204 protein-coding genes and 8 pseudogenes (1 of these 212 only partly in view) are annotated in these 227,282 nt (G+C 58.4%); 114 read left to right on the top strand and 98 right to left on the bottom strand.

The features are described from left to right. Positions 1-14: 14 nt before the first annotated feature. The 4 genes from ACMGF5_RS19860 to ACMGF5_RS19875 all read left to right on the top strand — a co-directional run bounded on the left by ACMGF5_RS19860 (position 15) and on the right by ACMGF5_RS19875 (position 6,363). Entirely contained in the window at positions 15-893 is an 879-nt protein-coding gene (locus tag ACMGF5_RS19860; protein ID WP_012314122.1) for a DMT family transporter, read from the top strand. A gap of 312 nt (positions 894-1,205) precedes the next feature. Further along, positions 1,206-3,464, top strand: coding sequence for a catalase/peroxidase HPI (gene katG, locus ACMGF5_RS19865; protein ID WP_414157118.1), 2,259 nt, complete (start codon positions 1,206-1,208; stop codon positions 3,462-3,464). Positions 3,465-3,702: 238 nt separating this feature from the next. Next, positions 3,703-4,914 (top strand): M24 family metallopeptidase, encoded by a 1,212-nt coding sequence (locus ACMGF5_RS19870; protein WP_174141468.1) that lies wholly within the window; start codon positions 3,703-3,705, stop codon positions 4,912-4,914. 114 nt (positions 4,915-5,028) lie between these two features. Then, positions 5,029-6,363: an MFS transporter gene (locus ACMGF5_RS19875; protein ID WP_174141469.1), complete on the top strand. Its 1,335-nt coding sequence runs from the start codon at positions 5,029-5,031 to the stop codon at positions 6,361-6,363. A gap of 4 nt (positions 6,364-6,367) precedes the next feature. Here ACMGF5_RS19875 and ACMGF5_RS19880 read toward each other — a convergent pair whose 3' ends face one another. Beyond that, positions 6,368-7,360 (bottom strand): GlxA family transcriptional regulator, encoded by a 993-nt coding sequence (locus ACMGF5_RS19880; protein ID WP_115275067.1) that lies wholly within the window; start codon positions 7,358-7,360, stop codon positions 6,368-6,370. A gap of 156 nt (positions 7,361-7,516) precedes the next feature. Between ACMGF5_RS19880 and pssA the strand changes: the two genes are divergently transcribed. After that, entirely contained in the window at positions 7,517-8,845 is a 1,329-nt protein-coding gene (gene pssA, locus ACMGF5_RS19885; protein ID WP_414157119.1) for a CDP-diacylglycerol--serine O-phosphatidyltransferase, read from the top strand. A gap of 82 nt (positions 8,846-8,927) precedes the next feature. Further along, positions 8,928-10,094: a GGDEF domain-containing protein gene (locus ACMGF5_RS19890; RefSeq protein WP_251962393.1), complete on the top strand. Its 1,167-nt coding sequence runs from the start codon at positions 8,928-8,930 to the stop codon at positions 10,092-10,094. A 103-nt stretch (positions 10,095-10,197) separates the two neighbouring features. On the opposite strand, the gene ppnN is transcribed toward ACMGF5_RS19890, so the two are convergent. Both ppnN and ACMGF5_RS19900 read right to left on the bottom strand, forming a co-directional pair. Further along, complete coding sequence (gene ppnN, locus ACMGF5_RS19895; RefSeq protein WP_115275064.1) at positions 10,198-11,571, bottom strand: nucleotide 5'-monophosphate nucleosidase PpnN; 1,374 nt, start codon at positions 11,569-11,571, stop codon at positions 10,198-10,200. 50 nt (positions 11,572-11,621) lie between these two features. Beyond that, positions 11,622-12,683 (bottom strand): YeiH family protein, encoded by a 1,062-nt coding sequence (locus tag ACMGF5_RS19900; RefSeq protein WP_115275063.1) that lies wholly within the window; start codon positions 12,681-12,683, stop codon positions 11,622-11,624. 110 nt (positions 12,684-12,793) lie between these two features. Here ACMGF5_RS19900 and ACMGF5_RS19905 point away from each other — a divergent pair, with 110 nt between their 5' ends. After that, positions 12,794-13,663: a LysR family transcriptional regulator gene (locus ACMGF5_RS19905; protein ID WP_414157120.1), complete on the top strand. Its 870-nt coding sequence runs from the start codon at positions 12,794-12,796 to the stop codon at positions 13,661-13,663. Between the two features lie 124 nt (positions 13,664-13,787). Here ACMGF5_RS19905 and ACMGF5_RS19910 read toward each other — a convergent pair whose 3' ends face one another. From ACMGF5_RS19910 to ACMGF5_RS19920, 3 genes are all read right to left on the bottom strand, one after another. After that, on the bottom strand, positions 13,788-14,078 hold the full coding sequence (locus tag ACMGF5_RS19910) for a stress-induced protein (protein WP_281868783.1): 291 nt from the start codon (positions 14,076-14,078) through the stop codon (positions 13,788-13,790). Between the two features lie 180 nt (positions 14,079-14,258). Beyond that, entirely contained in the window at positions 14,259-15,458 is a 1,200-nt protein-coding gene (gene pncB / locus ACMGF5_RS19915; protein WP_414157121.1) for a nicotinate phosphoribosyltransferase, read from the bottom strand. After that, positions 15,455-16,105 carry a nicotinamidase gene (locus tag ACMGF5_RS19920; protein WP_251962397.1) on the bottom strand — a complete coding sequence of 217 codons (651 nt, stop codon included), beginning with the start codon at positions 16,103-16,105 and terminating at the stop codon, positions 15,455-15,457. Before ACMGF5_RS19920 ends, pncB begins: the two co-directional genes overlap by 4 nt. A gap of 138 nt (positions 16,106-16,243) precedes the next feature. On the opposite strand from ACMGF5_RS19920, the gene ACMGF5_RS19925 reads away from it, so the two are divergent. From ACMGF5_RS19925 to ACMGF5_RS19960, 8 genes and pseudogenes are all read left to right on the top strand, one after another. Continuing rightward, the gene (locus tag ACMGF5_RS19925; RefSeq protein ID WP_414157122.1) at positions 16,244-16,948 is read left to right on the top strand and encodes an NUDIX hydrolase; all 705 of its coding nucleotides are present in this window, start codon (positions 16,244-16,246) and stop codon (positions 16,946-16,948) included. A gap of 134 nt (positions 16,949-17,082) precedes the next feature. After that, positions 17,083-17,340 (top strand): RHS repeat-associated core domain-containing protein, encoded by a 258-nt coding sequence (locus ACMGF5_RS19930; RefSeq protein WP_286010437.1) that lies wholly within the window; start codon positions 17,083-17,085, stop codon positions 17,338-17,340. Positions 17,341-17,457: 117 nt separating this feature from the next. Continuing rightward, a pseudogene (locus ACMGF5_RS19935) lies at positions 17,458-17,895 on the top strand (transposase); the annotation flags it as partial. A gap of 273 nt (positions 17,896-18,168) precedes the next feature. Further along, positions 18,169-19,464, top strand: coding sequence for an FAD-dependent oxidoreductase (locus tag ACMGF5_RS19940; RefSeq protein WP_286010447.1), 1,296 nt, complete (start codon positions 18,169-18,171; stop codon positions 19,462-19,464). 27 nt (positions 19,465-19,491) lie between these two features. Further along, complete coding sequence (locus ACMGF5_RS19945; protein ID WP_251962885.1) at positions 19,492-19,932, top strand: flavodoxin family protein; 441 nt, start codon at positions 19,492-19,494, stop codon at positions 19,930-19,932. Positions 19,933-19,950: 18 nt separating this feature from the next. Further along, on the top strand, positions 19,951-21,189 hold the full coding sequence (locus tag ACMGF5_RS19950) for a cytochrome P450 (RefSeq protein ID WP_414157123.1): 1,239 nt from the start codon (positions 19,951-19,953) through the stop codon (positions 21,187-21,189). A 213-nt stretch (positions 21,190-21,402) separates the two neighbouring features. Beyond that, positions 21,403-22,869 carry an APC family permease gene (locus ACMGF5_RS19955; RefSeq protein ID WP_182445280.1) on the top strand — a complete coding sequence of 489 codons (1,467 nt, stop codon included), beginning with the start codon at positions 21,403-21,405 and terminating at the stop codon, positions 22,867-22,869. A 127-nt stretch (positions 22,870-22,996) separates the two neighbouring features. After that, the gene (locus tag ACMGF5_RS19960) at positions 22,997-23,641 is read left to right on the top strand and encodes a TetR/AcrR family transcriptional regulator (protein ID WP_119688837.1); all 645 of its coding nucleotides are present in this window, start codon (positions 22,997-22,999) and stop codon (positions 23,639-23,641) included. A 65-nt stretch (positions 23,642-23,706) separates the two neighbouring features. Here the strand turns inward: ACMGF5_RS19960 and ACMGF5_RS19965 are convergent, their stop codons facing one another. Next, positions 23,707-24,171 carry a 6,7-dimethyl-8-ribityllumazine synthase gene (locus ACMGF5_RS19965; RefSeq protein ID WP_414157124.1) on the bottom strand — a complete coding sequence of 155 codons (465 nt, stop codon included), beginning with the start codon at positions 24,169-24,171 and terminating at the stop codon, positions 23,707-23,709. A 175-nt stretch (positions 24,172-24,346) separates the two neighbouring features. Then, entirely contained in the window at positions 24,347-24,868 is a 522-nt protein-coding gene (locus ACMGF5_RS19970) for a flavin reductase family protein (RefSeq protein WP_119688839.1), read from the bottom strand. 523 nt (positions 24,869-25,391) lie between these two features. Between ACMGF5_RS19970 and ACMGF5_RS19975 the strand changes: the two genes are divergently transcribed. The 5 genes and pseudogenes from ACMGF5_RS19975 (at position 25,392) to ACMGF5_RS19995 (ending at position 31,075) form a co-directional block, all read left to right on the top strand. Continuing rightward, a complete protein-coding gene (locus ACMGF5_RS19975; RefSeq protein WP_414157125.1) occupies positions 25,392-25,856 on the top strand; it encodes a 6,7-dimethyl-8-ribityllumazine synthase in 465 nt (154 codons plus the stop codon). A gap of 286 nt (positions 25,857-26,142) precedes the next feature. Further along, a pseudogene (locus ACMGF5_RS19980) lies at positions 26,143-27,180 on the top strand (HAMP domain-containing protein); the annotation flags it as partial. 312 nt (positions 27,181-27,492) lie between these two features. Next, positions 27,493-28,038: pseudogene (locus ACMGF5_RS19985) on the top strand (methyl-accepting chemotaxis protein); the annotation flags it as partial. Positions 28,039-28,254: 216 nt separating this feature from the next. Then, complete coding sequence (locus ACMGF5_RS19990; RefSeq protein WP_119688842.1) at positions 28,255-29,004, top strand: glucose 1-dehydrogenase; 750 nt, start codon at positions 28,255-28,257, stop codon at positions 29,002-29,004. Positions 29,005-29,254: 250 nt separating this feature from the next. Continuing rightward, positions 29,255-31,075, top strand: coding sequence for a sigma-54-dependent Fis family transcriptional regulator (locus ACMGF5_RS19995; protein ID WP_182445284.1), 1,821 nt, complete (start codon positions 29,255-29,257; stop codon positions 31,073-31,075). Positions 31,076-31,304: 229 nt separating this feature from the next. Here ACMGF5_RS19995 and ACMGF5_RS20000 read toward each other — a convergent pair whose 3' ends face one another. Together ACMGF5_RS20000 and ACMGF5_RS20005 are read right to left on the bottom strand one after the other, a co-directional pair. Further along, the gene (locus ACMGF5_RS20000) at positions 31,305-32,753 is read right to left on the bottom strand and encodes an APC family permease (protein WP_119688844.1); all 1,449 of its coding nucleotides are present in this window, start codon (positions 32,751-32,753) and stop codon (positions 31,305-31,307) included. A 205-nt stretch (positions 32,754-32,958) separates the two neighbouring features. Further along, positions 32,959-33,654: a helix-turn-helix transcriptional regulator gene (locus ACMGF5_RS20005; protein ID WP_119688845.1), complete on the bottom strand. Its 696-nt coding sequence runs from the start codon at positions 33,652-33,654 to the stop codon at positions 32,959-32,961. 250 nt (positions 33,655-33,904) lie between these two features. Between ACMGF5_RS20005 and ACMGF5_RS20010 the strand changes: the two genes are divergently transcribed. Next, positions 33,905-34,807 carry a phytanoyl-CoA dioxygenase family protein gene (locus tag ACMGF5_RS20010; RefSeq protein WP_119688846.1) on the top strand — a complete coding sequence of 301 codons (903 nt, stop codon included), beginning with the start codon at positions 33,905-33,907 and terminating at the stop codon, positions 34,805-34,807. A gap of 155 nt (positions 34,808-34,962) precedes the next feature. Here ACMGF5_RS20010 and ACMGF5_RS20015 read toward each other — a convergent pair whose 3' ends face one another. The 3 genes from ACMGF5_RS20015 to ACMGF5_RS20025 all read right to left on the bottom strand — a co-directional run bounded on the left by ACMGF5_RS20015 (position 34,963) and on the right by ACMGF5_RS20025 (position 38,528). Further along, complete coding sequence (locus ACMGF5_RS20015) at positions 34,963-35,847, bottom strand: fumarylacetoacetate hydrolase family protein (RefSeq protein ID WP_119688847.1); 885 nt, start codon at positions 35,845-35,847, stop codon at positions 34,963-34,965. Between the two features lie 169 nt (positions 35,848-36,016). Continuing rightward, positions 36,017-37,138 (bottom strand): LLM class flavin-dependent oxidoreductase, encoded by a 1,122-nt coding sequence (locus tag ACMGF5_RS20020; RefSeq protein WP_119688848.1) that lies wholly within the window; start codon positions 37,136-37,138, stop codon positions 36,017-36,019. A gap of 124 nt (positions 37,139-37,262) precedes the next feature. Next, positions 37,263-38,528: an aspartate aminotransferase family protein gene (locus ACMGF5_RS20025; RefSeq protein ID WP_119688849.1), complete on the bottom strand. Its 1,266-nt coding sequence runs from the start codon at positions 38,526-38,528 to the stop codon at positions 37,263-37,265. A 318-nt stretch (positions 38,529-38,846) separates the two neighbouring features. Here ACMGF5_RS20025 and ACMGF5_RS20030 point away from each other — a divergent pair, with 318 nt between their 5' ends. The 3 genes from ACMGF5_RS20030 to ACMGF5_RS20040 all read left to right on the top strand — a co-directional run bounded on the left by ACMGF5_RS20030 (position 38,847) and on the right by ACMGF5_RS20040 (position 43,106). Then, complete coding sequence (locus ACMGF5_RS20030; RefSeq protein ID WP_182445286.1) at positions 38,847-40,379, top strand: aldehyde dehydrogenase family protein; 1,533 nt, start codon at positions 38,847-38,849, stop codon at positions 40,377-40,379. A 235-nt stretch (positions 40,380-40,614) separates the two neighbouring features. Next, positions 40,615-42,090 carry an APC family permease gene (locus ACMGF5_RS20035; protein WP_182445288.1) on the top strand — a complete coding sequence of 492 codons (1,476 nt, stop codon included), beginning with the start codon at positions 40,615-40,617 and terminating at the stop codon, positions 42,088-42,090. 74 nt (positions 42,091-42,164) lie between these two features. Continuing rightward, a complete protein-coding gene (locus ACMGF5_RS20040; protein WP_251962881.1) occupies positions 42,165-43,106 on the top strand; it encodes a C-terminal binding protein in 942 nt (313 codons plus the stop codon). A 277-nt stretch (positions 43,107-43,383) separates the two neighbouring features. Here the strand turns inward: ACMGF5_RS20040 and ACMGF5_RS20045 are convergent, their stop codons facing one another. Then, the gene (locus tag ACMGF5_RS20045) at positions 43,384-44,403 is read right to left on the bottom strand and encodes an IS30 family transposase (protein ID WP_237858433.1); all 1,020 of its coding nucleotides are present in this window, start codon (positions 44,401-44,403) and stop codon (positions 43,384-43,386) included. Between the two features lie 709 nt (positions 44,404-45,112). Between ACMGF5_RS20045 and ACMGF5_RS20050 the strand changes: the two genes are divergently transcribed. Next, entirely contained in the window at positions 45,113-45,583 is a 471-nt protein-coding gene (locus ACMGF5_RS20050; protein ID WP_353506422.1) for an alpha/beta fold hydrolase, read from the top strand. Positions 45,584-45,598: 15 nt separating this feature from the next. Here the strand turns inward: ACMGF5_RS20050 and ACMGF5_RS20055 are convergent, their stop codons facing one another. The 4 genes from ACMGF5_RS20055 to glcD all read right to left on the bottom strand — a co-directional run bounded on the left by ACMGF5_RS20055 (position 45,599) and on the right by glcD (position 50,951). Then, on the bottom strand, positions 45,599-46,777 hold the full coding sequence (locus ACMGF5_RS20055) for an MFS transporter (protein WP_414157126.1): 1,179 nt from the start codon (positions 46,775-46,777) through the stop codon (positions 45,599-45,601). 342 nt (positions 46,778-47,119) lie between these two features. Next, complete coding sequence (gene glcF, locus ACMGF5_RS20060) at positions 47,120-48,391, bottom strand: glycolate oxidase subunit GlcF (protein ID WP_119688853.1); 1,272 nt, start codon at positions 48,389-48,391, stop codon at positions 47,120-47,122. 8 nt (positions 48,392-48,399) lie between these two features. Continuing rightward, entirely contained in the window at positions 48,400-49,452 is a 1,053-nt protein-coding gene (gene glcE / locus ACMGF5_RS20065) for a glycolate oxidase subunit GlcE (RefSeq protein ID WP_119688854.1), read from the bottom strand. Then, positions 49,452-50,951, bottom strand: a complete 1,500-nt coding sequence (gene glcD / locus ACMGF5_RS20070; RefSeq protein WP_119688855.1) for a glycolate oxidase subunit GlcD — start codon at positions 50,949-50,951, stop codon at positions 49,452-49,454. Before glcD ends, glcE begins: the two co-directional genes overlap by 1 nt. 250 nt (positions 50,952-51,201) lie before the next feature. On the opposite strand from glcD, the gene glcC reads away from it, so the two are divergent. Then, positions 51,202-51,981 carry a transcriptional regulator GlcC gene (gene glcC, locus ACMGF5_RS20075; protein ID WP_119688856.1) on the top strand — a complete coding sequence of 260 codons (780 nt, stop codon included), beginning with the start codon at positions 51,202-51,204 and terminating at the stop codon, positions 51,979-51,981. Between the two features lie 115 nt (positions 51,982-52,096). On the opposite strand, the gene ACMGF5_RS20080 is transcribed toward glcC, so the two are convergent. The 3 genes from ACMGF5_RS20080 to gcl all read right to left on the bottom strand — a co-directional run bounded on the left by ACMGF5_RS20080 (position 52,097) and on the right by gcl (position 55,651). Then, positions 52,097-52,990 carry a 2-hydroxy-3-oxopropionate reductase gene (locus ACMGF5_RS20080; RefSeq protein ID WP_119688857.1) on the bottom strand — a complete coding sequence of 298 codons (894 nt, stop codon included), beginning with the start codon at positions 52,988-52,990 and terminating at the stop codon, positions 52,097-52,099. A gap of 77 nt (positions 52,991-53,067) precedes the next feature. Continuing rightward, entirely contained in the window at positions 53,068-53,850 is a 783-nt protein-coding gene (gene hyi, locus ACMGF5_RS20085; RefSeq protein ID WP_119688858.1) for a hydroxypyruvate isomerase, read from the bottom strand. 19 nt (positions 53,851-53,869) lie between these two features. Continuing rightward, complete coding sequence (gcl, locus tag ACMGF5_RS20090; protein ID WP_119688859.1) at positions 53,870-55,651, bottom strand: glyoxylate carboligase; 1,782 nt, start codon at positions 55,649-55,651, stop codon at positions 53,870-53,872. A gap of 111 nt (positions 55,652-55,762) precedes the next feature. Here gcl and ACMGF5_RS20095 point away from each other — a divergent pair, with 111 nt between their 5' ends. Then, the gene (locus ACMGF5_RS20095; RefSeq protein WP_119688860.1) at positions 55,763-56,665 is read left to right on the top strand and encodes a LysR family transcriptional regulator; all 903 of its coding nucleotides are present in this window, start codon (positions 55,763-55,765) and stop codon (positions 56,663-56,665) included. Positions 56,666-56,697: 32 nt separating this feature from the next. Here the strand turns inward: ACMGF5_RS20095 and ACMGF5_RS20100 are convergent, their stop codons facing one another. Next, positions 56,698-57,171: a RidA family protein gene (locus ACMGF5_RS20100; RefSeq protein WP_119688861.1), complete on the bottom strand. Its 474-nt coding sequence runs from the start codon at positions 57,169-57,171 to the stop codon at positions 56,698-56,700. A 171-nt stretch (positions 57,172-57,342) separates the two neighbouring features. Continuing rightward, positions 57,343-57,477: pseudogene (locus ACMGF5_RS20105) on the bottom strand (glutamate cyclase domain-containing protein); the annotation flags it as partial. On the opposite strand from ACMGF5_RS20105, the gene ACMGF5_RS20110 reads away from it, so the two are divergent. Next, positions 57,461-58,075, top strand: a complete 615-nt coding sequence (locus ACMGF5_RS20110; protein WP_119688862.1) for a substrate-binding domain-containing protein — start codon at positions 57,461-57,463, stop codon at positions 58,073-58,075. The pseudogene ACMGF5_RS20105 and the gene ACMGF5_RS20110 overlap by 17 nt on opposite strands. 379 nt (positions 58,076-58,454) lie before the next feature. After that, positions 58,455-59,918: an APC family permease gene (locus ACMGF5_RS20115; protein WP_251962878.1), complete on the top strand. Its 1,464-nt coding sequence runs from the start codon at positions 58,455-58,457 to the stop codon at positions 59,916-59,918. Positions 59,919-59,951: 33 nt separating this feature from the next. On the opposite strand, the gene ACMGF5_RS20120 is transcribed toward ACMGF5_RS20115, so the two are convergent. Continuing rightward, positions 59,952-60,845 carry a LysR family transcriptional regulator gene (locus ACMGF5_RS20120; protein ID WP_119688865.1) on the bottom strand — a complete coding sequence of 298 codons (894 nt, stop codon included), beginning with the start codon at positions 60,843-60,845 and terminating at the stop codon, positions 59,952-59,954. A gap of 347 nt (positions 60,846-61,192) precedes the next feature. Here ACMGF5_RS20120 and ACMGF5_RS20125 point away from each other — a divergent pair, with 347 nt between their 5' ends. The 12 genes from ACMGF5_RS20125 (at position 61,193) to ACMGF5_RS20180 (ending at position 72,617) form a co-directional block, all read left to right on the top strand. Then, complete coding sequence (locus ACMGF5_RS20125) at positions 61,193-62,170, top strand: thiamine pyrophosphate-dependent dehydrogenase E1 component subunit alpha (RefSeq protein WP_119688866.1); 978 nt, start codon at positions 61,193-61,195, stop codon at positions 62,168-62,170. 7 nt (positions 62,171-62,177) lie between these two features. Then, entirely contained in the window at positions 62,178-63,188 is a 1,011-nt protein-coding gene (locus ACMGF5_RS20130; protein ID WP_286010448.1) for an alpha-ketoacid dehydrogenase subunit beta, read from the top strand. Between the two features lie 5 nt (positions 63,189-63,193). Beyond that, on the top strand, positions 63,194-64,318 hold the full coding sequence (locus ACMGF5_RS20135; RefSeq protein ID WP_119688868.1) for an acetoin dehydrogenase dihydrolipoyllysine-residue acetyltransferase subunit: 1,125 nt from the start codon (positions 63,194-63,196) through the stop codon (positions 64,316-64,318). A gap of 64 nt (positions 64,319-64,382) precedes the next feature. Continuing rightward, positions 64,383-65,138: an SDR family oxidoreductase gene (locus ACMGF5_RS20140; protein ID WP_119688869.1), complete on the top strand. Its 756-nt coding sequence runs from the start codon at positions 64,383-64,385 to the stop codon at positions 65,136-65,138. Positions 65,139-65,157: 19 nt separating this feature from the next. Continuing rightward, positions 65,158-65,565, top strand: coding sequence for a GlcG/HbpS family heme-binding protein (locus ACMGF5_RS20145; protein WP_119688870.1), 408 nt, complete (start codon positions 65,158-65,160; stop codon positions 65,563-65,565). A 30-nt stretch (positions 65,566-65,595) separates the two neighbouring features. After that, on the top strand, positions 65,596-66,399 hold the full coding sequence (locus tag ACMGF5_RS20150) for a putative hydro-lyase (RefSeq protein ID WP_119688871.1): 804 nt from the start codon (positions 65,596-65,598) through the stop codon (positions 66,397-66,399). Positions 66,400-66,422: 23 nt separating this feature from the next. Then, positions 66,423-66,872, top strand: a complete 450-nt coding sequence (locus ACMGF5_RS20155; protein ID WP_414157127.1) for an OsmC family protein — start codon at positions 66,423-66,425, stop codon at positions 66,870-66,872. A gap of 23 nt (positions 66,873-66,895) precedes the next feature. Then, on the top strand, positions 66,896-67,186 hold the full coding sequence (locus ACMGF5_RS20160; RefSeq protein ID WP_251962875.1) for a putative quinol monooxygenase: 291 nt from the start codon (positions 66,896-66,898) through the stop codon (positions 67,184-67,186). Positions 67,187-67,229: 43 nt separating this feature from the next. Further along, positions 67,230-68,003 (top strand): LamB/YcsF family protein, encoded by a 774-nt coding sequence (locus ACMGF5_RS20165; RefSeq protein ID WP_251962874.1) that lies wholly within the window; start codon positions 67,230-67,232, stop codon positions 68,001-68,003. A 4-nt stretch (positions 68,004-68,007) separates the two neighbouring features. After that, positions 68,008-69,606: an urea amidolyase family protein gene (locus ACMGF5_RS20170; RefSeq protein WP_119688875.1), complete on the top strand. Its 1,599-nt coding sequence runs from the start codon at positions 68,008-68,010 to the stop codon at positions 69,604-69,606. After that, positions 69,603-71,312, top strand: a complete 1,710-nt coding sequence (locus tag ACMGF5_RS20175) for an acetyl/propionyl/methylcrotonyl-CoA carboxylase subunit alpha (RefSeq protein WP_414157128.1) — start codon at positions 69,603-69,605, stop codon at positions 71,310-71,312. Before ACMGF5_RS20170 ends, ACMGF5_RS20175 begins: the two co-directional genes overlap by 4 nt. 144 nt (positions 71,313-71,456) lie before the next feature. After that, positions 71,457-72,617 carry a Gfo/Idh/MocA family protein gene (locus ACMGF5_RS20180; protein WP_119688877.1) on the top strand — a complete coding sequence of 387 codons (1,161 nt, stop codon included), beginning with the start codon at positions 71,457-71,459 and terminating at the stop codon, positions 72,615-72,617. 106 nt (positions 72,618-72,723) lie between these two features. Here the strand turns inward: ACMGF5_RS20180 and ACMGF5_RS20185 are convergent, their stop codons facing one another. Continuing rightward, complete coding sequence (locus tag ACMGF5_RS20185) at positions 72,724-73,743, bottom strand: IS30 family transposase (protein WP_237858433.1); 1,020 nt, start codon at positions 73,741-73,743, stop codon at positions 72,724-72,726. 53 nt (positions 73,744-73,796) lie between these two features. Here ACMGF5_RS20185 and ACMGF5_RS20190 point away from each other — a divergent pair, with 53 nt between their 5' ends. The 10 genes from ACMGF5_RS20190 to ACMGF5_RS20235 all read left to right on the top strand — a co-directional run bounded on the left by ACMGF5_RS20190 (position 73,797) and on the right by ACMGF5_RS20235 (position 85,844). Next, positions 73,797-74,774, top strand: coding sequence for a Gfo/Idh/MocA family oxidoreductase (locus ACMGF5_RS20190; RefSeq protein ID WP_119688878.1), 978 nt, complete (start codon positions 73,797-73,799; stop codon positions 74,772-74,774). Positions 74,775-74,848: 74 nt separating this feature from the next. Continuing rightward, a complete protein-coding gene (locus ACMGF5_RS20195) occupies positions 74,849-75,907 on the top strand; it encodes a Gfo/Idh/MocA family protein (RefSeq protein ID WP_414157129.1) in 1,059 nt (352 codons plus the stop codon). A 59-nt stretch (positions 75,908-75,966) separates the two neighbouring features. Then, on the top strand, positions 75,967-77,088 hold the full coding sequence (locus ACMGF5_RS20200; protein WP_414157130.1) for a Re/Si-specific NAD(P)(+) transhydrogenase subunit alpha: 1,122 nt from the start codon (positions 75,967-75,969) through the stop codon (positions 77,086-77,088). Positions 77,089-77,099: 11 nt separating this feature from the next. Continuing rightward, positions 77,100-77,414 (top strand): NAD(P) transhydrogenase subunit alpha, encoded by a 315-nt coding sequence (locus tag ACMGF5_RS20205; protein ID WP_119688880.1) that lies wholly within the window; start codon positions 77,100-77,102, stop codon positions 77,412-77,414. Between the two features lies 1 nt (position 77,415). Continuing rightward, positions 77,416-78,852, top strand: coding sequence for an NAD(P)(+) transhydrogenase (Re/Si-specific) subunit beta (locus tag ACMGF5_RS20210; protein ID WP_414157131.1), 1,437 nt, complete (start codon positions 77,416-77,418; stop codon positions 78,850-78,852). 158 nt (positions 78,853-79,010) lie between these two features. Then, the gene (locus ACMGF5_RS20215) at positions 79,011-79,784 is read left to right on the top strand and encodes an SDR family NAD(P)-dependent oxidoreductase (protein ID WP_119688882.1); all 774 of its coding nucleotides are present in this window, start codon (positions 79,011-79,013) and stop codon (positions 79,782-79,784) included. A 41-nt stretch (positions 79,785-79,825) separates the two neighbouring features. Next, complete coding sequence (locus tag ACMGF5_RS20220; protein ID WP_119688883.1) at positions 79,826-80,710, top strand: alpha/beta fold hydrolase; 885 nt, start codon at positions 79,826-79,828, stop codon at positions 80,708-80,710. Between the two features lie 203 nt (positions 80,711-80,913). Next, entirely contained in the window at positions 80,914-82,140 is a 1,227-nt protein-coding gene (locus ACMGF5_RS20225) for a carbohydrate porin (protein WP_119688884.1), read from the top strand. 50 nt (positions 82,141-82,190) lie between these two features. Beyond that, positions 82,191-83,786 (top strand): purine-cytosine permease family protein, encoded by a 1,596-nt coding sequence (locus ACMGF5_RS20230; RefSeq protein WP_147405251.1) that lies wholly within the window; start codon positions 82,191-82,193, stop codon positions 83,784-83,786. A 783-nt stretch (positions 83,787-84,569) separates the two neighbouring features. Then, positions 84,570-85,844: an NAD(P)/FAD-dependent oxidoreductase gene (locus ACMGF5_RS20235; RefSeq protein ID WP_414157132.1), complete on the top strand. Its 1,275-nt coding sequence runs from the start codon at positions 84,570-84,572 to the stop codon at positions 85,842-85,844. 119 nt (positions 85,845-85,963) lie between these two features. Here the strand turns inward: ACMGF5_RS20235 and ACMGF5_RS20240 are convergent, their stop codons facing one another. Together ACMGF5_RS20240 and iolG are read right to left on the bottom strand one after the other, a co-directional pair. Beyond that, positions 85,964-86,926 (bottom strand): Gfo/Idh/MocA family protein, encoded by a 963-nt coding sequence (locus ACMGF5_RS20240; protein ID WP_414157133.1) that lies wholly within the window; start codon positions 86,924-86,926, stop codon positions 85,964-85,966. Positions 86,927-86,935: 9 nt separating this feature from the next. Beyond that, positions 86,936-87,928, bottom strand: coding sequence for an inositol 2-dehydrogenase (gene iolG, locus ACMGF5_RS20245; RefSeq protein ID WP_414157134.1), 993 nt, complete (start codon positions 87,926-87,928; stop codon positions 86,936-86,938). A gap of 646 nt (positions 87,929-88,574) precedes the next feature. Between iolG and ACMGF5_RS20250 the strand changes: the two genes are divergently transcribed. Continuing rightward, the gene (locus ACMGF5_RS20250; protein WP_119688889.1) at positions 88,575-89,309 is read left to right on the top strand and encodes a TorF family putative porin; all 735 of its coding nucleotides are present in this window, start codon (positions 88,575-88,577) and stop codon (positions 89,307-89,309) included. Between the two features lie 598 nt (positions 89,310-89,907). Here ACMGF5_RS20250 and ACMGF5_RS20255 read toward each other — a convergent pair. Then, positions 89,908-90,399 (bottom strand): hydroxyacylglutathione hydrolase C-terminal domain-containing protein, encoded by a 492-nt coding sequence (locus ACMGF5_RS20255; protein ID WP_414157135.1) that lies wholly within the window; start codon positions 90,397-90,399, stop codon positions 89,908-89,910. After that, positions 90,371-90,496, bottom strand: a complete 126-nt coding sequence (locus ACMGF5_RS20260; RefSeq protein ID WP_251962869.1) for a VOC family protein — start codon at positions 90,494-90,496, stop codon at positions 90,371-90,373. Before ACMGF5_RS20260 ends, ACMGF5_RS20255 begins: the two co-directional genes overlap by 29 nt. Positions 90,497-91,110: 614 nt before the next feature. On the opposite strand from ACMGF5_RS20260, the gene ACMGF5_RS20265 reads away from it, so the two are divergent. The 4 genes and pseudogenes from ACMGF5_RS20265 (at position 91,111) to ACMGF5_RS20280 (ending at position 96,052) form a co-directional block, all read left to right on the top strand. Beyond that, entirely contained in the window at positions 91,111-92,778 is a 1,668-nt protein-coding gene (locus ACMGF5_RS20265) for an AMP-binding protein (RefSeq protein WP_251962868.1), read from the top strand. Positions 92,779-92,981: 203 nt separating this feature from the next. Beyond that, positions 92,982-94,334 (top strand): MFS transporter, encoded by a 1,353-nt coding sequence (locus ACMGF5_RS20270; protein ID WP_251962867.1) that lies wholly within the window; start codon positions 92,982-92,984, stop codon positions 94,332-94,334. Between the two features lie 170 nt (positions 94,335-94,504). Beyond that, positions 94,505-94,690: pseudogene (locus ACMGF5_RS20275) on the top strand (acyl-CoA synthetase); the annotation flags it as partial. A 42-nt stretch (positions 94,691-94,732) separates the two neighbouring features. After that, the gene (locus ACMGF5_RS20280) at positions 94,733-96,052 is read left to right on the top strand and encodes an OprD family porin (RefSeq protein ID WP_174141472.1); all 1,320 of its coding nucleotides are present in this window, start codon (positions 94,733-94,735) and stop codon (positions 96,050-96,052) included. Positions 96,053-96,394: 342 nt separating this feature from the next. On the opposite strand, the gene ACMGF5_RS20285 is transcribed toward ACMGF5_RS20280, so the two are convergent. The 5 genes and pseudogenes from ACMGF5_RS20285 to ACMGF5_RS20305 form a co-directional block, all read right to left on the bottom strand. Then, positions 96,395-96,685, bottom strand: a complete 291-nt coding sequence (locus tag ACMGF5_RS20285) for a c-type cytochrome (RefSeq protein WP_119688893.1) — start codon at positions 96,683-96,685, stop codon at positions 96,395-96,397. A 21-nt stretch (positions 96,686-96,706) separates the two neighbouring features. Further along, positions 96,707-97,498: a hydroxyacylglutathione hydrolase gene (gene gloB / locus ACMGF5_RS20290; RefSeq protein WP_119688894.1), complete on the bottom strand. Its 792-nt coding sequence runs from the start codon at positions 97,496-97,498 to the stop codon at positions 96,707-96,709. Beyond that, positions 97,495-99,062: pseudogene (locus ACMGF5_RS20295) on the bottom strand (GMC family oxidoreductase). The gene gloB and the pseudogene ACMGF5_RS20295 overlap by 4 nt, the downstream one beginning before the upstream one ends. Positions 99,063-99,072: 10 nt before the next feature. Next, positions 99,073-99,633, bottom strand: coding sequence for a tat (twin-arginine translocation) pathway signal sequence (locus tag ACMGF5_RS20300; RefSeq protein ID WP_119688896.1), 561 nt, complete (start codon positions 99,631-99,633; stop codon positions 99,073-99,075). A gap of 122 nt (positions 99,634-99,755) precedes the next feature. Next, positions 99,756-100,148 (bottom strand): VOC family protein, encoded by a 393-nt coding sequence (locus tag ACMGF5_RS20305; RefSeq protein WP_174141473.1) that lies wholly within the window; start codon positions 100,146-100,148, stop codon positions 99,756-99,758. 210 nt (positions 100,149-100,358) lie between these two features. Here ACMGF5_RS20305 and ACMGF5_RS20310 point away from each other — a divergent pair, with 210 nt between their 5' ends. Continuing rightward, positions 100,359-100,661: a ribbon-helix-helix domain-containing protein gene (locus tag ACMGF5_RS20310; protein ID WP_119688898.1), complete on the top strand. Its 303-nt coding sequence runs from the start codon at positions 100,359-100,361 to the stop codon at positions 100,659-100,661. 90 nt (positions 100,662-100,751) lie between these two features. On the opposite strand, the pseudogene ACMGF5_RS20315 reads toward ACMGF5_RS20310, so the two are convergent. The 4 genes and pseudogenes from ACMGF5_RS20315 to ACMGF5_RS20330 all read right to left on the bottom strand — a co-directional run. Continuing rightward, positions 100,752-101,178, bottom strand: a pseudogene (locus ACMGF5_RS20315) (MMPL family transporter); the annotation flags it as partial. Between the two features lie 28 nt (positions 101,179-101,206). Next, entirely contained in the window at positions 101,207-102,226 is a 1,020-nt protein-coding gene (locus ACMGF5_RS20320) for an IS30 family transposase (protein WP_237858433.1), read from the bottom strand. A 296-nt stretch (positions 102,227-102,522) separates the two neighbouring features. Further along, entirely contained in the window at positions 102,523-103,302 is a 780-nt protein-coding gene (locus tag ACMGF5_RS20325; RefSeq protein ID WP_119688899.1) for an enoyl-CoA hydratase-related protein, read from the bottom strand. A gap of 13 nt (positions 103,303-103,315) precedes the next feature. Further along, positions 103,316-104,839 (bottom strand): 3-hydroxyacyl-CoA dehydrogenase, encoded by a 1,524-nt coding sequence (locus ACMGF5_RS20330; protein ID WP_119688900.1) that lies wholly within the window; start codon positions 104,837-104,839, stop codon positions 103,316-103,318. Between the two features lie 191 nt (positions 104,840-105,030). Here ACMGF5_RS20330 and ACMGF5_RS20335 point away from each other — a divergent pair, with 191 nt between their 5' ends. The 7 genes from ACMGF5_RS20335 to ACMGF5_RS20365 all read left to right on the top strand — a co-directional run bounded on the left by ACMGF5_RS20335 (position 105,031) and on the right by ACMGF5_RS20365 (position 110,702). Then, the gene (locus tag ACMGF5_RS20335; protein WP_196914430.1) at positions 105,031-105,789 is read left to right on the top strand and encodes a GntR family transcriptional regulator; all 759 of its coding nucleotides are present in this window, start codon (positions 105,031-105,033) and stop codon (positions 105,787-105,789) included. Continuing rightward, positions 105,786-106,412 carry a glutathione S-transferase family protein gene (locus tag ACMGF5_RS20340; RefSeq protein WP_220453476.1) on the top strand — a complete coding sequence of 209 codons (627 nt, stop codon included), beginning with the start codon at positions 105,786-105,788 and terminating at the stop codon, positions 106,410-106,412. Before ACMGF5_RS20335 ends, ACMGF5_RS20340 begins: the two co-directional genes overlap by 4 nt. 124 nt (positions 106,413-106,536) lie before the next feature. Beyond that, positions 106,537-107,178, top strand: a complete 642-nt coding sequence (locus ACMGF5_RS20345) for a glutathione S-transferase family protein (RefSeq protein ID WP_119688901.1) — start codon at positions 106,537-106,539, stop codon at positions 107,176-107,178. A 16-nt stretch (positions 107,179-107,194) separates the two neighbouring features. Continuing rightward, the gene (locus ACMGF5_RS20350; RefSeq protein ID WP_119688902.1) at positions 107,195-108,406 is read left to right on the top strand and encodes a CaiB/BaiF CoA transferase family protein; all 1,212 of its coding nucleotides are present in this window, start codon (positions 107,195-107,197) and stop codon (positions 108,404-108,406) included. 3 nt (positions 108,407-108,409) lie between these two features. Then, positions 108,410-109,051, top strand: a complete 642-nt coding sequence (locus tag ACMGF5_RS20355) for a carboxymuconolactone decarboxylase family protein (RefSeq protein ID WP_119688903.1) — start codon at positions 108,410-108,412, stop codon at positions 109,049-109,051. Further along, the gene (locus tag ACMGF5_RS20360; protein ID WP_414157136.1) at positions 109,051-109,938 is read left to right on the top strand and encodes an amidohydrolase family protein; all 888 of its coding nucleotides are present in this window, start codon (positions 109,051-109,053) and stop codon (positions 109,936-109,938) included. Before ACMGF5_RS20355 ends, ACMGF5_RS20360 begins: the two co-directional genes overlap by 1 nt. Next, the gene (locus ACMGF5_RS20365; RefSeq protein WP_119688905.1) at positions 109,938-110,702 is read left to right on the top strand and encodes an enoyl-CoA hydratase-related protein; all 765 of its coding nucleotides are present in this window, start codon (positions 109,938-109,940) and stop codon (positions 110,700-110,702) included. The genes ACMGF5_RS20360 and ACMGF5_RS20365 overlap by 1 nt, the downstream gene beginning before the upstream one ends. A gap of 52 nt (positions 110,703-110,754) precedes the next feature. On the opposite strand, the gene ACMGF5_RS20370 is transcribed toward ACMGF5_RS20365, so the two are convergent. Both ACMGF5_RS20370 and ACMGF5_RS20375 read right to left on the bottom strand, forming a co-directional pair. After that, positions 110,755-111,606 (bottom strand): alpha/beta fold hydrolase, encoded by an 852-nt coding sequence (locus tag ACMGF5_RS20370; protein ID WP_254467717.1) that lies wholly within the window; start codon positions 111,604-111,606, stop codon positions 110,755-110,757. A gap of 96 nt (positions 111,607-111,702) precedes the next feature. After that, complete coding sequence (locus ACMGF5_RS20375; protein ID WP_119688907.1) at positions 111,703-112,977, bottom strand: OprD family outer membrane porin; 1,275 nt, start codon at positions 112,975-112,977, stop codon at positions 111,703-111,705. Positions 112,978-113,175: 198 nt separating this feature from the next. Here ACMGF5_RS20375 and ACMGF5_RS20380 point away from each other — a divergent pair, with 198 nt between their 5' ends. Both ACMGF5_RS20380 and pcaF read left to right on the top strand, forming a co-directional pair. Continuing rightward, complete coding sequence (locus tag ACMGF5_RS20380) at positions 113,176-114,552, top strand: MFS transporter (RefSeq protein ID WP_119688908.1); 1,377 nt, start codon at positions 113,176-113,178, stop codon at positions 114,550-114,552. A gap of 32 nt (positions 114,553-114,584) precedes the next feature. Beyond that, positions 114,585-115,787: a 3-oxoadipyl-CoA thiolase gene (pcaF, locus tag ACMGF5_RS20385; protein WP_119688909.1), complete on the top strand. Its 1,203-nt coding sequence runs from the start codon at positions 114,585-114,587 to the stop codon at positions 115,785-115,787. A gap of 52 nt (positions 115,788-115,839) precedes the next feature. On the opposite strand, the gene ACMGF5_RS20390 is transcribed toward pcaF, so the two are convergent. Further along, positions 115,840-116,037 carry a hypothetical protein gene (locus ACMGF5_RS20390; protein WP_147405252.1) on the bottom strand — a complete coding sequence of 66 codons (198 nt, stop codon included), beginning with the start codon at positions 116,035-116,037 and terminating at the stop codon, positions 115,840-115,842. A gap of 178 nt (positions 116,038-116,215) precedes the next feature. Continuing rightward, positions 116,216-116,788: a LuxR C-terminal-related transcriptional regulator gene (locus ACMGF5_RS20395; protein WP_119688910.1), complete on the bottom strand. Its 573-nt coding sequence runs from the start codon at positions 116,786-116,788 to the stop codon at positions 116,216-116,218. Between the two features lie 305 nt (positions 116,789-117,093). Here ACMGF5_RS20395 and ACMGF5_RS20400 point away from each other — a divergent pair, with 305 nt between their 5' ends. The 7 genes from ACMGF5_RS20400 to ACMGF5_RS20430 all read left to right on the top strand — a co-directional run bounded on the left by ACMGF5_RS20400 (position 117,094) and on the right by ACMGF5_RS20430 (position 124,603). After that, positions 117,094-118,443, top strand: coding sequence for an MFS transporter (locus ACMGF5_RS20400; protein WP_251962861.1), 1,350 nt, complete (start codon positions 117,094-117,096; stop codon positions 118,441-118,443). A gap of 97 nt (positions 118,444-118,540) precedes the next feature. Next, positions 118,541-119,317, top strand: coding sequence for an SDR family NAD(P)-dependent oxidoreductase (locus ACMGF5_RS20405; protein WP_119688912.1), 777 nt, complete (start codon positions 118,541-118,543; stop codon positions 119,315-119,317). 87 nt (positions 119,318-119,404) lie between these two features. Further along, positions 119,405-120,805, top strand: coding sequence for a GntP family permease (locus tag ACMGF5_RS20410; RefSeq protein WP_254467723.1), 1,401 nt, complete (start codon positions 119,405-119,407; stop codon positions 120,803-120,805). Between the two features lie 70 nt (positions 120,806-120,875). Next, complete coding sequence (locus ACMGF5_RS20415) at positions 120,876-121,346, top strand: cupin domain-containing protein (protein WP_119688914.1); 471 nt, start codon at positions 120,876-120,878, stop codon at positions 121,344-121,346. 91 nt (positions 121,347-121,437) lie between these two features. After that, on the top strand, positions 121,438-121,740 hold the full coding sequence (locus ACMGF5_RS20420; RefSeq protein ID WP_119688915.1) for a DUF1330 domain-containing protein: 303 nt from the start codon (positions 121,438-121,440) through the stop codon (positions 121,738-121,740). Between the two features lie 322 nt (positions 121,741-122,062). Beyond that, positions 122,063-123,325 (top strand): OprD family porin, encoded by a 1,263-nt coding sequence (locus ACMGF5_RS20425; RefSeq protein WP_231386204.1) that lies wholly within the window; start codon positions 122,063-122,065, stop codon positions 123,323-123,325. A 504-nt stretch (positions 123,326-123,829) separates the two neighbouring features. Next, on the top strand, positions 123,830-124,603 hold the full coding sequence (locus ACMGF5_RS20430) for a transporter substrate-binding domain-containing protein (protein WP_119688917.1): 774 nt from the start codon (positions 123,830-123,832) through the stop codon (positions 124,601-124,603). A gap of 63 nt (positions 124,604-124,666) precedes the next feature. Here the strand turns inward: ACMGF5_RS20430 and ACMGF5_RS20435 are convergent, their stop codons facing one another. Then, complete coding sequence (locus ACMGF5_RS20435) at positions 124,667-126,079, bottom strand: purine-cytosine permease family protein (RefSeq protein WP_119688918.1); 1,413 nt, start codon at positions 126,077-126,079, stop codon at positions 124,667-124,669. Between the two features lie 417 nt (positions 126,080-126,496). On the opposite strand from ACMGF5_RS20435, the gene ACMGF5_RS20440 reads away from it, so the two are divergent. Beyond that, entirely contained in the window at positions 126,497-128,662 is a 2,166-nt protein-coding gene (locus ACMGF5_RS20440; protein ID WP_414157137.1) for a response regulator, read from the top strand. A gap of 6 nt (positions 128,663-128,668) precedes the next feature. On the opposite strand, the gene ACMGF5_RS20445 is transcribed toward ACMGF5_RS20440, so the two are convergent. The 10 genes from ACMGF5_RS20445 to ACMGF5_RS20490 form a co-directional block, all read right to left on the bottom strand. Next, positions 128,669-130,852, bottom strand: a complete 2,184-nt coding sequence (locus tag ACMGF5_RS20445) for a response regulator (RefSeq protein ID WP_414157138.1) — start codon at positions 130,850-130,852, stop codon at positions 128,669-128,671. A 105-nt stretch (positions 130,853-130,957) separates the two neighbouring features. Continuing rightward, positions 130,958-131,521, bottom strand: a complete 564-nt coding sequence (locus ACMGF5_RS20450; protein ID WP_039603160.1) for an NUDIX hydrolase — start codon at positions 131,519-131,521, stop codon at positions 130,958-130,960. Between the two features lie 2 nt (positions 131,522-131,523). Continuing rightward, positions 131,524-132,288, bottom strand: a complete 765-nt coding sequence (locus tag ACMGF5_RS20455; protein WP_414157139.1) for a GntR family transcriptional regulator — start codon at positions 132,286-132,288, stop codon at positions 131,524-131,526. An 88-nt stretch (positions 132,289-132,376) separates the two neighbouring features. Then, on the bottom strand, positions 132,377-132,766 hold the full coding sequence (locus ACMGF5_RS20460; RefSeq protein ID WP_012314144.1) for a carboxymuconolactone decarboxylase family protein: 390 nt from the start codon (positions 132,764-132,766) through the stop codon (positions 132,377-132,379). Positions 132,767-132,966: 200 nt separating this feature from the next. Continuing rightward, entirely contained in the window at positions 132,967-133,452 is a 486-nt protein-coding gene (locus ACMGF5_RS20465) for a flavin reductase family protein (protein ID WP_204917800.1), read from the bottom strand. A gap of 13 nt (positions 133,453-133,465) precedes the next feature. Beyond that, entirely contained in the window at positions 133,466-134,947 is a 1,482-nt protein-coding gene (locus ACMGF5_RS20470; RefSeq protein WP_414157140.1) for an aldehyde dehydrogenase, read from the bottom strand. Further along, complete coding sequence (locus tag ACMGF5_RS20475) at positions 134,944-135,777, bottom strand: alpha/beta fold hydrolase (protein ID WP_204917804.1); 834 nt, start codon at positions 135,775-135,777, stop codon at positions 134,944-134,946. Before ACMGF5_RS20475 ends, ACMGF5_RS20470 begins: the two co-directional genes overlap by 4 nt. Positions 135,778-135,845: 68 nt before the next feature. Further along, on the bottom strand, positions 135,846-136,442 hold the full coding sequence (locus ACMGF5_RS20480; protein WP_003256068.1) for an amino acid synthesis family protein: 597 nt from the start codon (positions 136,440-136,442) through the stop codon (positions 135,846-135,848). Positions 136,443-136,694: 252 nt separating this feature from the next. Next, a complete protein-coding gene (locus tag ACMGF5_RS20485) occupies positions 136,695-137,738 on the bottom strand; it encodes an LLM class flavin-dependent oxidoreductase (protein WP_204917808.1) in 1,044 nt (347 codons plus the stop codon). Positions 137,739-137,804: 66 nt separating this feature from the next. Next, entirely contained in the window at positions 137,805-138,290 is a 486-nt protein-coding gene (locus tag ACMGF5_RS20490) for a flavin reductase family protein (protein WP_012314149.1), read from the bottom strand. Between the two features lie 316 nt (positions 138,291-138,606). Between ACMGF5_RS20490 and ACMGF5_RS20495 the strand changes: the two genes are divergently transcribed. Then, positions 138,607-140,010 carry a purine-cytosine permease family protein gene (locus ACMGF5_RS20495; protein WP_115275055.1) on the top strand — a complete coding sequence of 468 codons (1,404 nt, stop codon included), beginning with the start codon at positions 138,607-138,609 and terminating at the stop codon, positions 140,008-140,010. Positions 140,011-140,119: 109 nt separating this feature from the next. Here the strand turns inward: ACMGF5_RS20495 and ACMGF5_RS20500 are convergent, their stop codons facing one another. Together ACMGF5_RS20500 and ACMGF5_RS20505 are read right to left on the bottom strand one after the other, a co-directional pair. Next, positions 140,120-141,745: a methyl-accepting chemotaxis protein gene (locus ACMGF5_RS20500; RefSeq protein WP_414157141.1), complete on the bottom strand. Its 1,626-nt coding sequence runs from the start codon at positions 141,743-141,745 to the stop codon at positions 140,120-140,122. Positions 141,746-141,969: 224 nt separating this feature from the next. Further along, positions 141,970-143,169, bottom strand: coding sequence for an NAD(P)/FAD-dependent oxidoreductase (locus ACMGF5_RS20505; protein ID WP_414157142.1), 1,200 nt, complete (start codon positions 143,167-143,169; stop codon positions 141,970-141,972). Positions 143,170-143,434: 265 nt separating this feature from the next. On the opposite strand from ACMGF5_RS20505, the gene ACMGF5_RS20510 reads away from it, so the two are divergent. Beyond that, positions 143,435-143,974, top strand: coding sequence for an RrF2 family transcriptional regulator (locus ACMGF5_RS20510; protein ID WP_046785462.1), 540 nt, complete (start codon positions 143,435-143,437; stop codon positions 143,972-143,974). Between the two features lie 54 nt (positions 143,975-144,028). Here ACMGF5_RS20510 and ACMGF5_RS20515 read toward each other — a convergent pair whose 3' ends face one another. Together ACMGF5_RS20515 and argC are read right to left on the bottom strand one after the other, a co-directional pair. Beyond that, a complete protein-coding gene (locus tag ACMGF5_RS20515) occupies positions 144,029-144,715 on the bottom strand; it encodes a GNAT family N-acetyltransferase (protein ID WP_115275052.1) in 687 nt (228 codons plus the stop codon). Between the two features lie 78 nt (positions 144,716-144,793). Then, a complete protein-coding gene (argC, locus tag ACMGF5_RS20520; RefSeq protein WP_115275051.1) occupies positions 144,794-145,735 on the bottom strand; it encodes an N-acetyl-gamma-glutamyl-phosphate reductase in 942 nt (313 codons plus the stop codon). Positions 145,736-145,860: 125 nt separating this feature from the next. Between argC and ACMGF5_RS20525 the strand changes: the two genes are divergently transcribed. Further along, positions 145,861-146,742, top strand: coding sequence for a LysR family transcriptional regulator (locus ACMGF5_RS20525; RefSeq protein WP_119688923.1), 882 nt, complete (start codon positions 145,861-145,863; stop codon positions 146,740-146,742). A gap of 107 nt (positions 146,743-146,849) precedes the next feature. Here the strand turns inward: ACMGF5_RS20525 and ACMGF5_RS20530 are convergent, their stop codons facing one another. Beyond that, positions 146,850-147,500, bottom strand: a complete 651-nt coding sequence (locus tag ACMGF5_RS20530; RefSeq protein WP_115275050.1) for a TIGR04211 family SH3 domain-containing protein — start codon at positions 147,498-147,500, stop codon at positions 146,850-146,852. A gap of 258 nt (positions 147,501-147,758) precedes the next feature. Beyond that, on the bottom strand, positions 147,759-148,976 hold the full coding sequence (locus tag ACMGF5_RS20535) for a hypothetical protein (protein ID WP_119688924.1): 1,218 nt from the start codon (positions 148,974-148,976) through the stop codon (positions 147,759-147,761). Positions 148,977-149,219: 243 nt separating this feature from the next. Here ACMGF5_RS20535 and ACMGF5_RS20540 point away from each other — a divergent pair, with 243 nt between their 5' ends. Continuing rightward, positions 149,220-149,699: a VOC family protein gene (locus tag ACMGF5_RS20540; RefSeq protein ID WP_046785456.1), complete on the top strand. Its 480-nt coding sequence runs from the start codon at positions 149,220-149,222 to the stop codon at positions 149,697-149,699. A 24-nt stretch (positions 149,700-149,723) separates the two neighbouring features. Here the strand turns inward: ACMGF5_RS20540 and ACMGF5_RS20545 are convergent, their stop codons facing one another. Further along, complete coding sequence (locus tag ACMGF5_RS20545; protein WP_237858964.1) at positions 149,724-150,695, bottom strand: AbrB family transcriptional regulator; 972 nt, start codon at positions 150,693-150,695, stop codon at positions 149,724-149,726. Between the two features lie 216 nt (positions 150,696-150,911). Here ACMGF5_RS20545 and ACMGF5_RS20550 point away from each other — a divergent pair, with 216 nt between their 5' ends. After that, positions 150,912-151,814: a LysR family transcriptional regulator gene (locus tag ACMGF5_RS20550; RefSeq protein ID WP_115275047.1), complete on the top strand. Its 903-nt coding sequence runs from the start codon at positions 150,912-150,914 to the stop codon at positions 151,812-151,814. A 57-nt stretch (positions 151,815-151,871) separates the two neighbouring features. Here the strand turns inward: ACMGF5_RS20550 and ACMGF5_RS20555 are convergent, their stop codons facing one another. Both ACMGF5_RS20555 and ACMGF5_RS20560 read right to left on the bottom strand, forming a co-directional pair. After that, positions 151,872-153,077 (bottom strand): NAD(P)/FAD-dependent oxidoreductase, encoded by a 1,206-nt coding sequence (locus ACMGF5_RS20555; RefSeq protein ID WP_161872965.1) that lies wholly within the window; start codon positions 153,075-153,077, stop codon positions 151,872-151,874. An 82-nt stretch (positions 153,078-153,159) separates the two neighbouring features. Then, positions 153,160-154,215: a GlxA family transcriptional regulator gene (locus ACMGF5_RS20560; protein ID WP_115275045.1), complete on the bottom strand. Its 1,056-nt coding sequence runs from the start codon at positions 154,213-154,215 to the stop codon at positions 153,160-153,162. 241 nt (positions 154,216-154,456) lie between these two features. Here ACMGF5_RS20560 and ACMGF5_RS20565 point away from each other — a divergent pair, with 241 nt between their 5' ends. From ACMGF5_RS20565 to ACMGF5_RS20580, 4 genes are all read left to right on the top strand, one after another. After that, positions 154,457-155,344, top strand: coding sequence for an EamA family transporter (locus tag ACMGF5_RS20565; protein ID WP_119688928.1), 888 nt, complete (start codon positions 154,457-154,459; stop codon positions 155,342-155,344). A 96-nt stretch (positions 155,345-155,440) separates the two neighbouring features. Beyond that, on the top strand, positions 155,441-155,761 hold the full coding sequence (locus ACMGF5_RS20570; protein ID WP_012314237.1) for a YbjQ family protein: 321 nt from the start codon (positions 155,441-155,443) through the stop codon (positions 155,759-155,761). A gap of 142 nt (positions 155,762-155,903) precedes the next feature. Then, positions 155,904-156,092, top strand: a complete 189-nt coding sequence (locus ACMGF5_RS20575) for a hypothetical protein (RefSeq protein WP_115275044.1) — start codon at positions 155,904-155,906, stop codon at positions 156,090-156,092. 143 nt (positions 156,093-156,235) lie between these two features. Beyond that, on the top strand, positions 156,236-156,535 hold the full coding sequence (locus ACMGF5_RS20580; protein WP_125923027.1) for a hypothetical protein: 300 nt from the start codon (positions 156,236-156,238) through the stop codon (positions 156,533-156,535). Between the two features lie 57 nt (positions 156,536-156,592). On the opposite strand, the gene ACMGF5_RS20585 is transcribed toward ACMGF5_RS20580, so the two are convergent. Next, positions 156,593-156,925 (bottom strand): hypothetical protein, encoded by a 333-nt coding sequence (locus tag ACMGF5_RS20585; RefSeq protein WP_012314240.1) that lies wholly within the window; start codon positions 156,923-156,925, stop codon positions 156,593-156,595. Positions 156,926-157,223: 298 nt separating this feature from the next. Beyond that, entirely contained in the window at positions 157,224-158,363 is a 1,140-nt protein-coding gene (ampC, locus tag ACMGF5_RS20590) for a class C beta-lactamase (protein ID WP_119688930.1), read from the bottom strand. A 118-nt stretch (positions 158,364-158,481) separates the two neighbouring features. On the opposite strand from ampC, the gene ACMGF5_RS20595 reads away from it, so the two are divergent. Continuing rightward, entirely contained in the window at positions 158,482-159,474 is a 993-nt protein-coding gene (locus ACMGF5_RS20595) for a bile acid:sodium symporter family protein (protein ID WP_115275041.1), read from the top strand. A gap of 15 nt (positions 159,475-159,489) precedes the next feature. Here the strand turns inward: ACMGF5_RS20595 and ACMGF5_RS20600 are convergent, their stop codons facing one another. Together ACMGF5_RS20600 and ACMGF5_RS20605 are read right to left on the bottom strand one after the other, a co-directional pair. Beyond that, entirely contained in the window at positions 159,490-160,083 is a 594-nt protein-coding gene (locus ACMGF5_RS20600; RefSeq protein ID WP_115275040.1) for a DUF4157 domain-containing protein, read from the bottom strand. Beyond that, on the bottom strand, positions 160,070-160,633 hold the full coding sequence (locus ACMGF5_RS20605; protein WP_119689154.1) for a TetR/AcrR family transcriptional regulator: 564 nt from the start codon (positions 160,631-160,633) through the stop codon (positions 160,070-160,072). The genes ACMGF5_RS20600 and ACMGF5_RS20605 overlap by 14 nt, the downstream gene beginning before the upstream one ends. An 89-nt stretch (positions 160,634-160,722) precedes the next feature. On the opposite strand from ACMGF5_RS20605, the gene ACMGF5_RS20610 reads away from it, so the two are divergent. Together ACMGF5_RS20610 and ACMGF5_RS20615 are read left to right on the top strand one after the other, a co-directional pair. Continuing rightward, a complete protein-coding gene (locus tag ACMGF5_RS20610; RefSeq protein WP_115275039.1) occupies positions 160,723-161,454 on the top strand; it encodes an SDR family oxidoreductase in 732 nt (243 codons plus the stop codon). A 26-nt stretch (positions 161,455-161,480) separates the two neighbouring features. After that, complete coding sequence (locus ACMGF5_RS20615; RefSeq protein ID WP_115275038.1) at positions 161,481-162,074, top strand: 2-hydroxychromene-2-carboxylate isomerase; 594 nt, start codon at positions 161,481-161,483, stop codon at positions 162,072-162,074. A gap of 57 nt (positions 162,075-162,131) precedes the next feature. On the opposite strand, the gene ACMGF5_RS20620 is transcribed toward ACMGF5_RS20615, so the two are convergent. From ACMGF5_RS20620 to ACMGF5_RS20635, 4 genes are all read right to left on the bottom strand, one after another. After that, positions 162,132-162,677 (bottom strand): cupin domain-containing protein, encoded by a 546-nt coding sequence (locus ACMGF5_RS20620; RefSeq protein WP_012314247.1) that lies wholly within the window; start codon positions 162,675-162,677, stop codon positions 162,132-162,134. Between the two features lie 76 nt (positions 162,678-162,753). Beyond that, positions 162,754-163,956: an MFS transporter gene (locus ACMGF5_RS20625; protein ID WP_115275037.1), complete on the bottom strand. Its 1,203-nt coding sequence runs from the start codon at positions 163,954-163,956 to the stop codon at positions 162,754-162,756. An 84-nt stretch (positions 163,957-164,040) separates the two neighbouring features. After that, positions 164,041-164,574 (bottom strand): cytochrome b, encoded by a 534-nt coding sequence (locus ACMGF5_RS20630; protein WP_046785444.1) that lies wholly within the window; start codon positions 164,572-164,574, stop codon positions 164,041-164,043. Further along, positions 164,571-165,617 (bottom strand): catalase family peroxidase, encoded by a 1,047-nt coding sequence (locus ACMGF5_RS20635; protein WP_115275563.1) that lies wholly within the window; start codon positions 165,615-165,617, stop codon positions 164,571-164,573. The genes ACMGF5_RS20630 and ACMGF5_RS20635 overlap by 4 nt, the downstream gene beginning before the upstream one ends. 129 nt (positions 165,618-165,746) lie before the next feature. On the opposite strand from ACMGF5_RS20635, the gene ACMGF5_RS20640 reads away from it, so the two are divergent. Both ACMGF5_RS20640 and ACMGF5_RS20645 read left to right on the top strand, forming a co-directional pair. After that, positions 165,747-166,268: a sigma-70 family RNA polymerase sigma factor gene (locus tag ACMGF5_RS20640; RefSeq protein WP_046785443.1), complete on the top strand. Its 522-nt coding sequence runs from the start codon at positions 165,747-165,749 to the stop codon at positions 166,266-166,268. After that, on the top strand, positions 166,265-167,017 hold the full coding sequence (locus tag ACMGF5_RS20645; RefSeq protein ID WP_046785442.1) for an anti-sigma factor family protein: 753 nt from the start codon (positions 166,265-166,267) through the stop codon (positions 167,015-167,017). The genes ACMGF5_RS20640 and ACMGF5_RS20645 overlap by 4 nt, the downstream gene beginning before the upstream one ends. A 159-nt stretch (positions 167,018-167,176) precedes the next feature. Here the strand turns inward: ACMGF5_RS20645 and xthA are convergent, their stop codons facing one another. Beyond that, the gene (gene xthA / locus ACMGF5_RS20650) at positions 167,177-167,989 is read right to left on the bottom strand and encodes an exodeoxyribonuclease III (RefSeq protein WP_414157143.1); all 813 of its coding nucleotides are present in this window, start codon (positions 167,987-167,989) and stop codon (positions 167,177-167,179) included. A 163-nt stretch (positions 167,990-168,152) separates the two neighbouring features. On the opposite strand from xthA, the gene ACMGF5_RS20655 reads away from it, so the two are divergent. From ACMGF5_RS20655 to ACMGF5_RS20665, 3 genes are read left to right on the top strand one after another with little or no spacing between them, the layout of a single operon-like run. Then, the gene (locus ACMGF5_RS20655) at positions 168,153-168,803 is read left to right on the top strand and encodes a GNAT family N-acetyltransferase (protein WP_046785440.1); all 651 of its coding nucleotides are present in this window, start codon (positions 168,153-168,155) and stop codon (positions 168,801-168,803) included. Between the two features lie 51 nt (positions 168,804-168,854). Next, complete coding sequence (locus ACMGF5_RS20660) at positions 168,855-170,597, top strand: autotransporter assembly complex protein TamA (protein ID WP_414157869.1); 1,743 nt, start codon at positions 168,855-168,857, stop codon at positions 170,595-170,597. After that, the gene (locus ACMGF5_RS20665; RefSeq protein WP_414157144.1) at positions 170,594-174,268 is read left to right on the top strand and encodes a translocation/assembly module TamB domain-containing protein; all 3,675 of its coding nucleotides are present in this window, start codon (positions 170,594-170,596) and stop codon (positions 174,266-174,268) included. Before ACMGF5_RS20660 ends, ACMGF5_RS20665 begins: the two co-directional genes overlap by 4 nt. 10 nt (positions 174,269-174,278) lie before the next feature. Here the strand turns inward: ACMGF5_RS20665 and ACMGF5_RS20670 are convergent, their stop codons facing one another. The 4 genes from ACMGF5_RS20670 to ACMGF5_RS20685 form a co-directional block, all read right to left on the bottom strand. After that, on the bottom strand, positions 174,279-174,836 hold the full coding sequence (locus ACMGF5_RS20670; protein ID WP_115275033.1) for a DUF2589 domain-containing protein: 558 nt from the start codon (positions 174,834-174,836) through the stop codon (positions 174,279-174,281). A 73-nt stretch (positions 174,837-174,909) separates the two neighbouring features. Further along, positions 174,910-175,566, bottom strand: a complete 657-nt coding sequence (locus ACMGF5_RS20675; RefSeq protein ID WP_115275032.1) for a DUF2589 domain-containing protein — start codon at positions 175,564-175,566, stop codon at positions 174,910-174,912. 65 nt (positions 175,567-175,631) lie between these two features. Next, positions 175,632-176,012 carry a transcriptional regulator gene (locus ACMGF5_RS20680; RefSeq protein WP_115275031.1) on the bottom strand — a complete coding sequence of 127 codons (381 nt, stop codon included), beginning with the start codon at positions 176,010-176,012 and terminating at the stop codon, positions 175,632-175,634. Between the two features lie 275 nt (positions 176,013-176,287). Next, positions 176,288-176,746: a hypothetical protein gene (locus tag ACMGF5_RS20685; protein ID WP_046785436.1), complete on the bottom strand. Its 459-nt coding sequence runs from the start codon at positions 176,744-176,746 to the stop codon at positions 176,288-176,290. Between the two features lie 151 nt (positions 176,747-176,897). Here ACMGF5_RS20685 and ACMGF5_RS20690 point away from each other — a divergent pair, with 151 nt between their 5' ends. Continuing rightward, positions 176,898-177,086: a hypothetical protein gene (locus tag ACMGF5_RS20690; RefSeq protein WP_012314261.1), complete on the top strand. Its 189-nt coding sequence runs from the start codon at positions 176,898-176,900 to the stop codon at positions 177,084-177,086. A gap of 36 nt (positions 177,087-177,122) precedes the next feature. On the opposite strand, the gene ACMGF5_RS20695 is transcribed toward ACMGF5_RS20690, so the two are convergent. Beyond that, positions 177,123-177,497, bottom strand: a complete 375-nt coding sequence (locus ACMGF5_RS20695; protein ID WP_115275028.1) for a fe2+ zn2+ uptake regulation protein — start codon at positions 177,495-177,497, stop codon at positions 177,123-177,125. A 223-nt stretch (positions 177,498-177,720) separates the two neighbouring features. On the opposite strand from ACMGF5_RS20695, the gene ACMGF5_RS20700 reads away from it, so the two are divergent. After that, positions 177,721-180,012 (top strand): acylase, encoded by a 2,292-nt coding sequence (locus tag ACMGF5_RS20700; protein ID WP_414157870.1) that lies wholly within the window; start codon positions 177,721-177,723, stop codon positions 180,010-180,012. Between the two features lie 118 nt (positions 180,013-180,130). Here the strand turns inward: ACMGF5_RS20700 and ACMGF5_RS20705 are convergent, their stop codons facing one another. Then, positions 180,131-180,853 (bottom strand): UDP-2,3-diacylglucosamine diphosphatase, encoded by a 723-nt coding sequence (locus ACMGF5_RS20705; RefSeq protein ID WP_115275026.1) that lies wholly within the window; start codon positions 180,851-180,853, stop codon positions 180,131-180,133. Beyond that, on the bottom strand, positions 180,850-181,350 hold the full coding sequence (locus ACMGF5_RS20710) for a peptidylprolyl isomerase (RefSeq protein WP_039603152.1): 501 nt from the start codon (positions 181,348-181,350) through the stop codon (positions 180,850-180,852). The genes ACMGF5_RS20705 and ACMGF5_RS20710 overlap by 4 nt, the downstream gene beginning before the upstream one ends. Positions 181,351-181,599: 249 nt before the next feature. Here ACMGF5_RS20710 and ACMGF5_RS20715 point away from each other — a divergent pair, with 249 nt between their 5' ends. Together ACMGF5_RS20715 and cysS are read left to right on the top strand one after the other, a co-directional pair. Next, positions 181,600-183,303, top strand: a complete 1,704-nt coding sequence (locus ACMGF5_RS20715) for a glutamine--tRNA ligase/YqeY domain fusion protein (protein ID WP_115275025.1) — start codon at positions 181,600-181,602, stop codon at positions 183,301-183,303. Between the two features lie 9 nt (positions 183,304-183,312). Next, positions 183,313-184,695 (top strand): cysteine--tRNA ligase, encoded by a 1,383-nt coding sequence (cysS, locus tag ACMGF5_RS20720; RefSeq protein WP_039603150.1) that lies wholly within the window; start codon positions 183,313-183,315, stop codon positions 184,693-184,695. Between the two features lie 192 nt (positions 184,696-184,887). Here the strand turns inward: cysS and ACMGF5_RS20725 are convergent, their stop codons facing one another. The 6 genes from ACMGF5_RS20725 to ACMGF5_RS20750 all read right to left on the bottom strand — a co-directional run bounded on the left by ACMGF5_RS20725 (position 184,888) and on the right by ACMGF5_RS20750 (position 190,813). Continuing rightward, complete coding sequence (locus ACMGF5_RS20725; protein ID WP_125923038.1) at positions 184,888-186,279, bottom strand: sensor histidine kinase; 1,392 nt, start codon at positions 186,277-186,279, stop codon at positions 184,888-184,890. Further along, positions 186,257-186,937 carry a response regulator transcription factor gene (locus tag ACMGF5_RS20730; RefSeq protein ID WP_046787707.1) on the bottom strand — a complete coding sequence of 227 codons (681 nt, stop codon included), beginning with the start codon at positions 186,935-186,937 and terminating at the stop codon, positions 186,257-186,259. Before ACMGF5_RS20730 ends, ACMGF5_RS20725 begins: the two co-directional genes overlap by 23 nt. 239 nt (positions 186,938-187,176) lie before the next feature. Beyond that, on the bottom strand, positions 187,177-188,196 hold the full coding sequence (locus tag ACMGF5_RS20735) for a branched-chain amino acid aminotransferase (protein ID WP_039602754.1): 1,020 nt from the start codon (positions 188,194-188,196) through the stop codon (positions 187,177-187,179). Between the two features lie 122 nt (positions 188,197-188,318). Further along, positions 188,319-189,911 (bottom strand): ATP-binding cassette domain-containing protein, encoded by a 1,593-nt coding sequence (locus ACMGF5_RS20740; RefSeq protein WP_414157145.1) that lies wholly within the window; start codon positions 189,909-189,911, stop codon positions 188,319-188,321. 168 nt (positions 189,912-190,079) lie between these two features. After that, entirely contained in the window at positions 190,080-190,439 is a 360-nt protein-coding gene (locus tag ACMGF5_RS20745) for a hypothetical protein (protein WP_119688939.1), read from the bottom strand. Then, the gene (locus ACMGF5_RS20750; RefSeq protein ID WP_119688940.1) at positions 190,436-190,813 is read right to left on the bottom strand and encodes a glyoxalase superfamily protein; all 378 of its coding nucleotides are present in this window, start codon (positions 190,811-190,813) and stop codon (positions 190,436-190,438) included. The genes ACMGF5_RS20745 and ACMGF5_RS20750 overlap by 4 nt, the downstream gene beginning before the upstream one ends. A 328-nt stretch (positions 190,814-191,141) precedes the next feature. On the opposite strand from ACMGF5_RS20750, the gene ACMGF5_RS20755 reads away from it, so the two are divergent. Genes ACMGF5_RS20755 through ureG form a run of 8 tightly spaced genes read left to right on the top strand, consistent with a single transcriptional unit; the run spans position 191,142 to position 196,701 of the window. Next, positions 191,142-191,975 carry an urease accessory protein UreD gene (locus tag ACMGF5_RS20755; RefSeq protein ID WP_414157146.1) on the top strand — a complete coding sequence of 278 codons (834 nt, stop codon included), beginning with the start codon at positions 191,142-191,144 and terminating at the stop codon, positions 191,973-191,975. 9 nt (positions 191,976-191,984) lie between these two features. Next, positions 191,985-192,287: an urease subunit gamma gene (locus ACMGF5_RS20760; RefSeq protein WP_046787702.1), complete on the top strand. Its 303-nt coding sequence runs from the start codon at positions 191,985-191,987 to the stop codon at positions 192,285-192,287. Between the two features lie 19 nt (positions 192,288-192,306). Then, positions 192,307-192,624, top strand: a complete 318-nt coding sequence (locus tag ACMGF5_RS20765) for an urease subunit beta (protein WP_039602758.1) — start codon at positions 192,307-192,309, stop codon at positions 192,622-192,624. Beyond that, positions 192,621-194,324 carry an urease subunit alpha gene (ureC, locus tag ACMGF5_RS20770; protein WP_414157147.1) on the top strand — a complete coding sequence of 568 codons (1,704 nt, stop codon included), beginning with the start codon at positions 192,621-192,623 and terminating at the stop codon, positions 194,322-194,324. The genes ACMGF5_RS20765 and ureC overlap by 4 nt, the downstream gene beginning before the upstream one ends. A 10-nt stretch (positions 194,325-194,334) precedes the next feature. Next, the gene (gene ureE, locus ACMGF5_RS20775) at positions 194,335-194,826 is read left to right on the top strand and encodes an urease accessory protein UreE (protein ID WP_119688943.1); all 492 of its coding nucleotides are present in this window, start codon (positions 194,335-194,337) and stop codon (positions 194,824-194,826) included. Positions 194,827-194,846: 20 nt separating this feature from the next. After that, the gene (locus tag ACMGF5_RS20780; protein WP_046787700.1) at positions 194,847-195,392 is read left to right on the top strand and encodes a HupE/UreJ family protein; all 546 of its coding nucleotides are present in this window, start codon (positions 194,847-194,849) and stop codon (positions 195,390-195,392) included. Beyond that, entirely contained in the window at positions 195,392-196,066 is a 675-nt protein-coding gene (locus tag ACMGF5_RS20785) for an urease accessory protein UreF (protein ID WP_046787699.1), read from the top strand. The genes ACMGF5_RS20780 and ACMGF5_RS20785 overlap by 1 nt, the downstream gene beginning before the upstream one ends. Before the next feature lie 11 nt (positions 196,067-196,077). After that, entirely contained in the window at positions 196,078-196,701 is a 624-nt protein-coding gene (gene ureG, locus ACMGF5_RS20790; RefSeq protein ID WP_119688944.1) for an urease accessory protein UreG, read from the top strand. Here ureG and ACMGF5_RS20795 read toward each other — a convergent pair. From ACMGF5_RS20795 to ACMGF5_RS20805, 3 genes are all read right to left on the bottom strand, one after another. Further along, complete coding sequence (locus tag ACMGF5_RS20795; protein WP_414157148.1) at positions 196,664-198,244, bottom strand: diguanylate cyclase; 1,581 nt, start codon at positions 198,242-198,244, stop codon at positions 196,664-196,666. The two genes, ureG and ACMGF5_RS20795, sit on opposite strands and share 38 nt — an antisense overlap. Positions 198,245-198,375: 131 nt before the next feature. After that, on the bottom strand, positions 198,376-199,098 hold the full coding sequence (locus ACMGF5_RS20800; protein ID WP_237858318.1) for a DUF899 domain-containing protein: 723 nt from the start codon (positions 199,096-199,098) through the stop codon (positions 198,376-198,378). Positions 199,099-199,217: 119 nt separating this feature from the next. After that, on the bottom strand, positions 199,218-199,883 hold the full coding sequence (locus ACMGF5_RS20805; protein ID WP_174141488.1) for an HAD family hydrolase: 666 nt from the start codon (positions 199,881-199,883) through the stop codon (positions 199,218-199,220). 93 nt (positions 199,884-199,976) lie between these two features. On the opposite strand from ACMGF5_RS20805, the gene lexA reads away from it, so the two are divergent. The 4 genes and pseudogenes from lexA (at position 199,977) to ACMGF5_RS20825 (ending at position 205,715) form a co-directional block, all read left to right on the top strand. Then, entirely contained in the window at positions 199,977-200,594 is a 618-nt protein-coding gene (gene lexA, locus ACMGF5_RS20810) for a transcriptional repressor LexA (RefSeq protein WP_174141489.1), read from the top strand. Beyond that, positions 200,594-201,214 (top strand): translesion DNA synthesis-associated protein ImuA, encoded by a 621-nt coding sequence (gene imuA / locus ACMGF5_RS20815; RefSeq protein ID WP_046787694.1) that lies wholly within the window; start codon positions 200,594-200,596, stop codon positions 201,212-201,214. Before lexA ends, imuA begins: the two co-directional genes overlap by 1 nt. 6 nt (positions 201,215-201,220) lie before the next feature. Then, positions 201,221-202,639, top strand: coding sequence for a Y-family DNA polymerase (locus ACMGF5_RS20820; RefSeq protein WP_115275014.1), 1,419 nt, complete (start codon positions 201,221-201,223; stop codon positions 202,637-202,639). After that, positions 202,636-205,715: pseudogene (locus tag ACMGF5_RS20825) on the top strand (error-prone DNA polymerase). Before ACMGF5_RS20820 ends, ACMGF5_RS20825 begins: the two are co-directional and overlap by 4 nt. 55 nt (positions 205,716-205,770) lie before the next feature. Here ACMGF5_RS20825 and ACMGF5_RS20830 read toward each other — a convergent pair. Both ACMGF5_RS20830 and ACMGF5_RS20835 read right to left on the bottom strand, forming a co-directional pair. After that, positions 205,771-206,592, bottom strand: a complete 822-nt coding sequence (locus tag ACMGF5_RS20830) for an aldo/keto reductase (RefSeq protein ID WP_414157149.1) — start codon at positions 206,590-206,592, stop codon at positions 205,771-205,773. Next, complete coding sequence (locus ACMGF5_RS20835) at positions 206,580-207,485, bottom strand: LysR family transcriptional regulator (RefSeq protein WP_125923048.1); 906 nt, start codon at positions 207,483-207,485, stop codon at positions 206,580-206,582. Before ACMGF5_RS20835 ends, ACMGF5_RS20830 begins: the two co-directional genes overlap by 13 nt. A gap of 139 nt (positions 207,486-207,624) precedes the next feature. Between ACMGF5_RS20835 and ACMGF5_RS20840 the strand changes: the two genes are divergently transcribed. From ACMGF5_RS20840 to ACMGF5_RS20855, 4 genes are all read left to right on the top strand, one after another. Next, positions 207,625-208,323 (top strand): CoA transferase subunit A, encoded by a 699-nt coding sequence (locus ACMGF5_RS20840; protein WP_046787715.1) that lies wholly within the window; start codon positions 207,625-207,627, stop codon positions 208,321-208,323. Positions 208,324-208,358: 35 nt separating this feature from the next. After that, positions 208,359-209,015, top strand: coding sequence for a CoA transferase subunit B (locus tag ACMGF5_RS20845; protein ID WP_046787689.1), 657 nt, complete (start codon positions 208,359-208,361; stop codon positions 209,013-209,015). Positions 209,016-209,163: 148 nt separating this feature from the next. Continuing rightward, entirely contained in the window at positions 209,164-210,582 is a 1,419-nt protein-coding gene (locus tag ACMGF5_RS20850) for a short-chain fatty acid transporter (protein WP_012314293.1), read from the top strand. Positions 210,583-210,725: 143 nt separating this feature from the next. After that, positions 210,726-211,502, top strand: a complete 777-nt coding sequence (locus tag ACMGF5_RS20855; protein ID WP_046787688.1) for a helix-turn-helix domain-containing protein — start codon at positions 210,726-210,728, stop codon at positions 211,500-211,502. Between the two features lie 19 nt (positions 211,503-211,521). Here ACMGF5_RS20855 and ACMGF5_RS20860 read toward each other — a convergent pair whose 3' ends face one another. Further along, a complete protein-coding gene (locus ACMGF5_RS20860; protein ID WP_196998083.1) occupies positions 211,522-212,103 on the bottom strand; it encodes a LysE family translocator in 582 nt (193 codons plus the stop codon). A 257-nt stretch (positions 212,104-212,360) separates the two neighbouring features. Between ACMGF5_RS20860 and ACMGF5_RS20865 the strand changes: the two genes are divergently transcribed. Next, positions 212,361-213,932 carry a TerC family protein gene (locus ACMGF5_RS20865; RefSeq protein WP_404602230.1) on the top strand — a complete coding sequence of 524 codons (1,572 nt, stop codon included), beginning with the start codon at positions 212,361-212,363 and terminating at the stop codon, positions 213,930-213,932. Here ACMGF5_RS20865 and rarD read toward each other — a convergent pair. Next, positions 213,895-214,782 (bottom strand): EamA family transporter RarD, encoded by an 888-nt coding sequence (gene rarD / locus ACMGF5_RS20870; RefSeq protein ID WP_115275009.1) that lies wholly within the window; start codon positions 214,780-214,782, stop codon positions 213,895-213,897. The genes ACMGF5_RS20865 and rarD overlap by 38 nt on opposite strands. Before the next feature lie 32 nt (positions 214,783-214,814). Next, positions 214,815-216,401 carry an EAL domain-containing protein gene (locus ACMGF5_RS20875; protein WP_414157150.1) on the bottom strand — a complete coding sequence of 529 codons (1,587 nt, stop codon included), beginning with the start codon at positions 216,399-216,401 and terminating at the stop codon, positions 214,815-214,817. Between the two features lie 297 nt (positions 216,402-216,698). On the opposite strand from ACMGF5_RS20875, the gene hppD reads away from it, so the two are divergent. Further along, on the top strand, positions 216,699-217,775 hold the full coding sequence (hppD, locus tag ACMGF5_RS20880; RefSeq protein WP_046787683.1) for a 4-hydroxyphenylpyruvate dioxygenase: 1,077 nt from the start codon (positions 216,699-216,701) through the stop codon (positions 217,773-217,775). Between the two features lie 16 nt (positions 217,776-217,791). Here the strand turns inward: hppD and ACMGF5_RS20885 are convergent, their stop codons facing one another. Next, a complete protein-coding gene (locus ACMGF5_RS20885) occupies positions 217,792-218,598 on the bottom strand; it encodes a CSS-motif domain-containing protein (RefSeq protein WP_115275007.1) in 807 nt (268 codons plus the stop codon). Between the two features lie 134 nt (positions 218,599-218,732). Beyond that, positions 218,733-219,416 (bottom strand): type 1 glutamine amidotransferase domain-containing protein, encoded by a 684-nt coding sequence (locus ACMGF5_RS20890; protein WP_115275006.1) that lies wholly within the window; start codon positions 219,414-219,416, stop codon positions 218,733-218,735. A 334-nt stretch (positions 219,417-219,750) separates the two neighbouring features. Between ACMGF5_RS20890 and ACMGF5_RS20895 the strand changes: the two genes are divergently transcribed. Further along, positions 219,751-221,739, top strand: coding sequence for an ATP-binding protein (locus ACMGF5_RS20895; RefSeq protein ID WP_115275005.1), 1,989 nt, complete (start codon positions 219,751-219,753; stop codon positions 221,737-221,739). Positions 221,740-221,744: 5 nt separating this feature from the next. Here ACMGF5_RS20895 and ACMGF5_RS20900 read toward each other — a convergent pair whose 3' ends face one another. From ACMGF5_RS20900 to ACMGF5_RS20915, 4 genes are all read right to left on the bottom strand, one after another. Then, positions 221,745-223,358, bottom strand: a complete 1,614-nt coding sequence (locus ACMGF5_RS20900) for a response regulator (protein WP_119688950.1) — start codon at positions 223,356-223,358, stop codon at positions 221,745-221,747. 92 nt (positions 223,359-223,450) lie between these two features. Further along, positions 223,451-224,506, bottom strand: a complete 1,056-nt coding sequence (locus ACMGF5_RS20905) for a tetratricopeptide repeat protein (RefSeq protein WP_115275003.1) — start codon at positions 224,504-224,506, stop codon at positions 223,451-223,453. 200 nt (positions 224,507-224,706) lie between these two features. Beyond that, complete coding sequence (locus ACMGF5_RS20910; RefSeq protein ID WP_115275002.1) at positions 224,707-226,122, bottom strand: efflux transporter outer membrane subunit; 1,416 nt, start codon at positions 226,120-226,122, stop codon at positions 224,707-224,709. Beyond that, positions 226,119-227,282, bottom strand: partial view of an efflux RND transporter permease subunit gene (locus ACMGF5_RS20915; RefSeq protein ID WP_012314307.1) — the 3' portion only. It continues 2,016 nt past the right edge of the window; only the last 1,164 of its 3,180 coding nucleotides appear in the window; the start codon falls outside the window, past its right edge — the gene reads right to left on this strand; it ends in the stop codon at positions 226,119-226,121. Before ACMGF5_RS20915 ends, ACMGF5_RS20910 begins: the two co-directional genes overlap by 4 nt.

Here is a 227,282-nt window from a genome sequence, read left to right on the forward strand (position 1 = left end):
CCATCGAGAACGCCATGAGTTCCAGCACACCGCTGTCCGGAGTCAACCACCCCCTGCGCGGTATCGCCCTGGTGGTGGTGGCCACGTTCCTGTTCGCCAGCCACGATGCCTTGTCCAAATTCCTCGGTGGGCTATACCCGATCATCATGGTGGTGTGGGCCCGCTACCTGGTGCACACACTACTGATGGCCGGCATATTCCTGCCCAAATCCGGCCTGAATGTGCTGCGCACCCGGCGCCCGGTGCTACAGACGTTGCGCGCGTTAAGCTTGCTAAGCACCAGCCTGCTGTTCACCACCGGCTTGCAGTACCTGCCGCTGGCCGAGGCGACCTCGGTCAACTTCCTGGCCCCGGTGCTGGTCACTGCGCTGTCGGCGCCGCTGCTCAAGGAGCGGGTCACGCCAGGGCAATGGGTGGCGGTGGTGCTGGGCTTCATCGGCGTGCTGGTGGTGGTGCACCCCGGTGGCGCGATGTTCACCCCGGCAATCCTGTACCCCTTCGGCTCGGCGCTAGGCTTTTGCTTCTACCAGTTGCTCACGCGCATACTCGCCGCCCATGACAGCCCCACCACCAGCAACTTCTACGCCGGGCTGTGCAACACGCTGGTGATGAGTGCGTTGGTGCCGTTTTTCTGGGAGCTGCCGCGCTGGGACCACGCGCTGCTGATGCTGGCACTGGGCGGTTTCGGCATGAGTGCGCACCTGCTGCTGACCCAGGCCTTCCGCCACGCCGCGCCAGCTCTGCTGGCGCCGTTCAGTTATTGCCAGATCGTGTTTGCCGGCTTGCTGGGGTTGCTGATCTACGGGCAAGTGCCCGATAGCACCACCTTGCTGGGTATCGCCATCATCTGCCTGAGTGGGCTTGGGGCTGCCTGGATGCAACGCAGGAAGTGAGCCGGTGGCAGGGGGCGCTGTCGCCTGCCCGGCAATCCTGACAGAGCCTACCTATCACCCTCCAATAGCCACTCTATTAGAAGTCTGCCCAAGCTCGACTAGTCTTGTCCGTGGCCCTGCGAATTCCCCTGCGGGCGGCGTCAGAGCACCTGGGTGCAAGACCCTGCCGCCACGCCGTGACAGCTTCGCAAGCCCCTGTCGGAACGTGACCGACCTGACCTGATGAGGGGTAGGCATGAGCCCATGTGCTCGGCTCAAAGAACACCTGGCATAGACCGGAAATCTGGATAACCGACCCAAAGGTAACAGCAGATGTCGAACGAATCGAAATGCCCGTTCCATCAAACCGCAGGTGGCGGCACCACCAACCGAGACTGGTGGCCTGACCAGCTCAACCTCAGGATTCTCCACCAACATGGCGCCAAGTCCGACCCGATGGACCCGGACTTCGACTACGCCAAGGCGTTCAAGAGCCTCGATTTCCAGGCGCTCAAGCAAGACCTGACCGCCTTGATGACCGACTCCCAGGACTGGTGGCCGGCCGACTTCGGCCACTATGGCCCGTTGTTCATCCGCATGGCCTGGCACAGCGCCGGCACCTACCGCATCGGTGACGGCCGCGGCGGCGCCGGCTCTGGCCAGCAGCGTTTCGCACCGCTCAACAGCTGGCCCGACAACGTCAGCCTGGACAAGGCCCGGCGCCTGCTGTGGCCGATCAAGCAGAAGTACGGCAACAAGATTTCCTGGGCCGACCTGATCGTGCTCACCGGCAACGTCGCCCTGGAATCGATGGGCTTCAAGACCTTTGGCTTCTCCGGCGGCCGCGCGGATGTGTGGGAGCCGGACGAAGACGTGTACTGGGGCTCGGAAAAGGTCTGGCTCGGCGGCGACACCCGCTATGGCAAGGACCAGGTCAAGGCCCAGGCGCCCGGGCAGGGGGACCTGGTGGCCGAACCCGCCAAGCACGGTGAAGAGCAGAACCGCGACCTGTCGGCCGAGCGCAACCTGGAAAACCCGCTGGCCGCGGTGCAGATGGGCCTGATCTACGTCAACCCCGAAGGCCCGGAAGGCAACCCCGACCCGGTGGCTTCGGGCAAGGATATCCGCGAAACCTTCGGCCGCATGGCCATGAACGATGAAGAAACCGTTGCGTTGATCGCCGGCGGCCACGCCTTCGGCAAAACCCACGGTGCAGGGCCGGCCGACAACGTCGGCCCCGAACCGGAGGCCGCCGGCCTTGAACTGCAAGGCCTGGGCTGGGCCAACAAATTTGGCACCGGCAAGGGTGGCGACACCATCACCAGCGGCCTGGAAGTGACCTGGACCTCTACGCCAACGCGTTGGAGCAACGAGTACCTGAACAACCTGTTCAACTTCGAGTGGGAACTGACCAAGAGCCCAGCCGGTGCCCACCAGTGGCAGCCCAAGGAGGGCAAAGGCGCTGGCACCGTGCCGGATGCCCATGACCCGGGCAAACGCCACGCACCGTCCATGCTCACCTCTGACCTGGCCCTGCGCTTCGACCCGATCTACGAGCCGATCGCCCGGCGCTTCAAGGACAATCCCGACCAGCTGGCAGACGCCTTCGCCCGCGCCTGGTACAAGCTGATCCACCGCGACATGGGCCCGCTGGCACGTTACCTCGGGCCGGAAATGCCCAATGAGGAACTGCTCTGGCAAGACCCGCTGCCCAAGGCCAATCAAGCATTACCCAGTGAGCAGGACATTGCCGCGCTAAAGAGCAAGATACTCGCGTCAGGGTTGAGTGTCGGTGAGCTGGTATCCACCGCCTGGGCAGCCGCCTCGACGTTCCGTGGTTCCGACAAGCGCGGCGGCGCCAATGGTGCGCGCCTGCGCCTGGCGCCGCAGAAGGACTGGGCAGCCAATCAGGGCACGGGCAAAGTGCTGGCGGCACTGGAGCAGATCCAGGGTGAGTTCAACAACGGCGGCAAGCATATTTCCCTGGCTGACCTGATTGTGCTGGCCGGTACCGCCGCGGTGGAAAAGGCCGCCAAGGATGCCGGCTACGCTGGCAACGTGCAATTCCGCCCGGGCCGTGTCGACGCCTCCCAGGCACAGACCGATGTCGAGTCGTTTGCCGTGCTCGAGCCACTGGCTGACGGTTTCCGCAATTTCACCAAGGCGCGTTACAGCGTCAAGGCCGAGAAGCTGCTGCTGGATAAAGCCCAGTTGCTGACCCTGACCGCGCCGGAACTGACCGTGCTGATCGGCGGCCTGCGGGTGCTGGGCGCCAACCATGGCGGCAGCAAGGACGGCGTGTTCACCGACCAGCCTGGCACCCTGAGCAATGACTTCTTCCGCAACCTGCTGGATATGGGGGTGGAGTGGAAGGCCACCTCGGGCGACAACGAAAGCTTCGAAGGCCGCGACCGCAAGACCGGGCAAGTGAAGTGGACAGGTACCCGTGTGGACCTGGTGTTCGGCTCGCATGCGCAGTTGCGGGCGCTGAGCGAGGTGTATGGCAGCAGCGATGGCAAGGACAAGTTCGTCAAGGACTTCGTTGCAGCATGGGTGAAGGTGATGGAGCTGGATCGTTTTGATTTGAAATAAACGCGATGACTGGGGCTGCTTTGCAGCCCAATCGCCGGCAAGCCGGCTCCTACAGGTACACCGCACAGCCTGACGGCGGTGGAGTGCTTGTGGGGGCCGGCTTGTTTGCAATGGGTCAGTGGCCATCGCGCCAATTCCAGGTCGGATAGGTACAAAAGCGTCCTCGTTCGTTCTGCTGCAATGCATCTCAGGCGGCCGGCCTGAAACAGCGTGCTCACAACGACAAGGAACACCGACCATGCAAATGCCCCAGACCCTGAAGATCCGCAACGGCAACAAGGCTAAACCGACCTTTTCCGCACAGGAATACGCCGCCCGCCATGCCCGGCTGCGGGCCTACATGGCCGAGCAGGATATCGAGGCGGCGATCTTCACCTCGTACCACAACGTCAACTACTACAGCGACTTCCTCTACTGTTCGTTTGGCCGCCCTTATGCACTGGTGGTGACCCACGACAAGGTGGTGTCGATCAGCGCCAACATCGACGGTGGCCAACCTTGGCGTCGCACGGTCGGTACCGACAACATCGTCTATACCGACTGGCAGCGCGACAACTATTTTGTGGCCATCCAGCAGGCGCTACCGCTGGCGTCGCGTATCGGCGTGGAGTACGACCACCTCAACCTGCAGAACCATGCCAAGCTCGCTGCCTGCTACCCAAGGGCCGAGCTGCTGGACATCGGTGCGCCCTGCATGCGCATGCGCATGATCAAGTCCGCCGAAGAACAGGCGCTCATTCGCCATGGTGCGCGGGTGGCCGACATTGGCGGTGCGGCGGTGGTCGAGGCGCTGCAGGACCAGGTGCCGGAATATGAAGTGGCACTGCATGCCACCCAGGCGATGATCCGCGAGATCGCCCGCAGTTTCCCCGACAGCGAGTTGATGGACACCTGGACCTGGTTCCAGTCCGGGCTCAACACTGACGGTGCGCACAACCCGGTGACCAGCCGCAAGGTAAACCCGGGCGACATTCTCAGCCTCAACTGCTTCCCGATGATCGCCGGCTACTACACCGCACTGGAGCGTACGTTGTTCCTGGGCCACTGCCCGGACGAGCATTTGCGCCTGTGGCAAGCCAACGTCGAAGTGCACGAGGCAGGGCTCAAGCTGGTGCGCCCGGGCATGCGCTGCTGCGATATCGCCCGCGAGCTGAACGAGATCTTCCTGCGCCATGACCTGCTGCAGTACCGCACCTTCGGCTATGGCCACTCATTCGGCACCCTCAGCCACTACTACGGCCGCGAGGCAGGGCTGGAGCTGCGCGAGGATATCGATACGGTGCTGGAACCGGGCATGGTGGTATCGATCGAGCCGATGATCATGCTGCCCGAAGGGCTGCCGGGGGCAGGGGGCTACCGCGAGCATGACATCCTGATCGTCAATGAAACGGGTGCCGAGAACATCACCAAGTTCCCGTATGGACCGGAGCACAACATCATTCGCAAATGATGACAGGTGCCGGCCTCTGCGCGAATGAAGAGGCCGGCACAAACAACACAATAACAACTAACTGTATGACCTTCAGACCCTGCCTCCAATTAGAAGAACCAGAGGGTATCCGTCATGTCCAGCACCACCCTGAATGCTCCCACCCTCGCCGGTGCCACCCAAGGCGCCGAACGCCAGGCCCTGCGCAAGGCCGCCCGTGCCAGTTTCATGGGCAACTTCGTCGAATGGTTCGATTACGCGGCCTACGGCTACCTGGCGACCATCATCGCCGCCACCTTCTTTCCGCAAACCGACAAGACCAGCGGCTTGCTGGCGACGTTCGCGGTATTCGCCCTGTCCTTCCTCGTACGCCCGCTGGGCGGGGTGGTGTGGGGCCATTTCGGCGATCGCCATGGGCGGCGCAACGCGCTGTCACTGTCGATCCTGATCATGTCGATCTCGACCTTCTGCATCGGCTTGCTGCCGGGGTATGCGCAGATCGGCCTGTGGGCACCGTGCCTGCTGTTGCTGATCCGCCTGGTGCAAGGTTTTTCCGCTTCGGGCGAGTATGCCGGCGCTGCGGCGTTTCTCGCTGAATACGCACCGCCTGGCAGACGGGGGCTGTACACCAGCATCGTGCCTGCCAGCACCGCGGCCGGGCTGTTGTTCGGTGCAGCATTCGTCGCGGCCTTGCATGAACTGCTCAGCACTGAAGACCTGCACAGCTGGGGCTGGCGCCTGCCGTTTTTGCTGGCGGCACCGTTCGGCCTGGTGGGACGTTATATCCGCATGAGCCTGCAGGACACACCCAAGTTCCTGGAGATGGAACAGCGGCTGGAAAGCAAGGCTTGCATGACGCCGGCGCCGATCCGCGAACTGCTGAGCCGGCACCGCCGCAGCCTGGCCATCGGTATCGGGGTTACCTGCCTCAATGCTGTGGCGTTCTACCTGCTGCTCAGCTACATGCCCACTTACCTGTCGAATGAAATGGGCATGAGCGAGCGTGACTCGTTCATCGCCTCGACGGTTTCCCTGGCCACCTACATCGGCCTGATCTTCCTGATGGGACGCCTGTCTGACCACTTTGGCCGCAAGACCATGCTGGTGGTTGCTTCGCTGCTGTTCCTGGGGTTGACCGTGCCGCTGTTCAAGCTGCTCGATGGTCAGCCCCTGCTGGTGGTCCTGGCGATCCAGATCTTCTTCGGGGCGATGCTGGCGATGAACGACGGCACCTTGCCTTGCCTGCTCGCGGAAATTTTCCCCACCCGCGTGCGTTTCAGTGGCTTTGCCTTGAGCTTCAACCTGGCCAACGCCTTGTTTGGCGGGACGGCACCGTTCATCGCCACCTGGTTGATTCATGTAACCGGTAGCAAACTGGCGCCGGCCGGGTACCTGCTGGCGGCGGCGCTGGTGGCGCTGGTGGCCATGTTGATGTGCCGGGAAACGGCCCATGACGAACTGAAAGACTGAGGTATCAGTGCAACGATGCCTGCCGCCGTTCCCCCAGCGGCGACAGGCCAAAGAAGCGGCTGTAGCTCTTGGAAAAATGCGCCGGCGAACTGAACCCGCATGCCAGCGCCACCTCCCGCACTTGCACGTCGCTGCGCAACAGCAATTCCCGCGCCCGCGACAGCCGCAACTCCAGGTAATACTGGCTGGGCGTGCGCTGCAAATACTTGTGGAACAGCCGCTCTAGCTGGCGCACGGTCACCTCGTTGAGGCTGGCCAGTTCCTCCAGCGCCAGCGGCTCCTCCAGGTTGGCCTCCATGATCGCCACCACTTGGCTAAGCTTGGGCTGGGCACTGCCCAGCAAGGTGCGCAACGGCACGCGCTGTCGCTCGCGCTCGCCGCGCACCCGGTCGCACAGCAGCAACTCGGCCGCCTTGGCGGCGATGTCTTGGCCACCGGCTTCGCGGGCGACCAGTTGCAGCATCATGTCCATGGCCGCAACGCCACCGGAGCAGGTGTAACGGTCGCGGTCCAGTTCGAACAGTTGGCTGGATATGACGATCCCGGGGAAATGCGTCTGCAGGGCTTCGATGTCCTCCCAGTGGATGGTGCAACGATAGCCTTTGAGCAGGTCGGCTTTGGCCAGCAGGTAGCTGCCGGTACAGATGCCGCCTAGCGGAACGTGCTGGCGGGCCAGTTGGCGCAGCCAGTCGATCAGGGGCCGGTTACCTCGGCTGCGGTCGATCGGGTTGGCCCCGACCACGAACAGGGCATCCAGCGGCGGGGCCTCGGCGATGGCATGGTCAGGCAGGATACGCATGCCATTACTGGCCATCACCGGCGCTTCGCTGGCAGCGAGCAATACGGTGCGGTAGAGGGGGCGGCGGGCTGCCAGGTTGGCCATGCGCAAGGTTTCCACCGCCGACGCCAGGCCGATGGTGGTGAAGTTGGGCAGCACCAGAAAACCGAAGGTCTTGGCTGGGCAAGGCGAGACGATTGCAGAAACGGGGTGGACCATTGCGATCTTCCTGTGCAAGCTGAGGCGTGATTCGTCGGGGGCAGTGAAAAACAGGCCTCGCATGTTTCTTGTTGTTATGGGTCGTTGCCCGGTCGATCTTACACCCCGGCGTGATGGCCAGGAATGGACCTGAATGCAGACAGAAGGTGAAGCTACTTGAACCCCGAATCCATGCTGGCGGCGCTGCCAGGTTTCGCCATCGCGCCGCAGGCCATCCAGGTGTTGCCCGATGCCGCGGCCTATCGCGCCTGCTTGCTCGAGCGCATCGGCGCTGCGACCCGGCGCATTGTCATCGTCGCCTTGTACTTGCAGGAGGACGAGGCCGGGCAGGAAGTGCTGGATGCCCTGTACCAGGCCAAGGCGGCGCGGCCGGGCCTGGAGATCGTCATCGTGGTCGACTGGTTTCGCGCACGCCGTGGCCTGCTGGGCGCCGGGCGCCAGCCGGGCAATGCCGCCTGGTACCAGGCCCAGCGTCAGCTGCGTGGGTTGGACGTGGTTATTCATGGCGTGCCAGTGCAAACCCGTGAGTTGTTCGGCGTGCTGCACCTCAAGGGCAGCGTGATCGACGACTGCGTGATCTATACCGGCGCCAGCCTGAACAACGTCTACCTGCACCGTTTCGACCGTTATCGCCTGGACCGTTACCACCTGTTCCAGTCGCCTGAGCTGGCCGATGCCATGGTCGCCCTGGTGCGGCGGCTGCTGTACCACACTGCAACGCCGCGCCTGGACCTGCCGGCGCCACCGACCAACCGCAGCCTGCGCGGCGATATTCGCCGCTTGCGTGCACGGCTGCGGCGCATGGCGTATGACGCACCGGCTGCCGTTGCAGGGCAGGGCCTGCGGGTGGTGCCGTTGCTCGGCGTTGGCCGTGGCAACCCGCTTAACCGCGCGGTGTGCGCGTTGCTGGCTGCGGCGCGGTCACAGATCATCATCAGCACGCCTTATTTCAACCCGCCCCGAGTGGTGATGCGCGAGATCGACCACGCCCTGGACCGCGGCGTGCGGGTGGAACTGATTGTCGGCCACCGTACGGCCAATGATTTCTATATCGCGCCCGGTGAGCCGTTCAGCGCCAGTGGCGCGTTGCCCTATCTGTATGAAGACAACCTGCGCGCCTTTGCCCGGCGCCGCCATGCCAGCATTGTCAGCGGCCAACTGGTGGTTCGGATCTGGAACGACCCTGGGCATACCTTTCATGCCAAAGGCGTCTGGGTCGATCAGCGTTACTCGTTGCTGACAGGCAACAACCTCAATCCGCGCGGGTTCAACCTGGACCTGGAGAACGGGCTGCTGATCGACGACCCGCAGGGCGAATGGACGGTGCCGCGGGAAGTGGAACTGGAGGGCATTCGCCGGTTTGCACCGAAGATCGGCTCGGCCCAAGAATTGGGCGTCAAGGCGGAGCACCCCAAAGAAGTGCGCAGGTTCTTGCGCCGCTTGCGTTTCAGTCGCCTGGAGCCGTTGATCAAGCGGGTGTTGTGAGCCGTTTTTACCTCTCTGAAAAGTCATGGCAAACGAATACAATCAGCCGTTTTCCACGTTAACCAGACAGGCCAAAACTTTCATGGCGCTTGATCCACCCACGATGCTTACCATCACCATCGCCCTGGCTGCCGCCGCAGCCTTGTACCTGGCGATCGAGTGGCGCAGCGTCCGCGAACCCTCGCTGCTGTTCTGGAGCGCGGGTTTCGCCACCATCACCATCGGCTCCACCCTGGCCCTGTTGCGCGGGATCGGCCTGCTGTTGATCGGTATCTGGTTCGCCAACGGCTTGCTGGTGGTGGCGCATGCGTTTTTCCTGCTGGGGGTGCTGCGCTTTACCCAGGCCCGCCTGTCGCGGGGCTGGATGCTGATCGTCGTCGCCTGGTTTGCCTTGCTGCTGCTGCCCGTGGGGCCTCAGTGGTCGAAGGTCATGCTGATGGTCAACTCGCTGCTGGTGGCGCTGCTCACGCTCAAGGCCAGCCTGCTGTTGCGCCCGCACGGCAAATCGTTGAGCGTGGGGGCGGTGCAGTTGCGTTATGTGCTGCTCATCCATGGCCTGTTCTATGTGGTCAAGGCTGTCATCGCGGTGACGCCTGGCACGCTGATCGACCTGGCGACCTTCGGCGGCCTGATCATTCAGGTGTCGCTGGTTGAGGGAGCCATGGCGATCATGCTGATCGCCCTGTCGATGACCGGTACCGTGCGTTATCGCCGTGAAGAGCGGATCGCCCGGCTGGCTGCCCGCGATCCGTTGACGGCGCTGTACAACCGCCGGGCGTTGGAGGTCCGCGCCACGCCCCTGTTAAAAGACGTGAGCCCGGCCCGGCCTGGGGCGCTACTGCTGATAGACATCGACAACTTCAAGCTGGTCAATGACCTGCATGGCCACGCGGCTGGCGACCGGCTGTTGGTCACGCTCAGCGAGATGATCCGTGCGGTGTTGCCGGAGCGGTCACTGGCGGCGCGGCTGGGCGGGGATGAGTTCGTCATCCTGCTCAGCGATGCCAGCAGTGAGCGGGTGGTGGAGCTGGGCGGTGTTTTGCGTAGCCAGTTCCAGCAATTTGCCGAGCAGGCAATGCCGACCCCGCAGGCCGTGACCCTGAGTATTGGCGCCAACCTGTTCGACCATCCGCCGGCGAGCCTGGCGGCGTTGATCGAGCAGGGTGATGTGGCGCTGTATCAGTCCAAGCGTGGCGGGCGTAACAGTATTCGCCTGGTTGACCGCAGCGAGATGAACCCGGTCAGGTAGCGTTTCAACCGGCCCTCACAGGTACCCCGCTGCTCTCAAGCTCAGCGCAAACCCAGTGGGGGCCGGCTTGCCGGCGATGGGCCGCAGTGCGGCCCTGTTGTCTTCAGGTCACAACCTGATAGCAAGGCACATACTCCGCGCCACCCGGCAGCTTCATCCGGTGCTGGTCGACAAACGCCTGCAACAGGCGCCCCAGTGGCTCCAGTACCGCACTGTCCCCGCGGATCTGATATGGCCCGTGCTCCTCGATCAGGCGGATGCCCTTGTCCTTGACGTTACCGGCAACGATGCCGGAAAACGCCCGGCGCAGGTTGGCGGCCAGTTCATGCGGCGGCAGGTCGCGGCGCAGGGCGAGTTCCGCCATGTTGGCGTGGGTCGGGTCGAACGGATGCTGGAAGCCGCCGTCGATCTTCAACAGCCAGTTGAAGTGGAACGCGTCGTTGCGCTCACGGCGGAACTGCTTGACCTCCTTGAGCCCTTCGACCATCTGCCGCGCGACCTCGGCCGGGTCATCGATGATGATCTGGTAGTGGCGCTGGGCTGCCTCACCCAGGGTGGCGCCAACGAAGGCATGCAGTTGCAGCAGGAACGGCTCGGCACTGCGCGGCCCGGTCAGCACCACCGGGAAAGGCAGGTCCTGGTTGTCCGGGTGCATCAGGATGCCGAGCAGGTAGAGGAACTCCTCGGCAGTACCGGCGCCACCTGGGAAGATGATGATGCCGTGGCCGACACGTACGAAGGCTTCCAGGCGCTTCTCGATGTCCGGAAGGATCACCAGTTCGTTGACGATCGGGTTGGGCGCCTCGGCGGCAATGATGCCCGGCTCGGTCAAGCCCAGGTAACGGCTGCCGTGCATGCGTTGCTTGGCATGGGCGATGGTGGCGCCTTTCATCGGCCCCTTCATCACACCTGGGCCGCACCCGGTGCAGATGTCGAGCTTGCGCAGGCCCAGTTCGTGGCCAACCTTCTTGGTGTACTGGTACTCCTCGCTGCTGATCGAATGGCCGCCCCAGCACACCACCATTTTCGGCTCGACGCCCGGGCGCAGGGTGCGTGCGTTGCGCAGCAGGTGGAAGACGTAGTCGGTGATGCCCTGGGAGCTTTCCAGGTCGATGCGCTGGCTGGCCAGCTCGCTTTCTGTGTAGACGATATCGCGCAGGGCGCTGAACAGCATCTCGCGGGTGCTGGCGATCATTTCGCCATCGACGAAGGCATCGGCGGGTGCATTGAGCAGCTCCAGGCGCACGCCGCGGTCTTGCTGGTGGATGCGTACCTCGAAGTCCTTGTAGGCCTCAAGGATGGTCTTGGCATTGTCGACATGGGCGCCGGTGTTGAGGATGGCCAGGGCGCACTGGCGGAACAGGGTGTAGAGGCTACCGGTGCCGGCTTCACTCAGTTGCTGGACTTCACGTTGCGACAGCGTCTCCAGGCTGCCTTTGGGGCTGACGGATGCATTGATGACATGGCGTTGGGGCATCTAAGTCTTTCCTGTGCAGGTAAAACATCCTTCTTTGACAACACCATAAGTCATGCGAAGAGCTTTTGCACACCCAGCGTAATCGCCAGCCCGCCACCGAGCAGCCACAGGTTGAGAATCGCCCCGGTCACCAGTGCCCGCGGGCCAGCCTGGCGGATCTGGCTCAAGCGTGTCTCCATGCCCAGTGCGGTCATGGCCATGGTCAGGGCGAAGGTGTCCAGGCTGTTGACCGCTTGGATCACGCTGCCTGGCAATACTTGCAGCGAGTTCACCAACACCAGCGCGAGGAAGCCAAAGGCGAACCAGGGCATGGCGATGCGACCGTTGCCTTGTGCCTGGCCCGGCAGCCGGGTACGGCTGATCCAGACACCCACCACCAGCAGTACCGGCACCAACAGCATCACCCGGGTCATCTTGACGATGGTAGCGATGTGCGTGGCCTCGGGGCTGACATTGCTTGCCGCGCCCACCACCTGGGCAACCTCATGAACGGTGCCGCCCAGGAATAGGCCGGCACCCAGGGTATCGAGGTGCAGCCAGCCGCTGTTGATCAGTAGCGGGTACAGGAACATCGACAGGGTGCCGAACAGCACCACGCTGCCCACTGCCATGGCACTCTTGTGCGGTGCGCTGCGCAGCGCCGATTCGAAGGCCAGCACTGCTGCGGCGCCGCAAATGGCGCTACCGGCGGCGGTCAACAAGGCGGTATCGCGGTCCAGCTTGAGCAGCTTCATGCCACACCACAGGCCGATCAGCAGGGTGCTGACCACCACCAGCAGCGAGACCGCAAGGCCTGACCAGCCGACTTCGGCGATTTCCTGCAGGCTGACACGCAGGCCGAAGAAGGCCACCGCGATGCGCAGTAGCCCGCGGGCAGAAAAATTGATACCCGCCGCCCAGCTGGCCGGTACGCCATCACGCAGGGCGTTGCCGTAAAGGGCTCCGGCGACGATGCCGACGATCAGCGGGCTGATGCCCAGGTTGGCGATAACGGGCACGGCCGCCAGTTGGGTGACGGCGAACGCGAACAATGCGACGAACAGGATGCCGTTGAGCCGCCCTCGGGTAGAGAGGGTAGGGGCAAAGGCAGGGTTGGACGGTACCGTGGCCATGTGAGTCCTCCGGACGGTGAATCGACAGGGCCTACTTTAATTTGGTTATAAGCTTATAAAAAATCGTAATTCAGGATGGAAAATATCCGTTTAGCTGATATTTTGCATTCATGACCCCGGAACAGCTGATAACGTTTGCCACCGTTGCCGAGCATGGCAACATCAGCCATGCGGCGTTGGCCTTGCATCTGTCGCAGCCGGCTGTCTCTGGCCAGCTCAAGCTGCTGCAGGACGCATTCGGCGAGCCTCTGTACCAGCGTGCCGGCCGCGGCGTGCGGCTTACTGCGGCCGGCGAGCAGCTGCTGGCCCATGCCGAACGCCTGCGTGATACCTTTCGCCAGGCCCAGGCACTGCGCGACGCCATGCGCGGGCTGGAGCGCGGCACCTTGCGCATCGGTGCCAGCACTACGCCCGCCAGCTACCTGCTGCCTTACCTGATCGCCGACTTCCATGCGCAATACCCCGAGGTGCAGGTGAGCACCTTGCACGGCAATACCGCAGAGATCGTCTCGGCGCTGGGCAATGTGGACATCGCCCTGATCGAAGGCCCGCCCGGGCAGGAGCTGCCTCTGGGCACGGGTGTCACGCCGTGGCGTGAGGACGAAATCGTCGCCATCGTGCCCAGCGCTCACCCGTTGGCCAATCAGGCGGGTCAGACGCTGGAAGCCTTGGGCAGCTACCCCTTGGTGCTGCGTGAAAGCGGCTCCGGGGTTCGGCAGATCGTTGAACGGGCGTTTGCGCGCAGTGGCGTGGCCATGCGCGTAGCCTTGGAAATTGCCGGCGTCGAAGGGGTGAAGGAGGCCGTACGGGCGGGGATGGGCATTGGCTTCGTTTCGGCGATGTCGATCAGGCATGAGGGGGGCGCACTGCAGCGATTGCACATCGCCCCGCAGCCGTTGGTCAGGCACTTTTCCATTCTGCTGCCGCATGCGGCCACGCCCTCGCGGGCGGCGGCACGGTTCATGGCGTTGTGTACATGACACTCATGTCCGGCAGGGTAAACCAGTCACTTGCTTTAGCAGTCAGGTCGCGCCGGCGCTGACGGGGAGGTTGCGCGCCAGATGTTAATGGCCAGGGTGTTCCATCAACCCTGGCCATATGGGATCAGCGATCGTCCTTGTTCATGCCGCTGTCTTCTTCGTCATCGAGTTGAGGGTCGGAATCCATGCCTTGTTCGACATCGGTACCGGCACGGCTCCCAGAGCCATGGCCACCCGTTGCGCCTTGTTGTGTACCACCCCCTGAGCGTTGCGGGTCGTTTTCCCACTTGTCTTCTGGCATCTGGCCGCCTTGATGCCCTGTGTCCCACGGTTTTTTCGGGTCGTTAGAGACCTGGTCCGGGTTGTGCTGGGGAGTGCCGCCTTGTTGTCCACTTTTGCCTTGATCGTTAGCCATGATCTTGCACCTCGTGAATTCACACAGAAAAGGCTGTGTTTAATTCGGACGCCAGGTGCAAGGCACCCGCTCCCTCTACTTTTTTAATACCGGACGGGGTGCGCGAATGAATGTGAAGGCAGATGTATTGTGCCGTAAAAGCCGCTTGGCCAATAGGCCGGGCGGTGTATATGACAGTGCTCAAGCCACTTTGAATACATGTTTAAGGTACGCCACGAAGTTCTCATCGCGGCACTGGGTCTTGCCTGGGCTGTCACTGATCTTGGCCACCGGCGCGCCGTTGCAGGCCGTCATCTTGATCACCATGTTCATGGGCTTGACGCCGGGAATATCGCAGGTGAGGTTGGTGCCGATGCCAAAACTCACATTGATGCGCCCGTGCAAGGCGCGGTACAGCCCAAGCGTCTTGGCGAAGTCCAGGCCATCGGAAAAGATCAGCGTTTTACTCTGCGGGTCGATGCCCAGTTTCTGGTAGTGGGCGATGGCCTTTTCGGCCCAGGCCAGCGGGTCGCCCGAGTCGTGGCGCAGGCCATCGAACAGCTTGGCAAAGTACAGGTCGAAATCGACCATGAACGCGTCCATGGTGATGCAGTCGGTCAGCGCGATGCCCAGCAACCCACGGTATTCGCGTACCCAGCACTCAAGCGCGGCAGCCTGGCTGTCGACCAGGCGCGGGCCGAGTTGCTGGTGGGCCATGAACCATTCGTGGGCCATGGTACCGATGGGCTTGAGCTCGTATTCGCGGGCCAGGTGCACGTTGCTGGTGCCGACGAAGCGCCCCGGGAAATCGCGTTTGAGGGTATGTACCACGGTTTCCTGTACACGGTACGAGAAGCGCCGCCGGGTACCGAAATCAGCCAGCTGCAAGCCCGCCAGCTCGTCGGCACTGGCGTGGGCCTTGAGCCAGTCCAGTTTCTGGTATAGCCGCTCGCCCACCTGCTCCATCACCACTTCGCGATGGCGGTAGCGGTTGCGTACCTCGCTGATGATCGCCAGCAACGGGATCTCGTAGAGAATCACGTGCAGCCACGGCCCGCGTACACGGATCGCCAGTTGCCCGGCGTCATCCAGGCCGACCTGGACATAGCGCAGGTTGAAGCGGAACAGGCTTAGGAAGCGGATGAAGTCCGGCTTGATAAACGGAATTTTCTCCAGATACGCCAGTTGGTCGTGGGTGACTGTGACGTCTGCCAGTTGCTCCACCTGATAGCGAATTTCAGCCAGGTAAGGCGAGAGGTCCTCGCCGTTACGGCAGCGAAACTCCCATTCCACCTCGGCGTTGGGGTAGTTGTGCAGCACCGCCTGCATCATGGTGATCTTGTAGAAGTCGGTGTCGAGCAGGTTCTGGATGATTCGTGGGCCGAAAACGCCTTCGCTCATGGGCGGTCTTCCTTGATCAGAGAGAGCTGGTGGTCGAGCGCGGCCTCGTCGCCGCAGAGGATGACGCCCTCGGCGGCCAGTGCGCCGCACGCGCTAATGGCGCCTTCCTGGGTCAGGGCGCGGCAGGCAGGCAAGTACAGGAGTACCTGGAAGCCCGCCTGGCGCAACTGCCGGGCGGTGGTCTTGACGCAGTAGTCCAGAGCCAGCCCACCGACGATCACCGCCGCCACCTGCTGCACCTTGAGGTATTCGATGACGCCCGTTGAGCGGCGCTCGGCCAGGTCGTGGTAGCAGGCACCGTAGGGATGCAGGTCGGGTTCGACGCCTTTCCATATGAAGTAGTCGTAATCGATGGGGGCGGGCAGGCCTGGCAGCAGTTCGAAGCCCGGCGTGCCCGGCACGCAGTGGCTTACCCAGGTCAGGTCGGCATTGGCCAGCGTCAGCGGTTGCAGCATTTGCCCAGGTTCTGTGACCACCCACGCGGCATTGGCCGGGTGCGCGTCCTTGCTGCCCAGGCGCAGGTCGGCGCGCAGGGCCATGGTGTTGAGGTCGGCGGCGATTTCATTGCCTTCGGGCACCGGCAATTCCTGTGGGGCATTGGCGGTGAAGCCGTTTTGCGCGTCGACATCGAAACTGGCGATTTTCATGGGGCTCTCCTCGCTGGTCTGGCTATATAATCCACCTGGTGATATAAGTGTGTCAAGCACACGTCCTGCAGTCATAGATGCTTGCCCCAGTTAAGCGCTCTGGTGGAATATTGCGTCATTGAGCAGTGGAGCCTTTTAGTGAGTACAGCCGAAGTCCTGGCCAGCGTCGATATCGTCGCGCTGCGCCTGGCCCCCGAAGCCCAGCATCTGCAAGTGTTGTTGCATCGCCGCGAGCGCGAGCCCCATGCCGCTCAGTGGGCTCTGCCCGGCGTGCTCGTCAATGGCCGCATCCCGGACATCAGCCTGGAGGCTGCTGCCGAGCGCGCGCTAGGCGAGAAGGCCCGGGTGCTGCCGCGTTACCTGGAGCAGGTAGGTACTGAAGGCAATGCTTTCCGCGACCCGCGCGGCTGGTCGTTGAGCACCTATTACCTGGCCTTGCTTGACCCCCGGCAGCAGGTTGAGGGTGACCAGTTGGCCTTTTTTGACCTGGCCAGTGTGTTGGGCCGCAAAGTCCTGCTTCCGTTCGATCACAACCTGCTGGTGGAGCGCGCCCGCGAGCGGCTGGCGAGCAAGACGGTGTACAGCAGCCTGCCGCTGAACCTGCTGGCCGAGAAGTTCACGGTGCTCGATGCATTGGGGGCGGTGCAGGCGTGCCTGGGCCAGGCCGTGAACAACACCTCGCTGCGCAAGCGCCTGGAGCGCCTGCGTGAGCTGGGTTGGGTGCGTGATACGGGGGAGAAGAATCAGCCGCGGCTCGGCAGGCCCCAGCAGTTGTATCAATATACGCCGCAGGGAGATCGGCCGTTCATGTTCGACCGTAGCTTACTGCCGGAAGGTGCCTGATGGCCTGGACCGTTCTGTGATTGTGAACTTGGCTCACTTATGGCGGACGGGAAGAGCGACCTGATAAAACTGCCAGTGGGCAGTTCGTTGAACTTCGGAGTAGCTTGAATAACTCTGCACAGTCTGACGCCAGAGTGAACGACCTTGATCGAAAACAGACGCTGGCATCGGATGGCGGCGAGACTTGCAAGATAACCTACTCGCCTTATGGCTCTTCCGCTATTGTCCAACGGGCGCCGATGATAGGGTTCGTTGGGCAGAAGCTTGATCCCGCGAGCGGTTTCTATCCGTTGGGCAATGGCCATCGATGGTATGCACCACCAATCAGAAGATTCACCAGCCCTGACGCCTTGAGCCCATTTTGGGCGGTCATGACCCGGGAAGTGGTGTAACTGAACCAACCGAAGGCGCCCTGCGGGCGATAGAGAATGGTCATCGTGGTTCGTGGCTAACGTTGAGTTTGCGGACTTAACCTTAACCAAGAGAACCACGATGACCAAGCCCGCTATGACGCCCACGAAGGGCTCAAGGCGGCTGTTTCCAAGGTATTCAACGCGACCAGGCAGCGCTGCCGTGTGCATTTCATGGGCAATGCCATGGCCCACGTCGGCAAAGGTCACCGCACCATGGTAGCGGCGCTGCTGCGCACGGTCTTCGCCCAGGACAGCCGTGCCGAATGCCATCAGCAATGGCGGTTGGTCGCCGATCAACTGCGCGAAAAGTACCCGAAGATCGCGACGCTCATGGACGGCTGCGAGGATGAAGTGCTGGCTCACATGGCGTTTCCCGAGGCGCACCGGCAGCAGTTACACAGCACCAACCCGCTGGAACGGCTCAACGCTGAAATCAAGCGCCGCACTGATGTCGTGGGGATTTTCCCCAACGATCCGGCCATCACACGGCTGGTAGGCGCGATGTTGCTGGAGCAGAACGACGAGTGGTGCCTGCCCTTTCCTCGCTCTGAGCGAGGCGCAATAAATCCGTCCATTCTGATTGCCTGTGATGCACCAAAAGCTCACATGGATAAAGCCCTACGCTCGGAATGAGGGCAGTAAGCGTCATCTTCCCTATGAAAATGTAACCTCCTATGCAGTGAATGCAGCTTGGCATATACCTTGCTGTACCCAAGAAAACCGAACGAATGTTCGTGCGGTTTCGGCAGGTCAGGTTCAACGACATCGGGGCCCTATCGAGGCTCGAGGTTCAAGGGGAGAAGTTAGATGACAGCGTGTTTCCCAACCGTAGCCATCGTAGGAAGTGGGCCCTCAGGTTGCTACGTGGCCCAATTTCTTCAAAAAAAATGGGCAGGAGCACAGATCACTATTTTTGAGGCCTTACCAGTTCCTTACGGACTCATTCGCTATGGGGTGGCTGCCGATCATCAGGGATCTAAAGCGGTCATTCAGCAGTTCGAGCGCATGTTCGAGAAGGGTGGTGTCGAGTTCAGGGGAAATGTGAGCATCGGGCGGGACATTTCCTATGCGAAGCTGACCGAGTCATTCGATATCGTCGTCTTGGCAACCGGCCTGAATAATGATGCAGCCTTGGATATTCCAGTGCATCCCCAAGCGGCAGTTGTAGGTGCGGGAAGCTTGCTTAAGGCTCTAAACGGGCATCCAAGAGCCAGCCTACCTAAGGTAGTCGACGGCACCATTCGGAAGCTTGGAAGAAATGTCGCAGTTATTGGAAGTGGGAATGTTGCAATTGATGTTCTTCGGATGGTCGCAAAATCGGATGTCGATCTCGTGGGGTCAGATATCGCCGATGAAATTAGGAATGCTCTGGGTACGGAAGAAGTTAACTGCTTAACACTCATCAGCAGGTCGAGTGCTTCCGACGCTAAATGTGATGAATCAATGATGGCCGAATTGCTCAGCTTGCCTGGGGTTGCCATTCGTGCTCAGGGAATTAGTGAGGATGATCATGGCCCGATCGCACAACTACTTAAGTTGGCTTCTGAGAAGGAAGTAGGCCGAGGCGCCTCTCGTTTGTCTATAAACTTCATGTTCAATGCGATTCCTGTGGAAGTCAATGAGGAACGTGGTTTAGCAAAAGTCTCGCTTGTCGATCGACTGACCGGACTTCGAGCCGAAATGATGTTTGACACAGTGGTGACAGCCATTGGATTTAATAATGGGTGTGCACGTAAGTCTACTGTCCCATTTGAAGACCAAGCATACGACGGAGTTTATCGTGTGGGTTGGCTTAGACGAGGCCCTAAAGGTACCGTGGCAGAAAATCGCAAAGATGCTAAAGCAGTATCAGATCAGATTGTTTCTGATTATGAGGCTGGCATTGTGCAAGCTAGAAAACTTGGGTTGATTTCTATTGTTCATGAATTACCTATCGGTGTGGTAAATCATCAAGGATGGCTTCGTATAGATCGGCATGAGCGGGCCTATGCCAAGCCAACACGGTGTCGCGAGAAAGTCACCGAGATTAGAGCAATGCTAAAAATTGCCCAGAGCGGTGATGACATTAAAGTCATCGCTGTGTCAGAAAAGTTGGTTGACTGATTCGGTTGGATCCTGAGAGGTAAAGATATGTCGAATATTTTAATTGCTTTCGGTACTGAAAGTGGAAATGCCGAAATGGCAGCGGATGATATTGCGTCGTCTCTGAATTCGCGTGGTGCGATAGCAGTTGTTAAATCCATGGAGGACATTTCTGCGGATGATCTGCTCGCAGTGGGACAATTGGTAGTTGTGACCTCCACCTACGGTGAAGGAGAACTTCCTGAAACTACAGCACCTTTTTATGCAGATCTAGTAGAGGCTCAGCCTGATTTGAGCGATGTTGCGTTCTATGCTTTTGGTTTGGGTGATAGCACCTACTCCAAGTTTAATAATGCGATCGATATCGTGGCTGCAAAGCTAATCGACCTAGGAGCCAGTCAAGTAGGTGAGACGGGGCGACATGACGCGGCGACTGGAAAATCGGTCACATCCGTAGCGCAAGGCTGGGTCGACAAAGTCTTTAACTGATAGTGGTTGGGAAGAAACATGAACATTACTCATGAAGTGCTGCCTTGGGCAAACCCTGATTTTCGCCGGAACCCTTACCCTTGGTACGCACGATTGCAGCGCGAATATCCAATTTACAAAGAAAATGAGCACACTTATATTGTCTCGCGATACGAAGATTACATCGAGTATGTGAAACATCCTGCCATGAGCATGGTAGAGCCTGATTGGGTTAAACCTCATCATTGGCATGTGTTCTTGGATACTGTGCTTTTTTACGATCCGCCTAAACATACCGCCCTGCGTAGGCATACAAATAAGTGGTTTACACCCAAGCTGGTGAGGGAATGGATCAAACATACTACTGATGTGACTCGAGAGGCCCTAAATTTTATTGAGGCTGATGGATACATCGAAGCACACCACCATATTTGTGTTGTGCCGACCCATATCACGATGTGCCGAGTTTTGGGGATTGCTGAAGATGATATCGAGATCGCAACTCTCAACTCCTTGAAGATTGTAGGGATGCAGACTCCGGCTGCCACCCAAGCGGATAAAGATCGAGCGCGTGAAGGGTTTGATTGGTTGTTCTCTAAATGCAAAAGCATGATTGAAGAGAAGAGAAAGAGTCCAGGGGATGGTTTGTTGGATGCGATGTTGGCTCTCGAAGCCTCAGGAGATATGACTCCGGAAGAGGTAATTCAAACCCTAGTGTTATTCTATTTCTCGGGTGCGCCAAATCCGGCATATGTCCTAGCATCGATTCTGGAGCACTTTGCAAGAGAGCCGCATTTGTTCGCCCTCTATCGGAATGAACCAGAATCTCGGCAGGCGATGATTAACGAGTTCATTAGATTAAACCCGCCAGAGCAGTCATTCACGCGTTACCCTACCGAAGAAGTGGAAATTCGGGGAGTAAAGATTCCTGCTGGCTCTTGCATCCGATTTATGACTGCCGCAGTCAATCGTGATGAGGCGGTGTTCAAACGGCCTAACCAATTCGATCACAAGCGTCCTCAAGAGGCCAGCCAGCATGTGTCGTTCGGTATCGGCGTCCATGCGTGCGCAGGCCAGGTTATCAGTAGAGCAGAGATTGAAGCGTCTCTGAATGTCATTGCCGAAAGTTTCACCAGTATTGAATTAGCTGAAGACCCGGTCACGCTGCATGATGATCGAATTCGAAACTATCTAACACTTCCCTTGATTTTCAAGAAGTATCAAAAATTTTACTGCGATGTTGGTTCATTTCTTGCTCGTAGAGGTCGTTCTGGGTAGCGATTCGTGGTGTTTGATTGGATGATAGATGGCGATATGAATAATCTGTCAAGCACGTTGCGTCAGGGAAGGGCTCTCATCGCAGAGTATTTACAGCAGGCATTTCTAATCTTGCTGAATGAAATCTACTCAAATCTGCGCTAATAAATAATAATCCCTAGTAATAATCTCTGCCAAATTATGTTAACCAAAATTCTCAATAGGAGAATCAGCATGGCGATTACTGCGGAGGCCAAGGTCTTGGGGCACGCTTCGTCCTCGGGGCATGCAAAGCTAACTGGTCAAATGGGGGCATTCAGTCTGGCACTTACCGTGCTCGCATTCTCAGCACCTCTTACTACGGTCTCTGGTTATATTCCAGTGGCTTTGTCCTTCGGTGGAGTTTCTAGTCCGCTGGCCTTTATACTTGTCACCGTAATGATCCTGATTTTTGGGGTTGGCTATGTGACTCTAAATGCTGCTGTCAAACGTCCGGGTGATTTTTACTCTTTTATCAGCTATGGGCTCGGGAAGGAGGCTGGCTTAGGGTCGGGCTTGATGGCGGCAGTGTCCTACTTCGTTATTTTGACTGGCGTAGCGGCCTATTTTGGAGTTTCATGTGCTGATTTCCATAAGGAAATCTCTGGGCACGCTTTACCTTGGTACTGGTACTCATTGGGCTGCTGGCTGGCGGTAGGTGTTCTTGGTTATTTAAATGTCGAACTTTCAGCAAAAGTCCTGACTTGGGTAATGGTTGCTGAAATATTAGTTTGTCTGGTTTTTGTGTTTGGTGTTTTTGACGGTGGAGGAGGATCCTCTTTGGGTGCTGGTGTTCCGTTCACCCCTGGCGAACTATCGAAGCCGAATGTAAATTTACCATTTGCAATGCTTTTCGTTGTGTCGTTCTTCATGGGCTTTGAAGCCACGGCGTTGTTTCGGGATGAGGTTAGGCTGCCAGATCGAACCATTCCAATGGCCACTTACGGAGCCATTGTATTTATAGGTCTGATTTATACTGTCTGCGCTTATGCGTTAATCATGTCCTATGGTTCGAGTGCTCAAGATGTTGCCTCTGCTAATCCAGCAACTATGTTTTCATCTGCTTTCGAGAAATTCGTAGGCGGTCGTTATCGGATTTTGGTATCAGGTCTTATTCTGGTTTCTGCATTTGCATGTATTCTTTCGATTCACAACGTGCTTTCCCGCTATCTCTACAATCTGGGAACTGATGGAGCGCTGCCAGAGCTTCTTAGGCAGGTACATCCGAGACACGCATCTCCTTACAAAGCATCCATTACCGTCTCGATTTTGGTTCTTGCTGTGCTTATGCCTTTTATTTTGCTGGGCGTTCAGCCTGAACTACTTTATGGTCAGCTTTCAGGTGTAGGTACATCAGGCGTCATATTTCTGCTGACTTTTGTCAACTTCTCCGCCTTGGCTTGGTACTTTACCAAGGGAAGGTTTGATGGGGCGAGTTGGACTAAATCGTTATTAGCTCCAGCTGTTTCTTCCGTATTCTTCATTGTCCTTGTAGTGCTGGTTGCCAAGAATTTCGAATTACTTGTGGGGGGGGAACCAGGGCAGAGAACCTGGATGCTATACAGTCTTGCTGTCGTGCAAATAGTGGGCATGGGGTTAGCCTGCTACTATCGGGTGGCTAAGCCGCATGTTTTTGAGAAGCTAGGTAGAAGTCATAGCTGATCTCAGCGCTCGGCGTTGGGTGGGTATTGCCCACCCATTTTTTTTGCAAGAAAATTTAGTGTTGAACTGCGTCTGGGTGATATGCTAGATAAATCGTATTTTGAGCTCTAGATGGGGGCGCGAGAGTATGCCTGGATCCGAAAATGCTACGGCAATGTTGGTGCGCCTTGAACAGTATTTAGATACTTTTGATTGGAGTGGTTTGACTCGTGGCAAGCAGGTGATTTTAGAGTCGTTTTTGATTGTAGCGACTCGAGAGGGGATCGCCAATGTTTCGATGCGTAGCCTAGCCGCTGCGGCCGGCGTGAAACCCCCGACTATGTATTTTCACTTCCCTGATGGGCGTGAGGAAATTGTCGCTGCCGCGATGCGTTGGCATTACAACAGTTTTGCGCACGCGCTCAAAACTGCTCTCGCAGAGTGTTGCACTCCTGATAGCTACTGGTCGACTCTAATTAGCTTTCACGTTAGTCAGCAATTGCAATGCCCTGAAAATGATATTTGGGATGCTCTCGTTGCAACAGATCGTATCGCGAAAACTTTGCCTGAGGACTTGCGAAGGGAGGTCGAGGATTGGGAAGACTTTTGCGACTACATGTATTTCTCAATCGCTCAAGATTTAGGAGCCTCATGCACAATGTTAGAGGCTAGAGCTTTGCGAAAGCTTATTGACTGCATCAATTCGTGGTGGTCTTGGGATGGCAGCGAGGAAAATTTGAATCAGGCGATTGCATACAGCTTGAGGTTGTCTCAACGTATTATCGAGATTTAGTAGTTTTACAAATTAAATTATTAATTCTAGGCCGCACGAGTGTTTTCATGCGGCCTAGAAGGCATTCAGCTGGCAGATTGCAATTTGCGCTGTGGTTTACCGAGCGCTTTAGCTCGTGTTGAAGTGATTTTCACAGCAGCGCGAGCCGTTTCGCGTCCTTTCTCAACGAAGTGATTGCTGAAGATCTCACGGTGGTGATCCGTCTCTTGGAAGTGGTGAGGAGTCAGAGATACGGAGAGCACTGGTACCTGAGTATCCAACCCGACTCTCATCAAGCCGTCCACTACAGCTCGTGCTACGAAGTCATGGCGGTAGATGCCTCCGTCGACAACCAATGCTGCAGCCGCAATTGCTGCGTATCGACCAGTCAGAGCGAGCTCCTGCGCCATGAGCGGAAGTTCAAAAGCTCCTGGAACATCCACGACATCTACGTGCTCGGCGGAGATCACCTCGCAAAAACCTTCCAATGCGCGATCAACGATATCGCTGTGCCAGCCAGCTTTGATGAATGCGTAACGATTGGCGGCCATTTTTGTCTACCTCATCAATTCTTGTTTATCTCCTCGGTTAAGGGTTGCCGAGGGCTTGTACATTCAGTTGCTGGTGGAGGCTCCTTTCATGAAGTCCCGTCAGCGTTTAGCCCTGTCCTCCTCCAGTGCTCGTTTTGATTGGCATTGGAGGAGGGGCGTTAAGGGCTTAAAGCAATCAGGCGATTTCAGCGCAGGTGCGGTAACGACGTTGATGCCAAACGAGGCACTCTGACGGATCTTCCGGAGTCATCACGATGTCGGCGATCGTGCCGATCAGGATCGTGTGGGAGAAACCGTCAATGGCGCGTTCCAGTTTGCAATCAAAGGCGATAAGGGCGCTGCTCAGCAATGGAGCGCCGGTGACGCGCTCCACCCAGTCGGAACTCGCGAAGCGGTCTACACCGCGTTGGGTGAACAGCGCGGCAAACTCAGTCTGGTTTGGCTTGAGCACGTTGACACCAAAGGCTCCTTGAGCGATCAGCTCGTCATGTGCGCTTGCGTTCTTGTTTACGCAGACGATGAGCGAAGGCGGTTCTGCAGACAGGCTGCAGAGTGCCGAAACGGTGAGCCCCATTCGCTTCTCACCTTGGCCCGTGGTGACCAAGGAAACGGCACCGGGGAGGATCGACATTGCTTGCAAGAACAGATTCTTGTCGACCACGTCACTCACTTGGGTAATTTTTTCTACAACAGACATTTTTCACCTCCGCAGACTTGGCTGGTTTGATTTGCTCCGCAGCCGTAGCGCGATCAATCCGCCTGAAATCACATTCTTCTTTGAGTTTTCTTGCTGCCCTATGGCAGTTAACCGGCTCGGTGAAGGGAGCAATGTCCCGCCGAAGCATTCGTCAATCTGAGATAGCTGCGCTTGAGAGCGGCTTGTCTCTGATCTCAGGTTCTCTCACTAGCGTGCATGAGAACTGTCCCAAGTTGAGCCAACCCATAGAAAGGCCGGTGATCAGTGGGTTTGAGCGATGTGAAGGAGAGCGGGAACGCTCCGTTAGTAGGTGCGACGCCCTCAGTAGCTCCCCCGAGTGTCTACCGCGCGGAAAAGTGACCCAAGCTGGGACAGTTCGGCGCTGTACGCGTGAGCAAGACTGCCCCCTGTCGTAGACATTTGGTTATGGAATGCGAGTGGTGAACAGGATTGCCGTAAAGCGAATCACTTGAGGCTTCCGGCTACTTGAATTCCCACATAAGAATAAATAGGAGCTGGACTCGTGAGAGATGGCGGATATGCTTTTTTAAGGGCCGGAGCTAATAAGGAATTGACGCAAGAGTCCTATGAGGGCTTTTGTGAGATGATTCCGAGAGACCATGTCGATTGCTTTGTCATCTCGGATGTATTTACGATCCCTCATGTCGCAATGATGCTTGCAAAAACAGGTAGCTATAAAGCCATTGTTACTTGTGCTCTGGTTAATGAGCAGGCGGCCTGGCACCAGGAGCACCTTGTGAAAGGTATTTTTCAGGGGTTAACGAGAGTGAGTGTAGATACCGAAGTGTTAATGGTTCCGTTGATCTTTGAGTCGCCGAGTCGCACTGGGCGTAATCATCGTCCCCTTGATGCTGAAGCGTTCTTTTTAAAAGGGCTGGAGGCAGCAAGTACGGCTCTTGAAATTTCAAAGTTGAAGTCTTCCTTGTTTGCGCTGAAAGACGTTCTTGCAAGGCTCTGGCCTATTTGATTATGACGCGGTTGTGATTGAATCGTTAATTTCGCTTGCTGTCACTAGGTCTGATATGTCCCTTAAAACTATTTCCATTCGCGTAAAAATTGTTGCCCTTGCCGGTCTCTGCTTATTGTGTACCGTCGGTGCTGTGGTATCCATGAATATCCACATGTCAGGGAAAAATAACTTACTGATTGCGCAGTCTAGCGAACAGATGATGATCGCGAGTGCAAAGAGCTTGCTCCTGTCTGAGGCCAGCGAGCAGGCTGGGTCTCTGGGCGGTCACTTTGGACAGAGCTTGATGTTGCTCACTTCTATCGCGGATCAGGTGACGGCCCAACGAGAGGGATGGGAACAGTACGGTGGTGACGCAGCTGCACAACGTGAGCTTCTCAACCAAACCTTGAAAAAGCTGTATGAGCGTAATGCATCCATAGGTTTACAGGGGCTCTGGATTGTTTTTGAGCCCAATGGCCTGGATGGGCAAGATGCGTCCTTCCGGAATGATCTGAAGCACGGCGGAAACGGCAAGGGGCGCTTCACCTCTCAGTGGAGTCGGTACGGAGGAGCTTCGGTCAACTCAGTGATTTCTGAGGCCGACTTTGGGCGGGGAGACCTAAATGCCAGTGGTGTTCCGTACAACAATTGGTATCTGTGCCCCAAGACAACCCGATCCGTATGCCTTCAGCCTCCGTTCAAAGACACCGTGAACGGAGAAACGGCGTTGTTGACATCCATATCTATGCCGGTCGTGGTCAATGGTGCTGTCGTTGCGGTGGTGGGGGTGGATCTGTCCTTGGTCGCGTTGCAGGCTGGCGTTCAAAAAAGTGCATCTGAGCTTTTCAATGGCCGGAGCTATATCGTCATCACTTCCAATGACGGGGTCGTGGCAGCCAATAGTGCGAACCCTTCCTCCATTGGGTTAGAGCGAGCAGATAAAGCGCACGGCAGCGCCACGCGGAGTTCGCCAAGTGTTGAGGAGATCGGGAACGAGGTGCAAGCCATCTTCCCAGTCCGCCTGACCGACGCTACAGAGCCTTGGTATGTCATTTTGGGTGTGCCCCGCCAAGCGCTTCTGGAAGACTCCTTGGCGATGCAGCGTCAGTTAGACGAGGCCCAATCAAAAGGTGTTAGGGACACGCTCATTGTTGGATTTGGCGCTGCGCTCGTTGGCTTGGTGTTGATATGGCTGACTGCATCAGGCGTGATTCGCCCGATCAATGCAGTGGCGGAGATGCTCAAGGATATCGCCACCGGGGATGGTGATCTGACACGTAGGTTGGGCTATTCGAAGCATGATGAACTAGGTGAGCTAGCGGGATGGTTCAACCGATTCTTGGACAGGCTTCAACCTACTGTTGCTCATATCAAGCAGAGCATTATCGAGACACGGGAGACGGCTGATCGATCATCGACAATTGCTCGCGACACCAGTGAGGGAATGCAAATCCAGTTTCGAGAGATCGACCAGGTTGCCACTGCTTCGAATGAAATGAGTGCGACAGCTCAGGATGTCGCAAGCAACGCTTCAAGTGCCGCTACGGCTGCCCAAGGTGCTGAAGAGGCTGCACAGGACGGTATGACGATCATTCAGCAGAGTACTGAAGAGATCGCCAATCTGTGCGAGGAAGTCAGTCGAGCCGTAATCCAGGTTGAGGAGCTTGCCGTCAGCAGCGAGCAGATCGGATCGGTTCTCGATGTTATACGGGGTATCGCAGAGCAAACCAATCTTCTGGCATTGAATGCTGCCATCGAAGCTGCCAGAGCAGGAGAAAGTGGCCGAGGATTTGCTGTTGTTGCAGACGAAGTCAGGGCTCTGGCGCGCAGGACTCAAGATTCCGTCGAGGAGATCCGCCACGTTGTAGAGCAGATCCAAACCCACACGCGTAGCGTCGTTACGTTGATGCACAACAGTCAGGGTAAGGCGCAGGACAATGCGCGTAGCATTCAGGATGCACTCAAGGCGTTGGATCGTATTGGGCAGGCGGTTTCGGTCATCACGAGCATGAATTTGCAGATCGCAAGCGCTGCGGAGGAGCAGGGCGCCGTGGCGGAGGAGGTGAACCGCAACGTAGCCAATATCAGGACGGTGACCGAATCGCTGACCAACCAAGCTACTCAATCGGCTCAAATGACAGGACAGTTGAACGCACTCACTGTGGAGCAGATGCGGCTCATGGATCACTTTAGGGTCTGACATCGAAGGCGATTCGTAACCTTCTGAAATTGATGAATAAAGTGATATTTTTGCCGTTTTGGGCTGGGCTGAGCGGTATTGTTTTGGTGCGTGTCGGTGGGATTTCGCACCAGGTCAGTGCTGTGCCTAAATGGCACAGTAAAGCGAGCTGCACAACGCTAATGTGGCCCCGTAGGTTCAAACGGCACCAGCCAATAAAAATGAAGAGGTTAAGCAATGAATCGAGTATTGGGTAAAGTCACCATCATCACTGGTGCAGCACGTGGTCAGGGTGAAGCCCATACCCGTCTGTTCGCAGCGGAAGGTGCAAAAGTCCTCATGACTGACGTTCTTGATGCCGCTGGTACGGCGGTAGCTCAACAACTGCGTGATGCCGGCCATGATGTCCACTACGTACATATGGATGTCACCTCTGAAGCCGATTGGGTCACTGCAGTTGCGGAAGCTGAGCGTCGCTGGGGACGAGTCGATATTCTGGTCAACAACGCAGGCATTGTCGGCACCATGAAGCCCGCTGACCAAGAGGATTTGAGTGCCTGGAACAAGCTGATTTCCATCAATCAGCAAGGTGTCTTCCTTGGCATTAAACACACCGTCCCCGCGATGCGCCGTGCAGGCGGAGGCTCGATTGTGAACATCAGCTCTATCAATGCTGCCGTCGCGGGCCCGGGCGCGTTCTCCTACCAGGCTTCCAAGGGGGCGGTGCGCATGATGACGAAGGCCGCAGCCATGGAGTATGTCGTGGACAACATCCGTGTGAACGCCGTCTGCCCTGGCCAAGTACTCACGCCTATGGCCGAAGAAGAAGGCGAAGAGTCGGTCAAAGCGTTTGTGGCCGCTACGCCTATGAAACGTGCTGCTCGTTCTGAAGAAGTCAGCTACGGCGTACTGTTCCTGGCCTGTGACGAGTCCAGCTATGTCACCGGCACCGAGCTCTACATCGATGGTGGTTACACCGCTCAGTAATTTGCAAACAGCTTATTGCGCGAGCCTTTCAGGGCTCGCGTCGGCTAAAGGTTAACGCTCCAAACCTTGATGAGCCTCCTAGCGTGGAGGCGCGTCGGACGGACTGCACGCTCTGCTGATTGACGTAAAGTCGCAGACCGGATATTCCGTCACTGTCGCTCTGCTGCGTAGCTTTGCTCGCTGTCAGCGCCAGATCATGCGTGCGATGTGCCCGCTATGCCTTACTACCCTGTCCGGGAGGAGGATCGACATGAACCAAACGAATACAACTAGACAGCATGAAATTGCTGCAGGTTCACTAAGCAAATCTGCCATCATCTCACTCCGAGAACACTTTCTCGATGACCCTCGCAATACCGATCTGTCCGCATTGAGACCCGTGATTGCCCGCTCATGGCAACGCAGTGTTCTCTGCCAGGTGAGTCCGGCACAAAAAGCGATGGAGCTCATTGCCAAGCCTCAGATCGACGAGCAAATTTTACGTTCCGCTAGCCCCATCCTTACTGAGCTTGAGCGTCTGTGCATAGACTCTCAGGGCATCGTTACACTTTCCGACTCAATAGGAACAATCGCAGATTTCCGTGGCGATCCCCAGATGGTTCGGCGTGCAGAAAAATGCTTCCCCATCTTGGGGGGCTGTATGTCGGAAGACCAGGTCGGCACCAATTCTGAAGGCACTGCGATCGAGGAAGGTGGTGCTGTACAGGTCTGGGGGGCTGAGCATTTTAACGATGCACTGCAGGACATGTATTGCACCTCGGTGCCAATCCGAGACCCGTTGCGACGTTCAATCAGAGGTGTGCTGAGCCTTGCTTTCCCAGAGCGCCTAGTCGTCGGCATGGATCCTCGCTCGATCATGCTGATTCTACAAGGCGCTGCTTCTGAAATTACCAGTGCGCTAGCTGCTCGACTGGCAGCCAAAGAACAGTCCCTCCTTGCTGAGTACCTTCGCGAAGTACGCAAACGGGGATCTGAAGCTGTTGTGGCGATGGATGGTCGTACAACGATTGCCAGTCGAGGCGCCATGCAGTTGCTTGATCAGAGCGACTATGCCGTTCTGGCAGGGTACGCGCAGGAAGTTCAGGCCACAGACCGTCCTATGGAGCGCGAAATCTGTTGTGGCCCGGACAGAACGCTTCATCTTCAAGTGCGTCCTGTATCCGCCGGCGACAGTGAAGCGGGCTCGGTCATTCGGCTGCGCAAAGTTGAATCTCGTACGCGCGTAGTAGTGCCAAGGGCGTCCGCTAGCAAGGAACACTTCGAGCATATCGTTGGTAAGAGCTCCACTTTCAAGCGTTCTGTTGAAGGCGCTGCAACCGCTGCTAGCCGCGAAATCCCTGCCTACATCGTTGGAGAGGCCGGAACCGGCAAGCGATTGCTGGCGGAGGCAGTGGCAGGCCAATTGTCCAGTGATATCTCGACCTACGAGTGCAGTGCGGTAAGTCTGGATAACCCGTTGGATCTCCAGAAGGTCGACGATGAGCTGAGTCAGGGCTCAGCACTGATACTGCATGATGTGGAGAACTTGCCAGCGATTTTCCGTGATCAATTGGCTGATCTGATCTCTTCCAAGGCTCAGCCTCGCATTGTGATGACGGCTAAGAAGGTGACAGATGAATTGCTGCCGCTAATATCAAGCATGCAGGGCATTGAAATCCAAATGCCGCCGTTGAGGACTCGCCGTGAGGATATTCCCCTTCTCGTGGAGCATTTCCTGAACCAGCTGCCGCAAAAACGTCGTGCCGGCGCAAGACTGATGGAGCTCTTGGTTGGGGCAGAATGGCCAGGAAATGTCCGTCAGCTGAAAGAAGTAGTGGAGTCTGCGGCTCTTAAGGCTACTGGAGGAGAGGTCAAAGTTGAAGATTTGACTGAACTGCACCGCCGCGCCTTGGCGAGAAGTCGACTGAGTCGCCTGCAGAAAGCTGAGCTGGATCAGATCCGTGAAGCCTTGGTCGAGGCTGGGGGCAACCGCCTACGGGCAGCTGAGATCCTTCGGATTGGTCGGTCGACTCTCTATAGGAAGATTGACTCTTATACCAGCCGAGGCTTCGATATCGGCGTAAAATGCTGAATGTAGACTCATGTACCTATAAGGCTGCCCAGTAGGGTGGCCTTTTTTATTGGGTTGCTTTCGGAGGATTAGACACAAGATCAATCGCCCGGTCTATTCCCAAGGGGGTATGGGCGAGATGGGGTTGCGTAATTGGGTGGAGTAGGCAGCTGAATAGTAACGCCTCAAGCGCTTGTCATGGGCAGTCGAGGCGTTCGTTCTCAATTAACGAGTAAGATGAATTTGTCTGTTAGTCAGATGTCATCATCAGGGCTGGCTGTGGCTTCAGCGATGCTGAAAGGTAACCATAGGCAAACATGACGACGATAATCATCTGTAGCCATACTCCAGAGCCGGGTTCGCCACCCGTGAGGTAGTGGAAATTTATTGTGGTAAGCACTGTGAAGCTCAAAATCCCAGCCACGGCGACAAGAGGGCAAGCCGTGATCTTGAAACCAAACTGTTTTCGTCGAAGAAAGAAATACAATACTGCAATGGCGGTCAGTGACATTAAGATAAGCATTGCATAGGTGCCCACGCCGCCAACTCTGGCATAGAGTACATGAGGATCTGAATTGATGAAGGCTAAAGTGGCCACGGCCCACCCAAGGGTGCACGTAAAGCTGGCAATGTACGGTGATTTATGTTTTGGATGGATTTTAGAGAATGTCGGTGGAATCGCACCGTTGCGACTGAGCGAATGTATGTACCGTGCGAGAGCATTGTGCGCTGAAAGCAGGCAAGCGATGGCGGAAATAATCAGGATGCCTCGCGTGATGACTACGCTGGTTTTGCCCAAATAGTTAGCCATGGCGTTCATGAATAGGCTGGCAGCGTCCTTGTCAGCAGCAGCCATGACATCGTCGATACCGTAAGCTGTGATTGTCATCCAGGCGCTGAAGGCGTAGAAAATTCCAATGAAGAGCACGGCGCAGTAAGTAATGATAGGTATCGATCTTTCGGGGTTCTTTACTTCGTCTCGATAGACAGCCGTGGATTCGAAACCGATGAATATTATGATGCTGTACAGGAACGCTACGGTGAAGTTGCCGTCAAGAAAATGCGTGGGCGAAAGCGGTGCGAAGGATAGGTGCTGGCTGTCAGTCGATATAGGTACTATAAAATTAAATAGGAGCACGACGCCTATCTCCGTAAACATGACGAGGGTCAGTACTTTAGCGGAGAGGTCGATGCGCAGGTAGGCTAGCGTGCCGGTTATGCCAAAAGCAATAAAGCTCCCTACGTACCAAGGTACATTAGTGAGCTTGAAAACATCAGATAGGAAGTTAGAAATAACAGGGCCGACTAATGCGATAGTACAAAAACCAAGCGTGAAATAAGCGAAGACAGCAACGAATGCTGTTCCTTGTCCAATCCTAACGCCGCACGCTTCAACGACATAGGCATAAAATGCCCCGGGTTTCGTTACGTGTTTTGACATGGCAACGAAGCCGATGCTGAAGGCTAGCATCAAAACGGTGGCTGCCAAGATCAACAGTGGCGCTCCAATCCCCCCGCCTTGAATCACGAAGGGTATTAAGCTGCTTACTGAGGTGACGGGGGCTGCAAATGCAAGTACTGAGAAAAGAAGCTCCCATCCGCTCATTTTTCCTTTCAGGGCCTGTGTGCCTGGAGCGAATTCAGAGCAATCACTGCTGGAGGCGCGCGAAGGCTTTGCTGCCTCGTCTAAGTTTTTCATTGCATCACCATAGGTAATAGACGTTGGGCGGCAGTTTCTGCATGTGAAGTGGGTCGCTTACTTATAATGTTTTTTTAGCGCCTCATCATGCCGTTTCACGACTATCTCTGATCTGTCACCGGTTCGCATCAACCAAAGGTATTAGAGGGGTCTGGGGTAAAGGCTCCTGCTAGGGCTCATCAAGGGGCGTTTGGGCGCGTAGCATCTAGCGGATGCCGGCCAAAAGGGATATCACTTTTGCCCTGCTTTCTACTTGAAGTTTTTCGAAAATGTGTAGCACATGGGTTTTGGTCGTTGGTAGCTCCATACCCAGTAGCGCCGCAATGGACTTGTTTGACTCGCCTGCGAGTAAGAGTTCAGCGACTGCACGCTCTTTTGGGGTAAGTTTGTAACGGCTTTCCAATTCGGTGTTGAGCTCAATTAGCCTAACCGCTGGCAGTATTGAGAAAGTATACTGCAGGTATCTGTGCGCTTCCTGTAGGTCACCATTTCGTAGACTTTCAGTTTTTTCGTCTTGCATAAGTAATGCAGCTGACGCAACCGGAGTTCCGCCCGCACAAAACAACAAGTCGAGTTCCTCCTGGATTTTGTATTTTCGAAGAAAGGGGTAGTATCTCTCTAGTAAGTTCTCATCATGTCTCTCTCTCGCATTAGACAGCGTCTCGTAATAAGTCTCGCTCTGAATAAGGCGGTCGGCGCGGAGCGGGTCGGCTTCGTAGTAGGTATCATAATACTCGGTAATCATGCGCTCATCTGCACCCAGTTGGAAATGCGGTGGCTGGCTTGAGTCGCCTTGATACCAGGTGAACACCACTGCCGAACAACCGGTCGTGTTTTTCAGGAAGGCGGTAGTGTTCCTCGCATAGTCATGACATTTGCTGCTTAACTCTGTGGTATACATAATAACGCCTCGTGTTTCGGTGAACAAAAATATAGCGTGGTTTTTACTCTCGCCATTTTATGGTGCAGATCAAGCTGCTGAGTGAGCAGTCAAGCACTCTCCAAGCCCTTAGCACAATGCATGCCACTGTTTTCGAAGCGATTGTTAAGTGCTCATCCTTAAGGTTGATGTGCCTGGTTTCATAATTCGATAGCGTGCCTGAGAGCTTTCAATGTGAAAGTCAGTGTCTTTGGTTTTTTTTGGAGGGTATATGTCCTTGATCCATCTCCCAAGCAACTGTTCCATCGAAGAGGTCATTGCATGCCTTGACTCAGATGGATACTGCATCATTGATAATGCAGTTAGTGATGAGGTTATTGATGCTGTAAATGACCAAATTCAGCCCTATCTGGAGCGCACCCCGGAAGGCGAGAACAATGCGGTTGGCACGCTCACTCGCCGTTGCGGCGCTGTGCCTGCCCGCGCCTGGGCGTCTCACGCCATGGTGATGCATCCAACCGTGCTCGGGGCGACAAGGCAATTCCTAGGTAGGAACGCTTCAGCAGTGCAGTTGAATCTGACGCAGGTGATTTGCATTGACCCTGGGCAAAAAGCCCAATTCCTTCATAGAGACGAAGGCGCTTGGGATTGGTACGATCACTTTCCGGTGAATTTCCATATTGAAGTTAGCACCATCTGGGCTTTGGATGATTTCACGGAAGAAAACGGCGCCACCCGTGTTATTCCTGGTAGTCACAAACACAATTTGCTTCCTCTTGGTTTCACCCAGGCCGACACCCTTGCAGCAGAAATGAAAAAAGGATCTGTTTTGGTGTATACGGGCAAAACGATTCATGGTGGCGGTGAGAACAAGTCGCGAGCCAGCCGTCGTGCACTCAATATCGATTATTGTGTGGGCTGGGTGCGGCAGGAGGAAAACCAATATCTCTCCATTCCGCTTGAGGTGGCAAAGACATTCCCTGCAGACTTACAGCGTTTGATTGGATATGAAATGGGTGGGGCCAGTGTAGGGTACGTACGTGAGTACGAGGATCCACGGGTGGCACTCTATCCTGAGGAGCCCTTTGATCAGACGTTCTTTATGGAGTTGTTGGAGAAAAGTTCGCACTTTTCCAACATTGCGCGCAGTGTGTATAGCTACGTCAAAAAATGAGGGGCGTGGCTGTACGGGTGAACAATGGCCACCGCGAGTTGAAAAAATTTGGGGGCATATGCCTCCAAATTTTTGCTATCTACACCTGTCAACTTTTCCGCTTTCAAAGCAAAAAGCCCAAGCTTAAGCTTGGGCTCTCATCGAGCGTAAGTGAGTTAGCGAACGACGTTGCGCAGTTTGCCAACTTCACTGATCTCGATCTCGACCACATCACCAGGTTGCAGCCAAACCGGAGGCGTGCGCTTGCTGCCGATGCCTTCTGGAGTGCCGGTGGCGATGATGTCGCCAGGGGACAGCTCAAGGAATGTCGAGACGAAGGCTACGACATCAGCGATGGTGAAGATCTGATAGCTGGTGTTCGACGACTGCATCACGTTGCCATTGACGCGAGTCTGAATGTCCAGATTCTGCGGGTTGCTGATTTCGTTCAGAGTCACCAAGGCTGGGCCGCATGGGGTTGAGCCATCGATGGCTTTACCTGGCGTCCACTGAGTACCTCGCAGTTGCAGGTCACGAGCGGAGGTGTCGTTGAAAACGGTCAGGCCAGCGACGTAGTTCAGGGCATCCTCAGCCGACACGTTGCGGCATGATTTGCCGATGACGATAGCCAGTTCGCCTTCGAAGTCCAGGTTAGGGGTCAGCTTCGAGCAGGCAATGTCGTCTGCAGGGCCAATGAGCGAGGTGTTGAACTTGCAGAAGATGTCGGGTGCGGTCGGCAGTTTACGACCAGTTTCTGCAACGTGATCACGGTAGTTGAGGCCGACGCACAGTACTTTGTGGGAATCATGCAGCGGTGGGCCCAGGCGCACCTGCGCAAGGGTGCCAACCGAGGTATCAGGACGAGCTTTCGCAGCGCTGATCAGCGAGTCTTCAAGGTTCGCAAGTTTGCCCTGCCAGCTTTCCAGAAGCTTGCGGTTGGTCAGATCGGTGACGTCTTTCTCGCCAATGGCAGAAAGCAGTTTGGCGGTATCAAATATTTGATCGTTGATGAGGAGACCAGGCTGGAGCTTGCCTTGATTTTCGTAGCTGACGAGTTTCATTGTTCTGCCTATCGAATAGATTGCGGTGGTGGCCTAAATCACACGTCCACGTTCTCGAGAGTGCTGGTCTGGATCGGTATCGGTTTCAACGCAGCGCCCGCGAGATGGTTTAGCCACGGATAAAGCCTTTCCGGATGATCGATCCCAATCATCCGGTTAGCCTTAGTGCTTAGTCTTTAACGTCGGCAGGGCGCTTGAGCTCAGCCAAGGTCTCGGTCTTGTGCTTAAGACCTTTGATGCGTGGGATGACTTCAGTACCCAGCAGTTCGAAGTGACGGCGGTACTGTTCACGTTGATCCAGGTAGTCAAACGCGAAGTGGATCAGAGTGCCGAAGCCGCCCGATGCGTCGAGATCGCGTTGCAGCTTCTTGATCACGGTGTCAGGGGAGCCGACCAGCCACTTCTCACGAGCAAGGTACTCGATGTCGATATCAGCAGCGGTGACTTTGCCCAGCTCAGGCACCATCACTGGCAGGAAGCCGCCTCGCTCGTAGCCTGGCAGCAGCCACTCGCGGTAGGTTTGGCCCATGGCGCCATTGACGGCCAGATCGATTGCTTCTTCATCGGTGTCGGCAACCAGAATGTTGTGCGCTACGCGCCATTGGTTGCGGTCGGCCTGATGGCCTGCGGCTTCGGCGCCCTGCATGTAGCGGTACCAGTGACCGGCCAGGTATTCACGACCCACGTTGAAGCTCATTGGCAGGTAGCCGTTGCGACCGGCCTCAGTGAGGGTGCGGGATGCTGGGCTGAGACCCGCCATGGCCAGGGGTGGGCCAGGCTGTTGGAACGGTTCGAAGAACGGGCCCTGTTGTACTGGGTCGTACTCAGGGATTTCAAACTGCCAGTACTTGCCTTCGTACTTGAAGGGGCCCTTGGTTTCCCAAATCTTACGCATGATGTCCACGGCTTCAGCCATCTTTTCAGGTGGATTGGAGTTCCCGTGAATTTTATGGTCGGACGGATAGGCGCCGGCACCCAGGCCAACGATCAGGCGGCCTTGGCACATGTGATCGAGCTGCATCAGGCGGTGAGCCAGAGCGACCGGGTTGTGGTGCGCCGGGACGTTAGCGCCGGTGCACAGCTTGATCTGCTTGGTTTGGGCGAGTGCGGCGGCCAGATAGAGCTCAGGGCTGCACACAGGCTCCCAACGCATGGTGCTGTGTTCTGCGACCCAAACTTCCGAAAGACCAAATTCATCAGCCCAGCGGATAACTTGCATATCCCAGTCATAGCCATCTTTCAGGCTGGTTTGTGGCAGACGGAATGGCACCAAAAACATACCGATATCCATGAGAACCTCCAACAAAGTTGTATTTGTGATTTAAAAGCGGCGGGTTGCAATGCAACTTGGCGATGCAGTGAAATTGCAACCCGCCGTATTCAGCCCAGTGAAAGGCCGGGATGTACGAATGTTATTAATCGACGCTGGCGACGGCGATAATTGCGTCGGTCAGTCGTTCGGCCATATCAGCTACAACCTGCGTCGTCATTGGCGACGAAAGGGCTACCAAGTTGGCCGGGGAGAGCAATACGCCTCGCTCATATGCGGCCCACCAAAGTTTGTGTTGCATCTCGGTGGTGTATGCGCCGGCGGCTTTTGGGAATGGACGCAGAAGCGAACCTTTTCCTCGTACTTCCCAGCCGACGGATGCAACGCGCTCAGCAATCGATAAGCGAGCGTTGTTGCCCAAGTTGTTCATTGTGCTGATGACTTCAGGAGTGAGTAGGCGCAGAGATTCCGCACCTGCTGCCATGCTGACCGGGTTACCCGAGAAGGTGCCTGCCTGAGGCAACGGGTTCGGCCCCAGGGGGTCAAGGTGGCGCATCAGTTCTTCGCGGCCAGCGAACGCACCAACCGGGAAGCCACCACCAATCAATTTACCGGTGGTTAGCAGGTCTGGAACCACGCCATACTCGGCGCATGCACCGTTGTAACCCAAGCGGAAGCTGATGACTTCGTCGATGATCAGAGCGATGCCATAACGCGTCGCAAGGTCGCGAGCACCGCGAACGAACTGCTGCTCAGCGGGGATCAGGCCTGCGCGGTTCGGCAGGACATCAATGATGATGGCTGCGTAGTAGCTAGGTTTCGAGGATACAGCTTCCTCAAGGGCCACCAGATCGTTCAAATCGATGAGGGTTACATCTTTGGTAACGCCTTCAGGAATACCGCGACGGTATTGTGGGCCACCGGTGCTGAGCGCCAGGTCGGAAGACCCGTGGTAGCCATTCTTCATCATGATCACGCCGTCACGCCCAGTGGCGCCACGAGCAACACGCACAGCGGTCATGACTGCTTCGGTACCAGAGTTGCTGTAGCGTACTTGATCAAGGCCAGGCAGGCGGGCGAGCAGCAGCTCCGCGTGATCCCATTCGTGGGTGTTCGGAATGCCCCAGCAACTACCGGATTTGATCGCACGGGTGGCCGCTTCAACCAGCTGCGGGTGTGCATTACCGTGGATCAAGGTGGTGAAGTTATTGTTGGCGTCGATCAACTCACGACCCCGGTCATCCCATACCTTGTAGCCTTCGCCGCGCACGGCGTAAGGCGTGGGAGCGCCAGTGTAGTAGGTGGATCGGCCAAAGCCACCAGGAAGGAGAGGAAGGCCCTTCGCACCCCGACGGATGTTTGGATCCTCATTCACTTTGCGAGCTTGGTCGCTTTTGTTTTCGATCGCCATGTTGCGCCTGTCTCCGGGAAGAATGACCTGTTGGGTCGACATCGTGGGCTTAGCCTATCGCTGGGATTGGAGGGCAAACTGTGCCGACTTGGGACAAGAGAGGAGAGGGCGTGGCATCGCTTTCTAGTTAGATGCTGGGAGCGAGGAAGGGCGCTTCTTTTTCTGCGTGCTAGAGAGGGTTGAGCTGAAATGCCTATGCAATAACAAGGACTTGAGGGCGTGTATCAGGTTGGCACAGTTGCAATAAGTGTCCGAGGTTAGCCTAGTCCACGAAGCGAGCACTCGACCGAGTGTCACCTGACTGGTACGAGGAATATGATGTCTACTGCTAACCATAAAGATTTTGCTGAAGCCGTATTGGCTCAACGTCAACGCCGGCCGGTGATCGTGCCGCACGTGATTGCTGGTAAAGAGTACTACCATGGCGATCTCATTCAGCGGGAAGATCCAGCCCAGCCTTCGATCATCGTGTCTGGTTGCCACGATGCTCCAGCCGATCTTGTAAATCTCGCTGTTCAAAAGAGCCGTGAAGCTCAGCGCGAATGGGTCAAAGTTCCTTTGCACGAACGTCTTGCTCGTGTAGCCAAGGCCTACGACTACGTTAAAAGCAAGGTTGACGACTGGACTGTCCGAGTAGCAGTTGAAATCGGCAAGACGCAGTCCGGTGCACGTGCAGAGCCCTTGGAAGTCCTGGAAATGCTCAAGTACTACGTTCAGTACGCGAGCCAGCCAGGCGCTTTCGAGGATGAGCGCGAGGAAGATCCATCCGGTCTGGTTAACGCATCGATGCTTCGCCCCTATGGTGTGTTCGGTTTCATCACTCCGTTCAACTATCCCATCGTGCAAGCTGCAGGCCCAACGATTGCTGCGATCATTGCCGGCAATGGCATGGTGATCAAATCCAGTCACCATGGCCCTTGGTCTTGCCATGCTGTCTACGAAATGTGTGCAGCGATGGATCTTCCTGTTGGGCTGGTAAACATCATCCATGGTGCAGATGAGCCTGGTCGCGCGTTGGTAGCGAGCAACGTTGATGGCATGTCCTTCACTGGTTCGGTGTCGGTTGGTCAGGAAATCATTCGTCAGTTCAGCAACGGTGCTTACCCGCGTCCTGTCATTGCTGAGATGGGGGGTAAGAACCCGGTCATCGTGACTGACACTGCAGACCTTGAAATGGCGGCTGATGGTATCGTGTTCTCAGCGTTCGATCTGGTAGGTCAGAAGTGCAGTGCTTTGTCTCGCGTAATCGCTACTCCGAAAGCCTACGACCGACTGGTTGAGTTGGTAGCAGAACGTCGCGCGAAGCTGAAGATTGCTGACCCTGTCGTAGAGGGTAGCTTCGGTGGCCCCGTTGTTGAGCGCCGGGCCGTGCAGCGTTTCGAGAACGTCGTGGCGCAGGCGAGGAAGGGTGGTTTCCGCGTTGACGGCGGTGACGTTCTGAATCTCGATGGTTATTTCGTTGACGCTACGGTGATATCGGGCGTTCCAGTCGATCATGAGCTCGCTGTCACCGAGTACTTCCTGCCGCTGGTATCGATCAGCGTGGTTCCAGACTTTGTGTCCGCATTGGCTGCTGCGAACGCAACCTCGATGGGCCTGACTGCTGGTATCTACACCGGCGACATCGAAGAAGCACGCACCTTCTTGCGTGAGATCGAAGCTGGCTGTGTGAACGTGAACGTTCCTGGTCACGCGACCACCGGCTGGTGGCCGGGCCCACAAGCCTTCGGTGGCTGGAAAGCGAGTGGTTCCACTGGCAGGCAGGCCCTCGGCAAGTGGTATGTCCAGCAGTTTGCTCGTCAGCAAAGCCGTAAAACCGTAGCGGCGCTGGAGTCGCTGCTCGGCGAGTAACCACAACCCCGGGTGAAAGGAGGGCTTCCACCCGGGCTGAAACTAGCTCACTCTCTCTTTGTTGCGATCGAGAGAGTTTCAAGGCTGGCGAGAATGCCGCTCTCGTGAGGCCTTCAGGATGAAACAATAATAAGTCATAGGCCTGCGTGCGAGATAGGCCTCCCTGAATAGTTTTCCTGCCAAAAAATGCTTCGTCTGAAGGCGAAGTGACAAAAACTCTCACAGGTAAATGAAGATGAGCTCAGTGCTGAACCATTCACAACAGACAGGGGAGTTGTCTGAACTGGTGACGGATGCACCTCAAACTGATTTCAAGCTCAAGGGTAATATGGGCACTTTTGATTTGCTCTTTACGGTGCTGGCATTCAGCGCCCCATTGGGAGTGGTGTTCGGTTTTCTGTCGTATAATATTAGCTTCGGTATTGGCGTGCCGATTGCGTTTCTCGGCGCTACCGTGCTTATGATGCTATTCGCACTCGGCTTTACTAATATGACGCGTCGAGTGCCACGCCCAGGTGCATTCTATACTTACATCACAGAAGGTCTTGGCAAGAAAATCGGGTTGGGCGCCTCGTTCCTTGCACTTATTACCTATAGCTTCAATATCGTTTCAGCTATTGTACTGGCTGGGTTGGCAGTAAATAATTTTCTTGCAAGCTTCTCCATTGATAGCGGAACCCCATGGTGGGTGTGGTCGATCTTGATGCTCACGGCCGTATGGATCATGAGTTACTTCAATGTCGAATTCTCAGCAAAAATTCTTTCTCGGCTGCTGGTGCTAGAAATCATTGCAATCATTATATTTGACACGGTTGTGTTGTTTAATGGTGGCCCCGAAGGGCATACTTTTGTACCTTGGACGCCAACGAGCTTAATTGAACCAAAAGTTGGGTTGCTGCTGTTGTTCTGTGTAGGCTTGTTCAATGGCTTTGAAGCTACCGCGATCTATAGAGATGAAGTGCGTGATCCGGTCAATACCATTCCGCGAGCAACGTATCTCGCTATTTTGTTCCTCGGTATATTCTATGCAATTTCCTCATACACCCTGATCATTTCCGCAGGAGCCTCAAACGCAGTCGCGAATGCTCAAGCTAACCCCGCTGGCATGATGCCAGATGCGATACTTAAGTATTTTGGCGCGATGGCTAACCAGATTGTGAGTGTGCTTTTGCTGACCAGCATGTTTGCGGGTTCTCTTTCTCTCCAGAATATTTTGTCACGATATACACACTCCTTGAGTGTAGACGGAATATTCCCACGGGCCCTAGCAACAGTGCATTCAAAGCATGGTTCGCCGTATGTATCCGCGGTGGTTGTCGGTGCTGTGATCCTGGCCGCGATTCTTATTTTGGTACTTACAGGAACCAAGGAAACTGCGCTTTACGGGGCTGCTGGCGGTATTGCGTTTTATGGAATGCTCCAGCTGCTTTTCTTGACCTCTGTGGCAGTGTTGATCTTTTTCCGAAGGAAGGATCAGGCGGGCGGCTTCTGGAAGACCTTTGTTGCTCCCCTGGTCGCCGCCATTGGCATTGGTGCTGTCCTCGTAACAGCCACTCGTAATATTGAGCTTCTGATTGATGCTCCCCCTGCGGTTCTTTGGTCGCTGGTTGCGATGACCTATGCCGCAATCGGTTTGGGTATTGTCCTTGCTTTTGTGCTTAAAGTTCGTGGTTCTCCCATCTACGAGCGAATTGGTCGTCGAGTCGACTGATTAAAATTTCCAGCTCCCTGAGAATTGGCTCAGGGAGATTTACCTTATTTTTCCTCTGATAACAGGTGCATATTATGTCTGCCCGCGGCACTCTTTTGATCGCTCCTCACCAATTTCCTCATCTTGAGCGTGAGCACAAACTTGCTGAAGAGTTTGGCATGAAGCTTGTGGCTGCTGCTGATCAACAAGCTTTTACTGCTGGAATGGCGGACGCTGAAGTCGTCATGGTCACACCTTACGGCAAGGTGACCGAGGCTGAGTTCGCACAGATGACGCGCTGCAAAGCCGTCGTTCGATATGGCATCGGGTACGACAACATCGATGTCAAAGCTGCTGCAAAGGTTGGTGTGCCAGTCTCAATCGTCCCTGACGCTTCTTCAGAAGAGGTTGCAGCCCATGCGCTGGCAATGGGTGTAGCTTTGGCTCGCCGCTTGCCACATGGCCAGGCTTCGATCGAGAACAACGGCTGGGCAGGAACGATTGCTTACGACACCCCAAAGTTCGCCAACCTGGAAGTGGGTATTGTCGGTATGGGTCGGATCGGGCGCCTGACTGCCAAATGGTGGGCCGCCTTGGGCGTAAAAGTCAAAGCCTACGATCCTTTCGCTAAGTTCGACGATTACCCTCAGGCATCGCTGCAGGACATTCTTGAACAGTCTGATGTTGTCTCGCTGCATTTGCCCCTGAATGCTGACACGCGCGACATGATCAACGCTGATGTGTTGAAACGTATGCGTAACAACGCCGTGATCGTGAACGTGTCGCGCGGCGGTCTGATTGATGAGGCAGCTTTGGCCCATGCTCTGCGCACAGGTGAGATCGCTGGTGCCGCGTTGGATGTGTTTGCGAAAGAACCGCTGCCACAAGATAACCCTCTGCGTGGCGCACCGAACCTTATCATCACTCCGCACATCGCTTGGCGATCCACTACCTCGATCGGTGCGCTTCAAGATGGCGCAATTGACCGGGCTCGTCGTGCCCTGACCGGCGAGCAGCTTCCCGACGTTGTCAGCTGATTCTCTGGAGGAGGCGCGTTGTTAGCTCATCGCGCCTTCGTGGAGGCGACTTTCATTACTAGGTCTGACGTAACATAAGTCTTGGTTCCTAGAGCTGATGTTCACTTCTGGTAAGTCAAAGGCATGGAATTCCCATGTTTATCATATTTCCTTTGCCCTCAATATGTTTGAGTCTCGCCGATGTTGGGACAGATCGGAACTCAAAAGGCGCGCATAATGAGTTGTCGTCCTGAGTTTGAGCGCAGTGCCTGGCGGCCTCAGGTTCCAAGTGCAACACTCAGTTGATAGTGTTGAGCCGATTGGTTGCCAGCAGTTGCAGATGATCCGTCAACACTTCAACAGGGAATTTCCAGCCCAATGTCTGACGAGGTCGGGTGTTGAGCAAGTCGGCAATCTCGTCCAGCCGCTCCTGGCTAACCAGCGACAAATCGGTGCCCTTGGGTAAGTACTGCCGGAGCAGGCCGTTCGTGTTCTCGTTGCTGCCTCTTTGCCAAGGGCTGTGCGGGTCAGCGAAGTAGATCTTCATTCCCGTACGAGCTGTCAGCTCTTGATGCTTGGCCATCTCGCTGCCTTGGTCATGGGTCATGGTTTTCAGCAGCGCCGGTGCCATACGCGAAAGTTCTCGCGTCATCCCCTCTAGCGCGGCGTCTGCGGTGGGCGCATCCAACTTGGCCAGGATCACGAAACGGCTCGTGCGCTCGACCATCGTCGCTACTGCCGAGCGATTGTTCGCGCCCATGATCAGGTCGCTTTCCCAATGACCTGGCACTTGTCGACCTTCGACCTCTTCAGGCCGGTAGCGAATATTCTGTTCAGCTGGATAGCGCTCGCGCCGAGCTGGCGCAGTGCTGCGAGTACGCCGCTTGCTGCCGCCCTGGCGCAGGTAACCAATGAGTTGACGCTTAAGCTCGCCGCGTGGGTATGCATAGATTGTCAGGTAGATCGTTTCGTGACTCACATGCCGCTCAGGATTATCAGGCCAGTAGTCCTTGAGTCTGGCGGCAATTTGCTGAGGAGACCAGCCCTTGGCCAACATGCTGTGTACGACCTGGAACAGTTCAGAACCAGGGGCAAGAAGCTTGCTGCGCCTCGGGACGTGTCTGAGGGCACGGGCTCGAGCACCGGCAGTGCTGGCGTCATAGTGCCCAGGCTGCGACTGGCGCCGCACCTCTCGACTCAGCGTGCTGGGTTGGCGCCCAAGAACTTGGGCGATGGCTCGCAGCGAGGCGCCTTGCATACGCATGATCATTAGCGTTACGCGCTCTTCGATGGTCAAGTGGGTGTAGTGAGTAGTCATGCAGCACCTTACCTCGGGTGTTGCACTTGGTCACTGAGACCGCCCCTCATGTTTTCGTCAATGTGTTTTGCTGGGGGGTTAGGTATATTGAAGCCCAAATAGAATTAGATAGGTGGAGGTTGGCATGATTTTCATCGTCAACTTGGAGTGTAGTAAGCCTCTGCTTATATGTTCACCCTCTTTGCATGGCAAGCTCTCTGTTAATTGGTCGGCGGAGGATTGCTATGCTTTTTTATTTGTTGTGATTGCCGAGAGCGTTGTTTCAAGTAGTGCTTGGTTGTCCGGTTAGGGCCTGCTTGGTTTTTGATAATCGGTTCAAATTGATACATTCGCTCTGAGTTTGTTCGTTTACTCTTAATTTGCTTTATGCACTGGATCACGGATGTTATGGCCATGCGTGAGGCAGACACTGCGCTTTACTCACATTTTGCCAGGGGACGGAAATTCCAATCCCTGGTTTCTTTTATGTGATCCGATATTTTAGGCTACGATAGGGCATTCAATATTTGTTGTTCGCTCCATGCGTCTAGCGTGTGGGCAGGAGGCCCACAACATGGAGTGGTGGAAAGATGAAAATACCTCGAATTGAGCAGCTGATTTTTTTGCCTGGTGCATCGGGGCGAGTTGAGTTCTGGCAGCCTTTGGCTGACGCGTTGGAGTGTCCCGGAGAGGAGATTTTGTCGGGTATCCGGGATTTGAGGCGTGCCCGATGCCCCCAGGAATTCAGGGGCTCTCTGATGTCGTCGAAAGGGTTATATCACTGATCGATAAACCCACTGCACTGATAGCTCAATCCATGGGTGGTGTGGTGGCAGTACAAGCCGGCAATGCACGGCCAGACCAGGTCTCTCACTTGGTACTAGCAGTGACATCGGGGGGGCTTGACATAAGTGCTTTTAGTGCTCGAGACTGGCGAGCTGACTTCGCGGGGCAGTATTTTTTCCCTGACTGGTTTACGCGTTTCTCATCTGACCTCAGTGAGGAAATTAGTCGCCTTCGCGCTCGAGCCTTACTGCTCTGGGGTGACCAAGACCCTTACAGCCCGGTGGCAGTTGGACGCAAGCTCGCCTCATTAATACCTATGTCAGAGCTGCATATCCTGCCTGGGGGTGATCATGATTTGGGATGCAGCAAGGCCGATGAGATCTCGGCCTTGGTCGACTTGCACCTCAGATCATGACTCGCGATCCTCAGGTTATTTCCCCGCTTCAGTTGATCCTTTCTCAAGTATCCTGGCGACCCCGTAAATCAGACATCCTGCAAGTGCCATTGCTGCACCAACGTAGCCTGTCGAAGTCCAACCCCAGCCGGCGTTGATGGCGAGCCCACAGATCCATGGGCCAAGCGCGTTTGCAAAATTGAGGGCGGCATGGTTCGAAGCAGCAACCAACGATTGGCCGTGTTTGCTGACATCCATGAGCCTCATTTGAAGGGCGGGAGTGAGTGCCACCATGCAGCCCAACATTAGCGCGCCAAACGTGATCCCTGCCATCGACTTCGATAGCAAAGGGAATGCAAACAGTGCGACAACACTGAAGATCATCACTTGGTTTACAGCGAGGAATTTGTATTTATCATATAGCCAGCCACCGGAAAGGTTGCCGATCATGGTTCCGATACCAAAGACCGCAAGCATCGGCGCAATCCAGTTTTCGCCGAGTCCGGTGACATGCAGTACGGTTGGTGCAAGGTAGCTGTAGACCCCGAACATGCCCGAGAAGCCGATGGCCCCAATAGCCAGAGCCAGCCATACCTGGGTGCTCTTGAACGATGCGATCTCCGCCTTGAAATCCATCCGAGCTTCATTCTCCACGTTAGGGGCGTGGCGGTAGAGCAAGATCAGGCTCAGAACGCTCAATATGGTGATGCTGCCAAATACCCAACGCCAGCCGAGCGCCTGGCCAAGATACGTAGCCCCAGGTGCTCCAAGCAAAATGGCTGCAGTGACGCCAAGCAAAATACGACTCACCGCTTTTCCCCGTTTGTTAAACGGTGCCATCGAAGCAGCAATCGTCGCGGCAACGCCAAAGTATGCCGCGTGAGGGAAACCTGCTATCAGGCGTGAGAGCAAAAGTGTTTCATAGTTCGGTGCGAGCAGGCTGAGGGCGTTAGAAACGGTGTAGATCCCGAGTAGGAACAGGATCAGATTCCGTTTTTTCAGGTAGACGCCAACAAACACCATAATAGGTGCGCCGATGACTACGCCCAGCGCGTAAGCGCTGATTAGGTGTGCAACGGTTGTTTCTGGCCTAGCAAAGGCGGCGGACAGGTTAGAGAGCAATCCCATTACCGCAAATTCGCCAGTACATAGCGAAAACACGCCAAGAATCAGGGCGAGCTCTACAAGGGCCTTTTGATTTCTGAAGATCGACAAAGCACACACCTCACAAGGTAACGAGCAAAACCGCACAGTAGAGGCAGAACTCTACGAGTACGGTTTTTTAGGCGCTCGGTGCGCCCAGCGCTCAAAGCTGGCTATAACAAGATAAGCGTGTTCAAGGCTTTTGTGTATTTTGTGCCTGTGACCTCGACTCGGGCGCAAGTTAACATATAGGCGCAGGCTCTTGAAGGGGAGCGAGACGTTGCGCTGAAACTCATTGGTGTTCACGGCTGATAATTTTATTTTATCATTCGGTTGCGAAGTTTCTGACGCAAGCCAAGAGTAGTACTGCAAATGGGGGTTTCGAACTCCTGGCTTGCATTACCTGCCAATTTTTTAGCTAAACGGCGGGAGCATTTCTTCTGGTTTAAGTTCTTGTGCGGTGGTTGCTGGGTGCAGTCCTTCTTCTACTATTTCAATCCAATGCTTTACTGGTCGTTTTCTGGCGCCACTTAAGTGGGTTTGGCAACCAATATTGGCCGTGACGATTTGGTCTGGATTTCCACTGTCTAACGCCTTAAGCTTGTTGTCGCGTAATTGGGCTGATAATTCAGGCTGGGTAATTGAGTAAGTGCCTGCTGAGCCGCAGCACAAGTGGTCGTCTGGAACATTTGTCATTGTGAAGCCAAAGCGGCTGAGAATGTTTTCGACCGCCCCCCCTAACTTTTGTGCGTGTTGAAGGGTGCAAGGGCAGTGGAAGGCGATGCGTTTGTTTGCGGTAATTTTCAAGTTTTCGATTGGCTCAACTCGAATTACTTCAGCAAGATCCTTAGCTAGAGAGCTGACGACCCGTGCTTTTTCTGCATAGAGTGCGTCTTCTTCCAGCAAATGGCCGTAATCACGAGCGAATGCGCCGCACCCGCTTGCTGTTTGGACAATTGCCTCGACCCCTTTCTGTATTGCTGGCCACCATGCATCAATGTTTCTTTTGGCTCGCTCCAAACCCCTGGCTTGTGCGTTCAGGTGGTAATCAACTGCCCCGCAGCATCCGGCTTCTGGTGCATTTATCACCGAAATGCCTAGTCTATCAAGCACTCTGGCGGCAGCCGCATTCGTGTTCGGTGATAAGGTTGGTTGAACACAACCTTCTAGCATCAAGACCTTGCGATCGTGATGTACACGAGGTCTTGGCTTCGGTGCGGTGGGCAAGGATGGCAATTTACGTTTCAAGCTTTTTGGTAGTAACGGCCTGAGAACCATCCCTGTTGAGCATAAGGTCTTGAACAGTGCACGGCGTGGAATGACTGTTCGGATGCCAGCACGTAATGCCCTCTCGAGGAGTGGTCTTGGCACTTCTGCCTCGACAACGCTACGACCGATATCCAGGAGGTTATGATATTGCACACCTGAAGGGCAGGTTGTTTCACAGTTTCGGCATGACAGGCATCGATCTAGGTGTTTCTGAGTTTTAGCAGTTACTTCGTTGCCTTCAAGTACCTGTTTGATGAGATAGATGCGGCCTCGCGGCCCATCGAGCTCGTCACCTAATAACTGGTAGGTTGGGCATGTTGCTGTGCAAAAGCCGCAGTGCACACAGGAACGGAGGATTTTTTCAGCTTCTTCTGCTCTTGGCAGATTTTTGGCTTCTTGACTAAGTACGGTCTGCATGTGATGTCCTACGCCTCCGAACCGACGCGGCCAGGGTTAAAAATGTTCTGAGGGTCGAACTGATTCTTTAGGTTTTTCTGGTATTTCATCAGCGCCTTGAAGATCGGGTGCAGTGATGAGTCACCTTGGGCATAGAGCGTCGCGTGCCCCCCTAGATGCTCCACAACCTCACGGATTGCATCGGCGCTTTCATTCGTTTTCAGCCATCGTTGGGATCCTCCCCAGTCCAGGATCTGCTTCCCTGGAAGAATGTACGGGGAGACATCGCTTGGCAGCGAAAGGCGCCACAAAGGTTCCGAGCTTTTGAAAAAGTCTGTCTCGTGTTCGCGCAAATCTCTCCAGAAGCCGTTATCGAGAGGTTCACCTCCGAGAATGCTCAACGCAGATTTGACAGAACCATCCCCGCCCTCGATACGCAAGTGGAGCAGCGAGCCGTCATGACATGCGGCGCTGATAGGAATTGGCTGCTGCCCCCAGCGAGCAAGGTTGGCTAGAGCCTGAGCGGGATCCATATTGAGGGACAAGCTCGCAGAAGCACGAGGTTTAGGCAGCACTTTTAGGGAGACTTCAGTGATGACGCCGAGGGTGCCAAAACTTCCCGCCATCAGGCGTGAGAGGTCGTAACCTGCAACGTTCTTCATCACCTCACCGCCGAAGCGTAGTAGCTTGCCGTTCCCGATGATCACTTGGACACCGAGTACATAGTCCCTCACTGCTCCCGCCCAAGGACGGCGTGGGCCAGACAGCCCGGAGGCAACCATCCCGCCGACGGTTGCATCTGGCCCGAAATGTGGCGGCTCGAAGGGAAGCATCTGACCGGCATGATCCAATGCAGCTTCGATCTCCCACAGCGACGTACCGGCACGAGCGGTGATTACAAGCTCGGTTGGATCGTAATTGACAATGCCGCGATGAATGCGCGTGTCCAGCACTTCGCCAGAGACGTGGCCTCCAAGCATGTGCTTGCTGTTGCTGCCTTGGATGCGAAGGGGGATGTCTTCGTTGAGGGCGTAATTGACCTGTTCGAGGAGATCAGCGCTGTTGTCGTGATCGTATTGCATCAGAAGCGCTCCAGCTCAGGAAAGGGCAGATTGCCGTGGTGGATATGCATTGAGCCGAACTCAGCACATCGATTCAGCGTTGGAATGTTCTTTCCTGGGTTGAGCAAATTGTGTTGGTCAAAGGCGTTTTTCACTGCATGCATCAGGGTGATCTCGTCACCGTTGAACTGAGCGCACATTTGGTTGATTTTTTCTCGCCCTACGCCGTGCTCGCCTGTGATGCTCCCACCCACTTCAACACACAGCTCAAGGATTTTTCCTCCGAGCGCTTCAGCGCGTCCCAGTTCGCCTTCTTGGTTGGCATCGAAGAGGATCAGGGGGTGCATATTTCCGTCGCCCGCGTGGAATACGTTCGCTACCCGCAAGCCGTATTCATTGGAAAGCTCCTCGATTCCATTGAGAACACGAGGAAGCTGTCGACGTGGAATGGTTCCATCCATGCAGTAGTAGTCAGGAGAGATCCTGCCCACGGCAGGGAAGGCATTCTTCCTACCAGCCCAGAAACGAGTACGTTCTGCTTCATCGCGAGCGATCCGGACTTCGGTTGCGCCGGCTAATTCCAGAATGGTTTTGACTCGGTCGCAATCTTCCTGAACATCTGCTTCAACGCCGTCCAACTCGCACAGCAGCATGGCTGCCGCTTCAACTGGATAGCCAGCATGGATGAAGTCCTCGCTGGCCCGGATAGAGAGGTTGTCCATCATCTCCAGTCCACCGGGAATGATGCCGGCGGCGATGATGTCAGCGACTGCTGCCCCTGCTTTTTTTACTGAGTCGAAGCTTGCAAGCAGCACTCGTGCGACCTGGGGTTTCGGAAGCAGCTTGACCGTCACTTCCGTGATTACGCCGAGCATTCCTTCCGACCCTGTGAAGAGAGCTAGCAGGTCAAGACCAGGGCTATCTAGCGCATCGCTACCCAGCGTAAGTGCCTCTCCCTCGATAGTGAGGATGTTGACCTTCAGGATGTTGTTAACGGTCAGCCCATATTTCAGGCAATGCACACCGCCCGCGTTTTCAGCCACGTTCCCGCCGATGGAGCACGCAATTTGTGAAGAGGGGTCTGGCGCGTAGTACAGGTCAAAAGGTGCCGCAGCTTGGGAGATAGCTAGGTTGCGAACACCTGGCTGAACCTTGGCAAACCGACCATGCGGATTCACCTCAATGATCTGGTTGAATCTTGCCATCACGAGAAGAATGCCTCGCTCGTGCGGCAAGGCGCCGCCCGACAGTCCTGTTCCGGCTCCGCGAGCCACTACAGGGACACGGAGCTCAAAGCAGGTTCTCAGGATGGTTTGCACCTGATCGATTCTGGTGGGGATTACGACCAGCAGGGGCATGACGCGATAGGCTGACAGGCCGTCGCATTCGTAAGGTCTGAGCTCTTCTGGCGAAAACAGAATTTCAAGATCAGGTATCGCTGTTGATAGCTGATTTAACACGTGGTCTTTGTCGACGTTGGGCAATGCACCATCGACACGCTCATCATGGAGAATGTTCATCGCGCTCTCGCGTTAGGCTTTTATTCTTGTGTGCTTTGCCCCTGTCTCAAATGGGTTGCGTCTGGCAGGAGCTAGGGGCGAATCCAACACTGAGCGGGTGCTTCCATCATGTCGACGACCAAGCGCTCTGGTACGACCAGTTTTTAGGGCCTTGACAACGAAGTTCCTATGGCTCAGGTCACGCGGGGGATAAAATGAGCCGCGTCGTCCTGCAATTCACGGCTGGTCGTACCAGTCCTCAGGAGTCTTGATGGAAAATTCGCACTCGGGCAAACAAGAAAAAACCCAAGTCGCTGACCAGGTAGCCGAACGCATTGAACGGTTGATCGTTGATGGGGTGATCAAGGTTGGCCAAGCGCTACCCTCTGAGCGACGTCTGATGACCAAGATGGGCTGCTCACGTTCAGCGCTTCGCGAAGGACTCCGGGTTCTCCGTGGCAGGGGAATCATCGACACTGAGCATGGACGTGGCTCGTACGTGGCCGATCTTTCGAATACCGAAGCAACGCAGCCAATGATGTATCTCTTTAGCTCTCAGCGTAGAACCCTCTACGATTTGCTCGAGGTGAGAGCACTGCTCGAAGGTGAGTCAGCAAGGCTCGCTGCGCTAAGGGCCACCGATGTCGATCGGTTGCTGATCCATAAGCGTTACGAAGAAATGCTCTCCGCGCATTCAGATCCTCAGCATCATGATGCTAAGGAGCAGGCTAGGCTCGATCACGCTTTCCATCGATCAATAAGTGAAGCCTCTCACAACCCCGTCCTTGTTCACACGCTACAAGGCTTAAGCGAGCTAACCCTGAGTACGGTCTTCGCGTCCGTCAACAATCTCTACTGTCGTCCTGCCCAAAAGCGTCAGATTGATAGGCAGCATTCGCGGCTTTATCACGCGGTGATGGAGCAACTTCCCGAACAGGCTCAGCGAGCTGCGCGCGACCACATTAATGGTATTCGAGACAGTCTTCGAGATATCGAGGATGAAGAGCAGAGATTGGTACGAGCTACGATGCGACTTGAGGGATGGCACTGAAGGATGGGCCGTAAGGTATCTTGATGTGGCGTCGAAGTAGTGAGGAGAGGGGAAGAGAAATTTTAGGTCGTTAGGCTAGGCAGTAGCGCGGACTACTACCCAGCCTAACTGCCCCTTAGAGCTTATCGCGAATCGAGAAATTCGCCATATGCTCCAAGCCTTTGATCAACGCAGAATGATCCCATTCACCGCCACCCAGGGCGACACAAGTGCTAAACACCTGCTGTGCGTTCGATGTATTTGGAAGGTTCAGCCCAAGTTCCTTAGCGCCCTGCAGAGCTAGGTTCAGGTCTTTTTGGTGCAGGTTGATGCGGAAGCCGGGGTCGAAGGTTCCTTTAATCATGCGCTCAGCATGAACCTCAAGAATCTTCGAGGATGCGAAGCCGCCCATGAGCGCCTCGCGAACCTTGGCCGGGTCAGCTCCGTTCTTGGACGCGAACAACAGTGCTTCACTGACAGCCTGGATGTTGAGAGCAACGATGATCTGGTTGGCAACCTTGGCGGTTTGACCGTCGCCATTGGCGCCAACGCGATTGATGTTTTTACCCATCACTTCGAACAGCGGGTAAGCACGGTCGAATGCAGCTTGAGAGCCGCCCACCATGATGCTGAGGGTGCCCGCTTTAGCGCCTACTTCACCACCAGACACAGGCGCATCCAGGTAGCTCGCACCTGTGGCATTGATCTTCTCAGCAAACGCTTTGGTGGCAGTTGGCGAGATCGAGCTCATATCGATGACGATCTTGTTTGGGCCGATGCCTTCTGCAACGCCGTTTTCCCCAAACAGAACGCTCTCTACTTGAGGGGTGTCCGGCACCATCACAATGATGACTTCAGCTTCCTGGGCAACCTCTTTAGGGTTAGCCAGGCTGATCGCACCTGCGTTTACCAGATCATCTGGTGCTGAGCTATGGTGAGTCGAAACGTAGACTTGGTTACCCGCTTTTTGCAGGTTCAAGGCCATGGGGCGACCCATGATGCCTGTGCCAATGAAGCCAACTTTTGCCATGATTCACTCCTTACGGATTGCGGTCTTGCCGCAATAAGCTGTGCGATCCCTGAGGGATCGCACCTGCACTAGCTTGCTTAGATCACATTGTGGGTTTTGATCCAGCCAAGACCCGCTTCTGTCGTGGTCAGAGGCTTGTACTCTGCTCCCACCCAACCTTGGTAACCGATCCGATCCAGGTGCTCGAACAGGACGCGATAGTTGATTTCGCCGGTGCCTGGCTCGTTACGGCCAGGGTTGTCCGCGAGCTGGATGTGGTTGATTAGCTGCAGATTGGTTTCCATGGTGCGCGCCAGGTCACCTTCCATGATCTGCATGTGGTAGATGTCGTACTGCAGGAACAGGTTGTCACTGCCCACTTCGGCCTGGATTTCCAGGGCCTGCTGGGTGGTGTTCAGGTAGAAGCCCGGGATGTCGCGGGTGTTGATCATTTCCATGACCAGGCGAATACCGGCGGCCTTGAGCTTGTCGGCGGCGTAGCGCAGGTTTTCGACGAAGGTCTTGCGCACGGTGGAGCAGTCCGGGCCTTGTGGGCGAATGCCGGCCAGGGCGTTGACCTGGGTGTTGCCCAGCACCTTGGCGTATTCGATGGCCTTGTCGACACCGGCACGGAATTCTTCGACACGGTCGGGGTGGCAGGTGATACCGCGCTCACCTTTGGCCCAGTCGCCGGCAGGCAGGTTGAACAGCACCTGGGTCAGGCCGTTGGCTTCCAGCTGCTGCTTGATGTCGGCAGCGCTAAAGTCGTACGGGAACAGGTACTCGACGCCTGTGAACCCGGCATTGGCGGCAGCACTGAAGCGCGCGAGGAAGTCGTGTTCGGTGAACAACATCGAAAGGTTGGCTGCTAAACGTGGCATCTGGCTGTCCTCACAAGTCTCAAGAATTGCTCAACGGCACAATCGAGGTCGGCGCATCGCTGGCGAATACTGCCAGCTCTTCGAACTCTTTAATTGCGTCGATTTCGGTCCCCATGGAGATGTTGGTCACTCGCTCCAAAATCACCTCAACGACCACTGGTACCTGGTACTCTTGAGCCATTCGCTGGGCTTCCCTGAGAGCAGGGGCAATCTCAAATGGCTCGAACACGCGAATCGCTTTACAGCCCAGACCCTCGACAACCGCGACGTGATCCACGCCGTAACCATTGAGCTCTGGGGCGTTGATGTTTTCGAAGGCCAGCTGGACGCAATAGTCCATCTCGAAACCGCGCTGGGCCTGACGAATAAGACCCAGATAGGAGTTGTTCACCAGGACGTGAACGTACGGCAGGTTGAACTGAGCACCGACAGCCAGCTCTTCGATCATGAACTGGAAATCGTAGTCGCCGGACAACGCAACGACCTGACGGCTTGGGTCAGCTTTGACTACACCCAGTGCAGCTGGGATCGTCCAGCCCAGAGGGCCCGCCTGGCCACAGTTGATCCAGTGACGTGGTTTGTACACGTGCAAGAACTGAGCGCCGGCAATCTGTGACAGGCCGATGGTAGAGATGTAGCAAGTGTCCTTACCGAATACTTGGTTCATTTCTTCATAAACGCGCTGAGGCTTGACCGGTACGTTGTCGAAGTGGGTCTTGCGCTGCAGAGTGGCTTTGCGTTGCTGACAGCTCTCAAGCCACGCTTGTCGGCATTTCAATTTACCAGCGGCTTTCCATTCGCGGGCGACTTCAAGGAACGCTTCCAGTGCTTTTCCAGCGTCGGAAACGATGCCCAAGTCCGGGGTGAAAACGCGGCCAATCTGGGTCGGTTCGATGTCGACGTGAACGAACTTGCGGCCCTTGGTGTAAACGTCCACCGAACCGGTGTGGCGGTTTGCCCAGCGGTTACCGATGCCGAATACGAGGTCAGACTCGAGCAGCGTGGCATTACCATAACGGTGCGATGTCTGGAGACCGACCATGCCGACCATTTGTGCGTGGTCGTCCGGGATGGTGCCCCAGCCCATCAGCGTAGGGATAACCGGTACGCCGGTAAGCTCAGCGAACTCGACAAGCAGGTCGCTCGCATTGGCGTTGATAACGCCGCCACCGGAGACGATCAGTGGGCGCTCGGCGTCGTTGAGCAGTGCAAGTGCCTTTTCAGCCTGGATACGTGTCGCGCTTGGCTTGTGTACTGGCAGCGGCTCGTACGCGTCAATGTCGAATTCGATTTCGGCCATTTGCACATCGAATGGCAGGTCGATCAGGACGGGGCCTGGGCGTCCAGTACGCATTTCATAGAAGGCTTTCTGGAATGCGTAAGGAACCTGACCCGGCTCCAGAACTGTGGTGGCCCACTTGGTCACAGGCTTGACGATGTTGGTGATATCGATAGCCTGGAAGTCTTCCTTGTGCAGGCGGGCACGTGGAGCTTGGCCGGTGATGCAAAGAATTGGAATAGAGTCAGCGGAGGCACTGTACAGGCCCGTGACCATGTCAGTCCCGGCAGGGCCGGAGGTGCCAATGCATACGCCGATGTTACCTGGGTTGGCCCGCGTGTAGCCCTCGGCCATATGCGAGGCGCCTTCGACGTGACGAGCGAGGACGTGATCGATACCACCGACTTTCTGCAGGGCGGAGTAAAGTGGGTTGATGGCGGCACCCGGAATACCGAAAGCCGTATCGACTCCTTCGCGACGCATCACCAGGACGGCGGCATCGATTGCTCTCATTTTGGACATACTCTTTCCTCCAGGAAATCGATATCTTTTTGTAGTGGCCTCCAGTCTGGACGAGCGGGATAGTGGCTTGAAGATCCCAAAATGAGTTTCTGTCGATATAAAAGGTATCGAATGGCACGTTTCACTGAACTGCAGAGTTTCATCCAAATCGCACAGAAAGGGAGCTTTGCGGCTGCCGCCTTGAGTGAGGGTGTCACGCCAGCCATGTTGGGTAGGCGGTTGGACTCGTTGGAGAAGCGGTTGGGTGTAAAGCTGATGCACCGTTCTACCCGCGGTTTGCACCTGACAGAGCTGGGTGAGCAGCTATTGGAGCGCGCCAAGGATCTCGTTCGTGAATTTGATGAAATGGAAGCGAGCATCAGCAACAGCGCCAAGCTGGTGACGGGGAACCTGATGGTCTCGGCCCCGGCTGCATTTGGCCGGTTACATGTCGCGCCACATGCGCTTGGGTTCCATCAGAAATTTCCGAATTTGAAGTTGTCCTTCAACCTGACCGATAGCCTCGTCGACCTTGTGAGTGAGGGGTACGACCTGAGCATTCGCATTGGCTGGGTGACCGACCCGAACTACGTGGCGGTGAAGCTTTGCTCCAATCGCAGGGTGGTCTGTGGTACGCAGGAATACTTCGAGAAGCATGGGAAGCCAACCAGTCTGGAGCAACTCGCCAATCACAACTGTCTGGCCTTCACATCGCAGGGGGGCCAGCCACGGGGGTGGACATTCCAGCGAGAGGGCAAGCAGGTGGCCATGAGGGTGAGCGGAAGTATGGCTTGCAACGATGGTGAGCTGCTCTTCTCCTGGATGAGGCAGGGGCTAGGCATTGGTTGGCGTTCGACTTGGGAGATCCATCGTGAATTGGCGAGTGGAGAATTGGTGACGGTGCTGGACGAGTTCGCACTGCCAGATTACGACATTCAGGCGGTGTATCCTCAGCAGCGTTTTCTGCCTGCCAAGGTGCGTCACTTCATCGACTACTTGAGGCACATCTACCAGCAGCCAGACTACTGGTTGTGAAAATTGAGGCGGGTAGAACCGCCCCACAGCTGTTAATGCTTCAGGAGAAATGCTGCCTCGATTTCGACCGCCATCCCTGAAGGCAGAGAGGATGCGCCTGTTGCGATTCGCGCATGTTGCCCCGCAACACCGAGCACTTTGGCGATCAGGTCAGATGCTGCATCCAGCACCTGTGAGTGAGCAGTGAAGTCTTCTACGCAGTTTACGACACCTGCCAAGCGCACCGCAGTCACTACCTTTAAAGGGTCATCACCGGTGGCATTCGCTAAATGGCTAAGGATGTTGAGCGCGCATAGTTTGGCGGCTTCACGACCCTCTTCGATGGACAAATCGCGGCCCACTCGCCCCGAGTATTTCAGTTCACCATTAAGACGCGGCGCCTGTCCGGCAATGAAGAGAAAGCCCCCTGCTTTGATGGCGGGTACGTAGCTACCGCGTGGAGGGTCGACTGGAGGCAGCTCCAGGTTGAATTCACGCAGGGCTTCGGTGAAGGTTTTATAACTCACTTGATTTGTCTCCAGTCGCCTTGGTCGCCTTTCCAGTTGATCGAATGGCCCATCGCGCGCATCACGCTCCCTCGCAGTGCTCTGACCATGCCTTCGTATTCGCGCATTGCGATGCCGTCGTGAGCAGGTTCTGGCCCCATGAACATGCCATCTACCCCGCCGTGAGCGATGCAGAGCCGAGAGTGCCGCCACGATTCCGGTGGCGCCCCAGTTTGAAATGTTGGAAATCACAAGATAGTCAGCTGCGGTTACTGCACCTACACCACCTCGACCCGGGATACCGCAGTCCATGGCCTTTGGAGGCATTGTTGGCGTTGTACGGATTGGCCTGATTGAAACGGCTGTCTACACGCTGCTTCCTGAGCTGGTGAAACGCACCAAAACTGAGCTGCCAAACGTTAGCGTGACCTGGGTTGTGGGGTTGACTGCGGATCTTGTTGAACAGCTGAATAAGGGGGAGCTTGACTTGGTATTGTCGCTCGACAAGCAACCTCAGAGCCCTTATGCCGTCTCTGAAAAGCTGCTCACGCTCTCGACCAAGTGGATTGGCAAGCCCGGGTTGGTCGATAACCTGGCTGATGAGTCTTTCATTTTCTCGCACCAAATACTCACGCCCCTGAGCAACACCACGCCGTCCGATGATGCTGCTCGGACGGTGCAGAAGCTGGCCTTCAAATATGGCGTCAACCCCACGACCATTCAGCTGTCCAGCTCACCTTCGATATCGGCGCTGATCACGCTGATTCGAAATGGCATTGGTATCGGTGTTCTGCCTGCCGTCCTGGTACAAGAACATCTGGCCAGTGGCGAGCTTGAGATGCTGCCAGTGACTGCTCCACCTCCCATGGTCATCCATAGGTGGCATCTGACCAATGCGGGCTCGGCCACCTTGGGAGTGGCCTAACTGGTTTCACAGGTGGCCCTGGAGCAGGAGGGTGACCACGGGTGAGTCTGAACTAATGGCTTAAGTGTTAAGTTCTTGCAGTGTTGTGATAGGGCGCACACCGCTCACTGATAACCGGCCATTATCACAGACAATAGCTAATGAAAATTTGACGTTATCGAAGGGCGGCGCGAGGATGATCCACAGCGCGATGAGCACGCTCAACACGATGTTGAAATGTTGGATGGAACGCTCGATTGACTCCGAGTGAATCATTAGCATCTGTGTGCACTAAGCCGAGTATCCATCATAACAAAAATTGTGGCGCTTCACTTGAGTAATGACTACTGCCGTTTACTAAAGTTGCGCTTACGAGTCGAGGAGAAAGGAATAAATGGCTATGAGTATTGAGGCTTCCGAAAGCGTCGGAGACGCCGCAGTCAGTCAGAAGAAATTGTCGGGTAATATGGGTGCACTGAGCTTGGCTATGACGGTGCTGGCCTTTTCTGCACCGCTTACTACAGTTGCAGGATACATTCCGGTCTCTTTAATGTTCGGAGGCGTAGCGACGCCGCTCCTATTCGTTGTAGTCGCCTCGGTCATGCTGCTGTTTGGTATTGGTTATATCACGCTCAATAACATGGTTCGTCGATCCGGCGACTTCTACTCGTTCATTACTTATGGCTTAGGGAAATCAGCGGGTCTTGGAGCAGGGCTGACAGCTGCAGTTTCCTATTTCGTTCTTCTTGCAGGTATCACTTCCTACTTCGGTGTTGCGTGTTCTGATTTCCACCGAGGGCTCACAGGCTCAGCTTTCCCTTGGTATTTCTACTCTCTGACTTGCTGGGTCATCGTGGGTATTCTTGGTTACCTTCACGTTGAGCTCTCGGCAAAGGTACTGCTGTGGGTCATGTTGTCGGAGATCGTGGTGTGCCTGGGCTTCGCCTTCGGGGTGTTGAGCATCGGTGGTGATACGGGTATGGCGGCGTCCGCCCCCTTCTCGCCAGGTGAGCTTTCCAAGGAAGGTGTGAATATTCCTTTCGCGATGCTGTTCGCCGTATCGTTCTTCATGGGCTTCGAAGCTACCGCGCTGTACCGTGATGAAGTGCGAGACCCTGACAAGACTATCCGTCGCGCTACGTATGGGTCGATTATCTTCATCGGCGCGATGTACACCGTATGTGCTTATGCATTGGTCACCGCTTACGGTGAGAATGTGCAGCAGATTGCCACTGATTCCCCTGCTACCATGTTCTCCCTTGCGTTCAGCAAATACATCGATGGTCGCTTCCAAGTGATCGTTACGATCCTTGTGCTCACTTCGGCCTTCGCATCGGCCCTCTCTACTCACAACGTCCTTTCGCGTTACCTCTTCAACCTGGGTACTGACCGCGCGCTGCCGAAATTCCTTAGCCGCATTCATATGAAGCACTCGTCCCCATTCGCTGCTTCGATGAGTGTGTCCACGATGGTGCTCTGTGTGCTTATGCCGTTTATCGTCATTGGTGCAAAGCCCGAGCTTCTGTACGGCCAGCTCTCCGGCGTAGGTACTTCGGGTGTGATCATCCTGATGGCTGTGGTGAACCTCTCTGCTCTGACTTGGTATGTACGCAAAGGGCGTCACGGTGAGGTCAGCTTTGCAAAAGCCTTCCTGGCTCCGTTCATTTCGGGCGTTTTCTTCGTCGCCTTGGTTACCCTGGTTGCCTACCACTTCGACCTGCTGGTAGGTGGTGAGCCTGGTGAGCGTACCTGGATGCTGCTCTGCTTGATCGGTGTGCTGATTGCCGGTATGGGGCTGGCTCAATACTTCAAGGCCATGCGCCCCGAAGTCTATGAGCGACTGGGGCGAAACCCAGCAGCCTGACAATACAAAAAACGGAGCCTCGGCTCCGTTTTTTTATACCCGCCAATACTCGGCTGCGACTTTCTGGGCAAGCTGCGCAACCATCCGGTTTAGCGGCATGTCTGCGCGCTCGATGAAGCTTGCAGTGAACGACATCACTGGCATTTCATGCGTGGAGGAGACGGTGTGGAGCTTGCCGCTGGCCAGCTCATCGAACACGGCGTGCTCGGGAATGGCAGCTATACCAATCCCATCCATCGTCATGCGTACGATCGAGGACAACGAGGAGTTCGAGAAAAGCCGTACCTTGTGAAGCCCTTTGCGATCAAACATGTCTTTGAGCTGCCAGTACGGGCGTGTGTTCCTCGCGTACGTGATCACGGGGTGGGCTGCGATCTCTTCGAGCGTCAGCGGCTTATTGCCCAGTTCTAGCTTGGGCGATTTGATCCAGCTCATCGGGTAGCTGCACAGAGGAAGATTCTCTGCATTACCGATGTTCACCGGGCCCATCAGCAAGGCCACGTCGAGGGTGCAATCTGCGAGTCCCGTGGTCATGTTTGCGGTGCTGTCTACCACGACATCCAGAGTGATCTCGGGATATTCCTGGCTTAGTTGCTTCAAAAGGTCAGAGAGCCAAGTGTGCACGATGGTGTCCGAGGCGCCCAAACTGACGGTGCCACTCAGGCCTTTGCGGCCTGCAACAGCCTCAACCATTTCGCTTTCAAGCGCGATCATGCGCTCGGCATAAGTCAGCAGCTCCCGCCCTTGAGCTGTCAGAAAACACCCGCGCTTATCTCTCTCGAATAGCCGGCCATTGAGCTGTCTTTCAAGCTGCGCAATACGCGCAGACACGGCTGGCTGGGAGGTGTGAAGCTTGTCTGCCGCTTTGTGAAAACCGCCCAGCTGCGCAACCGCATAGAAGGTTTGAAGGCTTCGTAGATCGATCATGCTGCGCCTCATTCATCTTATTGTGTGGTGCGGTGTGGGGCTTGCCCTAGAGGGCTCGCTGCTGTCGAGCCGGCTGATACGTTACCGCAGAAAATGACGAAATGGCTCAGGTGGGAGAGCTTTTTTTGCGGCCCCTAAGAGACCTTACCGATAAGAACACGTTATCTCTGACAATCCGCAATCGCAATTGGACGTTATCAGTGGATCGCGAGACGATTGGGCTACGAGGCGATCACTGTCACCCAGGAGTCGGACGATCTTCAGGGTGCCCTCGGCGAAGAGAGCGTTGGACTGTGACGCACAATAACGACAAAACAAGTTGCAATACTCAAATGAGGAGAAGTGGAATGTTCTCGCCGCATTTGCCACGCGAACGGCTGCTGGAAGCCTATCGCACCATGCAAACGATTCGCTGTTTTGAAGAGCGTGTGATTAACGAGATGGGTACCGGTGACATCCCGGGCAGTACCCACCTCTATGCCGGCCAGGAGGCAAGTGCGGTTGGCGTATGCATGCACCTCACCGACGAGGACTATATTTCGTCGACCCATCGTGGCCATGGTCACTGTATCGCTAAAGGCTGCGATATCAATGCGATGATGGCCGAGCTGTTTGGCCGAGTCACTGGTACTTGTGGTGGTAAAGGTGGATCCCAGCACATTGCCGATCTGCGCAAAGGGATGCTGGGTGCTAACGGGATCGTTGCCGGTGGCGCTCCAATTACCTGCGGTGCTGCATTGAGTGCGAAGCTGCAGAATACAGATCGAGTTGCGATAGCCTTTGCGGGCGATGGTGCCATGAACGAAGGCGCAATGGCCGAGAGTCTTAACCTGGCCAAAATCTGGATGCTGCCAATCATCTTCGTGATCGAAGACAATGGCTTCGGTGAAGCGACAGCGAACGAATTCGTTTCAGCGGGTAGTTTCGTTCGTCGTGCTGAAGGCTATGACATCCCTTCTACTGAAATTGATGGCACTGACGTTTTCAAGGTCTACACCATTGCTGGCGAGGCGATTGCACGCGCCCGCTCAGGCGGTGGCCCATCCCTCCTGCATATTCGTGTTCCTCGTTACTACGGGCACTACAGCGGTGATCCGGATACCTATCGTACGCCGGAAGAGAAGAAGATCATGCGTCAGGAACAGGACTGCCTGATTAAATTCCGCACCAAAGTCACTGTAGAGTCCCTTGCAAACGTGGCTGCTCTGGATGCGATTGACGAAGAGGTTACGGTAGCAGTGAACGAATCTGTTGCGTTCGCTCGCGCTTCTGAATTCCCTCCAGTTTCTGCTCTCACCACCGACGTCTACGTGAAGTACCTGTAAGGAGGGCATCATGGCTAAAATTTCTTTCCGTCAGGCGCTGAACGATGCTTTGCGCCTGGAGATGCAGCGTGATCCGCGCGTGATCATGATGGGCGAAGACCTTACTGGTGGCGCTGGTGCAAACGGTGTCAAGGACGCTTGGGGTGGCGCGTTCGGCGTCACTCGCGGTTTGCTCGGTGAGTTTGGCCCAGAGCGTGTTCGCGATACCCCGATCAGCGAAACCGCGTTCATTGGTGCCGCAGCTGGTGCTGCGCTGACCGGTATGCGACCTATCGCTGAACTGATGTTCGTCGACTTCGCTGGGGTTTGCCTCGACCAGATCGTCAACCAGATCGCCAAATTCCGCTACATGTTTGGTGGTCATGCTCGAACTCCTCTGGTTATTCGAGCAACCTATGGTGCAGGTACCCGCTCTGCAGCCCAGCATACCCAAGCGTTTTACCCCATCTTCACTCATGTGCCTGGTCTGAAGGTGGTCATCCCGTCGAACCCTTATGACGCCAAGGGGCTGCTGCTTCAAGCCATTCGGGATGATGACCCTGTCATCTTCCTGGAGAACAAAATGCTGTACGACACCATGGGTGAAGTCCCCGATGGCGCTTACACCGTGCCATTTGGTGAAGCCCGTGTGGTGCGCGACGGTAAGGACGTGATGATCGTGGCCATCGGTCGTATGGTTCATATCGCAGAAGAGGCTGCGCGCAAGCTTCAGTCTGAAGGTATTTCTGCGTGCATTATCGATCCGCGAACCACTTCGCCGCTCGATGAAGAAACACTGATGGACTTCGCCGACGAAATCGGTCGTGTCGTCATCGTGGATGAAGCAAACCCGCGCTGTGGTATGGCTGCAGATATTTCGGCAATGCTGGCCGACAAGTGTTTCGACTCGCTTCGCGCACCGATCAAGATGGTTACCGCCCCGCACACCCCGGTTCCATATGCGCCCAACCTTGAGGACGCATATGTACCGAATGCCGATGCGGTCATCAAAGCGGTCAAGTCGATTGTTGAGAGGTAAGCGGTATGTCGATTGAAGCAGTCACAATCCCCAAATGGGGCATGACAATGACTGAGGGTCTTGTCGCTGAATGGCTGGTAGCCGAAGGCGACGAGGTTACCCGCGGTCAGGAAATCATTGAAGTCGAGTCGACCAAAACCACCAATGCGGTGGAATCAGCTGCCAGCGGCATTCTGCGTCGAATCGTCGTTCAGGTAGGTGTCACTGCACCGGTTGGCGCTTTGGTCGGCGTCATCGCTGATGCATCGGTGAGCGATGATGAAATCGAAGCATTCATTGCATCGTTTGCTGATGCCAATGATGCCGCTGAAGAAGAAGACTTGAACGCACCGAGCGTTAAGGCCGTGGATGTCGGTGACGGTCGAGTTGTGAATGTGCTGACTATGGGCGCCGATGGCGATGACACTGTTGTCCTGGTGCACGGTTTCGGTGGTGATCTTTCCACTTGGCTGTTCAACCAGGATGCGTTCGCTCAAGGGCACCGTGTGGTTGCAGTGGATCTTCCAGGTCACGGTGCGTCCACCCCGATTCAGGGCGACAAAGTCTTCGACGATCTGGTCAATGCGGTAGAGCGTGCGCTCGAATCAGCTGCGCCTGGCAAGATGCATATCGTTGCTCACTCGTTCGGCGGCGCTGTCGCTTCAGCTCTTGCTATTCGGCAACCCGGTCGGGTCGCTTCTCTGGCACTCATTGCTCCGGTAGGTCTGAGCAAGCAGATCAACAAATCGTTCCTGGATGACTTCATCTCGGCTGAACGTCGCAGGCCGTTGAAAGATGTCTTGGAACGTCTGCTGGCCGATCCGTCGAAAATCAGCAACGACATGATCGAAGGTACTTTGCGCTTCAAGCGCCTTGAAGGGGTTCCTGAGGCCCTGTCGGCGATCCGCGACACTATCGTTGATGCCGAAGGTCAGCAGTGTCATTGGATCGCTGGGACGATCGCCGACTTCAATGGCCCTGTTGCGCTTATCTGGGGCGATAAGGATCAGATCGTACCGCTGCCGGTTGATACACAGATTCCGTCTCAGGCCAAGCTGAGCATCATCAGTGGCGCAGGTCACATGCCGCAGATGGAAGCTGCTTCGCAAGTTAACTCGCTCGTTCTGGAAAACATTTCCCGAGCGAAGTGATGCATAACGCCATTGCAAATAAAGCGATGGCGTACTTCAAATAAAATATTTGAGCGAGGTTAATATGACCGATCGTTTGGCGGGTAAGCTCGTCCTTCTTACGGGAGGCGTAGCCAATATCGGGCTCGCTATTTTGGAGTCCTTTGTTCAAGAGGGCGCGAAAGTAGCAGTTGTAGATATCGATGCGGAGCGTGGTTCGAAAGTTGAGCAGCGTTTTCCGGGCATTGTAAAGTTTTTCCGTGCTGACCTTAGTAGCGAGACTGATGTCCGGTCGGTGGTGGGTAAGGCGGCAGATTGGTTGGGAGGTATTAATACCCTGTGCTTGAATGCAGGTATTCAGCTCTCCGGCAATGTTTCTGATTTTTCCACTGAAGCCTGGGACAAAGTCTACGACATCAATGTGCGCTCTAGCTTTATCTTCGTGCAGGAGTCCTTGACTCATTTGCGGAAGGCTAAGAAATCGTCCGTTGTCATGATGTCTTCGCTGGCTGGTAAGCGCGGCGCACCTGGCCTCACATGCTACTCGTCCTCTAAGGCCGCAGTGATTGGTATGGCAACGACCATGGCGATCGAGTTGGCGAAAGACGGTGTGCGTGTCAATGCTATTTGTCCTGGTTGGATCGACACTCCGTTCAATGCGCCGGTAATCGACTTCATCGGCGGCAAAGAGAAGCAAGAAGCGCGGGTTAAGTCGCTGATTCCGCTTGGTCGTCAGGCGACCGCTGATGAGGTTGCACCGCTATTCGTATTCTTGGCTTCGGACGAGTCCTCTTACATTACAGCCCAGGCAATTAATGTTTGTGGCGGTGCCTACAACTAGGTCAATAGGAGAGTTCACCATGTTGATCAAACACGAACTTGCCATGGCCGCTCTGCAGGCTGGTATCAAACGGGCCAAAGAACTCGATCAGCGCTCTTGCCTGTCGATCGTTGATGTAGGCGGTCATCTTGTTGGCTTCATCCGGGTCGATGATGCTGCTTTCGGTACGATTGAGGTGGCGACTAACAAGGCTTACACCGCCGCAGCGCTGCGCAATCCGACAGATACCTGGATGGCGATTACGCAGCCAGGGCAGGAGCTTTATGGGCTTGAGCGCTCCTGTGCACGTCCATTTGTAGTGTTCGGTGGCGGTCTGCCAGTGACCATCAACGGTGTAGTTGTGGGTGGTGTCGGCGTATCCGGTGGGCCGGAAGCAGCTGACGTTGAGATCGCGAAAGCAATGGTCGATGTCCTGCAAGCCCAGTAAGCGGTTTGAGTCGTTCACTTAGGTGCCAGAATGGAACCAATTAAAATAATGCAAGCGAAGTCTGCCGCTGAAGTAAGGCAGATGATCCGTGCTGGTGACCTGCGGGTTCCAACGAGCGGTTTCGCTGATGGATTTATGCAAGCCAATTTGATGATTCTGCCAAAGCGGTTTGCGGATGATTTCAAGGTCTTCTGCGATCTGAACCCTAAGAGCTGCCCGCTGGTTGCTATGGGGAAACCAGGTGACCCGACCCTTCCGCTGGCTGGTGAGATAGATATCCGTACGGACGTGGCGCGCTATCGCGTCTATCGGAACGGCGTTCATACCGAAACCGTTGATTCGCTGGTCGACCTGTGGCGAGACGATTTTGTAACGTTCGCTTTGGGCTGCTCGTTCTCTTTCGAGAATGCGATTCTGAATGCGGGCATCGAGATCCAGCACATTAGCGCGAACCGAAATGTGCCCATGTACATCACCAGCCTCCCGACCGAAGGGTATGGCCCGTTTAAAGGGTCGATGGTGGTGTCCATGCGAGCTTTCCGCCCGAAAGACACGATCAAGGCGATTGTCCTGTCTGAGCGTTTCCCGCTCGCTCATGGCGCTCCGGTTCACATTGGTGACCCATCGCTCATCGGGATCAAGGACATTGACCGCCCAGACTTCGGTGATGCTCCCGTTTATCGTGAAGGCGATATCCTGGGCTTCTGGGCTTGCGGTGTCACTCCGCAGATGGCTATCAAGCAAGCAGGCGTTGATATTGCTATAACGCATGAGCCAGGTTACATGTTAGTGACTGACCTTGCTGCCGATTCGCCTGATCTTTCTGTTGCCTAGTGTCAACTAACGAGGTATTTGTAATGTCCGAGCATTTTGCAAAAATTGTCTGGGCGGCAGTTGAGCACAAAGATAAGGCCGGCACCTACAGTCGTGACCTGGAAGTTGAATTTAGTAACCAAGTAAAAGTGGTCGCGTCTGCGGCGGCAGATTACTTAGGGTCTCCTGAGAAGGCGGATCCTGAGCAACTGTTGGTAAGTGCGCTCGCGAGTTGTCATATGCTGTACTTCCTGGCTATCTGCGAAGGGCAGGGGTACGTTGTTTCGAAGTATATTGATAATGCTAAAGGGATTGTTGCTAAACGTGAGGAAGGCGGTTTTTGGGTCTCTGACATCACGCTGAGTCCACATGTAGAGTTCAGCTCGGAGAAGCAGCCTGATCGGTCGGCTTTAGAACGTTTACATCACCGGGCTCATAAAGGTTGTTTCATCGCTAATTCGATTAAGACTGCTGTCAAAGTCGAGATCGCTTAAAACTTAACAAGCTAGGAGTAAAGATGATGGACAAACTGTATGTTGTTGCTGTGACCCACGCTCAGCCAGGCAAAGAGGCCGAGCTTCAAAAGGCACTGCTGGAGCTGGTCGCTTACGCTAAAACCGAGCCAGGGTTCGTGAAGTATGACCTCCACGTTTCGGAAGAAAATCCAGGCGAGTTTCTGTTCTACGAGATCTGGGACGATCAAAAGTCGCTGGATCTGCATTCCAGTACTGACAATATGAAAGCGTTCGGTGAAAAGTACGGTCACTTGGTCAAGTCGTCTTCGCTGAGCAAATATCAGCTGCTGTAATTGCTTGATCAGCCAACGTGATCTTCAGTAGGTGAGCAGGGATATGGTAAAGATTGACCTCAATAGCGACCTCGGCGAAAGCTTTGGCCCCTGGGCAATGGGAGACGATGCGTCCATGTTGGACATCGTCACCAGTGCGAACATCGCGTGTGGATTTCACGCGGGTGACCCCGCTGGCATCCTTTCGGTGCTGAAAGAAGCCGTTGCGCGTGATGTCGTTATTGGAGCTCACGTTGGTTACCGAGACCTGGTTGGTTTCGGTCGGCGGGTGATGGAGCCTTCCAGTTCAGAGTTGATAGGTGATGTGATCTATCAGATCGGCGCTTTGGAAGGCTTAGCCAAGGCCGCAGGAACCACTATCAGCTATGTCAAACCTCACGGTGCGCTGTACAACACCATCGCTAAGGATCGCAGGCAAGGCGCAGATGTGATTGCTGCAATCAAGGCGGTGAACCCCTCGCTTGCTTTGCTTGTCCTGGCAGGAGCCCCTATCGTCGAACAAGCGCGCCAAGCGGGCTTGAAGGTTGTATGTGAGGCTTTTGCCGACCGAGCCTATAACAGCGATGGATCGCTCGTTAACCGACGCATAGCAGGTGCCGTCATCCATGATCCTGAACTGATTACCCAGCGGATGCTGAGATTGGTTCGAGAGGGTGTCGTTGAGGCCGTCGACGGCAGTATCGTGCCATTACAAGCGGATTCGATCTGTGTCCATGGCGACAATTCCGCAGCGGTTCAGACTGCCAAAGCCCTTCGCGATGCTTTCGAAATGAACAATGTTCATCTATGCAGTTTTGCTGTCGTGAGCGAGGGTTGATCGCATGTCTAAGACACTGCAGTTTCTTCCGGCGGGCTCCAATCGCTTCATCGTTGAGCTTGATGATCTTGAATCGACCATCGCTCTCGGTGACGCGCTGAAGGCAGCCTGCATCGAGGGTGTGGCCGAGGTCATTCCAGGCGCTGTGACACTCCATGTGTCGTTTGACCCGCTTGCTACCTCAGCGCAAAAACTTTATGCGCAAATTTCCTCGCTGCGGCCCCAGGTTGGTTGCAGCCGTTCGGGCGATCTTGTTGAGATCCCGATGGCTTATGACGGTGAAGATCTCGCGTTTGTTGCCGGTTATCTGGGGTGGTCGGTACCTGAGCTGATTCGCCGCCACCGTGCAGCAACTTTCACCGTTGCATTCACGGGATTCGCCCCTGGATTCGCTTACATGACATGTGACGATCCTGAATTGGATGTCCCTCGTCGAGATAGCCCACGCGTGCGGATCCCTGCGGGCTCTGTAGCCCTCGCTGGCCGTTTTTGCGGCATTTATCCTTCTGATACACCAGGTGGCTGGCAGCTGCTGGGCGCCACGACAATACCGATGTGGGATGTAGACCGTGAGCAGGCGGCGCTATTGAAGCCCGGCGACCGGGTTCGCTTCGTCGAGGCCGTCACCGACCAACTACCAGCTCCGTCTGCCAAGGCCGAGTCGGCTTCAAGCTCGACTCAGATCGCTAAAGGCTTAAAGGTCGTTAGCACTGATAGGCCATTGTTGTTCCAAGATCTAGGCCGGGCTGGGAACGCTCACCAGGGTGTCTCTCAATCGGGCGCAGCTGATCTGCAGGCGCTGCGTCACGCCAACTCTTTGGTCGGCAACCACGAAGCAGCAGTGGCGCTCGAGGTGACCTACGGTGGTGCCGTTTTCGAAGCTGAGATTCCTCTGACTGTGGCCATAAGTGGAGCTCCAGCCGGTCTCACTCTCACTACCGCAGATGGGCGTACCAGAACACTTCCCCCTCATGCTCCGATTGCATTGGATGCCGGTGACACCTTGGCCCTGAGTGTGCCAACGCAAGGTGTTCGAAGCTATGTTGCTCTGCGAGGTGGCTTTGCTGCCCCGAAAGTATTGGGGTCAGCGTCGACCGATACACTCGCGAAAGTCGGGCCAGGCTCGATCACTTCTGGCGTGAGCCTGCAGCCATCGAATGATGTGCGTGGCTCCGTTTCTGCGTACGCATCGCAGGCCCCCAAGTTGCCTGCAAGTAGCGACATTGTGGTGCTCGACGTGGTGATGGGGCCGCGCACTGATTGGTTTACCCCTGAAGCGATTCGCACGTTCACTGAGCAATCCTGGGCAGTAACACCAGAGTCGAACCGCGTGGGTGTTCGGCTCAATGGCACGAGTGCGCTATCTCGCGAGTGTGCTGACGAGCTTCCCTCGGAAGGTACTTCTCGGGGGTCGATTCAAGTACCCCGCAATGGTCAGCCTGTGCTGTTCCTCGCAGATCACCCACTTACTGGCGGCTACCCGGTCATTGCCGTAGTAGCCGAGCATCACCTCTCATTGGCGGCGCAGATCCCGATTGGTGCACGCATCCGCTTTAACGCTATCGCTGGCTTTGATCCGCAAGTAAAGGAAATCGATCGATGAAGAAGTTACTCATCGCTAACCGAGGCGAAATCGCAATCCGGATTATCCGAGCTGCGAAGGATTATGGTGTGACTTCCGTTGCCATCTATTCGGACGTCGACGCATCATCCCTTCATGTGGAGCTGGCTGACGAAGCCTACGGTCTCGGCCCAGGTCGACCAGTCGACACCTATCTCAATATCCAGAAAATTGTTGAGATCGCCAAACGTGCTGGGGCTGATGCTGTACACCCTGGCTATGGTTTCCTGTCGGAGCGGGCCGAGTTCGCGCAGGCGGTTCTTGATGCCGGCTTGGCTTGGGTGGGGCCTTCTCCACAGGTAATCCGGGCGTTGGGTGATAAGGTCGAAGCTCGACATATCGCGCAAGCAGTTGGAGCACCTTTGGTAAAAGGTACTCCAGGCCCGCTTGCGAATGCCCGTGAAGCGGTCGCATTTGCCAAGGAAGCTGGTTTGCCGCTTGCTATCAAGGCGGCGTTCGGTGGCGGCGGTCGCGGTATGAAGGTTGCGCATAAGCTGGAGGAGGTGGGGCAGCTCTTCGATTCGGCAGTGCGTGAAGCAACTGAGGCGTTCGGACGTGGTGAGTGCTACGCCGAGCAATTCCTGGAACAACCCCGTCACATCGAAGCGCAGGTGATTGCTGATACCCACGGCAATACCGTGGTGCTTGGCACTCGCGACTGTTCGCTGCAACGCCGCAATCAGAAACTGGTGGAGGAGGCGCCGGCGCCATTCATCTCTGAAGAGCAGCGTGAAGCAATTCATAATGCTGCCCGGGACATCTGCAGCCGAGCCGGCTACGTCGGTGCAGGTACTGTTGAGTTTCTGCTCTCCCGTAACGGGACGATTTCTTTCCTGGAAGTGAACACCCGACTGCAGGTTGAGCACCCTGTTACAGAGGTCACCACCGGCATCGACATCGTGGTTGAGCAATTGCGTATTGCTGATGGCCTTCCACTGTCCGTATTGGAAACTCCGGTTTCTCGCGGGCATGCGTTCGAGTTTCGGATCAACGCTGAGGATCCTGGGCGTGGCTTCTTGCCCACACCAGGTCGTATTGAGAAGTTTCGCGCCCCATCGGGGCCCGGCGTTCGTCTCGACACGGGCGTCGAGAGTGGATCCTCCATTCCAGGGCTCTACGATTCCATGATGGCTAAACTCATCGTGTTCGGTGAGACGCGTGAGCAAGCGGTGAACCGAGCTCGTCGGGCATTGGCAGAATTCCAGATCGAAGGTGTGGCTTCTGTTCTTCCTTTCCATCGGGCTGTCATGGAGGAACCGAAATTCAATGGTACTGATTCGTTCGGTGTCTACACCAACTGGATTGAGACGGAGTTCCAAGGTTTGCCTCCGGCAGACCGTGTAGATTACTCCGAAGAACAGTTGGTTCGGTGCGTAATTGAGATTGATGGAAAGATCCACCGTCTCGGGGTTCCCTCAGCACTGTTCTCATTCAATAAAGCAAGTACTGAATCTCCCGTGGTGACGAACTCCGAAAATGCTAATTCGGTAAGCTCTCCTATTCCAGGTACTCTGCAGCAGTGGCTTGTTGAGGATGGGGCAGTTGTTAATGAGGGCGAAATCATTGCTCTCGTCGAAGCGATGAAAATGGAAACTCAAGTGCTTGCCAAGTTCAGTGGGAAAATCAATATCCTGGTAGGCGCCGGATCTGCTGTTACGCTCGGTGAAGAATTAGCGACAATTGGCTAATATTTATTCCGGCCGGTCGGGTAGAGTAGTGCCGTTTTAGGCGGCACGTTATTAACGTGGTGTCCAGCATCTGAAAAGGATCGTTGGGGTAGGTTTAACAGAAGCAGGGTGAGACACGCAGTCAGCCCTAGAGGAGTAAGGATCGTGAAAAAATACAATGTCGCACTGATCGGCACTGGCTTCATGGGTAAGGCCCATTCGATCGCCACTGCAGTTGTTCCAATCCTGTTTGGTGCCCCAGTCGAAATCGAGCGTAAGGTAGTTGTCGATATCGATGAAGAATTGGCGCAAAACGCAGCTAAGCAGTATGGGTTTACCGAGTACGCTACTGACTGGCGTGACGTTGTGAACCGCCCAGATATCGACATCATCGATATCTGCACCCCAAACGACACTCACGCAGAGATCGCAATTGCAGCGGCATTGGCTGGTAAGCACGTTATGTGTGAGAAGCCGATGTCGATGACTGTTGAAGAAGCTCAGCGTATGCAGGAAGCCGCCCGGGAAACCGGTGTGGTGACCATGGTTTCTTATAACTATCGGCACACTCCAGCGGTTCAAATGGCCAAGCGCCTGATTGACGAAGGCCGCATCGGTGACATTCTGAACTTCCGTGGTTACTACCTGCAAGACTGGGGCGCTGACCCTGAGCTGCCGCTGTCCTGGCGCTTCAACAAAGCGAAAGCAGGTTCCGGCACTCTGGGCGACATCGGTACTCACGTTATCGACGCTGCTCGCCTGCTGGTAGGTGAGTTCGCCTCGGTGAACTCGATCGTCAAGACCTTCGTGCAAGAACGTCCGCTGCCAGCTGGCCGATTCTTTGGCCCCGCTGGTCAAGCTTCGAGCGAGCGTGGCAAGGTTGACGTAGATGACGCCGCACTCACTATGATCAAGTTTGCTAACGGTGTGTATGGCACCATTGAGGTGACTCGAAATGCGTGGGGCCACCACAACCAACTCGGTTTTGAAATCTACGGTACCAAGGGTTCTATCGCCTTCGACTACCAGCGCCTCAACGAACTGCGCGTTGCTTTCGCAGATGATCCTAAGGATGCTTTCGGTTTCCGTACCATTTACTCGGGCCCTCACCAGCCGTTCGGCGACAAGCTGTGGCCAGTTGCCGGTATGGGCCAAGGCTACATCGATATCAAATCGATCGAGTGGTACAACTTCCTGAAAGCCATCGCTGAGAACGGCAAAGCTTCTCCGAACTTCGATGACGGCCTGCAGATCGAGCGAATTGCCGACGCCATCCTGACTTCGGGCGTGAGTGGCGATTGGGAGCATATCGAGCAGCCTGCTTGATAGCTGAACACTAGCCTAGGGTAGGCGTGATCTCGGTCACGCCCGCCTGTCCCACCGTAACGTTTGAGACTGCAGGAGAGGCGGCCTCAGGTTCCAAGTGCAACACTCAGTTGATAGTGTTGAGCCGATTGGTTGCCAGCAGTTGCAGATGATCCGTCAACACTTCAACAGGGAATTTCCAGCCCAATGTCTGACGAGGTCGGGTGTTGAGCAAGTCGGCAATCTCGTCCAGCCGCTCCTGGCTAACCAGCGACAAATCGGTGCCCTTGGGTAAGTACTGCCGGAGCAGGCCGTTCGTGTTCTCGTTGCTGCCTCTTTGCCAAGGGCTGTGCGGGTCAGCGAAGTAGATCTTCATTCCCGTACGAGCTGTCAGCTCTTGATGCTTGGCCATCTCGCTGCCTTGGTCATGGGTCATGGTTTTCAGCAGCGCCGGTGCCATACGCGAAAGTTCTCGCGTCATCCCCTCTAGCGCGGCGTCTGCGGTGGGCGCATCCAACTTGGCCAGGATCACGAAACGGCTCGTGCGCTCGACCATCGTCGCTACTGCCGAGCGATTGTTCGCGCCCATGATCAGGTCGCTTTCCCAATGACCTGGCACTTGTCGACCTTCGACCTCTTCAGGCCGGTAGCGAATATTCTGTTCAGCTGGATAGCGCTCGCGCCGAGCTGGCGCAGTGCTGCGAGTACGCCGCTTGCTGCCGCCCTGGCGCAGGTAACCAATGAGTTGACGCTTAAGCTCGCCGCGTGGGTATGCATAGATTGTCAGGTAGATCGTTTCGTGACTCACATGCCGCTCAGGATTATCAGGCCAGTAGTCCTTGAGTCTGGCGGCAATTTGCTGAGGAGACCAGCCCTTGGCCAACATGCTGTGTACGACCTGGAACAGTTCAGAACCAGGGGCAAGAAGCTTGCTGCGCCTCGGGACGTGTCTGAGGGCACGGGCTCGAGCACCGGCAGTGCTGGCGTCATAGTGCCCAGGCTGCGACTGGCGCCGCACCTCTCGACTCAGCGTGCTGGGTTGGCGCCCAAGAACTTGGGCGATGGCTCGCAGCGAGGCGCCTTGCATACGCATGATCATTAGCGTTACGCGCTCTTCGATGGTCAAGTGGGTGTAGTGAGTAGTCATGCAGCACCTTACCTCGGGTGTTGCACTTGGTCACTGAGACCGCCAGACTCTTAATGAGTATCGCGGTTGGACTGATTGGTGCTGGTGTCATGGGTAGGGAGCACGGTCATATTCTGTCCATGCACACCCCAAACGCTCACTTGGCAGGGGTCTGCGATTTCGATTCAGAAAAAGCCCGATCTGTAGCTGGCAAGGTACAGGTTTTTTCAGATCCGTTAGATCTGATTGCCTCTAAGGAAATTGATGCAGTTCTGATTGCATCACCGGATTCTACTCATGCTGATCTGGTGCAAGCCTGCATAGCTGCAGAGAAACCAGTACTGTGTGAAAAACCATTGGCCATGAGCGCTGAACAAGCGCGCTTGGTCGTCGAGGCAGAATGCTCCAAAGAGCGCTCCTTCGTTCAAGTCGGATACATGCGCAGATTCGACCCAGGTTATGAAGAGCTCAAAAGGCTTTTCGAAGCGAATGCCGTCGGTAATCCCGAGATCCTTCACAACTTCCATCGTAATCCAGTTGCCCCGGATTGGATGACGGGTGACATGCTCATCACAAACGCTTTTGTTCATGAGATTGATGTCATGCGTTGGCTGATGGATACCGAGCTTGAAGCCGTCAGGATCACTGTTGCCGATAAAGGCGATCCGATGATGATCGTGACGCGGCTTGCGAACGGTGCGATTTCGTCTACTGAACTCTTCATGAACTGTAAATTTGGCTACCAGGTTCATGCTGAGTTAGTAGGTGCAGAGGGGACTGTCGCCTTGCCTCAGTTTTCAGCGCCTGTCATAAGCACATCGGGTCATCGTTCATCGCATGTTCCTCGGAACTGGATACCACGCTTCACCGCGGCCTACCAGGCCCAAACTCGCCGCTGGATTCAAAGCATTGTTTCTGGTGTCCCGAACCATGGGGCAACAGCATGGGATGGCTACATCACTACTCTGATTGCCGAGCAGTTGGTTAAATGGATAGGCACTGATCAAACAATCATACTTGACCTACCATCTCGTCCTTCGCTGTACCGATAAACATGATTATCTGAGTTGCGCCCCTACTAAACAGTAGATCGCTCCGTGTGGCGCAGCTCTTCGAGGATCTAAACGTGATTCGATATGCCGTAGTGGGAACTGGCTGGATATCCCAGACCGCATTCATCCCTGCTGTCTCTCTGTTAGAGAACGCAGTGGTTACAGCACTTGTCTCAGGAAACCCGGAGCGTGCTCGTCAGCTGGCGAATAAACATGGCATTGAACATGTTTGCTCGTATGAGGATTTTGATGAGCTGCTAGCGAGTGATCTGATTGACGCTGTTTACGTGGCCGTACCCAATCCATTGCATGCTACCTACGCCATCCAGGCAGCGAAGGCGGGCAAGCATGTGCTCGTAGAAAAGCCAATTGCCACTTCCCTGCCTGATGCTGACGCGATGATCGCCACAGCTCAAGCTGCAGGGGTGTCACTCATGACCAGTTACAGGTTGCACCATGACGTAGGCACCATCGCGGCGTTGCAAGCTGTTCGAGAGGGTCGAATCGGTCAGCCAGTGTTCATGTCCGCGACGTTTAGTTTCCAAAGCGATATTGGTAACCACCGATTGGATGTGGAGCATTGGGGCGGCCCACTGCAAGACATTGGCATCTACTGCATTAATGCCGCTCGCCACGTCTTTGAATCTGATCCTATCGCAGTCTCTGCAATGAGCACCCGTCGCGCCGGCGATCCCCGATTCCCCAACGTGGATGACTCGATAGCAGTGACCCTCAGATTCCCTGGTGATCGATTAGCGCAGTTCTATTGCAGCTTCGGAGCTTACCCTGTCGACACCTACCAGATCGTGGGCACTGAGGGCGTTTTGAACATGGATCCTGGCTTCCGGTTTGAGCATTCCATGGCCATGGCACTGAAAAGCCGGGATGAGAACGAATACATTCACTTCCCGCACTACGATCACTTTGCAGGGCAAATTTCATACTTCTCGGATTGTATTGAGCAAGGTATAGCACCGCAGCCTTGTGGTGAGGAGGGGCTCGCAGACCTGGAAATTCTTTTTGCCATCGAGCGCGCTGCTGCCTCCGGTTTGCCGCAGTCGTTGATGTCTAAGAAAGCCAGAGCTCGTCCATCAGAAGCAACTCTTAGGACGATTAAACGGGCGGTTGCCTGACCAGCATTCTTCATTCCATGAAGGATCCTCGATTCAAGAATAATAAACGGAGAAGTTCCTTGTATATCGGAGTACCGTCGGAGACCGCTTGCGGCGAAACGCGCGTTGCGGTCATCCCAGACACAGTAAAGCGACTGGTCGCTTCTGGGCATCAAGTTGTCGTCCAAAGAGGCTGCGGGCTGCTCTCTTGCATTACCGACAGCGCGTTTGAGGCCGTGGGCGCCACGGTCGGTGAGGCGAGCGATGCTTTTGGTGCGGAAATTGTGCTGAAAGTAGTTGCCCCTAATGACCAAGAGCTCGAGCTCATCAACTCGGGCAGCGTGCTAATTGGCATGCTCAACCCGTTCAACAGCGAGCTGATCGTCAAGATGGCCGGTCGCGGGATCACCGCGTTCGCACTGGAGGCTGCGCCACGTACCTCTCGTGCGCAAAGTCTGGATGTATTGTCGTCGCAGGCCAACATCGCGGGCTACAAGGCCGTGCTGCTTGCGGCTCAGTACTACCCACGGTTCATGCCGATGCTCATGACCGCTGCGGGTACCGTTAAAGCGGCACGCGTGCTTATCTTGGGAGCGGGTGTTGCCGGCCTTCAGGCCATTGCTACAGCTAAGCGCATGGGCGCAGTGATTGAAGCGTCCGATGTGCGCCCCGCCGTGAAGGAGCAAATCGAGTCTCTGGGCGCTAAGTTCATCGACGTGCCATACGAGACGGAGGAGGAGCGAGCGTGCGCCGAAGGGGTGGGCGGCTATGCTCGCCCAATGCCGGAAAGCTGGATGCTGCGACAAGCTCAAGCGGTGCATGACCGCGCAAAGCAAGCTGACATTGTCATCACCACCGCCCTGATCCCGGGACGCAAAGCGCCAACTCTCCTGAATATTGGCACTGTGGCGCAGATGAAACCCGGATCCGTTGTCATTGACCTAGCCGCTGCCCAGGGGGGCAACTGTCCCCTGACCGTTGCCGATCAAGTAGTTGTTGAGAATGGTGTGACTATCGTCGGCCCGACCAACCTGCCGGCGCAGGTAGGCGCCGACGCGTCCGCGCTCTACTCCCGCAACCTGCTGGACTTCATGAAGCTGCTGTTCGACAAGGACGGTGCGCTAGACATCAACCTGGAAGACGACATTGTCGCCGCGTGCCTGATGTGCCGCGATGGCCAGGTCGTGCGCAAGAACAGCTGAGGAGCACGACAATGGAAGACCTGGTGATTTCCCATGGCATCTACAACCTCATCATCTTCGTGCTGGCTATCTACGTGGGATACCACGTGGTTTGGAATGTCACTCCAGCTCTGCATACGCCGCTGATGGCCGTCACTAACGCCATTTCGGCGATCGTGATCATTGGCGCCATGCTGGCTGCCGCACTCACTGTGACACCTGCTGGAAAAATCATGGGCACCTTGGCCGTGGCCTTAGCTGCAGTGAACGTATTCGGCGGCTTCCTGGTTACCCGGCGCATGCTGGAAATGTTCAAGAAGAAAACCAAAAGCGAAGGGCAGAAGTAACATGAGTATGAACTTGATAACGCTGCTCTACCTTGTCGCTTCGGTCTGCTTCATCCAGGCGCTCAAGGGTCTGTCTCACCCGACAACCTCGCGACGGGGCAACCTGTTCGGCATGATTGGCATGGGCATCGCCATCCTGACGACCGTAGGGCTCATCTATAAGCTGGGTTCAGGAATCGCTAGCGCTGGGATGGGCTATGTCATCTTCGGGCTGTTGGTCGGCGGCACAGCCGGTTCGATCATGGCCAAGCGCGTGGAGATGACCAAGATGCCAGAGCTGGTCGCCTTCATGCACAGCATGATCGGCTTGGCAGCGGTGTTCATCGCCATCACAGGTGTTATTGAGCCCCAGTCACTCGGTATCGTTGCCTCGATCAACGACCCCATTCCGGGTGGGAACCGTCTTGAGCTCTTCCTAGGCGCGGCGATCGGTGCCATCACCTTCTCAGGCTCTGTGATCGCTTTCGGCAAGCTTTCTGGCAAATACAAATTCCGTCTCTTCCAAGGAGCGCCATTTATCTTTCGGGGCCAATTCAAAACCAACCTTCTGGTTCTGTTCACGACAATTGGCCTAGGCATCATTTACAGCACCACAGGCTTGTTTGACGCTTTCATTCTGATGCTGCTGCTCGCCTTCGTCCTCGGCGTTCTCTTGATCATCCCCATTGGCGGCGCAGACATGCCAGTGGTGGTTTCCATGTTGAACAGCTATTCAGGCTGGGCAGCAGCGGGCATCGGTTTTTCGCTGAACAACTCAATGCTGATCATCGCCGGCTCCTTGGTTGGCTCCAGTGGTGCAATCCTCTCGTACATTATGTGCAAGGCGATGAACCGCTCATTTTTCAGCGTGATCTTGGGCGGCTTCGGTGGTGACGCTGATATCAGGGGAGATCAGGGATCTAAGGAGCAGCGACCAGTGAAGTCTGGTTCTGCCGATGACGCCACCTTCCTGCTAACCAACGCCGACACCGTGATTATTGTTCCTGGTTACGGTCTGGCCGTGGCTCGTGCCCAGCACGCGCTGAAGGAGCTGACTGAAAAGCTGATTCACAACGGCGTTACCGTGAAGTATGCGATCCATCCAGTGGCTGGTCGCATGCCAGGGCATATGAACGTGCTCTTGGCTGAAGCGGAGGTGCCGTACGACCAGGTGTTCGAAATGGAGGACATCAACTCCGAATTTGGACAGGCTGACGTGGTGCTGGTGTTGGGTGCCAATGATGTGGTCAACCCGGCGGCCAAGAACGATCCGAAATCGCCGATCGCCGGCATGCCAATCCTTGAAGCGTACAAAGCGAAGACCATCATCGTTAACAAGCGCTCCATGGCCAGTGGCTATGCCGGCCTGGACAATGAGCTGTTCTACATGGAAAAAACCATGATGGTATTTGGTGATGCAAAGAAAACGATTGAGGACATGGTTAAGGCTGTGGCTTGAGTGTGGCTTGAGGCAGTTACGGAATTTCTGATAACCAAAGCTGATCTAAAAGAATCGTAAATGGCGATTGGACGCGTTCAGATCCTTCGCCGATGATCGAAGGTGTCTGGCGGCGCTAGATATCAATGCGCAATTAAATATCTGACGAAGAGTGCTATATGAATAATTACAATGGTCGCGTAGTCATTATTACCGGTGCTGGCTCTGGCATGGGGCGGGCAATGGTTCAAGAGTTTGCCGCACGCCAAGCCTTAGTTGTTGCGCTGGATATCAATCTGAAAGCCGCCGAAGAATCGATTTCCACAATTGCAAACACGGAGGCAGGCTTCGCGTATCGAGTCGATGTAAGCGATCCTGCCAGTGTTAATGAAGCCGTGGAAGCAGTCATCGCCAAGTGGGAGCGAATTGACCTGCTCTGCAATAATGCCGGTATTCTTGATGGGCATTCCACTGCACACGAAGTTTCCATTGAGGAGTGGAACCGAGTCATTGCGGTCAACCTCACTGGGCCTTTCCTGATGGCCCGTGCTGTCATCCCTCAAATGCTCAAGCAGAAAAAAGGCGCGATCATCAACACCTCCTCTACATCCGGCTTCAGTGCCGCAGGTGGTGGTACTGCTTATACGGCTTCCAAACATGGAGTGATTGGCCTTACACGGCAGCTGACTTTCGAGTATGGCGCAAGCGGTATTCGCGTGAACACAATCTGCCCAGGGGCAACTGCTACCCCACTCGCTATGGCCGATCCTGTGACTGCTCATTCACCTGACATGCTGGCTGCCCTCGAGAAGTTCCCTGCGCGACGTTGGTGCCAGCCGAGTGAAATCGCCAAGCTTGCTGCGTTCCTCGGCGGTGATGAGGCAGACTTCGTTCACGGTAGTGAGTACGTAATGGATGGTGGCTGGCTGGCCGCTGCCCGAGACCCTTTCTGATAGATCAGATATCTACAAGCATTTCAGCATAGGTGAACACGATGTTTAGCAAGCGTGAATGGCCGGATAGCGGTGTAGAAGGATTTCAGCGTGGTTTTGTGACCGTTGATGGCACGCGGATGCACTACGTAAGTGGTGGTCGCGAAGACGGTGAAGTGATGGTACTGGTCTGTGGTTTTCCGCAAAGCTGGTATGCATGGCGAAAAGTACTGCCGATCTTGGGCAAGCACTTCCGGGTAATCGCACCTGACTTGCCAGGCCAAGGGGATTCGGATCGCCCGGCGGGTTGTGATACGGCCAACATCGCTCGATTGCTTCGCGGCATGCTAGACAAGATTGGTGTGGGCAAGCATTCGCTGATTTCCCATGACCTTGGTGCTTGGGTCAGCTACCCGTACTGCGCGAACTACGGCGATCAGGTCACCGGATGGGCGATTCTGGATTGCGGCATTCCTGGTATCAGCTTACCGGATAATCTTCCATGGGCTGGCAATGTCGCTTGGCGTACTTGGCACTGCGGGTTCCATAATCTCGTGGATCTGCCAGAGGCTCTTCTGGAAGGGCGCGAGCATATCTATCTGCAGTGGTACCTCCAGCGTAAAGCTGCTATTCCTCAGATCTTTACACAGGACGACTTTGAAGAATACCTTCGAGTGTTCAAGCTTAATGGTCTGAAGGGTGGCCTGGCTTACTATCGTGCTATGGGAAAATCGGCTGATCAGAACCGTGAGCTGGCGAAGAAAGGGAAGCTGCAGGTTCCAATCCTAGCCATTCGTGCAGATCAGGGTTCGATGCCCGACCTTGTCACTGAGCTGAAATTGATCGCTACGGATGTAACCGGAACAATGGTTCAGAGCGGTCACTACATTCCTGAGGAACAGCCCGAGCAGCTCACTCACGAACTGCTGAAGTATTTCTCAAAGTAACATCCGATATTTTCGTCGCTGTGCCACATTTGCTAGGAGCCGATACTGATCGGTTTCTAGCCTTTTTGTATCTGTTGTTCAAGCTTTGTTGTCATGGTCGACGAATTTAAGATTATGAGTATTCATGGTTTTGCTGGTTGGCTGTGTGTGCCTTTGTTCGTGCATTGTTCAGTGACCAATTAATAATAATAACGGAGTCGCGAATGAGAACTTTGAGATTGAGCTCTTTTGGGGGCGCGCTGTCGGCTGCGCTCTTGTTTCCAGAAGAAGCTCCTGCAATTGAATTCAATGGCTACATGCGAAGCGGCGTTGGTGGCTCGACATCGGGGGGTAAGCAAAGCTGTTTTATGCTTCTCGGAGCGCAGTCGAAGTACCGCCTGGGTAACGAATGTGAGCAATACATCGAGGTAGAGGGAAGGCAAGATATAGCCAATCTCGATGATGGTTCGGTTGTTAGTCTGGATGCTATGGTTCAAACACAAACAGATTACGGACATACACCGGCGCTTTCAGGAGACGATAGCTTCACCCGAATGAACCAAGCCTATATGGAATGGGGCAAGATGCCGGCATTGGGAGGAGGGTCGCTTTGGGCCGGGCGTCGATTCTATAAAAGGAATGATATCAACATCTCTGACTTCTTCTATTGGAATCAGAGCGCGACTGGTTTTGGCTTGGATCGGGTATCGATAGGGGACTATAAGTACAGCTACGTATTCTCACGCAAGGACAGCGTCTTCCAGAAAGAGAAGATTACCCGACAAGACTTTAACGTCGAAGGCTTCAAGGTCAACCCAGGTGGAGAGATTGAAGTTGGGGTCAGCTTTATCCGTGCTCCAAGCGGTGATAATACCCATGACGGTTGGTCAACAGTTGTTCAGCACAAACAGGCTAATTTTCTCGGCGGCCAGAACAAGTTTGCGCTCCAGTATGGCGAGGGCCCTGGAACGGCTTTAGGTTACACAGGCGATCCTGAACTCGATAGGAGCAATCGGAGCTGGCGAGCAGTAGAGATTTTCGACTGGCAGTCAACCGGCAATTTTGGAGGACAATTTAATGTTGTTTTCCAGAAGGATAAGCGACAGGACGATGCAGACCTGAATTGGCTGTCGATCGGTGTTCGTCCAGTCTACGGATTCACCGAGCAGTTCAAGCTTGCGGTTGAGCTTGGGCGAGATCAGGTAACGGCACCTGGTGGAACTCGTAAGCTTACAAAATTCACAATCGCGCCTACATGGTCGCCAAATGGCCCTGGATTCAACGATCGGCCTGAGATCCGTCTTTATTACACTTACGCCCGTTGGAATGCTGCTGCTCAGCGAGCGGCGAACGAATTTGCAGCCGGTTCAGCGCTCTCTGATGCTGGGGCATTTGGTAATGCTCTACATGGGTCAAACTTTGGTGTCCAATTTGAGTATGGATGGGAGTAACCGTAAGCTAGCAGCGCATCTAGGCTAAAGACTTAAAGCGAGAGAGTAATATGTCCCAGCAAGATCGTTTAAATATCAGTGATCATGATGACCCCCGTGTTTTGCAGGAGCAGTCTGCCGAGGATTATTCGCGACATGTAGTTCCATTGGCTGCCCGCACAGGTCGGTGGAGTTTGGCCATGGCCTCTTGGTCTGTACTGAGCGCTCTGTTCTACCTCTACATCAGTGTTGCTGTCGCGCAGGCGGTGGGATCACGCAGTGCACTCATCGGTATTCTGTTGTCAGTAATATTCTATGGGCTGATTAACTATATTATTAGTCAGCGATCCATCAAAAGTGGACTTTCTGTGGCGTTGCTATCCAGAGGGATATTCGGGAATTTTGGTGCGATTATCTCCTCGTTGCTTTTTGCTGTTACCGCTACTTACTATGCAGTGTTCGAGGGCTCTATTATAGCTGTCGCTCTTCAACAGTATTTCTCACCTGAGAGTGACATCCGATGGTGGTATCTTTTGGTAGTCCTTTATGCAATGCCACTTGTTGTAGGAGGCATCCAGGCATGGATGGATAAGCTAAATGGAACACTGCTGCCATTGTATGTCGGAGGCCTGTTGGTGATTGTCTTGATGGCCGGAAGCCGCTTTGGGTTTTCCACCGGATTCTTGTCTATTCAGCCGTCACTTGAAACCTCCATGCCAGGCTGGTTGTGGGCATTCGTTGTCTATATGGGCATTTGCGTCAACATGATGGTGACCGCTGAATTCTCACGTTTTGGTAAACCACAGGATGCTAAATTCCATGGAATAGTTACCTTTGGGCCACTGTTCTATTTTGCCCTTTACATTGTCAATGGCGTGGCGGGTATCTTTATCATGGAAACCGTTTTCCCTGGTCTGAAAGCCAGTGAACAGGGTATTGCGGAAGCAGTTCTTAAGTCGGCAGGCGTAGTCGGTTTGTTGTTCATTATCGTTAGTCAAACACGTATCAACACTGCAAACTATTATATGGCCTCGCTAAATATGGCTGGTTTCGCTGCCAGAGGTTTCGGTTTGCGATTACCTCGGGCTATATGGGTTATCTTTGTTGGGGCTTGCGTTTACTCTCTGATGCTTACCAATGTGTTCAGTTATTTGCTGAAAGCGCTAGCTTGGCAGGGTGTAGCCGTTACATCATGGGTGGCGATTATAATGACTCATTATGCGCTTCATCCAGGCACTCAGCACTCCGAGTTCCGTCCAGGTAGGGTCAAAGCAATGATGCCAGGCGCGTGGGCGATTTTGTTCTCTACAGCGGTAGGTATTTACATCATTGAGTTTGGTGCTAAAGGAGTATGGTACGTCGACTTTGCCCCCATCATTATTTCTGCTATCGCAGCTTTGAGCTACGGGTTAATAACTAAATTCAATCATGGTCGGCCAATTCTTCGCGTCGGAGAGCCTAGAAATGAAGTAGCGGACGTATGGAGTCAGCATATAAAATGCCATGTTTGCGACAGGTCTTATACAGCGATTGAAATGGACAGTGATCCTTCTGCTGGCCAGAAGGCTATCTGCACTGGCTGTGCAGAAGGGAATCGCGCGTTCCTACAAGCTGTCAAGCAGGAGTCTCAAGCGCTGTCAGGTCGAGCTGAATCCAACATCGCTTAAAAAATCAAGTACGAAGTACTTCTTGCAAAAATTCTAGTCGCATGAGCCTCTCGCATGAGAGGCTCCTGTTACCTACCTAGTTTGGCGAGCCTAATCGTTGGCTTCATAAAGTCTGATAACCACTTGGCTTTCGTCGTTTTTTATAGAAAAACGGACGTTTGAGAGTGGTCTACATGGTTAAAAACGAAATGAGAATTGGACGCTCGCGGTCTCTAATTCTGTGAGGAAAATTATACGAGTGTACCAAAATAAGACAGAAATTCGCTTATTGGCTGTCTTAGGATTATTGGTGAGAGCTTAAGGTTTCTCGGGTGTCAGAGGATATTTAGTTTCAAGTCATTGGTTGTTTAATAAGTTTGTTAGGGAGCGGCCAAGTTTTCTGCTGCGAGATCCGAATGATGTTGCGACTAGTGCGCAGCGTCCTCAGATTAATGCGCCATGGTTGCTGGAAGTTTGTGGGGTCATTGACATGGATGTAGTCCCTTGGGTAGCGAGTAAGCTATATGTGTTAGGCGTTTTATGTTAAGCAAAATCATTGAGTGTATGTGTGTGAAAGCGTAACTCGAGTTTTGATTCGGTATTTATAATTTTGGTGAATGATTTTTTTTGGTCAGGCTCACTGCTTCAAAATTACTAGATAACCCTGTGGCTTAGAAAAGGGTTGTTGGTGGAACTGCATCAAAATTAAATTTTTCTTTGGGTTGATACTGCCTGCCTTTTTTGCTCGACTGCGTTGGTCCGCTCTCGTGTGCGTGCTGCTTATATTAAGTTTGGGGTGAGGTAATGAAGCATAGGGTTTTGATTGTTGGTGGTGGCGCAGGCGGGCTTGAGTTGGCTACCAGGCTTGGTAAGACACTCGGAAAGCAAAAAAAAGCGGCGATTTCATTGGTGGATGCAAATTTAACGCATATCTGGAAGCCGCTCCTTCACGAAGTTGCAGCTGGTTCGTTGGATCCCAGTATTGATGAGCTGAATTATTTTGCGCAGGCGAAGTGGAACTATTTTTCATTTCAGTATGGTCGCATGGTAGGTCTGGATCGTGAACGAAAAGTAGTGCTACTAGCATCTACCGGCGGGGATGCGCGGGAGGTACCTTACGATACGCTTGTACTGGCTGTTGGTAGTCAGTGCAATGATTTTGGCACCGTGGGTGTTCAAGATCATTGCCAATTCTTGGACAGCCGTACCCAGGCAGAAAAGCTTCAGAAGCAGCTTTTCGCACGTTACATGCGAGCGCATGCAGAAGATGCATCTAATCCACTCCGGATCGCTATTGTTGGAGCCGGCGCAACCGGGGTTGAGTTGTGCGCAGAGCTGCAGCACGCTGTCCGTGTTATTGAGGGGTATGGCCTTCGTCATGCGTCCCCGGACATTCTGCAAGTGACCTTGCTAGAGGCTGGCCCTCGGATTCTCCCTGCCTTGAATCAAGATGTCAGTGAGACTGTTCACTCGGGCCTAGCCAACCTGGGGATAGACGTCCGTGTGAATACGGCGGTGAAGGAGGTGAAGGCTGAGGGCGTAGTACTGGCCGACGGTGGTGCTATAGCCTCTGACTTGACGATCTGGGCTGCAGGTATCAAAGCCCCTGCATTTTTGAACGGGCTAAGCGGGCTGGAGACGAATAGGATCAACCAGCTTCTAGTACGCCGTACGCTCCAGACGACGCTCGATGACTCAATTTTCGCCATAGGTGATTGTGCGTCCTGTCCGTTATCCGATGAGGGTGCAGGTACTGTCCCTCCTCGAGCACAGGCTGCCCATCAACAAGCCGAGATGCTAAGCAGAAGCGTCGCCCTTCACATTTCTGGCAAGCCGCTGCTTAAATTCAGTTATGAAGATCGAGGGACATTGATCTCAATGGCGTCTTTCAATGCAGTAGGGACGCTGAGTGGACTTCTGGGGCGGAAAAAGGTGACCGAAGGTATTTTTGCAAGGACATTATATATGTCACTTTATCGGCTTCATCAGGTAGCACTGTTTGGCGCTACGAGAATGCTGTTAAAGGCATTCTCTGAGTTGCTGCAGCGTAAGACCCGGCCAAGGCTCAAACTGCACTAATAATGAGATTGATTAAAGCGTACGTGTAGATTGCGGATGACTTATGGTGTTGTTGCAGTGGTGTGACTACTACTGCAACAACCTTTCCTTTGGTCGGCCACTAGGGATCACTGTAACGCTTAGCTGAAATCGAGATCGATAGACCTTCTTTCACTAATGGACTTTCGAGCAGCATCCATGATTACAGCAGCGTCATAAGCGTCGCTCAGAGATGAAAGAGGGGCACGCTTTCCAGTGAGGCACTCTTCAATGAAGAACTTTTGAATTTGGTAAAAGCTATCCCAGTATGTGCCGTCGTCCCAGAACGGAAGTCTCGCATCTCCGAACTTTGTGGTATCCCACGGCACCACTGATGAACCATTCTTGCCGATAATTTTGAAGTACACAGACCAGGGGTCACGGCTACAATCATCGGCTGAAAAGCTGCCCCAAAGATTCGCAATGTTGCCGTTTGGATATTCTGCGATGATCATTAGCTGATCGTGGGCTTGCGGATTTTCGAAATGGACATTAGAGCCTGTAGCAAATACTCGTTCCGGCCGGCCCAGGAAATACAGCATACAATATATGTGATGAACCATAAGCTCGCTCATGGTTAGATCAGGCGCGCCAATTTCAGCGCGGTGACGCTTGTTATAGATCGCCCAGAAGTTTACGATTTCTCCGAGGTGCCCGGCGTCAATGTGTGCGCGAACACGTTGCATTGTTTCTGCATAAACATAGTTGTGAGACGGTGCGCACAATCGGTTGACACCGCGCGAAAGTATCTCCAGTTCTCGGATTTTATCGGCGCTCGTGCAAATTGGCTTTTCAATCAGTACATGCTTTCTTGCGAATAGAGCTTCTCTGGCGAAGTGGAAGTGCGTATCTGCGTTGGTACAGATCACAACCGCATCGATGCTAGGATCATCAAGCAAGGCTTCCGGAGTCGGATAAAGTACTCCTCCAAATCGCTCTTTGAATGCAGTTACTTTGCCTGGAGTTCTACCCCATCCGCCGACGTAGGCGGTGGGATCAATTTCATTGATTGCAGTTACATGGAGCTCTGCAACGTTGCCTAGCCCAATGATGCCAATTTTCATGTGCTATTCTCAATACTTGATGTCGACAGGTTGACCGGATGCTAAAGACTCAGCGGCAGCATCCGCGATCAGTTGAGCAAACAACCCATCTGCAGCGTTCGGAGTAGGTGGTGTGCCAGTGGAAATGCAGTGTACAAATTGCTCCATTTCTGCGAGGTATGCAGGGCCAAATCTCTCTAGGAAAAATGGCTTGGCGACAGGCATCGTAAATCCTGAACTTGTCGCACTTTCAACTTGGCTTTCATGGATGTTTGTAACTCTCAGCATTCCTTTGGAGCCATGTACCTCGAGTCTTTGGTCATAGCCATAACTAGCACGCCGTGAGTTGGAAATTTGACATATTTTTCCAGACTTGGTCATGAGCAGTGCTATGGCGGTGTCAACGTCGCCCACGTCTTTAACTGCAGGGTCTACCAGCGCTGACCCCGTTGCAAACACCCGAGTAGGGTTTTCATTCAGTAAGAATCGTGCCAAGTCAAAATCATGGATCATCATGTCCCTGAAGATGCCACCAGAGCCTTTCAGGTACTCGACCGGAGGTGGAGCAGGGTCTCGGGACGTGATTGTGACAGTTTCCAGCTGCCCGATTTCACCCGCAGCTAGTCGTTTCTGCAACGCACCAAAATGCGGATCGAACCGTTGATTGAACGCGGTCATAAACGGTACGCCGGCGCTTGAGACCTTTGCTATGCATTGACGAACCCGATCTGAGGACATATCGATAGGCTTTTCACAGAAAATCGGCTTTCCTGCATCGGCCAAGGTATGGATAAGGTCGAAGTGAGTCGGAGAGGGCGTCGCAATCACTACCGCATCTATGTCTTCTGCCCGAATGATTCCTTCGATTGTCCTGGCTTCAACATTGAAGCGGCTGGCACATTTTTCAGCTGCTGTGGGTATGGTGTCAGCTACTGCTACAAGCTTGGCGGTTGGAATCTGCATTAGGCTTGCCGCGTGCACATGTCCGATTCGACCGCAGCCTAGAATACCTACTCTGAGCATATCGCTATCTCTGTATTTAAAATTGTTGATTTGAAGACGGCGGAATTAGAGTGACAGCGAGTGCTTAGACGGGCGAATCGTATTTTGTTATGGGTGCTGAAAGCTAAAGGTTATCAGCGGAATGCTTGTCATCGCTAGGTACTTCCTTGCAAGGAGTGAGGCCTCCTAGATTTGCGAGGATTGCGCGAGTGAAAGACTGTAAATAGCGGCCAGAAATCATCACGATTTCAATTGGCCTCCCTACTTTTTGGATTTGCTACTGATTTTGGTACCACGCCGAGAGGGAATCTGATCATCTGGTCATGTTTCAAGCCTTGGCCAGGTTGCTGTCTCAGTTTGGCACAGTTGCGTCGTCTGCGTGAGGATAGTCTATCGGTTCGGTAAGCAGATCCATCGGCTTAGCTCTAGAACATCAGGGCCAAGCAGTGATGGCGCTAACCACGCCAAACCTCAGTTCCCAATTGTAGGCTTGGTCTAAATAAAAAATAGAATTTCTGAGTCTTCTGCCTCTCATTCTGCGATTCACTGATTAGCTACCTAAGGCCAGTGCTGATGTATCAACTGTTATTTTCTTGTTGGTGTGTCTGCTTGCGTTGTAGCTGCCGCAGTGGTAATTGCTTAACAAAAATTATAGCTGGGGATATGTATGAAGCATTCTGTTAAATTTGCGGCTATTTTTCTGGCGGCAGTTGCGCCATGGTCGGAAAGCAATGCGATTGAGTTAAGTAAGGACTTTACGCTAGCGCTCGATGCGGGGTTGTACAGTCAGTATTGGTCTCGCGGAATGTCACAAACCCAAGGCGATCCTGCCCTTCAGGGCTCAGCCACGTTAGTACATTCCAGTGGTTTGTTCGCGGGCGTATGGAGCTCGAATGTTGACTTCGGTCACGGCAGCAAGACACGCCAGGAAATCGATTATTACCTGGGTTACTCGATGCAGTTGGCCGATGACGTTAGCTTGGAGTTGACCTATTTGGAGTACGAGTACCCCAAGCAAGCGGATCTCAATTACAGCGAATACTATGCGAAACTGAATGCCCACGGATTTATTGTAGGCGGTTATTACTCCGATGACCTGTGGGGAGATGAAAGCATGCTCTACAGCTTCGTAGGCTATGAAACTACCTTGCCAGGAGGCATCGGTTTGAAAACGCGCTACGGTCAGGTTGACTATAAAGATCCAGTTTTCGTTTCCGGAAATGGCAGCGCCCAAAGCAAGTATAATGAGTGGCAGATTGAAATGAACAAGGAGTTGCTGGGGCTCAAATGGTCTCTCAGCTACGCCGATAGCAATCTATCCAAGGTGGAGTGCCTCAACTTCAACGGTTTTGATGATGTCTGCTCAGCAACAGTTGTCGCTGGGGTTAGCAAGTCATTCTAACTGGTTTGGTTATAAATTTGAGCTGACTGGCTGTGCAAAGTGGGCAATTTTTTGCCCGCTTTGTAGTGCGTGCATGCTACGCACTGTAGGGAATACTCGAAACCTCAATAAGCGTCTCTCCAAAGCTACGATTTTGTAGGCACTGCCATTAACTGAGAGAAACTCTGTTTTGCGAAGCATAAACAGCTCTCGGTCGATGCCTGGTATTTGATTTATACATTGTGTCCACTGTGTGGGGCGTGCTGGCTTGTACTACCAATTGATCCTATCTTATGTGCTCTGAGGGCTTTGCTTAGGTGCTACCTGGTGAGATAAGGTCTATCACAGTGCAGAGCGCTATAGACCTTAATCCGTGATCCAGGATGCGAAGTTTGCAAGCAGCGGTATCGCCTTTTTTGGGCGCGTTTGGGAGTTGTCAGTTATGGCACATGGCGCACGTTTTTTGTGAATACAGCGGCAGGCCCTTGAGCAGCTTGGGCAGTAGCAATCATGAAGGCTGTCAGGGTGATCTGCAGTGTTTTTCATCATAGGTGATCTTGTTGTTGTTGTTGTTGTTGTTGTTGTTGTTGTTGTTGTTATTCAGAAATTGTCTTTCCACTTACGCATAGCAGCGAAGCATGACATCGGCTGATGTGATGGTTAGTCCCATGTGGCGCTGGACAGTTTCAACGATGTTCGCCTCCCGTACACGCAGAAACGAATTAAAAGCCTGTTCAACGCTGATGCGGGTAGGTAAGGTGCACTGTCCGCGATTGCGGATTTCACAGACCTCAGCCAAGCGCCCGGCTATTTGATGATTGTCTGGGTCGACAGCCAAAGCAAAACGCAGGTTGGACAGGGTGTACTCATGTGCGCAGTACACTTGCGTTTGGTCTGGCAGCCCTCCAAGGTATTCGAGCGACTTCAACACCTGCAACGGCGTCCACTCCAATAGCCGGCCGCAGCCGGCGCTGAATAGCACGTCCTCATCAACCAAGTGGTAGGCCAGATGCCCTGAGGTATGGCCAGGCACGGCGATCACGTTAATGGTTTGTCCCAACACTTGGATCCGGTCACCATCCTTAGACGAGGGAAAAGTCGTCGAACTCAAGGCGATGGGATTCCTGCAGGTCGAACGCTTGTCCGTAGAAACGCATGGAGGCATCCAGGTCACCTACGCGGATCATGGTATGGAGGAATTTCGGCATGATCAGGCTTTCCTGGACTGTTGTTATGCAGTCAGGATGGCAGTCTGGGTCGCGGTAGAAACGGCAGTCATTTGCCGCCCTCCGCACAGATCCGTACATGCGGAACTACCACATAGCGCTCCTGCCTCGGGTATGTGACGCAAAGCGATCCTCAAAGTAAGGATGTGCCTTCTAGGTATCGGGATGTAGGGATCGCCAAGGCGTCCATACCGTGACCATTGAAGCCGATTACGCTTAAGGGCTTGTTGCCAAAGACGGCATACCGGCAAACGAAATCCGCCAAGAGGTATAGGTTCCCCGGTATCGCGTGGCAATTGAAGTAGCCGCTCACCACACGTTTGAGCCGTTGCCCTTGAACCCGGACAAGGTCATGACACCGACGACTCAGCTCCTCACGAATAGCAAGAAACGTCGCACGTAGACATATCTCCTCTCACAGCTCTATTGCTGCAGCTGCAGTGGGTGACCCTTCTTATTTCTCGGTGGTAAGTGGCAAATCCGGTCACAGACATTGAGAGCTTTTACCATTGTCGGGCTCGTCATTCGAAGGCGATTATTTTCCGTCCGTGTCAGCGATTTCTCCCATCCAAAAATAACTCAGAGGGACGCTCGTGATGCCTGATTACTTTTCTGCTTTGACTAGCTTTAGCTATCAGCATGTTGTTGACCTTGAGCTAGCTGGACGTTTGTCAGCCGTCAATGCGTGTATCGAATGCTGTGATCGGCATGCTCAAGATGACCGAGCTGCCCTATTTTACGAGGGCTCTGATGGTACCAGTGCAACCTATACATTCGCAGACCTGCAATATAATGCTGCCCGCTTCGCTAACGCCCTTCGAGCGCAAGGTGTCAAAAAGGGAGATAGGGTCGCGGGACTGCTACCAAGAAAGGCTGAGTTGCTTATCACTATCTTGGCCACATGGCGTATTGGCGCGGTTTACCAACCTCTTTTCACCGCCTTCGGGCCGAAGGCCATTCAACATCGCCTGGAAGGCTCCGCTGCGCGCGTCGTGGTGACTGACCTGCAAAACCGCCCGAAGCTAGATGAAGTCGAGTTCTGTCCCTCCATAATCACCATTGGAAACAACGGTCGTGACTTGAGTTTCTGGGATGAGTTGGGAAAGTTCCCTCCTGAGTGCCAGCCCGAAATGCTGACTGGGGACGACCCGTTTCTCATGATGTTTACCTCAGGTACTACGGGCCCAGCAAAGGGGATGACGGTACCGCTTAAGGCGTTGGTGGCGTTTAAAAGCTATATGCGCCAGTCAGTAGACCTGAGACATGAGGATGCATTCTGGAACTTAGCGGATCCAGGCTGGGCTTATGGCCTCTACTTTGGTATCGCGGGCCCTTTGGCGATTGGCCATTCAATCACCTTGTACGATGGATCGTTTACGGTGCAGAGCACCTGCCAGGTAATACGGAAGTACGGCATTACAAATCTTGCAGGATCACCTACCGCCTTTCGACTGCTAATTGCTGCCGGAGAGGAGTTCACAAGTGCGATTAGGGGAAAATTGCGAATTGTGAGCAGCGCCGGCGAGCCATTGAATCCGGAGGTGATCCGCTGGTTCGCCGATACATTGGGAGTGACTATCCACGATCATTACGGTCAGACCGAACTGGGCATGGTGCTCTGCAACCATCACGGACTAGATCACCCTGTACATCCAGGCGCAGCCGGGTTTGCCTCCCCGGGCTACCGGATCGTGGTAGTGAATGACGTGGGTATTGAGCTACCACCTGGTCAACCGGGAATTCTGGCGATTGATCGGAAGCAATCACCGATGTTCTGGTTCTCTGGCTATCATGGGGCGCCGACTAAGTCTTTCATCGGGCAATATTATTTGAGCGGCGACAGTGTTGAGCTCAACGCGGATGGGAGTATTAGCTTTGTAGGGCGCACGGACGACGTGATTACCACGTCGGGCTATCGTGTAGGCCCATTTGACGTTGAAAGCGCCTTGATTGAACACCCCGCAGTGGTTGATGCAGCCGTTGTTGGTAAGCCTGATACGGAGCGTACAGAGCTGGTTAAGGCGTTCGTTGTGCTCAATCAGAGATTCACGGCTTCGCCTGAGCTGACCGAAGAACTCTCCCTGTACGTTCGTAGGCGCTTGGCAGCTCATTCCTATCCACGAGAAATAGAGTTTGTTAGCGACCTGCCGAGAACACCGAGTGGGAAGCTCCAACGCTTTATCCTGCGTAACCAAGAGATTGCTAAAGCTCAAGCGTCGCTCGTCAAGACTGCTGCTGGTTCGACTTGCAAGAGTACGTGCTAGCAAACGGAGCCGGGCCTACGTTGCTAAGTTCTTTGCCTCGCGAAATTCCGCTGATGTCGAGAGCCTCTACTGCGCGAGCTGTGAGAGTCCCGATAGGCAGCGCTGGGAATTCCATCCAGGTGGTCGGACAGATCCGATTGCTCTGCGATCGCAATACGTATGTGGACTTCAAAAGACAAAAACAAGACTGAAGGAGACACGGTATGAGTTCTTTGAATATGTACACGTTGGCCGGAGAATCAAAGTTCAATCGCTTTCATGGACTGATTCTTTTTTGGTGCGTGTTGATTCTTATAATTGATGGTTACGACTTGGCGGTGGTTGGCGCAGCGCTGCCAGCCATCATGGCTGACATGCAAATTGACGCAACCAGTGCCGGCGTGATGGCTGGCTCAGCACTGTTTGGCACAATGCTGGGGGCAATTTTCTTGGGCACTCTGGCAGACCGTATTGGTCGGCCAAAGATGATCGCAATCTGTGTAGCTCTGTTCAGCATATTCACCGCTGCAGCAGGTTTCACTGACAACCCGCTGACCTTCAGTATCATGCGCTTCATCGCCGGCCTGGGGATCGGCGGCGTGCTGCCTATCTGCACGGCGCAGATGGGAGAGTTCTCGCCCTTGAAAGTTCGCACCCGCCTGGTGACCATCGTTTTCGCAGGCTATTCGGTGGGAGGAATTTTGGTAGCGCTCACCGGTAAGCAACTGATCGAAAGCTACGGTTGGCAATATGTGTTCTACGTGGCAGCCCTACCAGTAGTTTTGATTCCCTTCATACTGAAGACCATGCCCGACTCTATCGGCTTCATGTTGAAACAAGGTCGGGATGACGAGTTGAAAGTCATTGCCCGTCGCCTCCGTCCTGACCTCATGATCAAGGATGACACTCAACTCGTCGGCAACCCTCAAATTGTCTCTGCCCAAGAGAGGCCTGTACGAAGCCTTTTCCAGGAAGGGCGTGGATACAGCACCGTCATGATTTGGATGGCATTCATGACCGGGCTTTTCATGGTGTACGCGCTCAATTCATGGCTCACCAAGCTGATGGCCATGGCGGGCTTCAGCCTCGGCTCTGCCCTGAATTTTGTTATCGTGTTCAATCTCGGTTCGATCTTCGGTGCAATTTTCGGTGGCTGGCTCAGCGATAAATTCAGCATCAAGCACGTCTTGGTGGTGTTCTACGTAGTGGGCGCGGTTGCACTCACGCTACTGGGTTATACGCGCTCTACTGAACTGCTCTTCGTCGTAGTGTTCATCGTGGGTGCCTCGACGCTCGGTACCCAGCTTCTGGCCTATGCATACGCCGGAGATTTCTATCCCTCCACCATCCGCTCCACTGGGGTCGGCTTTGCGTCGGGCGTCGGTCGCATCGGGGCGATTGTCGCGCCTGTTTTGATTGGTGCACTCGTATCGATGGCCTTGCCTCTGGAGCAGAACTTCATGGCAATCGGTCTCGCCGGACTGATAGGTGCTGTTGCTGTGACCATGATCAACCAATCTCGCGCGGACTCCGCTGTGGTGAGGAAGAAGGCCACTGTTTCACACGATCTGACCTAACCGTAAATCTGAGAGACAGGTTCAAATGCTTACTCATCGCTTGTGCCAATCATCGGTAGGTTCGGACGAGACGGCTCTACAGCCTGTTGGGGAGCAGTCGAAGCGATAAGCAAAGGATTGCATGAGCTGCATGGCCGGAATTATCGTTTCTCGTTTAATTAAAGCCGGGCCATGTCCAACCCTCGGAGCGTGCAATCATTGAGTTCTGTCAGGAGCGATTCGCGCGGTTTAAGTGTCCTCGTCGAGTGATTGTCCAAGAGCTTCTAAAAACTGCAACTGGCAAGGTTCAGAAATGCATGCTTCGAGAGTTGGCCGGAAGTCGGGATGCAATCACTGGATTGGTGATAAATGGTTAATTCGTCAGCAGCGCTTTGATCCTATCCAAGGGCAGAATCTACATGAGGCGCTGGTGGGCGGCTCATGCTCAAGCACACAACAAGAACAAGGTGCCTGTGATGTCTATTTTTTCTCAAAAATCGTTGGTTTGTTCGGTAGTACTGTTAGTCGCGCCTTATGCTTCTGCCGCGTTCGTGGACGACTTCAAAGGCAATTTCGAGCTTCGGAATTTCTATTACAATCGCGATTTTCGCAATGATGGAGCTGCGCAGTCCAAGCGCGATGAGTGGGCACAAGGCTTTATTCTGAACCTGCAGTCTGGCTTCACAGAAGGGCCAGTGGGTTTCGGTATCGATGCCATGGGCTTGTTGGGGGTTAAGCTTGACTCTAGCCCTGACAGAACGGGGTCTGGGCTGCTTGCCTACGATTCCGGCAGGAATGTGGAAGACGAGTACGGAAAATTTGTGGCTACCGCTAAAGCGAGGGTAGGCAAGACTGAGTTGAGGGTAGGAGGGGTGAATCCTCTAATGCCTCTCCTCTGGAGCAATAATAGTCGCCTACTGCCTCAGGTTTTTCGCGGGGGGTCTTTGACCGTCAACGATATCGATAAATTGACGGTAACGGCTATCAGGGTAAACGCCGTGAAGCAGCGTAATTCCACCGATTTCGAATCCCTCACAGCTACTGGCTATGCTCCGGTTGAGGCTGATCACTATAACTACATGGCATTGGACTTCAAGCCAGCAAAGGACATGACATTCAGCTTGCACGCCGCCGAGCTTGAAGACCTCTACAAATCCTACTTCGCGGGGATTAAAGTTATCCAGCCAGTTTCGGAAGGCAATGTGATCGCGGATGTTCGCCTGTTCGATGCTAGCGAAACCGGCTCCAAAAAATTAGGTGAGGTGGACAACCGGACGCTGAGTAGCTATTTCGCCTACAGCATTAAAGGGCACACCATCGGCGGCGGTTACCAAAAGGCTTGGGGCGACACGCCATTTGCGTTTGTAAACGGCACAGATAGCTACCTATTCGGCGAATCGCTGGTCAGCACATTCACTGCCCCCAACGAGCGCGTCTGGTTCGCGAGGTATGACTTTGACTTCGCTGCTTTGGGTGTGCCTGGCTTGCTGTTTACCACCAGGTACATGAAAGGGGATGATGTTGATCCTACTCTGCTGACAAGCCGCCAAGCCGCTTCTCTGCGTCTAAACGGGGACGATGGCAAAGAATGGGAGCGGGTCACTGACATCTCTTATGTCATCCAGAGTGGGCCTGCAAAGGGCGTTTCGTTCCAATGGCGTAACTCTACGAACCGATCGACCTATGCGGATAGCGCTAATGAAAATCGATTGATCATGCGTTATACCTTTAACTTCTAAAGTGGTGTAACGGGCCGAACCTGCTAATCGGCCCTTTCCACATCATCCCCAGTCGAAGGCTTCGTTCCCTCCTGTGGAATTGATCCAGCGGCTCGTGAAAAGCGAGGTGCAGGCGCTTCATGGAGAACGCCATCAAGGAGAAGCTGCATATCAGTTATTTCTCAAGCGGCGAGGCGTTCGTCCCGTAGAGGCTTTGGGACGATAAGTCACCGGAACACCAACGCTGGGAATTGCGGGGGAAGGCACCCTTTGCCCAAGTGATGCTCGATAGATGCTTTGGGTGCTCTACTTCAGCGTTGCCTACAGAAATGACTCTTTTCAAAGCACAGCTCCTTTCAGTCCTCAGCGAGACATCCAGCCTATCGTTGCCATGAGGTCTTCGTCGCTGCAGTCACTGCAGAGTCCACGTGGTGGCATGACACTCAATCCTTTCACCACATTTTTGAGCAGTACGTCTTGCCCTTGAGCAAGGCGGGGTTTCCATGCAGTGGTATCACCTTTTTTGGGCGCGTTTGGGAGTTGTCCGTTGTGGCACATGGCGCAGGATTTTGCGAATACGACCTCAGGCTCTTGAGCCGCTTGGGCAGTAGCAATCATGAAGGCTGTCAGGGTAATCAGCAGTGTTTTTTTCATAGGTGATCTTCTTCTTGTTGTTCAGAAATTGTCTTTCCACTTGCGTAAGGCTGCAAAGCATTCCTCGGCAGATGTGATCTTCAGTCCCGCGTAGCGTTGGACAGCCTCAACGATTCCCGCTTCCCGCACACGCAAGAACGGGTTAGATGCGCGCTCAACGCCAATTCGGGTAGGTAAGGTGCACTGTCCACGGCCTCGGACTTCGCAGGCTTCAGCCAAGAGCTCGGCGATTTGGTGATTGTCTGGGTCTACAGCCAAAGCAAAACGCAGGTTGGAGAGGGTGTACTCGTGTGCGCAATATACCTGCGTCTCCTCCGGTAGCGCTGCGAGACATTCGAGCGACGTCAGCATCTGCATAGGCGTACCCTCGAACAGGCGGCCACAGCCGGCGCTAAACAGCGTGTCGCCGCTGAACAGCGCTTTCTCATCAACCAGGTGATAGGCCACGTGCCCTGAAGTATGGCCAGGCACTGCGATCACATTGATGGTTCGTCCTAATACCTGAATCAGATCGCTGTCCTTGAGTGGCCGATCCCTGTAAGGGATCGGCTCGTTCTCGGGGCCATGGACGCGAAGATCGAATGCAGACTTCAGTTTTTTCACACCACCCACATGGTCGCTGTGATGGTGAGTGATCAGTACATCGGTGAGCGCCCAACCGGGATGTTCTTCCAGCCAAGCTTGAACGGGTCCGGCATCGCCTGGATCTACAACTGCACAGGCCTGGCTTGAGTGATCGGCCAGAAGCCAGATGTAGTTGTCGGTAAATGCCGGGAGAGCGTAAATCTCGAGGCGCTTGGCGGAAGTAGTCATGCCGCATGCGTCCTCAAAGCATCGGCAATGTACTCAGCCTGACGAATCGCAAGGCTAACGATTGTCAGAGTAGGGTTCTCGGCTGCGCTGGTGGTGAACTGACTGCCATCCGAAATGAACAGATTCGGGACTTCATGGCTTTGCCCGTATTTGTTGCAGACGCCATCGGCTTCCTTGTGGCTCATGCGACAAGTGCCCATGTTATGAGTCGAGGGGTAGGGGGGACGCGGTGAGTCTTCAGTGCGCCGACAGCTTCATATACGGCGCTACCTTGCCGATAGGCGTGCTCTCGCATTGCGATATCGTTGGGGTGGTCGTCGTAATGCACGTTTGCTACTGGAATGCCGAAACGGTCTTTGACGGTATCGCTTAGGGTGATGCGATTGCTTTCCCGGGGCATGTCCTCACCGACCAGCCACATGCCAGCCAGATGCGTGTAGTTGTCCATAACTCGGGTAAAGTCGCGCCCCCAGGCACCAGGGTTGAAGAACGCTGCCATGAAGGAGGGGCCGAGCGAGATGGTTTCCATTTCGTAGCCACCGACAAAACCTCTGTCGGGATTGAAGTGCACCTCGTCACCTATAAGCCCGGCCATGATGGTGCCCCGGTAGAAATGCACCGGATCTTTGAATTCCGCGAATACTGAACCGGTGGTGTGGCGCATGTAATGTTTGCCGACCATTCCGGAACCGTTGCCAAGGCCATGAGGGAACAATGTGCTGGTCGAATTGAGCAGCAAGCGAGGAGTTTCGATGGCGTTACCTGCTACTGCTACAAGGCGCGCTTTTTGGCGTTGCAGTCGCCCTTGCGCATCTGCGTAGACCACACCAGTCGCGCGACCCTTGGCATCATGTTCGATTTTCACCGCGTGAGCCTGTGTGCGAAGCTCAAGCTTGCCAGTGGCCTCGGCCGCCGGAATTTCGGTGTAGAGCGTTGACCATTTTGCCCCCATTTTGCAGCCTTGGAAGCAGAAGCCGAGTTGCATGCATTGAGCACGTCCTGCGCGGGCGCGGCTGTTGATCGCCATGTGGCCGGTACTGCATTTCTTGTAGCCAAGCTTGCGAGCACCGTTATACATCACCTGAAAATTGTTGTTCCCCGGCAGGCCTGGAATCTCGTTGGTGCGCGTCACGCCCATCTTGTCTTCTGCCCTTGCATAGAAGGGTTCTAGCTCTGCGAGCGTCAATGGCCAGTCGAGCAGGTTCGCGTCTTTGATGTCACCATAGGTTTGGCGCGCTCGAAATTCGTGTTCTTGGAATCGCAGGCTGGCACCTGCCCAGTGGGTAGTCGTTCCGCCCACGGTCTTGCAGATCCAAGCTGGAAGGTTTGGAAAGTCCTTGGCGATTTGCCATGAACCCGAAGTCGTCCGTGTATCGCTCCAGGACAATTGCTCGAACGAAGGCCATTCGTCATTGATGAAGGTTGCTGAGGATTGCCGCTGGCCGGCTTCTAGTAAAACGACCGGGATTCCCTTCTGACACAACTCATTGGCCAGAGTCCCGCCACCCGCGCCAGAACCGATGATCACCACTACCGAGTCGTCGTCAAAGCTGAATGTAGTCATGTGCGGATCTTCAGGAAAACGCGGGGGGGCTGGCTTCGGTAGGGGCTGCAGGCAGCCATTTCAGATCGTTGAAGCCACGCATCAAGTAGCCACCTTTGGGGAAGGAGGCTCCCTCGTAGCCAAAGTGCTGGTAGGCGAGTTCGTTGCTATAAAGGGCATTGACCGACACTGATCTGACCAAAGTGAAAAAAGGGGTGTTCTGGATGGACTCAAGCGCGGCCAATTGGCGCCCCTCATCCAGATCCAGCCAGGCGCCACCTGCTGATTTGTCTAGCTCGCTCAGGCCTTGCTCAAGCAGGGGAAGAATGGAGGGGTCAGTCATGGCGCGGTCGTCCAGCGCCTTGATCGCGAAAGCGTACACAGCATCTTCCATCCGATCGTGAGGATAGATGCGGCGTACCATAACGATTAGTCGCGCGGCCACAGTGTTGTTCAGCATTTTCATTTCGAGCGCCCAGGTTGTACTGGGAGCAAGGAGAGCTATGGGGCCGGACGTGAAAAGCAGTGTACCCAAAAGAATTCCGCCGCTGCCTTTGAGGAAGCCACGGCGGCTGGCTTGTAGATCGTTCATGCGGTTCTCCTTTTTGTTCTTATTAGGAGCCTGACATCACGGGTGCTGCGTGAGAGGGGGGGCGCGTTTTTTTCCGACGGTATTGATCGACTACATCTGAACGTCAGATGCTCGAGATTGGGCTATTGATAGTGGCCGGCGCGCTGCAACACTTCGATCTTGTAGCCATCAGGGTCTTGAATGAAAAAGAAGCGAGCGAGCATCTCTTCACCGCGCTTGAATTCCTTGATGGGGGCAGGGGAAAGTCCCATTTCGTTCAACCGAGTGTGATGCTGATCGAGGTCATCTACTGCGAAGGCCACATGGCCATATCCGCTACCGTGGGTGTAGCCGTCCTGGCCCTTGTTCCAGGTCAGTTCTATTTCGGTGCCGCTCTGCTGATCGCGTAGGTAGACGAGGGAAAAGTCGTCGAACTCGAGGCGATGGGATTCCTGCAGGTCGAATGCTTGTCCGTAGAAACGCATGGAGGCATCCAGGTCACCTACGCGGATCATGGTATGGAGGAATTTCGGCATGATCAGGCTTTCCTGTGGTGTTGTTATGCACTCAGGATGGCAGCATGAAAATCTGGCGGGTAATAAGTGGCTATTACGTAGCCCCCCCGGCAGCAAAATGGGCGCGTGTAATAGCGGTTTATTACCCGCGTGCTGCTTTGGGGAGGTACCTTCAGGCTTGGGCCTATTCCCTCGATTGCGACTTAACCAGGTAGATCCAGCGGAGGCGTTATGTGTGAGCTGTATGTGAAGGCAGACCCGATTCTCTATGAGTCGCGCTCGCGCTCCTTGCGTATTCGGGGCGTAGTCACCACCTTGCGTCTGGAAAACCAGTTCTGGGACATCCTGACTGAGATTGCTGAAACGGATGGTGTCAGCACCAACCAGCTCATCGCAAAGCTGTACGAGGAAGTCATGGATTATCGCGGAGAGGTAGTGAATTTTGCATCCTTCCTGCGGGTAAGCTGCACCCGATATCTGAATCAGAAGCAAGCGGTAAATAAAGTAGTTCCATTCTCAATCGCGGCAGGCTGATTTGACGGGTGGCTACCGGTCGTCGAGCAAGTCAGCGATACATTGTGGGGCTTGAGATTGCCGACCCGCTGTTACACGGGTCGGTGGTGATCAAAGCAGCACCTGTCCAGTTTTTGAATGAGCACCAAGGTGGTGATTTGTTAGGAATAGCCTTGCCAGAGCTGGAGTCAGGATAAGAGCGCCCAGCATGTTCCAGATGAACATGAAGGCCAGCAGTATGCCCATGTCCGCTTGAAATTTGATGGGCGAGAATGCCCAGGTAGCCACCGCAATTCCCAGCGTGACGCCGGTCAGGATCACGACCTTTCCAGTCGACAACAAGGCATGGTAATAGGCGCGCGATAGCGTCTCACCATTGCGCAGGTTTGATCATCAATATCTGCACATTTGCCTTCTTCACGACGATGTTGGTTGCGGCCTCAATCCCGGCATTACCTGCTGCGGACATGAACTGAAGGGTTTCGCTGTTGTTCGCTGCTGCGAAAGTCTCAACTGTATTCACCACGCGGGTGAGGGTGGGCGGCCTCAGGTTCCAAGTGCAACACTCAGTTGATAGTGTTGAGCCGATTGGTTGCCAGCAGTTGCAGATGATCCGTCAACACTTCAACAGGGAATTTCCAGCCCAATGTCTGACGAGGTCGGGTGTTGAGCAAGTCGGCAATCTCGTCCAGCCGCTCCTGGCTAACCAGCGACAAATCGGTGCCCTTGGGTAAGTACTGCCGGAGCAGGCCGTTCGTGTTCTCGTTGCTGCCTCTTTGCCAAGGGCTGTGCGGGTCAGCGAAGTAGATCTTCATTCCCGTACGAGCTGTCAGCTCTTGATGCTTGGCCATCTCGCTGCCTTGGTCATGGGTCATGGTTTTCAGCAGCGCCGGTGCCATACGCGAAAGTTCTCGCGTCATCCCCTCTAGCGCGGCGTCTGCGGTGGGCGCATCCAACTTGGCCAGGATCACGAAACGGCTCGTGCGCTCGACCATCGTCGCTACTGCCGAGCGATTGTTCGCGCCCATGATCAGGTCGCTTTCCCAATGACCTGGCACTTGTCGACCTTCGACCTCTTCAGGCCGGTAGCGAATATTCTGTTCAGCTGGATAGCGCTCGCGCCGAGCTGGCGCAGTGCTGCGAGTACGCCGCTTGCTGCCGCCCTGGCGCAGGTAACCAATGAGTTGACGCTTAAGCTCGCCGCGTGGGTATGCATAGATTGTCAGGTAGATCGTTTCGTGACTCACATGCCGCTCAGGATTATCAGGCCAGTAGTCCTTGAGTCTGGCGGCAATTTGCTGAGGAGACCAGCCCTTGGCCAACATGCTGTGTACGACCTGGAACAGTTCAGAACCAGGGGCAAGAAGCTTGCTGCGCCTCGGGACGTGTCTGAGGGCACGGGCTCGAGCACCGGCAGTGCTGGCGTCATAGTGCCCAGGCTGCGACTGGCGCCGCACCTCTCGACTCAGCGTGCTGGGTTGGCGCCCAAGAACTTGGGCGATGGCTCGCAGCGAGGCGCCTTGCATACGCATGATCATTAGCGTTACGCGCTCTTCGATGGTCAAGTGGGTGTAGTGAGTAGTCATGCAGCACCTTACCTCGGGTGTTGCACTTGGTCACTGAGACCGCCGCGTCTGCTTTGTGGTCAGCGAGGAAGACATTGATGGTTAGCAGATCACAGTTCTGATTGAACAGTTCTCTTGGGGCGCGCGTAATGATGGCGTTGAGCAGGCCTTGGTTTCGAGGAATTTCGTACCAGGTGAGGCTACCCTCATTCATTCCTGCAGCAGCCTGCTTGCTCAACGCAGCGAGGGAGGTAGTCGTAAAAAGATGCACTTTACCTATCATTTCCAGGAGCAAGGAAGAGATCGAAGTGATCAAGTCAGCGTCCTTGATATACCGGTTTCCGCTTTTCCATGAATGCAGCCATTCCTTCCTTTTGGTCGTTGCTGTCGAATAATTGCACGAATGCACTCCGCTCCCGCTTTAACATGCTATGGAGAGGTGCATCCTCACCTGTTGCGAGTAATTCCTTAATAGCGAGCACTGCAAGCGGAGGTTGAAGTGCTATTCGGGCAGCGATAGAACATGCCCGTTCTAGCGCAGCCCCTTCTTCACACAATTCTGAAATCATTCCGGCACTGAACGCCTGCTCGGCAGTCAGTGGATCACCTGTGAGGGTAAGCAACGCTGTACGGTATTTACCAATTGTCCGGAGCAATCGCTGTGTGCCACCTGCTCCCGGCATGATGCCTACGTTAATCTCTGGCTGACCCAGGCGCGCTGTTCTCGAGGCGATAATGATATCGCATGCTAAAGCGAGCTCGCATCCGCCACCAAGCGCATACCCCTCGATCGCCGCTATAACAGGCTTTTTGCAGTAGTCCACGACTTCGAATAGTCGCCCAGTTTTCAGTTCAATGTGTTGAGTCGGGGTCATGTCTCGCATCTCGGCGATATCTGTCCCGGCAACAAAATACCCCCCGGCTCCCGTTATTACCAAAGCATGAACGCGAGAGTCGGCTGCGAGTGTCTCTACAGCTTGTGCTAGTAGTTGTTTGATTTCCAGGTTCAGAGCATTTCGACGCACTGGTCGGTCTAGGGTGATGATGGCGTAGCCATCCTCGTGAATTTGCTGTCGAACTGGGTTTGAGGAAGTCATGTGGGGCCTCAATTCAGAGTTGTTTCCAGAAAGTGTTTGTCTGCGCCTTGCGGCGGAGTAGTGCACTGGCGCGATAACGTCCATCTGGGTAAGCGCGTGCCAAGTTGTCTAAAACTGTGACCACATTCTGATTGCCAAAACCGTCCGCCCAGCACAGTGGGCCGACTGGGTAGTTGACGCCTTTGAGCATGGCGAGGTCGACATCCTGCGAAGAGGCAATGCCATGACTAACGGCTTCCGCAGCCTCGTTCGCAAGCATGCAAAGTGTTCGAGTGACGAGCATCCCCGCAGCGTCGTCAATCACTACAACCTGCTTACCTAGCGCTTGGAAAAAGCCAATCGCGCTATCCAAGGAAGCTCGCTCACATGTTTCTGCTTTGCTGAGAACGACGAGGGATGCAGCTTCGTGACCGGTGGAGGCGTCGAACAATACGACTTGATCCAGGTTTTGGCTGAGGGCTATTTCGGTTGCGGTCAATCCGAGGCAAGGTCGTATCTGGACGCCATCGACGATTAGATAGCCTTCACCATTGTGTGTTTCGATGCGGCAACCATGCCTCTCAGCCAGGCGCCCCAAAATTTGAGCACCAGGGAAATCGCCAAATTGCTGCACCAGGTTTGGCGAAGAGCAGGTAGGTTCGAATACGATCTCATTCTGGCTGGTCGATTCGTCGTATCGGTAGAATCCCCGTCCACTTTTCCGACCGAGCCATCCCGCGTCTACCAGTGCTTTCTGGATAAGTGAAGGGCGGTAGCGAGGGTCTTGGAAGAAGGCATCGTAGATGCTTTGGGTCACTGCGAAATTGGTGTCGTGACCAATAAGATCCATCAGTTCCAACGGCCCCATGCGAAAACCACCCGCATCGCGCAAAGCGGCATCAATGACACCAATGGAAGCGACATTGTCCTGCAAGGCGAGGAGGGCTTCAGCGTAGAACGGGCGGGCGACGCGGTTAACGATAAAGCCTGGAGTTGATTTGCACTCAACAGGGCTTTTGCCCCATTTCACTGCGAGCTCGCTGATCTGGGCTACCACTGTGGCACATGTGGCTTCGCCTTTAACCACCTCTACCAGCGGTAGCACTGTTGCTGGGTTGAAGAAATGCATGCCGATCATCCGCTCCGGCTTTTGCAACGTAGCCGCGATCGCTGTGATCGAGATCGATGAGGTGTTGCTGGCCAGGATCGCACCCTCTCCAACGATTCCCTCAAGCGCTCGGAAAAGCTCTTGCTTGATTTCAAGGTTTTCAACAATGGCTTCAACCACTAACGAACATGAAGCAAGCTCGGTCAAGCTGGTTGCAAGGGTCAGGCGTCCTAGGCATGCGTCGCGTTGATCAGCAGTTAGGTGCCCACGTTTGACCCAGCGATCAAGCGATGATGTCACCGTCTCGGCCCCCTTGGTTAACGCTTGTTGGCGAGTATCGTGCAGGTAAACTGGATGTCCCGCTCGTAACGCCACCGCGACGATGCCCGCACCCATAGTGCCTGCCCCTATGATGCCAATGCTGGCTGATGTACTCAGTGCGGTGCTCATGACTGATATCCGTTTGACAGTGTGAGTGTTGCGTCACTGTACGGACATGGCGCCATAAAGGTCAATAGGATGACCTATGGAATTATAGGGGCTTAGGTTGAAAAGGCTAATAATGTAACTCTATGGTTTATGCGATACTGCCCTGACGCGATTGACGCATGCCCTGAGGGGCTCACAGGTGAGACGAATTGATGAAAGACATGGATGCATTGGCTGGCAAGTCAGGCATTGATTTCAGCCGAAGTGGGGTTGCTCGTTACATCCAGCTGGCCACATTATTCCGGCGTAGAATCGAGCAAGGTTTGTGGCCGGTGGGAGATCAGATTCCCACCGTCGATGACCTTGCAGCGGAATGTAGCGTCGCACGCGCTACGGTAAGGCAGGCATTGGACATCCTCGAAGAGGACAAGCTGATACGTCGCTTCCGTGCGAAAGGAACCTTTGTTATCCAGCAGCCACAAGAGCAAATGTGGTGTGAAGTCCCCACTGACTGGTCGGGGCTTTTGCTCTCTCCCGAAGGGGTTACGACTGAGGTGCTGTCCTTCGACGTCAAGGCTCAGCCCGTTAATGTGCAGCACAAAATCGGTGAAATGGCGCCGGAATACAGGTGCTGGAGACGCCGTCATCTGCGAGACGGCAAGCCGTACTACATTGGGAACGCTTTCATCGATTCGCGACTGGTGCGCAAGATCCCGGCGAAACTGCTCGAAACGCATACCACCTTGCGGATCCTCAAAGATCTGCCCGGCCTAACGCTCAAGGAAGTGCATCAGACCATCACTATTGGCACTGCTGATTTGGCCACTGCAGAAGCCCTTGAGATCCCACTCAATGCGCCTGTCGCCTACTGCTACCGGTCTGCCATAGATGATCAGGGGCGACTGGTCTTTGTTGGGGATGGTGTCTATCGGGGTGACGTGGTCAGACTCGACGTCAAGGTAAGCGTATGACCACCGTGATGACGCTTCATTGGTCGCCACTTTCGCCATTTGTACGAAAGGTTATGTGCGTGATCCATGAGCACCGGTTGCAGGACGAGGTGCGCTGCGTGCGCACCAAGGTCTCGCGGCACACACCCAATGACTCACTGACGACGATCAACCCGTTGTTGCGCATTCCAACGTTGGAGCTGAGCGATGGCATGGCCTTGTTTGACTCGGTAGTGATCTGTGAATACCTGGATACCCTGGGGCATGGCCCACGGCTTTACCCATACTCGTCCGATGCGCGCTGGCAGGCGCTGCGCTGGCAGGCGTTGGGGGACGGTTTGTGTGACACGCTGATCCTTTGGCGACATGAGCGTGACCGACCTGACTCTCAGCAACAACAGGACTTTCTGAAAGCCTCCGCACTTAAGCTCTCGTCAACTTTGCAGATGCTGGAGAAGGAGGTCGAACAGCTGGACGCTGCTCGTTACGGTATCGGACATATCGCAATCGGATGCGCCCTGGGCTACCTTGCAGTTCGGTTTGACGACCTGGTGTGGCGCGACAAATACCTTCTCCTGGCCCACTGGCAGCAACGCTTTGAGGCGCGCGAATCCAGTCGTTTGACTGCACCTCTTCAACCCTGAAAAAAATCGATGAATTAGGGATGGTAAGCTCTTTTCAGATGAGTCTATACTGAAAAGGTCATAAAGATAGCACATAGGATCAAAAGTGACCTTTGCCCCCTCTTCAAGCAGCGCAAGCCAGGTTATGACTCTTCACTGGTCACCTCGCTCTCCGTTCGTACGTAAGGTGATGATCGTACTTCACGAAACGGGTCTTCTCGACCGCGTCACCTGCGTGCGGAATGTGGTCGGTATGAGTCAGCTCAACGAGCAGGTCATGCACGACAACCCCCTGAACAAGATCCCGACATTGGTTCTGGAGGATGGCCGAAAGCTGTACGACTCTCGTGTCATCTGTGATTTTCTGGACGAGCTTCACGGCGGAGCCAAGTTAATACCCGCAGATCGCGCTCGGTATATACAAGCTATGACCTGGCAAGCGTTGGGCGACGGTTTTATCGATGCGCTGTTGTTGTGGCGCAATTGGTATATCGACCGTGGCTTGTCATACGACTGTACAGACGATCCCTTCCTCAATGCGTTCAACCTGAAATGCATTGCGGTGCTAGCTGCGTTGGAAGCCCAGGCAGCAGAGCTTGAGGCCGCGCCATTCGGGCTTGGCCATATCTCTATCGGATGTGCTCTTGGCCAACTCGATTTTCGATGGGCCTTCATTGATTGGCGCTCCGACCACCCAGCCCTCGCGCAGTGGTATCAGCGCTATCAATCTCGACCCTCCGTCATTGCGACCATGATTCGTGACGACAACGCGCCCAGCGCGCCCTAACTCTGGAGTCCATAACATGGCAGGCCCACTTTCACATATCCGTGTACTCGATCTGAGCCGAATCATGGCAGGCCCTTGGTCAGGGCAGGTTTTGGCTGACCTTGGCGCAGATGTAATCAAAGTCGAGCGTCCCGACGTCGGTGATGATACCCGTACCTGGGGGCCTCCTTTCTTGACAGACAAAGAAGGCAAAGCGACGAAAGAGGCGGGTTACTACCTTTCGGTCAACCGTGGTAAACGCTCCGTCACCGTCGATTTGGCTGACCCGGCTGGACAAGAAGTCGTGAGGCAGCTTGCCGCAGCTTCGGACATCGTATTGGAGAATTTCAAGGTAGGTACGTTAAGCCGTTACGGCCTTGGTTATGAAGACCTCAAGGCCGTCAAACCCGATATCATTTACTGCTCCATCACCGGTTTCGGTCAAACAGGCCCGAAGCGTGACAATGCCGCATACGATTTCATGATTCAGGCCATGGGCGGTTTGATGAGCGTGACAGGGGAGCGAGATGATCTTCCTGGCGGCGGCCCGCAAAAAGTCGGTATTCCGATTGTCGATATCATGACCGGCATGTATGCCACCGTATCGGTTCTGGCCGCACTCGCTCACCGCGATCGCACAGGTGAAGGTGAGTACATCGACTTGGCCATGTTGGATGTGCAAACAGCTGTACTGGCCAACCAGGCCATGAATCACCTGGTATCGGGTAAGACGCCGCAGCGTGCAGGCAATCGCCATCCGAACATCCAACCACAAGATGTTTTCAAGTGCGCTGATGGCCATATCGTTCTGGCGGTAGGTAACGACGGTCAATTCCGTCGGTTCTGCGAAGTCATTTCAGAACCAACGTTGGCCGATGACCCGCTGTACGCTACCAACCAGGCTCGGGTCGACAATTTGCCTTCGCTGCTCCGCATCATTTCTAAACGGCTTGCTGAGCGTCCACTGCAGGAGTGGCTGCTCGCTTTGGAAGCGGCAAAGGTGCCGTGTGGCCCCATCAATACTGTGCCGATGGTTTTCGCTGACGAACAGGTCAAATCACGAGAAATGCTACGGGAACTTCCCCACCCACTGGCAGGTGTCGTACCTCAAGTGGTCAGTCCGATTCGCATGCGCAACTCCACCTTGGATTTCAACCGTGCTCCGCCATTGTTGGGCGAGCACACGGTTGAGGTGTTGAGTGAGCTGGGAATCAAGATAGATGTCCCATCCGCCGTCTCGCAGGAGTGAGTCATGGCCAGAATTCCGTTGTTTGATGCTCGCACCATGTCTGAGGCGCAGGCTGAGGTTTATGAAGCCGTTGTACGTGGCCCTCGCGGGCGACTCGTAGGGCCTTTGCGGGCAGCTATGCATAACCCAGTTTTGGCTGACCGCTGGCAGCGCTTGGGTGAAGTGTTGCGTTACGACACTGTTCTCCCGAAGCGCCTCAGTGAGCTGGCTATCTTGGTGACTGCCCGCCGCTGGAACGGGCAGCTGGAATGGCATATCCACGCCGGTGATGCTGCCACTGCCGGTTTGGAGAGTCCGATCATTGAAGCAATCGCTGCGGGTGATGCTCCAGTCTTCGAAGACTCGGAGGCTTGGGACATCTATACATTCGCTCGACAGATGCAGCTTCACGGCGATGTGCAGGAAGATGTGTACGAGCGCATACATGAGCGCTGGGGGACGGTTGGGGTGGTCGAGTTGTCATCGGTGATTGGCTACTACACGCTGGTAGCCATGACCCTGAACGTCCACCGCATTCCGCTACCTGATGGCGTCAAAGCCCCCTTGGATGTGCCAACCGATACCCACTGCGGATTGCCCAGTCTGACAGAGCCTGCGCCGGCCAGATTCCAGGATTGCGCGCAGCCCGCGACGGGGGAGTGCTGATGGATACGATTGAGCCGCGCATGCCGGCCCGTACATCTCGAGTAGTGCCCGCTGGTGCGTGTGACGTTCACAGTCATGTTTTTGGCCCTCTCGAACGCTTTCCAACTGGTGCGGCGACCTATGCGATCCCGTTGGCGACGCCGTCGGTCTATCGACAGATGCTGGACAGCGTCGGGTTGGACAGGGGCGTCCTTGTTCAGCCGGCGCCTTACGGAACCGATACTCGCGCCTTGGTTAATGCACTTGATGCGCTGCGTGGCCGTGCGCGAGGCATCGCTGTAGCTGATTCAGGTATCAGTGATGCCTCCCTGGATGTTCTGCATCGTGCTGGGGTGCGCGGATTGCGCTTCATCGAGATGCTCGACCCCAGTAGTGGGAAGCGCTACGCAGGCAGCATTGGCGTAGATACTCTGCGCCAACTGGCTCCACGCATGCGCGAACGCGGCTGGCACGCACATATCTGGGCCAAGGCTCAGGACTGTCCAGATGTCTACGAATCAGTCAAAGATCTCGATATGCCGATCGTGTTCGATCACATGGGGCAATTTGACGTAACGACTGGGGTCGATGGGGCCGCTTTCCAGCGCTTCCTGGGCCTGCTCGAAAGTGGACAAGTTTGGACAAAGCTGTCGCTGTGTCGTGTGTCTCGGCAGTCCCCTGTATATGCCGAGCTAGAGCTGTTTCATCGGGCCTTGGTGAGCAAACGTCCCGACAGACTGCTGTGGGGATCTGATTGGCCATTTGTTCGCATGGCTGATGCATCGCCGGATGTTGGACAGTTGCTGGATGTCTTCATGAATTGGGTAGGAGATGAAGCAATCATTCGTCAGATTCTGGTAGATAACCCTGCCCATCTTTTCGGTTTCGATATTGAGGGAAGAGAGTGATGCAAGACTTGAAGCTTGAGATCAACGATGGCGTTGCCGTAGTCACTTTGGATCGCGCGCCGGTGAATGCAATCACCCTGGCCCACTACCAAGCCATCGGGGAACTGTTCACCCAGCTGGGTGACGATCCGTCAGTCAACTGCGTGATCTTTACTGCTGCCGGCGATCGTGCATTTTGTGCTGGCCTGGATTTGCATGAGTTCCTTGCTGCCACCGTTGATGAGGATCCTGCTCGTGCCGCTGTAGTCCGGCAATGCTTTGCTGCTGTGCGGCAGTGCGCGGTGCCGGTGATTGCTGCAGTGAATGGCCCGGCGCTGGGAGCAGGAACGGTACTTGCTGCCGTATGTGATATCCGCCTGGCATCGGAACGAGCCAAGTTCAGCATGCCGGAGATCAACGTTGGGCGCTGTGGCGGCGGCGCGCACCTCGGGCGTTTGATCGGTCAGGGTAACCTACGCAAAATGTTCTTCACTGGACTGCCAATTGATGCGGCTGAGGCACTGCGCATTGGCCTGGTAGAGGAAGTTCTACCTCATGAGGAATTGTTGTCGCGTGCGCTGGAACTGGCTCGATTGATCGCAAGCAAGAGCCCACTGGGCCTGCGTATGGGCAAGGCATCACTGAACGAGATCGAGTTCATGCAAGTGGAAGATGGATACCAGGTAGAGCAGAGCTACAGTACACGCCTGATGGCGACCGAGGATGCTCGTGAAGCTACACGGGCAGTAGTGGAGAAGCGAGCGCCGGTATTTGTCGGTCGCTGATTGCACTGCGTAAAATAGGGAGATCAGCAATGATCTCCCTTTTTTATCAACGCTACTTAGGTAACCCATCAGCCCAATCAGCAATAGCATCGGCTGTTTCCAAGGGCTTCTCTGCCGGTAACGCATGGCTCGCATTTGGAATGACCTTGACGGTCACACGATCTCCAAACTCATCTTTGGTTTCCATGCGGGAGCTCTCGGGACGAAACGGATCCGAGCCAGCCTGTAAGTCCAGAATCGGGGCGCTACCTCCCGCCCAATAGCTTTCTTTAGGTGTGTTGGCTCGCGCTTCACGCTGGCTCCAAGTGACTTCTGGATGCCAGCCGGTAAGCCAGTGGCCGGGATCATTGCCTTCGGCGAAGAACGCCAAGCGCAAAGCAGCGAGCTTTTCATCACGGGATGTTTCCTCAGAATTTATCCGGGTAACTGCCTCTGAAAGCTCACTCGGCCACTGACGAGCGCCACCAGCGAGCAGCACGATCCCGCGAACATCCCCTGGGTGGTCGCTCGCGACGGTTTTAGCTATCCATTGTCCGTACGCATGCCCTGCAACAATTGCAGGGCCTCCCTCGGCGGCAATGACTTTGGCAAAGTCATTGCCAAAGTCGTGAAAAGTCACGTTTTTCATCGGCCCACTACTGCCTGCGATACCCCTAGGTTCAGGCAAAACGACTCGATAACCCCGTCTCACCAGTTGCTTGGCTAATGGAGCAAATTCGGCGCTGCCCCGTCCGGTGGATGCCAGGATCATGACCAGCGGGCCTTGGCCTTGTACTGAGTAAGCGATCGTGGCGTCTGCATTCTGGATTGAACGGTGTTGGAGATTATCCTGCGACCAGGCGATTGGTATGAGCGCAATGGCCCAGATAGAGCTTAGTGATGCGACTGATTTCGACAGTTTCATTGTTACACCTTCGTATGGTAACGGGGCACGAGCGCTCCCATCCCGACACTAGGTGGTCAGGATGGGGGAGGGGGCCGAGTGCCGAGTGCCGAGTGCTTAGAACTTGAAGCTGTAGTCGACGATCAGCCGATCCTGGTCGCTGTTTCGCTGGTAATTGCTACGCATCACGCCATGGCGCCAACGCACGCCGAGGTCTCTGAATGTTCCGCTTTGCACCACATATCCAATATCGGTATCGAGCTCACGCTCGCGACCTTCTTGCTGGAAACCCACCACTTCTGCGTCATCGCTCTTCACATAACGCACGGTTAGCATCAGCCCTGGGATGCCTGCGGCAGCAAAGTTGTAGTCATATCGAGCTAGCCACGAAGCTTGGTTCTGCTTTGCGAAATTGGTGATCATCATTTCTGTATGCAGATAGGTCGCGGTACTTTCGAGCTGAGGGTATGCGCCCTTGCCATCTACCTTCTGATACCCGGCTTGCAGCGTGTGGCCATTCCACTCGTACCCAAACAGCCCACTGTAGATCCAGTTGTCGATAGACCCTGCGTCGCCGGAGCCAGCTTCTTCAGAGGCAAACAACCTTATGTCACTGACAATGCGTCCTGGCCCTGCCGGCAATTTGCCTTTGATTCCGATGAAGTGTTGGCGATAAACGTCCTGCAGCTCTCCGATGTTGTAGCTGAGCACCACATCCTTGCTGACTGCGTAGTCTGCAGCTGCATATTTGAAGTCACCGTCATCGGTGCGTGGGTACTGTCCATTTGCGTAGGCAATACCGATTCCCTGGTAATCGGTCGAGTCGCGATGACGAGCTCGATCAAGCTTACCGGCTCTGAGCGTCAGGCCAGATATCGAGGTATTTGTTACTTGGGTACCCTGAAAATCTTGAGGGAACAGCCGCGTGGTGCTTGGTTGCAGCACTCCCAGGTTGGGGTTGATAGTGCCGAACAGCACTTCAGTATCTCTGTAGAGCCTGAGCTTCGCTGTCAGCGCGAGTTTGCTGTACTCGTCTTGGGACTCTCGAGCATAGCTGGGGCCTCCAGGGCGGCTTTCGGCGTTACGAGGCAGCAGTCCGGAGCCGCTTCGCTCAGGACTTGAGTCGAGCTTGAACCCCGCCATCAGGGCAGCATCCAGCCCCAGGCCAATATCTCCATCCGTATATCCAGACTGGAACCGAAAGGTCAGACCCTGTGCGGCTTCTTCTACGCGGTTTTGCCCGGTTCCATCGCGGTAATCATTTTGAAAGTAGAACGTTTTTGAGTCGATCGAGGTTTTGCTGTCCTCGAGAAACGCGGCTTGTACGCCTGAGGATGCGGCCAAGGTGAGCGTGGTCAGCGTCAGCAGCTGCCGGTTCAGGTTTGTTGTCATTGTTACCTGTCCTATGTGGGGGCGTTTCTGTCAGCTGACGTTGAGTCAGCTCTCGACAATTACCGGCGAGGACGACAAAAAAGTCAATAGGCTATAGGAATGACCTATTGACTTTTAGGCGTTGCGGGGGTCTCATGCAACACAGCAAGCGCCCAAGGCTTGGCTGATAGCCGTACACTGAGCTGGCACGCTCATGTGATGGCAAAACTGATAACAACAACAGGGCAACCCACAATGATCACAGCGCGCAATAGTGCAGATGCCGTCCAGGCGTTCACCGACGAACAGTTCGCTCAGCGGACGTTCGCACGAGTGAAATGGAAGATCCTGCCACTGCTCATGATCTGCTACGTCTTGGCACTGATTGACCGGAATGTCATCGGCTTCGCCAAGCTCGGCTTCATGACTGACCTTGGTTTCGGCGAGATGGTGTTCGGCATTGGTGCCGGAATCTTCTTCGTCGGATACATCCTTTTTGAAATTCCGAGCAACCTGATGCTCCAGCGCATCGGTTTCCGCAAGACGGTACTCCGCATCATGATCATGTGGGGAATCGCCTGCGCGGCGTTCTCAATGATGCAAAACGAGATGCTGTTCTACATTCTGCGCTTCGCGCTGGGTGTGGCTGAGGCAGGCTTCTTCCCCGGCGTGTTGTTGTTCCTGACACTTTGGGTTCCGCGCAACCGCCGAGCCAGTGTCACTGCAATGTTCATGGCTGCAATCCCTATCTCGGGAATGATCGGTGGCCCATTGGCGGGCGGCATCATGCAGCATCTGGATGGTTTGTTCGGCCTCAAGGGTTGGCAGATCCTGTTTCTGGTAGCCGGCCTGCCTGCCTGCGTCATGGGTGTCGTCACCTACCTGTTGCTCGATAACTCGCCCAAAGAAGCCAAGTGGCTTTCTGATCAAGAGCGCAAAGTCATTCTTGATGAGTTGGCTGCAGATGACACCAGCAACGCCAATGAACACCATTCACTCTGGGGGGCGTTCAAAGACAAGCGTGTCTATGTACTGGCGTTCACCGCGTTGGCGGTTTTCAGTGGCGCGGTTGCCGCTGCATTCTGGGTGCCAACAATCATTCGCAAGACTGGCGTAACTGATCTGTTCCATGTCGGTCTGCTGTCTGCGCTTCCCTTCATGGCCGGCATGATCACTCAGTATTTGGTAGGTAAGCATTCGGACAAAGTGATGGAGCGCCGCTGGCATGTGGCGATTTGCTTGAGTGTCTCGGCGATTGGTTGGTTGACGCTGGCCATTCTCCAACCCAATACCATAGCCTCGGTAATTCTTCTGGTAATCGCCACAGCATCCGTTCTTGGCGCGACCGGCCCGTTCTGGACACTCCCCGGCAGCCTGCTTACTGGCAAGGCAGCAGCAGGCAGCATCGCCTTGGTAACCACTTTGGCAGGTGTTGGTAACGTATTTATGCCAGCCATTGTAGGTGCATTGATTGACCTCACTGGCAGCATGGCCGCGTCGCAGGCTGCTTATGGCGTTCTGATGCTCACAGGCGCCGCAACAATCGTGTTGGGTACTCCGGCTGAAGCTGGTAGGCCAGTCACCAAAGCCAACTGATTCGATTCGAGACTTGAACAGGAACCATTCACATGCGTGATGTTTTCATATGCGATGCCGTTCGTACCCCAATCGGGCGTTTTGGTGGGGCCTTAGCGGGAGTGCGAGCGGATGACTTGGCAGCTGTTCCTCTCAAAGCCTTGATTGAGCGCAACCCTGGAGTAGATCTGAACGCTATCGAGGAAGTGTTCTTGGGTTGTGCAAATCAAGCCGGCGAGGACAATCGCAATGTTGCGCGCATGGCGGCGCTCCTGGCCGGGCTGCCTGAGAGTGTGGCCGGGGTGACGCTGAACCGGCTGTGTGCTTCAGGACTTGATGCTGTTGGCACTGCATACCGAGCTATTGCTTGCGGCGAGATGGAGCTGGCTATTGCGGGTGGCGTCGAGTCGATGTCCAGAGCTCCATTCGTGATGGGGAAGGCTGAGACAGCTTTTTCTCGTGCCATGAGTATTGAGGACACAACGATTGGTTGGCGCTTCGTCAACCCTGCGATGGCCGAGCATTATGGCGTCGATAGCATGCCGCAGACAGCTGACAACGTCGCTGCGCAATATGGCGTTTCCCGTGAAGAACAGGATGCATTTTCTAGCCGTAGTCAGGCACGCGCGGCGGAGGCTCATCGCAGTGGGTTCTTCTCTGAAGAAATCGTCCCTGTAGTAGTCCGTCACCGGAAGGGCGAGCGGATCGTTGACCAGGACGAACATCCGCGTCCAGAGACCACCATCCAAACATTATCAGCGTTAAAGCCGGTTAACGGCCCTGGCAACACTGTTACCGCAGGCAATGCGTCGGGAGTCAACGATGGTGCAGCCGCCATGTTCCTCGCAAGCGCTGCTGCGGTCGAGCGCCATGGCCTCATCGCTCGCGCACGTGTACTGGGTATGGCTAGCGCAGGGGTCGCTCCACGGGTGATGGGTATTGGGCCAGTGCCAGCTGTTCAGAAGTTGCTTGCCAGAATCAATCTTGAAATCAGCGACTTTGATGTCATTGAGCTCAACGAGGCCTTTGCCAGTCAAAGTCTTGCCGTGGCCAGGGCGTTGGACATCGCAGATGATGCCAAGCAGCTAAATCCTAATGGCGGCGCCATCGCCCTTGGTCATCCACTTGGCATGAGTGGTGCTCGCCTGGTGATGACGGCGGTGCATGCCTTAGAAAAACAGGGTGGACGGCGTGGCTTGGCGACAATGTGCGTTGGAGTAGGCCAAGGCTTGGCGCTTGCGCTAGAACGCGTTTGATAGGTATCTCAAGCCAGGCTTGCCTGGCTTTCCTGCAAGAAGAATTGTAGCGCTATACAAAAGCTCGCGCTGCTTCACTGTCTTGGGTTAGTAAATACCTGAACCAAGCGGTCATGTAGCCATCTCCCTTGTACAGCATCTCGCCGTGATCTGCCTGTTTTCGGCGTGCCATTACACTTAAACCATTTCCTTTCAGGCTTTGATACTGCGCATAACTGTTCTCAAGCTTGGCGGGAAAATTGCTGTCCAATTTTCCAGTCCCGGCTATACCATTGGTGAAGTAAGAAAGCTAGGTTTATTGCAAGCGGAGATGCATGCTGCCGCTCAGGTAATTATTGCAAATCCGAGTTTCATCTGACGTTTCCCTTGCGGCTTACTGTAATACAGCTTTTCCTTGATGCAAATAACAGTTTTGGAAATTTGCAGTGTCAGTCCAGTACGATAATTTTGGAGACAAGTTCCGCGCTGTTCTTGGCCTTGAGCTTTTTCATCAGGCGAGCACGGTGAACCTCTACAGTGCGATGAGAGATATTCAGTCTGCGGCCAATCTCTTTGCACGTAAGCCCGTTCACAATGTCTACCGAAATCTCACGCTCTCGGGGCGTGAGGTTTACAGCCGTGCGGATAGCACGATCAACCCGCTCGAAGTGCCAGACCATCAGTTGGAATGGATCCTCCGGTGTCAACGTGAAACCGCTTGCCCGGGCCCAGAACACTTCCCCGTTGCGGTGTTGCATGAAGCGCTCATCTGAGTAAGCGCCGTTCTTCGCGTGCCTCAGCCAGTTCAAGCTCCGCTCCCCTATATCGCGGAAATCGGTCTGCGAAGGATAGAGCTTGAGCAGGAGCTCTCCGATGAGTTCCATCCGCTCAAAGCCAAAAAGGCTGCCGAAAGCCTGGTTCACCTCCAGGATGCGGCGATTCGATGTGATCACCTGTGGGGCCGGAGAGACTTGAAAACCAATCCGTTCAAGATCTTGTGGCTGAAGTAAGTGATCACTCATCGGGGGCCTTCTAAACGCTTAGGGCGAACCCGCATCGTAACACGCATGGCGCTACTCGTACGTGTACGTAGTTGCACGAATAGCGGTGTCCTGGTGGGTGATGCAGTCTAAAGCCAGCTCTCGGACTTGAAAAATGACCGGTGCCATCGTCGGTTATCTGCATGAATCAGGTCGGCCGAGAGGACGCCGCCCCATTTCAGAGGAGAAGGAAGTTAAGGCTGCAAGAGGCCGCCGGCCGATAGCAGGCCTGTCAGAAAATAATTTACGTGTGTAGTCCATGAATAAAAATAAAAGAGGATACAACGATGAGTGATGGATCTGAAGGTGTAGTTCGACAACGTAGGCGTGCTTTCATCGGTGCTACCTCGGGGCACCTCATCGAGTGGTATGACTACGGTGTCTATGGCTTCCTGGCTGTTTACATCGGCCAAGCTTTCTTCGTATCAGATGATCCAACAACAAGCTTGCTGAGCAGCTTCGCAGCCTTCGCATTGAGCTTTTTCATTCGGCCACTGGGCGGTCTCTTTTTCGGGCCGCTCGCGGACAAAATCGGACGGCGGCGTACCTTGATCACGGTCTTGGTAATGATGTCCGGATCCACCTTCCTGATCGGTCTTGCTCCAACGTACGAATCAGTGGGTATCGCTGCACCCATCTTGCTAATACTGATTCGCTGCATTCAAGGTTTTTCAGCGGGTGGAGAAATCGGCACGATTACGAGCTTCATCTCCGAATACGCTGGGCCTGGCCGTAGGGGGTTCTCAACTTCCTGGTTGATGGTAACTGCTGTATTGGGCTTGGTGTTGGGCGGAGTCGTAGCCAACGGCATGACCTACCTCATTGGTGCGGAGTCGATGCAGAACGGGGGATGGCGGATCCCATTCCTGCTTGCCGGCCCTATGGGTTTGGTATCGATGTATATTCGGCTAAAGTTGGAAGACAGCCCTGAATTCCTGGCTCTACTTCACTCTGGCGGAACGTCCAAAGCACCGCTGCGGGATGTGTGGCAGTGGAAGCGCTCGATCGCGTTGGTTTTCTTCATTATCTCCCTTCACAGTTCGATTTTTTACCTGGTACTCACGTTTGCCTCGACGTATATGTCGAAAATTCTGGGTTTCAGTAGTGGGGTGACGCTTCTTTACGTTTTCAGCGCTAGTATCACTTCGGCTGCTGTGATGCCTCTAGGCGGTATGTTTACTGATCGCTATGGTCGGAAAGGCTTTCTCTTGGTTGTGGCTGTTCTTGCAACCTTGGCAATGTATTGGCTGTTCCATTCTGCTAAAGGTGCGACCCCGCTCACCTTCCTTGTACCACTAATGGCCGTAGCGATTTTGTTCGGGCTTTATGCCTCATCGACCTATGCCACAATGAGTGAGTTACTGCCGACAAAGGTACGCTCAACCGGTATAGCTATCGCTTACAACCTACCGGTAGCAATGTTCGGCGGAAGCGCGCCCTTGATCTCTACGTGGTTGATTCAGTCGACAGGCGATCTTTCGTCCCCATGGTACTTCTACGTATCCACAGGTATTGCTTCAGTCGCCGCGTTGTTGTTCTTGCGAAAGAGTGATTTTGTAGGTGACAAAGCTGTTGCGCAGTCAGAGCCGAGCCAGCAAGCGCACGTTTTGCTGCGTGGACAAGGTATCTCTGGTTAGGGTGTAGCATTCGGAATGCATGGTGTAGTTGTTTTATGTTCGCACGGGCAAAGCTCACCCGTGGCTGTAAATTGAAGAGTAATTTGAGGAGACTGTCATGGGTTTTGAAAATAAAACTGCGTTTGTTACCGGCGCCGGGTCTGGCATTGGTGAGTCTGTGGCTGTAGCGCTCGCTGCTGCAGGCGCTAAGATCGCAGTTGCTGATGTAAATCTGGAAAACGCTGAAAAGGTAGCTTCTGCTATTCGTAATAGCGGCTACCAAGCAAAGGCAATCTCCGTTGATGTATCTAATCCAGAATCTGTAGAGAAAGCATTTTTCTTAGCGGAGTCTTGGTACGGAGAAAGCACGAATATTCTTGTCAACAGTGCTGGCATATTAGGTCTTCACAGCTTCATTGACTACCCCGCTGACCTGTTCGTAAAGGTTTTGGCAGTAAACGTCACTGGGGCATTTCTTTGCGCACAACGAGCGGCAAAAAGCATGGTCGCACTCGGCTGCGGCAGAATCATCAACATCGCGTCGATAGGTGCTGAGCGAGCAGGTATTGGCCGAACGGCTTACGGGACGTCCAAGGCAGCCATGGCTGGCCTTACCCGTCAACTCGCAATGGAGCTGGGGCCGCACGGCATTTCCAGCAATGCCATTGCTCCCGGGCCGGTGCTTACGCCTCTCACTCAGGAAAGCTATACACCTGAAACCATCCAGGCTTACAGCTCAATGATTCCAGCTGGACGACTTGGAATGCTGGAAGAAATGACCTCAGCAGTCTTGTACCTTGCATCTGATGCAGCAGCTTATATTAACGGTGTTCTGCTTCCTGTTGATGGTGGTTATCTCGCAAGCGGTGTTGCCAAAACCGGCAAGCTGGGGTAGTCCCTGCACGCTAGGGGGATGAGCATCCCCCTAGGCGTTTAAGCCTAGTGTGACCCGTACAATAAAAATAATGCAGTGAGGTACTGAATGTCCGTTTTTATAGCACTGGCTGCCTTAGTGTTCTTAATGGTTATGGCCTACCGAGGCTACAGTGTAATACTCGTAGCTCCTGTTGCAGCAATGGGAGCAGTATTTCTGGTTGACCCATCTTCTGTGGCGCCAGTCTTCTCCGGTGTATTTGTGGAGAAGGTTGCTACGTTTGTTAAGTTGTATCTCCCTATCTTCTTGCTGGGTGCTGTTTTCGGGAAGGTAGTCGAAATTTCCGGCTTCTCGGAGGCCATCGTTTCCTCCGCTATTCGTCATTTTGGTAAGTCAAAGGCGAATTTGGTGATTGTCGCTGTATGCGGCTTGATGACCTATGGAGGTGTTTCTGTCTTCGTGGTCGTTTTTGCCGTATACCCATTTGCAGCGGAGCTATACAAGCAGAATAATATTCCTAAGCGGCTGCTGCCAGGAGCGCTTGCGCTTGGCTCATTCTCATTCACCATGGATGCGATGCCAGGTACTCCACAGATCCAAAACATCATCCCAACCACATTCTTCAATACAACCTCGTGGGCGGCACCGATCCTAGGTATATGCGGCTCACTGTTCGTTGTCACTATAGGTCTCCTTTACCTTGAGTATCGTCGCAAGTCGGTTACGAAGACAGGTGAAGGTTATGGCGAGGGACACATAAATGAGCCTGAACGGACTCAGTTGGCATCCCTTCCAAGCCCTGTATTGGCCATCATCGCGCTGCTGATCGTGGGTGTTACCAACTATCTGTTGTCCACCTACATACCGCATTGGTTTGAGTCGTCATTTACAGTGGAGAGCAGCCTGTTCCCTGGCGCTACAGGCACGATAGCCGGGAAAACTTCGAGTGTTGCGGCCATCTGGGCGGTAGCGGGAGCTTTGCTCTGTGGAATTTTGTTCGTCTGCATCGTTGCTTTCAGACAGGTCAGCACTCGCTTCGCCGCAAGCACAAAGCAGGCGGTATCTGGCGCTTCCTTGGCGGCACTGAACACAGCCTCCGAATATGGCTTTGGCAGTGTCATTGCTATTTTGCCTGGCTTCGTTGCTGTGAGTGGTGCTTTGCAATACCTCACTGATCCTTTGATCAAAGCCGCAGTTTCTGTAAGCACACTAGCTGGGATTACTGGCTCTGCGTCTGGAGGCTTAAGTATCGCCCTCGCGGCGATGGGCGATCAGTTAACCAATGCTGCAAACGCCGCCGCTATACCCTTAGAAGTTATGCATCGAATAGTATCTATGGCCAGTGGTGGTATGGACACATTACCCCATAATGGCGCGGTTATCACCTTGCTGGCTGTTACCGGATTGACCCACAAGCAGTCGTATCACGAAATTTTCGGTATAACAATTATCAAAACCCTGGCTGTGTTTTTCGTGATCGCTCTCTATTACGGTTTTGGTCTGGTGTGAGTGCTCTAGTTCAGGGGATCTTTTAAATGATTGGGCGTTAGCCCTGGCTGTCAAAGGTGAGGAGAAAGTAATGAGCAATATTGATCCGAGTTCAATTCCTCAGGTAGGTATTCCTGATGAGGTTGCCGAGCTGCTGCAGAAGCTGACCCACGCTACTCCCGAGAATGCACCATTTGTCGCAGGACGTCGGCATTTTTTCAAATACCGAGACTTGGGGCTGACTGATGCTACTGGAGGATTGGCGCGTGCTCAGGTTACTTGTGCGACGGATGTGATGGAGGAGACTGGTTGGCACTATCACATCTGCGATGTGCATTTTGTCTATGCGCTGCGCGGATGGATCGATCTACAGTTCGAAGACGGGCGTACCATCCGGGTGAACACAGGTGAGTCACTGTTCATTCCACCAGGGCTCAAGCACAACGAGACAGCGATTTCGCCTGATTTGGAGCTTTTTGAAATGTCTGTGCCGGCCAAGATGGGCACTGTAGCTTGCGACCCGCCGGCCCACCTGCCAAAGGGTGCTGCTGAAGGCGTCTAGGTATAAGGAGTTCAAAGCGGGGCGAAATAGGTAGGGACTGCCCCGCTTAGAAACTTTTAATTATGATTGCTAAATACCCGAGGTTTTTAGTATGGGTGCTAAGGGCTACCTTTTTGCGGAGCTCACCGTTCACGACCATGAAGTCTTTTACCATGAGTATATGGAGAAGGTGCGTCCGATCCTAGAAAGCTGGGAAGCCAACTTCCTCATATCGACTAACTCTCCTGAAGTCATCGAAGGCAAGCGTTTAGTGCCCAGGGTGATTCTACTTGAGTTTTCAACTTTGAAAAAAGCTCGAGACTTTTACTACTCAGAAGAATACCAATCCATCATTCAGCTCCGGTTTGACGCTTCAGTAGCACACCTTTACATCATGGAAGGATGTGCGGGCTAGGCCTGAGCAGAAAGGACAAATATCGGTACTGGAGGTAGGCTAGATTCGATCCTCGGGACTCGCCATGATCGAGCTTTGTCAGGTGCGATTTGTGCGATTCAAGTGTCCTTGCGGGCTGGTTCCTGAGGATCTACTAATAACTGCATACGATATTGTTTTAAGGGTTACTCTCCCGGGGATAGCTGGAAGCCGAGATGAAATTGCTCTATTGGCTTCTAATGAGCAAGCTGTCGGCGGGTATAACTCTATGTAGGGTTGGAATTGTTTGGGTCGTTTATCGATGATCCATGCTCAAGCACAAAACAATAACAAGGTGCCTGTGATGTCTGTTTTTTCTCAAAAATCGTTGGTTTGTTCGGTAGTACTGTTAGTCGCGCCTTATGCTTCTGCCGCGTTCGTGGACGACTTCAAAGGCAATTTCGAGCTTCGAAATTTCTATTACAATCGCGATTTTCGCAATGATGGAGCTGCGCAGTCCAAGCGCGATGAGTGGGCACAAGGCTTTATTCTGAACCTGCAGTCTGGCTTCACAGAAGGGCCGGTGGGTTTCGGTATCGATGCCATGGGCTTGTTGGGGGTTAAGCTTGACTCTAGCCCTGACAGAACGGGGTCTGGGCTGCTTGCCTACGATTCCGGCAGGAATGTGGAAGACGAGTACGGAAAATTTGTGGCTACCGCTAAAGCGAGGGTAGGCAAGACTGAGTTGAGGGTAGGAGGGGTGAATCCTCTAATGCCTCTCCTCTGGAGCAATAATAGTCGCCTACTGCCTCAGGTTTTTCGCGGGGGGTCTTTGACCGTCAACGATATCGATAAATTGACGGTAACGGCTATCAGGGTAAACGCCGTGAAGCAGCGTAATTCCACCGATTTCGAATCCCTCACAGCTACTGGCTATGCTCCGGTTGAGGCTGATCACTATAACTACATGGCATTGGACTTCAAGCCAGCAAAGGACATGACATTCAGCTTGCACGCCGCCGAGCTTGAAGACCTCTACAAATCCTACTTCGCGGGGATTAAAGTTATCCAGCCGGTTTCGGAAGGCAATGTGATCGCGGATGTTCGCCTGTTCGATGCTAGCGAAACCGGCTCCAAAAAATTAGGTGAGGTGGACAACCGAACGCTGAGTAGCTATTTCGCCTACAGCATTAAAGGGCACACCATCGGTGGCGGTTACCAGAAGGCTTGGGGCGACACGCCATTTGCGTTTGTAAACGGCACAGATAGCTACCTATTCGGCGAATCGCTGGTCAGCACATTCACTGCCCCCAACGAGCGCGTCTGGTTCGCGAGGTATGACTTTGACTTCGCTGCTTTGGGTGTGCCTGGCTTGCTGTTTACCACCAGGTACATGAAAGGGGATGATGTTGATCCTACTCTGCTGACAAGCCGCCAAGCCGCTTCTCTGCGTCTAAACGGGGACGAGGGCAAAGAATGGGAGCGGGTCACTGACATCTCTTATGTCATCCAGAGTGGGCCTGCAAAGGGCGTTTCGTTCCAATGGCGTAACTCTACGAACCGATCGACCTATGCGGATAGCGCTAATGAAAATCGATTGATCATGCGTTACACCTTTAACTTCTAAAGTAACGAAAAGGGCTGGCTCTGCCGAGTCGGCCCTTCCTTCGGTGACCGCCTCACCACTGAAGCTGATAACAACGTCACTGGCAGCGGCGAATTTTTCAATGGCGCTAGCCAGAGTACCCGCCGAGATACTGTAAGCAACAGGCTCTGCCCAAACAGTGGCTTTGTTCAGCAGCGAGCCGGAGAGGTTACTTTCGAGCGCAGCTTGGTGGGTGCTGATGGTTGAGCAAGCCAAGCGAGCGGACATCCATTGACTCTCGTTCAATGTAATGCGCAGGCTCCCCTTAAAAAATGTATTTTTAATAGGATTTTTCGCATAATCCGCTAGAAGCAAGTGCTTCAGATGTTATCGAGCTGGCTGTGGAGTTATCGAATTCAGAATATGGTTACTGGAGCAGCAGCAGGAAAGTAGAGGGCTGGTGGCCCTAATTTCCATTGACGTTCCCAACCCTCGCTCTGCCCAGACCAATGGCGGCAGCGACCATGCTCACAAGGACCCGACCGCATGAAAGCTCCTTTGACCTTCTGCCTATTGGCAGCCATGGCCGGTAACGCAATTGCCGCGCCCACCGCTTCGCGCCTCGATGAGGTCCTTCAGCGCGGTACGCTCAGGGTCTGTACGACTGGAGACTACAAGCCCTATTCGTCCCTGCGCGCGGACGGCAGCTATGAAGGTATCGACATTGCCATGGCTCAGTCACTGGCCAAGAGCCTCGAGGTGAACATCCATTGGGTGCCCACTACCTGGAAAACCCTGATGCCGGACTTTCTGAGCCAACGCTGTGACATTGCGGTCGGCGGCATTTCAGTGTCACTGGAACGGCAGAGGAAGGCATTTTTCAGTGAGTCACTGGGCGTCGACGGCAAGATCCCGCTGGTACGCTGCGCCGATGTGCGGCTTTATCAGACGGTGGCGCAAATCAACCAGCCCCAGGTCAGGGTGATCGAACCCGCCGGCGGCACCAACGAGGCGTTCGCACGCGCGCATCTTGGCCAGGCGCGCATACGTCTGCACGATAACGTGACGATTTTTGACGAGCTGCTGTCTGGCAAGGCCGATGTAATGATTACCGACGCCAGCGAAGCGCGTTATCAGCAGAAGCTCAAACCCGGGCTGTGTGCGGTCAACCCGGAACGCGCCATGCAGTACAGCGAAAAGGCCTTCCTGCTGCCCCGTGATGATGTGGCCTGGAAGGCCTACGTCGATCAGTGGTTGCACCTGAGCGTAGCCAACGGAAGCTACGACAGCATCACCGGGCAGTGGCTGGCGGCGCCCTGAGCTGTCACAACCGCCCGTTTCCAGGCGATTGTCATTGCGCCAGGCCCTGGCGCATCTGCCTGATCAGCTTGCGGCCGCGAGCTTGGCACTGGTCTGGCGACGGCGATAGGCACTGTCGCGGCTCGCCAGCCACCAGTACAGCGGCGAAGTGATCAGCAGGCCCACCAGCCAGGACAGGTCGGCACCGTTGATGTGCTCGGAGATCGGCCCCACGTACAGCGGCGTGTTCATGAACGGAATCTGCACCACGATACCCACTGCATAGGCGGTCAGCGCCTGCGGGTTGTAGCGCCCGTAGATACCGCCATCGACCTTGAAGATCGACTGGATGTCGTAGTCGCCCTTGTGAATCACGTAGAAGTCGATCAGGTTGATCGCGGTCCACGGCACCAGCACCACCAGCAACACCAGCACCATGTCGACGAAGTGGCCGATGAAGTCCGCCGAGGCGAACACCGCCACCACGCAGCAGGCCGCCAGCACGATCAGCGACAGTACCGCACGGCTCTTGGCTGTGGGGATCCAGCGGTAGGCGAAGGTCTGGATCAGGGTGATGATCGACAGCACTGCGCCATAGAGGTTGAGGGCGTTGTGGCTGATCACGCTGAGCAGGAAAAGCACCAGCATGATCGGGCCGAGGGTGCCGGTGGCGAGTTTGACCGCGTCCATGGTGTCCATGCCGGCGGGGATCGCCAGCACCGCCACGGCGCCAAAGATGAACGACAGGCTCGAGCCCAGTGCCGACCCAAGGTAGGTGGTCCAGAAGGTGGAAGACACCTTCACGTCAGCCGGCAGGTAACGCGAATAGTCCGACACGTAGGGAGCAAAGGCGATCTGCCACAGCGCCGCCAGCGACACGGTGGCCAGCCAGCCGGCCAGGTTGAAGCCCCCGCGGGTGAGGAAATCGTCGCTCTGCACGTGGGTGAAGATGTAGCCGAAACCGATCACGATGCCGATGCCCAGTACCCAGGTGCCGATGCGGTTGAGCACGTGGATGAAGCGATAGCCGATGATGCCGATGATCCCCGAGCCCAGCGCGCCGATGACGATACCCACCGGTACCGGCACGCTGTCGACCACGCCATGCAGCGATTTGCCGGCCAGGACGATGTTGGAGGCGAAAAAGCCGATGTACATCACGCCGGCGATCACCACCACGAGGAGTGCCCCGAGCGAGCCGAACTGGGCGCGGCTCTGGATCATCTGCGGGATGCCCATTTGCGGGCCCTGGGCCGAGTGCAGCGCCATCAGCACTCCGCCGACCAGGTGGCCAACCAGAATGGCGACGATGCCCCACAGCAGGTTCAGGTGAAACAGCTGCACGCCGAGCGCGCCGGTGACGATGGGCAGCGGCGCGATGTTGCCGCCGAACCACAGCGTGAACAGATCCCTTACCTTTCCATGGCGGTCTTGCGGGGGCACGTAGCCGATCGTGTGTTTTTCTATGAGGGGTGCCGAATTGGCTGCACTGGTCATGACTGACTCCAAGGCAAGGTTGGGCATCGGGTGCTGCCCGGGTGCGTGCCGGCGAAGGGCGACGCGTTCTTGTTGGAGCGATGATGCGGGGTGCGGGGGGAAGGAGAAATTAGTAAATATGTGCCCATAAACCTTAAAAAACCTAAGGCTGACAAAAGGTTAAGGGGCGAGTGGTAGCAAGGAGCGGGCCACCGGGCTGGGAGGCCCGGGTTTGTCCGGTTTGAGCAGGTATGCGTTCAAACGGGTGTGCGGTGTTGGTGCGAGCTGCCCGATTGAAGTGCATTAAGTTACATCGACAGCATCCAGTTCTGAATCAGGCAGAGGGGGAGTAATTAACGGCGAATCCCTGGGAACGAACTGTTTATTGCACATCTCTTATCCTCAGATAGATGGCAATATGCCCGGGACATCCCAGACATGAAACCGCTTCAACGACACGAAACCCCCAATCCGCTACCACACTTCCTGCTCAATGGCGGTGCCATCGGCACACTGCTGCAGACGATGGACTGGAGCGACTCGCCGCTCGGCCCGCCTCAAGCATGGTCGCCCCACTTGCAGGCGGTGATGGCCACATTATTGCCGGCCCAGGCGCAGTTCGTGCTGTTCTGGGGTGAGGCCTTTGCTGCGCTTTACAATGACGCCTATGCGCCGACCATTGGCAGCAAGCATCCCCACGCATTGGGGCGTCCAGGCAAGGAGTACTGGCGCGAACTGTGGCATGACCTCGAGCCGTTGCTGCGCGGTGTGCGTGAGACTGGCCAGACCTTCGCGGCTAAGGATCGCCCCTTTTATATAGAACGCCACGGATTGGGCGAGACGGTGTACTTCGATGTGTCTTATTCCGCGGTGCGTGAGGCCGATGGTACTGTCGGCGGCGTGTTGTGCCTGGTCACCGAGACCACCGAGCGGGTGCGCCTCCAGCAGAACCAGGCGTTCTTGCTGGAGTTGGGCCGCACGTTGCCCGGGCTGGGCGAAGCAGACCGCATCGAAGCCTATGTGGTGAGCCGCCTGGCCGAGCACCTGGGGGCGGCGCAAGTCTGTTTTGGCGAAGATCAGGGCGATGGCGCAGGTTTCAAGGTCGCGCACGATTGGGCTGAGGGCGTGCCATCGCTCGTCGGCCAACACCACTATGCGACTTACGGCGCATCGCTGCATGAGCAGTTGGCGGCAGGGCAGGTGGTGCAGCAAGCGCATGACAGCGCAACGTCACCCCTGAGCGGCCTATGTTCCACGCTGCATGTACCGGTGCTGCGTGGCGGTCGCCTGGAGGCCATGCTTGGCGTGCACTTTCATAGCCCGCGCCAGTGCCTTGAAGAGGAATGCCAGTTGGTGGCGGAAACCGCCAAGCAAGGCTGGGCGGCCATTACCCATGCCCGCGCAGAACGCGCCCTGCACCTGCTCAACGACAGCCTGGAGGAGCGCGTTACGGCGGCACTCGCCCAGCGTGAGGCGGCAATGCTGCAGTTGCACGAAGCGCACAAGCTGGAAATGATCGGGCAGTTGACTGGCGGTATTGCCCATGACTTGAACAACATGCTCACGCCTATCATCGCCTCTTTTGAGTTGCTGCGTCGGCAGCCGCACGCCGAACGTGCCCCGCGCCTGATCGACGGGGGGCTGCAGGCTGCCGAGCGTGCGCGCAATCTGGTCGGGCGGTTGCTCAGCTTTGCCCGCCGACAAACTCTCAAGCCGCAGGCCGTGTCGCTGGCCGCTCTGGTAGAGGACATGCACGAGCTGCTGGCCCGATCACTGGGGCCGACAGTTGCCGTGCAGGTACAGATTGACCCAGCCCTGCCTGCGGTCCTCGTAGACCCCCATCAACTGGAACTGGCGCTGCTCAACCTTGCGGTCAACGCCCGCGACGCCATGGGCGACGGTGGCACCTTGAGCATCTGCGCAGGGCTTGAGGCCGACGGTCCCCCAAGGCCCGCGGGCCTCACTGACGGGACGCTGGTGTGGCTGCAGGTTCGCGACAGTGGCAGTGGCATGGACGAAGATCAGTTGCGCCGCTGCATCGAACCGTTCTATTCCACCAAAGGCGTGGGCAAGGGCACTGGTCTTGGCCTGCCGATGGTCCAGGGGCTGGCCGTACAGTCCGGTGGCGGCTTCCAGATACGCTCGCAGCAAGGGGAGGGTACCGTTGCCACGTTATGGCTGCCCGGCAGCGATGTGGCTGCGGTGTGTCGTGACAGTGAAATGGCCGAGGTGCCGCTTGCCGACGGTGCACTTCGGGTGCTGCTGGTGGACGACGAGGAGATCGTGCGCCATGCCACAGCGCTGCAGTTGCGTGAACTGGGTTATCAGGTGACCGAAGCCGCCAGTGCCGCTGCAGCGTTGCAGCTGGTGGAGAAGGGCTGGTGGCCGGATGTTCTGGTGACCGATCATGTCATGGCTGATATGACCGGGGTGCGGTTCGCTCAACGGATGCGCGAGCGTCAGGCTGACCTGCCAGTGCTGATCATTACCGGCTACGCCAACCTGACACCGCGCGAACTCAAGGGCTTCGAGGTGTTGCGCAAGCCGTACCGGCGCGCAGAACTGGCGCAGAGTGTGGCGCGCTTGCTTACCGGCAAGCCTTGACAGCCATCAGGGCCCCAGCACCTTCCCAAGCAGCAGGCATACCTGCTCTGCCGAATAGGGCTTTGCCAGGAATGTGAACCCCTCATGGCCGCCTTCGGCAATCGCGTCGCTGTAGCCGGAGGTGAGGATCACAGGCAATTGCGGGCGCTGGCGGCGTAGCTCGCGGGCCAGGGCCAAGCCGCCCATGCCGGGCATCATCACATCGGAAAATACCGCATCGAAATCTCCCGCCGCGCCGTCCAGCTCCCTCAAGGCCTCTTCCGCAGTGTTCACCCAGCTGATCCGGTAGCCGCGGTCTTCGAGGATCTGGGCGGTGAAAGTGCCGAGGTCGGCGTTGTCTTCCACCACCAGTATTCTACGCTGCGCGCCACCCACCTCCGTTTGGCTGAGCTCTGTGGCCGCATCTGCCTGCTCGGCAGGCTGTTCAACTTGTGGCAGGTACAGGGTAAAGGTCGTCCCTTGGCCCTGGATGCTGGCTACCTCTACATCGCCCCCGGATTGCTTGGCGAAGCCAAACACCTGCGACAGTCCAAGCCCTGTGCCTTCGCCAGGCGCCTTGGTGGTGAAGAACGGGTCGAAGATACGGTCGAGCAGCTCGGCGGCGATGCCGACACCGCTGTCCACCACCGAGATGGCGGCAAACGGCCCTGGGTGCTCTTGCTGATCGCGCCGGCCAGACATGCTTTGGTTGGGCAGCAGGCGCAGGTGCAAGGTGCCTTCGCCGGCCATGGCATCACGGCCGTTGAGCATCAGGTTGATCACTGCGGTTTCCAGTTGGCTGAGGTCGGCGCGGATGTGGCATGGCGTCGACGGCAGCTCCAGTTTTACCTGGATCCGCGCGCCCGTAGCGGTATCAAGCATGTCGGCCATGGCCTGCAGGCGCGATCCGGCTTCGAATACTTGGGGGCTCAATGCCTGACGGCGGGCGAAGGCCAGCAACTGGCCGGTCAGCTTGGCGCCGCGGTCGACCGTGTCGGTCATGGTCTTGAGATAGCGTTCGCGACGGCTGTCTTCGAGGTTGGGGCGCTGCAGGAAGTGCAGTGATGAGCGAATGATGGTCAGCAGATTGTTGAAGTCATGGGCCACGCCACCGGTCAGCTGACCGATGGCTTCGAGTTTCTGTGCCTGGCGCAGGACCGCTTCGGTGTGCAACAGCTGAGTGGTGCGTTCTTCGACCCGGTGTTCCAGGCTGGCGTTGAGCGATTCCAGTGCGCCCAGCGCCTCACGCACTTCGGCATGGGCCTGAACCCGCTGAATATGCGCCCAGCAACGTTCCGTCACTTCCCCTATCAGCGCCTGCTCGTAAGGTGACCACCGCCGTGGCGCCTTGTCGTGGATGGCCATCAGCGCGGTGAGTCGACCTGCCTTGATCAATGGCATGCAGATGGTCGCGGTAATACCAATGGCCTGGAAGGTGGCGGCTTCTTCACTGGCCAGCTCGCTCAGGTTGTCGTTGATCACCAGCGGCAGGCCGTTGCACAGTCGGCTGACCGCCAGGCGGCCAAAGTCGGCCAGACGGTATTGGCCCACCAGCCGTGGAGACCCGGGTGCTACAGAGTCGCCGCAGATGGTGAAGCCATCCTGGTCTGCATCCATCACGGCGTACGCACAGCTGGACAGCTGCAGGTGCTCCACCAGCATACCGGTAGTGATGGCCATTACCCGGTCCGAGTCGGTGGCGTTCGCCACGGCTCGGCCCAGGTCGTCCAGAAACGCCAGCCGCTGATTGGTGACAACGCTGACGGTCGTTTCGGTGACCGTGTCGAGCATGCCGACCACTTCGCCGTTCTGGTCACGGATAGGGCTGTAGCAGAAGGTGAAGTAAGCGCGCTCCGGGCCGCCGTTGCGGTCGATGGTCAGCGGGAAGTCCTCGATATAGACGGCTTCGCCGCCCAAGGCGCGTTCGGCCATGGCCGCGATGTCGGTCCAGGCTTCCTGCCACACTTCGCGAAACGGCTTGCCCAGCGCTTGCGGTTTTTTGCCAAGGATTGGCAGGAATGCGTCGTTATGCAGGGTGAGCAGGTCTTGCCCCCAGAGAATTGCCTGAGGAAAGCGCGAGGCCAGGCACAGGGCCACGGTGGTCTTGAGTACGTCAGGCCAGGTCTCGATCGGGCCCAGGGAGGTAGTGGTCCAGTCGTGATTGCGAATGCGTTCGGCCATCAGCCCGCCGCCGTCTAGCCATTTAGCCATGTGTGCTCTGCCCATCCTTCTGCCGGGGATGATAAGGGTGCACCGAGAATAGCGGATTGGCGAGGGCTTTATGCAGCCTGCACCGGTGATGAGGCCGCAGCAGGCTCAACGAATGAAGTGCACCTTGCCGGTGTCGTCATTGCCCATGTAGATCCCGTACACCCCAGCCTGCCGCTCGAGGATGTAACGCTCGAGAATCTGCCGTATCGCCGGGTAGTAGATCTCTTCCCAAGGGATCTGGTCGGGTTCGAAGAATGTGTAGGCCAGCGTCTCGGGCCCGTACTGCCCGGTCTCCTCGGTGGCGATCGCGCGAAAGATGATGTACACCTCGCTGATTTTCGGCACGCTGAAGATCGAGTAGGGCGAGACGATTTCGGCACGCACGCCGCTTTCCTCCCACACCTCGCGCAGCGCTGCCTGCTCGGTGGTTTCGCCAGCCTCCATGAACCCGGCCGGCAATGTCCAGGTGCCTGGGCGGGGCGGGATCGCCCGCTGGCACAGCAGGTACTTGCCATCGCGCTCGATGATGCAGCCAGCGATGATCTTCGGGTTGACGTAGTGGACATAGCCGCACCCGGTACAGCGCAGGCGCTCGTGAGTGTCGCCGTCGGGAACGCCCCGGGCCAGTTCTGTGGTGCAGTGCGGGCAGTAGCGCGGGGCGTTGGGCATGGTCAGCGGCCTATGCGGGGTTCTATACGAGGTTCCTTGAGGGCCAAAGGCTCGACCATGTCGCGCACCTTGGTGTTGTCGTCCTGCTTCTGGCGCAGGTAGTCCAGCGCCACCTTGGCGGCGGCCCGCACATGATCGACCGAGGCCTGGTGGGCGACCAGCGGGTCGCCACTCTTGATGGCGTCGACGATTTTTTCCATTTCAAGGTTGCTGGCGCCACGGCGGTTTTGCTGCGACACCGAGGTGGCGCGCAGGTAGCTGATGCGGGCCTGCAGCTGGCGCAGCTGTTGCGCTGCGACCTGGTTGCCGGAGCCTTCGAGCAGCACTTCGTAAAAGCCTTGCACCGAGTCCAGCACCTGTTGCAACTCGCCTTCCTCGAGAGCCTCGCGGTTGACCTCCAGCGCCCGCTCCAGGGCCCGGATGTCCTTGGCTTTGGCATTGAGGGTGAACAACTGCACGATCAGGCCTTCGAGTACACAGCGCAGCTCGAAGATATCGCGGGCGTCTTCCAGGGTGATGATGGCCACGCGTGGGCCCTTGGCATCGGCGAATTCCACCAGGCCTTCGGACTCCAGGTGGCGCAGGGCTTCACGCACCGAGGTACGGCTGACCCCGAGGCGGTCGCAGAGGTCGCGCTCGACCAGGCGATCGCCCGGGAGCAGGTGGAAATTCATGATCGCGCCGCGCAGTTTGTCGAGCACGATTTCACGCAGTGTTACGGGGTTGCGGTTGACCTTGAAGCTGTCGTCGAGTGGCTGGCGTTTCATCAGGTGCGCTCTTTATGAGGCTGTTTCGCCAACATCGCGGAACACCCCGAACCGAGGTGCTCCCTGCAGTGGTTCGAACAGCCCGTTGTTAACGGGTTGACTCCGCATCGGCTTCGGCGAACGCCTCGCGGGCCAGGCGGAAACTGTCCACCGCCGCGGGCACGCCGCAATAAATGCCGACCTGGAGCAGGATCTCGCGAATCTGTTCACGGCTCAGGCCATTACGCAAGGCGCCGCGAATATGCAGCTTGAGCTCGTGGGGCCGGTTGAGCGCGGAAATCATGGCCAAGTTTATCATGCTGCGCTCTTTGAGCGACAAGCCATCGCGGCCCCAGACATGGCCCCAGCAGTACTCGGTGACAAGCTCCTGCAAAGGCTTGGTGAAGTCGTCGGCGTTCTGGATCGAGCGGTTGACGTAGTCCTCGCCCAGCACCTGCGTACGGATCTGCAGGCCTTTTTCGTACTTTTCGTTGCTCATTGCCTAGCTCCGAATCAAAAGAGGGGCCGCAACCAAGGGTGAGAGGGTCGCGCGGCCCCTGAAAAAGAAGTATCGGGGCCGCTTTGCGGCCCAATCGCCGGCAAGCCGGCTCCCACAGGTACAGCACAGGTTTCCATTACAGTGGAGATCCTGTAGGAGCCGGCTTGCCGGCGATGGGCTGCGCAGCAGCCCCAAGGGCATCAGCCCAGCGGGGGCAGGGCGCCCAGTTTGCCTCTGTGATAGACCATCGGGGTCACCGGGTCGCTGGGCAGCACCAGGTTCTTCACCGCGCCGACGATGATCGCGTGATCGCCGCCATCATACTCGCGCCACAGCTCGCACTCGATGATCGCTGTGGCCTTGGCCAGCAGCGGGTTGCCCAGCTCGCTCAGGTGCCACTCGATGCCCTTGGCCTTGTCCTTGCCCTTGCCGGCGAAGGCGTAGGCCTCGGCGGTCTGCTCGGCGGACAGCAGGTGGATCGCGAACTGCTTGCTGTCACGCAGAATCGGGTAAGTGTCAGAGGCGTAGTTGGGGCAGAACAACACCAGCGCCGGGTCGATCGACAGCGCACTGAACGCACTGGCGGTGATGCCGACAATGGCGCCGTCGGCGTCCAGGGTGGTGACCACCGTGACCCCTGACGGAAAGGAGCCCATCACGTCTTTGTAGATGCCTGGTTCGATCATCGTGTATTACCTCTTAGCGCATCACAAACGGGTCGGGCATCGGCGCGGTGGACAGGTTGATCCACACGGTCTTCAGCTCGGTATAGGCCAGCACCGAATCGATGCCGCTTTCACGGCCGTAGCCGCTGTTCTTGAAGCCGCCGATCGGCGCCATGGCCGACACTGCGCGGTAAGTGTTCACCCATATGATCCCCGAACGCACGTCGCGGGCCAGGCGGTGGGCGCGGCCCAAGTCGCGCGTCCAGATGCCGGCCGCCAGGCCGAACTGCGAGTCGTTGGCGATGGTCAGGGCCTCCTCCTCGGTCTTGAAGCGGATGACCGCGGCGACCGGGCCGAACACCTCTTCCTGCATGATGGTCATCGAGTTGCTATCGCACTCGAACAGCGTCGGTTCGTAGAACCAGCCTTCGCCCTCGACTTCGGCACGTTTGCCGCCCATGTGCAGCTTCGCGCCTTCAGCCTTGGCCGCAGCAACCAGGCTTTCGACCACGGCCAACTGCTGGGCGGTGGCCATCGGGCCCATTTCGCTGGTGTCGTCCTGAGGGTTACCGATGCGGATGCGCTTGGCCCGCTCGATCAGGCGGGCGACGAACTCGTCGAAGATCTCGTCCTGCACCAGCAGGCGCGAACCTGCCACGCAGCTTTGCCCGGAGGCGGCATAGATGCCGGCCACAGCACCGTTGATGGCACTGTCCAGGTCGGCGTCGGCGAAAATGATGTTCGGTGACTTGCCGCCCAGCTCCAGCGACAGTTTGGCGAAGTTCTCGGCACTGCTGCGCACCACGTGGCGAGCGGTGGCGGCGCCGCCGGTGAAGGCGATCTTGCGCACCAGCGGGTGGCGCGTCAGCGCAGCGCCGGTGCTTGGGCCGTAGCCGGTGACCACGTTGACCACGCCCGGCGGGAAGCCTGCTTCCAGCGCCAGGCGGGCCAGCTCGAGGATGGTCGCCGAGGCATGCTCGGAAGGCTTGAGCACGATGGTGTTGCCGGCGGCCAGCGCTGGCGCCAGTTTGATCGCGGTGAGGTACAGGGGGCTGTTCCACGGGATGATCCCGGCTACCACGCCGATCGGTTCGTGCACGGTGTAGGCGAACAGGTCAGGCTTGTCCAGCGGCAGGGTACCGCCTTCGAGCTTGTCGGCCAGGCCCGCGGTGTAGTGGAAGAACTCGGGCAGGTAACCGACCTGGCCGCGGGTTTCGCGGATCAGCTTGCCGTTGTCACGGCTTTCCAGCTGAGCCAAGTGTTCTTTGTTTTCGGCGATCAGGTCACCCAGCTTGCGCAGCAGTTTGCCCCGTGCGGTGGCGGTGATGCTGCGCCAGCCTTTGCTGTCGAACGCACGCTGGGCGGCCTGGACCGCCAACTCCACATCGGCCTCATCAGCGTCGGGCAGTTGCGCCCAGGCCTGGGCGGTGGCTGGGTTGAGGCTGTCGAAGGTCTTGCCGCTCTGGGCATCGAGCCATTGGCCGTCGATGCACATCTGGAAACGAACGAGGGTCATGCAACAATCCCCTTGGCGGATTCGGTGAGGGTGCGGGCTTGGCTGAGGAAATCCAGAAGCATCTTGTTGACTTCACGGGGGGCCTCCACCGGCATCATATGCCGTTGTTCGGCGAGGACCACACTTTGCGCGCCAGGAATGCTGGCAGCGAGCTGGCGGGTCATGGCCGGGGTGGAGCCCGAGTCGAGTTCGCCGGTGGCGATCAGTGTCGGCACCTGAATGCTGCCCAGGTCAGTGGCGCGGTACATGTCCTGTGTGGCGAACAGCGAATAAGTGGTGTGGTAGCCCTGCGGGTCGTTGCTCGCCAGTACCTGGCGAATCGCGGCGACCTGCGCCGGGTTGGCTGCCTTGTATTCCCGACTGAACCAGCGGTCGAGCGCGGCGTCGACGTTGGCGTCGGGGCCTTGCTGGGCAGCTTGGGCTGCGCGTGCGATGACGCCAGCGCTCTGCTCCGGGGTGCGGTTGAACACGCTGTTGAGTACCACCAGCGCAGACAAGCGCTGTGGGTAGTTCAGGGCAAAGGCGCGTGCGACCAGGCCGCCCATGGAGAAACCGATCACGGTCGCCTGGGCGATCTGCAGGTGGTCGAGCAGTTCCGCCAGCTGGGCGGCGTAGCCTTCCAGGCCGGTGTCGGCGGCAGGCAGTGCGCTCTGGCCATGGCCGAGCATGTCGTAGGCAATGACGCGGTAGTCGTTGGCCAGGCCCACGAACTGCCCGCCCCACATTTCCTTGTTCAGGCCCACGCCGTGGATCAGCACCACGGGTTGGCCCTGGCCTTGGGCCAGGTAACTGGTCCCGGCCGGTGTACGTTCAGCGACAGGCTGAATCATGGAGGGCGCTCCTTGAAGGTCGGGCGCGGCGGGTAAGCACGCCACGCCCCGGCCCGTCTTGGTTGTTGTTATTGAGCGTTGGCTTTTTCGGCAGCCAGTTCTTCCAGGTCGATATAACGGTTGCCGATGCGCGGGTGCAGGCGGCCGCCGTCGGCAGCGCCCAGTACCACGACGATTTCGTCGGCACGCGGGGCGTCTTCGATCTGCATTTCCAGGGTGATGTAGTGCGAGCGCAGGCCTTCGTCGTCCTTTTGCATCATCGGGATCTGGATCGAGGTGCCCGGGCCGCCGCGCTTGTTGGTGAAGCTCAGGTAGCTCTTGGCTTGTACGGCTTCGCGGTAATGGTTGCCGAAGCGCAGGGTGTGGATCACCGCTGAAGCGTGCTCGATCTCGCCATCAGCGCCGACCACGGCAGCTTTACCGTAGGCTTCGATCTTGTCGGCACCACCGATGGCAGCGGTCAGGCGCTCGACCATCAGCGCACCCAGCTCGGAGCAGTTGGCGCGGATTTCCGGCTTGAGGTCTTCAACGAAGCCGCGGCCGGCCCATGGGTTCTTGATCACCACGGCCAGGCCGACCATGGTCACCGGCTTGTCGGTGGCCTTGCCGCCTTCGATGCGGGTCTCTTCGGAGTAGGTGACGATCTTGCGGATTTCGAAACTCATGAGGGGCTCCTGGTGAGGGTTATCAGCTCTTGTTGTCTGATGGTATACCATAATATTTGTTGTGCAAGAGGCCGCTGGAAATTTCTCTGATGAGAAGACGAAAGGCGGCGTGAGCCGGCTTCAAGCTCCAAGCTCCAAGCTCGCGGACGAGCACGTACGCCCTTGCTTGCAGCTAAAAAAACGCCCGCTCGCGAGGGCCAACACGGCCGCCGGGAGCGGGCTGATCCCGCAACGTTTTCAGGCAATGGGAATTCAGGCGAACGCCGGCACCACTTCCTTGATGAACAGCTCGAGCGACTTCTTCTTCTCGGCGTGGGGCAGGCTGTTGTCGCACCAGAAGCTGAACTCGTCGACGCCAAGTTCCTGGTAGTACTTGATGCGCGCGATGATTTCTTCTGGTGTACCGATCATGGTGTTCTTGCGGATGTTCTCCAGCGCGAAGGCCGGCACCTCGGCGAACTTCGACTCTGGGCTTGGTTCCAGGAAGCCGTTGACCGGGACCGTCTTGTTGCCAAACCAGGCATCGAAGGTACGGTAGAAGCGCGAAATGGCCTGGGCGCCGATTTTCCAGCCATCGGGCTCCGACGGGCTGTGCACATGGGTGTGGCGCAGCACCATCAGTTGCGGGCGCGGTACCTCGGGGTTGTTGTCCAGTGCAGCCTGGAACTTGTTTTTCAGGTCCAGTACTTCTTCATCACCCTTCATCAACGGGGTGACCATGACGTTGCAGCCGTTTTTCACCGCAAAGTTGTGTGAGTCCGGGTCGCGCGCAGCGATCCACATCGGCGGCATGCCCTGCTGCACCGGCTTGGGCACACTGGTGGAGGTGGGGAAATTGTAGACTTCGCCTTCGTGGGCGTAGTCGCCTTCCCACAGCTTGCGTACCGCCGGGACCATTTCGCGCAGGGCCTTGCCGCCGTCGGTGGCTGGCATGCCATTGGCCATGCGGTCGAACTCGAACTGGTAGGCGCCACGGGCCAGGCCCACTTCCATGCGGCCGTTGCTGATCACGTCGAGCAGGGCGCATTCACCGGCCACGCGGATCGGGTTCCAGAACGGCGCAATGATGGTGCCGGCGCCCAGGCGGATCTTCTCGGTACGCGCAGCCAGATAGGCCAGCAGCGGCATCGGGCTTGGCGAAATGGTGTATTCCATGGCGTGGTGTTCGCCGATCCACACGGTGCTGAAACCGCCGTTCTCGGCCATCAGGGTCAGTTCGGTAAGGTCTTCGAACAGCTGGCGGTGGCTGACCTGTTCATCCCAACGTTCCATGTGTACGAACAACGAAAATTTCATGGGGCATTCCTCGCAGCTTGAAAGTCTCGCCTGGCGTGCCAGGCGTCAGTAATAACGTTAGGCGTCTCAGGCGAAGGCGGGCAGGCTGGCCATTTTGCCGCGGCAGTAGACCATCGGCCGTGGGGCCTGCTCGGGAACGATCAGGTTGTGCACCTTGCCGACCATTATCGCGTGGTCGCCACCTTCATATTCACGCCACAACTCGCATTCGATCACCGCAGTGGCCCCCGCCAGCACCGGGTTGCCCAGTTCACTCAGGGTCCACTCGATACCGGCGGCCTTGTCCTTGCCTTTTTTGGCGAAGGCGTAGGCTTCAGCCTGCTGTTCACCAGAGAGCAGGTGAATGGCAAAGCGCTTGTTCTTGATCAGTACAGGGTAGGAATCGGAACTGTAGTTGGGGCAGAACAGCACCAGCGGCGGGTCCATCGACAGGGAAGAAAAGGCGCTGGCGGTAAGGCCGACGATCGAGCCGTCGTCGTCCAGGGTGGTGATGACGGTGACGCCTGAGGGGAAGGAGCCCAAGACGTTCTTGTAAACGGTTGCGTCGATCATGGCGTGTACCTCGAAGGGGGTAGCGGTGGGCCGCTTTTTATCGTTGATGTGTCTGATGGTATACCGTAATACTCGTTTTGCAAGCGGAATTTTTAGTGCTGTAAAAAACATGATGAATGGCTCAAGGCCGCATGAAATGGGGCTTTGCTGAAATAATCAGGGCGTGGCCTCGGCTGCTGAACCGGATCAGTAAGGGTTTTTAAAACCGAATCAGTGTTGTCAAAAGCTTGGAATACCATAATATGGTCCGCAGCTGAGAGGCCGCCTAGACGCGGTTTCCTTACAAAGATAAAAACGACCTTTCGAGCTGAAAACCATGTCCCAACCGTCATCGCAACACCAGTTTGTCGAGAATCACACGGTCGATTACGTTCCACCTGCCGAGCGCCATGGGAAGGCGCGCGACCTGTTCACCCTCTGGTTCAGTACCAACATCGCGCCACTGCCTATCGTCACCGGCGCCATGGTGGTCCAGGTATTTAACCTGAACCTGCTGTGGGGCCTGATCGCCATCGTGCTAGGCCATCTGATCGGGGGCGTGGTCATCGCCCTGGCCTCTGCACAGGGACCGCAACTGGGCATCCCACAGATGGTGCAGAGCCGCGGCCAGTTCGGCCGGTACGGTGCCCTGCTGATCGTGTTCTTCACGGCGTTGATCTATGTTGGTTTCTTCATTTCCAACATCGTGCTGGCAGGCAAGTCGATCCACGGCATTGCCCCAAGCGTGCCGATGCCCACGGCGATCGTCATCGGGGCCCTGAGCGCGACGGCGATCGGTGTTATCGGCTACCGCTTCATTCATAGCCTGAACCGCATTGGCACCTGGGTGATGGGGTCGGCATTGCTGGCCGGTTTCATCATGATGTTTACCCAGGAACTGCCGGCCGACTTCTTCAGCCGAGGCGCGTTCAACCTGTCGGGCTTCATCGCCACCGTGTCGCTGGGGACCATCTGGCAGATCAGTTTCTCGCCGTACACCTCCGACTACTCGCGTTACCTGCCCAAGGAAGTCGGTATTGCCAAGCCGTTCTGGGCCACGTACTTCGGCGCCACCCTGGGCACCATCCTGTGCTTCAGCTTTGGTGCGGTGGCGGTGCTGTGCGTGCCCCAAGGCACCGACGCGATGGATGCGGTCAAGCAGGCCACCGGCTGGCTGGGCCCGATCCTGATGGTGCTGTTCCTGCTCAACATCATCAGCCACAACGCCCTCAACCTGTACGGTGCGGTGCTGTCGATCGTCACCGCCATCCAGACCTTCTTCGCCCAATGGACGCCCAGCATCAAGGTGCGGGTAATGCTGGCTGCAGTGATTCTGGTGGCGTGCGGGATGGTTGCGCTGAATGCCTCGGCGGACTTCATCGGCCACTTTATCGGGCTGATCCTGGCGCTGTTGCTGGTGCTGGTGCCGTGGGCTTCGATCAACCTGATCGACTTTTACCTGATCAAGAAGGGTGAATACGACATTGCTTCGATCTTCCGCGCTGACGGCGGAATTTACGGGCGCTTCAACCCCCACGCGATCATTGCCTATGCGTGCGGGATTCTGGTGCAGTTGCCGTTTGCCAACACGTCGCTTTATGTAGGGCCCTATTCGAACATTGTCGAGGGCGCGGACTTGTCCTGGCTGTTCGGCTTGATCGTGACGGTGCCGTTGTATTACTGCCTGGCTACGCGGGGCAAGGCCGAGAAGGTTGTGCGGGCTGTCAGCGCCAAGGGGTAGGTGCCCGGGGGCTGCGTTGCAGCCCTTTCGCAACACAAAAGCTCAAACGTTTGCGTAGGAGCGGCCTTGTGTCGCGAAAGGGCCGCAACGCGGCCCCAGCAGTTTCAGCTTAGACTTTGAACTGCGCGACCATGCCGTTCAAATCAACCGCCAGGCGCGACAAATCCTGCGCCGCCGCACTGGTCTGGTTGGCGCCCGCCGAGGTCTGCATCGCCAGGTCGCGGATGTTGACCAGGTTGCGGTCCACCTCCCGCGCCACTTGTGCCTGTTCTTCCGAAGCACTGGCGATCACCAGGTTGCGCTGGTTGATCGAAGCGATCGCCTCGGCAATCACTTCCAGCGCCTGCCCGGCACCCTGTGCCACTTCCAGCGTACCGGTGGCACGCCCTTGGCTGCTGTGCATGGCCGTCACTGCCCGCTCGGTACCGTTCTGAATCCCCGCGATCATCTGTTCGATCTCTGCGGTGGACTGTTGGGTGCGGTGAGCAAGGGCGCGCACTTCATCGGCGACCACGGCAAAACCACGGCCCGCCTCACCGGCACGTGCGGCTTCGATGGCCGCGTTGAGGGCCAGCAGGTTGGTCTGGCCGGCAATCGCGCCAATCACATCGAGCACGCGGCTGATCTCGTTGGCATTGCTGGCCAACTGCTCGATTTCGGCAGAGGTGCCGGTAACGTCATCGACCAGGTGCTGGATCGAGGCCAGCGCCTGGTTGACCTGCTCGCGGCCATCGCGTGTGGTGCGGTCGGCGCCCTGGGACGCATCGGCGGTGCTCACCGCGTTGTTCGCCACTTCTTCTACGGCGGCGGTCATCTGGTTGACGGCCGTGGCCGCCTGGTCGATCTCCGCGCTCTGCTGGTGCAGGCCACGGCTGGTATCTTCGGTAACCGTGTGCAGCTCTTCCGAAGCCGAGGCCAGCTGGTCGGATGAGGCCGCAATTTTGCGAATGGTATCGCGCAGGCTTGCCTGCATGCGGCTCAGGGCACGCAGCAGCAAAGCCGGCTCATCGCGGCCGGTAACCGTGATGTCCTGGGTCAGGTCGCCGGTGGCGACACGTTCGGCCACGGCCACGGCATCTGCCAATGGCACGACGATGCTGCGGGTAAGCACGGTGGCAATGGCCACCAGGGCGATCATGATCACCAGCAGAGAGCCGATAATGGCTGCGAAGGCTTCGTCGGCCACGTCACTGCTGCGCTGCGAGGCTTGTTCGGCACCGTTGCTGTTGTAAGTGATCAAGGCCGACAGGGCTTTCATCATGGTGTCGGCGTACTGGGTGAGCGGGCCGCTGATCTGCTGCTTGGCCTCGGCCATGCGGCCGGCGGCAATGTCTTTGAGTACCTGTGACTGCAGGCCGAAGTACTGTCGATGGGCGGCGATCAATGTGTTGAACAGGGCACGGTCATCGGCGGCGATGATGGTGGCTTCATAGTCCTTCAGGCCGTTGTTGAGTTGTTCATTGATGCCTTTGAACAACTCGATGTTGCGCATGCGCTCGGTGGGGCTGTCATCCAGCGCGGCGCGCAGGGTGATGGCGCGGGCGCGGCCGAGGTTGGTACTGATGTCACCGAGGGCGACCACGGCGGGCATCCAGGTGACCCGGATTTCGTCCGTGGCCTTGTCCATCTGCCGGGTTTCATAGAGTGCGATAAGGCCCATGACCAGGACCAGGGCGCCCAACAGGGCAAATACGCTGGCAGCGCGAATGCCGATCTTCATATTCCGTAACTGCATGGAATGTTCCTTGACGGTGGTGCGCAATCAAGCAAATGGGCACACACCCGGTTCACCGGGGCGATGCCAAGCGCTCAATGTGCTGCAATATAGTTATGTGCCTCACCTCTGATTATTGTTTTTCAGAATAGTGCCATATTGCCATCATTATTGACCAGACATTCAATGCAGCGTCATCTGCTGACAAATCCGTCATTTATTGACGGATCTGTCAGGAAGTTACGTCAAACGATCGGAATCAATGGGTCGGCGGCCGCCAGGGCCAAGGCACGGTCAGCGGCTGGCGGGTAGATCCATACGCTGTTGATCTGGCGCTTGAGGGCCTTGCCTTCCTGGCCCTGCAATTTAAGTTCGCGCTCCCAGCCTTCACTGAACGCCGCGCCCCAGCCGCCCAAGTCCAGGCAGGTGACGTACTTGGGTTGGCGATACACCACCGGCTGTTCGCCGAGCAGGTCGGCCATGGCATTGTTGCCTGCGTAGCGGCCCATGGGGATGGCGTGCTGGCAGGTCATCAGCGCATGGTTGCCCAGTTCGTCGACGGCTGCCCAGGCGGTGTCACCCGTGGCGTAGATGTGTGCCTGGCCAACCACCTTGAGGTGGTCGTCTACCTTCAGACGGCCGAAGGTGTCGCGCTCGCCCGCTACCTGGGTGGTCAGCGGGCTTGCCTTGACGCCCACGGTCCAGATTATGGTCTTGCTGGCGATATACTCGCCGTTGTCCAAGGTGACGCCACCGGCATCGACGGCAACCACCGAGGTGCCGGCCAACCACTCGACGCCCGCCTGTTCGCAAGCCGCGACAATCGACGGCGTGATGCCCTTACCCAGCGCGGCGCCAACCTGGGCACCTCGATCGACCACCAGCACGCGCACCGCAGCGTCACCGAGTACGGCACGCAGGCGGGCAGGCATTTCAGTAGCGGTCTCTATGCCCGTGAAACCACCGCCGCAAACCACCACGGTGTTGCGTGCCGGTGAGGCGGGCAGGGCGGCCAGGCCCTCCAGGTGCTGCTCGAGACGCACGGCCGACTCCATCTGGTCGACGTCAAAGGTGTGTTCGGCCACGCCTGCTATCGCCGGGCGTGCCACCTGGCTGCCGGCTGCCAGGATCAGGCGGTCATAGGCGATCTGCTGGGGCAGGCCGCTTGCGTCGGTGTAGCTCACGCTGCGCCCTTGGGCGTCGATGGTCTGCACATGGCCTGCGAGGAACTGCACGCCCACGGCTTCGAACAGCTCACCCACTGGCGCCTTCATGCCATGCACGTCGGCTTCGTAGAAGCGTGGCCGGATACGCAGTTCAGGCTGGGGCGCCAGCACGCTGATGCTCAGGTCGTCGCGCCGGGCCTGGTCGAGCAGGCGGGCGGCGCTCAAAGCGCTCCATACACCGGCAAAGCCGGCACCGATGATCAAAACGTTAGATTTCATGAGGATGCTCCGTGGGTAAGGGGGGCTTCGACGGGTGTGTGTCTGTGCGAAACAACTACGACTGTATTGATCGTAGTTCTATCGTGCAACTCTTTTTTCCAGCCGAGCCTTGGCCGAGAAGTCGCCCTGAGCGCTGAAAGACTTATGAATAAAGGGTTGGATAGGTATTCTCAGGGAGCACGACTAGCGACCAATGGCATTTCATGGCTTTGCCATTGCACGCCGGTAAGCGTAATATTGGCGACAAGTTTGGTCGGAGATTTATATGTCGCTCTACAGTGCTGGCGTTGAATACGGCATCCATTGCCTGCTGTACCTGGTGGACGAGCGCGGTGACACCCGCGAGTCGAGTGTTCGCGACCTGGCGCAGTTGCAGGGGGTGCCGCAGGAATACCTGGCCAAGGTATTCACCAAATTGGCCCGGGCCAAACTGGTGGCAGCGACCGAAGGCGTGCGGGGGGGCTTTCGACTGGCCCGGCCGTCGGACGAGATCACCGTGCTGGACATCGTCAATGCCATTGACGGGCCGAAGAAGATCTTCGACTGCCGCGAGATCCGCGAGCGTTGCACGCTGTTCGAAGGCTCACCGCCGGGTTGGGCCACCGAGGGCACCTGTGCGATCCATGCAGTAATGCTGGGGGCGCAAAAGCGGATGGAAGAGGCCCTGGCGCAGCAGACTATCCTCGACCTGGCACGGCGCTTCGGGCGCAAGGCACCGGCGCAGTTCGGCCAGCAGGTCAGTGACTGGATAGGGGAGCGGCGCGATGGCAAGGGTGGCGGAGATATTCCGGTGAGTCAGGTCTAGCTCAAGTGCTTGTTCAGGCCCGATCGCGGGGGCGCCCGCGATCAGGCCCCACGGTCAATGCACCGTCTTGCGTTGCCTCACACAGGCGCGGGCCTGCTCCGTCAGCTCATCCAGCCACTCATCGCGCTGCTGCTCGGCTTCGATCATCGCATCTTCACCCTGCTGATTGAGCAGGTAGGTATGAATCTGGTGCACTTCAGTGGCCTGGTAAATCGGCGCGATATCCAGGCGGCCGATCAGCGCGCCGCTGGCTTGGCCGGTGCTGCTCATCAACACTTGCGGCCCACTGGCGGCCACCACCTGCATGCCCCTCGCTTCGAACCATGGCACCTGGTTGGCAAAGGCGTTCAGTTCGACGCTGGCAAAGCGTGCCTGCACATCGGCCAGCAAGGCGCGGCCGATACCTTGCCGGCGATGCCCGGGCACCACGGCGAGAAAGGCCAGTGCACAGGCCTGCGCATTGTCCTGGGCCGGTAATGTAAGGGCGAAACCGAGCATCTGGTCCGGCGCTTCGGCGTCCAGTGCCAGGGTCAGCTCCACGGCAAGGCCGCGAGTACCGTCCATGGCCTGCAGGTACTGATGCACCTCCATGCCGACGCCGTATTGGTACAGAGGGTACAACGGGTTGTCGGCACGAATGGCGACGCTGCTCAGTTCGCCGACATGGTGGATCACCAGCTCACGGATCTGGTTCTGGAAGGATTCGGGCGGCACGCTGTCGAGGCGGCTCAGAATGAACATCGGTGGACGGGCTCCGGCGGCTGTTGTATCGCCCCGCACCGGTTGATGCGGGGCGCACAGTCTACCCCTTTTTACCTGTCAGCCGTGTGCCTGCGGTGCTGCGACCATCAGCTCGAGGTTTTGCACCGCCGCACCCGAGGCGCCCTTGCCCAGGTTGTCGAATACTGCCGTGAGCAGTACCTGGCCGTGTTCGGGGTTGGCGTACAGGGCCAGGCGCAGGTCGTTGCTGTCGTTCAATGCCTCAGGATCCAGCGGCGAGGCCGCCCCCTGCTGGTGCAGTGGGGACACCATCACGTGGCGTGCGCCCTGGTAGTGCCGTTCAAGGCATGCCTGCAATTGCTCGGCGCGGATCTGGCCTGGCAGCAGGCGCAATTGCAGCGGGATGCTCAGGACGATGCCCTGACGATAGGCCGCATAACCAGGCAGGAACATCGGCCGGGCTGCCAGGCCGGCATGCAGCTGGATTTCCGGTACATGCTTGTGCGCCAGCTCCAGGCCGTACATCTGCAGGGTGGGCGCCCGCTGCGCCCCGGGCTGCTCATGGCGCTCGACCGCCGCACGGCCACCGCCGGAATAGCCGGAGATGGCATGGATGCTCAGCGGGTAGTCGGCGGGCAACAGGCCAGCCTGCACCAGCGGGCGCAGCAGGGCGATGGCGCCAGTGGGGTAGCAGCCGGGGTTGCTGACCCGCTTGGCCAAAGCAATGCGCTCGGCCTGCCGCGGGTCCAGTTCAGGCAGGCCGTAGACCCAGCCGGGGGTGGTGCGATGCGCGGAGCTCGCATCGATCACCCGCACCGCCGGGTTGCGGATGGCCGCCACGGCCTCGCGCGCGGCGGCGTCGGGCAGGCAGAGCAGGGCGATGTCAGCGCTGTTGATAGCGTCGCTGCGCCGTTGCGGGTCCTTGCGTTCGGCCTCGGGCAGGGTCAGCAGTTGCAAATCGGTGCGCCCTTGCAGGCGGGCATGGATCTGCAGGCCGGTGGTGCCTTGGTCGCCGTCGATGAAGACAATAGGGGTGCGCATGGTCGGGTCCGTTCAAAAGGAAGATGGCCTATGCTCGCCTGTCGTCTTGGTAAATAAAATTTGAATATCATGATGCAGACGTTCATATTTTCTGAACGAAATGTACCCTGAACCGGCCCACCCCCATGCGTGAAATCAGCCTCGATCGCCTCCGCACCCTTGTGGTCATTACCGACCTGGGGTCATTCGCCGAGGCTGCGCGCCAGCTCAACCTGGCGCCGCCTACCATCAGCCTGCACGTGGCCGAGCTCGAGGCGAGGGTCGGTGCGCCGCTGTTGACCCGCAACCGCAACCAGGTGCGCCCCACCGCCATCGGCGAAACCCTGCTGGTACGTGCCCGCCGGCTGTTGGCCGATGCCGACCTTGCCTTGGATGAAGTGCGGCGCCAGGTCGAAGGCCTGACCGGTCGGGTGCGCCTGGGCGCCTCGACCGGCGCCATTGCCCACCTGTTGCCCCAGGCATTGGAGCACTTGCGGGTGGCACATCCAGGCATCGATGTGCAGGTGCAGGTGCTGACCTCCCAGGCTTCCCTGCTGCGGCTGCGCGAAGGCGCCCTGGATATCGGCCTGGTGGCTTTGCCGCAGGTGGCGGGCAAGGGCATCAAGGTCACCGCCTGGCGGCGCGACCCGATCCTGGCCTACGTGCCGGCCGACTGGCAGCCGCCGGCCAGGGTTACACCGGCCTGGCTGGGGCAGCGAGCGCTGATTCTCAATGACAGCAGCACCCAACTGTCGCGGGTGACCGCAGAGTGGTTCGCTGCCGCCGGGTTGTATCCTGAGCCGCGGATCGAGTTGAACTACAACGACGCGATCAAGAGCCTGGTGGGTGCCGGTTATGGCGCTACCTTGCTGCCCCAGGAAGGCGAGATGGCCGAACTGGACCGGCGCATTGCGCGCCGGCCGCTGCGCCCTGGCTTGTGGCGGCAACTGGGGATTGCCTGCCGGGAAGGCGAGACCGAACGGGCGACGATGTTCGTACTGCAGGCGCTGGAGCGGTTGCGGCAGTAAATGGCGCGGGCAAGCCCGCCGTTCAGGAACCTCGTTCTGGGGCTTATGGAGCCGGCTCGCCGGCGATCAGGCCGGTACTGGCAACCCGTTGCCTGGCCGGACAAGCCTCAGAACCAGCGGTCGTTCTTCTTGCGACCACGGGTCAGCGCCGGCAGGATCAGCCCCGCCAGCAGGCCCGCGCCGGCAATGCTGCCGCCGTAGACCATGTAACGCATCATTACCTGTTTGTTCTCATCGCCTAGGCGTGCCTGAGCGTCGCGCAGGTTCGACTGGGTCTGATCAAGCTGTTCGTTCAATGCCTGGTTGCGTGCTTGCAGTTCGTCGACCAGCTTTTTGCGCGAGTCGAGGGTTTCCTGCATGCCCTGCACGCGGTTCTTCCAGCTGTCGTCGATGGTTTTCAGCTGCCCGGACAACTGCGCTACCTGTGCGTCAAGTTCAGGCAAGCGCTCACCCTGGCCCGGGACCGATTGCAGGTCGCTGGAGAGGATCCACACCAGGTCACCGTTCTGCCCGCGCACCTGGCTGTAGTTGCCCTGACTGCCGATGAGGGTCAGCTTCTGTCCGGATTTGAGTGTGCCGACGATGCGATGGCCGTCGGTAGGGCCGCTGCGTACATAGGTGCTCAGGCTGTCACTGACCCAGCGCGCATCGCTGGCCGGCTCTTGGGCATGCACGGGGGCGGCGAGAGCCACCAGAGCGGCGATCAGGGTGCCGCGCAGGGCAGGGAGGGCGAGGGAGGCTGGGCGGGATTCAGGCATGTTGGGTCTTCGCTGCATCAGGAAAAATAGGCCCGGTGACGCTGGAACGTTGGCTGGGCCGGCGAACCGGTCGGTGGATTGACCGTCAGCGAAAGACCGCATTTTTGCAAGCAGGTTCACTGCTGGGGGTAGGAATTGTCTGCAGGATGTTGCAAAGGGCGGGCTAGAGCGCCTCGGCGAACAGGCTGCTTCGCGTGTCGGAAGCGGCCTGTTCGCGGGATCGTCAAGGGCCTGGAAAAAACCCTGAAGTGACTGCCGTTATGCGCCACGACAGGGAAGCTGCTCGATGTACTCGGCAATCCTGCGCCGCAGGCCGTGATCCGCCTGTCGCAGGAGTACATCGAACAGCACACGGCTGTAGTGGTTGAGCACTGCGTTGCTGGCGTAGCTGCACGGGCTGAACTGCCACTGCTCCCTCACGGCCCGTTCAGCCGCCGCCAGCATGTTGGCGGGAATGGTGCTGCTGGCATGAAGCGGCGTGACATGGCTGCGCGCCCTGTAGGCAAGCGCGCCGTGCACCGCGCCGTCGACAAGCGACCAGGCAGACGCTACTGGCAGCATACCGAGCAGTTGCGCGACAACCCGCTCGGCCTTTGCGCTAGCTTCGAACGGCAGGCCATGCGCAGCGCAGCGCGAAGCAATGCAGGCAAACACCTCTTCAATCGCCAAGGTTGTGATTGCCTCGCTGAGCTCTTCGCGCCACTCGGGCCGGGGGCCTGCGCCCAGCAGCTCAAGCAGCGCGCGATGCAGCGGCGTCAGGCGGGCACGTTGGTGCCCGTGCAGGCTTACATTGACCACCCAGTACACTTTGTCACGCCATGCCTTGGGCGTTGGGTCATTGCTGAAACATACCGGCGGCGAATCAGGGTCGACCAGCAGGATCAGGTCTTCTTGCAAAGCCTGCAGCAGGTTTGCATCCATGGTCTTGGACGGGCTGAGACATTCATCGCCAGTGGGATGCTCTGCCGGGAGCAGGCGGTCAAGCTGTTTGTCCATTCGCACCTCGAGCAGGGCCAGCAGTTGCAGCTTGCGGGTTATCGAAAGGCTGCGCAGAGGTATCGGCCGGCGTCTGGCCAGTGACCAGTGCTCCCTTATGCGTTGGCGCTGTTGTGCTTGCAGCTCCAGCCTGGCCTGTTGGCGCGCCGCCAGGCACGGTTGGCACGCGCAATCGCGGCGCCACTGGGTACGCCCGGGGAAGTAATGGCGATGCTCGCAGGTTTTGCAGAAGGCCATGTTTTCGTGGCAGCTCGAAGCTGTGCGGCTTTTGCGCCGCTCGAACAGGCTGGTTTTGCAGTAGGGGCAACGCAGGGCAGCGCAGGGCAGGGGCGGGAACGCCTTGATCAGGCTGCTGGGTGCCACGTCAATGGCGTAGCGCTTGAGCAGGTGTGCAATCTTTTCACCGCTGATGTATTCGCTGTACAGCGCCTCGACCTGTTCAGCGGTAAGGTGCTGCAGCTTTGCTTGGAAGTCCGACAAACCTGAATCTCCCTGAAAAAAGTCGGTTATAGGCCGCTTTGGAGATGATCGTGCTTGCCGGATGGATAAGTGAAGCGTGCGAAGACTCGATAATTCTCCGCTGCGTGTAGGGATTTTCTGATTTGGCCAGGCATCGGCAATCACTGCGCTTGACGCACTCCGATCAAGCGTGCGCCCCGCCCATCGCCGTGCCGTGCCCAGGGGCTAGACTGAAAGGTCCCGGCCTATCCCTGGAGCCTTGCCATGACTGCCAAGAACACGATTTGCCTGTGGTTCGACCACGACGCGCAAGACGCTGCGAACTTCTACGCCAGCACTTTCCCCGACAGCAAGGTGATCGCGGTGCATCAGGCACCGAGTGATTACCCCTCAGGCAAGGCGGGTGATGTGATCACGGTCGAATTCACCGTCATGGGCATCCCTTGCGTGGGGCTCAATGGCGGCAAGGCGTTCAGCCACTGCGAGGCATTTTCGTTTCAGGTCAGCACTGAGGACCAGGCCGAGACCGACCGACTGTGGCACGCCATCGTCAGCAATGGCGGACAAGAAAGCGTCTGCGGCTGGTGCAAGGACAAGTGGGGAATATCCTGGCAGATCTGCCCAAGGATCCTGATCGAAGCCATCGGCAACCCGGACCGGGCGGCGGCAAAGCGGGCGTTCGAGGCGATGCTGGACATGGGCAAGATCGATGTGGCCGCAATCGAGGCGGCGTTGCGCGGCTGACCGTCAGCGCAAGGCGCGATCAGGTCATGCCTGTGTCATTCGAATGATCTGCCGAGCACAGAAGGCCCCGGTAAGAATCACGCCAAACAAGCGCAAGGTCTGCATCGCCAGCACCAACCCGACGTCGGCATGCGTCTCGACCGCGATGATCGCCATGGCATCCAGCCCCCCGGGGCTGGTGGCCAGGTACATCGACAGAAAGTCGGTATCCATGGCCATTGCCAGTACCCAGGCACAGGCGGCACACAGGATGATCAAGGCCATGGCGCCGGCAATCATCGTCGGCAAGCGCTTCCACACATAGCGCACGGTCTGCCGGTCAAAGCGCAGGCCTATGTAGCAACCGATGGCGCCATAGGCGAAGGCCAGCAGCGGTGCGGGCAGTGTGATCGTCAGCACGCCGCCCAGTTGCAGCGCACCGCCGAGCAACAGCGGCATCAGCAGGGCGCCGGCCGGCATGCGGCTACCCACCAGCATACCGAACAGCACCACGCCAACGCTGAGTGCCGTGTCGAACAGGTTCGGGCTTTGCATCACCGCCGGTGAACTGGCCACGGCGCCGTTGCCCGGCGTAGCGCCCAGCAGGTGGCTGACCAGCGCACCGATCATCACCACGCACACCACCCGCACATATTGCATGGTCGCCACCACCCGGGCGTCGGCGCCGTTTTCTTCGGCCATCGATACCATGGCCGAGGCCGCACCGGGCGCGGTTCCCCACGCAGCCGTGCTGCCAGGTATGCCACCGAAACGCACGGTACCGAGCCCGACCAGAGCGCTCAGGGCAACGGTGATGAAGGTGGCCACCAGCATCATGTGCCAGGAGTGCGCCATGCAGACCAGCACAGCCCAGGTCACCGAGTGTGCGACCAGCAGGCCAACACAGCCTTGGCCGAAGCGGAACACCTGGCGGTGCATGCTCAAGCGTGCTCCGGATACGCCAAACGCAATGGCTACCAGCATGGGGCCGAGGAACAAGCCGGCCGGTACGGCCATGGCATGCAGCAGCTGGCCGCAGGCACCGGCGCAGGTCAGCAGGGCTAACCACAGGGTGGGGGTTCTGGAAGAGCCTGGGAGGGCAGTCTGCAACGGGGATACTCCTTGCGTAGCGACAACGCGGGCTGGCAACGCCAGCGCAGAAAATTATCGACTGCGTAATCGATCAAGTCTATTTTCTACTTTTGATGAATCCATAACTGAAATTCATGAATCATGGACCTGCGCGATCTCACCTACTTCGAAACCATCGCCGAACTCGGCCATCTGGGCCGAGCCGCAGAAAAGCTCAACCGCAGCCAGCCGGCACTGACCAAGAGCATTCAACGGCTTGAAGAGTCGCTGGGCACCCGGTTGTTTCAGCGCGACGGCCGCCGCATCAAACTCACCGATGTCGGCAAGCTGTTGCTGGCACGGGGCAGGCAACTGCAACTGAACATCGCCGAAACCGAGCGTGAGGTGCGCGATTTTGCCAATGGGCTGGTGGGTAACATTCGCCTGGGCTGCGCGGCGAGCATGGCCGACCACTTGCTGCCCCACCTGACCGCCGCCTTGCTCGAACGGGCGCCTGAGGTAACCCTGAAGCTGTCTATCGCGCAGGACGATGTACTCAAGGAGTCGCTACGGGCGGGGCGCCTGGATGTGATCATTTCGCCGCAGCTTGCCGATGACCCGCAGTTCACCACGCATGCCATCCTTGAAGATGAGGCGATCGTGGTGGCCAGCGCCGAGCATCCGGTGTTCTGCGGGCCCATCGAGCTAAAGGACCTCTGCCAGTACCGCTGGGTGCTGGCAGGGCCGACCGTTACAGCGCGGCGCTGGATCGACAATGTATTCATCAGCCACCAGTTGCCGGCGCCGCAAGTGCAGGTGGAAACCAACGCGATTTCACTGTTGCCACGGCTGATCGCCCGAACGCGACTGCTCAGCTTTGTCGCACGGGAAACGCTGGAACACGGGTTGGGGATGACGTGGTTGCGCGAGGTGCCTCTGCAGCAAACCACCATGCGCCGGACCGTGGCGGTGTCCGTGCGCACCGACGGCTACCTGTCGCCGGCAGCCGGGGCGCTGGTAGCGCTGCTGAAGGAAAAGGGCCCGAGCTTCTTCGAGCGGGATTGAACTGCTTGCGCGGCGCAGGTGTTGCCGCGCTGCCAAGCGTGGGCCATGGATGCTGGGTCAGGCCACTGGTATGGTCGGGTCCGCCGCCGCCAATGCTGCCTGACGGTCCGTGGCCGCCGGCGGATAAATCCAGATCGAGTTGATCTGCGACTTCAGCACCTTCGCTTCGGCCTTGTCCGTGGGCGGGGAAACCGTGCGTTCCCAGCCTTCGGTGTATACCGCGCCCCAGGCACCCAGGTCGAGGCAGGTCACATACTTGGGCTGGCTGTAGGGCATGGGCGCCACGCCAATGAGTTCGGCCACAGCGTTGTTGCCCGCGTAACGCCCGAGCGGGATGGCATGCTGGCAGGACATCACCGCGTAGTTGCCCGCCTCATCGCAGGCTGCGTAGGCCACGTCACCGGCGGCATACACCGCATCATTGCCCTTGACCTTGAGGTTGCCATCCACGTGCAGGCGGCCTTGGCGGTCGCGTTCGCCGCTGATCTGCTCGGTCAACGGGTTGGCCTTGAAGCCCACGGTCCAGATCACTGTACCGGCCTCGATGCGCTGGCCGTTGTCAAGCAGTACGCCTTCGGGGTCGACCGAGGCCACGCTGGCCGCGCAGATCCATTCGATACCCAGTGACTCGCAGGCCTGCTCGATAGAGGGGCGAATGCCGTCGCCCAAAGCTGCACCGATTTTCACGCCGCGGTCGACCACCACCACGCGCAGCCGTGCCTGCTCGCCAAGGATATTGCGCAAGCGCGATGGCAGCTCGGTCGCGGTCTCGATGCCGGTGAAGCCGCCGCCCGCCACTACCACGGTATTGCGTGCAGGGGTGTCGGGCAGGTTGGCCAAGGACTTGAGGTGGGCCTCAAGGCGTGCGGCACTGTCGATCTTGTCGACATCGAAGACATGTTCGATGCCGACCATGTCCGGGCGGTTGAGAACGCTGCCGCAGGCCATGATCAGGCGGTCGTAGGGCAGGCTGCACTCGGTGCCGCTTTGGGTGCGGTAGCTCACACGCTTGCCGGCTTCGTCGATGTGGAACGCCGTGCCCTGCACGAAACGCACGCTCACCGCCTCGAACAACGCCTGCAACGGTGCAGCCATGGTGTGTACGTCGGGCTCGTAGAACCGTGGGCGCACATGCAATTCGGGCTGAGGCGCGAGCAGCGTCACCTCGATATCCGTACGGCCATGCAGGTCCAGTTGGCGGACAGCGCTCAGGGCGCTCCACAGGCCGGCGAAACCTGCGCCAATGATCAGGATGTTTTTCATCGTTGTGCTCCTGGAAGGTCCGGATAGAACAAGGTAGCCCTTGTTTGCGATCAACGATGCTACGGGCGACGAAGCGCGGGCCCTAGGCCAAAGAACCCTGAATTTCGGCCAGCGGCACGCTGCGGGCGAAGCGCGCACGGTAGTCGCGCGGGGTGACGGCCAGGTGGCGCTGGAAGGCAAGGCGCATGCGTTCTTCGCTACCGAAGCCGCACAGGCGGGCGACCTGCTCGATGTGGCTGTCGGTGTTTTCCAGCTGGCGCCGGGCCGCCTCCAGGCGGAACACCTCGATCGCCTTGGCCGGTGTGCGGCCGGTCTTCAGTTTGTACACCCGGGTGAAATTGCGCAGGCTCATGTGCGCCTGTTCGGCCAGGCGCTCCACGCTCAAGCGTGGGTCGCCCAGGTTCTCATTGAGCCACAGGTGCAGGGCTTCGAACTCCGCGCAGTCCTGGCCTTGCAGCTTGAGCAGTTCACTGAACTGCGCCTGGCCGCCCGGGCGCTTGAGAAACACCACCAGTTCGCGAGCCACCTGCATCGCGACGTCGCGGCCGCAGTCCAGCTCGACCAGCGCCAGTGCCAGGTCGATCCCTGCACTCACACCCGCCGAGGTCCACAGGGTACCTTGCTGAACGAAGATCGATTCGTGGTCGACCTGCACGGCCGGGAAGTCGCGCCGCAACACCTCGCACATGGCCCAGTGGGTGGCAGCACGACGGCCGTCGAGCAGGCCGGCACTGGCCAGCAGGAACGTGCCGCTGCAGACCGATGCCGTGCGCCTGGCGTGCTGGCTGGCGCGGCGCAGCCAGGCCACCAGCGGACCGTGCTCGGGAAGGCTGCGGATGATGTCCGGCGCGCCGGGTACGATCAACGTGTCGACGGCCTGGGCCATGGCATCATCCAGGCGCTCGGTGGCCACCACCAGGCCTTCGGCGGTTGGCTGCAGGCCACCGTCGAGGCTGGCAGTATGCAGGCGGTAGCCGGGCAGGCCGCGCTCGGCCATGGCCTTGGTGGCTGCCCAGAACACGGTCTGCGCGCCGCTGAGGTCGAGCAGGCCCATGGCGGGGTAGGCAACGAAGACCACCACCCGAGGCTGGTCGACGGGTAACAGGGGAGGGTCGAGTTGCCCTGCGATATCGGTCATGGTGTGGCCTGATTGAAACGAAAAGTGGCGCTTGACTATTGGGTCACCGGGCGCCCCAAGGTATGAGTTGGTCGCGCTGTGCAACGTTACAGGGAGGTTGAGTCAGGGTGAACGCCCGAGCCCGTTCCAGAATATCTGTACTGTTGCGCAAGGCCGAAGCCTAACTGTGCCGGTCCAGCATGTGCAAATGGCTTTATGCTGTAACGAAATATGTCTAGAACGCCTGAAGAAGGAAGCTGCAATGCCGCTCAAGGACCTGCTGATTGCCCTGGTGGTGATCGTCGCCTGGGGAGTCAATTTCGTGGTCATCAAGGTGGGCCTCGATGGCCTGCCGCCGATGCTGTTGGGGGCGTTGCGCTTCTTGCTGGTTGCGTTCCCGGCGATCTTGCTGGTCAAGCGGCCGAAACTGCCGTGGCGCTGGCTGATCGCCTATGGCGCCACGATTTCCCTGGGGCAGTTCGCCTTCCTGTTCCAGGCCATGTATAGCGGCATGCCGCCAGGCCTGGCGTCACTGGTGTTGCAATCCCAGGCTTTCTTCACCCTCGGGTTCGCTGCGCTGTTTCTGGGTGAGCGCTTGCGCCTGGCGAGCCTGCTGGGTTTGCTGGTTGCAGCCAGCGGGCTGGCGCTGATCGGCAGCGAGGACAGTGGCCACGTGCCGATGGTGGCGCTACTGCTGACCTTGTGCGCAGGCGCAATGTGGGGCATGGGCAATATCATCACACGGCGGTTTGGCTCGGTCGACCTGGTGGCGCTGGTGATCTGGGGCGGGCTGATCCCGCCGCTGCCGTTTTTGGCCCTGTCTTGGTGGCTGGAAGGGCCCGAGCGTATCGGCCATGCGCTGGCCAATATCGGCTGGAGCTCGGTGCTGGCGCTGATCTACCTGGCGTTCGTAGCCACCATGCTCGGCTACAGCTTGTGGAGCACGCTGCTGTCGCGGCACCCGGCGGGTAAGGTCGCGCCGTTTTCGTTGCTGGTGCCGGTGATTGGCTTGAGCTCTTCCGCCTGGTTGCTGGGTGAGCGGCTGACGGCAGTGCAGGGGTGGGGGGCGCTGTTGGTGATGCTCGGGCTGCTGGTCAATGTGTTCGGACCCAAGCTTGGCCAGCGGTTACGGGCTGCGAGCGCTCAATAATGGTTGTGTAGAGCCGTTCGGCCCTCTCCCGGGTAAACCCGAAGGGCCGATGCTTTGTTAGACTCGGGCTCTTTTGTCACGCCACCGGAGCCTGCGATGATCATATCCACCACCAGCCAGCTCGAAGGCCGGCCGATTGCTGAATACCTTGGCGTAGTCAGCTCCGAATCGGTGCAAGGCATCAACTTCGTGCGCGATTTCTTTGCACGCTTTCGCGACTTCTTCGGCGGCCGCTCACAGACGCTGGAGGGCGCACTACGCCTCGCCCGCGAGCAGGCAACCGAGGAACTGAAAGCACGGGCACGGCAGTTGCAAGCCGATGCAGTGGTGGGTGTGGATTTCGAAATCAGCATGCCCTCAGTGCAAGGCGGCATGGTTGTAGTGTTCGCCACGGGCACCGCTGTGCGCCTGAAATAAAGGCATTGTGCCACTTGTCGGCTCCGGGTGGTTTGCCCGAGCAGTCCGTAAATGACCGGCTAGTCTCACTTTCACAGGCTGCGTTTTTCCAGGCAAAACCCTTCACTTGCCGGCGCGGTCGCCACTGAAATGGAGACAGGGCATGAGTGAGTCCTTTTTCGAAGACATGAATGATGCGTTCCCTATCAACAGCCAGGTGCGCTGCGGTCAGGCAGCGTTTCGCCTGGGCTTTGCCCACATGACGCTGGATGATTCGCAGCAGCTGCAACCGGCACATCTGCAACGCAGCAAAAAGGGCCGCTTCACGCCGAGGGTTGCGCCGAGAAAGTGACCCCGTTCACATAACCCCGCACCCTTCGCGGGGTTTTTTTGTTCCTTGTTTGATCTTGCTCATGGTAACGCTGGGTTGTGCTCGCCGAATCGATGCAGCTGTGGTCTTCTGCCTGGGGATCTCAGGAAAGGAGCACTGTTTGCATGCGGGTCAGGGAAGAGGCTTACTGGCAGTGGGCCGATGCGCAATTGCACTGCCGCAGCCACGATGAAGCACTGAGCGATGGCACCACCATCGATGTACAGGTGCGCCTGTCACGGCTGGGCGCCACGCAACTGTTCCTTGGGCTATACGGCCAGGACGGCAAGGCGTTGCTGGAAGAGTATTACCCGGCACGCCCGGGTGAGACCATGACACGTGCTTTGGTATGGGGCGTCGAGCGGGCCAGGGCGCTGGCGACCGGCGCATTGGCATTGCCGCAGCGACAGCGTCGCCAGGCATGAAAAAGCCCGGCCTATGCGGGCCGGGCTCAGGAAGTGGTGTGGCAGCTCAATGAAGGGTCAGTTGAGCGGCTCGATCACCTTGACTGCCTGCCGCTCACGGGCGGCGGGCCATTCTTGTTGCAGGGTCTGCAGCACGCGGCCAACGAACTCGGTGTCGGCGGCGGCCTTCTTACCGACGTAGCCCTGGCCACGGCGGTAGACCTTGAAGCGGGCACGCATGCTGGGCAGGTGCTCTTCGAATTCATCTTCGATGGTGTTCGGCGGCAGGCGGTCGAGGCGCACTTCGCCGGTTTGGCTGACCCACAGCAGGTGGTCGTCGAGGCTGTCCTTGCGCATGGCAAACAGCTGGGCCAGTTGGTCAATTGTGGGATTGTTGTTCAAGTTCATCATAAAGCCCCCATTACCCGTTTTTGTTGGTGATTTTCACAGTTGGCGCTACAGCATGTAGCGCACTACCAAGGCTGCTACAGCAGCATCGCAACAGGGGCTTTCTCACGCTGCCTTTTGGACAGTTCCCTCTCCACGGACGGCCTGCGTTACCGCGCAGGCCATCTGGAACACCCTTGCCACCGCTCCCGATCAGGGAGACGGCTTCATCATGCCCAAGCGCGATGAATGGCGTCAACCGTTTTGTAGTGAGTATTTTTTTCCACTACATCTTGTCGGACAATCCTGCTCGGGGTGCCTTTCAGCGGTCAATGCCGGAAAGGATCCGGTAGGCCGCACGCACGCGTTCTTCGTTGGGATAATTGCGGTTTGCCAGAAGAACGATGGCCTTGCCTTCGGCCGGAATGAACGCGGCATAGGCGCCAAAGCCGCCCGTGGCGCCGGTCTTGTTGTACCAGGCCTGGGGCAGGGCGGGGCGCGTCGGGTTCAGACGCTGGGTGGCCTGAGGCTCCCGAACCATCCGTGAACCGTTGCCATCGACCAGCGTATCGAGCGCTGCGGGGTAGGGGTAGCGTTCCCATCCCAGGCCTTGGGTCATTGCACCGACCTGGAAATAGCCCGCCTGGGTAATGGCGGCCGCCTTTCTCAACGCAGGCGACAGCTCGGCTGGCTGCATGTGCAGGCGCACGTAGCGCAGCAGGTCGCTGGCGCTGGTCTTGATTGCGTAGGCCTCATCGGCATATGGGCCCGGGCTGACGTGCACCGGCCGGTTTTGTGCGTCATACCCTTGGGCATAGAGGCCCTGCGCGCTGGCAGGTACCTGCAGGTAGGTGTGTTTCAGGCCCATTTGTGGCAACAGGCTTTTGGTCATCAGTTCTGCGAATGGCTGCTGCTGCGCGCGTGCTGCCAAGTCGCCGAACAGCCCCAGGCTTGGGTTCGAATAGCAGCGCTGGGTACCATGTTCAGCACGGGGCTTCCAGGTTCGGAAGAACTCCAGCGCTTGCTCGTCAGTCTGGACAGCGTCAGGGAACTGCAGGGGCAGGCAGTCGGCGCTGTACGCCCCCAGTTCGAGCACACTGGCTTTACCCAGCGACGTGCCGGCAAGGGCTGGCTGATAGCGTTCGGCCGGTGCGTCGAGATCAAGCTTGCCTTCGGCGCTGGCCAGCGCGGCAAGGGTAGCGGTGTAGGTTTTGCTCAATGAACCGATCTCGAACAGCGTATCGGCGGTGACGGGTTTGTTGTCGGCCTTGCTGGCCACGCCGTAGCTGAAGTAGTGCGCCTGGCCGTTTACGTACAGGCCTACGGCCATGCCGGCGATGTCCTGGTCATGCATCAGTGGGCGGATGATCTCGTCCACCTGGGCCTGCAGGGGATCGGCTGCGTTTGCCGTGGCGGCGATCAACGCCAGCGCGGTAGCTGCAATGAGGGGAGCGAAGTGCATGCAAAGATCCTTTTCAGTCTGTGTCCGTTGAGCGACACCGGTGGGGGTTCCAGCGTTAGCGGGAAAAAGCCCAAGACCTTATCGTCTGTCATTGCACAACGACAAGACGGAAACTGTTATGAAGTATTTGCGCATGTTGTTCGACAACTTCACCCTGGCCTTGCTCGGGGTAGTGCTGATCGCCACCGTGTTGCCCTGCTCTGGTAATGGCGCGGTGTATTTCGGCTGGTTGACCAACCTGGCCATCGGTCTGCTGTTCTTCCTGCACGGTGCCAAGCTGTCGCGCGAGGCGATCATCGCCGGTGCCGGGCACTGGCGCCTGCACTTGCTGGTGTTCTCCTGCACCTTCGTGCTGTTCCCGTTGCTCGGCCTTGCCTTCAAGCCACTGTTCGTGCCGCTGGTGGGCAACGAGTTGTATCTGGGTGTGCTCTACCTGTGCGCCTTGCCCGCCACTGTGCAGTCGGCCATCGCCTTCACATCGTTGGCCCGCGGCAACGTGCCAGCTGCCATTTGCAGTGCAGCGGCGTCCAGCCTGATCGGGATCTTCCTGACGCCGCTGCTGGTGATGCTGCTGTTGGGGGCTGGGGGCGATACCGGGTCGGGCCTGGATGCAGTGCTGAAAATCACCCTGCAGCTGTTGGTGCCCTTCATCGCCGGGCAGATTGCGCGGCGCTGGATTGGCGCATGGGTCAAACGCAATGCGCGCTGGCTCAAAGTGGTGGATCAGGGCTCGATCCTGCTGGTGGTCTACACCGCGTTCAGCGAGGCGGTAGTGACGGGCTTGTGGCACACGGTATCGCCGCAGCACCTGGCGGGCTTGTTCGCCGTATGCGGGATTCTGCTGGCGGTAGTGCTGTACGGTACCCGCTTGCTGGGCAAGGTGTTGGGCTTCAGCCTGGAAGACCGCATCACCATCCTGTTTGCCGGCTCCAAGAAGAGCCTGGCCACAGGTGTGCCAATGGCGCAAGTGTTGTTCGTGGGCAGTGGCATCGGCGCCATGATCTTGCCGCTCATGCTGTTCCATCAAATCCAGTTGATGGTGTGTGCGGTGCTGGCGCAGCGGTATGCCAGCAGGGTGGAAGAGGGTGAGGGGGCTACTGCTTCCTCCTGATGAGGCCGGTGAAGGCTAACGAGCCTGCCCCGAACTGCGCTGGCGCAAGGCCTTGCCGACCTCGGCCTCGATCTTGTAGGCCGGCTCTTCGAGCGCCTCGTAATTGCGCGTATAGCGACGGGCGAATTCCTCTACCCCCAGTTCCTGATACTGCTGCACATGCTTGAGCTCATGCGCCCACAGTGCCACGTTGTCCTCTGCATCACTGGCATGGCGGAAGATGATCGTGTCGATCAGCGTCACCGCATTCACATCAGGGTTCTGCAGCAGGGCATTGGCGGCGCTGATCTGCTGCTCGTCCCCAACCCGATAGCGCGCTGCATCGAGCACGGCAAAGTCATACCAGCCCTCAAGCTGGGCTCGGATGTGCAAGGGGATCGGTTCACTGCCGTTGGCGGTAGCTTCATCGCGGGCCTGGCGCAAGGCGAAGGCCAGGCTGCTGGAGGCCATGACCTCGACGTCCTTGAGCACCTGGCCGGCCTGGCCAAGGTCGATCGGCGCGCAAAAGCAGCCCATCAGGCAGACCTGATACTGCCCTGGTGGGCAGGCCTGCTCGGCCGAGGCCGTAGTGCTCAGCAACATTGCACACAGCAGGCTAGCAGCTCTCATTCAGAGCCCTTTCGACGCAACTTCGATTGGCTTGCAGAAGCTGGGTCTGGACCGACTCGCTGGCCAGCATGCGCCCGATCACCAGCGCCCCGACACACTGGCTGATCAGCACCCAGGCCAGGGCTTCATCCTCCAGCGTCTGGCTCCACGCACTGTGCAGGCTCACCAGCCAGTGCTCGGCTTCTTCACGCACCGGCCGTTCGGCGCGGGCAATCTCCACGCCCAGTGGCGGCAGCGGGCAACCGCCTTCGGGATTGTGCAGGTGCGCCAGGCTCAGGTACTGCTGCAGGCAGCGCACCAGGCGTTCGCGGCTGGCGCCCTGATTGGCCAGGCGTGCCAGCGGGCTCTTGCACAGCTCTTGGCGGACCACTTCGGTAAACAGGTCGTCCTTGGACGGGAAGTGGTTGTAGAAGGCGCCGCCGGTCAGGCCGATGGCTTTCATCAGCCCGGCCACGCCGGTGCTGGCAAAACCGCCGCGCTTGGCCAGCGCACCGCTGCTGGCTAGCAGCTTGTCACGGGTTTGTTGCTTGTGTTCAGTTGAGTAGCGCACCTGAAAAACCTCGCGGGCGGGCTTGACGATGCCGGTGATCGTAACATAGCGTTCGTTTACTAAACGATCGTTCATCAATTGAGGCGCGCATGACAGAACAACAAAAAGTGGTGCTGGTGATCGGTGCGGGAGATGCCACTGGCGGCGAAATCGCCAAGCGCTTTGCCCGTGAGGGGTACATCGCCTGCGTCACACGGCGTCAGGTCGAGAAACTGCAACCCTTGGTGGAAGAGATCCGTGCTGCCGGCGGGCAGGCACACGGTTTCGCCTCCGATGCACGCAAGGAAGATGAAGTCGCCGAGCTTGTCGAAACCATCGAGCGCGATATCGGGCCGATCGAAGCCTTCGTTTTCAATATTGGCGCCAATGTCCCCTGTAGCATCCTTGAGGAAACCCCGCGCAAGTACTTCAAGATCTGGGAAATGGCCTGCTTCGCAGGCTTTCTCACCGCCCAGGCGGTGGCACGGCGCATGGTCGTGCGTGAGCGCGGCACAATCCTGTTTACCGGTGCCACCGCGGGCACCCGTGGCGCAGCCGGGTTTGCGGCCTTCGCCGGAGCCAAGCATGGCCTGCGGGCTTTGGCGCAAAGCATGGCGCGTGAGTTGGGGCCGCGCAATATCCACGTTGCCCATGTGGTGGTGGATGGCGCCATCGACACCGCATTCATCCGTGACAGTTTCCCCGAACGCTACGCCCTCAAGGATCAGGACGGCATTCTGGATCCGGCGCACATCGCCGACAGCTACTGGTTCCTGCACGCACAGCCACGCGACGCCTGGACCTTTGAACTCGACCTGCGCCCGTGGATGGAGCGCTGGTAAGCCCTACCCTTAAAGGAGTGCGTTGCATGAGCAAGACCGTGGAGTTCTTCTTCGACCTGGGTAGCCCCGCCAGTTATCTGGCCTGGACCCAGCTACCGGCGCTGTGCGCCCGCCATGGCGCAGCATTGCGTTACCGGCCGATGTTGCTTGGCGGCGTGTTTCAGGCCACAGGCAACGCGTCGCCAGTGATGATCCCCGCCAAGGGGCGCTACATGTTCACCGACCTGGCGCGGTTTGCCGCGCGCTATGGCGTGCCGTTCGGGCTGCCGCCTGGCTTTCCCATCAACACCTTGGCCTTGATGCGTGGCCTGGTGGGCACGCAGTTGCGCGCGCCGGAACGCTTCGACGCTTTGCTCGCGGCGCTGTTCAACGGGTTATGGGTACAACGGCGCAACCTTGGTGATGTCACCGTATTGGAGCAGGTGCTCGCTGAAGCCGGTTTTACCGCCGCTGAATTTCAGCTGCTGACTGGCGACGAAGAGGTGAAGGCGGCATTGAAACAGGCGACAGAAGAGGCTGTGGAGCGCGGGGTGTTTGGTGCGCCGACCTGTTTTGTCGATGGCCAGATGTACTTTGGCCAGGATCGTCTGGACTTCGTGGCCGATGCACTGAAGCTTTGAGCGCTGCGGGCTGTTCGCGGTGCTGGCCGCGATCAGCCCGGCCCATTGGGCCTTGAATCAGAAATTGGCCGGCGTGTTGGCGCTGATGATCTCCGCCTCGTCCTGACCAATGTTCTTGAAGCTGTGCGGCAGGGTAGTGGGGATGTAGTAACCATCGCCGGAGTTCAGAACGCTGACCTGGCCATCGACCCACAGTTCCACGGTGCCCCGTGTGACCAGTCCGCATTCTTCGCCTTCGGCATGCACGATCGGCTCACCCGAATCGGCACCCGGTGCATACAGTTCACGCAGCATGCGCATCTGCCGTGCCTCGACGCTGGCACCGACCAGCAGCATGCGCAGGCCATTGCGGCCCAGGTCGGGCTGCTCGCTGGCGCGGAACACGAAGCGCTCTTCCCGTACCGGCTCGTCGAAGCTGAAGAACTCTGCCAAGGTCATCGGGATGCCTTCGAGCAGTTTTTTCAGGGAGCTTACCGATGGGCTGACGCGGTTCTGCTCGATTTGCGAAATGGTCGAGTTGGTGAGCCCGCTGCGGCGGGCCAGTTCGCGTTGGGAAAGGTTGTTGCGTTCACGCACCAGTTTGAGTCGTGTCCCCGTGTCCATAGCCGCCTTGTAATCAGAGGTGTTAAAAATAATGGGCGCATTAAAACACACTCTGCACGCTCGCGCGCTGTGCTTGTCAGGCGCGTGAGCGCGGCATAGGCCACAGCCCGACCAGCAGCAACAGCACAGCCACCACTAGGAATGGCAGGCGTGGGTCGAGGGCGTAGATCAGTGTCCCGGCCAGCGGGCCGATCACCGCGCCCATACCTTGAGCTGCGCCGATGGAGCCGGCGGTGGCGCCCTGTTCTGAAGCGTGCATGGCATTGGCGGCGAGTGCCGAGAACGCCGGGAAGACAAAGCCCATGCCGGCGGCAGCGACAAAATAGCACCCCCACAGCCACGGCGCGCTGGTAGCCAGCGAACCGGCGGCAAAGCCCAGTGCCGAAACGCTGGCGCCAACGCGGATCATCTTCAGCGGTGGCCATTCCAGCTGGCGCAGGATGACTTGTGACAGGATCAGTGCCACCCCGACGGTGGTCAGGGCGATGCCGGCAGCCTGGGCGGCCTCTGCCGGCCCCAGCTGCAGGCGGTCAAGGGCGAAGAAGCCGACGATGATCTGCGACACCGTCACGCTGAGCATCGCGCTGAATGCCACCAGCAGCGGCCGGCGCAGGCGCGGGTCGCTCAAGTGCACCGGGCTGGGCGCATGGCGATGGGCCAGGGGTTGTGGCTTGAGTTTGAACAGCAGGACCAGAAACGCGCTGGCAGGCAGCAGCGACATCACATGGAAGGGCAGGCTCAAGCTGTACCGTGCCAGCAATGCCGCCAGCGCCGGCCCGAGTACCAGGCCCACGGCATTCGCTGCACCCAGCGATGCCATGGCACGGGCGCGCTGTTGTGGCCCGACATGATCGGCGATCAGCGCATTGCAGCCCACCGGGATGGCCGCGTAGAAGGCACCGATGCAGCCGCGCGCGAGCATCAGGCCGACGAACGCCAAGGTAGCCCCGGGCAGCCAGCGCAATGCGCCTTCGACGAACAGGCACAGCAGCCAATACGCCACCGTGAAGCCGGCACTGCCCAGCAACAGGATGCGTCGGCGGCCCAGGCGGTCGGCTGCGCGGCCCCAGGGGCGGGCCAGCAGCACCCAGACCACACCTGACACAGTCACCGCAGCGCCAGCTTGCCAGGTGGCCATGCCGAGCAGTCGGGCGATGGGCCCGATCAAGGCGACGAATGCCATCATCGCCATGGTGCAGGCCATGTTGGCCAGCAGCAACGGGCGCGTGTCCAGTGTACTGGCGGTGGTCAAGGGGGCAGGGTCCTTTGCGACATTCATTGGGCAGTCCAGGGCAGTTGAACAGACGGCGTGCAGATCGATGAGACATTCAGCGTTGCGGGCCAGCCCATGCACCGCATGCCGTCAGTCACTGCGGCGCAGCGGCCCTGGCCACATGCTACGCAATACCCCGTCCCGGCGCACCAGTGCATGCATCAGCGCCGCGCCCAGGTGCACCAGTACCGTAGCGAACAACAGGTAGCCGGCCCAGCCATGCGCCTGGCGCAACATTGCGTACAGTTGCAGGTCGTGCGGGGCGATCGCGGGCAGTTGCAGCGGGCGCGGATACCCGCCTGCCGACAGCATGGCCCAGCCCAATAGCGGCATTGCCAGCATCAACGCGTAGAGCAACAGGTGCGATGCGCCTGCGGCGAGCCGCTGCAGCGCGGGCAGGTCTTGTGGCAGAGGGGGGTGAGGAAGGCTCAGGCGCAGACCGATACGCACGATCACCAGAAGCAGCAGCGCCAGGCCCGTGGCCTTGTGCAACTCTACCAGCACCGGGTGGCGCAGCGACAGGTCGCCAACCATGCTCACGCCAATGAACAGCATGGCGATGATCAGAATCGCCATCAGCCAATGCACCAAGCGGGCAAGGGGGTGGAAGGCTTCGGGTTTCATGGGCGGGCTCCTGCGCCGAGGGATTCGCGGCTGCGGCGGTTGAAGGACTCCGAGTAGGCCGCCGAACGGGCAGCGAGAATCGGGTCATTGGAAGGCTGGATGCCGCTGGGCAGGATCAACGGGTCGAAATTCAGGTCACGGCAAGCGCCTTGCTCCGGTGCATCCACCTGTTCGATGACCAGGGTGCCGGCATCTACGCTGCGCCGTTCGGCGGGCCAGGGCTGGGCCGGGTTGTCCTGTGCATCGCCGGGGTTGGCCAGTACAAGCCGCAAGGTCCAGCGCAACGGCCCCTGGGTCAGGCGTTGCTGCAGGTCATGCTGCAGGAACTGTTTGTCGTCGACCTTGCCGGGCAGGGCAGCGAAAGGCGTTTGTGGCTCGAGCTGCCAACGCACCGGGTGCGCAGTGCCACTGGCGTCGATCAGGCGGAAGGCATTGATGCTGTGGTACTGGGTGTTGGCGAAACTGTCGCTGGGTTTGTAGCTTGCGGCCCATTGGCGGAAGGCAGCGCTTTCCGGGTGGGCGGCAAAGAAGGCCTGCTGCTTTGCCGGGTCCGGCTTGCCGGTGGCAGGGTCTGGCGCGTTGGCCAGCACCTGGTCGTAAAACCCTTGTGGTGTGCTGATCGCCAGCACAGGGGGGTTGTTCATCCCGGTGCGCCAGACTTGGCCGTCGTCGGTGCTCAGCTCAATTGCCAGGCTGCGCACCGGTATGCCCGTATCGGGGGCGAACGGGTTGGCGCCACCGATGGCGAAGCGGCCGATTACCGGTACCCGATCCTGGGTGAACGCGCGTGCTGTCGACAGCGTGGCGGCCTGGCCGCTGGGCTGGAAGTAGCCGCTGACGCACAGGCCTTTCGCGTGGTTCTTGCGATAGCCCGGGTAGTGGCCGGCCTGGGCTTCGAAGGTGTCGATGATGCGTTGCGGAGTCAGCTGCGGCCCGCCGATCCAGCCTGCGGCGTAGGCAAAGCCTGCGCCCAAAGCCAGCATCACGGCGCCAATGCCGGCCAGGCGCAGGGCCTTGTCCGGGCCGTGCAAGGGTGAGTTCATGGTGTTCATCCGGTTCAGTGAAGATGCCGGTACGACGGGGCAGGGAACTATTTATTCCATCGATGGGAATAAATTTTGTGGCGGCGCGTCTGCCCCCTACACTGACAACCCCCGAGCCGGTACCTTGCCATGCACGACCTGGACGAACAGCAGTGGCGCGAGTTGCTGCAGCGCCTGCGCCGCTTTGCCTTGTGGCTGAGCCGCGAACCGGGCAGCGCCGACGACCTGGTGCAGGGCACTGTAGAACGTGCCCTCAGCCGCAGCAGCCAGCAACGTGATGCCGATGCGCTGCGTGCCTGGTTGTTCACCATTCTTTACCGGCTGTTTCTCGACGGTAAACGCCGTGAGCGCCTGCATAACCGCTGGCTATCGTGGTTCGGCCGCGCGGAGCAGGAAAGCGAAGCGCTCGGCGGTAACATCGAGAGCATCGTTCTGGCCCAGGCCGACCTGCAGGCCTTTGCCCGGCTATCGACCGAACAGCGTGCCTTGTTGCTGTTGGTGAGTGTCGAAGGGCTGAGCTACAAGGAGGCGGCCCAGGCACTGGGCATCCCCATCGGCACAGTGATGTCGCGCCTGTCACGTGCCCGTGCCGCCTTGCGTGAACTGACTGAGGGCAACCCCCAGCCCCCGGCCTTGCGGAGACTGAAATGACGCGCCTGATACCCAGCGAAGACGAACTGCATGCCTATGTTGACGATCGACTCGAGCCGACGCGGCGTGCCGAGGTGCAGGCCTGGCTGACGGCCAACCCTGAGCAAGCTGCACGTATCGAGGCCTGGCGCAACGATGCTCGACGCTTGCGCACGGCCCTGGCCGGGTTTGGCGATCAACCTAGGGCGGCGCAGTTGGATCGGGGCCAGTTGCAGCGGCGTGTGCGTCAACGGCGCCAACGCCGCCTGGCTTCGGCTGCGGTTTTGCTGCTGGCACTGGGCATAGGCGGGGTGGGTGGTTGGCAGGCCCGGCAGGTCACGCTGGCAGGGAACGAGTTGCCCATGGCTGACGCCGTTCAGGCGCACCGCTTGTTCGCCGGCAGCGAGGCGCTGGATATCCAGGCCAGTGACCCGACGCAGTTGCGCGACTGGCTGGGCAGGCATTTCAGCAGGGTGGGGCAGCTGCCTGACCTCACCGGCTACGGGTTCCAGCCTGTGGGCGCACGATTGTTGAGCAATGAGCAAGGGCCAGCGGCGTTGCTGGTGTTCCAGGACCGCCAAGGGCAGCGCATCAGCCTGTTCCTGCGCTCACCTGGGGAGCGTTTCGAGCGCATGCCGCAAGGGCAGCGTGTCGATGGCCAGCTGGAGGCGAGGTATTGGTCGCATGGGGCCTATAACTTTGCCCTGGTCAGTGCGGCGGATGATGTGCGCGGGGCGGGTGTGGGGGAGGCCTTGCGGTTGGGCCTTTAGTGTCGGTCAGCCCCCCCGTCGCGACGCGTCCGCTGTGGGGGCCGGCTTGCCGGCGATCACCGGCAAAGCCGGTGCCATGCACCGCAGTGCCTGCATCGCTGCGAGCCGGTTCACACGACAAGCGTTGGGCTGCCTCACTCGTGAAGGCGCCGGAGCCTGTCAGCTCAATTCAAGCCAGATCGGCGCGTGGTCCGAGGGTTTTTCCATTGCGCGCAGCTCATAGTCCACACCTGCGGCCTTGATCCGCGGCACCAGGTGCTGCGAAGCCATGATCAGGTCGATGCGCAGGCCACGCTTGGGCTCGTCCTCGAAGCCGCGGCTGCGGTAGTCGAACCAACTGAAGCGGTCCGTTACTTCTGGATGCAGGTGGCGGAAACTGTCCACCAGCCCCCAGCCCTTGAGGCGCTCCATCCACTCGCGTTCCTCGGGGAGGAAGCTGCATTTGCCTGTCCTCAGCCAGCGTTTGGCGTTGTCCGGACCGATACCGATGTCGCAGTTCTGGGGCGAGATGTTCATGTCGCCCATTACCAGCACCGGTTGGTCCTGCTTGAACTGCCCCTCCAGCAACGCCTGCAGGTCGCTGTAGAAACGCTGCTTGGCCGGAAACTTGGTGGGGTGGTCGCGGCTTTCGCCCTGCGGGAAGTAACCATTCATGATGGTGATCGGCGTGCCATTGGCATCAGCGAACGTGCCCCAGATGAAACGGCGCTGGGCGTCTTCTTCGTCTGTGGCAAAGCCTTTGAACAGGCTCAGCGGCGCCTGGCGCGAGAGCAGGGCGACGCCGTAGTGACCTTTCTGGCCATGGTAGTGCACGTGGTAGCCCAGGGCCTGAACGTCGGCCAAGGGGAACTGATCGTCGCTGACCTTGGTTTCCTGCAGGCCGATCACGTCCGGCTGGTGCTTTTCGATCAGCGCCGCCAGCTGGTGCGGGCGGGCCCGCAGGCCATTGATGTTGAAACAGACGATCTTCATGGAAAGACAATCCCGGTAAAAGGCCGGATGCTAGCCGACATCGTCCCTGATCACCAGCGTGGCGGCTTCGCGAAGGCGCTGCTAACGTGCACTCAAGGGGGGAACGATGCGCCGTGGGGCTCCTCCAAGGCACTGTATGCCCATTCCAGGAGGACTGCCCGCAATGCCCGAAGCCACTGCCGCCCAGGCTCGCATCTGCACACTCGATGATGGCTACAGCCGTGAGGCACGCTCACTGCTGTACAACGCCTACCTGAAAGAGCCCACCTTTGCCTACATCTTCGAGGCCCAGCGCCCTGGCTATGAACGACGCTTGCGCGTGATGGTGCGCGAGTGGGTACGACAGCATTTCTACCTGCAGTTGCCGGCCATTGGCCTGTTGCTGGATGACCGCCTGATAGCGTTGGCGCTGATCGTACCGCCGCAGCGCCGGTTGGGCGTGGCCGACAGCTGGGCCTGGCGCCTGCGCATGCTGCTGGGCACCGGGCAACGCTGCACCCGACGCTACATGGATTATCAGGCGGCGCTGGTCGGTTGCCTGCCGACAGAACAGGTCCACATGTTGCCGCTCCTGGGTGTGCACCCAGCATTTCGCGGTCAGCACTATGGCGAACAATTGTTACAGGCCGTGCACGACTGGTGCGCAGAAGACCCCAACACACAAGGCGTGGTGCTGGATTCGGGCAACGAGCATTACCTCCCGTTCTATGAGCGCCAGGGGTATGAGGAGATTGGCGAGGTGGCTGTAGGGCCAATCCGAGAAAGAGTGTTTTTTCATCCCTGTCCGGTATCTTCAATTTCCCCGACAGCATGAAAGCCCGCCAGGCGGCTCCCTTGAGCGCCTGGCTCTGGTAGCATGCGCCGCATGACGTATTCAGGAAGACTGACTTGGGGCCTGGTTTTCTGGGTCGCCAGTTTCACAGCATGGGGGCAGAGCGAATTGCTTGTGCAGGTAAACCCTGCCAACAAAGCGCTCAAAGCCAATGTCGAAGGCTACATAGGTACCCTGGGTGACCGCGATGAAGAGGCGCTTTTGCGCTTCAGCCGCGGGGCGCAGGAGCAGGCGCGAAAAGCGGCGCAAGCGCTTGGCTACTATCAGGCGCAGATCGATAGCGAGGTCAGGCCGCCTGCCAAGGCCGACCAACCGGCGAAGCTGATCCTTCATATCGACCCGGGTGAGCCTGTGCGCTTGCGCAACGTAACCGTGCGCATCGAAGGGCCTGCCAGCGAGATGAAAGCGTTTCGCGTACCCGACAGCAAAGCCCTGCGCGCCGGTGAGCAACTCAACCATGGGCTGTACGAGGACGCCAAACGGTTGATCCAGAACCAGGCGTCGCGCTACGGCTTCTTCAGTGGGCATTTCAGCCGCCAGCGCCTTGCCGTCGACCCGCAGGCCGGGGTGGCCGATATCGAACTGGTGTATCAGAGCGGCCCACGCTATCGCTTGGGTGCGGTCAGGTTCAGTGGCGACACGCCGCTGGACGAAGAACTGCTGCAGCGCATGGTCTCGTTCGAACCGGGCACGCCATACGACTCCGAACTGGTCGCTGAGCTGAACAACGACCTGCAGTCCAGCGGCTATTTCGAGGGTGTGCGGGTCGATGCTGCGCCCACTGCCGCAGTGGCTGAGCAAATCCCCGTGGACGTGCGCCTCGATACCCGCAAGCCGCGGACAATGGGGCTTGGCCTGGGTTACTCGACGGATGTCGGGCCGCGCGGCAAAGCCAATTGGACACGCCACTGGGTCAACCCCCAAGGTCACAGCTACGGCTGGGAAACAGAACTTTCAGCCCCCCGGCAAAACGTGGGGCTGTGGTACGACGTGCCCCTTGACCCGCCCCTGACCGACAAGTTGCGTTTCGCTGGCGGCTATCAGAATGAAGAGATCGCCGGTACAGACACACTCAGCAAGCTGCTGACCGTGGGGCCGGAATGGCACAGCAAGCTGCCCAGTGGCTGGCAACGGGTGATCTCGCTCAAGTACCAGCGTGAAGAGTATCGCCTTGGCGACGATTCGGGCCTGAGCAACCTGCTTATGCCGGGCGTAAGTTTCTCCTACCTGCGCAGCGACAACCGCATCGACCCGCACAATGGCTACCGCCTGCAGTTCGATACCCAGGTGGCCAAGGAAGGGCTGGTGTCCGACACCAACCTGTTGCATGGCAACGTGCTGCTCAAGGGCCTGACCACGCTCGGGCACAACCACCGCTTGCTCGGCAGGGTGCAGTTCGGTGGCAGCGCCACCAACGGTTACAAGAACAACATCCCGCCATCGCTGCGTTTCTTCGCCGGTGGTGACCAGAGCGTGCGCGGCTACGACTATCAGACGCTGTCGCCAAAGAACAGCGACGGCGACCGTATCGGTGGCCGCTACTTGGTGGCAGGCAGCGTCGAATACCAGTATTCGCTGACCGAGAAGTGGCGTGTGGCGACATTCGTCGACCAGGGCAATTCGTTCAACACGCTGGAGCTGCCGAGCCTCAAGACCGGGGTCGGTATCGGCGTGCGCTGGGTTTCGCCGGTCGGGCCATTGCGCCTTGACCTGGCCAAGGCCCTTGATGACGACGGTGGTATCCGCCTGCACTTCTCCATGGGGCCTGAGCTGTGATGCGTGTGTTCAAATTCATTTTGCTGGGCCTGCTTGGCAGTGTGTTACTGGTTGTTCTGGCGCTGGCAGCGATACTTGGTACCGAAGGCGGCAGCCGTTGGGTACTTGGGCGCGTGCCAGGCCTGCAGGTCGATAACTTTCAAGGGCGCCTTGCGGGCAGGTGGCAGGCGAGCCAATTGACCTGGGCTGACGGCGGCAACCGCGTCGAAGTGCTGGCTCCGCTGCTGAACTGGACACCTGGCTGTTTATTGCGGGCAACGCTGTGCATCGATCAACTGCATGCCCAGCGTATCGACATGCTGTTCGCGCCGAGCGAACAACCTGCCGACAGCGGGCCGCTGCAGTTACCGGTTTTGCGGCTGCCGGTGGCCATCGAGCTGGGTGACGTCAAGGTTGGCCAGGTGCGCCTCGATGGCAGCGACCTGCTCGGCGATCTTCACCTGGCGGCGCACTGGACTGCCACAGGGCTGCAGATCGACAGCCTGCAACTGCAGCGCGATGACCTGCAATTGAATGTGCAGGGCGATCTGCAACCCGAGGGTGACTGGCCGGTGCAACTGCAGGGGCAGGTGCACCTGCCTGCGGTGCAAGGGCAGGCCTGGCAACTGGCACTGACCGCCAAAGGCGAGTTGCAGAAAACCCTTGAACTGGATGCGACCAGCAGCGGTTATCTCAACGCGCGTCTGACCGGTGAGTTGCAGGCACTGGCCGAGCACTTGCCAGCCAGGTTGCAGCTGCGCTCCGATGCCTTCAAACCCGCGCAAACGCTGCCGGACACGCTGCAGCTCAATCAGCTCAAGCTCGACGCCGAGGGCGATTTGCTCAAAGGTTATCAGTTGTCTGGTAGCGCCAGCCTGCCGGCAGAACAGGCACCGATCGCCCTGCTGCTCAAGGGCAAGGTAGATGCCAAAGGGGCGAACGTTCAGGCGTTGGACCTTTCTGCCAGCGACGCTCAGCACGTGAAGCTGCAGGCCAGCGCCGACTGGCAGCAAGGCCTGGTGGCCGATGCTCAGCTCGACTGGCAGGATTTCCCGTGGCTACGTCTGTACCCGTTGGACGCGCCGCCAGATGTCACGCTCAAGCGCTTCAACGCGCAGGTGCAATACCGCGATGGCAGTTACCAGGGTACTTTCAATGGCGACCTCGACGGCCCAGCCGGAGCCTTTACGTTGGCCAGCCCTTTCGAGGGTGACCTTGGCCAGGTGCGCCTGCCGCAATTGGCCCTGACCGCCGGGCAAGGCAAGGCAGCCGGCAGTGTCGCGGTGCGCTTTGCCGATACCCTGGCCTGGGATGTCGACCTGCAGTTGTCGGCACTCGACCCCGCCTACTGGCTCGCCGAACTGCCCGGTACCCTGGCCGGTCCGTTGCGCAGCAAAGGTGAAATGAAGGGTGAGCAGCTCACCCTCGATGCCCAGCTTGATCTAAAGGGCCGCCTGCGCGGCCAGCCTGCGATGCTCAAGGTACAGGCCGAAGGCGCCGGGCAGAACTGGACCCTCGGTGCGCTGGCCGTGCAGTTGGGTGACAACCGCATCAACGGCAGTGGCAGCCTGCAGCAGCGCCTGGCCGGGCGTGTCGACCTCGACCTGCCCCGGCTCGGGCAACTGTGGCCCGGGCTGCGAGGCCAGGCCAAAGGGCGGCTGGATGTCAGCGGCACGCTGAGCGCTCCCCAGGGTACCCTCACCCTGCAAGGCCAGCAGTTGGCGCAGGAGCAGAACCGTATCCAGCGGCTTGACCTCAATGCACGCCTGGACAACGCCCAGCGTGGCGTGATCAACCTCAAGGCCAATGGTATTCGCCTGGGCGATACCGCGTTGGGCACCTTGCAGGCCAACGGCAAGGGCGATATCCGCCAGCAAGCCCTGACCCTGGGCCTCGATGGCCCGCAGTTGAAGCTTGACCTGGGGCTCGACGGCCAGTTGAACAAGGGGGATTGGCGTGGCCGGCTGGCCAGCGGCAGAGTCCAGGCCGGTGGCCAGGACTGGCAGTTGCAGGCGCCGGCCCGCCTGCAGCGCCTGGCCAGCGGCCAACTGGACTTCGGTGCCCACTGCTGGCGCTCCGGTCAGGCCAGCCTGTGTGGCGAGGATCAACGCCTGGCACCAGAGCCACGCCTGCGTTATCACCTCAAACAGTTCCCGCTGGACAGCCTGGCCCAATGGCTGCCGAAGGATTTCGCCTGGCAGGGGCTGCTCAATGCTGACGTCAATCTGGACATTCCAGCCAGCGGCCCCAAGGGTGTCGTGCGTATCGATGCCAGTGGCGGCACCCTGAGGGTGCGGGACAATGGGCGCTGGATCGATTTCCCTTACCAGGCGCTGCGCCTGGACAGCACCCTGGCGCCTCGCCGCATCGATACACGGCTGAATTTCCGTGGCGAGCGCCTCGGCGAGTTGAGCCTGAACGCCCGTCTCGACCCGCTGGGGAAAGACAAGCCGCTGTCGGGTGACTTCCGCCTCGCCGGTCTGGACCTGTCGGTTGCCCGGCCTTTCGTACCGATGGTCGAGCGCCTGGCAGGCCAATTGAATGGCAGTGGCCGATTGTCCGGCACCTTGCTGGCGCCAAAGGTCAACGGCAACCTGATGCTCAGGGGTGGCGAGGTCAGTGGTGCTGAGCTGCCCGTCAGTTTGCAGGACCTGTCGCTGCAGGCCTTGATCGCTGGCGAGCAGGTTCAGCTCAACGGTGGTTGGCGCAGTGGCGAGGCGGGCCGTGGCCGGCTGAGCGGAGACCTGACCTGGGGCCAGGCCCTGGGCATGAACCTGCGCCTGCAGGGCCAGCAGTTGCCGGTTACCGTCGAACCCTACGCAACACTTGAGGTTGCGCCGGACCTGAGCCTGCGCCTGATCGACGACAAACTGGCGGTGACCGGCAAGGTGCTGGTGCCCAAAGGCAAGATCACGGTGCGCGAACTGCCGCCATCGACCGTGAAAGTATCGGACGACACCGTCATCGTCGGCCACCAGACCGAGGAAGGCAAAACGCCCATGGCGATGGCCATGGACATTGATGTAGAGGTTGGGCAAGACAAACTGTCGTTCAGCGGTTTTGGGCTTACCGCCAACTTGCTCGGCCATGTACACATCGGCGACAACATGGACACCCGTGGTGAGTTGAGCCTGGCTGACGGACGCTATCGCGCCTACGGTCAGCGCCTGACCATTCGCCGTGCGCGCTTGCTGTTCGCCGGGCCCATCGACCAGCCCTACCTGGACATCGAAGCCATTCGGCAGGTTGATGACGTGATCGCCGGTATTCGCCTGAGCGGCAGTGCCGAGCAGCCTACTACCAAGGTGTTTTCGGAGCCGGCGATGAGCCAGGAACAGGCGCTGTCCTACCTGGTGCTGGGCCGACCGCTGGGCACTTCGGGCGAGGACAACAACATGCTTGCCGAGGCGGCCCTGGGGCTGGGCCTGGCTGGCAGCGCAGGAATCACCGGCAGCCTCGCGTCAAGCCTGGGTATTGACGATTTCCAGTTGGACACTGAGGGCTCGGGCAACTCCACCAGTGTGGTGGCTAGCGGTAACCTGACCGAGAAACTGAGCTTGCGATATGGGGTAGGGGTGTTCGAGCCGGCCAATACCATTGCGTTGCGCTACAAGCTGAGCAAGAAGGTCTACCTTGAGGCGGCGAGTGGCCTGGCCAGTTCGCTGGATATTTTCTACAAGCGCGACTTCTGAAGGGGCGCCATCACCGCACGGTGGCGGCCTCGATGAACTCATTGGTTTCAGGGGCAGGCGCAGTGGGCGGCTTGCGGGTGGGGTTGATCAGCTTGGTATATTCCTCGATCAGCCGGTTGAGCGCCTCGGGTGGCTCGCTGGCTTGAAACTGCATGCGGATCTGTACCTCGTCCGGGTCTCGCGTTTCCCCCTGGCGGCCCTGGGCGCCAATGGTGACCTTGAAGGCCGCAGCGCCGCCGGCCTCCTCATTCGCCTGCATCGCACGCAGCGCCTCCGTGCCATTGACCCGCACAGAGAGGTCGACCTGCATGCGCTCCAGAGCCAGCCCCTTGGGTGAAACCAGGGCGAACAACGGCACGCGTATCACATGCTTGTCGTCCATGGCGACCTCGACCATCTTGGCTTTCATAGGAGCCCCGAGCGCCTGCGGATCGATGTCGAAAAAGTGATCGAACAGATTGATGTACTGCTGGGCAATCAGGCTATTGGTTGCCGCAGCGGCTTCCTGCAGGCCACGGGTGATATCCCGCAGGTCAATCGCGGTCATGGGGGCAGGGTGGTTGTCCACTCACTTGTCTCCTTGGTACACGGGGAGCCCCGCTGTGTTCAGCGAGGCGGACATTTTGAGACAGGGCGAAGGATCAGGGAGTGGTGGCACCTGCAGAGGCGGTGCTCGCTGTATCGTCCTTCAGTACGTCAGCATCGGAAATCGCATCCGTGCTTATCAGGGTCGAGTTGGGTACCACCGTCGGTTTGGTGGCAGCATCGGTGAGGAAATCGATGACCCTCATCACCGCCTCTGGTGGATCCTGGCGGCGCAAGGTGGTGTTGAATGCATAGCGGGCACGGGTATCGGACTTGCGGGTCTGCGTGGACTTGTGGCTGATACTGCCCTTCATGTCCAGCTTGAAAGGGCCCCAGCCCAGCGAGGCGGCCATGTCACCACCTTTGCTGGACTCACTGAAATCCTCGGCCGCTTGGCTGATGGTCAGTTCGAACTCGACCTTGCCTTCTTCAATGACAATGTTCGGGTGGGTAATGGCCGCCAGCAGCGGGACCTTCATGGACTTGCTGACGACGCCTTTGTATTCGCCCTGTTCGTTGACGATGGTCTCGTCATAGTCGAACTGGATGGCAACCGCTTTGCCATCCTGTACGCAGACCTGCATGAGGAAGTCCGCATAGGATTTGCTCGCAGTGACCTGAGCCTGAACCATGGCTTGTAGCGGCCCGGCGATCATACGGTCCATGGGCAAGGCGTTGATGACCGATCCGATAAGGCTGTTGTCTAGGGACATTGCTGGATTCTCTTTCTCTGTTGGATGATGCAAATACGGCCGTCAATGCGGCCGGGTGGGGGTCGTCAGCGCGTGCAAGGCTCCTGGCGACGGATATTGCCGATCTGGCGCAGGCTCAGGCCGTACTTGTCGGCCAGCAGGCTGCGTGACAGCCCTTCAGCGCTTTCTTTCTGGATTTGCAGGTTGCGCAACTGCCGCAGGAAGTGGTCTGGCTTGGGGATTTCCAGTGCTACACCGGCAAACCGCTTGATCAGGGCGTCCAGAGCTTCGCCAGGGAGCACGTCGGCGAGCTTGGTGCGCTCACGATGCTTGGGGATGTATTTGGGCCTTCCGCCGAAGGCGCAGGTCAGTTGGTAGGCGTTTTCTATGCCGATACATTCGATCAGTGACTGCAACGAGTGCGGCAGAAGGCTGATGTCGATGGCTGTGAGATCTGGCAATTCCATGTGGTGCTCCCTCGCGGTAGATGGGGCGCGATGCTTTGATGAGCCGCAATGGCGGGTCAGCGATTACCATCGGCGTTCTGTCGTTGGCGTGAGAGGATTGTCAGTGAGTGACGAATAACGTCGCTAGGCGCCAAGTGGTCCAGCTGTTGTAGCCTCGGGGAGCAAGATTTGAAGGCAACGATTTCGCGTGTTGTAGGACATCGCTCTGGCGTTGCCCTACAGCCGTTGATACTCAGGGGGGCACTTTTCCGTGAGGCAACTGGGTGCCAGTACCCTCAACCGCAGGGGTAAACATGCATCAAGCTCACGTTGCGCAGGTAGGCGTGGGGCCAATCGGCCATTGTTTGAGGCAGACTGCGCCAGTCGACCACGAGGCAGAGGGCACTGAGAGATTGCTTATCGTGCCGGCCCAGCACTTTACCGGGGAAGGATCGGCGATAGAGCGCAAGGGTCTTGCCCACTGCTTCGACTTGTCCGGCGTTGGCCAAGGTTTCGTAGGCGAGCCTTGGCAACTGCGGCTGCTCGATTGTGAAATGGGCGTGGCCGGGCCTTGCGAGCAGGTGCCCGGCTGCCCTTGTTCGATGCCATAACTGTTGCCATTGGTTGCTGCCGGCGTAGTCCGCCAGTTCGCGGCCCATTTTGAGCAATTGCTCAGGTGGTATCTGGCGGATATCCAGGGCGTGGGTGGGGAGAGAGGGCAGTAACAACAGAATGAGCAGGGCGGGCTTGAGCATGGAGCCTCCAGCATGGGCGGTAGGGAGGCCAATGCTTTCAGGCTTGAGGTGCCACGCTAAGCAGGAAATGCAGCGCCAAAAGCCACGGGCGTTGTATCATTGCCCCGGCTCGTTGCGAGCCATTTGCCCCCGATGTTGCAAGGAACTATCGATGACACACGTGCAGCGCCTCAAATATTCGATTCTTATCATCCTGGTGGTGCTGGGCCTCATGCTGGGCCTGTCACACCTGCAGAAGCAGGGCACCATCAGTGAACAGACTTTCCAGCTGCTGGCCATCGCCATTGCGGTAGTGGTGGTCGTGATCAACGGGATCCTGCGGCGCAAGGTCAAGCCCTGACCCGTACCGGCCGGCCAGGTATGGCCGGCCATGCGCTCAGCGTGCAGAGGGTTGCTCGAGCACGGCGCGCGCTTGCGGGTTGAGGCTGTAGCACTTGTCGTTGCCCAGGTTGATCACGCCCTCTGCGCACAGCCGCTTGAGCACCTCCCGCACACTGAGAAACGACAGTGGAATATCCAGTTGTTCCAGATGCGCGTGCACACCGCGCACGCCAATGCTGCGGCCGGAACGGCCGGCGCTGTGCAGGGCATCGATCACTTTGAGACGAATCAGGCTGGTACGCAGCCCATAGGTGCGCAGCAACTCGCGGATCTGTTCGTTGCCGACACGCTCTTCCCCGCAGGCGTCCTGTCCATTGGCCGCTTTGGCCGGGGTTCGCCCGGTCTGAAGTGAGGATTGCGGGTTGTACATGTGAATGCTCCTTTTCGTGGACTTTCCCGAAATATGGGTGCCTCACTTACTAGGACGAATGAGAACGGAGAATCTGCAGCCTTTGCGCAAAAAAAAGATTCTCTGCCGGTCTCATGAAGACGAATCTGTTTCTCCTTGTGCGTAAAATTTTCATGTGGGCGTTCGTCTGATTGGGAATGATCCCAGAAGCCGAGGAGTGCCCGTGCTCTCAATTTCACGTCCCATGACCTGCGCTGGCCTTGCGGCCGCGCTGGTTGTCTCCAGCATGGCCGCGCAGGCGTTGGAACCCAAGTCTGATGCCACTGCGCAAATTCGCCGTACAAGTTTCGGCGTGCCGCATATCGTGGCCAAGGATGAGCGCGGCCTGGGTTACGGCATCGGTTATGCCTATGGCCAAGACAATCTGTGCCTGCTGGCCAATGAAGTGCTGACGGTCAACGGTGAACGTTCGCGCTTTTTTGGCGCGCAGGGCAAAACCCTCGAGCAGCGCGATAACCTGACCAGCGACCTGTTCTTCACCTGGTTCAATACGCCGACTGCGGTCAACAGCTTCCTGCAGGCCCAACCTGCTCAGGTGCGTGATTTGCTGGAGGGCTATGCCAGTGGTTTCAACCGCGCCTTGGCCGAGCGTCGTAGCCAAGGGCTGCCGGCAGAGTGCGGGGATGGTCAGTGGTTGCGGCCGATCACCAGCCTGGACCTGGTCAAGCTGACCCGCCGTCTGCTGGCTGAGGGTGGGTTGGGCCAGTTCGCCGAAGCGCTGGCGGCTGCCCGGCCGCCGCAGTTGGCGAGCCAGCAGGCAGCGCCCACGTTTGGCGAGGCACTTGCCCAGCAACAGCGCTTCGCTTCGGAGCGCGGCAGCAACGCCGTTGCAGTGGGTGCGGAGCGTTCGGCCAACGGCCGCGGGCTGTTGCTGGCCAACCCGCATTTCCCTTGGATGGGCGGGATGCGCTTCTATCAGATGCAACTGACCATCCCTGGCCGACTGGACGTCATGGGCGCCGCACTGCCTGGCTTGCCGGTAGTGAACATCGGTTTCAACCGTCACCTGGCCTGGACCCACACGGTCGATACGTCCAAACACTTCACCCTCTACCGACTGCAACTGGACCCCAAGGATCCGACCCGCTACCTGCTCGATGGCAAGTCCCTGCCGCTGACGCGCCAGGCTGTGAGTGTCACGGTCAAGGCTGAGGATGGCACGCTGAGCCAAGTGCAGCGCCAGGTCTACAGTTCGAGCTTCGGGCCCGTGGTGCAGTGGCCAGGGCGCCTGGACTGGGACAGCAAAGCGGCCTACAGCCTGCGCGACGCGAATCTGGAAAATACCCGCGTGCTGCAGCAGTGGTATCGCATCAACCGTGCCGATAGCCTGGCGGCACTGAAGGGCTCGGTCGAGCAGTTGCAGGGCATCCCCTGGGTCAATACCTTGGCCGTCGATGCCGGTGGCCAGGCGTTGTACCTTAACCAGTCGGTGGTGCCTTATGTGGACCAGCAGTTGCTGAGCCAGTGCAGCAACCCGGCGGCGCAAGGGCCGCTGGTGGTGCTCGACGGTTCGCGCAGCGCCTGCCAGTGGAAGGTCGATGCACAGGCAGCGCAGCCTGGCATCTTCCCGGCGCATCTGTTGCCCAGCCTTGCGCGCAACGATTTTGTGCAAAGCTCCAACGATCCGGCATGGATGACCAACCCCGCCCAGCCGTTGACGGGGTACTCGCCGCTGATCAGCCGCAGCGACCAGCCCTTGGGCATGCGCGGGCGCTTCGCGCTGGAGCGCCTGCAAGGCAAGGCCAAGCTGGGTATGGAGGACCTGCAGCGTATGGTGATGGATGACGAGGTCTACCTGGCCAGCCTGGTGCTTCCAGACTTGTTGCAATGGTGCAAAGGCGCTGAGGCCGATTTGCAGGCACTGTGTACGAGCCTGGCGAGCTGGGATGGCAAGGCTGACCTGAACAGCGGCATTGGCCTGGTGCACTTCCAGAACATCGTCGACGCCTTGGCCAGGTATCCGCAAAGCTGGCGTGTGGCCTTCGACCCGGCAGACCCGCAACACACGCCGCGTGGGTTGGCAGTGGAGCAGGCGGCGGTGCGCAAGTTGCTGCGCGAAGCGGCGCTGGCCTCACTGCAGCAGGTAGCCAAAGCCGGCGTTGCTGAAGGCAGCCGTTGGGGGCAGATCCAGCAGGCGGCCGATGGCACACCGGTGCCGGGCGGCCCGCAGGGCTTGGGGGTGTATAACGCGATCTACAGCGTCCCGCATGGGCCGGGCAAGCGGCTGGTGGTCAGTGGCACCAGTTACTTGCAACTGGTCAGCTTCACCGATAAGGGGCCCCAGGCGCGCGGGTTGTTGGCCTTCTCGCAGTCCAGCGAAGCCGCATCGGCGCATGCGAGCGACCAGACCAAAGCGTTCTCGGCCAAGCAGTTGGCGCACATCCCGTTCACCGAGGCGCAAATCAAGGCTGACCCCGAGTATCGGCAGTATGTGATCAGTGAGCGGGACAAGGGGGCAGTGGCGAGCCAGCCTTAAGTTACAAACCTGTACCGGCCTCATCGCCGGCAAACCGGCCCACAGGTATCAAGGATAGTGGCGTACCTGTAGGCGCCGGCTTGCCGGCGATGAGGCCGGTATGGCGAAGCTATCAGTTTCAGGAAAACTCGAACGGCTCCAGCTGAAAGCCCTGCGCATCCACCTGCAGGGTCCAGCCGCGACGGTCCCAATCGCCCAGCACGATGCGCCGGGCAGGCTCCCCGTTCACCACCAGCTTGTGGATCGCCGGCCGGTGAGTGTGGCCATGCACCAGCGTTTTCACGCCATGTGCCGCCATCACCGCTGGTACTTCTTCTGGTGTGACATCGACAATTTCGGTGGCCTTCATGCGCGTTTGTGCACGGCTTTCGTTACGCAGCTTGCGCGCCAGCTTTTGCCGGGTGGCAAGCGGCAAGTGCCGCAGAATCCACAGGCTCAACGGGTTGCGCAGATAACGGCGCATTTTCATGTAACCGATGTCGCGGGTGCACAGGGTGTCGCCATGCATCAGCAAAACCTGCTCGCCGCCCAGGCTGATCACGCTGGGGTCGGCCAGCAGGGTGCAGCCGGCGGCCTTGCAGAAAGCCTCGCCAATCAGGAAGTCACGGTTGCCGTGCATCAGGTACACGGCGGTGCCGCTGTCGCTCAGCTGGCGCACGGCCTGGCAGATCGACTGCTGGAACGGCGTCATGGCATCGTCGCCGATCCAGGCTTCGAAGAAGTCGCCGAGGATGTACAGCGCCTTGGCATGGCGTGCGCGGCCGTCGAGCAGATCAAGAAACGCCCGGGTAATGTCCGGGCGTTCTTCTTGCAGATGCAGATCAGAGATCAGCAGTATCACTCAACGATCTCGGCTTTCTCGATGATCACGTCGTCTTTTGGTACGTCCTGGTGGCCAGCCTTGGAACCGGTGGCGACCTTTTCGATGGCGTCGACGATTTCACGGCCTTCGGTCACTTCGCCGAATACCGCGTAGCCCCAGCCCTGGGTGTTCTTGCCGCTGTGGTTGAGGAAGTCGTTGTCGGAGGCGTTGATGAAGAACTGGGCCGAGGCGGAGTGCGGCTCCATGGTGCGGGCCATGGCGATGCTGTACTTGGTGTTCTTCAGGCCGTTGTCAGCTTCGTTCTGGATGCTGGCGCGGGTTTTCTTCTGGCTCATGCCCGGCTCGAAGCCGCCGCCCTGGATCATGAAACCCTTGATCACACGGTGGAACACGGTGCCATCGTAGTGACCGTCCTTGACGTACTGAACGAAGTTTTCCGTGGTGAGCGGCGCTTTCTCGGCGTCCAGTTGCAGGACGATAACGCCGTGGTTGGTGGTCAGTTTGACTTTGGACATGCTGGAATTCGCTCTTTCAAGGCATTCGGGAATTAGGGTGCGCAGTGCGCCTGTAGTCACCTGACGCAGGATCGGGCGACCGCGACACATGGCGCGCACTGGCCATTTTGCCAGGCCGCGACAAAAAGCTGCGATAAAATCACGGCAGTTTGTCCGAGCCTGGCTGTCAGCAGCTTGACTGCTTCGGCTATGATAGGCCCTTTGATTCAATCGGCCTACCCAGGCCGGACACGTGCATTCAAGGATCCTATGAGCAAGCCCACTGCCGACAACGCGCCCAACGCCGCTGCCAAAGGCGCCCCCGCCGTCCCTGCGAACTTCCTGCGGCCGATCATCCAGGCCGACCTGGACTCGGGCAAGCACAGCAGCATCGTCACTCGTTTTCCGCCGGAGCCCAATGGCTACCTGCACATCGGCCATGCCAAGTCGATCTGCGTCAACTTCGGCCTGGCCAAGGAGTTCGGCGGCGTCTGTCACCTGCGCTTCGACGACACCAACCCGGCCAAGGAAGACCAGGAGTACATCGATGCCATTCAGCGCGACGTCAAATGGCTGGGCTTCGACTGGGCCGGCGACGTGCGTTATGCCTCGAACTACTTCGACCAGTTGCACGACTGGGCCGTTGAACTGATCAAGCGTGGCAAGGCCTATGTCTGTGACCTGACCCCTGATCAGGCCAAGGCCTACCGTGGCAGCCTGACCGAGCCAGGCAAGAACAGCCCGTTCCGTGAGCGCAGCGTCGAAGAGAACCTCGACCTGTTCGCGCGCATGAAGGCCGGCGAGTTCAAGGATGGCGAGCGCGTGCTGCGCGCCAAGATCGACATGGCCTCGCCGAACATGAACCTGCGCGACCCGATCCTGTACCGCATCCGTCATGCCCACCACCACCAGACCGGTGACAAGTGGTGCATCTACCCCAACTACGACTTCACCCATGGTCAGTCCGATGCCATCGAAGGCATCACCCACTCGATCTGCACCTTGGAGTTCGAAGGCCATCGGCCGCTGTACGACTGGTTCCTGGACAACCTGCCGGTACCGGCGCATCCGCGTCAGTACGAGTTCAGCCGCCTGAACCTGAACTACACCATCACCTCCAAGCGCAAGCTCAAGCAGTTGGTCGACGAGAAGCACGTCAGTGCCTGGGACGACCCGCGTATGTCGACCCTGTCGGGCTTCCGTCGTCGCGGTTACACCCCGGCCTCGATCCGCAACTTCTGCGAAATGGTCGGTACCAACCGCTCCGACGGTGTTGTCGACATGTCGATGCTCGAATTCAGTATCCGTGACGACCTCGACCGCACCGCGCCGCGCGCCATGTGCGTACTGCGCCCGCTGAAAGTGGTCATCACCAACTACCCTGAAGGCCAGGTCGAGCAGCTCGAGCTGCCGCGCCACCCCAAGGAAGACATGGGCGTGCGCGTGCTGCCCTTCGCCCGCGAGCTGTACATCGACCGCGACGATTTCATGGAAGAGCCGCCAAAGGGCTACAAGCGCCTGGAACCGGCCGGTGAAGTGCGCCTGCGCGGCAGCTACGTGATCCGCGCCGACGAAGCGGTCAAGGACGCCGAGGGCAACATCGTCGAGCTGCGCTGCTCCTACGACCCGGACACACTGGGCAAGAACCCCGAGGGCCGCAAGGTCAAGGGCGTGATCCACTGGGTGCCGGCAGACGCCAGTGTCGAATGCGAAGTGCGCCTGTACGATCGCCTGTTCCGCTCGCCGAACCCGGAAAAGGCCGAGGAGGGCGCCAGCTTCCTCGACAACATCAACCCGGACTCGCTGCAAGTGCTGACCGGCTGCCGTGCCGAGCCGTCGCTGGGCCAGGCGCAGCCTGAAGACCGCTTCCAGTTCGAGCGCGAAGGCTACTTCTGCGCCGACCTCAAGGACAGCCAGCCGGGCCGCCCGGTGTTCAACCGCACCGTCACCCTGCGTGACTCCTGGGGCAGCTAAGGAACCACCGTGCTTACCATTTACAACACGCTGAGCAAAACCAAGGAAGTCTTCAAGCCGCTCGATGGCAACAAGGTGCGCATGTATGTGTGCGGCATGACCGTGTACGACTATTGCCACCTGGGCCATGGCCGCAGCATGGTGGCCTTCGACCTGGTCACCCGCTGGCTGCGCAAGAGCGGCTATGAGCTGACCTACGTGCGCAATATCACCGACATCGACGACAAGATCATCAACCGGGCCAACGAGAACGGCGAAACGTTCGACGCGCTGACGGCCCGCATGATCGATGCGATGCATGAGGACGAACGGCGCCTGAACATCCTCAAGCCGGACCAGGAACCGCGTGCCACCGACCATATCGCCGGCATGCACGCGATGATCCAGACCCTGATCGACAAGGGCTACGCCTACGCGCCGGGCAATGGCGACGTGTACTACCGGGTCGGCAAGTTCGTCGGCTATGGCAAGCTGTCGCGCAAGAAGATCGAGGACCTGCGCATCGGTGCCCGCATCGAGGTCGATGAGGCCAAGCAGGACCCGCTCGACTTCGTGCTGTGGAAGGGCGTCAAGCCGGGCGAACCGTACTGGGATTCGCCCTGGGGCCCTGGCCGTCCGGGCTGGCACATCGAGTGCTCGGTGATGTCCACCTGCTGCCTGGGCGAGAGCTTCGACATCCACGGTGGCGGCAGCGACCTGGAGTTCCCGCACCACGAGAACGAAATCGCCCAGAGTGAAGCGGCGACCGGCAAGCAGTACGCCAACGCCTGGATGCACTGCGGCATGATCCGCATCAATGGCGAGAAAATGTCCAAGTCATTGAACAACTTCTTCACCATCCGTGACGTGCTCGACGTGTATCACCCGGAGGTGGTGCGCTACCTGCTGGTGGCCAGCCACTACCGCAGTGCCATCAACTACTCCGAAGACAGCCTGCGTGATGCCAAGGGTGCCCTGGAGCGCTTCTATCACGCCCTGCGTGGCTTGCCACGTGTGGCGGCCAAGGGTGGTGAGGCATTCGTCGAGCGCTTCAGCGTGGCGATGAACGACGACTTCGGCACCCCCGAAGCCTGCGCCGTGCTGTTCGACCTGGTGCGCGAAATCAACCGCCTGCGCGACAGCGACCCGGATGCGGCTGCCGGCCTGGCCGGTCGCCTGCGTGAGCTGGGTGATGTGCTGGGTGTATTGCAGCTGGAGGCCGATGACTTCCTGCGTGCAGGGGCCGAGGGCAAGGTCGATGCGGCTGAAGTGGAAGCACTGATCCAGGCGCGCCTGCAGGCGCGTGCCGATAAGAACTGGGCAGAATCCGACCGTATCCGCGACCAGCTGACCGCCATGGGTGTGGTGCTGGAGGACAGCAAGGGCGCGACTACCTGGCGTCTGGCTGACTGATGATGTGAAGGGGCCGCTTTGCGGCCCCATCGCCGGCAAGCCGGCTCCCACAGGTAGTGCGCAGGGCTTGAAGGTTGCGCGGTCGTAGTGAGAGCCGGCAAGCCGGCGAAAGGTATTGCGCAGGGCTTGAAGGTTGTGCTGTCGTGGTGGGAGCCGGCTTGCCGGCGATGGGCTGCATAGCAGCCCCCGCTTTTACCTGGGCAACCCCGGCAACGGGCAATGCAACACCAGCTTAGCCCCACCCAGCTCACTGTCACCCACCTCCAGCCCAAACCCATGCAGGTCGACGATCGCCGCAACGATCGACAAACCCAGCCCGAACCCCGGGTGGCGGTGGCCTTCCTCGCTGCGATAAAAGCGCTTCAGCACGGCAGTGCGCTCTTCTTCCGCAATCCCAGGCCCACTGTCCTCGATAGCGATATGCACGCCTGCTTCGTCCTGCGTAGCCGTAATGGCCACCTGGCCACCTTCTGGCGTGAACTTGATGGCATTGCCCACCAGGTTGGCCAGCGCTTCGAACAGCAATTCACGGTCCCCATGCAGCGCCGGCAAGTGCTCAGGCTGTTGCAGGTGCAGGCGGATACCGCCATCTTCGGCCAGGGGCAGGTAGAAATCGTGCAACTCCACCAGAAGCTCACGCGGGTCCAGCTGAACGAAGCCGGCGCGGCGCTGGCGATCCTCCAGTTCACTGATGCGCAACAGGCCGCGAAAACGTGCCATCAGGGTATCGGTTTCGCCGATGGCCTGGTCCAGTGCCTCGGCTTGTGCCGAGTCCAGCCCGGTCTGCTGGCGGATGCGGTACAGCTGTGCACGCAGGCGGGTGAGTGGTGTGCGCAGGTCGTGGGCAATGTTGTCGCACACGCCCTTGACCTCATGCATCAGCCGTTCTATCCGGTCAAGCATGGCGTTGACGATGGCGGCCAGCATGTCCAGCTCGTCGCGCCGGGCCGACAGCGGCAGGCGGTGGGTGAGGTCGCCGGCGACAATCAGTTCAGCCTGCGCCTGTATGGCCCGAATGCGTTTCAAAGGCCTGCGGCGCAGCAGGTACCAGCCGGCGAAGCCAGGGATAAGTGTCAGCGATATGCCCCATAGCAAGGCGTGCAGGATGATGCGTGTCACCACGAACAACGAGCCGTTGTCGCGCAGCAGTACCAGCCAACGGCCGTCCTGAACCTTGATTGCCACCGCGTCGCAGCTGTCACGCGGCATGTGCGGGTCATCGGCGTCCAGGCACCGCTCGAGTTCATGCACCTTGCCGTCCAGCCCGAGTTCCGGCGGAATTGCACGGATACGCCCGCCGATCGGGTTGAGCTGGGCGTCGAACAGGCCGTAGGCATCAAAGGCGCGCTCCTCGAACGCCTGGCTGGCGATCAGCGCGTCGTCCAGCTGCTTGCCGCTCATGTGCGCGAACAGGTGCTGGCGCTGCAGCATGGAGTGGCGGGTCAGCTTGTTCAGGTAGCTGGACACCTCGAAGTACAGCACCCCCATGAGGATGCTGCTCCAGGCCACGAAGAGGAAGCTGTACAGCGCCAGCAGGCGGCTGGTCGAGGAGCTCCAGCCCTTAGACGGGTTCAGCAATGGCATAGCCGGAGCCCCGTACGGTACGGATCAGCGGCGACTGCCCGGGGGCATCGATCTTCTTGCGCAGGCGGCCGATATGCACATCGATCAGGTTGGTGCCAGGGTCGAAGTGGTACCCCCAGACTTCCTCGAAGATCATCATCCGCGTGATCACCTGGCCGCTATGGCGCATCAGGTACTCCAGCAGCTTGTACTCGGTGGGCAGCAGGTTGAGCGTCTGTTCGCCGCGGCGGGCCTCATGGCTGATCAGGTCCAGTTGCAGGTCGGCGACCTGCAGTCGGGTCTGGGTCATCGGCACGCTATTGCGCCGCAACAGCACTTCCACCCGTGCGGCCATCTCGTCGGAGGCGAATGGCTTGGTCAGGTAGTCGTCGCCACCGGCACGCAGGCCTCGCACACGCTCATCGACGTCGGACAGTGCGCTGATCATCAGGATGGGCGTTGCGATTTTCAGGTTGCGCAGGGTGGTGACGATGGTCAGGCCATCGACCTCAGGCAGCATGCGGTCCAGGGTGATCAGGTCGTAGCCGCCGCCGATGGCCTTGGCCAGGCCTTCACGGCCATTGTCTGCCCAATCCACTTCCAGACCGTGGCTGGTGAGTTCGGCGACGATTTCCTGGCCGGTGACGGCGTCGTCTTCGATGGTCAGTACGCGTGGCATGCTGGTTCCTGGGCGTCTAGTGGAGGCTTGATTGTGCCAAAGAATAGACTGCCGGGAATTTAAGAAAAATTCATCTGGCTGCAGTTTCTTTGTTGCGGGGCAAAACCGTCTTGCTCAATGTCTAAAGATGACGCATTCCCTGTGGGGCCCGGCTTGCCGGCGATGGCGCCGGAACGTTCAGCCAAAAAAGGGGCATGCCAGCGTCTGGCATGCCCCGTGGTTCAGCGTGGCGCGATGGCTCAGGCGACCTTGACGATCCAGCCCGCTGGCGCTTCGACGTCGCCACTCTGGATACCTGTCAGCTCGTTGTAGAGCTTCTGGGTGACCGGGCCCACCTTTTCCAGGTCGTGGAACACGTGCAGCTTGCCGTTGTACTCGATGCCACCGATCGGGGTGATCACCGCGGCGGTACCGCAGGCACCGGCTTCGATGAAGCGGTCGAGCTTGTTGATTTCAACGTCGCCTTCGATCACGGTCAGGCCCAGGCGCGAGGACGCCAGTTCCATCAGCGACAGGCGGGTGATGCCTGGCAGTACCGAGGCCGATTTCGGCGTGATGAATTCATTGTTGGCGGTGATGCCGAAGAAGTTGGCCGAACCAACTTCCTCGATCTTGGTGTGGGTCAGCGGATCGAGGTAGATGGCGTCGGCGAAGTTGGCCTTCTTGGCTTCAGCGCCTGGCTGCAGGCTGGCTGCATAGTTGCCGCCGACCTTGGCGGCGCCGGTGCCTTGCGGGGCGGCGCGGTCGAAGCTGGAAATCTGGAAGTTGTGCGGCTTCATGCCGCCTTTGAAGTACGAGCCAACCGGGATGGCGAATACCGAGAAGATGAACTCGGGGGCGGTGCGCACGCCGATGTTGTCGCCGGTGCCGATCACGAATGGGCGCAGGTAAAGGGCACCCTTGCCGTGTGGCGGGACGAATTTCTCGTTGGCCTTGACCACTTGCTTGCAGGCCTCGATGAACACATCGGTCGGCACGTGCGGCATCAGCAGGCGGGCGCAGCTGCGCTGCATGCGGGCGGCGTTCTGGTCAGGGCGGAACAGGTTGATCGAGCCGTCCTTGCAGCGGTAGGCCTTCAGGCCTTCGAAGCATTGCTGGCCATAGTGCAGGGCAGTGGAGCCTTCACTGATGTGCAGCACGTTGTCTTCGGTCAGGGTGCCTTTGTCCCACTCACCATTGCGCCATACGGACAGGTAGCGCTTGTCGGTCTTGATGTAGTCGAAACCCAGCTTGTCCCAGTTAATGCTTTCGTTACTCATGACACCCTCGATTGTCTTGCAAGTGCCCGATCGCTCGGGCTGCTGTTATATGCGCACCTCGTCACGATAATACATCCGCTGCGGATCGGGAACGGCCAGTCACGAATTGGCGGCTATCTGGCTCATGGTGACGCCGATGGCAGGTGCAGGTAAGCGTCCAGCGCCAGTTGCTGGAGAAACACTGGATCATGGGAAGCCACCAGCATCGCCCCCTGAAACTGCCGTAGCATGGCCTCCAGCGCTTCAAGCGACGGCAGGTCCAGATGGTTGCCGGGCTCATCGAGCAACAGCAGGTCCACGCCGCGTTTGCGATAAAGCACGCCAGCCAGCGCTGCCTTGAGCCGCTCACCGCCGCTGAGCAAACTGCTCGGCAGCTCGATGCGTGCGGCATCGAGGCCTAGTTGAGCCAGCCGTATGCGCAGAACGCCGGATGGCAGTGTCGGGTTAGCCTCGCGCAGGTGTGCCAGAACGGTCTGCTGCCCAGGTAATGAACTGCAGTGCTGGTCGAGCATCGCGACTTCGCCGCTCATCCGAGCGCTGCCGGCCTGGATGGGCAGCGCTTCGCACAGCACCTGAAGGAGTGTTGACTTACCACTGCCGTTGGGACCGACCAGTCCGAGCCGTTGGCCCAGGCAAAGGTGCAGGTCGATCGGTTCGGTACTGCCGCGAGGCAGCACAAGCCCCTGCAGTGCCAGCACTTCACGACCAGGGTGCGATTGAGGTGTTGGCGCATGAAGAATGATCGCGCTGTCGCGCTCTACCTGGCGCGCCGCTTCCTGCACCTGCGTTTGCAGGGCCTGCAGGGCATCGTTGTGATTGCGACGCTGTTTGCCAGCCGTGGCCTGGCTACGTTGCTGCTGGCGGTCGATGAGTATCTTGGCCTGGTTGGCGTGCTTGGCGTGGTGGCTGGCACGTGACTGGTGGCGTTCAAGGCGCTCCCGTTGTTCGTGCAACGTTTTGGCGGTGAGTTGGCGCTCATGCTTTGCGCAGACCAGTTGTTGCTGAGCCTGTTCGCGCTGTTCGGCCTTGCGCTGGGCATAGAAGCTGTAAGGCCCCCCGAATGCCTGCAAGCCAAGGCTCGACAGTTCGACGATGCGCGACATGTGTTCGAGCAAGCTACGGTCATGGCTGATAACCAGCAAGCCCCGGTCCCAAGCCGTGATCATGGCCAGGAGCTGAGCGCGGCCTTCGCTGTCCAGGTGGTTGCTGGGCTCATCCAGGATCAGGTAATCGCTATCGCTGAGCCAGGCACCGAGCAGGGCGACGCGCATAGCCTGGCCGCCGCTGAGGTCGGTAGCGGGGTAATCGGGGGTGAGGTGACCCAGGCCGTGGCGATCCAGCAGGATGTGCAGCCGCTCACGAATGTCCCATTGATCGCCCACCGTGTCGAAATCGTAAAGGTCGATGCTACCTTTTTCGATATTCTGCAACGCAGCGATCACCTGCCCGACCTGGGCTAGATCGGCGACGGTGGCACTGTGCCGGATCACTTGCTGGTCCAGGTGATGAACCCTGCCATGGCGCGAGCAGCGGCCGCTGCTGGGCAACCGCTGGCCGGCGAGTATCTGCCCGAGCAGGCTTTTGCCCACGCCATTACGCCCGACCATGCCGGTTGGGCGTTGGTCAAAACACGCGCTGAGGTCGGTAAACAGTGGCTTGCCATTGGGCAAAACCAGGGAGACGCTGTCCAGCGTCAAGAACGACGTATTCGTCATGCACAACTCCACTCATGCCGCGACATCTCCGGAGCAAACCAGAGGCTGAAGGCTGGCCGTCGAAGGGACGGCGGCATCAATGGCGCATTGGACGAATACCTCCTGTAGTGAGATGCAAGAGCCTAGCGCAAAGGCGAGGGGAGGTAAATCACCGCTCGCCGGTTGGCCTCAACGCCCCTGCAAGCGCTTGTTCCAGTCGCCTGCGTGGCTTCGTTCGCAGGCTTCTTCACTGTCGAAGCGCACATGCCATGCTGGGTGATCCAGCCTTATACCTGCCTCGTCCAGCGCCTGGGCCGTCAGCTTGAGCATGCGTACCTTCGCATCACCCGCCAGCGCTGCGGCCTTGTCGACCTCGCGCTCGAATACCCAGGTAATGCGCAAGCTGGCAGGGAACTGATCAGGGTCCAGGCGATGGGTCAGCCAGCTGAACCCGATGATTTGCGCCTTGGCCGTTTCGCAGGCGTCGGTCAGGCACGCCACCAGTTCACGCTCAAGGCGCGCCAGTTCGCGTTTGCCCAGTGCTTTCATTGCGCGGCCTCGTCATCGACCTGCTGGCAGAAACGCAACAGGTTACCGAACGGGTCGCGTATCTGCAGCTGCAGGCCCCAGTCGACGCGCTCGGCCTGTGGGCGGGCGTAACCATACTGTTTGTCGAGCAGTTCACGTTCCAGCGCCAGCAGTTCGTCGGTACGGGCAAACACCGTCGAGCCTGGGCACGCGTCGCCGTGATGCTCGCTCAGGTGCAGGACCAGGCCTTCGCGGTGGATTTGCGCATACAAAGGCAGGTCCGGGCTGAAGCGGTGCTCCCAGTCCAGGGTGAAGCCGAGGAAATCGAGGTAGAACTCCTTGGCCTTTTCGACCGAGAAAATGCGCAGGATGGGGATGGCAGGGGCGAGAGGCATGGCGGTTCCTTGGCCGTGGGCGGTACTCAAGTGGATTGCCAGTCTACTGATTGTCGCGGCGAGCTGTCTTGTTCGCGCGGATTACTCTGGCAGATTCGAGCACTGAAACAGGGCTTATGAGTGCCCTCGTGTCGTGCGTCATTACCCGGCATGCCCCACGCCAGAGCCTCGCGCAATATATTTCATCTGGCTTCACCTGCGTAGTTGGCCCGCAAACTGCTATATCCCAGCCAATCGAATTTGATCGAGTGGTCAGGCCTGCAGCACCTCAGTGCGCGGCGGTGATCCTCTTGACGGCCACCAGGCCGTGGATATTAGGGGCTATAGGATGTTGCTGGCGGAGCGCGTCGAACAATCTGAACATGATGCAGGCTGGAGCGCCCACCTGCAGTTGCGCTTTGTCGAGCGTGCTGGCGTGACTCGTCTTGGTGCGCGCCGCCATTTCGGCCCGCTTTTGGTGCAGCGGCCGTTCTACCCGGAAGGTGCGCCGTGCCACGTCTATGTGCTGCACCCGCCAGGCGGCATCGTTGCCGGTGACCGCCTGGAGCTGGATATTCAGCTAGAGCCTGGCAGCCATGCATTGCTGACCATGCCCGGCGCCAGCAAGTTTTATCGAAGTATCGGCCCAACTGCGTGGCTGACCCAACGTTTCCATCTGCAAGCGGGCAGCACCCTGGAGTGGCTGCCCCAGGACAGCATTTTCTTTTCCGGTGCTCGCGCCAGCCTCGACAGCCGCTTCACCCTTGAGCCCGGTGCCCGCCTGCTGGCCTGGGAAACGCTATGCCTGGGCCGACCGGTGATGGGCGAGTGTTTCGATCAGGGCGCGCTGGACAGCCGTCTGAGCATCGAGTTGCCCGACGAGCCTGGCTTGTGCGAACGCCTGCGCATCACCGGTGGCCAGCTCGACAAGCTCGGCGGCCACCCGTTGCTCGCTACCTTCTGTGCGTCCCCGGCAGACCCATCCGTGCTGGAAAGGGTGCGGCCTCTGCTCGAGGAACTGAAAACGCCCGCCGGCGCCACCTTGCTGGGTTCGCTGCTGGTGATTCGCCTGCTGGACCACGACAACCAACATCTGCAACACACCCTGCAGCGCCTCTGGCACGTGCTGCGGCCGGCCGTTCTCGGCCTGCCGGCGTGCCCGCCGCGCATCTGGGCCACCTGAGAGAGCGCCATGGAGCTAACCCCGAGAGAGAAAGACAAACTGCTGCTGTTCACCGCCGCACTGTTGGCGGAACGGCGCCTGGCCCGTGGCCTGAAGCTCAACTACCCGGAGGCGGTGGCGCTGATCAGTGCCGCCGTGCTCGAAGGCGCCCGTGATGGCCGCACGGTAGCCGAGCTGATGAGCCTGGGCCGCGAAGTGATCGGCCGCGATCAGGTTATGGACGGTGTTCCCGAGATGCTCCATGACGTGCAGGTCGAAGCCACCTTCCCTGACGGCACCAAGCTGGTGACCGTACATGACCCCATCGTCTGACCTGGCCGAGGAGCCCAGCATGATCCCAGGTGAAATCCAGGTCGCCGCCGGCGACATCGAACTCAACGTCGGCCGTGCAACGGTCAGTGTCAAAGTGGCCAATCATGGCGACCGGCCGGTGCAGGTGGGCTCGCATTACCATTTTTACGAGGTCAACGAGGCGCTGGTGTTCGACCGCGAGCCTAGCCGCGGCTTTCGCCTCGACATCCCGGCCGGCACTGCCGTGCGCTTCGAGCCGGGCCAGGCGCGTACCGTGCAATTGGTAGCCTACGCCGGCAAGCGCGAGGTGTATGGCTTTCAGGGCAAAGTGATGGGTGCGCTGGAGGGCCAGGCATGAGCCGCATTTCGCGTCGGGCCTATGCCGACATGTTCGGCCCTACCGTCGGCGACCGCGTGCGCCTGGCCGACACTGCCCTGTGGGTGGAGGTCGAGAAGGACTTCACGGTTTACGGCGAAGAGGTCAAGTTCGGCGGCGGCAAGGTCATCCGCGACGGCATGGGGCAGGGCCAGATGCTTGCAGCCCAGGCCATGGACCTGGTGCTGACCAACGCCCTGATCATCGACCACTGGGGCATCGTGAAAGCCGATATCGGCGTCAAGCACGGGCGCATCGCTGCCATCGGCAAGGCCGGCAACCCTGACGTGCAACCGGGCGTCACCGTGCCGGTCGGCCCGGGCACCGAAGTGATCGCGGCCGAAGGCAAGATCGTCACCGCCGGGGGCATTGATTCGCACATTCACTTCATCTGCCCGCAGCAGGTGGAAGAGGCGCTGACCAGTGGCGTCACCACGTTCATCGGCGGCGGCACCGGGCCGGCCACCGGTACCAACGCCACCACCTGCACCCCGGGGCCCTGGTACCTGGCGCGCATGCTCCAGGCGGCCGACAGCCTGCCGATCAACATCGGCCTGCTGGGCAAGGGCAATGCTTCGCGACCTGAAGCGCTGCGCGAGCAGATCGCTGCAGGCGCGGTGGGCCTGAAGCTGCACGAGGATTGGGGGTCTACCCCGGCAGCCATCGACTGCTGCCTGAGCGTCGCCGAGGAAATGGACATCCAGGTGGCGATCCACACCGATACCCTCAACGAGTCCGGTTGCATTGAAGACACCCTGGCCGCCATCGGTGATCGCACCATCCATACCTTCCACACCGAAGGGGCCGGCGGCGGCCATGCACCCGACATCATTCGCGCGGCGGGGCAGGCTAACGTGCTGCCGTCCTCGACCAACCCGACCCTGCCCTATACGGTCAACACCGTCGATGAACACCTCGACATGCTGATGGTCTGCCACCACCTGGACCCGAGCATCGCCGAGGACGTGGCGTTCGCCGAATCGCGCATCCGCCGTGAAACCATCGCCGCCGAGGACATCCTGCACGACATGGGCGCCTTCGCCATGACCTCGTCCGACTCCCAAGCCATGGGGCGCGTCGGCGAGGTGGTGGTGCGCACCTGGCAAGTCGCGCACCAGATGAAAGTGCGCCGTGGCCCGCTGGCACCGGACAGCAGCTACAGCGACAACTTCCGGGTCAAGCGCTACATCGCCAAATACACCCTCAACCCTGCGCTCACCCATGGTATCGCCCATGAGGTGGGTTCGGTGGAGGTGGGCAAACTGGCTGACCTGGTGCTGTGGTCGCCGGCTTTCTTCGCGGTCAAGCCGGCGCTGGTCATCAAGGGCGGGATGATCGTCACAGCGCCCATGGGCGACATCAATGGCTCGATCCCGACGCCACAACCAGTGCATTACCGGCCCATGTTCGGCGCGCTCGGTGCGGCCCGCCATGCCACGCGCATGACCTTCCTGCCCCAGGCCGCCATGGACCGTGGCCTGGCCCACGAACTGGGTTTGCAGAGCCTGATCGGTGTGGCCCACGGCTGCCGCCGGGTGCGCAAGGCCGACATGGTCCACAACACCTTGCAACCGGTGATCGAAGTCGATTCGCAGACCTACCAGGTGCGCGCCGACGGCGAACTGCTGGTTTGCGAGCCGGCCAGCGAACTGCCGCTGGCCCAGCGTTATTTCCTGTTCTGAAGGAGCGAAGATGATTGTCCTGAACCGCCGGATCGATGCATCCGACACTATCACCGGCACCGTTACCCTGGACGTCGACAGCCGTATCAAGAGCCGCCTGCGCGTAACCCTCGACGATGGCCGCGAGGCCGGCCTGATGCTCGAACGCGGCCACCTGCTGCGCGGTGGCGAACTGCTGGCCGACGCCGCCGGCAGCCAGGTGGTGCGCGTACTCGCAGCGCCCGAGGCAGTATCGACCGTGCGCTGCAGCGACCCGCACCTGCTGACGCGTGCCGCGTACCATCTGGGCAACCGCCACGTCCCCCTGCAGATCGAGCCGGGCCTGCTGCGTTACCAGCACGACCACGTGCTCGACGACATGCTGCGCGGCCTGGGCCTGACGGTCGAGGCCGAGCAGGCGCCGTTCGAGCCGGAAGCCGGTGCCTACCAGAGCGCACCGCATAGCCACAGCCACAGCCATGCGCATGATCACCCCTTCGTGCGCCTGCCAGCCCACTCCTGAACTGCCCCTTGGAGCCCACAATGAAAAAAACGCTTGCCCTTGCCCTGCTGCTGGTTGCGCTGCCGGCCTTCGCCCACCCGGGCCATGACAGCAACCCGCTGCACGATGGCCTGCTGCATCCGCTGACCGGTCTTGACCACTTGTTGATGCTGTTGGGGACCGGCGTACTGGCGGCCTTGACCCGGCGCAACCTGGCCTTGCCGCTGGCAACCCTGGCAGCAATGTTCGCTGGTGCGCTATGCGGCCACCTGTTCGGTGATGTGCTGGGCATGGAAACCATGATCGCCGTGTCGGTGCTGGTGGCTGGCGTTGCCGTACTGCTGCCTAGCCGGCAGTTGCTGCTGGCGCTGGCCATGCCGGTGTTTGCCCTGTTCCATGGCTGGGCCCACGGCGTGGAAGCCACACCCAGCGCCTTCTGGCTGTTCAGCGCCGGCTTCGTCACCGTGAGCGGCTTGCTGCTGGTAGTGGGCTTCGCTGTCGGTTGCCTGCTGCGCCGCCACAGCGCCCTGCAGAAAGCCTTTGGTGGCGGCATGCTTGCCGGCGCCGCTGTTGTGCTGGCCGGTTGATGAACAGCGATCTGGCACTGCTGCGCTTGTTGCAGCTGGCCAGCCCCGGCTTGCCGGTGGGTGGCTTTACCTACTCACAGGGCCTTGAGTGGGCCGTCGAGGCGGGTTGGGTGCGTGACATCAAAAGCTTCAGCGCCTGGCAGCGCGAGCAGATGCACGACACCCTCGCTTACCTGGACTGGCCGGTGCTGGCGCGCCTGTACCACGCGTGCAAGGCCGATGATGCCGACGCGTTTGCGCGCTGGAGCCGCTTTCTGCTGGCCAACCGCGAAACCGCCGAGCTGCGCCTGGAAGAGCAGCAGCGTGGCGCGGCCCTGGCACGCTTGCTCGATGGCTGGCAGCTGGGCCAGGCCCCGGCCTGGCGCCCAAGCCTTGAGCTCAGCCAGTTGGGCGGCATGGCCTGGCTGGCCGTGCACTGGTCGATCCCGTTGCGCCAGCTTGCCCTCGGGCATGCCTTCGCCTGGCTGGAGGGCGCGGTCATGGCTGGGGTCAAACTGGTGCCCTTCGGCCAGCAGGCGGCCCAGACCCTGCTGCGCGACCTGGGCGAGATACTGCCCGGCGTCATCGACCAGGCCCTGGCGCTTGGCGACGACCAGCTCGGTGGCGGCCTGCCGCTATTGGCCATTGCATCATCGCGTCACGAAACCCAATACACCCGTTTGTTCCGTTCTTGAGGACTGCCTTAATGCAAAGCTATCAGCAACCCCTGCGCGTCGGCGTCGGCGGCCCGGTCGGCTCCGGCAAGACCGCGCTGCTCGAATGCCTGTGCAAAGCCATGCGTGATCACTATCAGATCGCCGTGGTCACCAACGACATCTACACCAAGGAAGACCAGCGCATCCTCACCGAGGCTGGCGCCCTGGAGCCCGAGCGCATCGTTGGCGTCGAAACCGGTGGCTGCCCGCACACCGCCATTCGCGAGGATGCCTCGATGAACCTTGCAGCAGTGGAAGCGCTGGCACGCAAGTTCGGCAACCTTGAAGTGATCTTCGTGGAGAGCGGTGGCGATAACCTTAGTGCTACCTTCAGCCCAGAGCTGGCCGACCTGACCATCTACGTGATCGATGTCGCCGAAGGCGAGAAGATCCCGCGCAAGGGCGGCCCCGGCATCACCAAGTCCGATTTCCTGGTGATCAACAAGACCGACCTTGCGCCCTACGTCGGCGCCTCGCTGGAGGTGATGGAGCGCGATACACAGCGTATGCGCCCGGAGCGCCCTTGGACTTTCAGCAACCTGAAGAAAGGCGAGGGCCTGCAGGCGGTGATCGATTTCATCGTGGAGCGGGGGATGCTGGGGGTGAGGGGCTGAGGTCAAGCACTTCGACGCGGTTGCGGCCGCTGTGCTTGGCCTTGTATAGCTGCTCGTCGGCTTGCTTGAGCACGCTGTCGGCCTGTTGTGTATCGGGCCGGCGGCAGGCTACGCCAATCGACACGCTAAGCTTGCCCACATGGGGTGAGTCAGCCTGTTCGACTGCGCTGCGTATCCGTTCGGCAATGCGCCGGGCATCGGCCAGGCCAGTGTCCGGCAGCAGCATGGTGAATTCCTCGCCGCCGACCCGGCAGGGCAGGTCATCCTGGCGTGAATTGTGACGCAGCAGCTCGGCGAGGTGCTTGAGCACCTCGTCGCCGGCATCGTGGCCAAAGGTGTCGTTGACCCGTTTGAAGTGGTCGATGTCCAGGGCCAGCACGGCGAATGCTCTAGAGCTTTGCATCAAGGCATCCAGCGCCAGCTGCATGGCACGCCGGTTGGCAAGGCCGGTGAGGGCATCACTCTGAGCCTGCTGGCGCAGCTTGCCGAATTTTTCCTGCAGCAATTGCTCCCCAGTCAGCAAGGCGCGGCGGATGGCTGCGACCTCTACGTACCACGCGTCGATACGGCGCAGCTGTTCGCCGGTCTGGGTGGCGGACAGGTGACTGGCGCTGTGTGCCAGTTGGCGTAACGGCAAGGTCAGGCGGTAGGTCATCCATAGCATCAACAGCAAGCCGATAATGCTGACCGGCAGGATATAAAGCAGCACTTTGCGGGTCATTTCGCCCAGTGGTGCCAAGGCCAGATCCCGCGGTGTCTGGACCACCACTGCCCAGTGCGCTTCAGGCACCGGGGCAAAGCCTGCGAGCATGGGAACGCCGATATAGTTGGGCACTTCAAGGGTGCCTGCCTCGCCACGCAAGGCCGCGCTGATCGTCGGGCTGCTGCTGACCTGGGTGCCAATGCGCGCATGGTCGGGGTGGTGCAGCAGGCGTCGATTGGCGTCGGCGACGAAGGCGAAGGTACCGTCCTGCTGGTAGTGCAGGCCAATCAACGTATGCAGTGCGCTTTCTTTCTTGAGGAACACCGAACCGCCGACAATGCCCAGGTAACGGCCATCGGCGGCAAAGACCGGCTGCGAAACGAATATTACCAGTTCGCCTGCGCGCGAGGTGTACGCGGAACTGACCCACGGCTGACGGGCTTGCACGGCTTGGCGGATTTCACCGGAGTGCTGGTGGTGGCTGGTGACCTGTTCAATGTTCGGATAAGCCACCAGCACCTGACCTTGGGCGTTGACGATGACGATGGAGTTGAAGTCCTTGTCCTGCACCTGCAGGCGCTTGGCTTCCTTTTTCAGCATGGTCATGTCGTCCAGGCCACCGTCCAGTTGCCCGGCGGTGTAGGACAGGTGGTTGTGTGCCGAGCGCAGGAACTCGTTGATATCCGATGCCAGTTTGCTCGCATAGGCTTGGTTGGCCTTCAGCTCAAGGTCTACCAAGGCGCGGTGCTGCACCCGGTAGGCGACAGCGAGGGTGTTGCACAGGGTTGCCAGGCACGCCAGCACGACAATGCCGACAACCAGGGTTCGTAGGTGGAACATGGGCAAGCGCTTGAGCATGGGGGGCCTGTAATGCAAGGGCGACGGGCTCAAGTATGGCCGTATTCTGCCGAACTGCAGCCATTGTGCCGCCTGGGCTGTTCAGCCATGGCACAGGCGGCACTGTGGCGTGTTCAGTCATGGCAGCAATGAGGTTTGCCGGGCTGGCCTTCGTAGCGATCGTGATGCCGCACCCAATCCATGGTGCCTGCCTCGTTGCGCCCCAATGGCGCGATGTCGAGGAAATTGTAGGTATTGACCAGGATGTCGAGCCCGCGGGCATAGGTGGAGTAGGTATGAAAGATTGTGCCGCCCGGGTCCCGGTAGAAGGCGCTCAACCCAGGCAGCTCGCTTTCGTTGCCGGTATAGGGTTCGTAGTTGTATTGGCTGTTGCCTCCAATGGCGACACTGACGCCGAAATCTTCATTGAAACTGCTGCCGTTTGACGAGTACCAGGGAAAACGCCAGCCCATGCGCTGGCGAAATGCCTGGAACTCAGCGTGGGGGGCACGCGAAACGGCGACCAGCGAAACATCGTGATGCGCCAGGTGCAGGTTGGCACCGTCGAAATGGTCGGCGAGGAACGAGCAGCCTGGGCAACCTTCGCTCCAGCCTTCGGCGAACATGAAGTGGTAGACCAGCAATTGGCTGCGCCCGGCGAACAGGTCGGCGAGGCTCAGCTGGCCGTCCGGGCCTTGAAAACGGTAGGGCTGTTCCAGCTTGACCCAGGGCAGGGCGCGGCGGGCGGCGGCCAGCTCGTCGCGCTGGTGGGTGAAGGCCTTTTCATGCAGCCATAGCTGACGGCGGGCGGCCAGCCATTGGCTGCGCGAGACGATATCGGGCTTTTGAGGGTTCATGAGGGTGACTCCGCACGGGGGTTCAAGTGTGGTCGAGCGGGGCGGGGTGAGATCGACATCAGGCCCAGTTGCTGCGACGAATGGTTGTGCGCCGCGCCACCCCAGTCACACCATGAGGCTCAATCGCCACACTGCATCGCTTCAATGACCTCCCACAACCGTGGATCGTCAAAATCATCCACCACCAGCCTGGCCCCCGCAGCCATCAGCCGTTCTGCCGTCTGTGTAGTCGCCACCCCCACGGTGAAGATCCCGGCACCGCTCGCCGCGTTCACGCCCGGCAACGAATCCTCGAACGCCAGCGCTTGCTCGGCCGTTGCCCCCAGGCGCTGCAGGCCGGTCAGGTACGGCAGCGGGTCAGGCTTGGGCCGTTCCAGCTCTTCGGCCACCAGTACATGCTCGAAGTGTGCGCCAAGGCCCATTGCATTGAGCATGTGCTCGGCATTGAGCCGGGGTGCATTGGTCACCACGCACATGTCGATACGGCTCGCCTGGGCATAGTCCAGCAGGCGCAGCAAGCCCGGCATGGGTTCAAGGGCAGGGGCCAGCTCGCGGAACAGTGCTTCCTTGCGATCAGCCAGCGCCAGGCATTCATGCGCGCCGGCGTTTGGAAACAGCTCGGCAAACAATGGCCCATTGGCCCGGCCACTGATCTGCGAATCGAACTGGGCCTGGGTCAGTTCACGGCCGTCATGGTCGCGCAACAACTGACGGAAGGCCTGCAAATGCAGGGTGTCGGTGTCGGTAAGGGTCCCGTCGAGATCGAACAGCAGTGCAGTCAGCATCAGGCATCCAGGCAGTAGAAAACTCATGTCAGGGGATGATAACCAAACCTGGCGACGAAGGGGGCTGTTCAGCCTTCGACGAAAAGAGTACAAATGTGCTCCATGGACAATCTCACCCCCAAACGCCGCGCAATCCTCGACTTCATCCGTGAACGCATCACCGATCATGGCCAGCCGCCGAGCCTTGCCGACATCGCCATCCGCTTCGGCTTTGCCTCACGCAGCGTTGCGCGCAAGCACATCACTGCCCTGTGTCAGGCCGGCTACATCGACGTCACGCCCAACCAGGCACGGGGCATCCGCCTGGCCGCACCCTTGCGCCGCCCGGAAATTCTCGAAGTGCCCGTGTTGGGCCAGGTGGCTGCAGGCGCGCCGATTGGCCCCGACCTTGGCATTCACGAGCAGTTGCTGATTGACCCCAGCCTGTTCCGACGCACACCGGACTACCTGCTCAAGGTGCGCGGCGACTCCATGATCGATGACGGTATCTTCGACGGTGACCTGGTGGGCATCCGCCAGCAAGGCGAGGCCCGTGATGGCCAGATCGTGGTCGCCCGCCTCGACGGTGAGGTCACCATCAAACGCCTGCAACGCCAAGCGGGCGGCTACCGGCTGCTGCCACGCAACCCTGCCTATGCGCCGATCGATGTGGGGCCTGAGCGCGAATTCTTCATCGAAGGCGTGTTCTGCGGCCTGTTGAGGCGCGACTGATGGGCGCGGTGGTCGATCTTGACCGGTTGCTGGACCAGCGCCAGGTCTGGCGCGGCCGGCAGGCCCGCGTACGGCCGACCGGGTTGCAGCCCACTGGCCATGCGGCGCTTGATCAACGGTTGCCGGAGGGTGGCTGGCCCGCGGCTGCGCTGAGCGAGTTGCTGCTGGCCAGCCCCGGGTGTGGCGAACTGCAACTGCTGTGGCCCTCGTTGGCCCGGCTGACCGCCGATAGCGGGCGAGTGGTGCTGGTGGCGCCCCCTTTCATTCCCTACGCACCGGCCTGGCAAGCGGCCGGGGTGGACTTGCGCTGGCTGGTCCAGGTCGATGCCGAACAGGCCGACGCGCTCTGGGCTGCCGAGCAGTGCCTGCGCTCTGGCAGTTGCGCCGCCGTGCTGTGCTGGCCGGAGCGTGCCGATGACCGTGCGCTGCGGCGCTTGCAGGTGGCGGCAGAAACCGGGCAGGCGCTGGCTTTTGCCTGCAGGCCGCAACAGGCCGCGCACAATCCATCACCGGCCGCGGTGCGCATCGCCATCGACGCGCGGCCCGCACAATGGCGTGTGCTCAAGTGCCGGGGCGGTTTACCGCCGGCTGCAGCCATAGCCTGTGCCGGGCAGGGTTGATGCAACATGCTCTGGGCCTGCATCTTATTGCCACAGTTGGCGCTGGACTCGATCCTGCGTGAACGCGATGACGCCGATGCGCCACTGGTGCTGATTGGCGGGCCTGTGCAGCGGCGTGTGGTGCAAGCCGTAAACCCCGCTGCGGCGGCGCTCGGTCTGCGCGCTGGGCTAACCCTGACGGCCGCCCGCGCCTTGGCCGACGGTTTCACCTGTGTTGAAGCAGACCCGGCGCGCATCGAGCAACTGCAGCAATTGCTGGCGGCCTGGGCCTACCGCTTCAGTGCCCAGGTCAGCCTGCACTACCCGCGTGCCTTGTTGCTGGAAGTGGGCTCCAGCCTGCAACTGTTCGGCCCCTGGCCGGTATTCGAGGCGCGCCTGCGCGGGGAACTCGCAGCCCTGGGGCTGCGTCAGCGGATTGTCCTGGCCACCAACCCGGTGGCGGCGCGCATGCTTGCCAACGGCCATGACGGGCTGGCATTGAGCTGCCCGCAAGAAACCCGGGCGGCGCTTGCGCGCATGCCCATTGCGCGGGTGGGTTTACCGCAGGACGCCGCCGAAGCGTTCGCCCGCATGGGGCTGCATCAGCTCGGCCAGGTACTGGCCTTGCCGCGTGATGCATTGGCCAGGCGCTTCAGTGCCCAGGTCCAGTTGCACCTGGACCAGTTGCTGGGCCTGCGTACGCTTGGCTTGGGTTTCTATCAGCCGCCGGACCGTTTCGAAACGCGACTGGAGCTCAACTTCGACGTCGAATCGCACCAGGCGTTGCTGTTCCCGTTGCGGCGCATGCTCAACGACCTGGCCGCTTTCCTCGCCGGGCGAGACTGCGGTGTACAGCGGTTTTGCCTGTACCTGGAGCACGCCGAGGGGCCGGACACGCAACTGCAGGTCGGCTTACTGGCTGCAGAACGTGATGCGGCAATGCTCTTCGAGCTGGCGCGCGGGCGCCTGGAGCCTCTGCGCATTCCGGCACCGGTGCGTAAACTGCGCCTGGTGGCCGATGACTTGCCGGCTTTCGTGCCCCAGCACCACGCGCTGTTCGACCCACGCGCCCAGCAGGCCCAACCCTGGGAGCAACTGCGTGAGCGCTTGCGTGCCCGGCTTGGCGACGACGCGGTCAAGGGCCTGCGCGCTGAAGCCGACCACCGCCCCGAATGTGCCTGGCAGTCCGCCGAGCAAGGCGGGCAGGGCAGCCTGCCCGCCTTGCCTGGGAGCCGCCCAGGCTGGCTGTTGCCCCAGCCAATGGCACTGGACGCCAGCGTTCACAGGGTGCTGGGCCAGGCCGAGCGTATCGAGTCGGGCTGGTGGGATGGCGGTGATGTGCGCCGCGACTATTACCGCATTGAAACCCGAGAAGGCCTGCGCGGCTGGGCCTATCGCGACCTGGCCCAGCCCGGCCCCTTGTGGCTGCAGGGCTGGTTCGCATGAGCGCACCGGGCTACGCCGAACTGCATTGCCTGTCCAACTTCAGCTTCCAGCGCGGTGCATCCAGCGCCGAAGAGCTGCTGCGCCGGGCTCGGGAACAGGGTTACCAAGCCCTGGCGATTACCGATGAGTGCACCCTGGCCGGCATCGTGCGTGCCTGGCAGGCTGCCAAAGCGCAGCAGATACGCTTGATCGTCGGCAGTGAAGTGCGCCTGCACGACGGCCCGAAGCTTGTGTTGCTGGTACAGGACCTTAGTGGTTACCAGAACCTGTGCGCCTTGATTACCCGCGCCCGTCGGCGAGCGGAGAAGGGCAGCTACCAATTGTTCCGTGACGACCTGCGCGAACTGCACCAAGGGCTGCTGGCGTTATGGCTTGCCGAGGACTCCAGCGACCTGGTCACCGGCCAGTGGCTGCATGCCCTGTTCGGCGAACGCTTGTGGCTGGGTGTGCACCTGCATCGGGGCAGCGATGACCAGGCCCGCCTGGCCCGGCTGCGCGGCCTGGCTGGGCAACTGGGCATTCGCGCCGTGGCCTGCGGTGATGTACACATGCACATACGCGGCCGGCGGGCCTTGCAGGATTGCATGACCGCTATCGGCCAGCATTGCAGCGTCGCCGAGGCAGGTCGGTTTCTCTTCGCCAATGGCGAGCGTCACCTGCGTACGCTGGAGCAACTGGCCGAGCTTTATCCGCCCGACCTGCTGAGCGAAACACTCTGCATTGCCGAACGCTGTCAGTTCGACCTCGGTGAGTTGCGCTACCAGTATCCGCGTGAACTGGTGCCCGAGGGGCAAACCCCGGCCAGTTGGTTGCGCCAGCTGTGCGAGCGTGGCCTGGCGCATCGCTGGCCGTCGGGGCCGAGCGACAAGGTGCGCGCGGTGCTGGCCAAGGAGCTGGCCTTGATCGCAGAGCTTGGCTACGAAAGCTACTTTTTGACCGTGCACGATATCGTCGCCTTTGCCCGCAGCCAGCACATCCTTTGCCAGGGCCGCGGTTCGGCAGCCAACTCGGTGGTGTGTTTCGTGCTGGGTATCACCGAGCTCGACCCGATGAAGCATCGTCTGCTGTTCGAGCGTTTTCTGTCACGCGAGCGCAACGAGCCACCGGACATCGACGTCGACTTCGAGCACGATCGTCGCGAAGAAGTGATCCAGTACGTGTTCCGGCGTTATGGCCGGCACCGCGCAGCGCTCACCGCAGTGGTCAACACCTATCACGCCGCTGGCGCGGTGCGTGATGTCGCCCGTGTGCTGGGTTTGCCTGCCGATCAGGTCGATGCCCTGGCCAAGTGCTGTGGCCGCTGGAGCGATCGCATCCCGGACGAGCAACGCCTGGCCGAGGCCGGCTTCGAGCCCGGCAGCCCTTCGTTGCGGCGCATTCTGGTGCTGGCCGCGCAGCTGATAGGTTTTCCCCGTCATCTGTCTCAGCACCCAGGCGGCTTCGTCATTTCCGAGCAACCGCTGGACCACCTGGTGCCGGTCGAAAACGCCGCCATGGCTGAACGCACGGTCATCCAGTGGGACAAGGACGACCTGGACATGGTCGGCCTGCTCAAGGTCGACGTGCTCGCCCTGGGTATGCTCAGTGCCTTGCGCCGCTGTTTCGACCTGCTTCAGCAGCACCGGGGCCGGCACCTGACCCTGGCGACGATCCCCCCGAAGACCCGGCCACCTACGCGATGATCAGCCGCGCTGAGACCATGGGCGTGTTCCAGATCGAATCACGCGCTCAGATGGCCATGCTGCCGCGGCTCAAGCCCACCACCTTCTATGACCTGGTAATCGAAGTCGCGATCGTGCGCCCGGGGCCGATTCAGGGCGACATGGTCCACCCCTACTTGCGCAGGCGCTTGAAGCAGGAGCCGGTGACCTACCCATCGCTCAAGCTCAAGGAAGTCTTCGAGCGCACCTTGGGCGTGCCGCTGTTCCAGGAGCAGGTCATGGAACTGGCCATGGTGGCGGCAGACTACAGCCCCGGCGAGGCTGACCAGTTACGCCGCAGCATGGCCGCCTGGAAGCGCCATGGCGGCCTGGAGCCACACCGCGAACGGCTGGTGCAGGGCATGCTGCGCAACGGCTACGACCTTGCGTTTGCCGAGCGCATATTCGAGCAGATCAAGGGTTTTGGCAGTTATGGCTTCCCGGAATCGCACGCGGCCAGTTTCGCCTTGCTGTGCTATGCCAGCAGTTGGCTCAAATGCCATGAGCCGGCGATTTTCACCTGTGCGCTGGTCAATAGCTGGCCGATGGGCTTCTACAGCCCCGACCAACTGTTGCAGGAGGCACGCCGCCAGGGGATCGAGGTACGGCCGGTGGATGTAGGCCACAGCCAGTGGGATTGCACACTGGAGCCAGTCGCCGAGGGTGCCTTGGCCATCCGCCTGGGGTTGCGGCAGATCCGCGGTTTCGCCGAAGCCGATGCTCGGCGGCTCGAAGCGGCGAGGGCGGTCAGGCCGTGGCGCGATGTCGAGGACCTGTGCTTGCGTGCCGGCCTCGACAGCAAAGCCCGCGCCCGGCTGGCCGATGCCGGTGCGTTGCGCGCCCTGGCACATGACCGCCACCAGGCACGCTGGCAGGTCGCGGCGGTGCAGCCGCAACTGCCCCTGTTCGCCGAACTGCAGGCAACGCCCGAAGCCGCGGTGGCATTGCCTGTGCCTACTGTCGGCGAAGACCTGGTGGCCGACTACGCCACCTTGGGCACCACGCTGGGGCCCCACCCGCTGACGTTGCTGCGCCAGCGCCTTCGGGTGCTGGGCTGTCGCAGCTCGCAGGAACTGGCGGGCGTTGAGCATGGCGATGCAGTCGCCGTGGCTGGGCTGGTGGTGGGGCGGCAACGGCCACAGACCGCCAGCGGGGTGACGTTCGTGACCCTTGAGGATGAATTCGGCATGGTCAATGTGGTGGTTTGGCGCGAGCTGGCCGAGCGGCAGCGGCGCGCGCTGGTGGGGTCTCAATTGCTCAAGGTGAGTGGCCGCCTGGAACAGGCGAACGGGGTGCGGCACCTGATTGCACGGCGGTTGGAGGATGTCAGTGTGTTGCTGCAGGGGCTGGATGTGAGGAGCCGGGACTTCCATTGATTTGGCCGGCGAACGGGCTGCAAAGCAGCCGCAGTCGCCGTTGTTGGCCGAGTTGTCAGACCATTGCCAGGTGCTGTTTGCGTGTTGGCGCCGGGAATGCCCTGTCAATGGCCCGCAAGTCCTCACTGGTCAAAGTCAAGCCTGCGGCGGCCGCATTCAACCGTACGTGCTCCGGCGCCACCGCCTTGGGAATCGCTATGACCCCGTCTTCGCGCGTCACCCAGGCCAGGCAGACCTGCGCCGGGGTGGCCCCATGGCGCTCTGCAATCTCGTGCAATAGCGGATGCTGCAGCAGCTGCCCGGCCTGGGCCAACGGGCAATAAGCCATGGTCGGCAGCCCGCGTTGCCGGCTCCAGGGCAGCAGGTCGAACTCGATGCCACGCTGCATCGGGTTGTACAGCACCTGGTTGGTGGCGCAATCAGGGTTGTCCAGCTCGCGCAGGTCGTCGACATCGAAGTTGGAAACACCCCAGTGGCGAATCTTGCCCTGTTCGCGCAAGCGCTCGAACGCCTCGATGGTTTCTTCCAGCGGGTATTGGCCACGCCAGTGCAGCAGGTACAAGTCGATGACATCGGTGCCCAAGCGAGTGAGGCTGCGGTCACAGGCAGCGGGTACGCCGCGCCGGCTGGCATTGTGCGGGTACACCTTGCTGACCAGAAAGACCTGATCGCGCCGCCCGGCAATGGCCTGCCCGACCACTTCCTCGGCGCCACCTTCGGCATACATCTCGGCCGTATCGATCAGGTTCATGCCCAGGTCGATGCCTTGTTGCAGGGCGGCCACCTCGTCAGCCCTGCGTGCCGGGTCTTCGCCCATGTACCAGGTGCCCTGGCCAATGGCCGGCACATTGCAACCTGCCAGTTTCATGTAACGCATGTCACCTCCGGAGTCTGTGTGTGGGAAAGCAGTACCTCGAGCAGCGCCTGCGCTGCAGTGGAAAGTTTATGGTCGCTCAAGGCAATTACGCCGATCCGCCGTTCTACGGTGGGCGCTACCAGGGTAATGCAACGCGCGCCAAGCTCCTGCATCTGGTTGATGCACAGCGCCGGCACCGCACTCACGCCCAGCCCACTGGCGACCATGCGGCCAATGGTCGAGAGCTGGTGGCTTTCGAACGCCACCGCCAGCTTGCCGTGCAGTGCCGCCACGTTCTGCTCCAGCAGCAGGCGCACGGCCGAAGGGCGCTGCAGGGCGATGAAATCCTCGGCCAGCAACTGCGCCCAGCTGACTTCGGCCAGCTCGGCCAACGGGGAGTCGGTGGGCACCACGGCAACGAAACGGTCCAGGTACAGCGGGTGGAAGCTCAGGCCGTCTGTGTTTTCCGGTTCGAAGCCGATGCCCAGTTCGACGCGGCGGTGGCGCACCAGTTCCAGTACCTGCTCGTTGATCACGTCGTGCACCGTGACGTTGACCTTCGGGTAACGTTGGCGAAACACCTTGAGTGAGTGGGGCAGCAGGTTGCCGGCAAAAGCCGGCATGGCCGCCACCGACACCCGCCCCAATTGCAGGGTGAAACGCTGGCGCAGCATCTCCTCGGTGTCGTCCCAGTCGGCCAGCAGGCGCCGGGCCAGTGGCAGCAGTACCTCACCTTCGGCCGTCAGGCTGACGCTGCGCGTGGTACGGGTGAGCAGGGCGCCGCCAAGGTTGTCCTCCAGCGCCTTGATGGTAAGGCTCAATGCCGGTTGCGAGACATGCAGGTGTTCGCCGGCCTGGGCAAAACTCTGGTACTTGGCCACGGCGACGAAGGCGCGTAGTTGCTTGACGTTCATGGCGGGCTCACAGGTTGTTTTGAAAAAGTTATCAATCGATGACGAAAACAAAATTAACAAATCAGTCGCCAGCGGTGAAGATGCCTGCACACGCTCACCGACAGCCTCGTCGGTCAACAACTACAAAAGGCGGATCAGCATGGCCGGACTGGACAAGCGCGTAGCAACCTATGAACAGGCCCTTGAAGGCCTGACCGACAACATGACGGTACTGGCCGGCGGCTTCGGCCTGTGCGGCATCCCGGAAAACCTCATCGCCGAAATCAAGCGCCGTGGCGTCAAGGGCCTCACCGTGGTTTCCAACAACTGCGGCGTCGATGGCTTCGGCCTGGGCGTACTGCTGGAAGAGCGGCAGATCCGCAAGATGATTGCCTCCTACGTAGGCGAGAATGCCGAGTTCGAGCGCCAGTTGCTCAGTGGCGAGCTGGAAGTGGAACTGACCCCGCAAGGCACCCTTGCCGAAAAAATGCGCGCCGGCGGCGCCGGCATTCCGGCCTTCTATACCGCCACCGGCTATGGCACGCCAGTTGCCGAAGGCAAGGAAGTGCGCGAGTTCAAGGGCCGCAAATACATCCTGGAAGAATCGATCACCGGTGACTTCGCCATCGTCAAAGGCTGGAAGGCTGACCACTACGGCAACGTGGTTTACCGCAACACTGCTCAAAACTTCAACCCGCTGGCTGCCACCGCCGGCAAGATCACCGTGGTCGAAGTGGAAGAGATCGTCGAGCCAGGCGTGCTGCTGCCCAGCGAGATCCACACCCCCGGCATCTTCGTCGACCGGGTCATTGTGGGCACCTTCGAAAAACGCATCGAAAAGCGCACCGTCAAGGCCTGAGCGCCGTCCTCCAGAACAACAAAGAGATTCTCACCATGGCACTGACCCGCGAACAGATGGCACAACGCGTCGCACGTGAACTGAAGGACGGCTTTTACGTCAACCTCGGCATCGGCATCCCCACCCTGGTGGCCAACTACGTCCCTGCTGACATGGATGTGATGCTGCAGTCGGAAAATGGCCTGCTGGGCATGGGCGAATTCCCCACCGAGAGCACGATCGACGCCGACATGATCAACGCCGGCAAGCAGACCGTCACCGCCCGCCGCGGCGCCTCGATCTTCGATTCGGCACAATCGTTCGCCATGATCCGTGGCGGCCATGTCGACCTCACCGTGCTCGGGGCCTTCGAAGTGGACGTCGAGGGCAACATCGCCTCGTGGATGATCCCGGGCAAGCTGGTCAAGGGCATGGGCGGCGCCATGGACCTGGTAGCCGGGGCCGAGAACATCATCGTCACCATGACCCACGCCTCTAAGGATGGCGAGTCCAAGCTGCTGCCGCGCTGCAGCCTGCCGCTGACCGGTGCCGGCTGCATCCGCAAGGTGCTCACCGACCTGGCCTACCTGGAAATCGACAACGGCGCCTTCATCCTGCGCGAAACCGCGCCCGGGGTGAGTGTTGAAGAAATCATCGCGAAAACCGCCGGCAAGCTGATCGTGCCGGATGATGTGAAGGAAATGACCTTCTGATACACCCCCCCAGCCCTGTGGCAGCGGCGGCAGCTACGAATGCGATGGTCAATGCACCAACGCTTTCGCCGGAGCCGTCGTTGCCACAGGGTTTTGTGCGTTGTGCTTGAAACGTAGCCCCCCATAAAACCAATAAAAGGACGTTACCGTGGCCGCTGAAATCCAAGACAGCCGCTCCGCCCGCTTTGCCCTGCGTTGCTCCAACTGGGCCGAGCGCTGGTTCCCTGATTCCTGGGTGTTCGCTGCCCTGGCAGTGGTGCTGGTATGCCTCGGCGCCATGGTCATGGGCGCCAAACCTACCGATACCGCCAAGGCCTTTGGCGATGGCTTCTGGAGCCTGATCCCTTTCACCATGCAAATGGCCTTCGTGGTCATCGGCGGCTACGTGGTGGCCAGCTCACCCCCTGCCGCACGGTTGATCGACCGCCTGGCGCGGGTGCCGAAGAACGGCCGTTCGGCGGTGTGCTGGGTGGCGCTGATCTCGATGCTGGCATCCTTGCTCAACTGGGGCCTGTCCTTGGTGTTCGGTGGCCTGCTGGTGCGCGCGCTGGCACGGCGCAGTGACCTGAAGATGGACTACCGCGCCGCCGGTGCCGCTGCTTACCTGGGCCTGGGGGCGGTCTGGGCCTTGGGCCTGTCGTCTTCAGCGGCGCAGTTGCAGGCCAACCCGGCCAGCCTGCCGCCGTCCATTCTGTCGATAACCGGCGTGATCCCGTTCACCGAGACCATCTTCCTCTGGCAGTCCGGGGTGTTGCTGGCCGCGCTGGTCATCGTCTCGCTGGTGATCGCCTACGCGACCGCACCCGGCCCGAACAGTGCGCGCAGTGCCGAAGACTGCGGTGTCGACCCCAGCTTTACCGCGCCGCCCGCACCCCAGCGCACTCGCCCGGGTGAATGGCTGGAATACAGCCCGATCCTGATCCTGCTGATGGTGGCGCTGGCCGGCGGCTGGCTGTACCAGGAGTTCGCCACCAAACCGGCCATTACTGCAATCTCCGGGCTCAATACCTACAACTTGCTGTTCATCATGCTCGGTGCCTTGCTGCACTGGCGCCCACGCAGCTTCCTCGATGCCGTGGCGCGTGCGGTGCCGACCACCACCGGGGTGTTGATCCAGTTCCCGCTGTACGGCTCGATCGCCGCCATCCTCACCCAGGTGAAGGGGGTCGATGAGCAGACCCTGGCCCACCACATCTCGCTTTTCTTCACCCAGATCGCCACCCATGACACCTATGCCGTGCTCATGGGCGTGTACTCGGCGGTGCTGGGGTTCTTCATCCCCTCGGGCGGTGGCAAGTGGATCATCGAGGCGCCCTACGTGATGCTGGTGGCCAACGACCTGCAGTACCACCTGGGCTGGGCAGTGCAGATCTACAACGCCGCCGAAGCGCTGCCGAACCTGATCAACCCGTTCTACATGCTGCCGCTGCTGGGGGTGCTGGGCCTGAAGGCACGTGACCTGATCGGCTTTTCGTTCGTGCAACTGCTGGTGCATGTGCCGCTGGTGCTGGTGCTGCTGTGGGCGTTGGGTACGACCTTGCAGTACGTGCCGCCGGTGATGCCTTGAGCTGAACTTTCATAGAAGGCGCGGCTCAACACACCTTTTACGGGTGTGTATCATGGCGAGCCGGGCACGAAGCGTGGCTCTTGTCGCGCAGGCGTTAGCGTCTGAGCACAGGCCCGGCTACAGCAGCAGGTGAGGGCAGGGCGATGATCGAGGTGTCGCGGTTCTGGCGGGATTCGGCGTTGCCTTTTGTAGAAGCGAGGCGCGTTGGGGATGGGCGTCAGGTGTGCTATGCCGCCCATTCCCATGAGAGCTTTTCGCTCGGCGTGATCACCGGGGGGCGCAGCACCTACCTGAGTGGGACCAGCCAAGTCGAAGTGGGCGCTGGTACCACGGTGCTCATGAACCCCGGTGTGGTCCACACGTGCAATCCGATTGCAGGGCAGGGGTGGTCGTACCTGATGCTGTTCGTCGACATGCCGTGGCTGAAGGCGCTAGGTTTCAACTTGCCGGCGCAAACCTGCAGTACCTCGCCGGCACTGTACAGTGCCGTGCTGCAAGTGTTTGCCGACCTGTTCGACGGCAACCTGGATGACCGAGAGGCCCGGCTGGCGTGTTTTTTCAATGCACTGCCAGACTACCTGCAGGCTGCTACCGGCAAAACGCAAGCCCATCACCCGCAGCTGGAGGCGGCAGCTGCGTTCATCCGGGCCCACCGCACCGACCCGCTGACGCTGCAAGACATCTGTGCTGCCAGCGGGTTGTCCCGCTCTTATCTGATCCGTGCCTTTGCCCAGCGTTTCGGCTTGACGCCGCATGGCTACCTGCTGGATCAGCGCGTGCAGTATGCCCGCGCGCAACTGCGCACGGGGCGGGCGATTGCCGAGGTGGCACTGGAGGCAGGGTTTGCCGACCAGGCGCATCTGCAGCGTGCGTTCAAGCAACATCTGGCGGCGACGCCCGGGCATTATCGCAAGGCCTGAAGGCCCGGCTCAGCGAGCATCAAACGAGCAGATACAGCGCACTGATCACCAGCAGTAACGCCAAGCCTCGGTTGAACATCTGCAGGTAGTGCGGCTTGCGCAAGTATTGCTGAATCATGCTGCCTGCCCAAGCCCAGCTGGCCACTGACACAAAACAGATCGGCCCATAGATCCAGGTGAACAGCCACAGCATCTGCTGCTCGCCACCGGTATAGGCAGCCACGCCCGCCACCGCCGCCAGCCAGGCCTTGGGGTTCAGCCACTGCATGGCTGCGCCCTCCCAGGCCGAAGGTGCACGTTGCTGCTGCTCACCACCCAACTGGCCGTCATCACTGGCCAGCTTCCACGCCAGGTACAGCAGAAACGCCACGCCGCCCCAGTGCAGCGCCACGCCCAGCAACGGCCAGCGCAACAACAGGGCGTGCAAGCCCAGGCCCACCAGCACCAGCAGCAGGCAAAAGCCCAAGGTCGCCCCGGCAACATGCGCGAGGCTGGCGCGCAGGCCGTGACGTGCGCCGCTGCCAAGGGCGACGATGTTTACAGGGCCAGGGGATATCGATGCTGCCAGCGCAAACGCAGCCATTGAAAGGTACAGGCTCATCGGGAATGTCCGTGTGAAGGGGGTGTTTGCCATGCTGCCCAGAAGCCAAACCAAGATATTGAAGAAAAGTCCCCCAAAACTGCATACAGGTTTTGTAATAGTTTGGCGCTATCAGAATATTGTTCTGCTCTTGTAGGATCATTTTCCCTATTTTCTATCAAGGTCCCCATGAGCACCTTCGCGGAACCCCCCAGTTTTCGGCCGTCCTGGTCATCCTTTCCCCGTCTTCGTGACGCTTGCTTCGTGAGTACTCGCTAATGGAATGGCTAGCCGACCCTACGGCCTGGCTGGGCCTGTTGACGCTTATCGTCCTCGAGCTGGTACTGGGTATCGACAACCTGGTGTTCATCGCCATCCTGGCCGACAAACTGCCGCCGCATCAGCGCGATCGCGCGCGAGTGATCGGTCTGAGCCTGGCGCTGATCATGCGCCTGGGCTTGCTGGCGAGTATCTCGTGGATGGTCACCCTGACCGCGCCGTTGTTAGAGGTGTTCGGCAAGAGCTTCTCCGGCCGCGACCTGATCATGCTGTTCGGCGGTGTGTTCCTGCTGTTCAAGGCCACCATGGAATTGCATGAACGCCTCGAAGGCCATGTCACGCAGGCCAGTGGCGCGGTGCGCCATGCCGCGTTCTGGCCCATCGTGGCGCAGATCGTGGTGCTCGACGCCGTATTCTCGCTGGATGCGGTGATTACTGCCGTCGGCATGGTCGAACACCTGTCGGTGATGATGATCGCAGTGATCTTCTCGATCGGTATCATGATCGTCGCCAGCAAGCCGCTGACCCGCTTCGTCAATGCCCACCCGACGGTCATCATGCTGTGCCTGGGCTTTTTGATGATGATCGGCTTCAGCCTGACCGCCGAAGGCTTGGGCTTCCATATCCCCAAAGGCTATCTGTATGCGGCCATTGGTTTCTCGATCCTCATCGAGCTGTTCAACCAGCTTGCCCGTGCCCGCCGCAAGCAAAGCCTGCAGCAGCATCGGCCATTGCGTGAGCGTACCGCGCACGCCGTGCTGCGCTTGCTCGGCGGGCGCAGGGTGGAGGCTGACGAGGTCGGCGAGGAGATCGCTGACCTGGTCGCGGGAGGTGAAGAGCATGTGCTGTTCGACCGCCGCGAACGGGTGATGATCAGTGGGGTGCTGAACCTGGCCGAGCGGCCGATCCGCACGGTAATGACTGCCCGTACCGAAGTCGACGTCCTCGACCTGGCGCAGCCTGCTGCAACCATTACCGAGGCGTTGGCCAACTCACCTTACTCGCGCCTGCCGCTGATTCGTGACGGCCGCATCGATGAGCCGCTGGGCTTCGTGCACAAGAAGGAGCTGCTCAAGGAGCTGCTCTCGGGCAACCAGCCGGACCTGGAGCGCATGGCCCGGGCACCGCTGAACCTGCTGGAGAGCTTCAGCATTCTCAATGCGCTGGAGCAGATGCGCGGGCAGTCGACGCACATCGCCTTCGTGGTGAACGAGTTCGGTGACTTCACCGGCCTGCTGACCATGACCGATATCCTCGAGTCGATCGCCGGTGAGCTGCCTGATGCCAGCGAGGTGGAAGGCCCGGCGATCATCGAGGACGGTGACGGCTTCGTCGTCAGCGGTGCGCTGAACCTCAGCCAGGTGCAGGCGCGTACCGGCTTCAGCGCGCGTGCCACCGAAGACTATCAGACCCTTGCCGGCCTGGTGATGAGCCTGCTCGACCGCCTGCCGGTGGTCGGTGACCACCTGGCCTGGAACGGCTGGAGCATGACTGTGGTGGCGGTGGAGGAACGGCGGGTGCGCCAGGTGCGGCTCAAACCGAACGGCGACGTTGGCGCAGCAGGTGCCTGAAACCCTCAAGCACCAGCACCAGGACCGCGGCCCAGATCGGCAGGTAAGTCAGCCACTGATCCGGGCCGATGGTTTCGCCCAGCAGCAGCGCCACGCCCACCAGCAGCACCGGTTCGACATAACTGAGCAGGCCGAACAGGCTGAACGGCAGCAGTCGGCTGGCCAGCACGTAGGCGATCAGGGCTGACGCGCTGATCGCACCCAGCAGCGGAATCAGGCCGTAAAGGCCTGGGTGCGTGAGCAGGTCAGCGCTGGACAACGGCCCCTGGATGACGAAGTACAGGGCCCAGGGCAGCAACAGGCACATGTCGCACCACAAACCGCCCAGGTGGTCGGTGCGGCAGCGTCGGCGCAGCACGAAGTAGACGGGGTAGCCGACCATCACCAGCATGGTTTCCCAGGCAAAGCTGCCGTGCTGGTAAAGCTCATGCGCCACGCCCAGCGCAGCGCAGGCCACTGCCACTTTTTGCAGGCGTGACAGGCGTTCGCCGTAAACCAGGCGGCCCGTCAGCACCATCGCCAGCGGCAGCAGGAAGTAGCCCATAGAGACCTCGAGGCTGCGCCCGTGCAGGGGCGCCCAGAGGAACAGCCACAGTTGCACGCCCATCAGCCAAGAGGTGCCGACCATGCCCAGCAGCAGCACTGGGGTCTGGCGCACGCGCGCCAGCAAGTCACCGACCCGTTTCCAGTCTTTGCTGGCCAGCATGAACAGCGTCAGGCAGGGCAGCGTCAGCAGCGTGCGCCAGCCGAAGATCTCTTCGCCATCGAGCGGGGTTAGCAGGGAGGTATAGAAGTACATCACGGCGAACAGGCAGGAGGCCATGACCGAACAGAGAATGCCTTTTGACACGAATGCCTCGAATAGCGGGATGGGCGGCTGGATCAGCCGCGCATGATCTCAGGGGCCGCGTCATGCGGCAACTGTCTCACGCCGGGGCGCGTGGCCAGTGCCTGAAGAAATTGCGCGGCCGGCATTGGCCTGGCGAACAGATAGCCTTGCTGAAAATCCACGCCATAACGGGCCAGATAGTCGCGCTGCACTTCGCTTTCCACGCCTTCGGCGACGATGCCCAGGCCTCGCTTCGCCGACAGCTCGATGATGCTGTCAAGGATGTGTTGCGACAGTGCATCACCTCCGATCATTGCCACGAAGCTCTGGTCGATTTTCAGGTAGTCGACCTTGAACTGGCGCAGATAACTGAGGCTGGACTGGCCGGTGCCGAAGTCATCCAGTGCGATCATCACGCCCATTTCGTGGAGTTTTTCGAACAGTTCGAGGGTTACCCCGGTGGCCTCGATCAGTTTGCGTTCAGTCAGCTCCAGCGTCAGCACCACGCGCCCGGGGGGGAAGTGCTCGAGGAATGAGCGGCAGTCGTCGATCAGGGCGAGGTCACGGCAGTGATCGGCCGTAATGTTGATGCCGATATGGAAGCCGTCTTCCAGCAACGCAGCGTAAGGCGCCAGGCTGTGCGCCGTGTGCTGCATCAACGCACGGGTCATGTCGACGATCTGGCCACTGTGTTCGGCATAGGGAATGAACAGGTCGGGGCGCACCAGGCCCTCGTGCGGGTGGTTCCAGCGCATCAGCACTTCGGCGCCAGCCCAGCGATAATCGCCTTTGCGCACCACCGGCTGGAAGTACGGCAGGAACTCGTCAGCTTCCAGCGCACGGCGCAGTTCGGCGCGTGGTGAGTTGGCGCGGCGGATCTGCCAGCGGCATGCGCAACCTGCCGCCATGCCGAGCAACAGCAGCAAGCTGAGCAGTGCCGGGTAGCGGCTGCGCAGCACTTCGCCACGCTTGTCGGCGGCATAACCGCCGTGAACGCTGAAAGGGTAGTGCGTCGATCCGAGTGTCACGTCGCCAATGGCTGCGGTGGGCGGTAGGCCTTGATGCACCACGCCATCCTTGCCCATCCACGCCGTGCCGACACGCAATTGCAGCGCCTCGCTGGGGCCGATAAGGCGCAGTGCGGTCAGCAGATGGTCGCCATCCACGGTGGTGATGGCGCCTCGGTCGCCGTCACTGGCCCGATACACCAGCAATGGGTGCCCGGGTGTCACCGAATTGCCGTCCATCAGCCACAGCTTGCCATCGGTGTAGTCGCGGGCGTCTACCGGCTCGTCGAACTCGCCGAACAGAGAGGTGCAGTACAGCGTGTCTTGCCGGAACAGGTTGGTCGAACGCACAAAGGCGTTGCGCGTCACTTGCCCACGCAAGGCCAGTTCGACTTGCCCGCACGGGCTGCCAGCCAACGGCAGCAAGGCCTGAGCGGCACCGGAAAGGCTGTCGAGAATATGCTCGACCTGTTCGACCACTTGCCGCGTGGTGGCCTGGCTGCTGGCGCGCAGTTCGCGCTCGATTTGCCAGTTCATCACGATCAGGCCGAACGCCAGAGGCAAGATGCCAACGCCCCAGGGGAGAAGGGTGCGCCAGCTCCAGCGGGCGGGACTTTTACTGCGCAGGGGCATGTTGGCGTAATCTTTACATGAAATGACTGAGGATAGCCGTTTGTCGGCGCGGGCGGAGAACTAATGCGCGACAAAGAAATTTACGCACTGTAGAATCGGTTTACGATTACAACAATAAGGTCTTTCTTCATTGAAGGATCAACCCCACCGAGAATGGGACTATATGACAAACCAAGGGTTCAAGCTGATCATTGGTGACTTCCTCGCCAGAAGCGTGCGCGGCATCCCCTGCTCGCCGCCATTTTCGTACCACATCCCACGCACTCAATAATTTTCGCTGCAGATGAGGACACGAACATGGCTGATATCTTCGACAATCCTATGGGCCTGATGGGCTTTGAATTCATTGAACTGGCTTCGCCAACCCCTGGCGTTCTGGAGCCGGTGTTCCAGATGCTCGGTTTCACCAAGGTGGCGACACACCGCTCCAAGGACGTGCACCTTTATCGTCAAGGTGGCATCAACCTTATTCTCAATAACGAGCCGAAAAGCATCGCCTCCTACTTTGCAGCCGAGCATGGTCCGTCGGTGTGCGGTATGGCGTTCCGGGTACGCAACGCTCATGAAGCCTATGCCCGTGCCCTGGAGTTGGGCGCCCAGCCAGTCGAGATCGAAACCGGCCCGATGGAACTGCGCCTGCCGGCGATCAAGGGCATCGGCGGCGCTCCGCTGTACCTGATCGACCGCTTCGAAGAAGGCAGCTCGATCTACGACATCGATTTCAACTTCATCGAAGGCGTCGACCGCCACCCGGCGGGCGCAGGCCTGAAGATCATCGATCACCTGACCCACAACGTGTATCGCGGCCGTATGGCTTACTGGGCCGGCTTCTACGAAAAACTCTTCAACTTCCGAGAGATTCGTTACTTCGACATCAAGGGCGAGTACACCGGCCTGACCTCCAAGGCCATGACCGCTCCGGATGGCATGATCCGCATCCCGCTCAATGAAGAATCGTCCAAAGGGGCGGGGCAGATCGAAGAATTCCTGATGCAGTTCAACGGTGAGGGCATCCAGCATGTGGCCTTCCTCACCGATGACCTGCTCAAGACCTGGGATGCGCTCAAGGGCTACGGCATGCGCTTCATGACTGCGCCGCCGCAGACCTATTACGAAATGCTCGAAGAGCGCCTGCCAGGGCACGGTGAACCGGTCGACCAATTGCAGGCTCGCGGCATTCTCCTGGACGGCGCTTCCGAGGCAGGCGACAAGCGCCTGCTGCTGCAGATTTTCTCTGAAACCCTGCTCGGGCCGGTATTCTTCGAGTTCATCCAGCGCAAAGGCGATGACGGCTTTGGCGAAGGCAACTTCAAGGCGCTGTTCGAGTCGATCGAACGCGACCAGGTTCGCCGAGGCGTGCTCGACGTTCAATAAGTGAAGTGTACCGCCGTCATGCTTTTCGGGCGGCGGTACAGTCACGCTTACCCCATTGCCTGAACAGCCCCCAGTAGAAGATCGAACCTGTGATGATGCCGATCAACGCAAGTGACGGCAGGATCTGCATCAGCATCTGGCGCCTTTCATCAGCGGCAAAGCCGTCGGGATAGCCGACCTTCACGGTGTAGCCGTACTTGTCCGATTTCCCGCTCATGAAGAACTCGGATTGAGAGGGGCGGGCAGGGTCTCGGCTGTCGCCATCTGCCCAGATGTAAAAATCTTGGAACTCCAGCAGCAACACCAGCCCGGTTTGAAATGCACGCAGTTCGTTGCGCAGCTCCATGCCGTAGGTTGACGCTATCACACCCAGATTTTCGCGGCGAAGCTGGTAGGCGACAAGCACTGCATTGGGCGCTGCAGGAGAATCGAAGATCAGTTGTACCGGTGCCTCGGAGCCAGTCGCAAACCTGTTTTTCGCACGGGGAGGAACCAGGGTGTCACAGTAGATACGGGCATCGGTGGTCAATGCCAGCGCTCGCAGGTAACGGACGTCTTGAACCTGTTTCAACAGGTGCGCCTTGGCTGTCTCGCAAGCGCTGCCAGCCAGCGGCATTGCCACCAAAGCAGCGTCGTGCAAGCGGTTAAGGGACATATCAATGGAAAAGATGGCTTCCTTCAACGATACGCGAGCCGTCTCTTTGAGCTTGTTGTCATGCTGATAGACCATCACCATCAAGCCTGACGCAACAGGTATCAAACTGATCGCCAGTGTCAGCAGCAGCGCCATCATGCTGCGACCGAGAACCCTGAATTTTGACATGGGACTGCAGCCCTCCTGATCCGAGTTGTCCGGGATGGACAGTTGACCGAAGAGCCTATGTATTCAGGGGTGCCCCTACTGTAATCCGCAACCGTGTCTGACTGAGGATTTGCATTGTCGAGACGTAAGAAGGATTACCCATTGAGCGTCTGAATTACCTTCTCTGCCAGTAAACGCGTAGAGGCGGGGTTTTGTCCCGTGATCAGGCGGCCGTCACAGACTACAAAAGGCTTCCAGGGATCATCATGCTTGCTGTAAATACCCCCTCGTGCTCCCAGTTCGTTCTCGGTGAGAAACGGCACCACCTCCTCGAGTTCGGCAAGCTTTTCTTCAGTATTGGAAAAACCGGTGACCTGGCTGTCCTTGAGCAGCAACTTGTTATCGCTGAGCTTGATGTTCAGCAGGCCTGCCACCCCGTGGCAGACAGCGGCCACAACGCCATTCTTTTCGTATATCTTGCGCGCCAGCTCCTGCAATTGCGGGTTGTCAGGGAAGTCCCACATAACGCCATGGCCACCGGTGTAATAGATGGCACAGTATTCGTCTGCTGTGACCTGGCCGGGGCTTAGCGAGGCGCCCAGCCGGTTCATGAAGGCCTTGTCGTTGTAATAGCTCCAATCCAACTCGGGGGCCATCTGCAGGCTGTGCGGATCGATTGGCACGTAGCCGCCGCCGGGGCTGACGTAGTCGACCGTAAAACCTGCCTGCTGAACCACATCGACAAAATGCACGGCTTCACCCAGCCATAAACCGGTTGCCCTGCTCAGGGTCGGATATTTGGCGGTATTGGTCAGCACCACCAGAATTTTCTTGCTCATTACTAAACTCCTGCCTGTAATCAAACGGGAAGTCAGCTCATGGCACGCAAAGCCTATAGAGCATAGCTGGCGTTTGCGGGCAAGCGTATGGGGAGTGGCCTTGTGCTGCTTCCTGCGCTGGCCGATGTTGTTTGCACTGCCCGCTCTTGGGTGCCAGAGTGCAGGCGTGGTGCCAAAGGCCTATTGCAGCAGTTAACCGGGGAGCCGATGATGCAGGATCACTTCGTCAGTCTTGAGCAACAGTGGAACCATCACCTTGGTCGCTAACAGCACACCTTACGATCCCTCGCCGAACGGCGTGTTACTGACCCCTACAAAAGAGTCGGCTGGTGGCATGAGGGAGAGGATCGTGCAGTTCGACTGGCGGCATACGGACCTTGGGCCTTTGCCGCACTGGGAGCCTTCGTTGCGCATTGCGATCGATATGATGCTCCTTTCCTCATTCCCCAGCGCAGTGGTCTGGGGGCCCAATATGACCGTTGTTCACAACGATTCCTATGTGGCGCTGCTGGGTGGCCTGGATCAGGCACTGGGCAGGCGCTTCGATTCGTTGTGGAGCGACGTTTGGGACGATATCGGTCCATGGGTGTTCAAGGCACTGCAGGGTGGTACCAGTTTTGTCGATGATCAGCCTTATGAGATCAAGTGCGCAAAGACGGGGGGGCAGGCGTGGTACGTCTTCAGTTATGCGCCAATTCGTGACGAGCACCATGAAGTTGTAGGTATGCTTCACACCGTGATCCAGAGCTCCGCCGGTGTGGCTGCACATGGCAAGTGGCGCGAGCAGGCGCAGACATTCGAGCGTCAGATAGCGCGATACATGGCTGACCGCGACTACATGTGGCGCCTGTCGCGCGATGCCATGATCACCGTGAGCCTGGACCTGAAGATGCTGGCAGCCAACCCGGCCTGGCATCGCGCCCTGGGGTGGAGCGAGGTTGAGGTGCGGGGCATGTCGATCCTGGAACTGGTTCATCCGGCCGACAGGGAAGAAGTTGAAGCGGCTGCAATCGATTTCGTCAACGACAGAGGGCCTGCAGAGCTCGAAACACGTGTGCGCCATGTCGACGGGCATTACCGCTGGTTCCACTGGAGTGGCAGCTTCGACGGCTCGGTGCTGACTGCCGTTGGGCGAGACATTACAGGCGACCGTGAAGCGGCCATGCGTCAGTCTCAGGTCCTGCTGCGCAACACCCAGAGGCTGGAGGTGGTCGGTCACCTGGCCGGGGGCATGGCCCATGAGATGAACAACCTGTTGTCGGGTATTGGCGGCAGCCTTGAATTGTTGCAGCGGCGTTTGAGCCAGGGGCGCATGGAGCGTATTGACAGTTACGTGGCGTTGGCGCGCGACTCGGTGCAGCGGGCCATGAACCTGACCCACCGCCTGTTGGTTTTCTCCCGCCATCAGCCTTTGGCCCCGGCACCGCTGGACATGAACCGCCACCTGGCTGCCATGGAACCGATGTTGCGCCATGCAGTTGGCACTGAAATGAGTTTGTCCTGGGAACTGGATGTCGACCCATGGACCGTGTGTCTGGATGTCGGCCAATTGGAAAGCAGCCTGATCAACCTGTGCGCCAATGCGCGAGAAGCCTGCCTGGGCCGCGGCAACGTTGCGATTCGCACGATCAACACCAGGCTGGCCTCGGCCTTCCCTGAAGAGGGCGGTCTGGCGCCAGGTGACTATCTTGGCTTGCAGATCATGGACGATGGCCATGGCATGCCGGCCAAGGATGTGGCCAAGGCCTTCGAGCCATTTTTTACCACCAAGCCCACTGGGCGCGGCTCAGGGATGGGGCTGGCGATGGTGCATGGCTTCGTCGGCCAATCTGGCGGTTACGTATGGATCGAGTCGTCACCGGGCCAAGGCACAAAGGTCTGCATGCTCTTCCCCCGATGCCTGGAAGCGATACCGCAAACGCCTGCTGCGGCGATGCCCCAGGTTTCCCTGGCCAGTGGGCGGCGTGTGTTGTTGATCGACGACGAGCATAACCTGCGCACGGTCATGGGCGAGTATCTGCGCGAGCGAGGTTTTACGGTGAGTGATGTGGCCGACGCCAATACCGCGATGGAGCGCTTTCGTCACGATGGCCCGTACGATCTGGTCATCACCGACATCGGGCTACCTGAAGGCTTCAGTGGGCAGCAATTGGCCAAGGTCATGCGTACGGTCAACCCTTGCCAGAAGATGCTGTTCATCACCGGCTATACCGATCAACCGCTGGAACCTGGCCTGTTGCAAGTGCCAGGCACGGCGCTGCTGATCAAACCCTTTGAATTGTCGACCTTGGCCAACCAGGCACTGCTGTTGCTGGACGACTGAGCCCGTCAGGTCTCACCGAGAATCTGCATTACTCGGGCATGAAATTGCGCCAGTTCGAATGGTTTGCACATCAGTTGCATGCCGGCGCCGAGAAAACCCTCCCGGGCCATTGCCGTTTCGGTGTAGCCAGTGATGAACAATATGGGCAGGTGAGGGTGCAAGGTACGGGCGATCTCTGCCAGTTGCCGCCCGTTCATCCCCGGCAGGCCAACGTCACTGACCAGCAGGTCGATTGCCTTGGATGAGCGCAATACCTGCAGGGCCTCACTGGCATTGCAGGCACTGCAACACGGGAAACCCTGCTCCTGCAGGGTCTGGCACAACAACTGGCGCACATCCGGATCATCCTCGACCACCAGTACCGTGCGGCCGCCACCCTGTGAACGTGGTGGGGCTGCTTGCACCTGGGTTTGCTCCTGCTCCAGGTGGCGCGGCAGGTAAAGGTCCACGCGGGTACCTTGGCCTATCTGGCTATGCAGTACCACATGCCCCTGGGACTGTTTGCTGAAGCCGTAGACCATCGAAAGGCCCAGGCCGATACCTTGGCCCACCGGCTTGGTGCTGAAGAACGGCTCGAAGGCATGTTCGAGCGTGCTCTGCGACATGCCTTGGCCTTCGTCAGTGACGCTCAGGCACGTATAGTCGCCCACCGCCAGGCTGCCATCGGCGAACTGCGTCGCTGCTACCTCTCGATTGCTGGCTTCTACACGCACCTTGCCACCGTTGGGCATGGCTTCGCAGGCATTGAGCAGCAGGTTGTCCACGGCTTCTTGCAATTGTGTGTCGTCGCCGGCCACTGGCCAGGTGTGTTCAGGTATTTGCAGTTGCAGTAATACGCCATGCTGCAGTACGGCCTCCAGCCGTTGTGGCTGCAGCAGCGCCCGTAAGTCGATGCGACGGCTGTGCAGCGATTGTCGGGACGAAAACGCCAACAGCCGATGGGTGAGGCGCGCTGCACGCGAAACGGCTTCCTGCCCCCTGCTGAGCAGGCCTTCCAGCCCCTTGGTGCTGCCTTGTTTCAACCGCCTGTCGATCAGTTCGAAGCTCCCCCCGATACTGGTCAGCAGATTATTGAAATCGTGAGCCACCCCCCCGGCCAATTGCCCGATGGCGTCCATCTTGCGGGTCTGGTGCATAGCCTGCTCGGTGCTGTGCTGTGCCTCGCTGTGTCCATCCAGGCGTTGCTGCAGATCGACTAACTGGTCGCGAGCCAGGTATTGCCGGCGACGCTGACGCAGCGCCAACTTGATCAGTTCAAGCAACTGTTCATCTTCGAACGGAATAGCCAGCAGTGTCAGGTTACCCAGTGGATGGTCGGCGGGCGTACAGGGGCTGGCTGAGGCTTGTGGGGTTTGCGTGAGCAGCACGATGGGGAGGTCCGACCAGGGCGGTTGCTGGTCGATAAAAGCCTGCAGCAGTTCATTTTGGCTGCTGTTGAGCGTGTGTTCGTCGACGACCAGCAAGCCTGCGCCTCTGTCCAGCCCGTCCCGCAGATGGGTGATGTCGCGCGAACACACGCAATCGATGCCAGCGCTCGTCAGAAACGTCGAGGTGTGCGTGGCAAGTTGCCTGGGTGCCAGAATCAAGGCACGTTCGTCCAGCGACAGCGAGCTGGCCAATGTGATTCTCCTTAAGGGCTGCCATGCCTGGCCAAGCCGTGAGTGGTCCGTTACCCACTGGACCGCAGGCAAACCCCCAGGGTTCAACGTATCTAAAGTCCTTGCTGCAGAAATGGGTCATCCGGGTTTTGCCGCTCCAGTTCGGCAAGCAGCACCTGAACGTTCTGCAATTGACCTGTTTCTTTCCAGTATCGAATCAGCAACACCCGTGCCCGCCGGTTGGCCGGTTGCCGGCTGAGCAGGGTTTCAAGCTGCTTTTGCGCTGCATCGGACTGTTCCAGGTCGTGCAGGGTCACTGCCAGGTTATAGCGATAGTCGGCATTGTCCGGCTCCAGCTCGACCGCGCGGGACAACGCGAGCAGGGCGAATTCGCGCTGGCCATGGCGGATCAGCCAGCGCCCCAGTTCGTGTTGCAGGAAGGCCGAATCCGGTCGCAGCGCCAGTGCCTGGGCCAGTACCTGCCGGGACTGGTCGTGATGGCCTTGACGTTCGAGCAAGCGTACCTGGGTCGCCAGGGCGTCGAGGTTGTCCGGATTTGATGCAAGGCTGCGGTGCAGGGCGGCTGCGGCCTCGGTGTAGTCATTCTCATGCAGATACAGGCGTGCCAGGTGCACCTGGGCCGCCGCATCCTCAGGTTGTTTTTCCAGCGTTTGCTGGTATTGCTCCAGTGCCGCCTGCAGTGGGCCGAAGTACAGACCAATGGCGTCGGGGTCCAGGCCAAGCAAGGCATCGACGGCGGCAAAGCGTACGCTTTGCTCGTCATCATCGAGCAGGGGGCCAAGAACCAGGCTGCGTTGTGCGGCGGGCAGCAGGCGGCGGATGCTGGCGATGGCCGCGCGACGGACCAAGGGCTCATCGTTTTCCAGGTCCATGCGGGCCAGTTTCAGCGCTTGTGGCGAGGGGTAGTTGGGCAGCTCTGCGTACAGGGCTGCGCGGCGGATCGGCGCCAGGTCGTTGCGTTGCAGTTGCTGGTAGAGCACCCGCGCAGCGCCCGGTTGGCCTTCATGCGCCTGGCGCAGGGCTTTGGCGTAGCTGTGCGGGGGTAGTGTCGGTTGTGCTGGCGGGGTATCGCGGCGCAGGTAGGCGATGCCGACTGATACCAGAATCAGCAGTAAAGCAGCGATCAGGTAGCGGTGGCGTGTGGGCATCGGAGGGGGCCATGGCAGGGGAAGTGGAAGCTTGGGGCAGATTGGCGTGGGCTGCAAGGGCAGCACAGCAATCAAGGCATGCGCCCGGCCGCACCATCAGCGACCTGTAAACAAACCAAAAAAAGCCCCGCAAGCCAAGGCCAGCGGGGCAAACGGTTGGGGGAGGAGCCAACCAAAGGAGTCGTTTAAAAAGTGGGAAATCAGCGCACGCTGGCCACCGAGTCCGGCTGCCAGCCGCCGCCCAGCGCCTTGTAGATCGAGACAATGCCGCGATACAGGTCAACCTCGCCCTGCGCCTGTGCATCTTCGGCGCTCAGCCGCTCACGCTCGGCATCGAGCAGCACCAGATAATCCACCGTACCTTCGCGGTAACGCACCGAAGCCAGGTCAGCCGCCTTGCGGCTGGCCTCGCTCTGGCGCATCAGCGACAGCAGCCGCTGCTGGGTCTTGTCATAGTCGCTGAAGGCGTTGGCCGACTCTTCCAAGGCCAGCAGTACCTGTTGCTCATAGTTGGCCAAGGCCCCTTCGGCATCGGCTTTGGCACCGCGCAGTCGGGCCCGCACGCTGCCCAGATCGAACGCAGCCCAAGTGATGCTTGGCCCCAGCCCCCAGGCGTTGGCTGCCGACGAACCGATCTGCGAACCGCGCGCGGCGGTAAAGCCTAAAAAGCCGCTCAGGCTCACCCGCGGGAACAGGTCGGCAGTCGCCACGCCCACATTGGCGGTGGCGGCGGCCAGTTGGCGCTCGGCACTACGGATATCCGGGCGGCGGCGCAGCAGCTCCCCCGGATCGCCCACCGGCAGGGCCTTGGCGATAGCCGGCAAGGCCTTGGGCGAGAGGTCCACGCTCAGGGCATCCGGGCGCTGGCCGAGCAGGGTGGCAATCCGGTGGCGAGCCCGTGCCTGCTCGGCCTGCAGTTGTGGCACGGTGGCTTCGACCCCGGCCAGGCGGGCGTCGGCGCGCACCACATCGAGCTCGTTGCCGACCCCGGCGTCGCGCAGGGTCACCGTGATGCTGCGCGACTCCTGCTGGGTCTTGAGGTTGGCCACGGCGATCTTCTCGCGCAGTTGTGCACCCCGCAGTTGGCCATAGGCATCGACCAGTTCGGCGATCAGGCTGACCTGCAGCTGTTGCAGGTCGGCCTGGGCGGCCGCTGCCTGAGCGTCGCTGGCCTCGATCTGGCGCTGGATACGGCCGAACAGGTCGAGCTCCCAGGCCATGTCCAGGCCCAGGTCGTAACGCTCGCTGTTGACCCGTTGATCGGTCTGGCCGGGTACCTGGCCCTTGCCGATCTCACTGCTGGCGCGGCTGGTGACCACCGGCAACTGGTCATTGGCGGCATCATCGCGGATCGCCCGCGCCGACTTGAGCCGTGCAAAGGCCACGCGCAGGTCGCGGTTGCCGTCCAGCGAAGCCTGCACCAACTGGTTGAGTACCGGGTCATCGAACTGCTTCCACCACACGCTTTCGAAGCGGCTACGGTCGAAGGCCTTGGCCTGCACGTCGCTGGCCAAACGCGCAGGCTCAGTGTCCGGCGCTTTGTAGTCCGGGCCTACCGCGCAGGCCGCCAGGGCCAGGGCCAGCAGGCTCGGGGTCAGGGGTTTGAGCAGCTTCATGCGTGGTTCTCCAGCGATTGAACGCGTTCGGCCTTGCGGGCCTGGCGACGTTCGACGAAACGGCGAATCAGGAAGAAGAACACCGGTGTCAGGAACAGGCCGAACACGGTCACGCCGATCATCCCCGAGAACACCGCGACGCCCATCGCATGGCGCATTTCCGAGCCGGCACCGGAGGAGAACACTAGCGGCACCACGCCCATGATGAACGCAATCGAGGTCATCAGGATCGGCCGCAGGCGCAGGCGGCAGGCTTCCAGCACCGCAGCCAGCGGGTCGAGGCCCTTGGCTTGCTCGTCCTTGGCGAACTCGACGATCAGGATGGCGTTCTTGCACGCCAGGCCCACCAGTACGATCAAACCGATCTGGGTGAAGATGTTGTTGTCGCCACCGGAGACGATCACTCCGGTAATCGCCGACAGCAAGGTCATCGGCACGATCAGGATCACCGCCAGCGGCAGGCTCCAGCTTTCGTATTGGGCTGCCAGCACCAGGAAGGCCAGCAGCACGCACAGCGGGAACACCAGCAGCGCGGTGTTGCCGGAGAGGATCTGCTGGTAGGTCAGGTCGGTCCACTCGAAGGTCATGCCGTTGGGCAGTTCCTCGTTCAGCAGTTTCTCGATGGCCGCTTCGGCCTGGCCGGAACTGTAGCCCGGGGCAGCCGCGCCGTTGATTTCCGCAGTGATGAAGCCGTTGTAGTGCATCACGCGATCAGGCCCGGAGGTGTCGCTGACCTTCAGGAAGGTCGCCAGCGGGATCATCTCGCCCAGGTTGTTGCGCACCTTCAACTGGCCGATCTGCTCGGCATCGAGGCGGAACTGCTGCTCAGCCTGGACGTTGACCTGGTAGGTGCGGCCGAAGCGGTTGAAGTCGTTGGTGTACAGCGAGCCCAGGTAAACCTGCAGGGTGTCGAAGATGTCGGTGATCGCCACGCCGTGGGTCTTGGCCTTTTCCCGGTCGATGGCCGCATCGACCTGCGGCACGTTCACCTGGTAACTGGTGAACAGGCCAGCCAGCTCCGGCACGTTGTGGCTCTTGGCGATGATGTTCTGGGTTTCCTTGTACAGCGCTTCGTAGCCCAGGTTGCCACGGTCTTCGATCTGCAGGCGGAAGCCGCCGATGGTGCCCAGGCCTTGTACTGGCGGTGGGGGGAAGATCGC

The organism is Pseudomonas sp. BNK-15, assembly GCF_047456105.1.
Lineage (GTDB): Bacteria > Pseudomonadota > Gammaproteobacteria > Pseudomonadales > Pseudomonadaceae > Aquipseudomonas > Aquipseudomonas putida_E.

What these genes read in the sequence shown, in the direction of transcription:
- ACMGF5_RS20525 (WP_119688923.1), top strand. Translation starts at nt 145,861, where the DNA reads ATGCGTGAAATCAGCCTCGATCGCCTCCGCACCCTTGTGGTCATTACC.
- ACMGF5_RS20125 (WP_119688866.1), top strand. Translation starts at nt 61,193, where the DNA reads ATGTTCTCGCCGCATTTGCCACGCGAACGGCTGCTGGAAGCCTATCGC.
- ACMGF5_RS20460 (WP_012314144.1), bottom strand. Translation starts at nt 132,766, where the DNA reads ATGAGCAACGAAAAGTACGAAAAAGGCCTGCAGATCCGTACGCAGGTG.
- ACMGF5_RS20625 (WP_115275037.1), bottom strand. Translation starts at nt 163,956, where the DNA reads ATGAATGTCGCAAAGGACCCTGCCCCCTTGACCACCGCCAGTACACTG.
- ACMGF5_RS20450 (WP_039603160.1), bottom strand. Translation starts at nt 131,521, where the DNA reads ATGCCCAACGCCCCGCGCTACTGCCCGCACTGCACCACAGAACTGGCC.
- ACMGF5_RS20235 (WP_414157132.1), top strand. Translation starts at nt 84,570, where the DNA reads ATGAAGCATAGGGTTTTGATTGTTGGTGGTGGCGCAGGCGGGCTTGAG.
- ACMGF5_RS20050 (WP_353506422.1), top strand. Translation starts at nt 45,113, where the DNA reads ATGCCCCCAGGAATTCAGGGGCTCTCTGATGTCGTCGAAAGGGTTATA.
- ACMGF5_RS20010 (WP_119688846.1), top strand. Translation starts at nt 33,905, where the DNA reads ATGTCCTTGATCCATCTCCCAAGCAACTGTTCCATCGAAGAGGTCATT.
- ACMGF5_RS20115 (WP_251962878.1), top strand. Translation starts at nt 58,455, where the DNA reads ATGAGTATTGAGGCTTCCGAAAGCGTCGGAGACGCCGCAGTCAGTCAG.
- ACMGF5_RS20485 (WP_204917808.1), bottom strand. Translation starts at nt 137,738, where the DNA reads ATGAAATTTTCGTTGTTCGTACACATGGAACGTTGGGATGAACAGGTC.
- ACMGF5_RS20475 (WP_204917804.1), bottom strand. Translation starts at nt 135,777, where the DNA reads ATGATTCAGCCTGTCGCTGAACGTACACCGGCCGGGACCAGTTACCTG.
- ACMGF5_RS20595 (WP_115275041.1), top strand. Translation starts at nt 158,482, where the DNA reads ATGAAGTATTTGCGCATGTTGTTCGACAACTTCACCCTGGCCTTGCTC.
- ACMGF5_RS20440 (WP_414157137.1), top strand. Translation starts at nt 126,497, where the DNA reads ATGAAACCGCTTCAACGACACGAAACCCCCAATCCGCTACCACACTTC.
- iolG (WP_414157134.1), bottom strand. Translation starts at nt 87,928, where the DNA reads ATGCTCAGAGTAGGTATTCTAGGCTGCGGTCGAATCGGACATGTGCAC.
- ACMGF5_RS19875 (WP_174141469.1), top strand. Translation starts at nt 5,029, where the DNA reads ATGTCCAGCACCACCCTGAATGCTCCCACCCTCGCCGGTGCCACCCAA.
- ACMGF5_RS19910 (WP_281868783.1), bottom strand. Translation starts at nt 14,078, where the DNA reads ATGGCTAACGATCAAGGCAAAAGTGGACAACAAGGCGGCACTCCCCAG.
- ACMGF5_RS20835 (WP_125923048.1), bottom strand. Translation starts at nt 207,485, where the DNA reads ATGAACGTCAAGCAACTACGCGCCTTCGTCGCCGTGGCCAAGTACCAG.
- ACMGF5_RS20355 (WP_119688903.1), top strand. Translation starts at nt 108,410, where the DNA reads ATGGCCAGAATTCCGTTGTTTGATGCTCGCACCATGTCTGAGGCGCAG.
- ACMGF5_RS20855 (WP_046787688.1), top strand. Translation starts at nt 210,726, where the DNA reads ATGATCGAGGTGTCGCGGTTCTGGCGGGATTCGGCGTTGCCTTTTGTA.
- ACMGF5_RS20035 (WP_182445288.1), top strand. Translation starts at nt 40,615, where the DNA reads ATGAGCTCAGTGCTGAACCATTCACAACAGACAGGGGAGTTGTCTGAA.
- ACMGF5_RS20430 (WP_119688917.1), top strand. Translation starts at nt 123,830, where the DNA reads ATGAAAGCTCCTTTGACCTTCTGCCTATTGGCAGCCATGGCCGGTAAC.
- imuA (WP_046787694.1), top strand. Translation starts at nt 200,594, where the DNA reads ATGGGCGCGGTGGTCGATCTTGACCGGTTGCTGGACCAGCGCCAGGTC.
- hppD (WP_046787683.1), top strand. Translation starts at nt 216,699, where the DNA reads ATGGCTGATATCTTCGACAATCCTATGGGCCTGATGGGCTTTGAATTC.
- ACMGF5_RS20285 (WP_119688893.1), bottom strand. Translation starts at nt 96,685, where the DNA reads ATGAAAAAAACACTGCTGATTACCCTGACAGCCTTCATGATTGCTACT.
- ACMGF5_RS20225 (WP_119688884.1), top strand. Translation starts at nt 80,914, where the DNA reads ATGAGAACTTTGAGATTGAGCTCTTTTGGGGGCGCGCTGTCGGCTGCG.
- ACMGF5_RS20280 (WP_174141472.1), top strand. Translation starts at nt 94,733, where the DNA reads ATGAGGCGCTGGTGGGCGGCTCATGCTCAAGCACACAACAAGAACAAG.
- ACMGF5_RS19870 (WP_174141468.1), top strand. Translation starts at nt 3,703, where the DNA reads ATGCAAATGCCCCAGACCCTGAAGATCCGCAACGGCAACAAGGCTAAA.
- ACMGF5_RS20685 (WP_046785436.1), bottom strand. Translation starts at nt 176,746, where the DNA reads ATGCTCAAGCCCGCCCTGCTCATTCTGTTGTTACTGCCCTCTCTCCCC.
- ACMGF5_RS20230 (WP_147405251.1), top strand. Translation starts at nt 82,191, where the DNA reads ATGTCCCAGCAAGATCGTTTAAATATCAGTGATCATGATGACCCCCGT.
- ACMGF5_RS20585 (WP_012314240.1), bottom strand. Translation starts at nt 156,925, where the DNA reads ATGATGAACTTGAACAACAATCCCACAATTGACCAACTGGCCCAGCTG.
- ACMGF5_RS20540 (WP_046785456.1), top strand. Translation starts at nt 149,220, where the DNA reads ATGACTGCCAAGAACACGATTTGCCTGTGGTTCGACCACGACGCGCAA.
- ACMGF5_RS20610 (WP_115275039.1), top strand. Translation starts at nt 160,723, where the DNA reads ATGACAGAACAACAAAAAGTGGTGCTGGTGATCGGTGCGGGAGATGCC.
- ACMGF5_RS20760 (WP_046787702.1), top strand. Translation starts at nt 191,985, where the DNA reads ATGGAGCTAACCCCGAGAGAGAAAGACAAACTGCTGCTGTTCACCGCC.
- ACMGF5_RS20160 (WP_251962875.1), top strand. Translation starts at nt 66,896, where the DNA reads ATGATGGACAAACTGTATGTTGTTGCTGTGACCCACGCTCAGCCAGGC.
- ACMGF5_RS20000 (WP_119688844.1), bottom strand. Translation starts at nt 32,753, where the DNA reads ATGAAAAACTTAGACGAGGCAGCAAAGCCTTCGCGCGCCTCCAGCAGT.
- ACMGF5_RS19900 (WP_115275063.1), bottom strand. Translation starts at nt 12,683, where the DNA reads ATGGCCACGGTACCGTCCAACCCTGCCTTTGCCCCTACCCTCTCTACC.
- ACMGF5_RS20805 (WP_174141488.1), bottom strand. Translation starts at nt 199,883, where the DNA reads ATGCTGACTGCACTGCTGTTCGATCTCGACGGGACCCTTACCGACACC.
- ACMGF5_RS20480 (WP_003256068.1), bottom strand. Translation starts at nt 136,442, where the DNA reads ATGAGTTTCGAAATCCGCAAGATCGTCACCTACTCCGAAGAGACCCGC.
- ACMGF5_RS20910 (WP_115275002.1), bottom strand. Translation starts at nt 226,122, where the DNA reads ATGAAGCTGCTCAAACCCCTGACCCCGAGCCTGCTGGCCCTGGCCCTG.
- ACMGF5_RS20865 (WP_404602230.1), top strand. Translation starts at nt 212,361, where the DNA reads ATGGAATGGCTAGCCGACCCTACGGCCTGGCTGGGCCTGTTGACGCTT.
- ACMGF5_RS19990 (WP_119688842.1), top strand. Translation starts at nt 28,255, where the DNA reads ATGAATCGAGTATTGGGTAAAGTCACCATCATCACTGGTGCAGCACGT.
- ACMGF5_RS20435 (WP_119688918.1), bottom strand. Translation starts at nt 126,079, where the DNA reads ATGACCAGTGCAGCCAATTCGGCACCCCTCATAGAAAAACACACGATC.
- ACMGF5_RS20690 (WP_012314261.1), top strand. Translation starts at nt 176,898, where the DNA reads ATGACACACGTGCAGCGCCTCAAATATTCGATTCTTATCATCCTGGTG.
- ACMGF5_RS20220 (WP_119688883.1), top strand. Translation starts at nt 79,826, where the DNA reads ATGTTTAGCAAGCGTGAATGGCCGGATAGCGGTGTAGAAGGATTTCAG.
- ACMGF5_RS20895 (WP_115275005.1), top strand. Translation starts at nt 219,751, where the DNA reads ATGAGGGAGAGGATCGTGCAGTTCGACTGGCGGCATACGGACCTTGGG.
- ACMGF5_RS20715 (WP_115275025.1), top strand. Translation starts at nt 181,600, where the DNA reads ATGAGCAAGCCCACTGCCGACAACGCGCCCAACGCCGCTGCCAAAGGC.
- ACMGF5_RS20695 (WP_115275028.1), bottom strand. Translation starts at nt 177,497, where the DNA reads ATGTACAACCCGCAATCCTCACTTCAGACCGGGCGAACCCCGGCCAAA.
- ACMGF5_RS20020 (WP_119688848.1), bottom strand. Translation starts at nt 37,138, where the DNA reads ATGGATATCGGTATGTTTTTGGTGCCATTCCGTCTGCCACAAACCAGC.
- ACMGF5_RS20800 (WP_237858318.1), bottom strand. Translation starts at nt 199,098, where the DNA reads ATGAACCCTCAAAAGCCCGATATCGTCTCGCGCAGCCAATGGCTGGCC.
- ACMGF5_RS19950 (WP_414157123.1), top strand. Translation starts at nt 19,951, where the DNA reads ATGAACATTACTCATGAAGTGCTGCCTTGGGCAAACCCTGATTTTCGC.
- ACMGF5_RS20620 (WP_012314247.1), bottom strand. Translation starts at nt 162,677, where the DNA reads ATGGACACGGGGACACGACTCAAACTGGTGCGTGAACGCAACAACCTT.
- ACMGF5_RS20820 (WP_115275014.1), top strand. Translation starts at nt 201,221, where the DNA reads ATGCTCTGGGCCTGCATCTTATTGCCACAGTTGGCGCTGGACTCGATC.
- ACMGF5_RS20510 (WP_046785462.1), top strand. Translation starts at nt 143,435, where the DNA reads ATGTCGCTCTACAGTGCTGGCGTTGAATACGGCATCCATTGCCTGCTG.
- ACMGF5_RS19880 (WP_115275067.1), bottom strand. Translation starts at nt 7,360, where the DNA reads ATGGTCCACCCCGTTTCTGCAATCGTCTCGCCTTGCCCAGCCAAGACC.
- ACMGF5_RS20730 (WP_046787707.1), bottom strand. Translation starts at nt 186,937, where the DNA reads ATGCCACGCGTACTGACCATCGAAGACGACGCCGTCACCGGCCAGGAA.
- ACMGF5_RS20120 (WP_119688865.1), bottom strand. Translation starts at nt 60,845, where the DNA reads ATGATCGATCTACGAAGCCTTCAAACCTTCTATGCGGTTGCGCAGCTG.
- ACMGF5_RS19890 (WP_251962393.1), top strand. Translation starts at nt 8,928, where the DNA reads ATGGCGCTTGATCCACCCACGATGCTTACCATCACCATCGCCCTGGCT.
- ACMGF5_RS20205 (WP_119688880.1), top strand. Translation starts at nt 77,100, where the DNA reads ATGGAAGACCTGGTGATTTCCCATGGCATCTACAACCTCATCATCTTC.
- ACMGF5_RS20395 (WP_119688910.1), bottom strand. Translation starts at nt 116,788, where the DNA reads ATGAGTGATCACTTACTTCAGCCACAAGATCTTGAACGGATTGGTTTT.
- glcC (WP_119688856.1), top strand. Translation starts at nt 51,202, where the DNA reads ATGGAAAATTCGCACTCGGGCAAACAAGAAAAAACCCAAGTCGCTGAC.
- lexA (WP_174141489.1), top strand. Translation starts at nt 199,977, where the DNA reads ATGTGCTCCATGGACAATCTCACCCCCAAACGCCGCGCAATCCTCGAC.
- ACMGF5_RS20445 (WP_414157138.1), bottom strand. Translation starts at nt 130,852, where the DNA reads ATGGCTAAATGGCTAGACGGCGGCGGGCTGATGGCCGAACGCATTCGC.
- ACMGF5_RS19965 (WP_414157124.1), bottom strand. Translation starts at nt 24,171, where the DNA reads ATGGCCGCCAATCGTTACGCATTCATCAAAGCTGGCTGGCACAGCGAT.
- ACMGF5_RS20270 (WP_251962867.1), top strand. Translation starts at nt 92,982, where the DNA reads ATGAGTTCTTTGAATATGTACACGTTGGCCGGAGAATCAAAGTTCAAT.
- ACMGF5_RS20265 (WP_251962868.1), top strand. Translation starts at nt 91,111, where the DNA reads ATGCCTGATTACTTTTCTGCTTTGACTAGCTTTAGCTATCAGCATGTT.
- ACMGF5_RS20795 (WP_414157148.1), bottom strand. Translation starts at nt 198,244, where the DNA reads ATGTTCCACCTACGAACCCTGGTTGTCGGCATTGTCGTGCTGGCGTGC.
- ACMGF5_RS20045 (WP_237858433.1), bottom strand. Translation starts at nt 44,403, where the DNA reads ATGACTACTCACTACACCCACTTGACCATCGAAGAGCGCGTAACGCTA.
- ACMGF5_RS20785 (WP_046787699.1), top strand. Translation starts at nt 195,392, where the DNA reads ATGAACAGCGATCTGGCACTGCTGCGCTTGTTGCAGCTGGCCAGCCCC.
- xthA (WP_414157143.1), bottom strand. Translation starts at nt 167,989, where the DNA reads ATGAAGATCGTCTGTTTCAACATCAATGGCCTGCGGGCCCGCCCGCAC.
- ureE (WP_119688943.1), top strand. Translation starts at nt 194,335, where the DNA reads ATGATTGTCCTGAACCGCCGGATCGATGCATCCGACACTATCACCGGC.
- ACMGF5_RS20550 (WP_115275047.1), top strand. Translation starts at nt 150,912, where the DNA reads ATGGACCTGCGCGATCTCACCTACTTCGAAACCATCGCCGAACTCGGC.
- ACMGF5_RS20750 (WP_119688940.1), bottom strand. Translation starts at nt 190,813, where the DNA reads ATGCCTCTCGCCCCTGCCATCCCCATCCTGCGCATTTTCTCGGTCGAA.
- gloB (WP_119688894.1), bottom strand. Translation starts at nt 97,498, where the DNA reads ATGACTACTTCCGCCAAGCGCCTCGAGATTTACGCTCTCCCGGCATTT.
- ACMGF5_RS20345 (WP_119688901.1), top strand. Translation starts at nt 106,537, where the DNA reads ATGACTCTTCACTGGTCACCTCGCTCTCCGTTCGTACGTAAGGTGATG.
- ACMGF5_RS20560 (WP_115275045.1), bottom strand. Translation starts at nt 154,215, where the DNA reads ATGACCGATATCGCAGGGCAACTCGACCCTCCCCTGTTACCCGTCGAC.
- ACMGF5_RS20025 (WP_119688849.1), bottom strand. Translation starts at nt 38,528, where the DNA reads ATGGCGATCGAAAACAAAAGCGACCAAGCTCGCAAAGTGAATGAGGAT.
- ACMGF5_RS20580 (WP_125923027.1), top strand. Translation starts at nt 156,236, where the DNA reads ATGCGGGTCAGGGAAGAGGCTTACTGGCAGTGGGCCGATGCGCAATTG.
- ACMGF5_RS20515 (WP_115275052.1), bottom strand. Translation starts at nt 144,715, where the DNA reads ATGTTCATTCTGAGCCGCCTCGACAGCGTGCCGCCCGAATCCTTCCAG.
- ACMGF5_RS20300 (WP_119688896.1), bottom strand. Translation starts at nt 99,633, where the DNA reads ATGAACGATCTACAAGCCAGCCGCCGTGGCTTCCTCAAAGGCAGCGGC.
- ACMGF5_RS20660 (WP_414157869.1), top strand. Translation starts at nt 168,855, where the DNA reads ATGACGTATTCAGGAAGACTGACTTGGGGCCTGGTTTTCTGGGTCGCC.
- ACMGF5_RS19995 (WP_182445284.1), top strand. Translation starts at nt 29,255, where the DNA reads ATGAACCAAACGAATACAACTAGACAGCATGAAATTGCTGCAGGTTCA.
- ACMGF5_RS20745 (WP_119688939.1), bottom strand. Translation starts at nt 190,439, where the DNA reads ATGAAAGCACTGGGCAAACGCGAACTGGCGCGCCTTGAGCGTGAACTG.
- ACMGF5_RS20260 (WP_251962869.1), bottom strand. Translation starts at nt 90,496, where the DNA reads ATGCCGAAATTCCTCCATACCATGATCCGCGTAGGTGACCTGGATGCC.
- ACMGF5_RS20340 (WP_220453476.1), top strand. Translation starts at nt 105,786, where the DNA reads ATGACCACCGTGATGACGCTTCATTGGTCGCCACTTTCGCCATTTGTA.
- hyi (WP_119688858.1), bottom strand. Translation starts at nt 53,850, where the DNA reads ATGCCACGTTTAGCAGCCAACCTTTCGATGTTGTTCACCGAACACGAC.
- ACMGF5_RS19945 (WP_251962885.1), top strand. Translation starts at nt 19,492, where the DNA reads ATGTCGAATATTTTAATTGCTTTCGGTACTGAAAGTGGAAATGCCGAA.
- ACMGF5_RS20150 (WP_119688871.1), top strand. Translation starts at nt 65,596, where the DNA reads ATGGAACCAATTAAAATAATGCAAGCGAAGTCTGCCGCTGAAGTAAGG.
- ACMGF5_RS20780 (WP_046787700.1), top strand. Translation starts at nt 194,847, where the DNA reads ATGAAAAAAACGCTTGCCCTTGCCCTGCTGCTGGTTGCGCTGCCGGCC.
- ACMGF5_RS20555 (WP_161872965.1), bottom strand. Translation starts at nt 153,077, where the DNA reads ATGAAAAACATCCTGATCATTGGCGCAGGTTTCGCCGGCCTGTGGAGC.
- ureG (WP_119688944.1), top strand. Translation starts at nt 196,078, where the DNA reads ATGCAAAGCTATCAGCAACCCCTGCGCGTCGGCGTCGGCGGCCCGGTC.
- ACMGF5_RS20830 (WP_414157149.1), bottom strand. Translation starts at nt 206,592, where the DNA reads ATGCGTTACATGAAACTGGCAGGTTGCAATGTGCCGGCCATTGGCCAG.
- ACMGF5_RS20495 (WP_115275055.1), top strand. Translation starts at nt 138,607, where the DNA reads ATGTCCCAACCGTCATCGCAACACCAGTTTGTCGAGAATCACACGGTC.
- ACMGF5_RS20030 (WP_182445286.1), top strand. Translation starts at nt 38,847, where the DNA reads ATGTCTACTGCTAACCATAAAGATTTTGCTGAAGCCGTATTGGCTCAA.
- ACMGF5_RS20140 (WP_119688869.1), top strand. Translation starts at nt 64,383, where the DNA reads ATGACCGATCGTTTGGCGGGTAAGCTCGTCCTTCTTACGGGAGGCGTA.
- ACMGF5_RS20635 (WP_115275563.1), bottom strand. Translation starts at nt 165,617, where the DNA reads ATGAACTCACCCTTGCACGGCCCGGACAAGGCCCTGCGCCTGGCCGGC.
- argC (WP_115275051.1), bottom strand. Translation starts at nt 145,735, where the DNA reads ATGCGCACCCCTATTGTCTTCATCGACGGCGACCAAGGCACCACCGGC.
- ACMGF5_RS20240 (WP_414157133.1), bottom strand. Translation starts at nt 86,926, where the DNA reads ATGAAAATTGGCATCATTGGGCTAGGCAACGTTGCAGAGCTCCATGTA.
- ACMGF5_RS20465 (WP_204917800.1), bottom strand. Translation starts at nt 133,452, where the DNA reads ATGATCGAACCAGGCATCTACAAAGACGTGATGGGCTCCTTTCCGTCA.
- ACMGF5_RS20005 (WP_119688845.1), bottom strand. Translation starts at nt 33,654, where the DNA reads ATGTATACCACAGAGTTAAGCAGCAAATGTCATGACTATGCGAGGAAC.
- katG (WP_414157118.1), top strand. Translation starts at nt 1,206, where the DNA reads ATGTCGAACGAATCGAAATGCCCGTTCCATCAAACCGCAGGTGGCGGC.
- ACMGF5_RS20325 (WP_119688899.1), bottom strand. Translation starts at nt 103,302, where the DNA reads ATGACTTCCTCAAACCCAGTTCGACAGCAAATTCACGAGGATGGCTAC.
- ACMGF5_RS20335 (WP_196914430.1), top strand. Translation starts at nt 105,031, where the DNA reads ATGAAAGACATGGATGCATTGGCTGGCAAGTCAGGCATTGATTTCAGC.
- ACMGF5_RS19920 (WP_251962397.1), bottom strand. Translation starts at nt 16,105, where the DNA reads ATGAAAATCGCCAGTTTCGATGTCGACGCGCAAAACGGCTTCACCGCC.
- ACMGF5_RS20530 (WP_115275050.1), bottom strand. Translation starts at nt 147,500, where the DNA reads ATGCCTGAATCCCGCCCAGCCTCCCTCGCCCTCCCTGCCCTGCGCGGC.
- ACMGF5_RS20015 (WP_119688847.1), bottom strand. Translation starts at nt 35,847, where the DNA reads ATGAAACTCGTCAGCTACGAAAATCAAGGCAAGCTCCAGCCTGGTCTC.
- ACMGF5_RS20845 (WP_046787689.1), top strand. Translation starts at nt 208,359, where the DNA reads ATGGCACTGACCCGCGAACAGATGGCACAACGCGTCGCACGTGAACTG.
- ureC (WP_414157147.1), top strand. Translation starts at nt 192,621, where the DNA reads ATGAGCCGCATTTCGCGTCGGGCCTATGCCGACATGTTCGGCCCTACC.
- ACMGF5_RS20040 (WP_251962881.1), top strand. Translation starts at nt 42,165, where the DNA reads ATGTCTGCCCGCGGCACTCTTTTGATCGCTCCTCACCAATTTCCTCAT.
- ACMGF5_RS20630 (WP_046785444.1), bottom strand. Translation starts at nt 164,574, where the DNA reads ATGAAACCCGAAGCCTTCCACCCCCTTGCCCGCTTGGTGCATTGGCTG.
- ACMGF5_RS20840 (WP_046787715.1), top strand. Translation starts at nt 207,625, where the DNA reads ATGGCCGGACTGGACAAGCGCGTAGCAACCTATGAACAGGCCCTTGAA.
- ACMGF5_RS20875 (WP_414157150.1), bottom strand. Translation starts at nt 216,401, where the DNA reads ATGCCCCTGCGCAGTAAAAGTCCCGCCCGCTGGAGCTGGCGCACCCTT.
- ACMGF5_RS20370 (WP_254467717.1), bottom strand. Translation starts at nt 111,606, where the DNA reads ATGAAACTGTCGAAATCAGTCGCATCACTAAGCTCTATCTGGGCCATT.
- ACMGF5_RS20420 (WP_119688915.1), top strand. Translation starts at nt 121,438, where the DNA reads ATGGGTGCTAAGGGCTACCTTTTTGCGGAGCTCACCGTTCACGACCAT.
- ACMGF5_RS20455 (WP_414157139.1), bottom strand. Translation starts at nt 132,288, where the DNA reads ATGAAACGCCAGCCACTCGACGACAGCTTCAAGGTCAACCGCAACCCC.
- ACMGF5_RS20615 (WP_115275038.1), top strand. Translation starts at nt 161,481, where the DNA reads ATGAGCAAGACCGTGGAGTTCTTCTTCGACCTGGGTAGCCCCGCCAGT.
- pncB (WP_414157121.1), bottom strand. Translation starts at nt 15,458, where the DNA reads ATGAGCGAAGGCGTTTTCGGCCCACGAATCATCCAGAACCTGCTCGAC.
- ACMGF5_RS20375 (WP_119688907.1), bottom strand. Translation starts at nt 112,977, where the DNA reads ATGACAACAAACCTGAACCGGCAGCTGCTGACGCTGACCACGCTCACC.
- ACMGF5_RS20890 (WP_115275006.1), bottom strand. Translation starts at nt 219,416, where the DNA reads ATGAGCAAGAAAATTCTGGTGGTGCTGACCAATACCGCCAAATATCCG.
- glcE (WP_119688854.1), bottom strand. Translation starts at nt 49,452, where the DNA reads ATGCAATACGATCACGACAACAGCGCTGATCTCCTCGAACAGGTCAAT.
- ACMGF5_RS20885 (WP_115275007.1), bottom strand. Translation starts at nt 218,598, where the DNA reads ATGTCAAAATTCAGGGTTCTCGGTCGCAGCATGATGGCGCTGCTGCTG.
- ACMGF5_RS20710 (WP_039603152.1), bottom strand. Translation starts at nt 181,350, where the DNA reads ATGTCCAAAGTCAAACTGACCACCAACCACGGCGTTATCGTCCTGCAA.
- ACMGF5_RS20600 (WP_115275040.1), bottom strand. Translation starts at nt 160,083, where the DNA reads ATGAGAGCTGCTAGCCTGCTGTGTGCAATGTTGCTGAGCACTACGGCC.
- ACMGF5_RS19970 (WP_119688839.1), bottom strand. Translation starts at nt 24,868, where the DNA reads ATGTCTGTTGTAGAAAAAATTACCCAAGTGAGTGACGTGGTCGACAAG.
- ACMGF5_RS20425 (WP_231386204.1), top strand. Translation starts at nt 122,063, where the DNA reads ATGTCTGTTTTTTCTCAAAAATCGTTGGTTTGTTCGGTAGTACTGTTA.
- glcD (WP_119688855.1), bottom strand. Translation starts at nt 50,951, where the DNA reads ATGAACATTCTCCATGATGAGCGTGTCGATGGTGCATTGCCCAACGTC.
- ACMGF5_RS20210 (WP_414157131.1), top strand. Translation starts at nt 77,416, where the DNA reads ATGAGTATGAACTTGATAACGCTGCTCTACCTTGTCGCTTCGGTCTGC.
- ACMGF5_RS20655 (WP_046785440.1), top strand. Translation starts at nt 168,153, where the DNA reads ATGCCCGAAGCCACTGCCGCCCAGGCTCGCATCTGCACACTCGATGAT.
- ACMGF5_RS19905 (WP_414157120.1), top strand. Translation starts at nt 12,794, where the DNA reads ATGACCCCGGAACAGCTGATAACGTTTGCCACCGTTGCCGAGCATGGC.
- ACMGF5_RS20095 (WP_119688860.1), top strand. Translation starts at nt 55,763, where the DNA reads ATGGCACGTTTCACTGAACTGCAGAGTTTCATCCAAATCGCACAGAAA.
- ACMGF5_RS19960 (WP_119688837.1), top strand. Translation starts at nt 22,997, where the DNA reads ATGCCTGGATCCGAAAATGCTACGGCAATGTTGGTGCGCCTTGAACAG.
- ACMGF5_RS20575 (WP_115275044.1), top strand. Translation starts at nt 155,904, where the DNA reads ATGAGTGAGTCCTTTTTCGAAGACATGAATGATGCGTTCCCTATCAAC.
- ACMGF5_RS20765 (WP_039602758.1), top strand. Translation starts at nt 192,307, where the DNA reads ATGATCCCAGGTGAAATCCAGGTCGCCGCCGGCGACATCGAACTCAAC.
- ACMGF5_RS20645 (WP_046785442.1), top strand. Translation starts at nt 166,265, where the DNA reads ATGACGCGCCTGATACCCAGCGAAGACGAACTGCATGCCTATGTTGAC.
- ACMGF5_RS20350 (WP_119688902.1), top strand. Translation starts at nt 107,195, where the DNA reads ATGGCAGGCCCACTTTCACATATCCGTGTACTCGATCTGAGCCGAATC.
- ACMGF5_RS20680 (WP_115275031.1), bottom strand. Translation starts at nt 176,012, where the DNA reads ATGGAATTGCCAGATCTCACAGCCATCGACATCAGCCTTCTGCCGCAC.
- ACMGF5_RS20365 (WP_119688905.1), top strand. Translation starts at nt 109,938, where the DNA reads ATGCAAGACTTGAAGCTTGAGATCAACGATGGCGTTGCCGTAGTCACT.
- ACMGF5_RS20725 (WP_125923038.1), bottom strand. Translation starts at nt 186,279, where the DNA reads ATGCCATTGCTGAACCCGTCTAAGGGCTGGAGCTCCTCGACCAGCCGC.
- ACMGF5_RS20320 (WP_237858433.1), bottom strand. Translation starts at nt 102,226, where the DNA reads ATGACTACTCACTACACCCACTTGACCATCGAAGAGCGCGTAACGCTA.
- ACMGF5_RS20135 (WP_119688868.1), top strand. Translation starts at nt 63,194, where the DNA reads ATGTCGATTGAAGCAGTCACAATCCCCAAATGGGGCATGACAATGACT.
- gcl (WP_119688859.1), bottom strand. Translation starts at nt 55,651, where the DNA reads ATGTCCAAAATGAGAGCAATCGATGCCGCCGTCCTGGTGATGCGTCGC.
- ACMGF5_RS19860 (WP_012314122.1), top strand. Translation starts at nt 15, where the DNA reads ATGAGTTCCAGCACACCGCTGTCCGGAGTCAACCACCCCCTGCGCGGT.
- ACMGF5_RS20905 (WP_115275003.1), bottom strand. Translation starts at nt 224,506, where the DNA reads ATGCCCACACGCCACCGCTACCTGATCGCTGCTTTACTGCTGATTCTG.
- ACMGF5_RS20190 (WP_119688878.1), top strand. Translation starts at nt 73,797, where the DNA reads ATGAGTATCGCGGTTGGACTGATTGGTGCTGGTGTCATGGGTAGGGAG.
- ACMGF5_RS20860 (WP_196998083.1), bottom strand. Translation starts at nt 212,103, where the DNA reads ATGAGCCTGTACCTTTCAATGGCTGCGTTTGCGCTGGCAGCATCGATA.
- ACMGF5_RS20545 (WP_237858964.1), bottom strand. Translation starts at nt 150,695, where the DNA reads ATGGCCGTACCGGCCGGCTTGTTCCTCGGCCCCATGCTGGTAGCCATT.
- ACMGF5_RS20305 (WP_174141473.1), bottom strand. Translation starts at nt 100,148, where the DNA reads ATGCCGAAATTCCTCCATACCATGATCCGCGTAGGTGACCTGGATGCC.
- ACMGF5_RS20155 (WP_414157127.1), top strand. Translation starts at nt 66,423, where the DNA reads ATGTCCGAGCATTTTGCAAAAATTGTCTGGGCGGCAGTTGAGCACAAA.
- ACMGF5_RS20755 (WP_414157146.1), top strand. Translation starts at nt 191,142, where the DNA reads ATGTTGCTGGCGGAGCGCGTCGAACAATCTGAACATGATGCAGGCTGG.
- ACMGF5_RS20110 (WP_119688862.1), top strand. Translation starts at nt 57,461, where the DNA reads ATGGCCTTTGGAGGCATTGTTGGCGTTGTACGGATTGGCCTGATTGAA.
- ACMGF5_RS20310 (WP_119688898.1), top strand. Translation starts at nt 100,359, where the DNA reads ATGTGTGAGCTGTATGTGAAGGCAGACCCGATTCTCTATGAGTCGCGC.
- ACMGF5_RS20165 (WP_251962874.1), top strand. Translation starts at nt 67,230, where the DNA reads ATGGTAAAGATTGACCTCAATAGCGACCTCGGCGAAAGCTTTGGCCCC.
- ACMGF5_RS20185 (WP_237858433.1), bottom strand. Translation starts at nt 73,743, where the DNA reads ATGACTACTCACTACACCCACTTGACCATCGAAGAGCGCGTAACGCTA.
- ACMGF5_RS20700 (WP_414157870.1), top strand. Translation starts at nt 177,721, where the DNA reads ATGACCTGCGCTGGCCTTGCGGCCGCGCTGGTTGTCTCCAGCATGGCC.
- ACMGF5_RS20640 (WP_046785443.1), top strand. Translation starts at nt 165,747, where the DNA reads ATGCACGACCTGGACGAACAGCAGTGGCGCGAGTTGCTGCAGCGCCTG.
- ACMGF5_RS20740 (WP_414157145.1), bottom strand. Translation starts at nt 189,911, where the DNA reads ATGACGAATACGTCGTTCTTGACGCTGGACAGCGTCTCCCTGGTTTTG.
- ACMGF5_RS20080 (WP_119688857.1), bottom strand. Translation starts at nt 52,990, where the DNA reads ATGGCAAAAGTTGGCTTCATTGGCACAGGCATCATGGGTCGCCCCATG.
- ACMGF5_RS20170 (WP_119688875.1), top strand. Translation starts at nt 68,008, where the DNA reads ATGTCTAAGACACTGCAGTTTCTTCCGGCGGGCTCCAATCGCTTCATC.
- ACMGF5_RS19955 (WP_182445280.1), top strand. Translation starts at nt 21,403, where the DNA reads ATGGCGATTACTGCGGAGGCCAAGGTCTTGGGGCACGCTTCGTCCTCG.
- ACMGF5_RS20490 (WP_012314149.1), bottom strand. Translation starts at nt 138,290, where the DNA reads ATGATCGACGCAACCGTTTACAAGAACGTCTTGGGCTCCTTCCCCTCA.
- ppnN (WP_115275064.1), bottom strand. Translation starts at nt 11,571, where the DNA reads ATGCCCCAACGCCATGTCATCAATGCATCCGTCAGCCCCAAAGGCAGC.
- ACMGF5_RS20735 (WP_039602754.1), bottom strand. Translation starts at nt 188,196, where the DNA reads ATGAGTAACGAAAGCATTAACTGGGACAAGCTGGGTTTCGACTACATC.
- ACMGF5_RS20565 (WP_119688928.1), top strand. Translation starts at nt 154,457, where the DNA reads ATGCCGCTCAAGGACCTGCTGATTGCCCTGGTGGTGATCGTCGCCTGG.
- ACMGF5_RS20330 (WP_119688900.1), bottom strand. Translation starts at nt 104,839, where the DNA reads ATGAGCACCGCACTGAGTACATCAGCCAGCATTGGCATCATAGGGGCA.
- ACMGF5_RS20675 (WP_115275032.1), bottom strand. Translation starts at nt 175,566, where the DNA reads ATGTCCCTAGACAACAGCCTTATCGGATCGGTCATCAACGCCTTGCCC.
- ACMGF5_RS20570 (WP_012314237.1), top strand. Translation starts at nt 155,441, where the DNA reads ATGATCATATCCACCACCAGCCAGCTCGAAGGCCGGCCGATTGCTGAA.
- ACMGF5_RS20415 (WP_119688914.1), top strand. Translation starts at nt 120,876, where the DNA reads ATGAGCAATATTGATCCGAGTTCAATTCCTCAGGTAGGTATTCCTGAT.
- ACMGF5_RS20400 (WP_251962861.1), top strand. Translation starts at nt 117,094, where the DNA reads ATGAGTGATGGATCTGAAGGTGTAGTTCGACAACGTAGGCGTGCTTTC.
- pcaF (WP_119688909.1), top strand. Translation starts at nt 114,585, where the DNA reads ATGCGTGATGTTTTCATATGCGATGCCGTTCGTACCCCAATCGGGCGT.
- ACMGF5_RS19940 (WP_286010447.1), top strand. Translation starts at nt 18,169, where the DNA reads ATGACAGCGTGTTTCCCAACCGTAGCCATCGTAGGAAGTGGGCCCTCA.
- ACMGF5_RS20500 (WP_414157141.1), bottom strand. Translation starts at nt 141,745, where the DNA reads ATGCAGTTACGGAATATGAAGATCGGCATTCGCGCTGCCAGCGTATTT.
- ACMGF5_RS20175 (WP_414157128.1), top strand. Translation starts at nt 69,603, where the DNA reads ATGAAGAAGTTACTCATCGCTAACCGAGGCGAAATCGCAATCCGGATT.
- ACMGF5_RS20470 (WP_414157140.1), bottom strand. Translation starts at nt 134,947, where the DNA reads ATGACCCTCGTTCGTTTCCAGATGTGCATCGACGGCCAATGGCTCGAT.
- ACMGF5_RS20380 (WP_119688908.1), top strand. Translation starts at nt 113,176, where the DNA reads ATGGCAAAACTGATAACAACAACAGGGCAACCCACAATGATCACAGCG.
- ACMGF5_RS20250 (WP_119688889.1), top strand. Translation starts at nt 88,575, where the DNA reads ATGAAGCATTCTGTTAAATTTGCGGCTATTTTTCTGGCGGCAGTTGCG.
- ACMGF5_RS20505 (WP_414157142.1), bottom strand. Translation starts at nt 143,169, where the DNA reads ATGAAATCTAACGTTTTGATCATCGGTGCCGGCTTTGCCGGTGTATGG.
- ACMGF5_RS20360 (WP_414157136.1), top strand. Translation starts at nt 109,051, where the DNA reads ATGGATACGATTGAGCCGCGCATGCCGGCCCGTACATCTCGAGTAGTG.
- ACMGF5_RS20145 (WP_119688870.1), top strand. Translation starts at nt 65,158, where the DNA reads ATGTTGATCAAACACGAACTTGCCATGGCCGCTCTGCAGGCTGGTATC.
- ACMGF5_RS20410 (WP_254467723.1), top strand. Translation starts at nt 119,405, where the DNA reads ATGTCCGTTTTTATAGCACTGGCTGCCTTAGTGTTCTTAATGGTTATG.
- ACMGF5_RS20215 (WP_119688882.1), top strand. Translation starts at nt 79,011, where the DNA reads ATGAATAATTACAATGGTCGCGTAGTCATTATTACCGGTGCTGGCTCT.
- ACMGF5_RS20405 (WP_119688912.1), top strand. Translation starts at nt 118,541, where the DNA reads ATGGGTTTTGAAAATAAAACTGCGTTTGTTACCGGCGCCGGGTCTGGC.
- glcF (WP_119688853.1), bottom strand. Translation starts at nt 48,391, where the DNA reads ATGCAGACCGTACTTAGTCAAGAAGCCAAAAATCTGCCAAGAGCAGAA.
- ampC (WP_119688930.1), bottom strand. Translation starts at nt 158,363, where the DNA reads ATGCACTTCGCTCCCCTCATTGCAGCTACCGCGCTGGCGTTGATCGCC.